This is a genomic window from Microbacterium sp. Clip185, assembly GCF_028743715.1.
Taxonomy (GTDB): domain Bacteria; phylum Actinomycetota; class Actinomycetes; order Actinomycetales; family Microbacteriaceae; genus Microbacterium.
Genome location: NZ_CP117996.1, coordinates 1,077,091 through 1,302,093 on the forward strand (window position 1 = coordinate 1,077,091; position 225,003 = coordinate 1,302,093).

General features: G+C 69.5%; 228 protein-coding genes, 1 tRNA gene, 3 rRNA genes and 1 riboswitch (2 of these 233 cut by a window edge). Of the genes, 157 read left to right on the forward strand and 75 right to left on the reverse strand.

Translation table 11 applies throughout. The features are described 5' to 3' along the window. Positions 1-72 carry the start of an A/G-specific adenine glycosylase gene (locus PQV94_RS05065; protein ID WP_274287701.1) on the reverse strand. The gene continues 795 nt to the left of window position 1, outside the view, so 72 of the gene's 867 nt are visible here — the first part of the coding sequence; it begins with the start codon at positions 70-72; its stop codon lies off the left edge, out of view. 22 nt (positions 73-94) lie between these two features. Between PQV94_RS05065 and PQV94_RS05070 the strand changes: the two genes are divergently transcribed. The 5 genes from PQV94_RS05070 to PQV94_RS05090 are packed head-to-tail and all read left to right on the forward strand — an operon-like array spanning position 95 to position 3,480. Further along, positions 95-766, forward strand: coding sequence for a uridine kinase (locus PQV94_RS05070; RefSeq protein ID WP_274287702.1), 672 nt, complete (start codon positions 95-97; stop codon positions 764-766). Next, complete coding sequence (gene truB / locus PQV94_RS05075; protein ID WP_274287703.1) at positions 766-1,671, forward strand: tRNA pseudouridine(55) synthase TruB; 906 nt, start codon at positions 766-768, stop codon at positions 1,669-1,671. The genes PQV94_RS05070 and truB overlap by 1 nt, the downstream gene beginning before the upstream one ends. After that, the gene (locus PQV94_RS05080; RefSeq protein WP_274287704.1) at positions 1,668-2,036 is read left to right on the forward strand and encodes a hypothetical protein; all 369 of its coding nucleotides are present in this window, start codon (positions 1,668-1,670) and stop codon (positions 2,034-2,036) included. The genes truB and PQV94_RS05080 overlap by 4 nt, the downstream gene beginning before the upstream one ends. A 38-nt stretch (positions 2,037-2,074) precedes the next feature. Then, on the forward strand, positions 2,075-2,527 hold the full coding sequence (locus PQV94_RS05085; protein WP_274287705.1) for a hypothetical protein: 453 nt from the start codon (positions 2,075-2,077) through the stop codon (positions 2,525-2,527). Beyond that, positions 2,524-3,480, forward strand: a complete 957-nt coding sequence (locus tag PQV94_RS05090; protein WP_274287706.1) for a bifunctional riboflavin kinase/FAD synthetase — start codon at positions 2,524-2,526, stop codon at positions 3,478-3,480. Before PQV94_RS05085 ends, PQV94_RS05090 begins: the two co-directional genes overlap by 4 nt. Here the strand turns inward: PQV94_RS05090 and PQV94_RS05095 are convergent. Next, the gene (locus tag PQV94_RS05095; RefSeq protein WP_274287707.1) at positions 3,449-4,840 is read right to left on the reverse strand and encodes an MFS transporter; all 1,392 of its coding nucleotides are present in this window, start codon (positions 4,838-4,840) and stop codon (positions 3,449-3,451) included. The two genes, PQV94_RS05090 and PQV94_RS05095, sit on opposite strands and share 32 nt — an antisense overlap. A 94-nt stretch (positions 4,841-4,934) precedes the next feature. Here PQV94_RS05095 and PQV94_RS05100 point away from each other — a divergent pair, with 94 nt between their 5' ends. From PQV94_RS05100 to PQV94_RS05115, 4 genes are all read left to right on the forward strand, one after another. After that, positions 4,935-7,163: a heavy metal translocating P-type ATPase gene (locus PQV94_RS05100; protein WP_274287708.1), complete on the forward strand. Its 2,229-nt coding sequence runs from the start codon at positions 4,935-4,937 to the stop codon at positions 7,161-7,163. 306 nt (positions 7,164-7,469) lie between these two features. After that, positions 7,470-7,838, forward strand: a complete 369-nt coding sequence (locus PQV94_RS05105) for a hypothetical protein (protein WP_274287709.1) — start codon at positions 7,470-7,472, stop codon at positions 7,836-7,838. Positions 7,839-8,003: 165 nt separating this feature from the next. Beyond that, entirely contained in the window at positions 8,004-10,151 is a 2,148-nt protein-coding gene (locus tag PQV94_RS05110; RefSeq protein WP_274287710.1) for a DEAD/DEAH box helicase, read from the forward strand. Positions 10,152-10,269: 118 nt separating this feature from the next. Then, positions 10,270-11,298 (forward strand): 6-phosphofructokinase, encoded by a 1,029-nt coding sequence (locus PQV94_RS05115; RefSeq protein ID WP_274287711.1) that lies wholly within the window; start codon positions 10,270-10,272, stop codon positions 11,296-11,298. Between the two features lie 172 nt (positions 11,299-11,470). Here PQV94_RS05115 and PQV94_RS05120 read toward each other — a convergent pair whose 3' ends face one another. Next, entirely contained in the window at positions 11,471-11,866 is a 396-nt protein-coding gene (locus PQV94_RS05120; RefSeq protein ID WP_274287712.1) for a DUF559 domain-containing protein, read from the reverse strand. A 765-nt stretch (positions 11,867-12,631) separates the two neighbouring features. After that, the gene (locus PQV94_RS05125) at positions 12,632-14,734 is read right to left on the reverse strand and encodes a S9 family peptidase (RefSeq protein WP_274287713.1); all 2,103 of its coding nucleotides are present in this window, start codon (positions 14,732-14,734) and stop codon (positions 12,632-12,634) included. Positions 14,735-14,960: 226 nt separating this feature from the next. Here PQV94_RS05125 and PQV94_RS05130 point away from each other — a divergent pair, with 226 nt between their 5' ends. The 5 genes from PQV94_RS05130 (at position 14,961) to PQV94_RS05150 (ending at position 19,607) form a co-directional block, all read left to right on the forward strand. Continuing rightward, complete coding sequence (locus PQV94_RS05130; RefSeq protein WP_274287714.1) at positions 14,961-16,187, forward strand: inorganic phosphate transporter; 1,227 nt, start codon at positions 14,961-14,963, stop codon at positions 16,185-16,187. Further along, a complete protein-coding gene (locus PQV94_RS05135; RefSeq protein ID WP_274287715.1) occupies positions 16,187-16,522 on the forward strand; it encodes a peptidase in 336 nt (111 codons plus the stop codon). Before PQV94_RS05130 ends, PQV94_RS05135 begins: the two co-directional genes overlap by 1 nt. Before the next feature lie 40 nt (positions 16,523-16,562). Continuing rightward, entirely contained in the window at positions 16,563-17,480 is a 918-nt protein-coding gene (locus PQV94_RS05140) for a phosphodiesterase (RefSeq protein ID WP_274287716.1), read from the forward strand. Between the two features lie 115 nt (positions 17,481-17,595). Beyond that, a complete protein-coding gene (locus tag PQV94_RS05145) occupies positions 17,596-19,059 on the forward strand; it encodes an aspartate ammonia-lyase (RefSeq protein ID WP_274287717.1) in 1,464 nt (487 codons plus the stop codon). A 77-nt stretch (positions 19,060-19,136) separates the two neighbouring features. Beyond that, complete coding sequence (locus tag PQV94_RS05150) at positions 19,137-19,607, forward strand: DUF4190 domain-containing protein (protein WP_274287718.1); 471 nt, start codon at positions 19,137-19,139, stop codon at positions 19,605-19,607. A gap of 53 nt (positions 19,608-19,660) precedes the next feature. Here PQV94_RS05150 and PQV94_RS05155 read toward each other — a convergent pair whose 3' ends face one another. After that, positions 19,661-20,530 (reverse strand): fumarylacetoacetate hydrolase family protein, encoded by an 870-nt coding sequence (locus tag PQV94_RS05155; protein WP_274287719.1) that lies wholly within the window; start codon positions 20,528-20,530, stop codon positions 19,661-19,663. A 38-nt stretch (positions 20,531-20,568) separates the two neighbouring features. On the opposite strand from PQV94_RS05155, the gene PQV94_RS05160 reads away from it, so the two are divergent. From PQV94_RS05160 to PQV94_RS05180, 5 genes are all read left to right on the forward strand, one after another. Next, the gene (locus PQV94_RS05160) at positions 20,569-21,774 is read left to right on the forward strand and encodes a PrsW family intramembrane metalloprotease (protein ID WP_274287720.1); all 1,206 of its coding nucleotides are present in this window, start codon (positions 20,569-20,571) and stop codon (positions 21,772-21,774) included. A gap of 74 nt (positions 21,775-21,848) precedes the next feature. Beyond that, complete coding sequence (gene add / locus PQV94_RS05165) at positions 21,849-22,847, forward strand: adenosine deaminase (protein ID WP_274287721.1); 999 nt, start codon at positions 21,849-21,851, stop codon at positions 22,845-22,847. Then, positions 22,844-24,241, forward strand: coding sequence for an NtaA/DmoA family FMN-dependent monooxygenase (locus PQV94_RS05170; RefSeq protein WP_274287722.1), 1,398 nt, complete (start codon positions 22,844-22,846; stop codon positions 24,239-24,241). The genes add and PQV94_RS05170 overlap by 4 nt, the downstream gene beginning before the upstream one ends. A gap of 106 nt (positions 24,242-24,347) precedes the next feature. Next, complete coding sequence (locus PQV94_RS05175) at positions 24,348-24,716, forward strand: FKBP-type peptidyl-prolyl cis-trans isomerase (RefSeq protein ID WP_137416538.1); 369 nt, start codon at positions 24,348-24,350, stop codon at positions 24,714-24,716. 166 nt (positions 24,717-24,882) lie between these two features. After that, complete coding sequence (locus PQV94_RS05180; protein ID WP_274287723.1) at positions 24,883-25,443, forward strand: YceI family protein; 561 nt, start codon at positions 24,883-24,885, stop codon at positions 25,441-25,443. Positions 25,444-25,486: 43 nt separating this feature from the next. Here the strand turns inward: PQV94_RS05180 and PQV94_RS05185 are convergent, their stop codons facing one another. The 3 genes from PQV94_RS05185 to PQV94_RS05195 form a co-directional block, all read right to left on the reverse strand. Beyond that, a complete protein-coding gene (locus tag PQV94_RS05185; protein WP_274287724.1) occupies positions 25,487-26,410 on the reverse strand; it encodes a DMT family transporter in 924 nt (307 codons plus the stop codon). 89 nt (positions 26,411-26,499) lie between these two features. Next, complete coding sequence (locus PQV94_RS05190) at positions 26,500-27,786, reverse strand: MFS transporter (RefSeq protein ID WP_274287725.1); 1,287 nt, start codon at positions 27,784-27,786, stop codon at positions 26,500-26,502. 5 nt (positions 27,787-27,791) lie between these two features. Further along, complete coding sequence (locus tag PQV94_RS05195) at positions 27,792-28,016, reverse strand: DUF167 domain-containing protein (protein ID WP_274287726.1); 225 nt, start codon at positions 28,014-28,016, stop codon at positions 27,792-27,794. A gap of 149 nt (positions 28,017-28,165) precedes the next feature. Here PQV94_RS05195 and rpsO point away from each other — a divergent pair, with 149 nt between their 5' ends. Then, positions 28,166-28,435 carry a 30S ribosomal protein S15 gene (gene rpsO / locus PQV94_RS05200; RefSeq protein ID WP_137416542.1) on the forward strand — a complete coding sequence of 90 codons (270 nt, stop codon included), beginning with the start codon at positions 28,166-28,168 and terminating at the stop codon, positions 28,433-28,435. A gap of 200 nt (positions 28,436-28,635) precedes the next feature. On the opposite strand, the gene PQV94_RS05205 is transcribed toward rpsO, so the two are convergent. Further along, the gene (locus tag PQV94_RS05205; RefSeq protein ID WP_274287727.1) at positions 28,636-29,643 is read right to left on the reverse strand and encodes an isopenicillin N synthase family dioxygenase; all 1,008 of its coding nucleotides are present in this window, start codon (positions 29,641-29,643) and stop codon (positions 28,636-28,638) included. A gap of 142 nt (positions 29,644-29,785) precedes the next feature. On the opposite strand from PQV94_RS05205, the gene efeU reads away from it, so the two are divergent. The 3 genes from efeU to efeB are packed head-to-tail and all read left to right on the forward strand — an operon-like array spanning position 29,786 to position 33,239. Further along, the gene (efeU, locus tag PQV94_RS05210; RefSeq protein ID WP_274287728.1) at positions 29,786-30,712 is read left to right on the forward strand and encodes an iron uptake transporter permease EfeU; all 927 of its coding nucleotides are present in this window, start codon (positions 29,786-29,788) and stop codon (positions 30,710-30,712) included. After that, complete coding sequence (gene efeO / locus PQV94_RS05215) at positions 30,709-31,938, forward strand: iron uptake system protein EfeO (protein ID WP_274287729.1); 1,230 nt, start codon at positions 30,709-30,711, stop codon at positions 31,936-31,938. Before efeU ends, efeO begins: the two co-directional genes overlap by 4 nt. Next, positions 31,935-33,239: an iron uptake transporter deferrochelatase/peroxidase subunit gene (gene efeB, locus PQV94_RS05220; protein ID WP_274287730.1), complete on the forward strand. Its 1,305-nt coding sequence runs from the start codon at positions 31,935-31,937 to the stop codon at positions 33,237-33,239. The genes efeO and efeB overlap by 4 nt, the downstream gene beginning before the upstream one ends. 6 nt (positions 33,240-33,245) lie before the next feature. Here the strand turns inward: efeB and PQV94_RS05225 are convergent, their stop codons facing one another. After that, positions 33,246-34,361 carry an acyltransferase family protein gene (locus PQV94_RS05225; protein WP_274287731.1) on the reverse strand — a complete coding sequence of 372 codons (1,116 nt, stop codon included), beginning with the start codon at positions 34,359-34,361 and terminating at the stop codon, positions 33,246-33,248. An 85-nt stretch (positions 34,362-34,446) separates the two neighbouring features. Here PQV94_RS05225 and PQV94_RS05230 point away from each other — a divergent pair, with 85 nt between their 5' ends. The 3 genes from PQV94_RS05230 to PQV94_RS05240 all read left to right on the forward strand — a co-directional run bounded on the left by PQV94_RS05230 (position 34,447) and on the right by PQV94_RS05240 (position 37,304). Further along, complete coding sequence (locus PQV94_RS05230) at positions 34,447-35,346, forward strand: alpha/beta fold hydrolase (protein WP_274288226.1); 900 nt, start codon at positions 34,447-34,449, stop codon at positions 35,344-35,346. Between the two features lie 111 nt (positions 35,347-35,457). Further along, positions 35,458-36,660, forward strand: a complete 1,203-nt coding sequence (locus PQV94_RS05235) for an LLM class flavin-dependent oxidoreductase (RefSeq protein ID WP_274288227.1) — start codon at positions 35,458-35,460, stop codon at positions 36,658-36,660. Then, positions 36,660-37,304, forward strand: a complete 645-nt coding sequence (locus tag PQV94_RS05240) for an FMN reductase (protein WP_274287732.1) — start codon at positions 36,660-36,662, stop codon at positions 37,302-37,304. Before PQV94_RS05235 ends, PQV94_RS05240 begins: the two co-directional genes overlap by 1 nt. Before the next feature lie 28 nt (positions 37,305-37,332). Here PQV94_RS05240 and PQV94_RS05245 read toward each other — a convergent pair whose 3' ends face one another. Further along, a complete protein-coding gene (locus PQV94_RS05245) occupies positions 37,333-37,926 on the reverse strand; it encodes a DedA family protein (protein WP_274287733.1) in 594 nt (197 codons plus the stop codon). Between the two features lie 139 nt (positions 37,927-38,065). Here PQV94_RS05245 and PQV94_RS05250 point away from each other — a divergent pair, with 139 nt between their 5' ends. After that, on the forward strand, positions 38,066-40,030 hold the full coding sequence (locus PQV94_RS05250; RefSeq protein ID WP_274287734.1) for a GDSL-type esterase/lipase family protein: 1,965 nt from the start codon (positions 38,066-38,068) through the stop codon (positions 40,028-40,030). 80 nt (positions 40,031-40,110) lie between these two features. Here PQV94_RS05250 and PQV94_RS05255 read toward each other — a convergent pair whose 3' ends face one another. Genes PQV94_RS05255 through PQV94_RS05265 form a run of 3 tightly spaced genes read right to left on the reverse strand, consistent with a single transcriptional unit; the run spans position 40,111 to position 43,252 of the window. Continuing rightward, positions 40,111-41,274, reverse strand: coding sequence for a hypothetical protein (locus PQV94_RS05255; RefSeq protein WP_274287735.1), 1,164 nt, complete (start codon positions 41,272-41,274; stop codon positions 40,111-40,113). A gap of 44 nt (positions 41,275-41,318) precedes the next feature. Beyond that, entirely contained in the window at positions 41,319-41,999 is a 681-nt protein-coding gene (locus tag PQV94_RS05260) for a response regulator (RefSeq protein ID WP_274287736.1), read from the reverse strand. After that, positions 41,996-43,252 carry a sensor histidine kinase gene (locus PQV94_RS05265; RefSeq protein ID WP_274287737.1) on the reverse strand — a complete coding sequence of 419 codons (1,257 nt, stop codon included), beginning with the start codon at positions 43,250-43,252 and terminating at the stop codon, positions 41,996-41,998. Before PQV94_RS05265 ends, PQV94_RS05260 begins: the two co-directional genes overlap by 4 nt. Positions 43,253-43,358: 106 nt before the next feature. On the opposite strand from PQV94_RS05265, the gene PQV94_RS05270 reads away from it, so the two are divergent. Then, entirely contained in the window at positions 43,359-44,771 is a 1,413-nt protein-coding gene (locus PQV94_RS05270) for a cation:dicarboxylate symporter family transporter (protein WP_274287738.1), read from the forward strand. A 56-nt stretch (positions 44,772-44,827) separates the two neighbouring features. Here PQV94_RS05270 and PQV94_RS05275 read toward each other — a convergent pair whose 3' ends face one another. After that, a complete protein-coding gene (locus PQV94_RS05275) occupies positions 44,828-45,031 on the reverse strand; it encodes a hypothetical protein (RefSeq protein ID WP_274287739.1) in 204 nt (67 codons plus the stop codon). A gap of 330 nt (positions 45,032-45,361) precedes the next feature. Here PQV94_RS05275 and PQV94_RS05280 point away from each other — a divergent pair, with 330 nt between their 5' ends. The 3 genes from PQV94_RS05280 (at position 45,362) to PQV94_RS05290 (ending at position 49,546) form a co-directional block, all read left to right on the forward strand. Further along, positions 45,362-47,641: a polyribonucleotide nucleotidyltransferase gene (locus PQV94_RS05280; protein WP_274287740.1), complete on the forward strand. Its 2,280-nt coding sequence runs from the start codon at positions 45,362-45,364 to the stop codon at positions 47,639-47,641. A gap of 217 nt (positions 47,642-47,858) precedes the next feature. Beyond that, positions 47,859-48,884, forward strand: a complete 1,026-nt coding sequence (locus PQV94_RS05285; protein ID WP_274287741.1) for an aldo/keto reductase — start codon at positions 47,859-47,861, stop codon at positions 48,882-48,884. A 59-nt stretch (positions 48,885-48,943) separates the two neighbouring features. After that, on the forward strand, positions 48,944-49,546 hold the full coding sequence (locus tag PQV94_RS05290; RefSeq protein ID WP_137416556.1) for a histidine phosphatase family protein: 603 nt from the start codon (positions 48,944-48,946) through the stop codon (positions 49,544-49,546). A gap of 342 nt (positions 49,547-49,888) precedes the next feature. Here PQV94_RS05290 and PQV94_RS05295 read toward each other — a convergent pair whose 3' ends face one another. The 3 genes from PQV94_RS05295 to PQV94_RS05305 are packed head-to-tail and all read right to left on the reverse strand — an operon-like array spanning position 49,889 to position 51,265. After that, on the reverse strand, positions 49,889-50,371 hold the full coding sequence (locus PQV94_RS05295; protein ID WP_274287742.1) for a hypothetical protein: 483 nt from the start codon (positions 50,369-50,371) through the stop codon (positions 49,889-49,891). 11 nt (positions 50,372-50,382) lie between these two features. Continuing rightward, a complete protein-coding gene (locus tag PQV94_RS05300; protein WP_274287743.1) occupies positions 50,383-50,796 on the reverse strand; it encodes a hypothetical protein in 414 nt (137 codons plus the stop codon). A 1-nt stretch (position 50,797) separates the two neighbouring features. Continuing rightward, a complete protein-coding gene (locus tag PQV94_RS05305) occupies positions 50,798-51,265 on the reverse strand; it encodes a GNAT family N-acetyltransferase (protein WP_274287744.1) in 468 nt (155 codons plus the stop codon). Between the two features lie 37 nt (positions 51,266-51,302). Between PQV94_RS05305 and dapB the strand changes: the two genes are divergently transcribed. After that, positions 51,303-52,115: a 4-hydroxy-tetrahydrodipicolinate reductase gene (gene dapB, locus PQV94_RS05310; RefSeq protein WP_274287745.1), complete on the forward strand. Its 813-nt coding sequence runs from the start codon at positions 51,303-51,305 to the stop codon at positions 52,113-52,115. After that, complete coding sequence (locus PQV94_RS05315; RefSeq protein ID WP_274287746.1) at positions 52,112-52,558, forward strand: hypothetical protein; 447 nt, start codon at positions 52,112-52,114, stop codon at positions 52,556-52,558. The genes dapB and PQV94_RS05315 overlap by 4 nt, the downstream gene beginning before the upstream one ends. 3 nt (positions 52,559-52,561) lie before the next feature. On the opposite strand, the gene PQV94_RS05320 is transcribed toward PQV94_RS05315, so the two are convergent. The 4 genes from PQV94_RS05320 to PQV94_RS05335 form a co-directional block, all read right to left on the reverse strand. Then, on the reverse strand, positions 52,562-53,467 hold the full coding sequence (locus PQV94_RS05320; protein ID WP_274287747.1) for a TIGR01777 family oxidoreductase: 906 nt from the start codon (positions 53,465-53,467) through the stop codon (positions 52,562-52,564). Beyond that, positions 53,460-53,885, reverse strand: coding sequence for an OsmC family peroxiredoxin (locus tag PQV94_RS05325; RefSeq protein WP_274287748.1), 426 nt, complete (start codon positions 53,883-53,885; stop codon positions 53,460-53,462). Before PQV94_RS05325 ends, PQV94_RS05320 begins: the two co-directional genes overlap by 8 nt. 91 nt (positions 53,886-53,976) lie before the next feature. Beyond that, positions 53,977-54,546 carry a DUF4395 domain-containing protein gene (locus tag PQV94_RS05330; protein ID WP_274287749.1) on the reverse strand — a complete coding sequence of 190 codons (570 nt, stop codon included), beginning with the start codon at positions 54,544-54,546 and terminating at the stop codon, positions 53,977-53,979. Next, positions 54,539-54,976: a TlpA family protein disulfide reductase gene (locus PQV94_RS05335; protein WP_274287750.1), complete on the reverse strand. Its 438-nt coding sequence runs from the start codon at positions 54,974-54,976 to the stop codon at positions 54,539-54,541. The genes PQV94_RS05330 and PQV94_RS05335 overlap by 8 nt, the downstream gene beginning before the upstream one ends. 94 nt (positions 54,977-55,070) lie before the next feature. Between PQV94_RS05335 and thyX the strand changes: the two genes are divergently transcribed. After that, positions 55,071-55,811 (forward strand): FAD-dependent thymidylate synthase, encoded by a 741-nt coding sequence (gene thyX, locus PQV94_RS05340; RefSeq protein ID WP_274287751.1) that lies wholly within the window; start codon positions 55,071-55,073, stop codon positions 55,809-55,811. Here thyX and PQV94_RS05345 read toward each other — a convergent pair whose 3' ends face one another. Continuing rightward, positions 55,812-56,306: a DUF6578 domain-containing protein gene (locus tag PQV94_RS05345; protein WP_274287752.1), complete on the reverse strand. Its 495-nt coding sequence runs from the start codon at positions 56,304-56,306 to the stop codon at positions 55,812-55,814. Positions 56,307-56,342: 36 nt separating this feature from the next. On the opposite strand from PQV94_RS05345, the gene PQV94_RS05350 reads away from it, so the two are divergent. Continuing rightward, a complete protein-coding gene (locus PQV94_RS05350; RefSeq protein WP_274287753.1) occupies positions 56,343-57,107 on the forward strand; it encodes an SDR family NAD(P)-dependent oxidoreductase in 765 nt (254 codons plus the stop codon). A 1-nt stretch (position 57,108) separates the two neighbouring features. Here PQV94_RS05350 and PQV94_RS05355 read toward each other — a convergent pair whose 3' ends face one another. After that, entirely contained in the window at positions 57,109-57,648 is a 540-nt protein-coding gene (locus tag PQV94_RS05355; protein ID WP_274287754.1) for an NUDIX domain-containing protein, read from the reverse strand. Positions 57,649-58,229: 581 nt separating this feature from the next. Here PQV94_RS05355 and dapA point away from each other — a divergent pair. The 14 genes from dapA (at position 58,230) to dapF (ending at position 71,864) form a co-directional block, all read left to right on the forward strand. After that, positions 58,230-59,207, forward strand: a complete 978-nt coding sequence (dapA, locus tag PQV94_RS05360; RefSeq protein ID WP_243227200.1) for a 4-hydroxy-tetrahydrodipicolinate synthase — start codon at positions 58,230-58,232, stop codon at positions 59,205-59,207. A 96-nt stretch (positions 59,208-59,303) separates the two neighbouring features. Continuing rightward, complete coding sequence (locus tag PQV94_RS05365; RefSeq protein WP_274287755.1) at positions 59,304-60,980, forward strand: ribonuclease J; 1,677 nt, start codon at positions 59,304-59,306, stop codon at positions 60,978-60,980. A 24-nt stretch (positions 60,981-61,004) separates the two neighbouring features. Further along, positions 61,005-61,499: a GNAT family N-acetyltransferase gene (locus PQV94_RS05370; RefSeq protein ID WP_274287756.1), complete on the forward strand. Its 495-nt coding sequence runs from the start codon at positions 61,005-61,007 to the stop codon at positions 61,497-61,499. Between the two features lie 56 nt (positions 61,500-61,555). Continuing rightward, positions 61,556-64,249: an FtsK/SpoIIIE family DNA translocase gene (locus PQV94_RS05375; RefSeq protein ID WP_274287757.1), complete on the forward strand. Its 2,694-nt coding sequence runs from the start codon at positions 61,556-61,558 to the stop codon at positions 64,247-64,249. A 27-nt stretch (positions 64,250-64,276) separates the two neighbouring features. Continuing rightward, on the forward strand, positions 64,277-64,861 hold the full coding sequence (gene pgsA / locus PQV94_RS05380) for a CDP-diacylglycerol--glycerol-3-phosphate 3-phosphatidyltransferase (RefSeq protein WP_274287758.1): 585 nt from the start codon (positions 64,277-64,279) through the stop codon (positions 64,859-64,861). 7 nt (positions 64,862-64,868) lie between these two features. After that, positions 64,869-65,393: a CinA family protein gene (locus tag PQV94_RS05385; protein ID WP_274287759.1), complete on the forward strand. Its 525-nt coding sequence runs from the start codon at positions 64,869-64,871 to the stop codon at positions 65,391-65,393. A 140-nt stretch (positions 65,394-65,533) separates the two neighbouring features. Next, entirely contained in the window at positions 65,534-65,842 is a 309-nt protein-coding gene (locus PQV94_RS05390) for a helix-turn-helix domain-containing protein (protein WP_137416575.1), read from the forward strand. Then, positions 65,843-66,064, forward strand: coding sequence for a DUF3046 domain-containing protein (locus PQV94_RS05395; protein WP_234073228.1), 222 nt, complete (start codon positions 65,843-65,845; stop codon positions 66,062-66,064). It abuts the gene before it with no gap. A 226-nt stretch (positions 66,065-66,290) separates the two neighbouring features. After that, positions 66,291-67,337 (forward strand): recombinase RecA, encoded by a 1,047-nt coding sequence (gene recA / locus PQV94_RS05400; protein WP_137416577.1) that lies wholly within the window; start codon positions 66,291-66,293, stop codon positions 67,335-67,337. Further along, on the forward strand, positions 67,334-68,038 hold the full coding sequence (locus PQV94_RS05405; protein WP_274287760.1) for a regulatory protein RecX: 705 nt from the start codon (positions 67,334-67,336) through the stop codon (positions 68,036-68,038). The genes recA and PQV94_RS05405 overlap by 4 nt, the downstream gene beginning before the upstream one ends. 60 nt (positions 68,039-68,098) lie before the next feature. Beyond that, complete coding sequence (gene miaB, locus PQV94_RS05410; RefSeq protein WP_274287761.1) at positions 68,099-69,643, forward strand: tRNA (N6-isopentenyl adenosine(37)-C2)-methylthiotransferase MiaB; 1,545 nt, start codon at positions 68,099-68,101, stop codon at positions 69,641-69,643. After that, entirely contained in the window at positions 69,643-70,554 is a 912-nt protein-coding gene (miaA, locus tag PQV94_RS05415; protein ID WP_274287762.1) for a tRNA (adenosine(37)-N6)-dimethylallyltransferase MiaA, read from the forward strand. The genes miaB and miaA overlap by 1 nt, the downstream gene beginning before the upstream one ends. Next, entirely contained in the window at positions 70,551-70,997 is a 447-nt protein-coding gene (locus PQV94_RS05420) for a GNAT family acetyltransferase (protein WP_274287763.1), read from the forward strand. Before miaA ends, PQV94_RS05420 begins: the two co-directional genes overlap by 4 nt. A gap of 9 nt (positions 70,998-71,006) precedes the next feature. Beyond that, a complete protein-coding gene (gene dapF / locus PQV94_RS05425; protein WP_274287764.1) occupies positions 71,007-71,864 on the forward strand; it encodes a diaminopimelate epimerase in 858 nt (285 codons plus the stop codon). On the opposite strand, the gene PQV94_RS05430 is transcribed toward dapF, so the two are convergent. Both PQV94_RS05430 and PQV94_RS05435 read right to left on the reverse strand, forming a co-directional pair. Then, positions 71,861-73,075 carry an MFS transporter gene (locus PQV94_RS05430; RefSeq protein ID WP_274287765.1) on the reverse strand — a complete coding sequence of 405 codons (1,215 nt, stop codon included), beginning with the start codon at positions 73,073-73,075 and terminating at the stop codon, positions 71,861-71,863. The two genes, dapF and PQV94_RS05430, sit on opposite strands and share 4 nt — an antisense overlap. Before the next feature lie 79 nt (positions 73,076-73,154). Further along, on the reverse strand, positions 73,155-73,796 hold the full coding sequence (locus tag PQV94_RS05435; protein ID WP_274287766.1) for a class I SAM-dependent methyltransferase: 642 nt from the start codon (positions 73,794-73,796) through the stop codon (positions 73,155-73,157). Positions 73,797-73,871: 75 nt separating this feature from the next. Here PQV94_RS05435 and hflX point away from each other — a divergent pair, with 75 nt between their 5' ends. Continuing rightward, a complete protein-coding gene (hflX, locus tag PQV94_RS05440; RefSeq protein ID WP_274287767.1) occupies positions 73,872-75,386 on the forward strand; it encodes a GTPase HflX in 1,515 nt (504 codons plus the stop codon). A 7-nt stretch (positions 75,387-75,393) separates the two neighbouring features. Here the strand turns inward: hflX and PQV94_RS05445 are convergent, their stop codons facing one another. Together PQV94_RS05445 and lexA are read right to left on the reverse strand one after the other, a co-directional pair. Continuing rightward, positions 75,394-77,529 carry a S9 family peptidase gene (locus tag PQV94_RS05445; protein WP_274287768.1) on the reverse strand — a complete coding sequence of 712 codons (2,136 nt, stop codon included), beginning with the start codon at positions 77,527-77,529 and terminating at the stop codon, positions 75,394-75,396. Between the two features lie 59 nt (positions 77,530-77,588). Further along, on the reverse strand, positions 77,589-78,260 hold the full coding sequence (gene lexA, locus PQV94_RS05450) for a transcriptional repressor LexA (RefSeq protein WP_274287769.1): 672 nt from the start codon (positions 78,258-78,260) through the stop codon (positions 77,589-77,591). 249 nt (positions 78,261-78,509) lie between these two features. Here lexA and PQV94_RS05455 point away from each other — a divergent pair, with 249 nt between their 5' ends. Genes PQV94_RS05455 through PQV94_RS05480 form a run of 6 tightly spaced genes read left to right on the forward strand, consistent with a single transcriptional unit; the run spans position 78,510 to position 82,797 of the window. Beyond that, a complete protein-coding gene (locus PQV94_RS05455) occupies positions 78,510-78,863 on the forward strand; it encodes a LysM peptidoglycan-binding domain-containing protein (protein ID WP_274287770.1) in 354 nt (117 codons plus the stop codon). A gap of 28 nt (positions 78,864-78,891) precedes the next feature. Next, positions 78,892-79,977, forward strand: a complete 1,086-nt coding sequence (locus PQV94_RS05460) for a histidinol-phosphate transaminase (protein ID WP_443192709.1) — start codon at positions 78,892-78,894, stop codon at positions 79,975-79,977. Continuing rightward, complete coding sequence (gene hisB / locus PQV94_RS05465) at positions 79,974-80,591, forward strand: imidazoleglycerol-phosphate dehydratase HisB (protein WP_274287772.1); 618 nt, start codon at positions 79,974-79,976, stop codon at positions 80,589-80,591. The genes PQV94_RS05460 and hisB overlap by 4 nt, the downstream gene beginning before the upstream one ends. Continuing rightward, entirely contained in the window at positions 80,588-81,232 is a 645-nt protein-coding gene (gene hisH / locus PQV94_RS05470; protein ID WP_274287773.1) for an imidazole glycerol phosphate synthase subunit HisH, read from the forward strand. Before hisB ends, hisH begins: the two co-directional genes overlap by 4 nt. 58 nt (positions 81,233-81,290) lie before the next feature. Then, positions 81,291-82,037, forward strand: coding sequence for a bifunctional 1-(5-phosphoribosyl)-5-((5-phosphoribosylamino)methylideneamino)imidazole-4-carboxamide isomerase/phosphoribosylanthranilate isomerase PriA (gene priA / locus PQV94_RS05475; protein WP_274287774.1), 747 nt, complete (start codon positions 81,291-81,293; stop codon positions 82,035-82,037). Then, complete coding sequence (locus tag PQV94_RS05480; RefSeq protein WP_274287775.1) at positions 82,021-82,797, forward strand: SseB family protein; 777 nt, start codon at positions 82,021-82,023, stop codon at positions 82,795-82,797. The genes priA and PQV94_RS05480 overlap by 17 nt, the downstream gene beginning before the upstream one ends. A 15-nt stretch (positions 82,798-82,812) precedes the next feature. Here the strand turns inward: PQV94_RS05480 and PQV94_RS05485 are convergent, their stop codons facing one another. After that, positions 82,813-83,190, reverse strand: coding sequence for a DUF1844 domain-containing protein (locus PQV94_RS05485; RefSeq protein ID WP_274288228.1), 378 nt, complete (start codon positions 83,188-83,190; stop codon positions 82,813-82,815). Between the two features lie 242 nt (positions 83,191-83,432). Between PQV94_RS05485 and infC the strand changes: the two genes are divergently transcribed. From infC to PQV94_RS05525, 8 genes are all read left to right on the forward strand, one after another. After that, the gene (infC, locus tag PQV94_RS05490) at positions 83,433-84,086 is read left to right on the forward strand and encodes a translation initiation factor IF-3 (protein WP_243227224.1); all 654 of its coding nucleotides are present in this window, start codon (positions 83,433-83,435) and stop codon (positions 84,084-84,086) included. A gap of 52 nt (positions 84,087-84,138) precedes the next feature. Beyond that, positions 84,139-84,333 carry a 50S ribosomal protein L35 gene (gene rpmI, locus PQV94_RS05495; RefSeq protein ID WP_243227225.1) on the forward strand — a complete coding sequence of 65 codons (195 nt, stop codon included), beginning with the start codon at positions 84,139-84,141 and terminating at the stop codon, positions 84,331-84,333. A 29-nt stretch (positions 84,334-84,362) separates the two neighbouring features. After that, positions 84,363-84,749 (forward strand): 50S ribosomal protein L20, encoded by a 387-nt coding sequence (rplT, locus tag PQV94_RS05500; protein WP_137416599.1) that lies wholly within the window; start codon positions 84,363-84,365, stop codon positions 84,747-84,749. Positions 84,750-84,826: 77 nt separating this feature from the next. Continuing rightward, complete coding sequence (locus tag PQV94_RS05505) at positions 84,827-85,627, forward strand: TrmH family RNA methyltransferase (protein WP_274287776.1); 801 nt, start codon at positions 84,827-84,829, stop codon at positions 85,625-85,627. A 91-nt stretch (positions 85,628-85,718) separates the two neighbouring features. After that, positions 85,719-86,507 carry an amino acid ABC transporter ATP-binding protein gene (locus tag PQV94_RS05510; RefSeq protein ID WP_443192710.1) on the forward strand — a complete coding sequence of 263 codons (789 nt, stop codon included), beginning with the start codon at positions 85,719-85,721 and terminating at the stop codon, positions 86,505-86,507. 49 nt (positions 86,508-86,556) lie between these two features. Further along, on the forward strand, positions 86,557-87,471 hold the full coding sequence (locus tag PQV94_RS05515; RefSeq protein WP_274287777.1) for a glutamate ABC transporter substrate-binding protein: 915 nt from the start codon (positions 86,557-86,559) through the stop codon (positions 87,469-87,471). A gap of 69 nt (positions 87,472-87,540) precedes the next feature. Beyond that, positions 87,541-88,188 carry an amino acid ABC transporter permease gene (locus tag PQV94_RS05520; RefSeq protein ID WP_274287778.1) on the forward strand — a complete coding sequence of 216 codons (648 nt, stop codon included), beginning with the start codon at positions 87,541-87,543 and terminating at the stop codon, positions 88,186-88,188. After that, entirely contained in the window at positions 88,185-89,096 is a 912-nt protein-coding gene (locus PQV94_RS05525; protein WP_274287779.1) for an amino acid ABC transporter permease, read from the forward strand. The genes PQV94_RS05520 and PQV94_RS05525 overlap by 4 nt, the downstream gene beginning before the upstream one ends. A 2-nt stretch (positions 89,097-89,098) precedes the next feature. On the opposite strand, the gene PQV94_RS05530 is transcribed toward PQV94_RS05525, so the two are convergent. Genes PQV94_RS05530 through PQV94_RS05550 form a run of 5 tightly spaced genes read right to left on the reverse strand, consistent with a single transcriptional unit; the run spans position 89,099 to position 93,188 of the window. Further along, complete coding sequence (locus PQV94_RS05530; protein WP_274287780.1) at positions 89,099-89,695, reverse strand: energy-coupling factor transporter transmembrane component T family protein; 597 nt, start codon at positions 89,693-89,695, stop codon at positions 89,099-89,101. Next, positions 89,689-90,375: an energy-coupling factor ABC transporter ATP-binding protein gene (locus tag PQV94_RS05535; RefSeq protein ID WP_274287781.1), complete on the reverse strand. Its 687-nt coding sequence runs from the start codon at positions 90,373-90,375 to the stop codon at positions 89,689-89,691. The genes PQV94_RS05530 and PQV94_RS05535 overlap by 7 nt, the downstream gene beginning before the upstream one ends. Next, entirely contained in the window at positions 90,372-91,496 is a 1,125-nt protein-coding gene (locus PQV94_RS05540) for a thiolase family protein (protein WP_274287782.1), read from the reverse strand. The genes PQV94_RS05535 and PQV94_RS05540 overlap by 4 nt, the downstream gene beginning before the upstream one ends. Then, the gene (locus PQV94_RS05545) at positions 91,489-92,613 is read right to left on the reverse strand and encodes an AMP-binding protein (RefSeq protein WP_274287783.1); all 1,125 of its coding nucleotides are present in this window, start codon (positions 92,611-92,613) and stop codon (positions 91,489-91,491) included. The genes PQV94_RS05540 and PQV94_RS05545 overlap by 8 nt, the downstream gene beginning before the upstream one ends. After that, the gene (locus PQV94_RS05550) at positions 92,583-93,188 is read right to left on the reverse strand and encodes a biotin transporter BioY (protein WP_274287784.1); all 606 of its coding nucleotides are present in this window, start codon (positions 93,186-93,188) and stop codon (positions 92,583-92,585) included. The genes PQV94_RS05545 and PQV94_RS05550 overlap by 31 nt, the downstream gene beginning before the upstream one ends. Before the next feature lie 51 nt (positions 93,189-93,239). Between PQV94_RS05550 and PQV94_RS05555 the strand changes: the two genes are divergently transcribed. From PQV94_RS05555 to PQV94_RS05575, 5 genes are all read left to right on the forward strand, one after another. Next, positions 93,240-93,872 (forward strand): TetR family transcriptional regulator, encoded by a 633-nt coding sequence (locus tag PQV94_RS05555; RefSeq protein WP_274287785.1) that lies wholly within the window; start codon positions 93,240-93,242, stop codon positions 93,870-93,872. A gap of 11 nt (positions 93,873-93,883) precedes the next feature. Then, positions 93,884-94,930 carry a phenylalanine--tRNA ligase subunit alpha gene (gene pheS, locus PQV94_RS05560; protein ID WP_274287786.1) on the forward strand — a complete coding sequence of 349 codons (1,047 nt, stop codon included), beginning with the start codon at positions 93,884-93,886 and terminating at the stop codon, positions 94,928-94,930. Beyond that, entirely contained in the window at positions 94,930-97,449 is a 2,520-nt protein-coding gene (gene pheT / locus PQV94_RS05565) for a phenylalanine--tRNA ligase subunit beta (protein ID WP_274287787.1), read from the forward strand. The genes pheS and pheT overlap by 1 nt, the downstream gene beginning before the upstream one ends. A gap of 108 nt (positions 97,450-97,557) precedes the next feature. Beyond that, positions 97,558-100,434: an MMPL family transporter gene (locus PQV94_RS05570; RefSeq protein ID WP_274287788.1), complete on the forward strand. Its 2,877-nt coding sequence runs from the start codon at positions 97,558-97,560 to the stop codon at positions 100,432-100,434. Beyond that, on the forward strand, positions 100,431-102,278 hold the full coding sequence (locus tag PQV94_RS05575) for a YhgE/Pip domain-containing protein (protein WP_274287789.1): 1,848 nt from the start codon (positions 100,431-100,433) through the stop codon (positions 102,276-102,278). Before PQV94_RS05570 ends, PQV94_RS05575 begins: the two co-directional genes overlap by 4 nt. Before the next feature lie 16 nt (positions 102,279-102,294). On the opposite strand, the gene PQV94_RS05580 is transcribed toward PQV94_RS05575, so the two are convergent. Continuing rightward, the gene (locus tag PQV94_RS05580; RefSeq protein WP_274287790.1) at positions 102,295-103,425 is read right to left on the reverse strand and encodes an AAA family ATPase; all 1,131 of its coding nucleotides are present in this window, start codon (positions 103,423-103,425) and stop codon (positions 102,295-102,297) included. A 237-nt stretch (positions 103,426-103,662) separates the two neighbouring features. On the opposite strand from PQV94_RS05580, the gene argC reads away from it, so the two are divergent. The 8 genes from argC to PQV94_RS05620 all read left to right on the forward strand — a co-directional run bounded on the left by argC (position 103,663) and on the right by PQV94_RS05620 (position 112,198). Further along, entirely contained in the window at positions 103,663-104,709 is a 1,047-nt protein-coding gene (gene argC, locus PQV94_RS05585; protein ID WP_274287791.1) for an N-acetyl-gamma-glutamyl-phosphate reductase, read from the forward strand. Continuing rightward, complete coding sequence (gene argJ / locus PQV94_RS05590; protein ID WP_274287792.1) at positions 104,706-105,863, forward strand: bifunctional glutamate N-acetyltransferase/amino-acid acetyltransferase ArgJ; 1,158 nt, start codon at positions 104,706-104,708, stop codon at positions 105,861-105,863. The genes argC and argJ overlap by 4 nt, the downstream gene beginning before the upstream one ends. Beyond that, on the forward strand, positions 105,860-106,762 hold the full coding sequence (argB, locus tag PQV94_RS05595) for an acetylglutamate kinase (protein ID WP_243227242.1): 903 nt from the start codon (positions 105,860-105,862) through the stop codon (positions 106,760-106,762). Before argJ ends, argB begins: the two co-directional genes overlap by 4 nt. Continuing rightward, positions 106,762-108,003 carry an acetylornithine transaminase gene (locus tag PQV94_RS05600; RefSeq protein WP_274287793.1) on the forward strand — a complete coding sequence of 414 codons (1,242 nt, stop codon included), beginning with the start codon at positions 106,762-106,764 and terminating at the stop codon, positions 108,001-108,003. Before argB ends, PQV94_RS05600 begins: the two co-directional genes overlap by 1 nt. Then, on the forward strand, positions 108,000-108,923 hold the full coding sequence (argF, locus tag PQV94_RS05605; RefSeq protein ID WP_274287794.1) for an ornithine carbamoyltransferase: 924 nt from the start codon (positions 108,000-108,002) through the stop codon (positions 108,921-108,923). Before PQV94_RS05600 ends, argF begins: the two co-directional genes overlap by 4 nt. A 14-nt stretch (positions 108,924-108,937) precedes the next feature. Then, positions 108,938-110,026, forward strand: coding sequence for a heparan-alpha-glucosaminide N-acetyltransferase domain-containing protein (locus tag PQV94_RS05610; protein ID WP_274287795.1), 1,089 nt, complete (start codon positions 108,938-108,940; stop codon positions 110,024-110,026). A gap of 9 nt (positions 110,027-110,035) precedes the next feature. Next, on the forward strand, positions 110,036-111,466 hold the full coding sequence (gene argH / locus PQV94_RS05615) for an argininosuccinate lyase (RefSeq protein ID WP_274287796.1): 1,431 nt from the start codon (positions 110,036-110,038) through the stop codon (positions 111,464-111,466). 96 nt (positions 111,467-111,562) lie between these two features. Then, entirely contained in the window at positions 111,563-112,198 is a 636-nt protein-coding gene (locus PQV94_RS05620; RefSeq protein ID WP_274287797.1) for a SatD family protein, read from the forward strand. A 6-nt stretch (positions 112,199-112,204) separates the two neighbouring features. Here PQV94_RS05620 and PQV94_RS05625 read toward each other — a convergent pair whose 3' ends face one another. Next, positions 112,205-112,801 (reverse strand): hypothetical protein, encoded by a 597-nt coding sequence (locus PQV94_RS05625; RefSeq protein ID WP_274287798.1) that lies wholly within the window; start codon positions 112,799-112,801, stop codon positions 112,205-112,207. 103 nt (positions 112,802-112,904) lie between these two features. Between PQV94_RS05625 and tyrS the strand changes: the two genes are divergently transcribed. From tyrS to rrf, 6 genes are all read left to right on the forward strand, one after another. Further along, on the forward strand, positions 112,905-114,194 hold the full coding sequence (gene tyrS, locus PQV94_RS05630; RefSeq protein WP_443192719.1) for a tyrosine--tRNA ligase: 1,290 nt from the start codon (positions 112,905-112,907) through the stop codon (positions 114,192-114,194). Positions 114,195-114,197: 3 nt separating this feature from the next. Further along, on the forward strand, positions 114,198-114,986 hold the full coding sequence (locus PQV94_RS05635; RefSeq protein WP_274287800.1) for a DUF4184 family protein: 789 nt from the start codon (positions 114,198-114,200) through the stop codon (positions 114,984-114,986). Between the two features lie 16 nt (positions 114,987-115,002). Then, positions 115,003-115,803 carry an alpha/beta fold hydrolase gene (locus tag PQV94_RS05640; RefSeq protein WP_274287801.1) on the forward strand — a complete coding sequence of 267 codons (801 nt, stop codon included), beginning with the start codon at positions 115,003-115,005 and terminating at the stop codon, positions 115,801-115,803. A 534-nt stretch (positions 115,804-116,337) separates the two neighbouring features. Next, positions 116,338-117,860 (forward strand): 16S ribosomal RNA (locus tag PQV94_RS05645). A gap of 386 nt (positions 117,861-118,246) precedes the next feature. Next, a 23S ribosomal RNA gene (locus tag PQV94_RS05650) occupies positions 118,247-121,351 on the forward strand. A gap of 111 nt (positions 121,352-121,462) precedes the next feature. Then, positions 121,463-121,579: ribosomal RNA gene (gene rrf, locus PQV94_RS05655) — 5S ribosomal RNA — on the forward strand. The 16S, 23S and 5S rRNA genes sit together here, the layout of an rRNA operon. Before the next feature lie 5 nt (positions 121,580-121,584). Here the strand turns inward: rrf and PQV94_RS05660 are convergent. Then, on the reverse strand, positions 121,585-122,628 hold the full coding sequence (locus PQV94_RS05660) for a hypothetical protein (protein WP_274287802.1): 1,044 nt from the start codon (positions 122,626-122,628) through the stop codon (positions 121,585-121,587). On the opposite strand from PQV94_RS05660, the gene PQV94_RS05665 reads away from it, so the two are divergent. The 20 genes from PQV94_RS05665 (at position 122,566) to der (ending at position 142,579) form a co-directional block, all read left to right on the forward strand. Beyond that, the gene (locus PQV94_RS05665; RefSeq protein ID WP_274287803.1) at positions 122,566-123,468 is read left to right on the forward strand and encodes a hypothetical protein; all 903 of its coding nucleotides are present in this window, start codon (positions 122,566-122,568) and stop codon (positions 123,466-123,468) included. The genes PQV94_RS05660 and PQV94_RS05665 overlap by 63 nt on opposite strands. Beyond that, positions 123,468-124,499 carry an HAD-IIA family hydrolase gene (locus tag PQV94_RS05670; protein WP_274287804.1) on the forward strand — a complete coding sequence of 344 codons (1,032 nt, stop codon included), beginning with the start codon at positions 123,468-123,470 and terminating at the stop codon, positions 124,497-124,499. Before PQV94_RS05665 ends, PQV94_RS05670 begins: the two co-directional genes overlap by 1 nt. A 39-nt stretch (positions 124,500-124,538) precedes the next feature. Further along, positions 124,539-124,688: a hypothetical protein gene (locus PQV94_RS05675; protein WP_274287805.1), complete on the forward strand. Its 150-nt coding sequence runs from the start codon at positions 124,539-124,541 to the stop codon at positions 124,686-124,688. Next, positions 124,685-125,485 (forward strand): TlyA family RNA methyltransferase, encoded by an 801-nt coding sequence (locus tag PQV94_RS05680; RefSeq protein WP_274287806.1) that lies wholly within the window; start codon positions 124,685-124,687, stop codon positions 125,483-125,485. Before PQV94_RS05675 ends, PQV94_RS05680 begins: the two co-directional genes overlap by 4 nt. After that, on the forward strand, positions 125,482-126,405 hold the full coding sequence (locus PQV94_RS05685; protein WP_274287807.1) for an NAD kinase: 924 nt from the start codon (positions 125,482-125,484) through the stop codon (positions 126,403-126,405). Before PQV94_RS05680 ends, PQV94_RS05685 begins: the two co-directional genes overlap by 4 nt. Beyond that, positions 126,402-128,099, forward strand: a complete 1,698-nt coding sequence (gene recN, locus PQV94_RS05690; RefSeq protein ID WP_274287808.1) for a DNA repair protein RecN — start codon at positions 126,402-126,404, stop codon at positions 128,097-128,099. Before PQV94_RS05685 ends, recN begins: the two co-directional genes overlap by 4 nt. 14 nt (positions 128,100-128,113) lie before the next feature. Next, positions 128,114-129,823, forward strand: a complete 1,710-nt coding sequence (locus PQV94_RS05695) for a CTP synthase (protein WP_274287809.1) — start codon at positions 128,114-128,116, stop codon at positions 129,821-129,823. Between the two features lie 13 nt (positions 129,824-129,836). Continuing rightward, positions 129,837-130,406 carry an NUDIX domain-containing protein gene (locus PQV94_RS05700; RefSeq protein ID WP_274287810.1) on the forward strand — a complete coding sequence of 190 codons (570 nt, stop codon included), beginning with the start codon at positions 129,837-129,839 and terminating at the stop codon, positions 130,404-130,406. Position 130,407: 1 nt separating this feature from the next. Then, the gene (gene xerD, locus PQV94_RS05705) at positions 130,408-131,331 is read left to right on the forward strand and encodes a site-specific tyrosine recombinase XerD (RefSeq protein ID WP_274287811.1); all 924 of its coding nucleotides are present in this window, start codon (positions 130,408-130,410) and stop codon (positions 131,329-131,331) included. A gap of 86 nt (positions 131,332-131,417) precedes the next feature. Then, a complete protein-coding gene (locus PQV94_RS05710) occupies positions 131,418-132,632 on the forward strand; it encodes an aminotransferase class V-fold PLP-dependent enzyme (protein WP_274287812.1) in 1,215 nt (404 codons plus the stop codon). After that, positions 132,633-133,712 carry a hypothetical protein gene (locus PQV94_RS05715; protein WP_274287813.1) on the forward strand — a complete coding sequence of 360 codons (1,080 nt, stop codon included), beginning with the start codon at positions 132,633-132,635 and terminating at the stop codon, positions 133,710-133,712. A gap of 66 nt (positions 133,713-133,778) precedes the next feature. Further along, entirely contained in the window at positions 133,779-134,375 is a 597-nt protein-coding gene (locus tag PQV94_RS05720) for a vitamin K epoxide reductase family protein (protein WP_274287814.1), read from the forward strand. A gap of 104 nt (positions 134,376-134,479) precedes the next feature. Continuing rightward, complete coding sequence (locus tag PQV94_RS05725; RefSeq protein ID WP_274287815.1) at positions 134,480-136,111, forward strand: M20/M25/M40 family metallo-hydrolase; 1,632 nt, start codon at positions 134,480-134,482, stop codon at positions 136,109-136,111. Between the two features lie 94 nt (positions 136,112-136,205). Beyond that, positions 136,206-137,093: a ParA family protein gene (locus PQV94_RS05730; protein ID WP_274287816.1), complete on the forward strand. Its 888-nt coding sequence runs from the start codon at positions 136,206-136,208 to the stop codon at positions 137,091-137,093. Further along, on the forward strand, positions 137,077-137,892 hold the full coding sequence (locus PQV94_RS05735) for a segregation and condensation protein A (RefSeq protein ID WP_274287817.1): 816 nt from the start codon (positions 137,077-137,079) through the stop codon (positions 137,890-137,892). Before PQV94_RS05730 ends, PQV94_RS05735 begins: the two co-directional genes overlap by 17 nt. Continuing rightward, entirely contained in the window at positions 137,882-138,490 is a 609-nt protein-coding gene (gene scpB / locus PQV94_RS05740; RefSeq protein WP_274287818.1) for an SMC-Scp complex subunit ScpB, read from the forward strand. Before PQV94_RS05735 ends, scpB begins: the two co-directional genes overlap by 11 nt. After that, a complete protein-coding gene (locus PQV94_RS05745; protein WP_274287819.1) occupies positions 138,487-139,260 on the forward strand; it encodes a pseudouridine synthase in 774 nt (257 codons plus the stop codon). The genes scpB and PQV94_RS05745 overlap by 4 nt, the downstream gene beginning before the upstream one ends. After that, positions 139,257-140,384, forward strand: coding sequence for a prephenate dehydrogenase (locus tag PQV94_RS05750; RefSeq protein ID WP_274287820.1), 1,128 nt, complete (start codon positions 139,257-139,259; stop codon positions 140,382-140,384). The genes PQV94_RS05745 and PQV94_RS05750 overlap by 4 nt, the downstream gene beginning before the upstream one ends. Next, positions 140,377-141,066, forward strand: a complete 690-nt coding sequence (gene cmk, locus PQV94_RS05755; RefSeq protein ID WP_274287821.1) for a (d)CMP kinase — start codon at positions 140,377-140,379, stop codon at positions 141,064-141,066. Before PQV94_RS05750 ends, cmk begins: the two co-directional genes overlap by 8 nt. Next, on the forward strand, positions 141,056-142,579 hold the full coding sequence (gene der, locus PQV94_RS05760) for a ribosome biogenesis GTPase Der (protein ID WP_274287822.1): 1,524 nt from the start codon (positions 141,056-141,058) through the stop codon (positions 142,577-142,579). The genes cmk and der overlap by 11 nt, the downstream gene beginning before the upstream one ends. Before the next feature lie 53 nt (positions 142,580-142,632). On the opposite strand, the gene PQV94_RS05765 is transcribed toward der, so the two are convergent. Together PQV94_RS05765 and PQV94_RS05770 are read right to left on the reverse strand one after the other, a co-directional pair. Beyond that, the gene (locus PQV94_RS05765; RefSeq protein ID WP_274287823.1) at positions 142,633-143,367 is read right to left on the reverse strand and encodes an anaerobic ribonucleoside-triphosphate reductase activating protein; all 735 of its coding nucleotides are present in this window, start codon (positions 143,365-143,367) and stop codon (positions 142,633-142,635) included. 1 nt (position 143,368) lies between these two features. After that, positions 143,369-145,183: a ribonucleoside triphosphate reductase gene (locus PQV94_RS05770; protein WP_274287824.1), complete on the reverse strand. Its 1,815-nt coding sequence runs from the start codon at positions 145,181-145,183 to the stop codon at positions 143,369-143,371. 258 nt (positions 145,184-145,441) lie between these two features. On the opposite strand from PQV94_RS05770, the gene PQV94_RS05775 reads away from it, so the two are divergent. Genes PQV94_RS05775 through PQV94_RS05785 form a run of 3 tightly spaced genes read left to right on the forward strand, consistent with a single transcriptional unit; the run spans position 145,442 to position 147,423 of the window. Then, positions 145,442-146,377 carry an NUDIX domain-containing protein gene (locus tag PQV94_RS05775; RefSeq protein ID WP_274287825.1) on the forward strand — a complete coding sequence of 312 codons (936 nt, stop codon included), beginning with the start codon at positions 145,442-145,444 and terminating at the stop codon, positions 146,375-146,377. 6 nt (positions 146,378-146,383) lie between these two features. Next, a complete protein-coding gene (locus tag PQV94_RS05780) occupies positions 146,384-146,833 on the forward strand; it encodes an SRPBCC family protein (protein WP_274287826.1) in 450 nt (149 codons plus the stop codon). Next, the gene (locus PQV94_RS05785; RefSeq protein WP_274287827.1) at positions 146,830-147,423 is read left to right on the forward strand and encodes a hypothetical protein; all 594 of its coding nucleotides are present in this window, start codon (positions 146,830-146,832) and stop codon (positions 147,421-147,423) included. Before PQV94_RS05780 ends, PQV94_RS05785 begins: the two co-directional genes overlap by 4 nt. A 134-nt stretch (positions 147,424-147,557) precedes the next feature. On the opposite strand, the gene PQV94_RS05790 is transcribed toward PQV94_RS05785, so the two are convergent. From PQV94_RS05790 to PQV94_RS05800, 3 genes are read right to left on the reverse strand one after another with little or no spacing between them, the layout of a single operon-like run. Next, positions 147,558-148,829, reverse strand: coding sequence for an HNH endonuclease signature motif containing protein (locus PQV94_RS05790; RefSeq protein WP_274287828.1), 1,272 nt, complete (start codon positions 148,827-148,829; stop codon positions 147,558-147,560). Positions 148,830-148,871: 42 nt separating this feature from the next. Next, the gene (locus tag PQV94_RS05795; protein WP_234073156.1) at positions 148,872-149,258 is read right to left on the reverse strand and encodes an RNA-binding S4 domain-containing protein; all 387 of its coding nucleotides are present in this window, start codon (positions 149,256-149,258) and stop codon (positions 148,872-148,874) included. Between the two features lie 24 nt (positions 149,259-149,282). Then, positions 149,283-149,864, reverse strand: coding sequence for a GNAT family N-acetyltransferase (locus tag PQV94_RS05800; protein ID WP_274287829.1), 582 nt, complete (start codon positions 149,862-149,864; stop codon positions 149,283-149,285). A 115-nt stretch (positions 149,865-149,979) separates the two neighbouring features. On the opposite strand from PQV94_RS05800, the gene PQV94_RS05805 reads away from it, so the two are divergent. Continuing rightward, positions 149,980-150,053, forward strand: a tRNA-Pro gene (locus PQV94_RS05805). A 453-nt stretch (positions 150,054-150,506) separates the two neighbouring features. Here the strand turns inward: PQV94_RS05805 and PQV94_RS05810 are convergent. Next, a complete protein-coding gene (locus PQV94_RS05810) occupies positions 150,507-150,923 on the reverse strand; it encodes an organic hydroperoxide resistance protein (RefSeq protein WP_274287830.1) in 417 nt (138 codons plus the stop codon). Next, entirely contained in the window at positions 150,920-152,299 is a 1,380-nt protein-coding gene (locus tag PQV94_RS05815) for an MFS transporter (RefSeq protein ID WP_274287831.1), read from the reverse strand. The genes PQV94_RS05810 and PQV94_RS05815 overlap by 4 nt, the downstream gene beginning before the upstream one ends. A gap of 69 nt (positions 152,300-152,368) precedes the next feature. Here PQV94_RS05815 and PQV94_RS05820 point away from each other — a divergent pair, with 69 nt between their 5' ends. Next, positions 152,369-152,956 carry a helix-turn-helix domain-containing protein gene (locus tag PQV94_RS05820; protein WP_274287832.1) on the forward strand — a complete coding sequence of 196 codons (588 nt, stop codon included), beginning with the start codon at positions 152,369-152,371 and terminating at the stop codon, positions 152,954-152,956. A 205-nt stretch (positions 152,957-153,161) separates the two neighbouring features. Here the strand turns inward: PQV94_RS05820 and PQV94_RS05825 are convergent, their stop codons facing one another. Beyond that, positions 153,162-153,941: an SDR family NAD(P)-dependent oxidoreductase gene (locus PQV94_RS05825; RefSeq protein ID WP_274287833.1), complete on the reverse strand. Its 780-nt coding sequence runs from the start codon at positions 153,939-153,941 to the stop codon at positions 153,162-153,164. 55 nt (positions 153,942-153,996) lie between these two features. On the opposite strand from PQV94_RS05825, the gene PQV94_RS05830 reads away from it, so the two are divergent. Further along, entirely contained in the window at positions 153,997-154,665 is a 669-nt protein-coding gene (locus PQV94_RS05830; protein WP_274287834.1) for a TetR/AcrR family transcriptional regulator, read from the forward strand. 62 nt (positions 154,666-154,727) lie between these two features. On the opposite strand, the gene PQV94_RS05835 is transcribed toward PQV94_RS05830, so the two are convergent. Continuing rightward, positions 154,728-155,597: an SDR family NAD(P)-dependent oxidoreductase gene (locus PQV94_RS05835; protein WP_274287835.1), complete on the reverse strand. Its 870-nt coding sequence runs from the start codon at positions 155,595-155,597 to the stop codon at positions 154,728-154,730. A gap of 95 nt (positions 155,598-155,692) precedes the next feature. Between PQV94_RS05835 and PQV94_RS05840 the strand changes: the two genes are divergently transcribed. The 3 genes from PQV94_RS05840 (at position 155,693) to PQV94_RS05850 (ending at position 158,942) form a co-directional block, all read left to right on the forward strand. Further along, the gene (locus PQV94_RS05840; RefSeq protein WP_274287836.1) at positions 155,693-156,265 is read left to right on the forward strand and encodes a TetR/AcrR family transcriptional regulator; all 573 of its coding nucleotides are present in this window, start codon (positions 155,693-155,695) and stop codon (positions 156,263-156,265) included. 206 nt (positions 156,266-156,471) lie between these two features. Beyond that, positions 156,472-158,493, forward strand: a complete 2,022-nt coding sequence (locus PQV94_RS05845; RefSeq protein WP_274287837.1) for an ABC1 kinase family protein — start codon at positions 156,472-156,474, stop codon at positions 158,491-158,493. A 188-nt stretch (positions 158,494-158,681) separates the two neighbouring features. Further along, positions 158,682-158,942, forward strand: a complete 261-nt coding sequence (locus PQV94_RS05850; RefSeq protein ID WP_274287838.1) for a hypothetical protein — start codon at positions 158,682-158,684, stop codon at positions 158,940-158,942. 3 nt (positions 158,943-158,945) lie between these two features. On the opposite strand, the gene PQV94_RS05855 is transcribed toward PQV94_RS05850, so the two are convergent. Then, positions 158,946-159,353: a winged helix-turn-helix transcriptional regulator gene (locus tag PQV94_RS05855; RefSeq protein WP_274287839.1), complete on the reverse strand. Its 408-nt coding sequence runs from the start codon at positions 159,351-159,353 to the stop codon at positions 158,946-158,948. A 121-nt stretch (positions 159,354-159,474) separates the two neighbouring features. On the opposite strand from PQV94_RS05855, the gene PQV94_RS05860 reads away from it, so the two are divergent. Next, the gene (locus PQV94_RS05860) at positions 159,475-160,398 is read left to right on the forward strand and encodes an NADP-dependent oxidoreductase (protein WP_274287840.1); all 924 of its coding nucleotides are present in this window, start codon (positions 159,475-159,477) and stop codon (positions 160,396-160,398) included. Positions 160,399-160,469: 71 nt separating this feature from the next. On the opposite strand, the gene trpS is transcribed toward PQV94_RS05860, so the two are convergent. Further along, positions 160,470-161,519: a tryptophan--tRNA ligase gene (gene trpS, locus PQV94_RS05865; RefSeq protein WP_274287841.1), complete on the reverse strand. Its 1,050-nt coding sequence runs from the start codon at positions 161,517-161,519 to the stop codon at positions 160,470-160,472. 132 nt (positions 161,520-161,651) lie between these two features. Then, positions 161,652-162,263 carry a TetR/AcrR family transcriptional regulator gene (locus PQV94_RS05870; RefSeq protein WP_274287842.1) on the reverse strand — a complete coding sequence of 204 codons (612 nt, stop codon included), beginning with the start codon at positions 162,261-162,263 and terminating at the stop codon, positions 161,652-161,654. Between the two features lie 57 nt (positions 162,264-162,320). On the opposite strand from PQV94_RS05870, the gene PQV94_RS05875 reads away from it, so the two are divergent. Further along, complete coding sequence (locus tag PQV94_RS05875) at positions 162,321-163,493, forward strand: FAD-dependent oxidoreductase (RefSeq protein ID WP_274287843.1); 1,173 nt, start codon at positions 162,321-162,323, stop codon at positions 163,491-163,493. Positions 163,494-163,498: 5 nt separating this feature from the next. Here the strand turns inward: PQV94_RS05875 and PQV94_RS05880 are convergent, their stop codons facing one another. From PQV94_RS05880 to PQV94_RS05895, 4 genes are read right to left on the reverse strand one after another with little or no spacing between them, the layout of a single operon-like run. Then, positions 163,499-164,182 (reverse strand): CPBP family intramembrane glutamic endopeptidase, encoded by a 684-nt coding sequence (locus tag PQV94_RS05880; RefSeq protein WP_274287844.1) that lies wholly within the window; start codon positions 164,180-164,182, stop codon positions 163,499-163,501. A gap of 28 nt (positions 164,183-164,210) precedes the next feature. After that, on the reverse strand, positions 164,211-165,515 hold the full coding sequence (locus PQV94_RS05885) for an MFS transporter (protein WP_274287845.1): 1,305 nt from the start codon (positions 165,513-165,515) through the stop codon (positions 164,211-164,213). A gap of 18 nt (positions 165,516-165,533) precedes the next feature. Beyond that, positions 165,534-166,517, reverse strand: coding sequence for an alpha/beta hydrolase (locus PQV94_RS05890; protein ID WP_274287846.1), 984 nt, complete (start codon positions 166,515-166,517; stop codon positions 165,534-165,536). Beyond that, positions 166,514-167,572, reverse strand: a complete 1,059-nt coding sequence (locus PQV94_RS05895) for an alpha/beta hydrolase (protein ID WP_274287847.1) — start codon at positions 167,570-167,572, stop codon at positions 166,514-166,516. The genes PQV94_RS05890 and PQV94_RS05895 overlap by 4 nt, the downstream gene beginning before the upstream one ends. A 70-nt stretch (positions 167,573-167,642) precedes the next feature. Between PQV94_RS05895 and PQV94_RS05900 the strand changes: the two genes are divergently transcribed. Further along, on the forward strand, positions 167,643-168,647 hold the full coding sequence (locus PQV94_RS05900; RefSeq protein WP_274287848.1) for a LacI family DNA-binding transcriptional regulator: 1,005 nt from the start codon (positions 167,643-167,645) through the stop codon (positions 168,645-168,647). On the opposite strand, the gene PQV94_RS05905 is transcribed toward PQV94_RS05900, so the two are convergent. Both PQV94_RS05905 and PQV94_RS05910 read right to left on the reverse strand, forming a co-directional pair. Next, positions 168,644-168,805, reverse strand: coding sequence for a hypothetical protein (locus tag PQV94_RS05905; protein ID WP_274287849.1), 162 nt, complete (start codon positions 168,803-168,805; stop codon positions 168,644-168,646). The two genes, PQV94_RS05900 and PQV94_RS05905, sit on opposite strands and share 4 nt — an antisense overlap. A 127-nt stretch (positions 168,806-168,932) precedes the next feature. Beyond that, positions 168,933-169,928 (reverse strand): zinc-binding metallopeptidase family protein, encoded by a 996-nt coding sequence (locus tag PQV94_RS05910; protein WP_274287850.1) that lies wholly within the window; start codon positions 169,926-169,928, stop codon positions 168,933-168,935. A 282-nt stretch (positions 169,929-170,210) separates the two neighbouring features. Between PQV94_RS05910 and erm the strand changes: the two genes are divergently transcribed. The 6 genes from erm (at position 170,211) to PQV94_RS05940 (ending at position 175,403) form a co-directional block, all read left to right on the forward strand. After that, entirely contained in the window at positions 170,211-170,978 is a 768-nt protein-coding gene (gene erm / locus PQV94_RS05915; RefSeq protein ID WP_274287851.1) for a 23S ribosomal RNA methyltransferase Erm, read from the forward strand. 53 nt (positions 170,979-171,031) lie between these two features. Beyond that, positions 171,032-171,940 (forward strand): NAD(P)-dependent oxidoreductase, encoded by a 909-nt coding sequence (locus PQV94_RS05920; protein WP_274287852.1) that lies wholly within the window; start codon positions 171,032-171,034, stop codon positions 171,938-171,940. Continuing rightward, positions 171,937-172,380 carry a GNAT family N-acetyltransferase gene (locus tag PQV94_RS05925; protein ID WP_274287853.1) on the forward strand — a complete coding sequence of 148 codons (444 nt, stop codon included), beginning with the start codon at positions 171,937-171,939 and terminating at the stop codon, positions 172,378-172,380. Before PQV94_RS05920 ends, PQV94_RS05925 begins: the two co-directional genes overlap by 4 nt. A gap of 11 nt (positions 172,381-172,391) precedes the next feature. After that, positions 172,392-172,483: riboswitch (TPP riboswitch) on the forward strand. After that, a complete protein-coding gene (thiM, locus tag PQV94_RS05930; RefSeq protein WP_274287854.1) occupies positions 172,475-173,284 on the forward strand; it encodes a hydroxyethylthiazole kinase in 810 nt (269 codons plus the stop codon). Its footprint overlaps the riboswitch before it by 9 nt. Continuing rightward, complete coding sequence (gene thiE, locus PQV94_RS05935; RefSeq protein ID WP_274287855.1) at positions 173,281-173,928, forward strand: thiamine phosphate synthase; 648 nt, start codon at positions 173,281-173,283, stop codon at positions 173,926-173,928. The genes thiM and thiE overlap by 4 nt, the downstream gene beginning before the upstream one ends. Further along, positions 173,925-175,403 (forward strand): bifunctional hydroxymethylpyrimidine kinase/phosphomethylpyrimidine kinase, encoded by a 1,479-nt coding sequence (locus tag PQV94_RS05940; RefSeq protein ID WP_274287856.1) that lies wholly within the window; start codon positions 173,925-173,927, stop codon positions 175,401-175,403. The genes thiE and PQV94_RS05940 overlap by 4 nt, the downstream gene beginning before the upstream one ends. Positions 175,404-175,418: 15 nt before the next feature. Here PQV94_RS05940 and PQV94_RS05945 read toward each other — a convergent pair whose 3' ends face one another. Continuing rightward, positions 175,419-177,176 carry a 2-isopropylmalate synthase gene (locus tag PQV94_RS05945; protein ID WP_274287857.1) on the reverse strand — a complete coding sequence of 586 codons (1,758 nt, stop codon included), beginning with the start codon at positions 177,174-177,176 and terminating at the stop codon, positions 175,419-175,421. Positions 177,177-177,337: 161 nt separating this feature from the next. On the opposite strand from PQV94_RS05945, the gene PQV94_RS05950 reads away from it, so the two are divergent. Beyond that, positions 177,338-178,006 carry a FadR/GntR family transcriptional regulator gene (locus tag PQV94_RS05950; RefSeq protein WP_274287858.1) on the forward strand — a complete coding sequence of 223 codons (669 nt, stop codon included), beginning with the start codon at positions 177,338-177,340 and terminating at the stop codon, positions 178,004-178,006. 10 nt (positions 178,007-178,016) lie between these two features. Here PQV94_RS05950 and PQV94_RS05955 read toward each other — a convergent pair whose 3' ends face one another. Beyond that, positions 178,017-178,607, reverse strand: coding sequence for a TetR/AcrR family transcriptional regulator (locus PQV94_RS05955; protein ID WP_274287859.1), 591 nt, complete (start codon positions 178,605-178,607; stop codon positions 178,017-178,019). A 53-nt stretch (positions 178,608-178,660) separates the two neighbouring features. Here PQV94_RS05955 and PQV94_RS05960 point away from each other — a divergent pair, with 53 nt between their 5' ends. Continuing rightward, positions 178,661-178,789, forward strand: a complete 129-nt coding sequence (locus PQV94_RS05960; protein ID WP_274287860.1) for a hypothetical protein — start codon at positions 178,661-178,663, stop codon at positions 178,787-178,789. Between the two features lie 4 nt (positions 178,790-178,793). Next, positions 178,794-179,093, forward strand: a complete 300-nt coding sequence (locus PQV94_RS05965; RefSeq protein WP_274287861.1) for a GNAT family N-acetyltransferase — start codon at positions 178,794-178,796, stop codon at positions 179,091-179,093. A 31-nt stretch (positions 179,094-179,124) separates the two neighbouring features. Here PQV94_RS05965 and PQV94_RS05970 read toward each other — a convergent pair whose 3' ends face one another. The 5 genes from PQV94_RS05970 to PQV94_RS05990 all read right to left on the reverse strand — a co-directional run bounded on the left by PQV94_RS05970 (position 179,125) and on the right by PQV94_RS05990 (position 183,165). After that, positions 179,125-179,775, reverse strand: coding sequence for a response regulator transcription factor (locus tag PQV94_RS05970; protein ID WP_274287862.1), 651 nt, complete (start codon positions 179,773-179,775; stop codon positions 179,125-179,127). After that, positions 179,772-180,881 carry a sensor histidine kinase gene (locus PQV94_RS05975; protein WP_274287863.1) on the reverse strand — a complete coding sequence of 370 codons (1,110 nt, stop codon included), beginning with the start codon at positions 180,879-180,881 and terminating at the stop codon, positions 179,772-179,774. Before PQV94_RS05975 ends, PQV94_RS05970 begins: the two co-directional genes overlap by 4 nt. Beyond that, complete coding sequence (locus tag PQV94_RS05980) at positions 180,878-181,417, reverse strand: hypothetical protein (protein WP_274287864.1); 540 nt, start codon at positions 181,415-181,417, stop codon at positions 180,878-180,880. The genes PQV94_RS05975 and PQV94_RS05980 overlap by 4 nt, the downstream gene beginning before the upstream one ends. Positions 181,418-181,490: 73 nt before the next feature. Then, positions 181,491-182,240: an ABC transporter permease gene (locus PQV94_RS05985; RefSeq protein ID WP_274287865.1), complete on the reverse strand. Its 750-nt coding sequence runs from the start codon at positions 182,238-182,240 to the stop codon at positions 181,491-181,493. A 1-nt stretch (position 182,241) separates the two neighbouring features. Then, positions 182,242-183,165, reverse strand: a complete 924-nt coding sequence (locus PQV94_RS05990; protein WP_274287866.1) for an ABC transporter ATP-binding protein — start codon at positions 183,163-183,165, stop codon at positions 182,242-182,244. Positions 183,166-183,247: 82 nt separating this feature from the next. On the opposite strand from PQV94_RS05990, the gene PQV94_RS05995 reads away from it, so the two are divergent. From PQV94_RS05995 to PQV94_RS06020, 6 genes are all read left to right on the forward strand, one after another. Further along, entirely contained in the window at positions 183,248-183,904 is a 657-nt protein-coding gene (locus PQV94_RS05995) for a TetR/AcrR family transcriptional regulator (protein ID WP_274287867.1), read from the forward strand. Then, positions 183,901-184,416: a hypothetical protein gene (locus PQV94_RS06000; protein WP_274287868.1), complete on the forward strand. Its 516-nt coding sequence runs from the start codon at positions 183,901-183,903 to the stop codon at positions 184,414-184,416. Before PQV94_RS05995 ends, PQV94_RS06000 begins: the two co-directional genes overlap by 4 nt. 48 nt (positions 184,417-184,464) lie before the next feature. Beyond that, entirely contained in the window at positions 184,465-185,586 is a 1,122-nt protein-coding gene (locus PQV94_RS06005; protein ID WP_274287869.1) for a VanZ family protein, read from the forward strand. Positions 185,587-185,731: 145 nt separating this feature from the next. Further along, positions 185,732-187,348 carry a sensor histidine kinase gene (locus tag PQV94_RS06010; protein WP_274287870.1) on the forward strand — a complete coding sequence of 539 codons (1,617 nt, stop codon included), beginning with the start codon at positions 185,732-185,734 and terminating at the stop codon, positions 187,346-187,348. Positions 187,349-187,430: 82 nt separating this feature from the next. Beyond that, positions 187,431-188,420: a phosphotransferase family protein gene (locus PQV94_RS06015; RefSeq protein WP_274287871.1), complete on the forward strand. Its 990-nt coding sequence runs from the start codon at positions 187,431-187,433 to the stop codon at positions 188,418-188,420. Positions 188,421-188,558: 138 nt separating this feature from the next. Then, positions 188,559-189,209, forward strand: a complete 651-nt coding sequence (locus PQV94_RS06020) for an NAD(P)-dependent oxidoreductase (protein WP_274287872.1) — start codon at positions 188,559-188,561, stop codon at positions 189,207-189,209. A gap of 15 nt (positions 189,210-189,224) precedes the next feature. On the opposite strand, the gene PQV94_RS06025 is transcribed toward PQV94_RS06020, so the two are convergent. From PQV94_RS06025 to PQV94_RS06035, 3 genes are read right to left on the reverse strand one after another with little or no spacing between them, the layout of a single operon-like run. Further along, a complete protein-coding gene (locus PQV94_RS06025; protein WP_274287873.1) occupies positions 189,225-190,094 on the reverse strand; it encodes an alpha/beta fold hydrolase in 870 nt (289 codons plus the stop codon). After that, entirely contained in the window at positions 190,091-190,315 is a 225-nt protein-coding gene (locus PQV94_RS06030) for a putative acetyltransferase (RefSeq protein ID WP_274287874.1), read from the reverse strand. The genes PQV94_RS06025 and PQV94_RS06030 overlap by 4 nt, the downstream gene beginning before the upstream one ends. After that, a complete protein-coding gene (locus tag PQV94_RS06035) occupies positions 190,309-191,790 on the reverse strand; it encodes an SDR family oxidoreductase (RefSeq protein WP_274287875.1) in 1,482 nt (493 codons plus the stop codon). The genes PQV94_RS06030 and PQV94_RS06035 overlap by 7 nt, the downstream gene beginning before the upstream one ends. 47 nt (positions 191,791-191,837) lie before the next feature. Between PQV94_RS06035 and PQV94_RS06040 the strand changes: the two genes are divergently transcribed. After that, entirely contained in the window at positions 191,838-192,236 is a 399-nt protein-coding gene (locus PQV94_RS06040; protein ID WP_274287876.1) for an NUDIX hydrolase, read from the forward strand. Positions 192,237-192,277: 41 nt separating this feature from the next. Here the strand turns inward: PQV94_RS06040 and gnd are convergent, their stop codons facing one another. Together gnd and PQV94_RS06050 are read right to left on the reverse strand one after the other, a co-directional pair. Then, positions 192,278-193,339, reverse strand: coding sequence for a phosphogluconate dehydrogenase (NAD(+)-dependent, decarboxylating) (gene gnd, locus PQV94_RS06045; protein ID WP_274287877.1), 1,062 nt, complete (start codon positions 193,337-193,339; stop codon positions 192,278-192,280). A 103-nt stretch (positions 193,340-193,442) separates the two neighbouring features. Beyond that, the gene (locus tag PQV94_RS06050) at positions 193,443-193,877 is read right to left on the reverse strand and encodes a ribonucleotide reductase stimulatory protein (RefSeq protein ID WP_274287878.1); all 435 of its coding nucleotides are present in this window, start codon (positions 193,875-193,877) and stop codon (positions 193,443-193,445) included. 82 nt (positions 193,878-193,959) lie between these two features. Between PQV94_RS06050 and PQV94_RS06055 the strand changes: the two genes are divergently transcribed. From PQV94_RS06055 to PQV94_RS06095, 9 genes are all read left to right on the forward strand, one after another. Further along, positions 193,960-194,631 (forward strand): GTP cyclohydrolase II, encoded by a 672-nt coding sequence (locus PQV94_RS06055; protein WP_274287879.1) that lies wholly within the window; start codon positions 193,960-193,962, stop codon positions 194,629-194,631. Positions 194,632-194,654: 23 nt separating this feature from the next. Beyond that, the gene (locus PQV94_RS06060) at positions 194,655-195,119 is read left to right on the forward strand and encodes a MarR family winged helix-turn-helix transcriptional regulator (RefSeq protein WP_274287880.1); all 465 of its coding nucleotides are present in this window, start codon (positions 194,655-194,657) and stop codon (positions 195,117-195,119) included. A gap of 34 nt (positions 195,120-195,153) precedes the next feature. Beyond that, positions 195,154-196,179: an FUSC family protein gene (locus PQV94_RS06065; RefSeq protein WP_274287881.1), complete on the forward strand. Its 1,026-nt coding sequence runs from the start codon at positions 195,154-195,156 to the stop codon at positions 196,177-196,179. A 10-nt stretch (positions 196,180-196,189) separates the two neighbouring features. After that, complete coding sequence (locus tag PQV94_RS06070; RefSeq protein ID WP_274287882.1) at positions 196,190-197,182, forward strand: aldo/keto reductase; 993 nt, start codon at positions 196,190-196,192, stop codon at positions 197,180-197,182. After that, a complete protein-coding gene (locus PQV94_RS06075) occupies positions 197,179-197,586 on the forward strand; it encodes a DUF2809 domain-containing protein (protein ID WP_274287883.1) in 408 nt (135 codons plus the stop codon). Before PQV94_RS06070 ends, PQV94_RS06075 begins: the two co-directional genes overlap by 4 nt. Positions 197,587-197,591: 5 nt before the next feature. Next, positions 197,592-198,380, forward strand: coding sequence for a glycosyltransferase family A protein (locus tag PQV94_RS06080; protein WP_274287884.1), 789 nt, complete (start codon positions 197,592-197,594; stop codon positions 198,378-198,380). After that, positions 198,380-198,679 (forward strand): DUF1905 domain-containing protein, encoded by a 300-nt coding sequence (locus PQV94_RS06085; RefSeq protein WP_274287885.1) that lies wholly within the window; start codon positions 198,380-198,382, stop codon positions 198,677-198,679. Before PQV94_RS06080 ends, PQV94_RS06085 begins: the two co-directional genes overlap by 1 nt. Position 198,680: 1 nt before the next feature. After that, positions 198,681-199,160 (forward strand): prepilin peptidase, encoded by a 480-nt coding sequence (locus PQV94_RS06090; RefSeq protein WP_274287886.1) that lies wholly within the window; start codon positions 198,681-198,683, stop codon positions 199,158-199,160. A 61-nt stretch (positions 199,161-199,221) separates the two neighbouring features. After that, entirely contained in the window at positions 199,222-200,271 is a 1,050-nt protein-coding gene (locus PQV94_RS06095) for a YihY/virulence factor BrkB family protein (protein ID WP_274287887.1), read from the forward strand. Here PQV94_RS06095 and PQV94_RS06100 read toward each other — a convergent pair. Next, complete coding sequence (locus PQV94_RS06100) at positions 200,259-200,990, reverse strand: glutamine amidotransferase (protein WP_274287888.1); 732 nt, start codon at positions 200,988-200,990, stop codon at positions 200,259-200,261. The two genes, PQV94_RS06095 and PQV94_RS06100, sit on opposite strands and share 13 nt — an antisense overlap. Before the next feature lie 66 nt (positions 200,991-201,056). Here PQV94_RS06100 and PQV94_RS06105 point away from each other — a divergent pair, with 66 nt between their 5' ends. Further along, positions 201,057-201,275 carry a response regulator gene (locus tag PQV94_RS06105; RefSeq protein ID WP_274287889.1) on the forward strand — a complete coding sequence of 73 codons (219 nt, stop codon included), beginning with the start codon at positions 201,057-201,059 and terminating at the stop codon, positions 201,273-201,275. Then, positions 201,272-201,898, forward strand: coding sequence for a CYTH domain-containing protein (locus PQV94_RS06110; protein WP_274287890.1), 627 nt, complete (start codon positions 201,272-201,274; stop codon positions 201,896-201,898). The genes PQV94_RS06105 and PQV94_RS06110 overlap by 4 nt, the downstream gene beginning before the upstream one ends. A gap of 59 nt (positions 201,899-201,957) precedes the next feature. Here the strand turns inward: PQV94_RS06110 and lpdA are convergent, their stop codons facing one another. Both lpdA and PQV94_RS06120 read right to left on the reverse strand, forming a co-directional pair. Next, positions 201,958-203,358 carry a dihydrolipoyl dehydrogenase gene (gene lpdA / locus PQV94_RS06115; RefSeq protein ID WP_274287891.1) on the reverse strand — a complete coding sequence of 467 codons (1,401 nt, stop codon included), beginning with the start codon at positions 203,356-203,358 and terminating at the stop codon, positions 201,958-201,960. A 9-nt stretch (positions 203,359-203,367) separates the two neighbouring features. Then, complete coding sequence (locus PQV94_RS06120; RefSeq protein WP_274287892.1) at positions 203,368-204,033, reverse strand: copper resistance CopC family protein; 666 nt, start codon at positions 204,031-204,033, stop codon at positions 203,368-203,370. Between the two features lie 147 nt (positions 204,034-204,180). Between PQV94_RS06120 and PQV94_RS06125 the strand changes: the two genes are divergently transcribed. The 3 genes from PQV94_RS06125 to PQV94_RS06135 all read left to right on the forward strand — a co-directional run bounded on the left by PQV94_RS06125 (position 204,181) and on the right by PQV94_RS06135 (position 206,004). Beyond that, positions 204,181-204,669 (forward strand): FHA domain-containing protein, encoded by a 489-nt coding sequence (locus tag PQV94_RS06125; protein WP_443192711.1) that lies wholly within the window; start codon positions 204,181-204,183, stop codon positions 204,667-204,669. After that, complete coding sequence (gene ftsR / locus PQV94_RS06130) at positions 204,669-205,361, forward strand: transcriptional regulator FtsR (RefSeq protein WP_274287893.1); 693 nt, start codon at positions 204,669-204,671, stop codon at positions 205,359-205,361. Before PQV94_RS06125 ends, ftsR begins: the two co-directional genes overlap by 1 nt. A 97-nt stretch (positions 205,362-205,458) precedes the next feature. Further along, entirely contained in the window at positions 205,459-206,004 is a 546-nt protein-coding gene (locus PQV94_RS06135; RefSeq protein WP_137416709.1) for a MerR family transcriptional regulator, read from the forward strand. A gap of 116 nt (positions 206,005-206,120) precedes the next feature. Here PQV94_RS06135 and PQV94_RS06140 read toward each other — a convergent pair whose 3' ends face one another. Beyond that, the gene (locus PQV94_RS06140) at positions 206,121-206,933 is read right to left on the reverse strand and encodes a ParA family protein (RefSeq protein WP_137416710.1); all 813 of its coding nucleotides are present in this window, start codon (positions 206,931-206,933) and stop codon (positions 206,121-206,123) included. Between the two features lie 106 nt (positions 206,934-207,039). Between PQV94_RS06140 and PQV94_RS06145 the strand changes: the two genes are divergently transcribed. From PQV94_RS06145 to def, 3 genes are read left to right on the forward strand one after another with little or no spacing between them, the layout of a single operon-like run. Further along, positions 207,040-210,447, forward strand: a complete 3,408-nt coding sequence (locus PQV94_RS06145; protein ID WP_274287894.1) for a pyruvate carboxylase — start codon at positions 207,040-207,042, stop codon at positions 210,445-210,447. A gap of 49 nt (positions 210,448-210,496) precedes the next feature. Further along, positions 210,497-211,960, forward strand: coding sequence for a MinD/ParA family ATP-binding protein (locus PQV94_RS06150; RefSeq protein ID WP_274287895.1), 1,464 nt, complete (start codon positions 210,497-210,499; stop codon positions 211,958-211,960). Then, a complete protein-coding gene (gene def / locus PQV94_RS06155; RefSeq protein WP_274287896.1) occupies positions 211,957-212,448 on the forward strand; it encodes a peptide deformylase in 492 nt (163 codons plus the stop codon). The genes PQV94_RS06150 and def overlap by 4 nt, the downstream gene beginning before the upstream one ends. Before the next feature lie 58 nt (positions 212,449-212,506). On the opposite strand, the gene PQV94_RS06160 is transcribed toward def, so the two are convergent. Next, the gene (locus PQV94_RS06160) at positions 212,507-214,342 is read right to left on the reverse strand and encodes an AMP-dependent synthetase/ligase (protein WP_274287897.1); all 1,836 of its coding nucleotides are present in this window, start codon (positions 214,340-214,342) and stop codon (positions 212,507-212,509) included. A 171-nt stretch (positions 214,343-214,513) separates the two neighbouring features. Here PQV94_RS06160 and PQV94_RS06165 point away from each other — a divergent pair, with 171 nt between their 5' ends. From PQV94_RS06165 to PQV94_RS06175, 3 genes are read left to right on the forward strand one after another with little or no spacing between them, the layout of a single operon-like run. Beyond that, the gene (locus tag PQV94_RS06165; protein WP_274287898.1) at positions 214,514-215,464 is read left to right on the forward strand and encodes an ROK family glucokinase; all 951 of its coding nucleotides are present in this window, start codon (positions 214,514-214,516) and stop codon (positions 215,462-215,464) included. Between the two features lie 2 nt (positions 215,465-215,466). Further along, positions 215,467-216,189 carry a lysophospholipid acyltransferase family protein gene (locus PQV94_RS06170; RefSeq protein WP_274287899.1) on the forward strand — a complete coding sequence of 241 codons (723 nt, stop codon included), beginning with the start codon at positions 215,467-215,469 and terminating at the stop codon, positions 216,187-216,189. A gap of 4 nt (positions 216,190-216,193) precedes the next feature. Further along, positions 216,194-217,531, forward strand: coding sequence for a class II 3-deoxy-7-phosphoheptulonate synthase (locus PQV94_RS06175; protein WP_137416717.1), 1,338 nt, complete (start codon positions 216,194-216,196; stop codon positions 217,529-217,531). Positions 217,532-217,621: 90 nt separating this feature from the next. Here the strand turns inward: PQV94_RS06175 and pknB are convergent, their stop codons facing one another. Both pknB and PQV94_RS06185 read right to left on the reverse strand, forming a co-directional pair. Next, positions 217,622-219,577 carry a Stk1 family PASTA domain-containing Ser/Thr kinase gene (pknB, locus tag PQV94_RS06180; protein WP_274287900.1) on the reverse strand — a complete coding sequence of 652 codons (1,956 nt, stop codon included), beginning with the start codon at positions 219,575-219,577 and terminating at the stop codon, positions 217,622-217,624. Positions 219,578-219,646: 69 nt separating this feature from the next. Next, positions 219,647-220,615, reverse strand: coding sequence for a LysM peptidoglycan-binding domain-containing protein (locus PQV94_RS06185; protein WP_274287901.1), 969 nt, complete (start codon positions 220,613-220,615; stop codon positions 219,647-219,649). Positions 220,616-220,768: 153 nt separating this feature from the next. Between PQV94_RS06185 and PQV94_RS06190 the strand changes: the two genes are divergently transcribed. Next, the gene (locus tag PQV94_RS06190) at positions 220,769-221,113 is read left to right on the forward strand and encodes an Rv2175c family DNA-binding protein (RefSeq protein ID WP_274287902.1); all 345 of its coding nucleotides are present in this window, start codon (positions 220,769-220,771) and stop codon (positions 221,111-221,113) included. A 12-nt stretch (positions 221,114-221,125) separates the two neighbouring features. Here PQV94_RS06190 and PQV94_RS06195 read toward each other — a convergent pair whose 3' ends face one another. Beyond that, complete coding sequence (locus tag PQV94_RS06195) at positions 221,126-222,214, reverse strand: polyprenyl synthetase family protein (protein ID WP_274287903.1); 1,089 nt, start codon at positions 222,212-222,214, stop codon at positions 221,126-221,128. 65 nt (positions 222,215-222,279) lie between these two features. Between PQV94_RS06195 and PQV94_RS06200 the strand changes: the two genes are divergently transcribed. The 5 genes from PQV94_RS06200 to PQV94_RS06220 form a co-directional block, all read left to right on the forward strand. Beyond that, positions 222,280-222,645: a DUF3040 domain-containing protein gene (locus PQV94_RS06200; RefSeq protein WP_274287904.1), complete on the forward strand. Its 366-nt coding sequence runs from the start codon at positions 222,280-222,282 to the stop codon at positions 222,643-222,645. A gap of 167 nt (positions 222,646-222,812) precedes the next feature. Then, positions 222,813-223,244 carry a division/cell wall cluster transcriptional repressor MraZ gene (gene mraZ, locus PQV94_RS06205; RefSeq protein WP_234073091.1) on the forward strand — a complete coding sequence of 144 codons (432 nt, stop codon included), beginning with the start codon at positions 222,813-222,815 and terminating at the stop codon, positions 223,242-223,244. 100 nt (positions 223,245-223,344) lie between these two features. Beyond that, entirely contained in the window at positions 223,345-224,298 is a 954-nt protein-coding gene (rsmH, locus tag PQV94_RS06210; RefSeq protein ID WP_274287905.1) for a 16S rRNA (cytosine(1402)-N(4))-methyltransferase RsmH, read from the forward strand. Continuing rightward, positions 224,295-224,903 (forward strand): hypothetical protein, encoded by a 609-nt coding sequence (locus PQV94_RS06215; RefSeq protein ID WP_274287906.1) that lies wholly within the window; start codon positions 224,295-224,297, stop codon positions 224,901-224,903. Before rsmH ends, PQV94_RS06215 begins: the two co-directional genes overlap by 4 nt. 4 nt (positions 224,904-224,907) lie before the next feature. After that, positions 224,908-225,003: the beginning of a peptidoglycan D,D-transpeptidase FtsI family protein gene (locus tag PQV94_RS06220; protein ID WP_274287907.1), read on the forward strand. 1,686 nt of this gene lie beyond the right edge of the window; the window shows 96 of its 1,782 coding nt (coding positions 1-96); the start codon lies at positions 224,908-224,910; the stop codon falls past the right edge of the window.

Sequence of the window (225,003 nt, forward strand, 5' to 3'; positions counted from 1 at the left end):
GGGTGCGCGCCAGGGAAGATCGCGCGCGTTGTCGCGGTACCAGGCGACGAGCGCGGGGGCGAGATCCGGCATCCCTCCAGCCTAGGCTTGAGACATGCGCCCACCGATCTCGCCAGAACAGGAAACGCTGCTCCGCGAGCTGCGTACGGAGCTGCGCCAGCACCATCGTGGGGGCCGGCTGCTGGTCGCGGTGGACGGTCGGGACGGCGCGGGGAAGACCCTGTTCGCCGATGCGCTCGCGGATGTCCTGCGCGAAGACGGCTCGAGCGTGTTCCGCGCATCGGCGGACGACTTCCACCGTCCACGCGCCGAGCGCTACGCTCGCGGCCGGGCATCCGCGGAGGGCCATTATCGAGACTCCTATGACAACGACGCGCTGCTCGAGCGGCTGCTGCGGCCCTTCCGCGCCGGCGCCGGCTTCGTGACGGCCGTGCACGATCTCGAAGAGGACCGTGCCGTCGAGGTCGCGGCCGACGTCGCGCCCGCCGACGCGGTTCTCGTGGTCGACGGGCTCTTCCTTCTCCGCCCGGAGCTTCGCGATGTATGGAACTGGTCGGTGTGGCTCGATGTGCCCCTCGACGTCGCATTCGATCGCATGGCCGAACGCGACGGCAGCGACCCCGACCCTCTCGCAGACTCGAACGCACGCTACCGCGGCGGCTTCGAGCTCTATCTCCAGGACGGAGACCCTCGCGGCCGCGCGAACGTCATCGTCGACAACACCGACCCGACGCATCCCGCCCGCGTCTTCCGGGACTTCTGCTGATGGCCGGGGAAGTCGCACCCACCGGCGTGCTCTTGGTCGACAAGCCGGGCGGGCTCACGAGCCATGACGTCGTTTCGCGCACCCGTCGCGCGCTGAACACCCGCAAGGTGGGCCACGCCGGCACGCTCGATCCGATGGCGACCGGCCTGCTCGTTCTCGGCGTCGGCGGCGCGACCCGGCTGCTGACGTACATCGTCGGGCTCGATAAGACCTACGAGACCACCATCGTGCTCGGTGCGAGCACGGACACCGATGACGCCGACGGCACGCTCGTGGAGCGTGCGGATGCGGCCAGGCTCGCCGCCGTGACGGACGAGGAGATCCGCGCCGGCGTCGACGAGCTGACGGGAGACATCGAGCAGGTGCCGAGCACGGTGTCGGCGATCAAGGTCGCGGGCAAGCGTGCATACGACCTGGCTCGAGCGGGCGAGGACGTGGTGCTGGCAGCGCGCGCCGTGACCGTCTCGCGTTTCGAGGTGCTCGCCATCCGACGCCGCGAGCAGGCGATCGAGCTGGATGCGGTGGTCGACTGCTCCAGCGGCACGTACATCCGCGCCTTGGCGCGGGATCTCGGAGCAGCCCTCAGCGTCGGTGGACACCTCACGGCACTGCGACGCACCCGCATCGGCTCGTTCGATCTCTCCGGCGCGGTCGACCTCGAGCACATCGCCGCCGACGCGCTGCTGCCGCCCGCGGACGCCGCAGCCCTCGCGCTGCCCACCCTCACCGTCGGCGACGACGAGGCACGCGATCTGCGTCACGGCAAGCGCCTGCCCGGTGCCGCATCGAGAGTGTCGGCGACTCCGGCTGCCGCGATCGGCCCGGGCGGCACCCTGATCGGTGTGCTGGAGCGTCGAGGCGCCGACCTCAAGAGTGCGATGAACATGCCGGAGGAACAGCCGTGATCCTCTGGTTCGCGCTCGTGCAGGTCGCCGTCGCTGCAGTGGCGGCGCTCGTGTGCATCATCCTCGGGCTGGCCGGGCGGCGCCCGAGCGATCTGAGCGTCGGAGCGCTCGCTCTCGTCGAGCTGCTGCTGATCGCTCAGATCGTCGTGGCGATCGTGTCGCCGCTCACGGGCAATCCCATCTCCGGAAGCGCGCTCGAGTTCTGGGTGTATCTGGTCTCCGCGGCGCTGATTCCTCCGGCCGGCGTCTTCTGGGCTCTGCTCGAGCGCAGCCGCTGGAGCACGGTCGTGATGGGCGTGGCGGCAGGGTCCGTGGCGGTCATGGTCTGGCGGATGCAGGTGATCTGGAGCGGCATCGGCGCCTGAGCCGGGCGCTGCGCGCCTCGATCTAGGATTGTGAGGTCATGGCACCTGCGAACCGTCCCCGCATCACCGGCCTCGGCCGCGTGCTGGTCGCGGTGTACGCCGTGCTGGCCCTCGCTGCGACGGGCCGATCGCTCGTGCAGATCGTCGAGCGCTTCGACGCAGCGCCGCTGGCGTTCACCCTGTCCGCGATCTCCGCGGGGGTCTACATCCTCGCGACGGCGGCGCTCATCTTCTCTCACTCGCGCTTCTGGTACGCCGTCGCCTGGGTCGCCATCGTCTTCGAGATGGTCGGGGTGCTGGTGGTCGGCTCCGTCAGCCTGTTCCGGCACGATCTGTTCCCGGAGGAGACCGTGTGGAGCTGGTTCGGATCCGGTTACGTCTTCGTGCCGCTGATCCTTCCCTTCGTCGGCGTCTGGTGGCTGTTCACCCACCGACCCGGCCACGTGCAGGCCGCTCCCGCTCCCGCACGCATCGAAAGGTCCGTCTGGTGATCGTCTTCCACGGACCCCAGGAGGTTTCCGCGGGCTTCGGCCCGTCCGTCGTCGCGATCGGCAAGTTCGACGGGGTGCATGCGGGGCATCGCGTGCTCCTCGAGCGCGCCAAGGTGGAGGCGGCGGCTCGCGGCGCGAAGGTCGTCGCCGTCACCTTCGACCGCAACCCGCTCGCCCTGTTGCGCCCGGATCGGTGCCCAGAGAATCTCGTGGGCGTCACGCAGAAGCTGCGGCTGCTCGCCGAAACCGGCATCGACGCCGCGATGGTGCTGACCTTCGACGCTGCGCTGGCAGAGCTCGAGCCCCGGGACTTCGTTCGCGGCATGCTCGTGGAGCCTCTCGACACCTGTGCCGTTCTCGTCGGAAATGACTTCCGCTTCGGCCGTGGGGGAGCGGGCGACCCTGAGACGCTCGAACGACTCGGCGAGGAGTTCGGTTTCAGCGTCGGCGTGGTCGACGACGTGAGCGCGATCGACGGCGGTCGCCGGGTGTCGTCCACGTGGGTCCGGGAGTTGCTCGCCGAAGGCGATGTGGAGGGTGCTGCGAAACTGCTCGGGCGCCCGGCATCCGTCCGCGGTGAGGTCGTGCACGGGCTCAAGCGGGGGCGCGAGCTGGGTTTCCCGACCGCGAACCTCAGCCCGTCGCTCGAGGGTTTCGTCCCCGCAGACGGCGTGTACGCCGGATGGCTCGTGGATGAGGCCACCGGGCTACGTTCGGGGACGCGCTACCCGGCTGCGATCTCCGTAGGCACGAACCCGACCTTCGACGACGTGCCGACGCGTCAGGTGGAGGCGCACGTGCTCGACGAGCAGGGGATCGATCTCTACGGCCACGAGGTCGATGTGCAGTTCGTGCAGCGGGTGCGCGGCATGGTGGCGTTCGAGGGGATCGATGCGCTGATCGCCCAGATGAACGACGACGTCACGCGCGTGCGTCGGATGCTCGGCGCGTAGCCGAGTCGGTGCCGCCTCGGATCCCGAGCGCGGACGCGACGGCACCGAGCGTCATCAGCACGGCGACGAAGACCATCGCGGTGTGGAGCCCCGCCAGATCCAGCGCGTCGCCGACCAGCACCCCGATCGCCGCAACGGCGAGCAGTCCTGCCACCCGGGCGACCGCGTTATTGACCGCCGAGGCGATGCCCGAGCGTTCGGAGGTCACCGAGCCCAGCACGGCGGCCGTGAGAGGCGCGACGGTCAGCGTCAGGCCGATCCCGAAGAGCACCATTCCGGGCAGTACCTGTGTGAGGTAGTCGAAAGGCTCACCGACCGTCAACAGGAGCAGAGAACCGGCGGCCATGACGGCGGGCCCGAACGTCATGAACCAGCGTGGGCCGAGCCTGCCGGCCCACGCTCCCGCGCGGGAGCTGAACGCGATCATCAGGAGCGTCGGAGGCAGGGACGCGAGTCCGGCGACGGTCGCCGAGAGTCCCGCCGTCTGCTGGAGGTAGACGGTGAGCACGAGCCCATTGAGTGAAAGGCCCGCGTAGACGAAGAACGTCGTGAGGTTGCCGGCCCAGAAGTTGCGGGCGCGGAACAACGACAGCGGCATGACGGGGGACGGGGCGACACGCTGCCGCCAGATGAATCCCGCCAGCAGAAGCAGGCCGCCGATCGCGCCCGCCCACACCCAGGGTGAGCCCGCGCCCAAACGCGGCTGCTCGATGAGGGCGAAGACCACAGCTCCCAGACCGGCCGTGCTGAGCACAGCCCCCAGAGCATCGATCCGCGCACCGGGCGTGCGCAGTTCCGGGATGCGGGTGAGGAGCAGGAGAGTGGGCAGGACGGGCAGAACGGTCACCGCGAACACCCAGCGCCACGTGAGGAGGTCGACGAGCAGGCCGCCGGCGAGGGGGCCGATGAGGGTGGCGACGGTGGTGGCGCCGGTCCAGATCCCGATCGCGCGCGAGCGCTCGGCGCCCTCGAAGCGCGCCGTCAGCAGAGCGAGCGAGCTCGGCACGAGCAGCGCGCCCCCGACGCCCTGCACGGCTCTGAGCGCGATGAGCCAGCCGGCGCTGGGCACGAAGGCGAGGGCGAGCGAGGACGCGCCGAAGATCCCGAGCCCGATGCGCAGGATCCGCACCCGACCGAACGCGTCGCTGAGGGACCCGGCGACCAGGATGAAGGCCCCGAGCGTGACGAGGTAGGCATCCACCACCCACTGCTGCGTCGCCAAGCCGCCGCCGAGCTCACGTGCGATGGCGGGCAGGGCCACGTTGACGATCGTGCCGTCGAGGAAGGAGACGAACGAGGCGAGAACCGCGACGCCGATGACGACAGCGGCGCTCGCGGGGACGTTCGAACGGGTCGCCATACCGCACACGCTACGCCCTCCCGCGGACGTCGGGAATGTCTCGCGGAATACCCTAGGGGGGTATATCGTTGCGAGAAGCGAGGAGGATGGAAACATGCACGAACACGGCGGAACCACCCGCGAGGCGGTCCTGGACATCGAGGGCATGACCTGCGCCAGCTGTGTGGCGCGGGTCGAGAAGCGACTGGGTGCGGTCGACGGCGTGGCCGCGGCGGTCAACCTCGCCACGGAGTCCGCGCACGTGAGCTACCCCGCCGATCTCCCGGAGGAGAGGCTCGTGCAGGCGGTGGCGGAGGCCGGCTACACCGCCCGCATCCGGCCCACGCACATGCACGGCGACCACGACGGCGGTCACGTGCACGAGGTGGAGGATGCGCCCGGAGCCACACCCCTGCGCACGCGCCTGATCGTCAGCGCCGCCCTCGCGATCCCGGTCGTCGCGCTCGGGATGGTTCCGGCGTGGCAGTTCCCCGGATGGCAGTGGCTGTCGCTCGTGCTCACCGCACCCGTGGTGCTGTGGGGCGGGTGGCCGTTCCACCGCGCGACGTTCGCGAACTTGCGTCACGGCGCGCTGACCATGGACACGCTCATCACGATGGGCACCTTCGCAGCGTTCGGATGGAGCCTGTGGGCTTTGCTGTTCGGATCCGCCGGCCGCTGGGGCATCCGTCACGAGGTCGCACTCATCGGCCCGGTGCACGATGCGAGCTCGCTCGTCTACTTCGAAGTGGCCGCCGCCGTGACGGTCTTCCTGCTGCTGGGGCGCTACATCGAGCAGCGGTCGCGCCGCGCTGCCGGTGCGGCGCTTCGTGCGCTCGGCGAGCTGACGGTGCCGGAGGTGGAACTCGCCGACGGCCGCACGGTGGCGCTGGAGGCGTTGCGCCCGGGAGACGTGTTCGTGACGCGCCCGGGGGCGACGCTGGCCACGGACGGCACGGTCGTCGAGGGGCGCGCCGACGTGGACGAGAGCATGCTGACCGGTGAGACCGTGCCCGTGGCCGTCGCGCCGGGATCCTCGGTCACCGGCGGCACGATCGTGCACGGCGGTGCGTTGACGGTGCGAGCGGATGCGGTCGGCGCCGACACGCGTCTGGCTCGCATCGCGCAGCTCGTCGAGAACGCGCAGATGGGCAAGAGCCGGGTGCAGCGGCTGGCGGACCGGATCTCCGCCGTCTTCGTGCCGATCGTCATCGCACTCGCGGCACTCACCCTCGTCGGATGGATCGTGGCGGGCGGCTCGGTGGCGGAGGGCTTCGTCGCAGCCGTCGCCGTGCTCATCATCGCCTGCCCGTGCGCCCTCGGGCTCGCCACTCCCGTGGCGATCCTCGTCGGCACCGGTCGCGGTGCGCAGCTCGGCATTCTCGTCACGGGCCCCGACGCCCTCGAGAACGCGCAGCGCGTCGACACGGTCGTGCTCGACAAGACCGGCACCGTCACCACCGGCCAGATGCGCGTGCGTCGTGCGGTCGTCGCGTCCGGCGTCGACGAGGCGCGGGCACGTCGTGTCGCCGCCGCGCTCGAGGCCGGCTCTGAGCACCCGGTCGCCCGGGCGCTCGCCGCAGCGGACGCGCCCGCCGTCGCCGATTTCGCGGCCGTCCCCGGGCGCGGCGTAGTCGGAGAGGTCGAGGGCTCCCGCGCCTTCGCCGGGAGCGTCGCACTCGCCGCGGATGAAGGCGCCGAGCTCCCGGCCGAACTCGCCGCTGCCATCGACGACAGCATCGGGACCAACGTGGTCGTGGGCTGGGCAGACGGCGACGGACGCATGCGCGCCGCCGCCGTGTTCGAGCTCGAGGACGCCGTGCGCGAGGACGCGGCCGAGACCGTGACCGAGCTCTCCCGCGAGGGCATGCGCGTGCTCCTGCTCACCGGCGACGCCGAGCCCGTGGCCCGTCGGGTCGCGCGGGAGGTCGGGATCGGCGAGGTGAGGGCGCAGGTCAGCCCCGAGGGCAAGCTCGCCGCCATCACTCAGTTGCAGGCGGAAGGGCGCCGGGTGGCGATGGTCGGCGACGGTGTGAACGACGCGGCGGCGCTGGCCGCATCCGATCTGGGTATCGCGATGGGGGCGGGAACCGACGCCGCCCGCCATGCGGGAGACATCACGCTCACCGGGTCGCGGCTGGGGCAGGTCGGAACGGCGCTGTCGCTCAGTCGCCGGGTGATGTCCGTCATCCGAGGCAATCTGTTCTGGGCCTTCGCCTACAACGTCGCCGCGCTTCCACTGGCCGCGTCGGGCCTGCTGAACCCGATGATCGCCGGCGCTGCGATGGCCTTCTCCAGCCTGTTCGTCGTGCTGAACAGCCTGCGGCTGCGCCGGGCGGGCTGACGACGGCGCGGCTGCCGGGGAGGCCGGGATGCTGCATCTAGTGTCGAAGCTGTCCCACTCCCGGAGGTTGTCGTGATCCGCAAGCCCCGTTCTTTCGGCGCCGCTCTCGGCCTGTGCGCCGTCGTCCTGGCGTTGACTGCCTGCGTACCCGAGCCGTCGGCGACGACGTCGCCATCCGGGTCGACGGCGTCCTCCGAATCCCCGACACCCGGCTCGTCGCCCTCGGCCTCACCCTCGTCGACGCCCCGCCCCCAGGCGCAGGAGATCGAGCTGCCTGCCTCGTGCGACGCGCTGTACTCTGCGTCGATGCGCAGCCGCCTCGACGCAGAGCTGCCGCCTCTGAACGACGGCAGCGTCGATCTGGCCACCACGCAGGTCGAGTCCCTGCGGGGCCTGATCGACTCGGGTGCGCCGACGCTGCGCTGCACGTGGGGCACCGCTGCAGGTTCGGCCCTCGCGACGAGCGTGACGATCGTGGATCCGGCCGATGCGCCGCGCATCCAGGACATGCTGGCCGCGGCCGGCTTCGTCTGCTCCGACAACTCGGGCGGCATCCTGTGCACGAGCGGCAACGAAGCGGACTTCCTGCGCGGCAACGGCTGGGTCGCGACATCGTGGAGCGCGAGCGAGCCGGAGGGGTACACGGAGGACATCGCCGCCACTCTCTGGGGCTGAGACTGCACCGCACCCCGGGATGCTCTAAACTGTCACCGTCGGCCCGGATCCCTGCATCCACGTCAGGCCCGGTCGACTCTCTCGCGTACGAGCCGGCACCGAGCCGCCCGCGAGACTCGAAACACCGGTCGACGGTCCGTTGCGGACCCGACGCTCAGGAGGAGCATGCCGACCACGGCACCGGCGGCGCAACGCCGTAGAAAGTCCTCGTCCGCCAAGCGCGACGACGAGGCCCCCGTCATCCCGATCCTCGCGCGCAAGGTGCGCGAGGTCGAGGCGAAAGCCCAGCGCGGCAAGCTGGGCCCCACCAACCGCGTCAAGTTCCAGGTCATCGCCTTCCTGGTGCGCGAGGAACGCGCCCGCGTGAAGTCGGACACGACGCTCACCGACGCATCGCGTGCCGAACTGCTCAAGCGGCTGGACGGCGTGGCGACGATCCTCGCCAAGACCGCCGCCCGCGACACATCCCTCATCCAGCTGCTCGAAGTCGACCAGGCGACCTCGCCGGTCGCGAAGCGGATGCGGCGCGATTGGCTGCTGGAATCCGGTGCGGAACTCGCCCCGGATGAGCTGATCATCACGGATGCGGCACCCGCCACGCCCGTCGCGGTGATCCCCGCCGCGGCAGCGTCCCGGCAGGTCGTGCCGCCGCAGGTCGAGGCCCGACAGATGGCGAACCCCTTCCTCGCGCCCGATCTGACTCCGCGCTCCACCGGCAGCACCCCGCGCCGTCGCCTCGACGACTGGGAGCTCATGGGGCCGCTGTACAAGGCGTTCGAGACGGGCGCCGGCGGGGGAGCAGCGTCGATGGACCTGCCTCCCGTGCCCGAGTTCGACCGTCTGTCGCCCAAGGGGCTCGAGGTCATGGCGCACCAGTCACGCTTCCTCGAGGCCGTGCGCGAGGGGCACCGCAGCTTCTTGCTGGCCGACGAGCCCGGTCTCGGAAAGACCGCGCAGTCGGTGCTCGCCGCATCCGTCGCGAACGCGTATCCGCTGCTGGTCGTCGTACCCAACGTCGTCAAGATGAACTGGGCGCGCGAGGTGCACCGGTGGACGCCGCAGCGGCGCGCCACCGTCATCCAGGGCGACGGCGAGAACATCGACGCGTTCGCCGACGTCTTCATCGTCAACTACGAGGTCCTCGACCGTCACCTGTCATGGCTGAGCACGATCGGCCTGCGCGGCATGGTCGTCGACGAGGCGCACTTCATCAAGAACCTCACCTCGCAGCGCTCCCGCAACGTGCTCGCTCTGGCGGGCCGCATCCGTGAGGCGCGGCGCGATCCGCTCATGCTGGCGCTGACGGGTACCCCGCTGATCAACGACGTCGAGGACTTCGACGCGATCTGGCGCTTCCTGGGCTGGACCAACGGTGAGAAGCCGGGCCCGGAGCTGATGGCCAAGCTCGACGAGACCGGCCTCACACCAGCCGACAAGGCGTTCTACCCGCAGGCGCGCAGCGCGGTCATCTCGATGGGCATCGTCCGTCGGCGAAAGACCGACGTGGCGGCGGATCTTCCCGACAAGCTCGTCGCGGATCTGCCCGTCGAGCTCGACGACGAGTACGGCCGGTCGATCCGCCATGCCGAGCGCGAGCTGGGCGAGCGCCTGGCATCGCGGTACCGCCGCATCATCGAAGCCCGCGGTGAGCGCGGCCTTCCGGTCGGCGAGATCGACGAGGACATCGTGCGCCTGGTCGCCCAGCACGAGCTGGACGAGTCCAAGGCCGCCGCATCCGGCAGCGAGAACGTCTTCACGATGGTGCGCCGCATCGGCCAGGCCAAGGCGCTGCTCGCGGCCGACTACACCGTGCAGTTGCAGCGCTCCGTCGGCAAGGTGGTCTTCTTCGCGAAGCACATCGACGTCATGGATGCGGCCGAGGCGCACTTCGCCGCGGCCGGCCTCAAGACCGTTTCGCTGCGCGGAGACCAGACGGCCATCGCGCGCCAGGCGGCCATCGACGCGTTCAACTCCGATCCGGAGGTCGCCGTCGCGGTCTGCTCCCTGACCGCCGCCGGTGTCGGCGTCAATCTGCAAGCAGCATCCAACGTGGTGCTGGCGGAGCTGAGCTGGACCGCGGCAGAACAGACGCAGGCCATCGACCGCGTGCACCGCATCGGACAGGACGAGCCGGTGACGGCGTGGCGCATCATCGCCGCGCACACGATCGACACGAAGATCGCCGAGCTCATCGATGCCAAGCAGGGGTTGTCCCTCCGCGCGCTCGACGGACACGCGGTCGAGCCCGGTTCGAGCGACTCCGTGCAGCTGTCGGCGCTCATGCACCTGACGCGGACCGCGCTCGGCGGCTGAGCCGCATCCATATGCACGGCCCCGGGTGTGCGCCCGGGGGCTCCGGGGCGATAGTGTCGGTGAGGCAACGTCGCCCCATTCCCCGGAGCACCATCACCCGGAAAGCAGGGACTCCAGCATGAAGATCGGTATTCTCACCAGCGGCGGCGATTGCCCCGGACTGAACGCGGTCATCCGCGGTGTCGTGCTCAAGGGCACCACGACCTACGACCTCGAGTTCGTGGGCATCCGTGACGGATGGCGAGGCGTGGTCGACGGCGACTTCTTCCCGCTGACGCGGCACGAGGTCAAGGGCCTGTCGAAGGTGGGCGGCACGATCCTCGGCACCAGTCGCACCAACCCCTACGAGGGTCCCCGCGGCGGCGCCGAGAACATCGCCAAGACCCTGTACGGGCACCGCATCGACGGCATCATCGCGATCGGCGGCGAGGGCACGCTGGCAGCGGCGAACCGGCTCGCCAACGACGGCATCAACGTGCTGGGTGTCCCGAAGACCATCGACAACGACCTGCGTGCGACCGACTACTCCTTCGGCTTCGACACCGCCGTCAACATCGCCACCGACGCGATGGATCGTCTGCGCACCACCGGCGACTCGCACCAGCGTTGCATGGTCGCCGAGGTCATGGGCCGCCACGTGGGCTGGATCGCGCTGCACGCGGGTATCGCCGCGGGCGCGCACGTGATCTGCATCCCTGAGGTCCCGATGTCGATCGACGAGATCGTCGACCAGGTCAGTCGCGCGCACGACCGTGGCCGCGCGCCGCTCGTCGTCGTCTCGGAGGGCTTCAAGCTCAAGGGCATGGACGAGGCCTTCAGTGACAAGGGTCTGGACGCCTTCAACCGCCCGCGCCTGGGCGGCATCAGCGAGGTCCTCGCCCCGGAGATCGAGCGCATCACGGGTATCGAGACCCGTGCGACGGTGCTCGGCCACATCCAGCGCGGCGGATCTCCGTCCGCCTTCGACCGCGTGCTCGCAACCCGTCTGGGCCTGCACGCCGCCGACGCGATCGTCGACGGTGCGTGGGGCCAGATGGTCGCCATGCGCGGCACCGATATCGTGCGTGTGCCGTTCGCGGAGGCTCTCGGCGAGCTGAACACGGTTCCGCAGTACCGCTACGAAGAGGCCGCCGCGCTCTTCGGCTGAGCCGTCCTCGCGCCCTTTCCGGAGGCGCGCCAGGGCATGTCCCACTTTCCGCAGGGCATGTCCCACTTGCCGCACTTTTGGTGCCTCGATCTTGCAGCAAGTGGGACACGGCTCTCGGGCTATTGCGGCAACTGGGACACGCTGCGTGTGAGGCCTGCATCCTGTGTGCGGATCAGCTTCGTTCGCGCCGCCAGCCGGCGCGAACGAGAGCCTGGCGAACCTTGTCCACCGCCGCACGGCCGTCGCCGCGCATGTGGTGATTCAGGATGCGGACCAGATCCCACCCCTCGGCGCGGATCGCATCCCACCGATCGGCGTCCTTCGCGAACTGACGGGCATCCTCCGCGTGCACACGCCCGTCGTACTCGACGCCGATCCGCCAGCGCCGATACGCGAGGTCGAGCTCCGCGACGTGTCGGCCGCGCGCGTCCAGGAGCGTCCAGTTGATGTCGGGCTCCGGGAGGCCGCCGCGCAGAATCAGCAGTCGCAACCGCGTCTCTCGTGGGGACCGAGCGCCGACACGCACGTCTCGGAGGGCGGCGGTGAGGCGGCCTCGGACGTCGCCCATCGTCTCGACCTCCTCCCTCAGTTCAGCCGCACTGCAGAGAGGTCGAGGCCCCGACACGAGGAACTCTGCCGCACAGATGAGGTCGTCAATCCGCCATGTCGCAGCGGCTTGGCGCCATGCGCGTGCCGGGTGCTCGATCGGCAGACCGTCGTGCTCCCGCGTCGCCGGTTCGCGGTGCTGAAGACGGTGGCCGGTGACGCCGCCGATGCGCGGCTCGCGCGCGGGCCGGTGGGCGTAGACGTGGATGCCCGTCGTGTGGGGCCATTCACGAACGGGAACCCCATAGAGAGCGAGTGCCGTCTCTCCTCCGAAGAACTGCCATGGTCGCAGCCGCGGCGCGTACTCCTCGCACCGGCCCCGGATGTCATCTCCCGCGGCCGCATCCGCCACGGAACGCACGCCGCGGTAGGGGACTCGCAACGCTGACCGTCGAAGCCGGTGAGGGGAGTGGCCGAGAGTCACCGCCTGGGCGACGGCGAAGTGGGGCGGAAGGTCAGGGGGAAGGGGATCAACCGGGGGCATACCCCTGAGCATCCTGCGCTCGGACCGGGAGACCCGCGCTGTGCACAGGTCTCGTGGCTCTCACCCCTCCTGTGGAGGATCGCCCCATCGACCATGTCCCACTTGCCGCAGTTTTCGGTGCCCAGAATTGCAGCAAGTGGGACACGCGTTGCGGGAAGTGGGACATGCCCGGCTGGGGTCGCCCGACCGGCGAGGACCGGCGAGGGCCGGCGGGGTCCAGCCCGGGCGCGCGCAGGGCCGGGGTCAGGCGAGGCCGAGGACGTCCAGCATCCAGGCCTGCTCGTACGCGCGCTCGCGCCATGCGTTGTAGCGCCCGCTCACGCCGCCGTGGCCGGCGACCATCTCGCACTTGAGGAGCGCATCGGCCCCGACCTCGCGCAGCCGTGCCACCCACTTCGCGGGCTCCACGTACAGCACGCGGGTGTCGTTGAACGAGGTGACGGCCAGGATGCGGGGATACGTCACACCCTCACGCACGTTCTCGTAGGGCGAGTACGTCTTCATGTAGGCGTACACCTCTGGGTCGTGCAGCGGGTCTCCCCACTCATCCCACTCGATGACCGTCAGCGGGAGCGAGGGGTCGAGGATCGTCGTCAGCGCGTCCACGAACGGCACGTCGGCCAGGATGCCGGCGAACAGCTCCGGTGCGAGGTTCGCGACGGCGCCCATCAGCAGACCGCCCGCCGAGCCGCCCTCGGCGACAAGGAGCTCCGGTGACGTGTAGCCATGGTCGATCAGGTGCAGGGCGCAGTCGACGAAGTCGGTGAACGTGTTGCGCTTGGCCAGCAGCTTCCCGTTCTCGTACCATTCACGGCCCATCTCGCCGCCGCCGCGCACGTGCGCGACCGCGAAGATCACCCCCCGGTCGAGCTCGGACAGGCGCGCGACGGAGAACGCCGGCTCGATGGAGTGCTCGTAGGAGCCGTAGCCGTACAGGTGCACGGGTCGAGGCGCAGCCCCCGCATCCCCGAACGAGCGCTTCCACACCAGCGAGACGGGCACCTGCGTTCCGTCCTGCGCGGTAGCCCAGACACGGGCCTGAGCGTAGTCGACGCTATCGTAGCCGCCCAGCACCGGCTGCTGCTTGCGCACGAGACGCTCGCCCGTGGCGGGGTCATAGTCGAAGACGGTCGAGGGCGTCACGAACGAGCCGTAGCCCAGCCTGATGAGGGGAGGGGCCCACTCGGGGTTGCCCGCCGTGCCGACCGAGTAGAGCGGCTCGTCGAACTCGACCTCGGCGACCGCACCGTCCGCGTAGTCCAGCATGCCGAGCCGCGCCAATCCTTCGCGCCGGTACGCCAGCACGGCCCAGTCGCGGAAAGTGGACAGCCCCAGCAGGCGCCGGCCGCTGCGGTGCGGCACGACGACCTCGCGCGCACCTTGCGGATCGGATGCGGACACCCGCACGAGCTCGAAGTCCACCGCCTGGTCGTTGTGGAGGATGTAGAGCACGTCCTCGCCGTCGACGACGGCATGGTCGCTGTCGTACTCCACGCCCTCCCGGCGCGGCCAGATGACACGCGGCTCGCCGCGGAGGTCGTCGGCGGGAAGCAGCCACTCCTCCGAGGTGATGGAGGAGCCGACCCCGATGACCAGGTAGCGGTCGCTGCGGGTGAAGCCGGCGCCCACCCAGAACCGGTCGTCGCTCTCGTGGAAGAGAAGTGCGTCGTCGGCGACCGAGGTGCCCAGCTCGTGAAGCCAGACCTTGTCGGGGCGCCAGGCGTCGTCGACGGTCGAGTAGACCACGAAACGCCCGTCGGGAGACAGGGAGGCGCCTGCGAACGTGCCCTCGATGACGTCGGGCAGCGTCGCGCCCGTCTCGAGATCGCGCACGCGCAGTGTGTACCGCTCGTCGCCGGACGTGTCGACGCCGTACAGCAGCAGGCGCCCGTCGGTGGAGACCTCGAAGGTGCCGAGGGAGAAGAACTCCTCGCCGTCGGCCTCGGCGTTCCCGTCGAGCAGCACCTGCTCGCCCGGCAGGGCGCCCTCGGGCACCGGGGGAGTCCAGTCGTCGGGCGAGGCAAGCGGTGCGCGGCAGTGGATGCCGTACTGCTTGCCCTCCTCCGTGCGCGAGAAGTACCACCACGCACCGCGCCGGGTGGGCACGGAGAGATCGGTCTCGAGCGTGCGTCCCTTGATCTCCTGGAAGATCTGCTCGCGAAGGCCCACGAGGTGCGCGGTGCGTGCATCCGTGTAGGCGTTCTCGGCCTCGATATGAGCCACGACGCTCGCGTCGTCCTTGTCGCGGAGCCATTCGTACGGGTCGTCGAAGACGTCGCCGTGGTGCGAACGCGAGCGGACCTTGCGAGCGGCATGCGGGGCTGCGGGGATGGCGGAGTCGGTCACCGTTCCACGCTAGTCGGATGCGGCAGGTTCCGGCCCGTCCGCGCAGGAGCTGCGCGAGGCGACGCGGAGCGCTGGTTACCCCCGGCGCACCGAGTTGACCGGGAGGGCGGGCGATGTAAGGATTCCGTGTGGTCGGGTTAACGAATGCCGACTCCACGGTGAACTGTTCGTTCGCGCCGCCGTTCGCTCGGCTCTCCTTCCTTCTCCCTCTCACCGAAAGCGAACGGTGGAAACCGCAGCACTGATCGTCGTCCTGATCATCGGACTCGCGCTCTTCTTCGACTTCACCAACGGCTTCCACGACACCGCCAACGCGATGGCCACGCCTATCGCGACGGGTGCCCTGAAGCCGAAGGTCGCCGTCCTGCTCGCGGCGGGTCTCAACCTCGTCGGCGCGTTCCTGTCGACCGAGGTCTCCAAGACGATCTCGCACGGCATCGTGCGAGAGGACCAGATCTCACCCGGAGCCTTCCTCCCGCTGATCTTCGCCGGGCTCATCGGCGCCATCACCTGGAACATGCTGACGTGGCTGCTGGGTCTTCCCTCGAGCTCGTCGCACGCGCTGTTCGGCGGTCTCATCGGCGCGACGCTGGTGGGCATCGGTGCCTATGCGATCGACTTCGGCGTCGTGCTCAGCAAGGTCATCCTCCCGGCGCTGATCGCTCCGGTGACGGCGGGGGTCATCGCCTTCGCCGCGACGAAGCTCGCGTACGCCGTGACCCGACGCTACGACGGCAAGCCGGACGGACGCGACGGGTTCCGCTGGGGGCAGATCTTCTCCTCGTCCCTCGTCGCACTCGCCCACGGCACCAACGACGCGCAGAAGACGATGGGCGTGATCACCCTCGCGCTGATCATGGCCGGCTGGCAGGATTCGGCTCACGCTGACCCCCAGCTGTGGGTCATCTTCGCCTGCGCCTTCACGATCGCTCTCGGCACGTACATGGGTGGCTGGCGCATCATCCGCACGCTCGGCAAGGGGCTCACCGACGTGAAGCCCGCGCAGGGATTCTCGGCGGAGAGCTCGACCGCCGCCACGATCCTGGCCTCCAGTGCCCTCGGCTTCGCCCTGTCGACCACGCAGGTCGCCTCCGGCTCGGTCATCGGCTCCGGGCTCGGTCGCCGTGGCGCGAAGGTGCGCTGGCGGACGGTCGGGCGCATCACGATCGGCTGGCTGCTCACCCTTCCCGCCGCGGGCATCGTGGGTGCCGGGGCCGCGCTCATCGTCGCGTGGCTCGGCCCGTGGGGCATCGCGATCGACGCAGTGCTGGCCGTCATCATCGTCCTCCTGCTCTTCCTGCGCTCGCGTCGTGACGAGGTGACCGCAGCCAACGCCATGAGCGAGGTCGCCGACTCCGGCCGTGCCGTCAAGGTCAAGCGCAACCCGCCCCCCACGCGTCGCCAGCGCCGCCTGGAGCGCGAGCGGGCCCGTCAGGAGAAGGGACAGCGCTGATGGACGTCCAGATCGATTGGCTCGCCTTCGTGCAGGTCTTCTTCGCCGCCCTCATCGCGGCCGTCGCCGTCGTCGGGAGCTACGCTCTAGGCCTTCGGATGCTGGTGCGCGCCGGACGGGCGCCGGTGGTGGCGCCCGCGGAGTTCACCGACGCGATCACCGTCATGACCGACAAGCAGCGCGCCAAAGCCGAGAAGGCCGCGGCGAAGGCTGCCAAGCGCTCGCCGTTGACCGTCGGCCAGAAGCGGCTCGCGTTCGCCGTCGCGTGCGCGGCCTTCGGATTCTGCGCGCTGGCGGTGCTGTCCGGGCTGCTGATCATCGTGATCGGCCACTGATCGCCGCGTCGGCGTCGGCGGCCGGTCCTAGGGTGGCCGTATGAGTGCCGCATCCGCCGCCGTGCAGTTCGGGCAGCATCCGCCCGCTCTGCGAACGATCGTCCACCTGAGCGACACGCACTTCCTCGCGGGCAACGCGCCCCTGGGCGGGCGCTACGACACGCTCGCGAACCTGCGGCGCACGGTGGCCGCGATCGATCGCACCCGCATCCGTCCCGATGCCGTGGTGTGCACGGGCGACCTCACCGACCTGGGCGAGCCCGAGGCCTACCGGGCGCTGCGCGAGGTGCTGGAGCCTGCCGCCGACCGATGGGGCGCGCCGCTGGTGTGGGTGGCAGGCAACCACGACGAACGGGCGCCGCTGCGCACCGAACTGCTGGATGCTGCGGCGAGCGACGAGCCCGTCACCGCCGTCCACGACCTCGACGGCCTCCGCCTAGTGGTGCTCGATTCCACCGTGCCGGGCTGGCATCACGGCGAGATCGACGACGCGCAGCTGGCGTGGCTCGCCGATGTCCTGGCGACCCCCGCGCCACTGGGGACGCTCCTGGCGCTTCACCACCCGCCGCTACCCAGCCACATCCCGTTCTTCGACATTCTCGAGCTGCGCGATCAGCACCGGCTGGCCGGCGTCGTGCGCGGCAGCGACGTGCGCGGCATCCTCGCCGGGCACCTCCACCACTCGACCTCCGGCACGTTCGCGGGAGTGCCCGTGAGTGTCGCGGCCGCCACCTGTTACACGATGGATCTGGCGCGCCCCGCGGACCAGGTCAACGGCATGGATGCGGGGCAGTCGTTCCACCTCGTTCACGTCTACGACGACACCGTCACGCACGCCGTCGTTCCTGTCGTCGACGCCGAGACGGCCGACTTCTTCACGCCGGAGTGGGTGGGGGAGATGGCCGCTCTCAGCCCCGCGGAGCGACTCGAGGCCTTCTCTCGCAAACGCCCGCGCTGACGCTCGCCGCCGGGGAGGTTGTCGCCCGCGGGGTGTACGCCGTGTCCGGTGGCATGCGCGGGTACGGCGATTAGGCTCGGTGAGGCAATCGGCCGACGACCCACAAGGACAACGCATGCCAGAGCACGCAACGACGCGTACCCGTACCGAGACCGACTCCCTCGGGAGCCTCGAGATCCCCGCAGATGCCTACTGGGGCATCCACACGGCTCGGGCCCTCGAGAACTTCGACATCTCCAAGCGCCCGATCTCCGTCTACCCCGATCTCGTGGTGGCGCTCGCGATGGTCAAGCAGGCCTCGGCCCGAGCGAACCGCGAGATCGGGGTGCTCGACGCGGAGCGCGCGTCGCTCATCGATCGGGCGGCGCAGGAGGTCATCTCGGGTCGCCACCACGACCAGTTCGTCGTCGGCGTGATCCAGGGCGGCGCCGGCACCTCGACCAACATGAACGCCAACGAGGTGATCACGAACGTTGCGCTCGAGCTCGCCGGGCGCGAGAAGGGCGACTACGCGTTCCTCTCGCCGATCGATCACACCAACCGCAGCCAGTCCACGAACGACGTGTACCCGACCGCGATCAAGGTCGGACTCTCGCTCACCCTGCAGAGCCTGCTGGTCGAGCTCGATCTGCTGCGCCAGGCGTTCCTCGACAAGTCGCGCGAGTTCCACGACGTGCTCAAGGTCGGCCGCACGCAGTTGCAGGATGCGGTGCCGATGACGCTCGGGCAGGAGTTCCACGGTTTCGCCACGACGCTGGGCGAGGATCTCCACCGGCTGCGCGAGAACGCGTGGCTGCTGCACGAGGTCAACATGGGGGCGACCGCGATCGGCACCGGCATCACGACGCATCCGGACTACGCACCCTCGGTGCTGCGCCATCTGCGCGAGATCACGGGGCTCGACCTCGCCACGGCCGACGACCTCGTCGAGTCCACGAGCGACACCGGCTCGTTCATGTCGTTCTCCTCCTCGCTGAAGCGCAATGCGATCAAGCTCTCCAAGATCTGCAACGACCTGCGCCTGCTCTCCAGCGGCCCGCAGGCGGGTCTGGGTGAGATCAATCTGCCCGCGCGTCAGGCGGGCTCCAGCATCATGCCCGGCAAGGTCAACCCGGTCATCCCCGAGGTCGTGAACCAGGTGGCGTTCGCCGTGGTCGGCGCCGACATGACGGTCACCATGGCGGTCGAGGGCGGCCAGCTTCAGCTGAACGCCTTCGAGCCGGTGATCGCGCATTCGATCTTCCAGTCGATCACCTGGATGCGCCAGGCCATGTGGACGCTGCGCGTGAACTGCGTCGAGGGCATCACGGCGAACCACGATCGCCTGGGTGCCATGGTCGGCTCATCGGTGGGTGCGATCACCGCGCTGACGCCCTTCATCGGGTACGCGGCAGCGGCGGCGCTCGCGAAGACGGCGCTGCTCACCGGTCGCAATGTCGCCGACCTCGTGGTCGAGGCGGGACTCATGCCGCGCGACGAGGTGCTCAAGCAGCTCTCGCCCGCCCGGCTGTCGGGCCTCGAGGCCATCACGGCCGCCATTCCGATCATCGATACGAGCCTCAGTCCGACGCAGGACTGAGTGTCGCCCGTGCGCCCACGCGGTGCAGCCGATAGCGTCGGAGCGCGCACCGTGCCCGCGCCGAATCAGGAGGAATCATGACCGACCCGACCGGATCGCCCGAGAACACTTCGCCGGTGCCGCCGGCCTACCCCGCCGCGCCCCCGGCGTATCCGACGGCGCCCGCGGCCTCCTCCGAGGTGCCTCCGGCCTATCCGACCGCGCCGCCCGCAGCCGGCCCGGTTCCCGGCCAGCCTGCACCCGGCGCCCCGGTGCCCGGCAAGACGCTCGGCATCGTGGCGCTCATCCTGGCCTTCGTCGCGCAGCTGTTCGGTCTCATCCTCGGCATCGTGGCTCTCGTGCAGAGCCGCAAGGCGGGGGTGCGCAACCTCCCCGCTCTCTGGGCCATCATCGTCAGCTCCGTCCTCATGGTGATCGGGATCATCGTGGGGATCATCGTCATCGTGAGCTTCGTGAGCCTCATCGACCAGGCGACGCAGTACTGCCTGGAGAACCCCGGCGGCTCCTACCAGATCAACGGCGTGACGCAGTCCTGCCCCGCAGGCTGAGTCGATCTGAAACGACGACGATGGCCCCCAGTTGCTCTGGGGGCCATCGTCGTTCAGTCCAGGATGCGGCAGTGCGTGGTCAGCGCGCCGATGCCGTCGATGCCGACGGTGACCGTCGAGCGGTCGCGCAGGAAGATCTGCGGGTCGCGGGAGTAGCCGGCGCCGCCCGGGCTGCCGGTGGAGATCAGCGTCCCCGGCAGCAGCGTGACCGACTGGGAGAGGTGGGACACCAGGGTGGATACGGGCCGGATCATCTGCCCCGTCGACGCATCCTGCACGGTGTGGCCGTCCACGACCGTCCAGATGTGAAGGTCCTGCGGGTCGGGCACTTCATCGGCGGTCACGACGAAGGGGCCGGTGGGGGTGAAACCGTCGAACGACTTGCAGCGCGACCACTGCGCCTCGGAGAACTGGATGTCGCGCGCCGTGACGTCGTTGACGACGGTGTAGCCCCACACGTGCTCGAGGGCCTTCTCTGCCGGGACGTTCTTCGCGGGGCGGCCGATGATGACACCGAGCTCCGCCTCGTAGTCGACGGACTCGCTGAGGCTGCGCGGCCAGCTCGTGGTCTGCTCGTGCCCGGTGAGGGAGTTCGGCCACAGCACGAAGACCGTCGGGGTCTGGTCGGTCTTGAGGCCCAGCTCACCCGAGTGGGCGGCGTAGTTGAGTCCGACCGCGAGGATCACGGGTGGCGCGAGAACCGCCGAGGCGAACTGCGTTCCCGCAAACCCGAAGCGCTCCAGTTCGGGCGATGCCGCGGCGTCCCGCACGCGATCGAGCAACTCGTCCCCGCCCAGGATGAGCTGCTCGAGCGTTCTCGGGGCGTCGGGGAAGAGGTCGTCGACGAAGGCGGCCGAGTCCTCGTCGACGACGACGAGTCTCGGCTCCGGATTCGCAGCGGTGCGGAGGTGGGCGAAGCGCATGACCTCCACGCTACCGGCGGCGACCGTAGGCTGAGGGAATGACGACCCCCGACGGCCGCCCGACTCTCACCCCGCCGGCCTTCGATTCCGCTCTTGCGCAGCCGGTTCATGCCGTCCCCGCGCCGATTGCGGCGCCCGCCACGTCGCAGCCGCCGGTCGGTGCGCCGGTTCGGCGGGCGTGGGGCCTCTACATCTGGGTCGGCGCGCTGCTCGTGGTTCTGCTGGTGGTGCTCGTCGGCTACTTCCTGGAGGCGATCGGCCCGGTCGCCTCGCTCCTGGGGGCGATCCTCGCGCTTCTCCCGCTGGCGGGCGTGCTGTGGGTCCTGCGCATCGTCGACCGCTGGGAGCCGGAGCCCAGAGGTCTGGTGATCCTCGCGCTCGGTTGGGGAGCCATCGCTGCCGTGGCGCTGGCTCTCGGTGTCGATCTCGTGCTGCTGCTCGCCTTCGGTCGCGACGACTCGCCGTTCGCGCTCCTGCTGCAGTCGGTCGTGCAGGCGCCGGTCGTCGAGGAGATCGGCAAGGGTCTCGGGGTGCTTCTCATCTTCGCGGCCGCTCGACGCTTCTTCGACGGGCCCGTGGACGGCATCGTGTACGGCGGGCTGATCGGTGCGGGATTCGCCTTCACGGAGAACATCCAGTACTTCGCGAGCGCCTTCATCGAAGGCGGCTTCACCCAAGCCTCCGCGACGTTCTTCGTGCGCGGCATCCTCTCGCCGTTCGCTCACGTCATGTTCACCGCGGTCACCGGCTTCGCACTCGGCCTCGCAGCGCGGCGCGGCGTCCGTCTCGGCGGCGCGCTCGGACCGTGGCTCCTGGGGCTCGTCGGGGCCATCGCGCTGCACGCGCTGTGGAACGGCTCCGCGCTCCTCGGCGACTTCTTCGCACTGTACGCCGTGCTGCAGGTTCCTCTCTTCGTGATCTTCGTGGTCGCGATCGTGCTGCTGCGGCGTGAGGAGGCTCGCCTGACGCGGGCGCGGCTGGGTGAGTACGCGGCTGTCGGCTGGTTCACCCCTCAAGAGGTCGACATGCTCGCGACCGCCGCAGGGCGCCGCACCGCTCTCGCCTGGGCGCGTACGCTCACCGGCGACCGGGTACCGATCATGCGGACCTTCATCGCCGACGCGACCGCGCTCGCGGCGGCGAGGCAGCGCGCGATCAGCGGAAGAGACCCGCGAGCGAGCGCGGAAGAGGCCGCGTTGCTCCAGCGCACGGTTGCCGCTCGCGCAGCCCTGTTCGCGCTCTGAGGCCGGACGTCATCTGAGCGAAACACCGCGTCGCTATCGTGAACCGACCAGTTCACTCGACGTCAGGAGCGTCCATGGCCGACTCGGCCCTCCGCGATCTCGCCGCCCTTCCCAAGGGGCATCTCCACGTCCATCTCGAGGCGGCCATGAGGCCCGCGACGCTCGCCGAGCTGGCCGAGGAGATGTCGGTCGAGATCCCGCCGGTATCCGGATTCTCCGGCTTCACGGCGTTCGCCGACATGTACCAGGGGCTGCTCGCCGTCCTGGCGCGTCCGGAGAACCTCGTACGGTTGATCGATGAGGCGGTGGCGGATGCGGCATCCGACGGCGCGGTCTACGTCGAGTTCGGCGTGAGCCCCCAGTTCTATCTCGAGGCCTTCGGGACCATCGAAGCGGCGCTGGACGCGCATCTCGACGCCGTTCGCATCGCGGGCGAGCGTCACGGCGTCGAGGTGGGGCTCATGGTCACGGTCGATCGCACCGAGTCCCTCGACGAGGCGATCGCGCTCGCGAAGGCGGCGGCGGCACGCGCCGGTCTTGGTGTCGTGTCCCTCGGGCTCGCGAACGAGGAGCGAGGCTATCCCGCCGCCGACTTCGCCCCCGCATTCGACATCGCCCGCGCCGCGGGCCTGCAGTCCGCCCCGCACGCGGGCGAGCTGGTGGGTCCTGAATCGGTCTGGCAGGCCATCGACGACCTGGGCGCCGCGCGGGTGCTGCACGGAGTGCGGGCGATCGAGGATCCCGCGCTCGTGGCCGAGCTGGCACGGCGCGGGATCTGCCTCGACACCTGCCCCACCTCCAACCTGCTGCTGGACGTCGTCGACGACCTCGCCCGTCATCCGCTTCCGCAGTTGCTGGATGCGGGAGTGCGGTGCTCCATCAACGCGGACGACCCGATCCTGTTCGGCCCCGGCATCCTCGACGAGTACGTCGTCGCGCGCGAGCAGATCGGCCTGACGGACCGCCAGCTCGCCGCGTGCGCGTGGAGCTCCATCGAGACGACGCTCGCCGGCGACGCGCTCAAGGCGCGTGCGAAGGCCGACATCGAGGCGTGGCTGGGGGAAGCGCTGTGACGAATCTCCACTTCGGCGTCTTCGAGGTCTACGCGCCGCAGGTCGGCGGCACCTACAGCTGGGCTCACCCGCTCTGCGACGCTGCGGACTACCTCGACCCGGAGCGCTGGGTGCGCATGGCGAAGATCATGGACCGCACCGGCTACGACTTCCTCTTCTTCGCCGACGGCTTCGGCTATCCGATGCAGAACGGTGACATCAGTGCCGCGTGTCTGTCGGCGGCCATCAACTTCTCCGGCCTCGACCCGTCGACGATCATCCCGATCCTCGCCCGCGAGACCGAGAATCTGGGCTTCGTCGTGACGGCGACGACGGGCATGGACCACCCCCTGCCGCTGTCGCGGCGCTTCAGCACCCTCGACCATCTCACCCGCGGTCGCATCGGGTGGAACGTCGTGACGGGTGCCTCGCAGAACGCCGTCGCGGAGCTATTCGGGCACCCGGAGATGGTGGCGCACGATACGCGATACGAGATGGCCGAGGAGTACGTGTCGCTCGCGCGCAGCTACTGGGAGCACTCGTGGGACGACGATGCGCTCGTCGCGGACGCGGCCTCCGGCGTCTACATCGACCCGTCCCGCATCCATCGCACCCAGTTCGAGGGAGCCCACTACCGCTCGCGCGGGTACTTCGGCGCCCCTCCGTCGCCGCAGCGCACGCCGGTGATCTTCCAGGCCGGTACATCTCCGAAGGGGCGCGCGCTCGCGGCCTCGCATGCCGAGGGGGTGTTCGTTCAGGCCACGACGCCCGAGCACACGGCGGCGGCCGTCGCCGACATCCGTCGCCGTGCCGCCGAAGCGGGGCGTGATCCCGGCGACATCCGCATCATGGCCGGGCTCACGGCGATCGTCGACGAGACGCAGGCCGGTGCCGAGCAGCTCTGGCGCGAGTTCCACGGCATGCAGTCGGACGAGGTCGTGGCGGCGCTCTACGCCGGGAACACCGGCATCGATCTGCTGACGCTCGATCCGGACAAGACCCTCGCCGAGGTCGTGGCGGCCGGTGGGATCGTCGGTCAGATGGGCACGAGCAACATCGAGCGCTTCCTCGGTCGCGACGGTGCCCCGGCGCCGACCGTGCGACAGATCCTGGATGACCTGCGCGGCAAGGGCACGCGCGGATTCCGGATCGTGGGGGATGCGGAGCACGTCGCAGACCGCGTGGAGGAGCTGGCCGAGAAGACGGGCCTCGACGGATTCCTCTTCGAGCCGGTGTTCGGAACGCGCGATGTCGAAGCGTTCGGGGAGCTGGTGCTCCCGCGCCTTCGGGACCGCGGCCTTCTGCCCGAGCCCGCCGGTCCGACGCTGCGCGAGCGGATGCGGGAGCGCCCCGGCGCCCGTCTGGAGCGGGCGGGAAAAGACTCAGCGCCCGGTGCCGCGGCGATGCCTGCGTGACTCCCGAGCGCTGAGTTGTTCTGATGCCAGGATCCACCCGTCGCCGGATGCTGTCAAGAGGATCCGCCGCGGCTCGCGGGCCGCGCCGACGTGCTTGGATGGAGACATGACTGACAACCGCACGAAGCCCGAGTTCGACGCTCCCGCAGGGCCCGCTCCCACCGAGCTCGTCATCCGCGACATCATCGTCGGAGACGGAGAAGAGGCGAAGCCGGGCGACAACGTCACGGTGCACTACGCCGGCGTCGAGTACGAGTCCGGCGAAGAGTTCGACTCCTCCTGGGGCCGTGGTGAGAGCATCCAGTTCCCGCTGCGCGGTCTCATCCAGGGCTGGCAGGACGGCATCCCGGGCATGAAGGTCGGCGGTCGACGCGAGCTCGTGATCCCGCCGCACCTCGCGTACGGCCCCGCCGGCGGCCACTTCCTCGGGGGCAAGACGCTCATCTTCATCATCGACCTGCTGAAGGTCGGCTGACACGATCTCTCGAAGGGCCCCGGGCATCCGGGGCCCTTCGTCGTTGTTCCACCGGAAATTCTTAAGACTCTCGTCAGAATTTTGCATTCAGGGGAATACGTTCCCGTGGGATGCGGTTGACTGGACTCGACGCCGCGAAACGCGCGGCCCTGGTTTTGGAGCGAACATGACCGACACGAACGCAATCGAGATCCCCGGATACAAGGCCGGCACCTGGACGCTGGACGCCTCGCACAGCGAGGTCACCTTCGCGGTGCGCCACATGATGATCTCGAAGGTGCGCGGCACCTTCGGTGTGAAGAGCGCCACGATCATCGCCCCGGAGAACCCGCTCGAGGCCAAGGTCGAGGCCACGGTGGATGTCGCCTCGATCGACACCAAGGATGAGGGCCGCGACGGCCACCTGCGTTCGGCCGACTTCTTCGACGTCGAGAACTACCCCACGATGAGCTTCGTCTCGACGGGTGTCCGCTATGAGAAGGGCGACTTCCTCGTGGACGGCGACCTGACCATCAAGGACGTCACCAAGCCCGTCACGTTCGAGCTCGAGTTCGGCGGCTTCGGCACCGACCCGTGGGGCAACTACAAGGCCGGCGCCACGGCCAAGACGGTCATCAACCGTGAGGAGTTCGGCCTCACCTGGAACGCCGCGCTCGAGACCGGCGGCGTGCTCGTCGGCAAGGACGTCACGATCGAGCTCGACCTGCAGGGCACGGTCGCGGCCTGATCGCGCACGAAGGGGACGGATGCGGCCGCATCCGTCCCCTTCGTCATGTCCGGGCTCGGCGCCGCAGGCGGTCCTGCGCGAGGAGGATGCCCAGGAAGACGACGAGGGCGCCCGCGGGCTCGTTCCACGACACCGTCTCGCGGAGCACGATGGCGCCGAGGACGACGCCCACGACGGGCGTGATGTACGTGACGGTGGAGGCGCGCGTGGGACCCCAGGCGCGGAGCACATTCTGGTTCCAGATGTAGGCGACGCCTGTCCCGAGGCAGCCGAGGAGCACGAGGCAGATGATGATCGCCGCATCCAGCCTCACGGGCGTGAGAGCGATCAGCGGCGTCAAAGCGAGCATGATCACGGCCGCGATCCCGATGTTCAGGAACGAGAACACCAGGGGGCTCATGCCGCTGTCGGAGGTGAAGCGGCGCATGTAGGCGAGGCTGAAGCCGTAGCAGGCGGTGGCGCCGAGGATGGCGAACTGGGCGATGAGGCTCTGATCGGGGGCGAGGCCCTGCCAGGGCGCGATGATGACCATCACCCCGAGGATGCCGATGAGGATTCCCGCGATCTGGATGATGCGCAGCTTCTCGACGCGGAACACGGCCCAGGCCATCACGGCCGTCATGATCGGGGTCGTCGCGTTGTAGATGCTCGCAAGGCCCGAGCTGACGTGCTGCTGGGCCCACGAGAACAGCAGGAACGGCACGACGCAGAACGAGAGTGCGAGCACGCACATGTGCATCCACACCACGAGTCGCCGGGGCAGGGTCTCCCGACGGATGGCCACGAAGATCCCGAGCGTCACCGCCCCGAGCACGAGCCGCGACCATGCGACCTGGGCGGGAGAGAGCCCGCCGAGCGCGACCTTCATGAACAGGAAGCTCGAGCCCCAGATGACGCCGGTCAGCACGAACTGCACGGCGATGACCGCCTGGCGGGGCGGAGCGGAGGGGCGCGCGACGGGAAGCACGCACCGACTCTAGTGACGGCCGCAGACGCTCCGGCCTTGTCGCGGATGCGATGTCCGAAAGCCGCCGCAGGACGGCAGCGCGCCGCCGCTCAGGGCACCGGATGGAGCGCGTCGTACGCGCGGAAGCCGGGGCTCAGGCGCACCAGTACTCCGACGAGCGCGATGATGACGATCCCGCCCAGCAGCGGGGGGAACCACAGTGCCGTTAGGGTTGCGAGGCTCCCGGCGTAGAGTGCGCCGATGCGGGGACCTCCCGCGACGACCACGATGAAGATGCCCTGCAGACGCCCGCGCATCGCGTCGGGCACGGCGGACTGCATCATGGTCGAGCGGAAGATCGCGCTGACGTTGTCGGCGGCGCCCGAGACGGCGAGCACCACGCAGGCGGCGGCGATCAGGACGACATTGACGTCACCACGCACGAACCAGCCGAGGGCCGCAGCGACCAGCACGAGTCCGAACACGGCGATCGCGGCGCCGTAGACCTGGATCGCGCGTTCGATGCCGAGTCCATGGCGTCGCACCCTGCCGATCGGGCCCGAGAACAGGCTCGACAGGAATGCGCCCGCCGCGACGGCCGCGGTGAGGATGCCGGTCGTCACCGGCCCGCCGCCGAGAAGCACGGCACCGATGCCGGGGAACAGCGCGAGGGGCTGCCCGAACGTCATCGCGATGATGTCCAGCAGGTACTGCATCCGGATGTTGCGCGCGCGGCGCAGGAATGCCCAGCCGTCCCGGAGGGAGTCGAGGCCGGGCCTGACGATCGCCCCCTCCGGGCGGAGCTTCGGCAGGGTCCACAGGCCCAGGAACAGCGAGGTCATGAGCACGACGTCGATCGAGTAGGTCCAGGCGTAGCCTGCCGTCGCAACGAGGACGCCCGCGAGCGCGGGGCCCGCCATCACCATGATCCCGACGGTGACGCCGTTGAGGGCGGCCGCCGCCGGCAGCAGCTCGCGCGGCAGCAGTCGCGGCGTGATCGCCGACTTGGTGGCCATCACGACGGAGTTCGCGGCGGAGTTGACGATGCTCAGCGCATACAGCCACCAGACGGTCTCGTCGCCGGACCACGCGAGGGCCGCCAGCAGGGCGGTGGAGGCGAACGTGATGCAGGCGGCGATCAGTGCGACCATGCGCCGATCGAACGCGTCGGCGAGCATCCCTCCGTAGAGTCCCGCGAGCACCATCGGAATCAGGCCCGCCACCGCGACCATCGCCACGGCGAAGTCGGAGCCGGTGAGGGCGTAGACGTGCAGCATGACGGCGACGATCGTCAGCTGCCCGCCGAGCCCCGCGAGCGTGGAGCCGATCCACATCCGCGCGTACGGTGCGCTGGTGGTGAGAGGGCGCACGTCGATCAGGTGGCGCGCGAGCCGCATCCGGCTCACTCCGCGACCTCGATGCGCTTGATGCGAGCGGCGTGGCCCGTGCGGATCGTGACGTCCTGGCGGCGGACGCCGAAGTGCGCCGCGAGGGCCGTGATGACCCCCGCGTTGGCTGCGCCGTCGGCCGCGCGCTCGCGCACGTGCACGGTCAGCGCGCCGTCCGCATCCGTCTCGACGAGGGGTCCGCGGCGGCTGCCGGGCTTGACGCGGACGGTGAACTGCACGGGTGCGAGCGTACCGCCGGCGGGAGCGGTTGGGGTCGGCGCCGAACGCTGGTAGACTTTCGAGGTTGCCGTTCGATCGGCCGCGGATAAAGAGAGCCCCCGGATCAGCCGGAGGGCGCCGCGCAACGAGGAGAGAGGGGATCCCATCTATGGCACTCGAGAACGACGTCAAGAAGGCGATCATCGAAGAGTACGCGACGCACCCCGGTGACACCGGATCCCCCGAGGTGCAGGTCGCGATGCTGACGCAGCGCATCAAGGACCTCACCGAGCACCTCAAGGAGCACAAGCACGACCACCACTCGCGTCGTGGTCTGTTCCTCATGGTCGGTCAGCGCCGTCGCCTGCTGGGTTACCTGCAGGACATCGACATCAACCGCTACCGCTCGCTCATCGAGCGTCTCGGTCTGCGCCGCTGATCGCAGCGCGATCGCGTATATCGCTTTCTTCGAAGGCCGCCCCACGGTGTGGGGCGGCCTTCGCTTTTTGTGCGCGCCCGCCCGCATCCTGAACCCACCTCTCCGCTCAAAGACCGCGAGACTGCACTTCCCTCACGAGATCACGGGTAAACACAGTGATCTCGTGCGAAAGATGCAGTCTCGCGGTAGGGAGGGGAGGGTCAGGCGCGGGCGGCCAGGAGGTCCGGGTGGTGGATCGCCGCCACATCCGGGTGCGCACGCAGGCGCGACTTCAGCGCGTTCTCGCCGTAGCGGGCGTAGATCGGATTGGTGGGGTCCTCGGTGACACCGCGCGTCCGTGCCGCGAGCTCCGGCGGAAGCTGGATGAGGGGCAGCTGCGCATCGAGTGCCGGGTTGAAGAAGAACGGCACCGAGATGCGGTCTTCGGGGTAGCGCGGCGAGACGACGCGGTGGTTCGTGGCGATCAGGTACCCCTGCGTCGCGTACTCGAGGAGCTCACCGATGTTGACGACGAACGCGCCGTCGACCGGGGGAGCGTCGACCCAGCCACCGTCGCGCTCGACCTGGAGCCCGCCCTTGCCCGGCTCGACCCACAGGAGGGTGAGCACGCCGGAGTCCTTGTGCGCGCCGACACCCTGCTGCGGCTCGGGTTCGCGGCTACCGGGGTAGCGCACGATCTTGATGAGCGTGCCCGGGTCTGCGAAGTAGGGGTCGAAGAAGTCCTCCGCGGCTCCCAGCGCCAGCGCCCACTGGCGCAGCAGGGTGATCGCGACCTCGCTCAGCCGGTCGTGCCACTCCTGCACGACCTCACGCAGCTCGGGAAGCGCCTCGGGCCAGAGATTGGGGCCGGTGAGGCGTTCGAAGTCGGGAGCGGCGGGGTCGGTCACGGCCTCGCGCTCGGGTCCGATGTCGATCTGCTCGCGCCAGTCGACCTGCCCCTGCGTGCGCTCGCCGCCGATGCGGGTGTACCCGCGGAAGTGCGGGCTGTTGATGTTCTCGATCGCGAGCTTGTCGGCTTCCGGCAGGGCGAAGAAGGCGCGCGCGACGCGTTCGAGGCGCAGCGCGAGCTCGTCGACGCCGGTCCCGGTGAGGTAGAAGAAGCCCACCTCGTGCGTCGCCCGGCGCAGGTCGTCGCGGAACGCGGCGACCGCATCCGGACCGTCGGAAAGGCGGGAGAAGTCCAGGACGGGAAGGGATGGCGTGCTCATGCACCGAAGGTACGTCCCGGCGTCGCCGGGCGGAGAAATGTTGCTGAGCGTTACCGCACGGCGTGGAATTTGCCTCCGGTCCGTAACAGGAGTAATCTCGCTCCGGGCTTAGGTAAGCCTTACCAGAAAGAAGGATCCCCCGGTGCTGTCGAGTCTGCTGATCGGTCTGCGCGAAGGCCTCGAGGCCGCCATCGTCGTCGGCATCCTCGCCGCCTACCTCTCCCGGCTCGGACGGCGCGACGTGCTGCCGCGGTTGTGGATCGGCGTCGGGCTGGCCGTTCTCCTCTCGCTCGTGGTCGGCGCGGTCCTCACGTTCGGCGCCTACGAGCTCACCTTCCAGGCCCAGGAGATCCTCGGCGGCGGCCTCTCGCTCGTCGCCGTCGCGCTGGTCACGTGGATGATCTTCTGGATGCAGCGGGCCGGCCGCGGGCTCAAACGAGCGCTCGAGGGTGACATCGACCGTGCCCTCGCGACCGGGGCGCTGTGGGGGATCGTCGTCATCGGCTTCATCTCCGTCGCCCGTGAGGGACTGGAAACGACCCTGCTGCTGTGGTCGATGGTGCAGTCCTTCGGCAATGCGCCCGCCGCACTCGGCGGCGCCGTCCTGGGCCTCGCGCTGGCGGTCGTGCTCGGCGCGCTCATCTCGCGCGGCATGATCCGCCTCGACCTCCGGGTGTTCTTCACCTGGACCGGCGCCCTGCTCATCATCGTCGCCGCAGGCGTCCTCGCCTACGGCGTGCACGACCTGCAGGAGGCGGCAGTGCTGCCTGGGCCGTTCTCCGACGCCGCCACGATCGACGCGGCGACCGGAGTCGTGGGCGTGGGCCTGGCAGGCTTCCCGTTCGGCTGGGCCTTCGACGTGTCGACGATCATCGCTCCCGGCGGTCCCATCGCTGTGCTGCTGCAGGCCACCGTCGGTTTCATGCCGCAGATGACCTGGCTGCAGGTCATCGCCTGGGTCGTCTACATCGCCGTCGTCGGCATCCTCTTCTTCCGCGGTGCGCGCTCGCACCCGCGGTCCCACCGAGCGCAAGAAGCCGTCGCTCCCGCACATCAAGGAACCCCATGACAGCTCCTCGTCTGATCGGCGGCGCCGCAGCGCTCGTCCTCACCTCGCTCGCGCTGGCCGGATGCGTCGCCAAGGCCGACGTGGCCGCATCCGACGCCCTCGCCGTCACGGCGAGCGACTCCGCGTGCGATCTGCCCACCGCGACCGCCACAAGCGGAACGCTGGCCTTCGACGTCACCAACACGGGCTCCGAGGTCAGCGAGTTCTACCTGCTCGCCGAGGACGGCCTGCGCATCGTCGGCGAGGTCGAGAACATCGCTCCGGGCGCCTCGCGGACGCTCACGGTCGTGGCGCAGCCCGGCAAGTACTTCACGCTGTGCAAGCCCGGTATGGTCGGCGACGGGGTCGGGCGAGCCGGCTTCACGGTCACCGGCGACACGATCGCCGCGTCCGGTGACGACGCCGAGCAGAAGCAGCAGGCGGTCTCGCTGTACGCCGCGTTCGTGAAGGACCAGGTCGAGCAGCTCGTCCCTGCCGTCGACGCCTTCACCGCCGCCTACACCGCCGGTGACGATGAGACCGCCCGGACGTCCTTCCCGAAGGTGCGCTCCTTCTACGAGCGGATCGAGCCGGTCGCCGAGTCGCTGGGCGATCTCGACCCCAAGATCGACTACCGCGAGGTGGACGCGGTCGCGGAAGGCCTGGACTGGACCGGGTTCCACCGCATCGAGAAGGACCTCTGGGTCCCCGCGCAGGGCGCGCTCAACGCCGACGGCGCCACGCCCGCCTGGCAGGACTGGACGCCCTCCACTCCCGAACAGCGCGCGGAGCACGCCGACCAGCTCGTCGCGGATGTGGCGCAGCTCAACGACTACGTCCACTCCGACGAGTTCGTCAGTGCGCTCGACGCGCAGGGCATCGCGGGCATCTCGAACGGCGCCATCGCGCTGCTCGACGAAGTCGCGAACGGCAAGATCTCCGGCGAGGAGGACTGGTGGAGCGGCACCGACCTCTACGACTTCGCCGCCAACGTCGAAGGCTCCAAGATGGCCTACTCGCTCGTCCGCGACTTCGCTGAGAGCAAGGGCGAGGACGGTCAGAAGCTCGTGAGCGCCATCGACAAGGGGTACGCCGATCTCGAGGCGCAGCTGGCGACGTACGGCAGCGCGGACACGTCGTTCGTCGCGTACTCGACGCTCACCGAGGCCGACAAGCGCACCCTGACGGATCTGATCAACGCGCTCGCCGAGCCGCTGTCCCGTCTGACGGTGACCGTCCTCTCGTGAACGAGCAGCAGCCCGCCGCGGTTCCCCAGGAGCCCGCCGAGGCGCCCGCAGGGCTCAGCCGGCGGGGTCTGCTCGGCCTGCTCGGCGCTGGTGCCGCCGGCCTCGCCATCGGCGGGGCCGGCGGTGCCGCGGTCGCCACGGCGGTCGAGGGCGCCGCATCCGACGCCGATGCCGACGGCGTCCACGCGTTCTTCGGCGAGCACCAGGCGGGGATCACCACCGAAGTGCAGGACCACCTGCACTTCGCCGCCTTCGACCTCGACGACGATCTGACGCGCGATGACCTCGTCTCGCTCCTGCAGGACTGGTCGTATGCTGCGTCGCGCATGACGCAGGGGCTCGACGTCAGCGCGTCGGGCGCGGTCGGCGGCTCGCCCCAGGCGCCGCCGGACGACACCGGCGAGGCGCTGGGGCTGCCCGCGAGCTCGCTGACGATCACGTTCGGATTCGGGCCCGGGCTCTTCGAGCGGGACGGCGTCGACCGCTTCGGCATCGCCGATCGTCGGCCCGACCTGCTGACGCCGCTGCCTCGCTTCGTCGGCGACGATCTGGACCCGCTGAACTCCGACGGCGACCTCTGCATCCAGGCCTGCGCCGACGACCCGCAGGTCGCCGTCCACGCCATCCGCAACCTCAGCCGCATCGCGTTCGGACGCGCCCGCATCCGCTGGGCGCAGCTCGGCTTCGGTCGTACGTCCAAGACCAGTGCCGCGCAGACGACGCCTCGGAACCTCTTCGGCTTCAAGGACGGCACGGCCAACATCCTGGCCACCGATACCGCCGCGCTCGCCGAGCACGTGTGGGTCGGTGACGAAGGCCCCGCCTGGCTCGCCGGTGGCAGCTATCTCGTCGCCCGCCGCATCCGCCAGACGATCGAAACCTGGGACCGCTTGCGGCTCATGGAGCAGGAGCGCACGATCGGACGCGACAAACGCGAGGGCGCCCCGCTGTCGGGCGGGCAGGAGTTCACCGAGCCCGACTTCTCTGCGAAGGATGCGTCGGGCGCGCCCCGCATCGACCGCGCCTCCCATGTCAGCCTCGCCCACCCCGACAACAACGGCGGGATCCGGATCCTCCGTCGCGGCTACAACTTCGTCGACGGCAATGACGGGCGGGGCGCGCTGGAAGCGGGGCTGTTCTTCCTTTCCTACCAACGTTCGCCCGAGCAGTTCATCACGCTGCAGAAGGCGCTCGCGCGCGACCTGCTCACGGAGTACCTGCGCCACGTCGGCTCGGGTATCTGGGCCGTGCCGGGCGGCGTCCGAGAGGGCTCGTTCGTGGGTGCAGACCTCTTCGCCTGAGCGGTGTCAGCGCCGCTCGGGAGCGCGGCGCGAACCGGTCGGGTCGCTGCGGTGCCCCTCGCGGCCAGCGAGCGTGCGGTCGGCGAACAGCCACGACCAGCGCGGCTCCACGAGAGGGCGGAACACGCGGCGTACGGGCGCGGTCGCGAGTCCCAGCGCGATGAGCACGGATGCGGCGCAGACGACCGGCAGCCAGAACCAGGTCGGGTCGAGCCCGCGCAGGATGCCCGACTCCCGGAACGGATAGAGCACGAAGGAGTGCAGCAGGTAGACGTACATCGTGTACTGCCCGAACGACGTCCACCAGGCGGCCCGCCGGGGCACGAGTGCGAGGAAGGCGGCGGTCAGGAGCAGAGCGATCGCCATGAGGGCGAGTCGGATGCCGCCGGCCCACCACTGTTCGCCGCCGAGGTCCGAGTAGGCGTCCTCGTAGAAGAGCCAGGTGCGCAGGTCGATCGCCCGCCAGAGGTCGATGAAGATCCACGCGACCGCTCCGGCCATCACCAGCACCGCCGCAGCGGCGACGCGGCTCCACCACGGCCGGGCCAGCAGCGAGAAGCGCTCGACGATGTCGTGCTCGCGCAGCCACCAGCCGAGGGTGAAGAAGAACAGGAGCCCCATCGTGCGCGACAGCGACAGCGTGGAATCGATGTTCGGCAGGTAGCCGACACCGATCGAGATCACGAGCGCCCACAGCAGCGGCCAGCGCAAGAGCGCGAGGTAGGGCAACACGACCCGGAAGATGCCGAGCGCGAGCAGGAACCACAGCGTCCAGGAGGGCTGCGTGGGGTTGGGGTTGGCCGTGCCCTCGACGAGGAACTTGGTGATCGTCCAGAGCGTCTCGAAGATGAGGTACGGCAGCAGGATGTCGGTGACGACGCGGGCCATCTGACGCTTTCCCGGAACACCCGCCTTCGAGAAGTAGCCGGAGATGACCGCGAAGGCGGGCATGTGGAAGGCATAGACCACGAGATAGAGCGCGAGGGCCGCATCCGAGTCGTAGATGAGGCGTTGCGTGGCGTGTCCGAGCACGACCAGGACGATCGAGGCGAAGCGCGCGTTGTCCCAGAACGGCACCCGACGCTTCGGGCGCGCGGGCGCGGAGGTCGGCGGAAGGCTCATCGCGTGCGACCCTACCGGTGCGCGTGCCCCGCATGTCGCGGAGCGCCGGAGGCAGTAAGGTGTGGCCACCGGTGAGGGGGTGTCGATGGCGGTGCGCGAGGATGCTGCCTGGCAGGACCGAGCCATCGGCGACGTGGACTGGCATCTGTTCCCGCCCGATGCCGTGCACGATGCGGTCGCAGCGCCGTCGGGGGCGTTGGCCCGTGTCTCGCTCGGCCCCGCGGACGGCCCCAGGGCTGTGCTCGTTCCGGGCGTCACCGGCTCGAAAGAGGACTTCGTGCTGGTCATGCCGCTGCTCGCGGCCGCCGGCTACCGCGTCGAGTCCTACGACCTCGCGGGTCAGTACGAGTCGGCGGCCGCGGGCCCTGAGAACCTCGAGCCGCCTCGCCGGCACTACGACTACCCGCTGTTCGTGGACGACATGATCGCGGTGCTCGAGACCGGGTCCGCCCCGGTGCACGTGCTCGGCTACAGCTTCGCCGGTCTCGTCGCCCAGTTGGCGCTCGTGGCGCGGCCCGACCTCTTCGCCAGCCTCGCGCTCGTGACCTGCCCGCCGGCGACGGGACAGGTCTTCCGCTCCGTCAAGCGCATCGGACGTCTCTCGGATGCGGCGGGGCCGCGCGCGGGCGCCGGGCTGATGCTCTGGGGTATCCGCAACAACCTCAATCGCGTGCCGCCGGGGCGGCTGCGTTTCGTGCGCGAGCGATTCACGCTGACCCGCCGCGAGAGCGTCACCGACATCGTGGGCCTCATGATGACGATGCCGGATGTGACGGCCGCCGTCGCGGGAGTCGATCTGCCCAAGCTCGTCGCCACCGGCACGCACGATCTCTGGCCCGAATCCGAGTACCGCGCATATGCGGCGCGGATCGGGGCACGCGCCGTCGTCTACGACACCGGCCATTCGCCCAGCGAGACGGTGCCCCACCAACTGAGCAGGGATCTGCGTCATCTGTACGAATCGGCGTCCGATCGCCGGGAATAACCTCGACCCCGACGCGTTACAGGGGATATATTCAATCGCATAGAAACGGATGCGGGCACGCACCCGGGAAGCGGAAGAGGAATCGTGAGCGAGAACACCACCTGGCCGGGAATGCAGTTCGGCATCTTCACGGTCTCGGACATCACCCAGGACCCGGTGTCGGGTCATACCCCGAGCGAAGCGGAGCGCATCCGCAACACCATCACGATCGCCAAGCACGCCGAGGAGGTGGGGCTGGACGTCTTCGCCCTCGGCGAGCACCACAACCCGCCCTTCTGGTCGTCGTCGCCCACCACGACGCTCGCCGCGATCGCCGCGCAGACCGAGCGGCTGCTCGTGTCGACCGCGACGACGCTCATCACCACGAACGACCCGGTGAAGATCGCCGAGGACTTCGCGATGCTGCAGCACGTCTCGAACGGCCGCACCGACATCATGCTCGGCCGTGGGAACACCGGCCCCGTGTACCCCTGGTTCGGCAAGGACATCCGCCAGGGCCTGCCGATCGCACTGGAGAACTACGCGCTGCTGCACAAGCTGTGGCGTGAGGACGTCGTGGACTGGGAGGGGAAGTTCCGCACCCCGCTGCAGGGCTTCACCGCCACACCGCGTCCCCTCGACGGCGTGCCCCCCTTCGTGTGGCACGGCTCGATCCGCACGCCCGAGGTCGCAGAGCAGGCCGCTTACTACGGTGACGGCTTCTTCGCGAACAACATCTTCTGGCCGGCAGAGCACTACCAGCGCCTGATCGCGCTGTACCGCCAGCGCTACGCGCACTACGGACACGGCACGCCCGAGCAGGCGATCGTGGGCCTGGGCGGACAGGTGTTCATGCGTGCCAACTCGCAGGACGCCGTCAACGAGTTCCGCCCCTACTTCGACAACGCCCCCGTCTACGGACACGGCCCGTCGATGGAGGACTTCACGCAGATGACGCCCCTCACCGTCGGCTCGCCCCAGCAGGTCATCGACCGCTACGCCGGCATGCGCGATCTGTTCGGCGACTACCAGCGCCAGCTGTTCCTCATGGACCACGCGGGTCTGCCGCTGAAGATCGTGCTCGAGCAGCTCGACATCCTGGGTGGCGAGGTCGTCCCGGTGCTCCGCAAGGAACTCGCGAAGAACCGTCCCGCGGACGTGCCGGACGCACCCACCCACGAGAACCTCGTGAGCAAGACGTACGGCGACGCGGAGCCCCGTCAGGCCACGCCGCGCGCCAACCGCGGTGACAACCTGACCTCGGGTTCGCCCTACCAGGACACCCCGCAGCCGGTCGGTTCCGCCTTCGGCGCCGCTGCCACCCGGAGCGCCTGATGAGCACCCGTCGTATCGCCGTCATCTCGGCGGGCCTGTCGAACCCGTCGTCGACCCGGATGCTGGCCGACCGCCTGCTCGCCGCCACGGCGCGAGAGCTGGCGGAGCGCGACATCGAGATCACCGCGGACGTGTTCGAGCTGCGTGACTACGCGCACGACATCACGAACAATCTGCTGACCGGATTCGCGCCCTCCGCCCTGGAGACCATGATCAACACCGTGGTGTCGGCGGATGCGCTCATCGTCGTCACGCCGATCTTCTCCACCAGCTATTCGGGACTCTTCAAGTCGTTCATCGACGTGCTCGATCCCGACGCGCTGCGTGGCAAGCCGGTGCTGATCGGCGCCAATGCGGGAACCGCCCGTCACTCGCTGGCGATCGACTACGCGATCCGCCCGCTGTTCGCCTACCTGCACGCGGATGCCGTCTCCACCGGTGTCTTCGCCGCATCCGCCGATTGGGGCGGGAGCGGAGACCAGGTCGCGACGCTGTCGAGCCGTGTGGACAAGGGTGCGCGTGAGCTGGCCGAGGCCATTGCCCGACGCAGCCCCGTCGTCGACGCCGACCCGTTCGACCCGGCGAACTACCTCGGGGAGGGCCGTTCGTTCGGCCACCTGCTGGGCGGTCTCGCGGGGGAGTGACGTCCGTGTGACGAGTGAGGGCGCCGCGTCATCGCGGCGCCCTCACTCGTCGTGCGGCCACCGCATCCAGGGCGAAGCCCAGACCCAGCGCGAGCACGACGGACACGATGACCGCGACGACGGGGCCGCCGGGCACGATGGCGCCGACCGCCGCCCCGATGAGGCTCTGGTAGAGCGCCCAGCCGAGCGCCGCGAGCGCACACGCCCCGAGGAACCGCGCCGGCCGGACACGTGTGGCTCCCGCCGTCAGGGTCACGGCGACCCGCGCGAAGGGGATGAAGCGGGCGGTGAACACGACCGTCGCGGCGCTGCGGTGCAGGCGCCCCCGCGCCCAGGAGAACGCCGCCGCGACGCGCGGATGCCGCATCCATCGCCAGCGCTCGATCCCGACCGTTCGCCCCACGAGGTATCCCGCGGCGTCGCCCGCGAAGGCGGCGGCAGCGGCGACGACCACGACCGCGACGATCGGGGGCTGCCCGGTCGACACCGCCAGAGCACCCATGGCGGTCACCGCGACCTCGCCCGGGATCACTACCAGAAGGGCGTCGGCGAACACGAGCAGGGCCATGAGCGGCAGCGCCCACGGACTCGATGCGAGATCGGTCAGGAAAGGCTCCGCCACCCGTGAAGCATCGCAGCGGCGGGTGAACGGCGACCCAACGGGGCACGTCCGGTGACGAGCCGCGGTGCATCGGGTGAACTCTCGACGATCCGCCCCGGTTCGCGCCATGCGGGCGCGGCGCCGGGAGCACCCTGGTCTCGTGAGAGTCGCGCTGATCGCCGAGTCCTACCTTCCGCACATGAACGGGGTGACCGGCTCCGTCCTGCAGGTGCTCCGGCACCTCGCCGCCGACGGCCACGAGACGCTCGTGATCGCGCCGCGCTCGAGCGAGTCCGTCGACGCGGTCGCAGCCTCGCGCACTGAGCTGCTCGCGTCGCTCCCTCTGCCCTCTTATCCGCAGGTGCGGGTCGTCTTCGCGCGCGTCGCGCGCATCGCGGCGATCCTGCGCGAGTTTCGCCCCGACGTGGTCCACTTGGCTTCGCCCTTCGTGCTGGGCTGGCAGGCGGTGAATGCCGCCGAGGGGTTGCGCACCGCATCCGTCGCCGTGTACCAGACCGACGTCGTCGCGTACACGGAGCGCTACCGGATGCCGCAGGCCGCAGCGCTCGCCGCCGGACACGTCGCGCGTCTCCACCGTCGGGCGACTCTCACCCTCGCACCCTCCAGCTCGTCGGTGGCTCAGCTGGAGCGGATGGGCGTGGACCGGCTGCGGATGTGGGCGCGCGGCGTGGACGGCGAGCGGTTCCGCCCGGAACGGCGCAGCGAGCAGTTCCGTCGGAGCGTGGCACCGGGCGAGCGCATCATCGGCTACGTCGGGCGCCTCGCTCCGGAGAAGCAGGTGGAGGACCTCGCCGCGCTCGCGGGCGTCGAGGGCGCGCGGCTCGTCATCGTCGGCGACGGTCCGTCGCGGAGCCAACTCGAACGCCAGCTCCCCGGTGCAGTCTTCCTCGGGCATCTCGCGGGCGACGAGCTCGCCGAAGCGATGGCATCGTTCGACGTCTTCGTGCACCCCGGCGAGAGCGAGACCTTCGGCCAGACGATCCAGGAGGCGCACGCGAGCGGCGTCCCGGTGGTCGCCACGGGCACGGGCGGCCCCGTCGACCTCGTGCGCTCGAGCATCGACGGATGGCTCTATCGCCCCGGAGATCTGGCTGATCTGCGGGCCCGCGTGGGCGACCTCCTGGGCGATGACGCGAAGCGACAGGCCTTCTCGCTCGCCGCGCGCGACGCCGTCGCCGAGCGCACCTGGGCGTCGCTGTACGGCCAGCTGCTCGGCCACTACGACGAAGCGCGGGAGCTGCGCCGAATCGACGACCGTCTCCTGGCTCGCGGCGACACACGTCCTGCCATGCCGGCGCTGCTTCCCGCACCGCGCCGGTGGGGGCGCTTCGTCGCCCTCGGCGACTCGCTCACCGAGGGATTGTGCGACACCTCACGTACACCGCACGGGCAGTATCGCGGCTGGGCCGACCGGCTCGCCCCGCTGCTGGCGCAGCAGCACCGAGGCCGCGAACCCTTCCGCTACGCGAACCTTGCGGTCCGCTCGCGTCGGGTGCGCGATCTCACGACGACGCAGATCCCGCGGGCGCTCGAACTGCGCCCCGACCTCGTGTCGATCCTCATGGGCGCGAACGACCTCGTCGGCCACGGCGCGGCCCCGCGGGCGCTCGCCGCCGAGCTGGAGGAGGGCGTCGCCGCACTCCGGGCGGCGGGCTGCGACGTGCTCCTGGTGACGCCGTTCCTGCCGCATCGTCGAGCCGCGGGACTCTTCGCCCGCCGATTCGCCCAGTACGCCTCCGAGCTGCGTCGTATCGCCCGTGTGCACGGTTGCATGCTCCTGGACCTGGAAGCCCTGCCGGCGATCGGCTCGCTGGAGATGTGGGCCGACGACAAGGTGCACCTGCGGTCGCGGGGTCATCGTTTCCTGGCCTATCGCGCCGCCGAGGTGCTGGGGATCCCGGATGCCGAGGCTCTGGGTGATCTGGATGCGGCCCTCCACGACGACGAGCCCTCGGCGGGTGGCTGGCTGCGCCGTGACGCGCTGCCCTGGCTGTGGCGTCGGATGCGGGGGCGCACCGCGGGCGATGGCCTGGATGCGAAACACGCCGACTATGTCGAGATGCCCGGCGCGGGGCGCTCTCGCCGTGCCTCCTCATCAGCCTGACGCGTTTCGTCTCGCCTGCGGCTCGCTCAACGACCGCTCGCCCCCGGTCATTGAGCGAGCGGAGTGAGCCGAAACGCGAGTCAGTACCAGCCGGTGGCCTGCGAGTGGTCCCACGCACCGCAGGGCGAGCCGTAACGGCCAGCGATGTACGACAGGCCCCAGTTGATCTGGGTCGCCGCGTTGGTGCGCCAGTCCGCGCCCGCGCTGGCCATCTTGTCGCCCGGTAGCGACTGCGGGATCCCGTAGGCGCCGCTGGAGGGATTGAGCGCGTCGGCACGCCAGCCGGACTCCCGGTTCCACAGCGACACGAGACACGCGAACTGATCCTGCCCCCAGCCGTAGGCGCCGATCGCACCGCGCGCGTACTCCCGTGCTCCGGCCGGGTCGACGACGACGCCTCCGGACGGAGGGGACGGGACCGGGGGAGCAGGGGGAGCGGGTGACCCGGAGGGCGGGGAGCTGGGTGCGGGATTCGCCGGTTGCGCAGCGACCTGGCTCGCCAACCGGTACCGGCGCTCCACGTCGGCCGTCGTGCCCTTGAGGGTCGCCAACTGCGCATAGAGGGTGTTCGCCTGCGTGGTGAGCTCGGCGACGGCGGCGGATTCCGCATCCGCGGCCGACTGCGCCGCGGCGGCGGCGCTCTCGGCCTGCGCGGCGGCGTCCTCGCGCGCGGTGCGTGCGAGCGTTGCCTGATCGTTGAGCGCCGCCACCACCTGCGCCGCGCCCTGCACTTGCGCTGCGCGGCCGGCCCACGCCGTTCCCATCGTCTCGAGCAGACCGAGGCGGTCGAGCAGGTCGTCGGGATCCGCCGCGGTGAGCAGCCGAGCGGCGAGCGGCCCGTCGGACTGCAGACGGTACATGGAGGATGCAAGAGCGCCGGTGCGAGCGCGCTGCGCTTCAGCCTCCGCCTGAGCGGCGGTCACCTGCGCATCGAGGGCTGCGGAACGCTGTGCCGCGTCGTCCGCCCGTCTCCGGGCGTCCTCGGCGATGCGCGCGGCGTCCAGTGCCGCCGTGGCGGAGGCGGCGCTGCGCTGCTGGGCGGCGTCGAGTTCGGCGTCGATGCGGGCGACGAGCTCTGCCGCGGCCGCTTGGTTGTTGCGGGCGTTCTGCACGTCGTCCCAGGAGGGGGTGTCAGCGGCGCGAGCAGGGGCGGTCGAGCTTGCGAGCAGGGCGACGATGGTGACGGCGACCGCGAGCACAGACGGGCGCAGTGCCCGAGGGCGTGGCGCGAGCTCGACGGTCATGCGAACACGCTATTGCGTCACACTCGTCACACCAACCCCACGAGTCACATAGACCAGCGGTATTCGCTCTCCGGACGGCCGGGACGTCCGTGGCGCGCCCGTCGTTCGGCGGCGCCGATCTCCACGAGGTGCTCCAGATAGCGGCGGGCCGATACGCGCGACAGGCCCAGCAGTCGTGCCGTCTCGACGGCGGAGAGCCCCTCGCCGTCGCGCAGCGCGCGGCCGACCGCATCCAGGGTCTCGGGCGAGATGCCCTTCGGCGTGACCGGGATGGGAGCGGTGCGCCCGGCGCCGAGCAACGCGTCGATCTCGGCCTGTGTCGCCCGACCGCGCGGGCTGCGCAGCTCGACGGTCTGTGCGTACTGCTCCAGCCGCTCTCGGAAGACGCCGAAGGTGAAGGGCTTCACGAGGTACTGCACGACCCCGAGGCTCGCGGTGGCCCGCACGGTCTCGGCGTCGCGCACGCTGGTCACGGCGATCACATCCACCGTGCTGCCGGCGGCACGGATGCGGCGCAGCACATCCAAGCCGCTCGCGTCCGGCATGGTCATATCCAGCAGCACCAGGTCGACGGCGGGCCGGGGGTCCGTGCCGATCAGCGCGCGCAGGGCCGCCCCGGCGCCGGCGCACAGTCCGCTCACCTCGAAGCCGTCCAGTCGCCCGACGTACTGTCCGTGCAGCTCGAGGGTCAGAGCGTCGTCGTCGACGACCAGGACATGGATCATCCTCGCCCCTTCAGCATGACGACGAAGCGGCTGGGATCGGCGTCGTCGATGCGGATGCTGCCGCCGGCCGCCGTGACGATGTCGCGCACGAGCGCGAGGCCGACACCGCGACCCTCCGCCCCCGCCGGTTTCGTGCTGAAGCCCATCTCGAACACCCTCTCGCGCATCTCGGTCGGCACTCCGGCGCCTGAATCCGTCACCGTGAGGATGAGGTCCCGCCCGGAGCGCATCATCGCGAAATCGACCGTGCGGGGCGCGGGGCCGGCGGCTGCCGCATCCACGGCGTTGTCGAGCAGATTACCCACGACCGTGACGGCGTCGACGGCGGTGAGCACGGAGCGGGGTGCGTCGGAGGCGATCTCGGTGCGCAACAGCACCCCGCGCTCGGCCGCCTGCGACACTTTGCCGAGCACGAGGGCGCCCACGGTGGCGTCGCCGTCGGTGCGGGCCGTGACCTGATCGACGAGCTGCTGCGATGCGTGTGCGGAGTCGGTCAGCAGGGCGATCGCCTCGTCCCGCCGGTCCATCTCGAGAAGAGCGACGGCGGTGTGGATGCGATTGCCGTGCTCGTGGGTCTGCGCCCGGAGAGCTTCGCCCAGCGTGCGCATCGACTCGGCGCTCGAGAGCGTGTCGCGGATCTCGGATGCGGCCAGATCTCCCGTGACGCGCCGCGCCTGGCCTCGCGCGAGCACTGCGCCGACCAGACCCGCAGCCAGCACGATGAGCGCCACCGCGAGGGCGAACGGCAGTCGGGCGGCGATCCCGTCTCCGATGCTGCCCAGTGTCACCCCCGCCGACACCCACCCCACCACCTCGTCGCCCTCGGTGACGGGGGCGATCGTACGGACGGACGGGCCCAGCGTCCCCGCCCGCTCCTCGGTGAGCGACTCGGGGGATGCGGGGATGGTGCCGATGTAGCGCTCGCCGATCCGCGCGGGGTCACGGTGCGTGAAGCGCACGCCGTCGGGCGACATGATCGTCACGAAGTCGAGGTCGCTGGCGGCCATGACCGACTCGGCGAACGGCTGGAGGACGGCGGAGGGATCGGCGGAGGTGATGCCGCCGCGGACGAACGGGTCCTCGGCGAGCGTGCGCGCGACGATCTGCGTCACGCGTTCGGCTTCCGCGCGCTCCGCGCGCTGCGCGTCGAGCACGAGGACCGCGCTGAGCACGGCCGCCACCGCGACCGCCGCGGCGGCGATCAGCAGGAACAGTCGCGTGGCAGCGCTCGTCGGGAACTTCGTCGGTCTCACCGCATCCTCCGTGACCAATACGACCACAACTCGACCCCGTCCGTCAGCGGGAGCGAGGGTACGAGCGTGGCCACGATGAGGCGGCCCGATCGAGAAGGAGACGACGATGGCTCTGCGACTTCCCCGCACGACGACGGTGACCCTGCCGCGGCTGACAGGCCGACCCGGTCGCAAGAAATGGGACAAGCACACCTGGCTGTACGTCTCGGTGATCATTGCAGTGGTCGCCGGCGCCGTGGTGGGGCTGGCCTTCCCCGAGTTCGCGGTCGGTCTGAAGCCTCTCGGCACCGCGTTCGTGTCGCTGATCACGATGATGATCGCGCCCATCATCTTCTGCACGATCGTGGTGGGGGTCGGATCCATCGCCAAGGCGGCCACCGTCGGCAAGATCGGCGGACTCGCCCTGGTCTACTTCCTCGGCATGTCGACGTTCGCGTTGGCGATCGGCCTCGTGGTCGGCAACATCATCCACCCCGGCGAGGGGCTGGACATGTCCGGCTCGACCTACCAGGCGACGGGTGAGGCGACCTCTACCGTCGACTTCCTGCTGCACATCGTCCCGGAGTCGTTCTTCGCGGCGTTCACCGGCGGCAGCGTGCTGCAGGTGCTGTTCATCGCGCTGCTGGTCGGCTTCGCCCTGCAGGGGCTGGGGGAGAAGGGCAAGCCGATCATGACGGCCGTCACCCACCTGCAGACGCTCGTGTTCCGCATCCTGGGCATGATCCTCTGGCTCGCTCCCGTCGGCGCGTTCGGCGCCATCGCCGCCGTCGTCGGCTCGACCGGTGTCGGCGCGATCCTCGGGCTCGGCCTTCTGATGGTCGCGTTCTACATCACGTGCTTCGTCTTCATCGCGGGTGTTCTGGGCTCGCTGCTCTACGCGGTTGCGCGGGTGAACATCTTCTCGCTCATGAAGTACCTCGGCCGTGAGTACCTGCTCATCGTCGGCACGTCGTCGTCGGAGTCCGCGCTGCCCCGGCTCATCGCGAAGATGGAGCACCTGGGTGTCTCCAAGCCGGTCGTCGGCATCACGGTGCCCACCGGCTACTCGTTCAACCTGGACGGCACGGCGATCTACCTCACGATGGCGTCGCTGTTCATCGCGACGGGCATGGGCGCCCCGATGTCGATTCCCGAGCAGATCGGCCTGCTCGTGTTCATGATCATCGCCTCGAAGGGCGCTGCGGGCGTCACCGGCGCGGGACTCGCGACCCTCGCGGCGGGCCTGCAGACCTACCGTCCCGACCTCGTCGGCGGGGTGGGCGTCATCGTCGGCATCGACCGCTTCATGTCGGAGGGCCGTGCGGTCACGAACTTCACCGGCAATGCTGTGGCGACCGTGCTGATCGGCACGTGGACCCGGCAGATCGACAAGGCGCGGGTGCGCGAGGTGCTCTCCGGCGCCCGCCCCTTCGACGAGTCCACGCTGACCGGCGGACACGGCGCGGATGCGGGGGAGAAGGCTCCCGCCGCAGAGGGCGCAGATGCGGCCGCCAAGGCGATGGCTGCCACGCCCCGCTGACCCACGAAAGAGGGGCCCGGAACGCGATGCGTGCCGGGGCCCTCTCCTCGTTCCCCTCAGCCCTCGATGCCCTGCTCGAACCCGTCGAAGCGCATCTCGCGCTCGAGCTGCGCCTGCAACTGCGCTTCTTCGCGCGGGTCCGGTGTCTCCGGAGTGCCGTCGAGCAGTCCGTCCTCGACCAGCTGCTCCTCGCCGGTGGCGGCGGGCTCTGTGCCCGGCTCGACGTCGCGGTCGGAGCCGGGGGTGGTGTCGTGGGTCATGACGTGTCCTCTCGTCGGTTCCGCTGTCGCGGGTGTGGGTCCCACGATAGGCGGCGTCGACCCGCGTGAGAACGGGTTGCACTGGTAGGCTGATGTGGATCGCTCTGTGCGATCGCCAACTCCATACGAGTTCACGGAGCAGGCCGGCGGGAAGCTGGTCCCCTGTGGTGGGTTCCTCGTCGTGCGTCGCACGCCGGGTGGTCTTCTACTGGTGGCCAGCGCAGGCTCTCTGCAGTCGTGCCGCGCGCCCATAACCGCAGCCCTGCTCCTTCGCATGTCCGCTCGTCGCCCACACGGGGTGGCGAGCCTAAACAAAGAAGGAGGGACCTCTTGGAAGGTCCGGAAATCACCGCCGCCGAAGCCGTTCTCGACAACGGCCGATTCGGCACCCGCACCGTCCGGTTCGAGACCGGGCGACTGGCGCAGCAGGCACAGGGTGCCGTTGCCGCCTACCTCGACGAGGAGACGATGCTCCTCTCGGCCACCAGCGCCGGCAAGCACCCGCGTGAAGGCTTCGACTTCTTCCCGCTGACCGTCGACGTCGAAGAGCGTTCGTACGCGGCCGGCAAGATCCCCGGCTCGTTCTTCCGTCGTGAGGGCCGCCCCTCGACCGAGGCGATCCTCGTCTGCCGTCTGATCGACCGCCCGCTGCGCCCGTCGTTCGTGGATGGCCTCCGCAACGAGGTCCAGATCGTCGTCACCGTCCTGAGCATCGCTCCGGGCGAGTTCTACGACGCGCTGGCGATCAACGCCGCATCGCTGTCGACGCAGATCTCGGGTCTGCCGTTCTCCGGCCCCATCGCCGGTGTGCGCCTCGCGCTCATCCCGGGTCACGGCGAGCACGCCGACCAGTGGATCGCGTTCCCGAAGGCCGAGCAGCTGCAGGAGGCCGTCTTCGACCTGATCGTTGCCGGACGCGTCCTCGAGGATGGCGAAGTCGCGATCATGATGGTCGAGGCCGAGGCCACCGAGCACAGCTGGGACCTCATCAAGGCCGGCGCCACCAAGCCCAGCGAAGAGATCGTCGCGCAGGGACTCGAGGCCGCCAAGCCCTTCATCAAGGAGCTCGTCGCGGCGCAGAACGTCGTGGCGAACACCGCCGCGAAGGAGATCCAGCCCTACCCGGTCTTCCCGCCGTACAGCCAGGAGACGTACGACTTCGTCGCCGAGCGCGCCTACGACAAGCTCGTCCCGATCTACCAGATCGCCGACAAGCAGGAGCGCCAGAACGCGGATGACGCGGTGAAGGATGCCGTCAAGGCAGAGCTCGTCGCGGCCGTCGAGGCCGAGCAGCTGCCCGCCGTGGCGACCCTCGAGTTCTCCGCCGCGTACAAGTCGGTCACGAAGAAGATCGTGCGCGGCCGCATCCTCTCAGAGGGTGTGCGCATCGACGGACGCGGTCTGGCCGACATCCGTGCGCTCGACGCCGAGGTGCAGGTCATCCCGCGGGTGCACGGCTCGGCGATCTTCCAGCGCGGTGAGACCCAGATCCTGGGCGTCACCACGCTGAACATGCTCAAGATGGAGCAGCAGATCGACTCGCTCAGCCCCACCACGAGCAAGCGCTACATGCACCACTACAACTTCCCGCCCTACTCGACCGGTGAGACCGGCCGTGTGGGCAGCCCGAAGCGTCGCGAGATCGGTCACGGCTTCCTGGCCGAGCGCGCGCTCGTTCCGGTGCTGCCCAGCCGCGAGGAGTTCCCCTACGCGATCCGTCAGGTCTCCGAGGCTCTCGGCTCCAACGGTTCGACGTCCATGGGCTCGGTGTGCGCCTCGACCCTGTCGCTGCTCAACGCCGGCGTGCCGCTGCGCGCTCCGGTCGCGGGTATCGCGATGGGCCTCGTGTCGGATGAGGTCGACGGCCAGACGCGCTACGCCGCGCTGACCGACATCCTCGGCGCCGAGGACGCCCTGGGCGACATGGACTTCAAGGTCGCGGGCACCAGCGAGTTCGTCACGGCCATCCAGCTCGACACGAAGCTCGACGGCATCCCGTCGTCGGTGCTCGCTGCCGCTCTCACCCAGGCCAAGGACGCACGTCTCACGATCCTGAACGTGCTCAACGCGGCGATCGACGCTCCCGACGAGATGGCGCCGACCGCGCCGCGCGTCATCAGCGTGCAGATCCCGGTCGACAAGATCGGTGAGCTGATCGGGCCGAAGGGCAAGACGATCAACGCGATCCAGGACGAGACCGGCGCGCAGATCTCCATCGAGGAGGACGGCACCGTCTACATCGGCGCGACCGACGGCCCCTCGGCCGAGGCCGCCCGTGCCCAGGTGAACGCGATCGCCAACCCGACCAACCCCGAGGTCGGCGAGCAGTTCCTCGGCACCGTCGTGAAGATCGCCACGTTCGGCGCCTTCATCTCGCTGCTGCCCGGCAAGGACGGCCTGCTGCACGTCAGCGAGGTCCGCAAGCTCGCCGGTGGCAAGCGCGTCGAGAACGTCGAAGACGTGCTCGGCGTCGGTCAGAAGCTGCTGGTCAAGATCACCAAGATCGACGACCGCGGCAAGCTGTCGCTCGAGCCCGTGCTCGAAGAGGCTGCCGACCAGGAGGGTCGCGACGCGGCCAACCCCGGTCCGGAGGCTCCCGCGGAGGGCTGATCCCCGTACGCAGCCGAGGCCCCCGTCGCGTTAACGCGGCGGGGGCCTCGGCCGTGCGGGACGGGCCGTGACAAAAGAGTTATGCAATGTTTATCGATCTGTCGCCGTGGCGGAATCCGGTGACCGCGCGCTCACTTACTGTCTAAGTACGCGTCGAGCTACGCGGGAGATCCACGGTTTCCGCGTTCCGCGACACGAGTGTGCGGAAGGGGTGCGCGTGAGAATCTTCGGAATCGGCACGGCGACGCACCCGGTCGCGCCCGCCGACATGGCAGAGACGCATCCGTCTGCCCCCATCCCCGTTCAGGGCCCCGGCGTCGGAGCCGGCATCCGCATCGATCTGGGCGAGAGCGGACAGCGCATCTTCCCGCTCATCCTGGGCGGCGCCGAGTTCGGCTGGAACGTCGACATCGACACCAGCCATACGATCCTCGACGCCTACGTCGAGCGCGGTGGCAACGCCGTGCACACCGCCGACAGTTTCGCCGGCGGACGCAGTGAGCACATCATCGGCGAGTGGCTGCGCAAGCGTCGCGTTCGCGACGATCTCGTGCTCATGACGAGGGTCGGCGCGCACCCCGACCATCCGGGCCTCGGCCCCGTCAACCTCATCCGCTCGGTCGAGGCCTCGCTCGTCAGGCTCGGCACGGACCGCATCGACGTGCTCTACATCGACGGCACGACCGGCGTCGGCTCGCTGGAGAACACGCTTGCCACGCTCGAGTGGCTGATCGAGGCAGGCAAGGTGCGTGCCGTCGGCGCCTACGGCCTGCGTGCCGAGCAGCTGGTGGAAGCCCGCATCCTCTCGTCGGCGGGGCTGCCGCGTTTCACGGTGCTCGACGTGCCCTACAACGTGCTGCGCCGCAAGGACTTCGACGGGGACCTGCGACTCGTCGCCGGCGCGCAGGGGGTCGCCGTGACTCCCTCGCATCCGCTGGAGCACGGATTCCTCGCGGGTGCCCGGCGTACGCGTGACAAGGCCGTCACCTCCGTTCGTGCGGCACAGCTCGCGGGCAGCCTCACCAAGCGCGGCAGCCGCACGCTGAAGGCTCTGGACGCGGTGGCGGCGGAGTTCGGTGTGCCGGTTTCGGCGGTCGCGGTGGCGTGGCTGCTCGCGCAGCGGATCGTGGCTGCGCCGATCGCGAACGCGTATGCGCCCGCGCACGTCGAGGAAGTGCTGCAGGGCGTGGGGCTCCGTCTCACCCGCAGCCAGCTGTCGGAGATCGCGCGCGCGTCGGAGTAGCGGGTTAGGGTGGATGAGACGCCGATGAGGCGTTCGACCTACTCGACGGAGCGACAGGCGTGACTCACTACATCTACCTTGTCCGCCACGGCGAGCATCAGGATGCGGAGCACGGCATCGACGACGGACCGTTGTCGCCGCGTGGCCGCCGCCAGGCTGAGCTGCTGGCCGACCGGCTCTCGGGCGTGCCGTTCGATGCCGTCTGGCACTCGCCGCTCGTGCGCGCCGCGGAGACGGCCCGCGCGGTGGCCGAGCGCATGCCGTCGATCACGCCGGAAGCCTCCTCGCTGCTGTTCGACTGCGTTCCGACGGGGATGACGGAGGAGACCCCCGCGGTCTTCGAGCCCTTCTTCGGCGGCATCACCGAGGCTGCGGTGGACGCGGGGCGGGCGCAGATGGCCGACGCCCTCGCCGCCTTCCTGGTGCGCAAGCAGGGCGACGTGCACGAGCTGATCATCACGCACAACGCGGTGATCGGGTGGTTCGTGCGCGAGGTGCTGGGCGCGCCCGACTGGCGCTGGATGACACTGAACCAGGCCAACGCGGGTCTCACGGTCATCGCGCAACGTCACGGGCGTCCCTGGACGCTCGTGTCCCACAACGACCTCGCCCACCTGCCGTTCGAGCTGCGCACGGGCCTTCCCGAGGTCCCGCCCGTCTGACGTTCGGGCACTCGGCCCCGGCCGGTCCGGGGTGCGGAACCTGGCGTGACAAGGCAGCAGCCGTCGTGTTCGATCGGCGCGTCCGCGCTATCGGCGCGCGGGGCTCCTCGTTTCGCCTGTAGGTGGGCAAGCGCCGGTCGCGATGATGTCGGGGTCATCCTCGTAGGAAAGGATCACGCGGACGCCGCAAAAGGACCAGGCGTTCAGTGTCTTTTCGGGCTGCTGCACCGCCGACGAGGAGGGTAGCGAGGCCGGCGCAGGTCGCCAACGATGCCACAATCCGGGTACGCGCAGACCCGACCCTATCCAGGCGTCTCGCTGCGACACTGTCGCCCACGGGCGTCAGGCGCTTTTCAGGTAACGGCGCGCTGCTTCACGCACGCGAGCGGTCAGTTCTTCCGCTCCACCGCCCATTCCGGTGTCGCTGAGGTCGAAGTCGTCGTCGAGCTCCGCCAGCCGATCCAGTTCATCCGAAGAGCTCGCGTGGCTGAAGGTGTCGTGAACCCAGCGCGTCAGGTCGCGCTCACTCGTCTGGCCGGACAGAAGTGCCCGACACAACCAGCGCGCTGCGAGCAGGCGTGCGTCCGCATCCGTGTCGTCGAGGCCTTCCTCCTCCGACACGCGGTCGATGAGTGCCTCGATTACGAATGGGCTCTCATCCGGCGGTATCCCTGCCAGCTCCGCAAGCGCGGTGCTCTCCGAGCCCGCGAGGAGGGCCTTCACGGCAGCATCCACGAGCACCCGGCGACCGTGCACGCCTCCGACGCGCCACCAGGCGATCGCTTCGGCCAGAAGTCGAGGCTCTGAAGCCGGTGAGCCGGCCACGACATCATCGTTCAATCGGGGTCCTCGGGTCGCCAGGCCTCGACTCGACCCACGGCCGCCCGCCAGCCCCAGACCAGGACGCTTGAACCGATTCCCGTGGTTCGGAAGTTGTTGGGCAGGGATGTGGGCGCGACGGGCACGTTGGCGGTGACCTGAAACCCGCCCTCACGGAAAAGTGCCGTGCCTACCAGCGCCTGCTCCACGACGGCCATATCCGCGACGTCCTGCGCCGTCGGCGCGTGTGTGCCGCGCCAAGGCAGGACGCCTGCGATGAACGACACCCGGCTGCCCACGCCGGATCGGCGCAGGTCGACCACGTGCAGCGCCCCCCAGAGGCCGTCTGTCCGGGGGATCGCGATGACGTCGCCCACCTCGAGGGACACGGTCGTCTTCGGAACGAACGGGAACTCCGTGGGCCTCGCCACGTCAGAGCGCCTTGCCGTACCAGCGCGTGGCGTTCTGGTTGTCGTTGTACGGCTCGATCGCGATGAAGCCGCTGCGCGCGTAGAGCGAGCCGGCGGCCTCGAGCGAGTGGTGGGTGTCGAGCACGAGCTCTGCGGCTCCGAAGGCCCGTGCCCGCTCCTCGAGCTCGGTCACGAGCAGCCGGCCGCCGCCGCTGCCGCGCGCCTCGGGGCGGACGAAGAGATGCTTGAGCTCGTAGCGCACGCCCGCGGGCCCGTCCGCGATGCGACGGATGCCGCCGCATCCGATCGCTTCGCCGGTGTCGTCGAAGAGAACCAGGAACACGCCGTTCGGCTGCTCGAAGGCCGCAGGATCCGGGAAGACCGTGCGGTAGCCGCCGCCGGGGAATCCCTGCGCACGGCGGGCGAAGTACAGGGTGAGCAGCTCGTGACTGACGGGGTCGTCTGCGGGAAGGGCACGCAGGGTGGGCATACCGCGAGCGTAGCCGGGGTACGCCTAGGGTGGAGACATGACGACGCGTGTGGCCATCGTGGGAGCAACCGGCAAGCTGGGAAGCATCATCCGCGGCGTGGTCGAGGCCGAAGAGGGCTTCGAGCTCATTGCGGCCCTCTCGTCGCGCGACGACATCCAGGCCATCGACGACGCGGACGTGGTCGTCGACGCGTCCGTCCCGGCCATCTCCATCGACGTCGTGCGCGCGGCGATCGAGCGCGGCAAGAACGTCCTCGTGGGCACGAGCGGATGGTCGGCGGAGCGCATCGCGCTCGTGCGTCCCCTGGCGGATGCGGCCGGCGTCGGCGTCGTGTTCATCCCGAACTTCTCGCTCGGCTCCGTGATGGGCTCCGCCCTCTCCGCCGCCGCGGCGCCCTTCTTCGATTCCATCGAGATCGTCGAAGCCCACCGCGAAACGAAGATCGACTCGCCCAGCGGCACCGCGGTGCGCACGGCCGAGATGATCGCCGCCGCCCGCCAGGGCACCGGTCCGGTGGAGGCGCCGCACGTCGACCAGCGGGCACGCGGACAACAGGTCGCCAGCGTCCCGATCCATTCGCTCCGTCGCCCCGGTGTCGTCGCGCGCCAGGAGGTGGTCCTGTCCGGACCGGGTGAGGCGCTCTCGATCGTCCACGACACGATCGAGCCGGCTCTGGCCTATGCCCCCGGCATTCGCATCGCGCTCGCGGCCGCCCGCGACGCCCGCGGCGTGCACGTGGGGCTCGACAGCTTCCTCGACATCGGCATCCGCCTGCCCGGGGCACCCAAGACCGGCGCCGGGGTGACCGACGGCGCCGCATCCGGTCAGATCGCTGCGACGACCCCGTGAGTGCACGCATCGGCGTCGCCGTCATGGTGGCGGCGTTCGCGCTCTACGCCGTGTTCGTAGGCCAGCGCGCCTGGCTGCTGCTGACCAGCGGCATGCCGCTGGGCGTCGCCGCGGGTGTCGCCCTGCTGGTCCTGCCGGTGATCGCGGTGTGGGCCGTCGGCCGGGAGCTGTGGTTCGGCGTGCGGGCGCAGGCGCTCGGTCGTCGGCTGGAAGCCGAAGGCGCACTGCCCACCGAGGCGCTGGAGACCCGGCCGAGCGGGCGCGTGCTGCGTGACGAGGCGGATGCGGTGTTCCCCGCATACCGCCACGACGTCGAGGAGGCGCCGGACGACTGGCGCGCCTGGTACCGGCTCGGACTCGCCTACGACGGGTCGGGCGACAGACGGCGCGCTCGCGCCGCGGTGCGCACCGCCATCCGGTTGGAGCGGCGCGACCGCGGCTGAGCGTCAGGCGGCGGGAACCGCCGCGGCGACCGCATCCTCCACCGTCGGATGCGTGAAGCGGTAGCCGGTGGAAGTCAACACCGTCGGCGACAGCAGCACGTCGTTGGTGAGCAGCGCCTCGGTGGCGTCCGTTCCGAGCGCCATACGTACCGCCCAGGCGGGCGCGCGAAGGACGTACGGACGGTTCATACGGCGGGCGAGTGCGAAACCGAGATCGTTCGCGGTGGCGTGGGTCGGGCCGGTCAGGTTCACCGGACCCGTGATCTGCTCGGCCAGGATGTGGCGGATCGCTCCCACCTCGTCGGCCAGAGAGATCCACGGCCATGCCTGGGTGCCCCGCCCGATCGGCCCCGAGAGGCCGAACTTGGTGAGCAGGATGAGGGGCTTGAGCACGCCCTGCTGGTGCACGACGGGTGCCGTGCGCAGCAGCGCGATCCTGGTGTTGTCGCCGGCCTCGCGCGCCGCCTGCTCCCACTCGACGGTGAGCCGCGAGAGGAAGCCATTGCCTGGCCCCGAACTCTCGTCCTGCGCCACCCCTGGTGCCGATCCGTAGAAGCCCACCGCGGAGGCCGAGACGAAGGCGGGTGCGTCCGAGCCCAGCGCCCGCAGCGCCCGAGCGAGCGTGCGGGTCGGCGTCAGGCGTGACCACAGCAACGTGCTCTTGTACGAACGGGTCCACGGGAAGCGACCGACGCTCGCGCCGCTGAGCGACACCACCGCATCCGCCCCTTCCAGCGCGGCCGGATCCAGCGGCTCGGCGTCCTGAAGCCAGGGCACCTCGTCCGCGCTCTGCGCCGGACGGCGCACGAGTGTGGTCACCCGCACGCCGTCCGAGCGCAGCGACGTCACGAGGGCGCGGCCGATGAGCCCGGACGCGCCGCTGACGACGACGTGGCGGGGCTCAGGCAAGCGTCGCCTCGAGCGTGATCTCGATGCCCGCGAGCGCCTGCGAGACCGGGCATCCCGTCTTCGCCTCGGCGGCGATACGGGCGAAGTCCTCGGACGACAGGCCGGGTACGCTCGCGTTGACGTTCAGGTGGCTGCCGCTGATCCCGGTGCCGGGAACGAACGTGACGGATGCGGTCGTCTCGATGCTCTCGGGAGGCGTGCCGTTCTCGGTCAGTGCGTGCGAGAGGGCCATGCTGAAGCACGACGAGTGCGCAGCGGCGAGCAGCTCCTCGGGCGTCGTCACCGAGGTCGAACCCTCGCTCCGAGCCTTCCAGTTGACGGCCAGGGGACCCTGGTTGGAGGACTCGAGGGCGACGTCGCCCGAACCCTCTGCGAGGCTTCCCTTCCAGCTCGTGCTGGCTTCGCTGGTGACACTCATGGTCGTCTCCCTCCGGCCGCGTCTCGGCCCTCGGGCCACAGCGTATCCGCCGGATCTTTGCGTCGGCTTTGGCCTTGACAGCCGTGTGCTTTCAGACCGGACGAGCGGTGCGGATGATGCCAGCTCGGGCGAGCAGCAGGTACAGCTGGCATCCGAGGCACAGGCCGAACACGGCGTTGAGGAAGGCGGCGACGAAGGCGGCGGCCGCAGCGATCGGCAACGCCCACGGCACGCCGACGAGGTAGAGCACCAGGCCGACGGCGGTGACGAGCAGGCCCACGCCCTGGGCGAAGCGCGGCGGACGCGGATCCTCGAAGTCGGTCGCCGGCTGCAGCCGCGGCTGTACGAGCTTCCGGTAGAGCACGCCCCACGGCGCGGTGCGCGGCGACACCACGCCCCACAGGAAGAGCGCCGCGATCACGGCCAGCAGGATGAAGCCGGGATCGGCCGCCCGGTACGCGAGGATCGCCCACGGTCCTGGCGAGAACGCCTGCTGGGCAGCCAGCGGTTGGTACGCGAACCACCCGACCACCTGCGCGGCCGGATCGGCTCCGCGGCCCGTGAGACCGAGCAGCACGGCGACGAGCAGGAGCGCGGCGGTGATGGACGCGGCGAAACGGGGGCCGCGCACATCGATGCGGCCAGGCGAACGATCAGACACGGGTCGACTCCTCGGTCACGCGGGCGAGTTCCAGTTCCACCACGTCACGGCGAGGGGTTCCGCCGAACCGCGTGCGCACCGTGCCCCTGTGGTCGAGGATGAGCGTCGTCGGCGTCTGAAGGACGCGGAAGTGCTGGGCGATGTCGGTGCGGTTGGTGAGATCGACGTCGAGGTGCACGACGCCTGCCCGGTCAGCGGCGATGTCGGCCAGCGTGCGGTGCACGCCGGGGCAGCGCGCGCAGAACTCGGTGCTGAACTGCAGGAGCGTGGCGACTTCGCCGAGGGCAGGAGCGCCCAGGCGTGCCGGATCCACCACCTCGTCGGGGTCCACGCGTCGCGGTCGGTTCGCTCGCCAGCGCAGGGTGAGACCGAGGCCGATGGTGGCTGCGAGGAGCGCGGCCAGCACGGCGACGGCGATGAGGGGGTCCACGACATCCCAGGCTAGACCCGCACATGTATGGGCGGGCATGGAGTCGGTGAAGATGACGCACGTACGTAACACGGCGCCGGGATACGCTGAGGGGGTGAGTGACGCGTCCAGTGCCGAGATCCAGTTCCGCAGCGACGTGACGGTCGAGCTCGTCCGCTCCAGTGCCTCCGACTCCGACGTGCTGTTCGCCGCACGCGTGTCGACGCAGGGGGAGCAGACGCTCGAGTCCGCCGCATCCGGTGACCAGGCGACCGCCCGCGATCGCGGACTCATCAACTACCTCATGCGTGACCGTCACGGCTCGCCTTTCGAGCACAACTCGATGACGTTCTACGTGCAGGCGCCCATCTTCGTCTTCCGCGAGTTCATGCGCCACCGGGTGGCCTCGTACAACGAGGAATCCGGCCGTTACCGCGAGCTTCGTCCCGTCTTCTACGTGCCCGCGCGCGAGCGCAACCTCATCCAGGTGGGCAAGCCCGGCGCGTACGAGTTCCTCGCCGGCACCGACGAGCAGTTCGAGCTGGTCGACGAGGCCACCCGTGCCGCCAGCATCCAGGCATTCGAGGCATACCAGCGGATGCTGGATGCCGGTGTCGCCCGCGAAGTGGCACGCATCGTGCTGCCGCTGAACATCTACTCGTCGATGTACGTCACCATGAATGCGCGTGCGCTGATGAACTTCCTCTCCCTGCGCACGAAGGTGGAAGGCACCCACTTCCCGTCGTTCCCGCAGCGTGAGATCGAGATGTGCGCCGAGAAGATGGAGGCGTTCTGGACCGAGCTCATGCCCCTCACCCACGCCGCGTTCAACGCGAACGGACGCGTCGCGCCGTGATCAGCCCTCGTCGATCGTGACGAGGTAGCCCTCGACGTGCCGGCGGATCTCGCCGTCCGCCGGATCCGCTTCGCGGGGGAGCGGCTGCTCGTCGTCGTCATCCTCGACAGCGCGGCGGACGCCGGAAAGAGGACTCAGCAGCGCCGTCGCCGGGAGTCGCTCGAACGTCAGGACGTAGGGGCGCGGTCGCACCTCGATCGCCCAGTCCGCGCCCGGCGACGAGAAGCGCGCGTTGCCGGGCGCGGCGGCGGCGCGGGGCACACGAGAGACCCGATGGGCGACGGAGAGCGCGGCCACGGATCGAACGACGCCCGAGAGGTGGAACTCGGGTTCTCTCTCGTGGTGGGTCTCGACGAACGCGGGGACGGTTGCCGGGGCGCAGAGCTCGCGCACCCCGTCGTCCGCATCCACGACCCCGAACTCGACGCGGTCGCCGACCGCGAACGGCTCGCCGCAGCACGCCCATTCCCACTCCCAGAGCAGCACGTCCACCATGGATTCACGATAGACACCGGCGCGTAGGCTCGGCTCATGGCGAAGACGGCTCTCATCACCGGTGCCAGCTCCGGACTCGGCGCCGAGTACGCAAGACAGCTGGCCGCGCGCGGCGCCGACCTCGTCCTGGTGGGCCGCGACGCCCAAGCGCTGGAATCGGTCGCCCGTGAGGTGCGCGCCGTATCCGGTGTCGCGACGGAGGCGCTCGTCGCAGACCTGCTGGACGCGGGGGAGCGGCAGCGGGTCGTCGAACGCTTGACCGATCCGGGGCGGCCGATCGAGATCCTCGTCAACAACGCCGGGTTCGGCCTCCCGCTCCACTTCGAGCGCAATGACATCGAGGACGAGGTGCGCCATCTCGCCGTGCACGTCGAGGTGCCGATGCGGCTCATGCACGCGGCGCTTGCTCCGATGCTCGCGCGCGGCAGCGGCCGCATCCTGAACGTCGCGTCGATCGCCGCCTTCATCCCGCGCTCCACCTACGGCGCCTCGAAGCTGTGGCTCGTCTCCTTCAGCCGGTGGGCGAACGCGAGCTACGCACCGCGCGGCGTCACCGTGACGGCGGTGTGCCCGGGCTACACGCACACGAACTTCCACGAGCGGCTCGGTCTCGCGCCGGGTCAGGAGGGCGTCGCCGGCTGGATGTGGCTGAATCCTGCCGATGTGGTCACACCGTCGCTGCGCGATGCGGCGCGAGGCAAGGCCGTGTCGGTGCCCACCCTCCGCTATCGGGCGCTCGCCGCGCTGGCGAACATCGCGCCCGATCGGCTCGCATCGAGGCTCGGTCGGCGAGGGCGCTGAGTCAGGCGAAACGACCGAGACGGATGCCCGCGTAGGCGAGTGCCGCAACGGTCTCGCCGTCGCGGATCCGGCCGTCCGACACCATCGCGAGGGCCTCGGTGAACGGAATGCGCACGACATCGTCGATGCCCTCCTCCGCCTGGGCGAGCGCATCGTCGGGCGCGGAGGAGAGGCCGCGCGCGAGGAACACGTGCTCGGGCGCGACCGCGATCCCGTTGAGCGCGTTCATGGTGCCGAGGTGCTCCCACTCCGCAGCGATCAGGCCCGTCTCCTCGGCGAGCTCGCGCTGCGCGGCGAGGAGTGGATCCTCGCCGTCGCTGCCGCCCGCCGGCACCTCCCACGAGGGACCGGTCGTGTAACGCTCCATGGACACCAGGCAGACGTTGTCGGCGTCGTCCAACGCCACGATGAACACCGCCGGATGCTGCATCTCGACGACGCCGTAGATCCCCTCGCCGTCGGGGCCGGTGACGTCGTCCTCCCTCACCCGGATCCAGCGGTTCTCGTAGACGACGCGGCTCGCGGACGTGTGCCAGACCATGCCGCCACCCTACGACCGCATCCGCCCCATAGGTCCCAGGGGTTGCCACCAGCACCACGGATCGTGCTCGCAGTGCCCTCGCTCGCGCCGCCGATCGCGGAGCCATCGAACGTGTGCGCAAGGGCGTGTACGCGCTCGGCGCGCATCCCGATGTCCGGGATGCCGCTGCCCACGGCGGCGAGCTCGCCTGCGCTGCGGCGCTTCGCGCGCACGGTGTCTGGGTGCTGGAGGAGATCCCGACCCTGCACGTCTGGCTCGGACCCGATGGCCGATCGCATCCGCATCCGTCGTGCGCGCGCATCGGGATGCGGGTGCTTCCGCGTTCGGCGTCGTCGACTTCCCGGTCGACGGGCGACTCATCATCGAAGTCGACGGCCGCCTCAATCACGATGGCGTCAGCCTGCGTCATAAGGATCTGGTGCGGGATGCGGAGGCCGCGGCGCAGAGGTACGAGACCCTGCGCTTCGACTATGCACTCGTCGTGCGCGACTGGCCGCGCGTGCAGCGCGCACGCCGCGTGCAGAGGGCGTGCGCACGAGAATGCGTGGGGGTGCGGCGGTCGGAACCGATAGCCTGGGAACATGACGCACACGGGCAACCCCTTCGGACAGGTGCTCGTCGCGCTGGTCACTCCCATGACCGCCGACGGCGAGGTCGATTGGCCCGCCGTCGAGAAGCACATCGACGACGTCATCACGGCCGGCGCCGACGGCATCGTGGTCACCGGCACGACGGGGGAGACCTCGACGCTGACCGACCCCGAGAAGCTCCGCCTCGTCGAGGTGGGCAAGAGTGTCGCGTCCGGCCGGGCGAAGATCATCACGGGCGGCGGCTCCAACGAGACCGCGCACGCGATCGAGCTGTACCGGGCGAGCGAGAAGGCCGGCGCGGACGGCATCATGATCGTCACGCCCTACTACAACAAGCCGACCCAGGCCGGCATCCTGACGCACTTCCGCCTCGTCGCCGACGCGACGGATCTGCCCGTCATCCTCTACGACATCCCGGGCCGCACCGGCGTGCCGATCAAGTACGAGACCATCCTGCGCCTCGCCAAGCACCCCAACATCCTGGCGATCAAGGATGCGAAGGGTGACTTCAGCGAGGTGAGCCGCGTGCTCAACCAGACCGACCTGATGTACTTCTCTGGGGACGACGCGAACGTGCTGCCGCATCTCGCGATCGGAGCGTCGGGGCTCATCGGCGTCACCGCCAACATCGCGGCGGCCCCCTACCGCGCGATCGTGGACGCGGTGAATCGGGGCGACCTGGCCACGGCGACCGCCGAGCACAAGCGTCTCGAGCCGCTCGTGCGTGCCGTCATGACGCACGTGCCGGGCACGGTGAGCGCGAAGTACATCCTTCACGGCCTCGGCCGAATCTCCAGCCCCCGCGTCCGCCTGCCCCTCGTCGGGCCGGAGGAGTGGGAGGCCGCCATCATCGAGGACGAGCTCGCCCTGGTGCGCGATGTCCCCGGTGCCGATTTCTCCAACTTCCGTCCCGACCGCAACGCCGCTGCCGGCGGCGCCCTGCCCAAGGTGCACGGAACCACACGCTGACAACCGCTCGCCACGAGGCGAGCCCCAGAGCCCGCTCCTTCACAGGAGCCGGCGAGAGACACGGATGCGGCGCAGGCCGCATCCGGAGAGGTACGTATGGCCAACACTGTCTACGATCCGCCCGCGCTCGATCAGGGGACGCTGCGCGTCACGCCCCTGGGCGGGCTCGGCGAGGTCGGTCGGAACATGACGATCTTCGAGTACGACGGGAAGATCCTCGTCGTCGACTGCGGCGTTCTCTTCCCCGAGGAGCACCAGCCGGGTGTGGACCTCATCCTCCCCGACTTCGCGCCGCTGCGCGACCGGCTCGAGGACATCGTGGGCATCGTGCTCACGCACGGCCACGAGGATCACATCGGCGCCGTCCCCTACCTGCTGAAGCTCAAGAACGACATCCCCCTCATCGGATCCGGGCTGACTCTCGCCCTCGTCGAGGCGAAGCTCAAAGAGCACAGGGTCAAGTCGTACACGCTGACGGTTTCGGAGGGTCAGCGGGAGCAGGTCGGGCCGTTCGACCTCGAGTTCGTCGCGGTGAACCACTCGATCCCCGACGCCCTGGCCGTCGCCATCCGCACGCCCGCGGGCATGGCACTGGCCACCGGCGACTTCAAGATGGACCAGCTGCCGCTCGACGGCCGTCTCACCGACCTTCGCGCCTTCGCCCGTCTGGGCGAGGAGGGGATCGACCTCTTCCTCGTCGACTCCACCAATGCTGACGTTCCCGGCTTCACACCGCTGGAGCGCTCCATCGGTCCCGTGCTCGACCAGGTCATCGGCCGGGCTCCCCGCCGCGTGATCGTGGCGAGCTTCTCGAGCCACGTGCACCGGGTTCAGCAGGTCATCGACGCCGCGGCCGCCCACGGGCGCCGGGTCGCCTTCCTCGGCCGCAGCATGGTGCGCAACATGACGATCGCGCAGGACCTCGGCTACCTCAAGGTTCCCGACGGCGTCCTGATCGACTACAAGAAGGCACGTGATCTGCCCGACGACCGCATCGTCTACATGTCGACCGGCTCGCAGGGCGAGCCGATGGCGGTGCTCTCGCGGATGGCCAACCTCGATCACGAGATCGAGCCCGGCCCCGGCGACACCGTGATCCTCGCGTCCAGCCAGATCCCCGGCAATGAGAACGCGATCTACCGTGTGATCGACGGGCTGACCAAACTGGGCGCCAATGTCGTCCACAAGGGCAACGCGAAGGTGCACGTCTCCGGTCACGCCGCCGCGGGCGAGCTGCTGTACTGCTACAACATCCTGCAGCCGCGCAACGTGCTGCCCGTGCACGGCGAGTACCGCCATCTGATGGCGAACGCCAAGCTCGCGCAGGACACCGGCATCCCCGCCGAACGCACGATCCTCGCCGAGAACGGCACCGTGATCGATCTCAAGGACGGCGAGGCCCGAGTCGTCGGTCAGCGCGACATCGGCTTCGTCTACGTGGACGGTTCGACCGTGGGCGAGATCACGGATGCCGATCTGAAGGATCGCCGCATCCTCGGCGAAGAGGGCTTCATCTCCGTCATCGTGGTGGTCGATGCCTCCACGGGTCGCATCATCACCGGACCGGAGATCCACGCGCGCGGCTTCGCCGAGGACGACTCGGTGTTCGAGGACGTCAAGCCGAAGATCGCCGCAGCGCTCGCCGAGGCGGCGGGATCGGGCGTGCGGGACACGCACGCGCTGTCGCAGGTCGTCCGTCGCACGATCGGTCGTTGGGTGAACCAGCGTCTGCGTCGGCGCCCGATGATCGTGCCGCTGGTGATCGAGGCCTGATCGCTTCATCGCTATGATCCGGGCATGCCCGCGAGCTTCCGGATCCGCGCCGCCGAACAGCCGGACGGCGTCTTCCTCGCGGACATGGTGGTCGAGGCCGCGAACTGGCGGCCCGGCGCCGCGCGCCCGCGGCACGAGATCCTCGCGGCACCCGAGCATGCCCGCTACATCTCGGGGTGGAAGCGCCCGGGCGATACGGGCTTGGTCGCCGTGAGCCCGGAGAACGAGGCGATCGGTGCCGCGTGGTACCGGATGCTGCCGCGCACCGAGCCCGGGTTCGGGTACGTCGGGACCGGAGTGCCCGAGCTCGTGATCGGCGTACGCCCTCTCTGGCGCGCCCACGGCGTCGGACGCGCCCTGTTGCAGCAGTTGGTGGCGGCGGCGCGCGTCGAGGGCTACGCACGCCTGAGCCTCAGCGTCGAGCGCGACAACTTCGCCGCGACCCTCTACCGCTCCGAGGGTTTCGCCGTCACCTCGCCCGCCCAGGGACGCGACACCATGGTGCGTCGCCTGCGCTGAGGCGCTTCGCCGCGTGGCTACCGGCCGCTGTCGCGGGTCGGATCTACCGTGGGATCATGGCCCGCAGTACCGCCTCGACGCGTCGCGCCCCCGCGAAGGGCGGGACCTCGCGCGCGCGCAAACCCGAACCCGCTCCCAAGCGCTACGTGGGTGAGGACGAGCGACCCTCGGTCGCCGTCCGCGCCTGGATGGGACTCGCGCACCTCACGGGCGGACTGTTCCGCACGTTCGGGCCGGAGACGCTCGAGAAAGACCAGCGCCGCGACGGGTTCCCGTTCCTGCTCGTACTCCTCGCGGTCGCCGGTGCGGTCATCGAGTGGTTCTTCATCGGCACCGACGTCTCTGCGGCCATCAGCGCGTACTCCATCGGCGGGCTCGTCGGCAGGGTCTCCTTCATCCTCCCGGTCTTTCTCGTCCTGCTGGCCGGTTGGCTGTTCCGCCATCCCGCGTCGGTGCACGACAACGGACGTATCGGGATCGGCTTCGCGCTCTTCATTCTGACGATCGCGGGCTTCTGCCATGTTCTCGGCGGTCGCCCGCAGCCCTCGTCGGGCCTTCCGGCGCTCAGCACCGCGGGCGGTCTGTTCGGTTGGATGGCGGGGGAGCCCCTCGCGCTGCTGCTCCAGCCGGTCGGCGCGGGCATCGTGCTGACGCTCCTCGCGGTGCTCAGCGTGCTCATCCTCACTCGCACGCCCCCGAACCGCATCGGTCGCCGCCTGGGCGACCTGTACGCGTGGATGTTCGGCGCCGAGCGGCACGAGCCGGTCGAGAAGCCCGATCGCGCGAAGGATGCGGCGGCCGCTGCCGACGACGATGCGACAGAGGCGATGCCGTGGTGGCGTCGCAACAAGACCGGGCGCGAGCAGGACCCCGACGACGGTGCCGGATCGCAGGATCTCACCGAGCTGCTGTTCACCGACACTCCGGTCTCCGGAGGCTTCGACAACGCCCTCGAGCCCGCGCGCCCCGCGCCGCCTCTGCCGGGCGCGCCGGATGCGCTCACCGAGGTCATCGACCCCTCGGTGATCGCCGCGGCGGAACGCGCGGTCGCCGACAGTCGTGCCGCTGCGGGTCTGCAGGACGACGGGGACTCCGGTCCGCAGCCCACCCTCGACGGCATCGAGGGCTTCGGTGGCAGCGGTGATCGCGTTCCGCCGGCGGCCTCCTATTCCCTGCCCTCGGTCGCCTCCCTCGCGGCGGGGTCTGCACCGAAGACCCGTTCCGAGGCCAACGACGCGGTCGTGCGCGCCATCATGGGCGTGTTCGAGCAGTTCAAGGTCGACGCGAAGGTCACGGGCTTCTCGCGCGGACCCACCGTCACGCAGTACGAGGTCGAGGTCGGACCGGGAGTGAAGGTTGAGCGCATCACCGCGCTGACCAACAACATCGCGTACGCGGTCGCCTCCAACGAGGTGCGCATCCTCGCGCCGATCCCCGGCAAGAGCGCCATCGGCGTCGAGATCCCGAATACCGACCGCGAGATCGTGACGCTGGGCGACGTGCTGCGTTCGCAGAACGCGCTGCAGTCCACGCATCCGATGACGATCGGCGTGGGCAAGGATGTGGGCGGCGGCTTCGTCGTCGCGAACCTTGCGAAGATGCCGCACCTCCTGGTCGCCGGCTCCACCGGCTCCGGAAAGTCGAGCTTCGTCAACTCGATGATCACGAGCCTGCTCATGCGCTCGAAGCCGTCCGAGGTGCGGATGGTGCTGATCGATCCGAAGCGCGTGGAGCTCACCTCCTACGCCGGAGTCCCGCACCTCATCACGCCCATCATCACGAACCCGAAGAAGGCGGCCGAGGCGCTGCAGTGGGTCGTGAAAGAGATGGACATGCGGTACGACGACCTCGCGTCGTTCGGGTTCCGCCACATCGACGACTTCAACAAAGCGGTCGTCGCCGGGCAGATCCAGCTGCCCCCGGGCAGCGAGCGCGTGCTGAAGCCGTATCCGTACCTGCTCGTCGTGGTCGACGAGCTCGCCGACCTCATGATGGTCGCGCCGCGCGACGTCGAAGACTCGATCGTTCGCATCACCCAGCTGGCGCGTGCGAGCGGCATCCACCTGGTGCTGGCGACGCAGCGTCCGAGCGTCGACGTCGTCACGGGCCTCATCAAGGCCAACGTGCCCTCGCGTCTCGCCTTCGCCGTCACCAGCGTCACCGACTCCCGGGTCATCCTCGATCAGCCGGGCGCCGACCGGTTGATCGGTCAGGGAGACGGCCTCTTCCTGCCCATGGGCGCGTCCAAGGCCATCCGCGTGCAGGGTGCCTGGGTCAGCGAGCCGGAGATCGAGAAGGTCGTGCAGCACGTCACCGGCCAGGCCCGCCCCGAGTATCGGGCGGATGTCGCGGCGGTCACCGAGAAGAAGGAGATCGACGCCGACATCGGTGACGACCTCGAGCTCCTGCTCGCTGCGGCCGAGCTCGTCGTGGGCACGCAGTTCGGATCGACCTCGATGCTCCAGCGCAAGCTGCGTGTCGGCTTCGCCAAGGCCGGACGCCTCATGGACCTCATGGAGTCTCGCGAGATCGTGGGTCCGTCCGAGGGGTCCAAGGCTCGTGATGTTCTGGTGACGCCTGAGCAGCTGCCCGGTGTCCTCGCTCGCCTACGCGGCGAGGATCCGCCCGCCGGCGCTGGCACCGATGACCGTTATGGGCCGGATGCGGTGGACTCGCAGTTCGACGGCCTCGAGGTGGTCGACGGCGATGAGGGCTCCGAGGACGCCTGGAGCCTCACCGGGCGCGACTGAACGTTCCCGGCTCGCTAGGCTCGCATCGTGGCGGTTCCCCGACAGCTTCCCAACGCGATCACGATCGTGCGCATCCTGTGCGCGCCGGTCTTCCTCTGGCTCCTGCTGGCCGACGCCGGCGAGGGCGGTGGGATGCGGTGGGCGGCGACGGTGCTGTTCATCGTCGCGATCGCCACCGACGGCATCGACGGCTACCTCGCCCGGCGCTATGAGATCGTCACCGATCTCGGCAAGCTCCTGGACCCGATCGCCGACAAGGCGCTCACCGGATGCGCCTTCGTGGGCCTGTCCATCCTCGGAGAGTTGCCCTGGTGGGTGACCATCGTCGTGCTCGTGCGCGAGGTCGGCATCACCGTGTATCGCTTCGCTGTCGTCAGCGACCACGTCCTGGCCGCCGCCTGGATGGGCAAGCTCAAGACGGTGGCTCAGGCCGTGGCCCTCTCGCTGGCACTCGCTCCGCTCGCCCCTCTGGTGGGCGAATGGATCCACGTGGTGAACACCATCACGATGTGGATCGCTGTCATCCTCACGATCGCCAGCGGAATCGACTACGTCATCAGCGAGGTGAGAGGGCGCCGTGCGCGCCGCCCGGGAGACGACCATGTCGGATGAACGCTTCATGGAAGACAACGCCCTCGACGAGCAGACCTCGATCGTCGGCGGTCGACGCACGGATGCCGAGCACATCGTCGAGCGCCTCGGCGAACTGGGCTGGACCATCGGCATCGCCGAGTCGCTGACCGGCGGAGAGGTGTGCAGTCAGCTGGTCGCGGTCGCCGGCGCATCGAGAGTCGTGCGCGGCGGCATCGTCGCCTACGCCACCGAGCTCAAGCACCGCCTGCTCGGCGTCGACGCTCTCGTGCTGGAGCTGGGCGGTCCGGTGCAGGCGAAGGTGGCGCGCCAGATGGCCGAGGGGGTGCGAGACGCGGTCGCGGTGGACGGTGCGGCGGCCGACGTCGGTGTCGCGACAACGGGTATCGCCGGACCCACCTCATCCGACGGGCAGCCCGTCGGTACCGTGTTCGTCGCGGTCTCCACACCCCTGGGCACCCGCGTGGAACTGTTGCAGCTCGAGGGCGATCGTGATCAGATCCGTCAGCGCACCGCACGTCGTGCGCTGCGAATGGTGCTCGAAGCGCTCTGAGGGAACAGATCGGGTTACCACTGGGTTACGTTGTGCGATTCTCATCCGTCACCCAGCGGCGCGGGATTAGATTGGCCGCACGCACTGTTGTAGCGTTATGCACCCGGTGCACGACGGATTCGGTAAAAGGAGGGCTCGAAATGATCCTGGTACGTCATGAGATCGGCGAAGTCCTTCGTGAGCTCCGTCAGCAGAAGGGGCGCACCCTTCGGCAGGTCGCCAGCCGCGCGAGTGTCGCGCTGGGATACCTGAGCGAGGTCGAGCGCGGACAGAAGGAAGCCTCGAGCGAGATCCTCGGTGCCGTGGCCGAGGCGCTGGATGTTCCCATCTCCACGATCATGCGTGAGGTCTCCGACCGACTCTCGGTGCTGGAGGGCATCAACTCCTTCCCGGATGTCGTGCCGGACGAGCTCGTCGCTATGGCCTCTCCCGAACTCTCGCTGCGCTGAATGCGCCGCAGCGAGTTCGATCGCGCCGTCCGGGACGAGTTCGGCTCGCGCGGAGCGTATCTGGTCGATGACCTCGTGCTCGCCGGCGCCGGCGATCGCACGGCGGCGCAAGCATTGGCCGCGGGCGAGCCCACACGCGACGTGTGGCTCGCGCTGTGCGCGGAGATGGATGTGCCGCCGAACCGGCGGTACGGAGTGGGGCGGCTCGAACCGCGGCGCTGACGACGGCGTGTCGTCGAAGATCTGTTCGATTCACGCGTAGTGTTCTGCACAGACGGCGTCCGAGGGATGTCTGTCCACGGATGCGGAGCATTCCGACGCGATGTCGGAGGCCCTGCCTACCGTGGGAGATGTCGCAACGACACGTACGCCTTGCCGCCGAAGCCGGACCCTGTGCCGGGCGGAGCGGCAGCCTACAGGCGACCGACATCGAGCAGAAGGAACCCTCATGCCCTCACCCGCAGACCGCGAGAAAGCCCTCGAATCGGCGCTCGCCCTGATCGACCGGCAGTTCGGAAAGGGCTCGGTCATGCGACTGGGCAGCGAAGACCGCGCCCCGGTCGAGATCATCCCGACAGGTTCCATCGCGCTGGATGTCGCACTCGGCGTCGGCGGACTGCCGCGTGGACGCATCATCGAGATCTACGGTCCCGAATCCTCCGGTAAGACCACACTCACCCTGCATGCGATCGCCAACGCGCAGCGCGCGGGCGGAATCGCCGCCTTCATAGACGCCGAGCATGCGCTCGACCCCGACTACGCCAAGAAGCTCGGTGTCGACATCGACCAGCTCCTGGTGTCGCAGCCCGACACGGGAGAGCAGGCTCTCGAGATCGCCGACATGCTGGTGCGCTCGGGCGCCATCGACCTCGTCGTCATCGACTCGGTCGCAGCCCTCGTGCCCAAGGCGGAGATCGAGGGCGAGATGGGCGACAGTCACGTCGGTCTGCAGGCGCGCCTCATGTCGCAGGCGCTGCGCAAGCTGACAGGTGGTCTGAACCAGACGAAGACCACCGCGATCTTCATCAACCAGCTCCGCGAGAAGATCGGCGTGTTCTTCGGATCGCCGGAGACGACCGCGGGTGGTAAGGCGCTCAAGTTCTACGCGTCGGTCCGCCTCGACATCCGTCGCATCGAGACGCTGAAGGACGGCACGGAGGCGGTGGGTAACCGCACCCGTGTCAAGGTCGTCAAGAACAAGATGGCGCCGCCCTTCAAGCAGGCCGAGTTCGACATCCTGTTCGGTACCGGCATCTCCCGCGAGGGAAGCCTGATCGACTTCGGTGTCGACCAGGGCATCGTCAAGAAGTCGGGTTCCTGGTTCACCTACGACGGCGAGCAGCTGGGTCAGGGCAAGGAGAACGCCCGTAACTTCCTGCGCAACAACGCCGACGTCGCCGCGGAGATCGAGCAGAAGATCAAGACCAAGCTCGGTATCGGCCCCGTCGTCGAGGCGCCGGTCGAAGACGAGCTGGCTCAGCGTCGCCCGGCATGACCCGTGAGGACGACCGGGGCGAGGGGGAGACCCTCGCCCCGGTGATCCCGCTCTTCGGTGAGCGCTCGGCGGCCGCCGCGTCGTCTCGCGAGGAGTCGGTACCGCGGGCGCGTCGCCCGTTCTTCGCCCCCGAACCTGATGACGCCCCGGACGCTCCGGCATCCGGTCGGCCGTTCGAGGTCGACATCGATTCCGAAGGGGGTGATGCGGCCATCGCGCAGGCGGCGTCGGACGCGTTGCTACGGAAGCTGCGGTCGCGGTCCTTCTCCGAACGCGAAGCGCGCACCTTCCTCGCTCAGCACGAGCTCTCGAGCGACGCCGTCGAGGACATCGTGGCGGACTTCCTCCGCCTGTCCTACCTCGACGACGCGGCGCTGGCGGAGCAGCTGGTGCACGTCGGTGTCTCCCGAAAGGGCGAAGGGCGCATGGCGATCGCGCAGGCGATGGCCCGCCGCGGCATCCCGCGCGACGTCGCCGATGCCGCTCTGGACGCCGTGGGCGATGACGACGCCGAGCGCGCCCTCGAGTTCGCGCGTCGCAAGGCGACGTCGATCGGCGGCCGGGACGACGAGGCGGCGTTGCGCCGGCTCGTCGGTCAGCTCGCGCGCCGCGGCTATCCGTCATCGGTGGCGATGACCGCGGCGAGGCAGGCCCTCGCCGAGGCGCGGCGTCCGGCCGCCCGCGGTCCCCGCTTCGACTGAACGGACGTCGCGTCCGCCTGCGGTGCCGGTCGATCACGCGAACGTAGAATGGCTCCCATCATGACGATCCCCTCGAGCGCTCCGACCCTCATCGCCGCCTCGCCCGCCGCGCTCGACGCGGACGGCCGCGCGCGGACCTACGAGGTGCGTACTTTCGGCTGCCAGATGAACGTGCACGACTCCGAGCGTCTCTCGGGATCGTTGGAGTCCGCGGGCTACGTGCCGGCCGAGCCCGGCGCCGAGGCCGACGTCGTGGTGATCAACACGTGCGCCGTGCGCGACAATGCCGCCGGCAAGCTCTACGGAACGCTCGGGCACCTGAAGTCGCGCAAGAGTGCGCACGCGGGGATGCAGATCGCCGTCGGCGGCTGCCTGGCGCAGATGGACAAGCAGACGGTCGTCGACAAGGCCCCATGGGTGGATGTCGTCTTCGGTACCCACAACATGGGATCGCTGCCGAAGCTCCTCGAGCGAGCGCGGCACAACGAGGAGGCCGAGCTCGAGATCCTCGAATCCCTCGACGTCTTCCCCTCGACGCTGCCCACGAAGCGCGACAGCGTGTACAGCGGCTGGGTCTCGATCTCGGTGGGCTGCAACAACACCTGCACGTTCTGCATCGTCCCGAGCCTTCGCGGTAAGGAGAAGGACCGCCGCCCCGGCGACATCCTGAGCGAGATCCGGCTGCTGGTCGATGACGGCGCGATCGAGGTCACGCTGCTCGGTCAGAATGTGAACTCCTACGGGGTGGAGTTCGGTGATCGTCAGGCGTTCGGCAAGCTCCTGCGCGCCGCAGGGGAGATCGAGGGTCTGGAGCGGATCCGCTTCACGAGCCCTCATCCCGCAGCCTTCACCGACGACGTCATCGACGCGATGGCGGAGACGCCCGCGGTCATGCCGCAGCTGCACATGCCGCTGCAGTCCGGCAGCGACCGCATCCTCAAAGCCATGCGCCGCTCGTACCGTTCGGAGCGCTTCCTCGGCATCCTCGATCGGGTGCGCGCGCGCATTCCGCACGCTGCGATCTCCACCGACATCATCGTCGGTTTCCCGGGCGAGACCGAAGAGGACTTCCAGGAGACGCTGCGGGTCGTCGAACAGGCGCGGTTCGCGAGCGCCTTCACGTTCCAGTACTCGATCCGCGAAGGCACACCCGCCGCCACGATGGACGAGCAGGTGCCGAAGGAGATCGTGCAGGAGCGTTACGAGCGCCTCGTCGCCCTGCAGGAGCGCATCAGCCTCGAGGAGAACCAGAAGCAGGTGGGTCGCCGCCTCGACGTGCTCGTCTCCGCCGGCGAGGGCAAGAAGGACGCGGCCACGCGGCGACTGACCGGTCGCGCCGAAGACAATCGACTGGTGCACTTCGAGGTCCCCGACGGCTCGCCGGTGCCGCGCCCCGGCGATGTCGTCTCGGTCGTCGTCACGCACGCGGCGCCCTTCCATCTGCTGGCCGATTCGCCGGACGGCGCCCCGCTCGCGATCCGGCGCACACGTTCGGGCGATGCATGGGATCGCGCCGAGGCCGATTCCTGCGGCGTGCCCGCTCCCGCCGGCTCGGGCCCGAAGGCGGTCTCCCTGGGTCTTCCGTCGCTGCGTCGGGATCAGTGATGTCCGTGCCCCGGCTGTGGATCGTGGCCGGGGCCACCGGCACGGGCAAGACCGGGATCTCGCTCGCGCTGGCCGAGGAGCTCGCAGCGCGAGGCCGCACGGCCGAGATCGTCAACGCGGACGCCATGCAGCTGTATCGCGGCATGGACATCGGAACGGCGAAGCTACCCGTCGCCGAGCGACGCGGAATCCCTCACCACCTCTTCGACGTGCTCGAGGTCGCCGAAGAAGCCGCAGTTGCGGACTACCAGCCGCGAGCACGGCAGACGATCGAGGCGATCAACGCCCGCGGGTCTGATGCGATCCTCGTCGGAGGCTCGGGACTGTACGTGTCCGCCGTCGCGTACGACTTCCGCTTTCCTCCCCGCGACGAAGCGCTGCGCCGGGCGCTGGAGGCGGAGCTGGACGAGGTCGGACCCGGTGTGCTGTACGAGCGCCTGCGCAGCGTCGATCCTGCCACCGCGGAACGCGTCGACCCGCACAACGGCCGGCGCATCGTGCGGGCGCTCGAGATCCTGGCGCAGGGCGCCACGACGCACGGCGCTGCGCTGCCCGAAGACCCCCGTCTGTGGCACCCGCGGACGCACCTGCTGGTCGCGCATGAAGAGCGGGACGTCCTCGTGCCCCGTCTGGACGCCCGCGTCGATCAGATGTGGCGTGACGGCCTGCTCGACGAGGTCGCAGCCCTGCGCGAGCGCGGACTCGACAGGGGCGTCACGGCGCGCAGGGCCATCGGGTATGCGCAGGCCATCGGGGAGCTCGACGGTCGGTTGAGCCGCGACGAGGCCATCGCTCGGACACAGGCGCTCACCCGTCGCTACGCGCGACGCCAGGTCTCCTGGTTCCGCCGCTACACAGCCGCCCGCCGCGTCACAGCGGGAATGGCAGTCGCGGATATCGTCGACGGGTGACGACGCTCCGCATCCGCCCCTTCGCGACCTCCGACACCGAGGCGGTCGTGGCGCTCTGGCGCGAAGCGGGCCTGACCCGGCCGTGGAACGATCCGTACCGCGACATCGAGCGCAAGCTCACCGTGCAACCGGAGCTCTTCCTCGTCGCGACACGCGGGGAACGTGTCTGCGGCTCGGTCATGGCCGGCTACGACGGCCACCGCGGCTGGCTGTACTACCTGGCGGTCGACTCTGCCGACCGGGGGATCGGGGTGGGGCGTCGACTGGTCCGAGAGGCCGAGGAGCGACTGACGGCGCTGGGATGTCCGAAGGTCCAGCTCATGGTCCGCCCCGAGAACTCCCGGACGCGCGGGTTCTACGCGGCCCTGGGGTACGAGGACTTCGACACCTGGGCCACCGGGAAGCGCCTCATCGCCGACGAACCAGGCCCGCCCCGCCCGTAGACTGGCGGAATGTCGCGCACGCTCCCGTTCACCAAGGGCCACGGAACCGGGAACGACTTCGTGATTCTCTCCGATCCCGACGGAGAGCTCGAGCTCAGTGACCATCAGATCGCCGTTCTCTGCGATCGTCGATTCGGTATCGGCGCCGACGGACTACTTCGGGTGGTGCGCTCCGCGCGGATCCCCGAGGGTGCAGCCGCCGCTCGGGCCGGCGCCGAGTGGTTCATGGACTACCGCAACGCCGACGGATCGAAGGCCGAGATGTGCGGCAACGGCACCCGTGTGTTCGCGCGCTTCCTCGAGGATCAGGGTTTCGCGTCCCTCGACGTGCCGCTCGGCATCGGCACCCGTGCCGGCGTCAAGACGCTCACGCGCAGTGAACGCGGCTTCGAGGTGGATCTGGGGCAGTGGGTCGTCGACGAGAACGACGTGCTCGTGCGTGCCCGCGGTCTGGATGTGGCGCGTCCGGGCCAGCCGGTGGACGTCGGAAACCCGCACGTCGTCGTGGCGCTGTCCTCCGAGGCCGAGCTGGAAGCGCTCGATCTGACGGTGCAGCCCCTCCTCGACCCGCAGCCTCCCGCCGGCGCCAACATCGAGTTCGTCGTGCCGAGTGATCCCCTCGTGGTGGGTGGCGTCGGCGGCATCCGGATGCGGGTCTTCGAGCGGGGTGTCGGAGAGACCCTCAGCTGCGGCACCGGCGTGGCTGCCGCAGCTCTCGCGGTGCGCCACTGGGCAGGGCCCGCGGCGCCGGACGCGTGGGTCGTGGATGTACCCGGAGGGACGCTGGGCGTGCGCATGCACGAGGGGCACGTGCTGCTGTCCGGGCCCGCCTCACTCGTCTTCCACGGCGAGGTGACGCTCGCCTAACGGGATGCGGTGCGTGCGCGGCCCTTCGCGGCGGCGGCGCCCACGAGGCCCATCACGAGCAGGATGAGGGTGGCGGTGAGCACGGGCGCGAAGCCCGCGGCGGCTCCCAGGTTCTGCGCGAGGAGGCCGGACAGAGCGGAGCCCGCGGCGATCCCGAGGACGATACCGCTCGTGGTGAGGGTCAGCAGGATGCCTGCCCGTCCCTCGTCGGCGGCTTCGCCCACGACGCGGAAGATCGTCAGCAGAAGAGGGCCCTGGAAGGCGCCTGCGACAAGGCCCGCGCCGACGATCCAGACGACATCGTCGGCCACGAGCATGAGCGACGCTCCCACCATCATCCCGCCCGCGGCCACGCTCCATCGGGTCCAGGTGCCCACCCGCTCCGGGATCAGCACCATCGACAGCGTGGTGATCGCCGAGCCGACCGCCATGACGGCGTAGAGGAGCGCACCCGCATCCGGGATGCCGACGCGCTCGGCGAAGGCCGTGAGACCGGTCTGGCTCCCGCCGAAGAACGTCCCCATCGCCAGCATCCCGACGAGCGCGGCGACCAGCAGGGTCCGCCGTCCCGCCGGTGCCGCGCGCCGAGGCGGCGCGTGGCGCCGGCGCGGGACGCTGCGGTGCGTGCGGTGCACGGCGAACTGCGTCGCGAAGGCGACCACGAGTCCACCCGCCAGCAGGGTGGCCGCCTGCGGGGATACGAACGCGGCCGTCAGGCCCACTATGGCGGGCCCGAAGATGTAGGAGATCTCGTCGATGACGCCTTCGAAGGCGAAGGCGGTCGGCAGATCGTCGGGCGCGAGGGAGAGCCACCGCGTGCGGGAGAACGCGCCGACCTGCGGCAGGCTCAGCCCGATTCCGGCGGCGAGGGCGACCGTCCAGCCGTCGGAGACGTGTCCTGCGCCCCACGTCAGGAGAAGGAGCAGAGCCACGTGCACGACGACGCCTGCGAGCAGCACCGGGCGCTGTCCGATGCGGTCGGCGATCGCGCCGGAGGCGGGAGCGCCCACGGCCTCACCGATGGCGGCGGCCGCTGCGGCGAAGCCGCCGACGGCGATCGAACCGGTAGCGGAGGTCACGAGCGTCAGGACGGCGAGCGGGACCATCGACAGCGGAAGGCGCCCAAGGCTCGTGGCGACGAGGTAGTCCCAGCCGGCGATGCGCGGCAGGGCGCGGTACGAGCGGATGCCGACGGAGGAGGGGGAGGGCATACGGGAACTCCGATCGGCGCATCCCCCGCCCGAACTGCGCCCTCAGCCCATCAGTCGTTGTGAGGCGAGCGTATCACCGTCAGGGCAGCGGGATGGGAGCGGTGATCTCGGCCCCGTGGCGACGGATCTTGAGCACGCGGAAGCCGCGCGCCGTCGCGGTGCGGTGCACGCTGAAGCCGGCGGGGAAGGATGCGGCCAGCCAGCGCTGGAGCGAATCAGCGCCCAGATTGCGCGCGACCACGAGCCACGCGTCCGAGCGCTCGTCCAGTCGCGGGATCCACCGCTCGAGCATGCCGTGCAACTCGTTCTTGCCGACACGGATCGGGGGATTCGATCGGATGGTGCGGAAGGCGATGTCGTCGGGAACATCGTCGGGGGTCACCGCGTTGATGTTGCTGAGGCCGAGGTTCTCCGCGTTGCGGCGGACGAGATCGAGCGCCCGTTGGTTCACATCGACCGCCCACACCGTGGCGTGGGGCGACGCGAGCGCCAGCGAGAGTGAGATCGGGCCCCAGCCGCATCCGAGATCGAGGAAGTGCCCCCCGGCCGGCGGCGGCGGCGTGTTGCTCAGCAGCACCGCGGTGCCCGCATCCAGTCGATCCGGGCTGAACACTCCGCCGGCCGTCGTCACATCGATGTCGCGACCGGCCACGGTCACACGGATGGTGCGGAGGTTCTCGGGACTGGCGGGTGACGCGGTGAAGTAGTGGTCACTCCCCATACACGAAGCGTAGCGGTAAGTCCCCGAAGGCGGGAGGCTAGAGTGAGCGGGCGCGAGACGCCCCGAAAGGAAACGATGACAGAAACACCCCCGTCCACCGACGAGCAGCGGCTCGACGACGTCGACCGGGTGCTCTCGCGAGCGGACGCTCGCGCCAGGATGCGCGGCCCCGTGGCCGGAGCGCAGGCGCTGCAGGATGCGGCGACCGTCGCCGACGGCTTCGACGACGGTGAGCAGTTCGACCGTGAGGAACGTCAGGCATTGCGCCGCGTCGGCGGTCTGTCGACCGAACTCGAGGACGTCACGGAGGTCGAGTACCGCCAGCTGCGGCTCGAGAACGTCGTGCTCGTGGGCGTTCACCCGCAAGGTGCGACCGAGGACGCCGAGAACTCGCTGCGCGAGCTCGCGGCTCTCGCCGAGACCGCGGGTGCCGTCGTGCTCGACGGTGTGCTCCAGCGCCGCCCGCATCCTGATCCCGCGACCTACATCGGCCGCGGAAAGGCGGAGGAGCTGCGTGACATCGTCGCCGCTGTCGGCGCCGACACCGTCATCGCCGACACGGAGCTCGCTGCGAGCCAACGGCGTGCGCTCGAGGATGTCGTCAAGGTGAAGGTGATCGATCGCACCACGGTGATCCTCGACATCTTCAGCCAGCACGCGAAGAGCCGCGAGGGCAAGGCACAGGTCGAGCTCGCGCAGCTCGAATACCTCCTGCCGCGCCTGCGCGGTTGGGGTGAGTCGATGAGCCGGCAGGCCGGTGGCCAGGTCGGAGCCGGCGGCGCCGGTATGGGCTCGCGCGGACCCGGTGAGACGAAGATCGAGCTCGATCGCCGCCGCATCCGCACCCGGATGGCGCAGCTGCGCCGTCAGATCCGTGATTTCGCCCCTGCCCGCGACGCCAAGCGCGCCGAGCGCAAGCGCAACACGATCCCCGCGGTGGCGATCGCCGGGTACACGAACGCCGGCAAGTCGAGCCTCCTGAACCGTCTGACGCGCGCCGGCGTCCTCGTGGAGAACGCCCTGTTCGCCACGCTGGATGCCACCGTTCGACGCTCGGTGACCGAGGATGGGCGCATCTACACGTTGACCGACACTGTCGGTTTCGTGCGTAACCTCCCCCACCAGCTGGTCGAGGCGTTCCGCTCGACGCTCGAAGAGGTCGGCGACGCCGACGTCATCGTGCATGTCGTCGACGGCTCGCATCCCGATCCCGCCGCCCAGCTCGCAACCGTTCACGACGTGATCGGCGATGTCGGCGCACGTGACACGCGGGAGATCGTCGTGTTCAACAAGGCCGACCTCATCGACGACGACACCCGGCTCCTGCTGCGCGGTCTCGTGCCGTCAGCGGTGTTCGTGTCGTCGCGCACAGGCGAAGGCATCGACGAGCTCCGTCGGGTCATCGAGGACGCGCTGCCGCTCCCGGAGGTCGAGCTGCGGGTCCTGCTGCCCTACGACCGCGGCGATCTCGTTTCGGCCGTGCATGAGCACGGGATGATCTACGAGGAGACGCACGAGGCGGAGGGCACGGCCCTGCACGCCCGCGTCGGCGCGGCACTTGCCGGCAGGCTCGAGGCCTTCCTCGCCTGAGTGTGCCTCATTCGCCGTCGAGGGCCGGAAGGAGCACGAAGAGTTCCGGATCGTCCGTCGTCGCGGTGAAGCCCGCCCGCCGCAGGGCCTCGGTCCACTCGGATGTGTGTGGGCGGGCGAAGAGGGGCCGCAGGGGCTCGCTGGAGACGACGATGCGAAGGTCGCGTTCCGCGTGCTCGGCCTCGCTCGCCGCCTCGATGAACACCTCACGCCCATCCGTGCCGTCGGCGACGCGCAACGCGCCGATCGAGAGCGGAAGCTCGGGCGCATCCGCGGTGAACCCGAAGACCTCGCCGAGGAAGGCCAGTTCCGAGGTGAGAGCGTCGATCGTCGTCTCGCGGCGTCGGAACCCGTGTCCCTCGCCCTCGTACAGGACGTACGCGTGAGGCACACCGTGCTGGCGCAGAGCGTCGCGGATGGCCTCGGCCTGGGCAGGTGGGACGACGCGATCCTCGGTGCCCTGCAGGATCAGCAGAGGCACGCGGAAGCGCTCGGGGTGCGTCAGAGGAGAGCGTTCGATGTAGACCTCCTCCGCCTCCGGCAGCGGCCCGATGAGCCCGTCGAGATAGCGCGACTCGAAGTCGTGCGTATCCGCCACGAGCGCGCGAGCATCGCCGACGCCATAACGGGAGACTCCCGCCGCGAAGACGTCGCCGCGCGCGAGCGCCGAGAGCACGGTCCAGCCGCCGGCGGACCCTCCCTCGATCGCGAGCCGGTCCGGGTCCGCGAGACCCGCCTCGGCGAGGTATCGGGCCGCCGTGATCACGTCGTCCACGTCGGCGACGCCCCACTGGCCACGCAGCCGCTCACGGTAGCTGCGCCCGTAGCCGGTCGAGCCGGAGTAGTTGACGTCGAGGACTCCGATGCCCCGGCTCGTGAAGAACGCGATCTTGCGGGATGCGGCGGGGCCCACGTGGGCGGTCGGCCCGCCGTGCACCCACACCAGGCAGGGCGCGAGCTCGTCGTCGGGACCGCGCAGCTCGGGGTGGGTCGGCGGATAGAAGTATGCGTGCACGGGTCCGTGGACGCCGTCAGCGGTCAGGGCGCGGGGCAGGGGCAGCCACGGCTCGAGAGCGGAGAGGTCGTCGCCGGCCAGGCGTTGCGGCGCCGTAGCACCGTCCGCATCCACGAGCCAGAGCCCGAGCGGGGAGGATGCGGAAGCCGTCGTGATCAGCAGACGCGTTCCCCGCGCATCCTCGAGGAAGGTCTGCGAGGCGTCGTCGACCCCGACGGAGCGGGACGTGCCGTCGGCGGGATCGATCACCACGACGGAGTCCTCGCCGTTCGTGCGCACCGCGGCGATCCGTCCGTCTTCGAGGGGAGCGAACCACCGCATCCCGAGCGTCCACAGCGCGCCGCCGGTGTCGGCGTCGTCGTGGGTGAGCGCGCTGCGCTCTCCTGTATCCGTGCGCACGCGCTGCACCTGCCACCGTCCCGAGACGTCGTCGAGGTAGAGCAGTTCGTCGGAAGCGGTCCACACCGGCTGGAGCGCCGACGCAGCGCCGTCCGTCACGCTGATCGCATCGGCGACCACTCCGTCGCGCAGCCGCCCGACATACAGGCGCGTGCGGTCCCATGGCAGATCGGGGTGGTTCCAGCCGATCCACGCGAGATGACGGCCGTCGGGCGACACCGCGGGCTGGGCGACGAAGTCGTCACCGCGCGCGACGACCCGAGCACCGGCGCCGTCCAGCGAGATCTCGACGATCGCGCGCTCGCCGCCGGATACGGCGGTGCGCTCGCGCACCGCGAGCAGTCGGCCGGACGCCCACACGAGGCCGCCGAACGCCGTGCCGACCTCCTCTGCCGTGAGCGGGGTCGGGGCGCCGTCCGTGCCGAGGAGGTAGACGCGCTGATCGCTTCCTTCCACGAAGAACAGTCGCCCGTCCTCAGCCGCGCACCACGCGCCGCCGCCGTACTCGTGCACCCGGGACCGGGCGCTCCAGGGAGCAGGAAGGACGTCCGCAGTCCGGCCGTCGCGCCGGCGGCGCACCGCCATGCGGCCGCCCTCCTCCGGCACCGACTGCGCCCACCAGATCTCCTCGCCGATGAACCGCGCACCGTCGAAGCGCGTGGAGGCGCTCGCGACGTCGGCGGCCGAGACGGGCGAGGGCCAGGAACCGTAGGGGATGGGGGCGGTCATCCCCCCACGCTACGCGGCAGCCCGGGGCCCGCCCAGCGGAACGGGCGAGAGTCGGCGACTCAGACCGCGCGCATCAGAGCGACGACTTTGCCGAGGACGACGGCATCGTCGCCGAGGATCGGCTCGAAGGCCGTGTTGCGCGGCAGCAGCCACACGTGTCCGTCGCGGCGCCGGAAGGTCTTGACCGTCGCCTCTCCGTCGAGCATCGCGGCGACGATGTCGCCGTTCTCGGCCGTCGGCTGCGAACGGACCACGACCCAGTCGCCGTCGCAGATCGCCGCGTCGATCATCGAGTCTCCCGACACCTTCAGCATGAACAGGTCTCCCTTGCCCACGAGCTGCCGGGGCAACGGGAAGATCTCCTCGACGTGCTGGTCGGCGGTGATCGGCACACCCGCCGCGATCCGCCCCACGAGCGGGACGAGAGCCGCGTCGCCCACGGCGGGTGCCGCGTCGGCCGGGTTCTCCGCGGCGGTGCCCGGCAGATCGATCAGGACCTCCATGGCGCGCGTCTTGCCGGGGTCGCGGCGGAGATAGCCGGAGAGCTCGAGCTGGTTTAGCTGGTGCGTGACGCTCGAGAGCGACTTCAGTCCCACCGCGTCGCCGATCTCACGCATGCTCGGCGGGTAGCCGTGGCGCGCGATCGAGTGCTGGATGACCTCGAGGATCGCGAGCTGCTTGTCGCTGAGGCTCTTGCGCCGGCGGGTCTGCGGCTTCTGGTTGGTGGCCATGCGGCGCTCCCGTCGGCTCTGCTCCGTTCGAATGTCGGAGGTCGGTGATTCGGTGTCTTCAGCCAAACCGTAGCGGGAATCGGCGGCGATCCAGTCCTTGCGCAGGGCGTGTCGTCTTCGAAACTCAGCCGGTTCGGCGATCGCTTGACAGTACCGTAAATCGAAGATAGCTTCGGAAGAGAAGTTCGTACCCGGCGCTCCCGGCCGGAGGGCCGGGTACGAATCTCTTCCCGTCCTGAAGGAGTCGTCATGAGCACGATCGAGTTCGCCGCACCCGTCGCCACCCGCCTGCGTCTGACCGCACGCGGCCGTCGGGTGCTCGCCTGGCTCGTCGCTCTGCCCATCGTCGCGGCGCTCGCCGTCGGTGTGATCAGCGGCGGATCCGCGCTCGCCTCTCGCGAGCCCGGGGCGGACGCCGGCTCGTTCGAGATGGTGACCGTGATGGCGGGGGAGTCGTTGTGGTCGATCGCGGAGGAGGTCGCCCCCCAGGACGACCCGCGCGACGTCGTCGACGCGATCATGCGGCTCAACACGCTGCCGGGTGCGCAGGTGAGCGCCGGTCAGCGATTGGCGATCCCCGCGGAGTACACCTCGGGCGAGTGAGGCACTGCGCGGTTCTACGATGGACCGCGTGACGATCAGCTTCGACGATTTGCCGATCCGCGACGACCTGCGCGGGCTCAAGCCCTACGGTGCCCCCCAGGCGCCGCTTCCGGTGGCGTTGAACGTCAACGAGAACACGCATCCCGTCCCGTCAGACGTGGCGGCCGATATCCTCGCCTCGATCGGCGCCGCCCTCGAACAGGTCAACCGCTACCCCGACCGTGAGTTCACACACTTGCGCGAGGCGTTCGCCGGCTATCTCGGCGGCGGCCTCACGGCGGAACAGATCTGGGCGGCGAACGGATCCAACGAGGTTCTGCAGCACGTGCTGCAGGCGTTCGCGGGTCCGGGGCGCACGGCCTTCGGCTTCGCCCCCACGTATTCGATGTATCCGCTGCTCACGCGGGCGACGGGGGCGAGCTGGATCGCCGGCACGCGGGCCGAGGACTACAGTCTGAGCGCCGCATCCGCCGCGGAGCAGGTGCGCCAGGCCGACCCCGACGTGATCTTCCTCTGTGCTCCGAACAATCCCACCGGCACGCCCATGACGCTCGACGTCATCGAGGCGGTGTACGCGGCCAGCCGCGGCATCGTCATCGTGGACGAGGCGTATCAGGAGTTCGCCCCTCGGGACACCCCGTCCGCGGTCTCCCTTCTGCCGGGCCGCGAGCGCCTGGTCGTGTCCCGCACGATGAGCAAGGCGTTCGCCTTCGCCGGTGCGCGGGTGGGCTATCTGGCCGCCGATCCCGCCGTCGTCGACGCTCTCCGCCTGGTGCGGCTGCCCTACCACCTCAGTGCGCTCACCCAGGCGGCGGCCGAGGCGGCACTGCGCCACGCCGACACGATGCTCGGCATGGTCGACGAGATCGTCGCCCAGCGCGACCGCATCAGCCGCGAGCTGACGGCGATGGGGTACCGCCCGCACGAGTCCTGGACCAACTTCGTCCTGTTCGGCGGCGTCGCCGACCCCGCGGCGGTGTGGCAGGCGCTCTACGAGCGCGGCGTGCTCATCCGCGACGTCGGCATCCCCGGTCACCTGCGCGTCACCGCCGGTACCGAGGCCGAGACGACGGCGTTCTTGGCGGCCATGGCGTCGATAGACTCGCAGGCATGACTGCGCAGCCCGCATCGCACCGCACCGCCGAGCTCAGCCGGGCCACGAGCGAGTCGCAGATCGAGCTCTCGCTCGACCTCGACGGCACGGGCAAGAGCTCGATCTCGACGAGCGTTCCGTTCTTCGACCACCTGTTGACGGCATTCGCCAAGCACTCCCTCACCGACCTGACGGTGCGGGCCACGGGCGACACCCACATCGACGCGCACCACACGGTGGAAGATGTCTCGATCGTTCTCGGTCAGGCCATCCGCGCCGCACTGGGGGACAAGAGCGGCATCGCGCGCTACGGCGACGCGCTCGTGCCCCTCGACGAGGCGCTCGCACAGGCGGTCGTCGACATCAGCGGTCGTCCCTACCTCGTCCACGACGGTGAGCCCGAAGGGTACGCCCTCCACCTGATCGGCGGTCACTTCACCGGCTCCCTCGTGCGGCACGCGTTCGAGGCCATCGCCTACAACGCCGCCCTCACGGTGCACGTCCGCGTGCTCGGCGGTCGCGACCCGCACCACATCGCCGAGGCGGAGTTCAAGGCGTTCGCACGTGCCTTCCGCCAGGCCAAGGCCCTCGACCCGCTCGTCGACGGCATTCCCAGCACAAAGGGTGCGCTATGAGCGACGCGCCGCTGGTAGCCGTCCTCGACTACGGATCGGGCAATGTCCACTCCGCCGTCAAGGCGCTGGCCGCAGCCGGCGCCGACGCACGGCTGACTGCCGACCGCGGTCTCATTCAGGATGCGGATGGCCTGCTCGTTCCGGGTGTGGGAGCGTTCCGAGCGGTGGCAGAGGCTCTGCGCGCCAGCAAGGGCGATGAGCTCATCGGCCGGCGGCTGGCCGGTGGACGCGCGGTGCTGGGCATCTGCGTCGGGATGCAGGTGCTCTTCGAGCACGGCGTCGAGCGTGGTGACGCGACCGACGGTCTGGGGGAGTGGCCAGGCGCCGTGACCGAGCTCGACGCGCCCGTGCTGCCGCACATGGGCTGGAACACGGTCTCGCCGGACCCCGGCTCGCGCCTGTTCGCGGGTCTCGAGGACGAGCGCTTCTACTTCGTGCACTCCTTCGCGGCGCAGCAGTGGACGATGCCCCCTCAGGCCCCGTTCGCCGAGCCGATGCTGACATGGACCACGCACGGCTCCCCGTTCCTGGCCGCGGTGGAGAACGGACCGCTCAGCGCCACCCAGTTCCACCCCGAGAAGTCGGGGGCTGCGGGCATCCGCCTGCTCGCCAATTGGATCAGCACGCTGCGACCCCAGTAGTCTCTTACCTCGTGCCGCACGCCGGGGAACCACCGGGTGCGCGAGCGCACGAGGAGCCATGAACGATTTCGCGTCCACCCCTGAACTCATCCTTCTGCCGGCGGTCGATGTCGCCGACGGGAAGGCCGTCCGCCTCACCCAGGGTGAGGCCGGTAGCGAGACCAGCTACGGCGACCCGGTCGATGCCGCCGTGGAATGGGCCAGGCAGGGTGCGCAGTGGATCCACCTGGTGGATCTTGACGCCGCCTTCGGCCGCGGCAGCAACGCGGCCGTGATGCGTCGGGTCATCAAGCAGGTGAAGGGCGTCCAGGTCGAGCTGTCGGGCGGGATCCGTGACGACGAGAGCCTCGACGCCGCCCTCGAGTCGGGGGCTGCGCGCATCAACCTCGGCACGGCTGCGTTGGAGAACCCCGAGTGGGCGGCCGACGTCATCGGCCGCTACGGCGAGGCCGTCGCCGTCGGCCTCGATGTGCGCGGCACGACGCTCGCCGCGCGTGGTTGGACCCGCGAGGGCGGCGACCTCTGGGCCGTGCTCGACCGTCTGGAGGATGCCGGCTGCAGCCGCTACGTCGTGACCGACGTCACGAAGGACGGCACACTGCGCGGCCCCAACGTGGAACTGCTGCGCGAGGTCACCGCACGCACCCCCAAGCCGGTCGTCGCATCGGGTGGGATCTCGAGCCTCGACGACATCGCCGCGCTCCGCGAGCTGGTGCCGCTGGGTGTCGAGGGTGCCATCGTGGGCAAGGCCCTCTACGCCGGCGCATTCACGCTGGCCGAGGCGCTGGATGTCGCAGGACGCTGACGCGAGCTGCGGACACGACTCCGCGGGGGTCCCCTGGGAGGGGCGCCGTTTCCAGCCGAACACTCACGCGGGTGACGACGGCTCCGCGGATGCGGCGCTGTTCGCTGCGCTGACAGCCTTTCGTGCGGGGGAGGGCGACGCGGTCGCCGTCGTCGAGGCCTATCGTCGTGCGCGCCTGCTGATCCCTCTCATCGCCGAGAAGGGGGAGGAGGGCACCGCTCCGAGCGGGCTTCGCGTCGACAAGACGCAGGAGCTGTCGATCGTCACGGTCGCCGGACCCGACGGACGCCGCGTCCTACCGGTGTTCAGCTCCGTCGAGACCATGGCCCGGTGGGATCGATCCGCCAGGCCCGTCCCCGCCGACGGTGTCCGCACCGCCCTTGCTGCCGCGGGGGACGACACGGATCTGATCGTCATCGATCCAGGCTCGCCGACGGAGTTCGTGCTGCGCAGGCCGGCTGTGTGGGCGATCGGCCAGGGACACCCGTGGGAGCCCAGCCCCGTGTCGCCCGAGGTCTTCGCCGGGCTGCAGGAGAGCATCGGCGGTGAACTCGCCGTGCTCGACCTGTCGGTCGCCGCGGGCGACCCGGACGCGCGTCTGCGGGGGCCTGAGCTGATCGTCGAACTGCTCTTGGTCGATGGTCTCGACAAGGAGCAGCTCGACGCGGTCCTGGCCCGCCTGGCCCGCCGCTGGTCACTCGATGACCGCATCGCGGTGCTCGTCGACTCGTTGACGGTCAAGCTCCGCCGGTCGCGCTGAGCCGACCGCATCCGCTCAGGTGACGGGGCCGGTCCACTTCTCGCCCGGCCCCTTGCCGATCGGGTCGGGGATCATCGATGCCTCACGGAACGCGAGTTGCACCGAGCGCAGGCCGTCGCGCAGCGACCGCGCGTGCATGTCGCTGATCTCGGGTGCGCCCGCCGTGATGAGACCCGCGAGGGCGTTGATGAGTTTGCGCGCCTCATCGAGGTCGGTCTGGGTGTCGGGGTCGTCGGCGAGACCCACCTTGACGGCTGCGGCGCTGAGCAGGTGCACGGCGGTCGTGGTGATGACCTCCACCGCGGGCACGTCTGCGATGTCGCGGGATGCGGCATTGGCCGCGGCCTCCTGACGCTCCCAGCGCTCCTGATTGGCGCGTGCCTGCGCGTCGATGTCGGCGGCCTGGTCGTACGGAGTCGAGTCCACGTTGCTCTTTCTGCTAAAGTAGGCGAGCACCGGAGCGTCTGCTCCGATCGAAAGAGGATCACATCCCACCCGCGCTTGCCGCTCCAGGCTACCGGGTCATTGCACTCCGCCTCCTCCTGAGGGGGCAGTCAGGGTGCGAGAAAGCCGGCGCCTCGCGTCGTGCCGGGTGGCGTGGTCTTCTTCCGCCCGGGAATGTCGTCGACTTCCCGGTGGCCCCATCCGCTACGTCAGAGGAGTTCCGCATCAGCGATCCCCGCACCAACGACCGCATCCGCGTTCCCGAGGTCCGCCTCGTCGGACCCGCGGGTGAGCAGGTCGGCGTCGTCCGCATCGAGGTGGCGCTGCGCCTGGCCCAGGAGGCCGACCTCGATCTCGTCGAGGTGGCCCCGAACTCGAAGCCCCCCGTGGTCAAGATCATGGACTACGGCAAGTTCAAGTACGAGGCTGCGCAGAAGGCCAAGGAAGCGCGTCGCAATCAGGCCAACACCGTCCTCAAAGAGGTGCGTTTCCGCCTGAAGATCGAAGCTCACGACTACATCACCAAGCTCAAGCGCGCCGAGGGCTTCTTGCAGGCCGGCGACAAGGTCAAGGCGATGATCCTGTTCCGCGGGCGCGAGCAGTCCCGTCCTGAGCAGGGCGTGCGTCTGCTGCGCAAGTTCGCAGAGGATGTCGCCGAGTTCGGCACCGTGGAGTCCAACCCCACGATCGACGGACGCAACATGGTCATGGTGGTCGCCCCGCACAAGAACAAGTCAGAGGCGAAGGCGGAGCAGAACGCTCAGCGCGCGGCGAACAAGGAAGCCGCCCGTCAGGCACGCACCGGGGATGCCCCGGAGCCTGCCACCGCAGACGCGGCCGAGTAAGGCCACACACCTGATCCCGCGCCACGCGGGAGTCACAACGAAGGAAGAGAAGATGCCGAAGCAGAAGACCCACTCGGGTGCCAAGAAGCGCTTCAAGCTGACCGGAAGCGGAAAGCTCATGAAGCAGCAGGCGAACATGCGCCACAACCTCGAGGGCAAGTCGAGCCGTCGCACCCGTCGTCTGAACCAGGAGCAGGTCCTGGCTCCTGGCGACGCCAAGCAGGCCAAGAAGCTCCTCGGTCTCTGATCGCCGACGCACGTAAGTAAGGGAAAGAAATGGCTAGAGTCAAGCGGGCAGTAAACGCCCACAAGAAGCGTCGCGTCATCCTCGAGCGCGCCTCCGGTTACCGTGGTCAGCGTTCGCGCCTGTACCGCAAGGCCAAGGAGCAGGTCACCCACTCGCTGGTCTACGCGTACCGTGACCGTCGCAAGCGCAAGGGCGACTTCCGCCGCCTCTGGATCCAGCGCATCAACGCCGCTGCCCGCCAGAACGGCATCACGTACAACCGCTTCATCCAGGGCCTCGGCCTCGCGGGTGTGCAGGTCGACCGCCGCATCCTGGCCGAGCTCGCCGTGAACGAGCCCGCCACGTTCGCGTCGCTCGTGGCGACGGCGAAGGCGGCTCTGCCGACCGACGTCAACGCCGCCAAGGCCTCGGCGTAATCAGAACACCCCGAAGGGGCGTCCTCTTCGCGGAGGCCGCCCCTTCGGCGTGCCTGCGTCACCCCTAGACTGAGAACGTGCTGGAGAATCCCCGATCCCCACGCGTTCGCGCCGTCGCCAAACTCGCCAAGCGGGCTGCCCGCGACGAGACGGGCCTATTCCTTCTCGAGGGCCCCCAGGCGGTGCGCGAGGCCCTCGCCTTCCGACCCGAGAGCATCGTCGAGCTGTTCGCGACCCCGACCGCTCTCGAGCGACACCAGGATCTGCGCGATGCTGCGGCCGAGGCTGGGCTCGAGATCGAGTACACGGCCGAACCGGTGCTCGAGGCGATGGCCGACACGGTCACGCCGCAGGGGATCGTAGCCGTCGCCCGCCAGTTCCCGACGTCGCTGCGCGATGTCCTGGCCGCCGGCCCCCGCCTGCTCGCGATCTGCGAGGAGGTGCGCGACCCGGGCAACCTCGGCACAATCATCCGTGCCGCGGATGCGGCGGGTGCCGATGCGGTGGTGCTGACCGGCCGCACGGTCGACCCCTACAACCCGAAGGTCGTGCGCGCGACCACGGGATCGCTCTTCCACATCGCCCTCGCGCGCGCCGGCGAGCTCGAGACCGCCGTGACCGCCATCCGCGGGGCGGGGCTGCGCGTGGTCGCCGCCGATGTCAAGGGCGACGACCTGCTCGAGGCGCGGGCTGCGGGCCTGCTCGCGCAGCCGACGGCATGGCTGTTCGGCAATGAGGCCCGCGGGCTGGAGGACGCGGCGCTCGAGCTCGCGGATGCGGCGCTGCGCCTGCCGATCTACGGCAGCGCGGAGTCCCTCAACCTCGCCACGGCCGCGAGCGTGTGCCTTTACGAGTCCGCCTTCGCACAGCGCAGCTGACGCGTCGCCCGGGCCGGGCGAACGTTAGAAGTCGGTGAGAGATCCGTCAAGAGGTCACATTGTGCGCTGGGGCGATTGATAGTCTGTCCAGATGACGCCCTCGGATGCCGCGCCCCCGACTTCGAACATCACCGTGCGTCGGGGCGACCCGCTGGTCGTGCTCAGCGACGTCCAGAAGCACTACGGCGACTTCCAAGCCCTCACCGACATCGACCTCACCGTCAACCGCGGCGAGGTCGTGGTGGTCATCGGGCCGTCCGGTTCCGGCAAATCGACGCTGTGCCGGACGATCAACCGCCTCGAGACGATCACGAGCGGCACCATCACGATCGACGGCGAGAAGCTGCCGAGTGAGGGCAAGCAGCTTGCGGCGCTGCGAGCCGACGTCGGCATGGTCTTCCAGTCGTTCAACCTCTTCTCTCACCTCACGATCCTCGAGAACGTCACACTGGGGCCGATCAAGGTCAAGGGCATGAAGAAGGCGGACGCCGAGCGCGAGGCCAAGACGCTGCTCGAGCGTGTCGGGGTGGCCCATCAGGCGAACAAGCTCCCCGCCCAGCTCTCCGGCGGCCAGCAGCAGCGCGTCGCGATCGCCCGTGCCCTCGCGATGACACCGAAGGTCATGCTCTTCGACGAGCCCACAAGCGCGCTGGACCCCGAGATGATCAACGAGGTCCTCGACGTCATGACCTCGCTCGCCGAGTCCGGCATGACCATGATCGTCGTGACCCACGAGATGGGCTTCGCGCGCAAGGCCGCCGATCGCGTCGTCTTCATGGCCGATGGGCGCATCGTCGAAGAGGCAGCGCCCGACACGTTCTTCACGTCGCCCAAGAGCGAGAGAGCGAAGGACTTCCTCTCCAAGCTCATCACCCATTGACCTCGAGACGTTCTTCCCGCACCAATCCCCCCACAGCAAGGAGAGAGAAATGCGCACCACACGACTGACCGCCCTTCTGGGACTCGCGGCCGTCGCGACCCTCGGCCTCACGGCCTGCAACAGCGGATCACCGGCCCCGGGCGGCGCTGCCGGCGGCTCCGAGGGAACCGACGAGAGCTCGGTCTGGTTCGAGACCGCGAGCGACGTCTCGCTCGAGGGCAGCCCCACCTTCGACCGCATCACCGAGCGCGGTGGAGTGATCGTCGGCGTCAAGGAGGACCAGCCAGGACTCGGCTTCCTGGACGTCACGACCAACGAGCGCACCGGGTTCGACATCGACATCGCCCGCTGGATCGCCGCATCCCTCGGCTACGGCGAGGAGGACATCACCTTCCAGCCCATCGCCTCCGCGAACCGCGAGCAGGCGATCGTGAACGGCGACATCGACTACTACGTCGGCACCTACTCGATCACGGACAAGCGCAAGGAGCAGATCGACTTCGCCGGCCCCTACTTCATCACGGGCCAGGGCCTGCTGGTCGCCAGCGACAGCGACATCGCCAGTGAGGCGGACCTCGGCCCCGACACCAACGTGTGCTCCGCCACCGGTTCCACCCCGATCCAGAACATCAAGGCGAACTTCCCCGGGGTGCCCACGACCGAGTTCGACGTCTACTCGGCCTGCGTCGAGGCGTTGCTGAACGGCCAGGTGGATGCGGTCACGACCGACCAGGCCATCCTGATCGGCTACGCGGCCCTGTACCCCGACGAGCTCAAGGTCGTCGGCGAGCCCTTCAGCGAGGAGCGCTACGGCGTCGGCCTCGAGAAGGGCGACACCGTCCTGCTCGAGCACATCAACGAGATGTTCACCGACGGCGGCGACATCTGGCAGGCCATCTTCGACAAGAACCTCGGTGCGTCCGGGATCACCGTCGAGCAGCCCGCGGTCGACGCAGCCAGCTGACAGACCCCGAGGTGAGGGCGGTCTCCCCGGTGGGGCCGCCCTCACCGGATCACGGTAAGGACCTCTGAGATGAACGTGATCGTCGACAACCTCGACATCTGGGGCATCGCACTGCGCAACACGTTGCTGCTCTTCTTCGCGGGTGCGGCCATCGCGCTCGTGCTGGGCACGCTCGTCGGCGCGATGCGCGTCTCCCCGGTGCCGATCGCCCGCGCCGTCGGCACGGTGTACGTGAACATCGTGCGCAATACTCCGCTCACGGTCATCTTCTTCTTCTTCGCTTTCGGATACCCGGCCCTGGATCTGCCGAATCCGGGCTATACGGTGCTCGCGATCTGGGCGCTCGGCATCTACACCGCCACGTACGTCGCCGAGGTCCTGCGCTCCGGCATCAACACGGTGCCCGTCGGTCAGGCGGAAGCCGCTCGGGCGCTCGGGCTGACGTTCGGGCAGGTGATGACGCTCGTGATCATGCCGCAGGCGTTCCGTTCGGTGGTGCCGCCCATGATGAGCGTGCTCATCGCGCTGCTCAAGAACACGACCATCGCCGCCGGCTTCTCGGTCGCCGAACTCGGCGTCATCCGTGCGAACCTCAGCGAGCGGGGCGAGAACGCGCTCGTGGTGCTGCTGTGGGTCGCGGCCATCTTCGTGGTGATGGTGCTGGTGCTCTCGCTGGTCCAGCGACGACTCGAGAACCGATGGAGGGTGGCGCGATGAGCTCCGTTCTGTACGACCTGCCGGGCCGTCGCGCGATCATCCGCAACCGGATCATCGGCGTCATCACCGTGCTCGTCATCCTCGGTCTCGGCGGTTTCGTCGTCTACCGATTCATCGAGACCGGTCAGTTCTCCGCCGAGAAGTGGTACATCTTCACCTTCACCACGGTGTGGGAGCAGATCCTCGCGGCCACGGGACGCACGCTGGCCGCGTTCGCCGCCGCCGCCGTGGCTTCGATCGTTCTCGGATTCGTCCTCTCGCTGGGCCGCATGTCCGATCACGCGTGGGTGCGCTGGCCGGCCACGGCGATCATCGAGCTGTTCCGTGCCGTGCCCGTGCTGATCCTCATGATGCTGCTCTACTACGGCCTGCCCGTCGTGGGGGTGCGTCTCGAGGCCTACTGGGCCGTCGTGATCGCACTCGCCGTGTACAACGGCTCCGTGCTCGCGGAGGTCATCCGCGCGGGCGTCGAGTCGCTGCCTCGCGGACAGAGCGAGGCAGGCTATGCCCTGGGGCTGCGCAAGGCCGGCGTGATGCGTCTCATCCTGCTCCCGCAGGCCGTCCGCGCCATGCTGCCGGTGATCGTCGCGCAGCTCGTCGTGACGCTCAAGGACACGGCGCTCGGCTACATCATCACCTACAACGAGCTGCTCTACTACGCCCGGCTCATCGGCACGCAGGCCCAGTACGACCGACCCATCCTGCAGGCCGGCATGGTGGCGGCCGCGATCTACATCGCCCTGTGTCTCGTGCTCGCCGGCATCGCCAAGTGGGTCGAGGTCCGGATGCGTTCCTCGCAGCGCGCCGGCCGGGGGACCCAGCCCGGGGCGTTGGCTCGGGCGACCACCGACACGGAGGTCATCGCGGCGCAGCGAGGCGCCGGCAAGTACGACTCCAGCGCCCTCTGAGCTCAGCGCACGCCGCGTGCCGTCAGCGCCTCGCCGAGCTCATCGGCGTGCTTGAGGGCGAGAACGAGGAACGGCACGACGAAGAAACGGATGCCGCCACCCGCGCCGCGGGCGCGCTGCGCCTCGCGTACCTGATGCGCCAGGCGGATGAGGGTGGGAACGGCGCCGAACGCCACGACCAGCAGGAGGGCGGCGCGGCCCGGGTCGCGTCCGATGACGCGCAGCGGCGCCAGCGCGCGTTCGAAGACCTCCAAGAGGGCCGTGACGGGCGTCGTGAGGGCGAGCAAGGCTGCCAGCACGACGGCCGAGACGATGCGCACCGTGCCGATCGTCGCCGCCTCCGGCCCGAGGAAGATCACCTGCCCCACGAAGCTCATCACGACGAGGAGTCGAAGCGCCCAGACCTGCCGCGCCAGCTGCCCCCATCCCGTCCCGGGGACTGCGTAGCAGAGCAGACCGAGACCCGCGGAGACGGCGCACGAGAGCCACGTGGCGGGCAGAAGCGATACCGCGAGCACGAGAAGCAGCAGCAGAAGCGTCTTGGGCCCGGCCGGCATCCGATGCCACGGCCCAGTGCCCGGTCGGTACAGGCTCAGCATCCGAGACTCGTCGCGTACTCGCGCACGATGTCCCGCGCCTCGCCGACGGCGACCACTCGGCCCCCTGCCATATGCACGGCCACCTCGCAGCGCTCGGCCAGAGCGAGGTCGTGGGTCACGAGGAACAGGAGATGGCCGGTGTCCGCGAGGAGATGGTCGGCGACGATCCGGGCGTTGCGGCCGTCGAGGTAGGCGGTGGGCTCGTCGGCGATGACGAGATCCGGTTCTCGCACGAACGCGCCGCACAGGGCCAGGAGCTGCTTCTGTCCGCCCGAGAGATCGTGCGCCGAACGGTCGCCGAGGTCGGTGAGCCCGAAGCGGCTCAGCGCCGCGTTCACCCGGTCCGTCCGCTCGGCGCGAGGCATCCTCTCGCCGCGCAACGAGAAGGCGACGTCCTCGGCGACGGTCGGCATGACGATCTGTGCGTCGGGGTTGCTGAAGACGACCGCCACCCGGCGACGGAGCTCGGCTGCATCGCGGACGGGGTCGAGCTGCAGCACGTCGGCGGTTCCGGCGGTCGGTGCGACGAGGCCGCCGACCACCCGCGCGAGCGTCGACTTGCCGGAGCCGTTGTCGCCCACGACGGCGACCGTGCGCGCATCGAGAACCAGATCGAGATCGCGGAGCACCTCGGTATCGCCGAGTCGCACTCCGAGTCGCTCCAGGCGGATCGCGTTCATCTCACCACCTCGACGACCATTGCGACGCCCATGCCCCCACCCACGGATGCGGCGGCGACACCGATGCTCCCGGACGGGCGTCCGGCGCGTACCAGCCGCGAGAACAGCCGCACGAGCGCGACCGCACCGCTCGCACCCCAGGGGTGCCCGAGCGCGAGCGCTCCGCCGTCGGCGCAGACCCTGGCATCGTCGTCGGCCAGCCCCAGTCGGCCCAACACCGCGAGGGATTGCGCCGCGAACGCCTCGACGATCTCGAACGCCTCGACCTGCGCGAGTGGGGTGCCGGATGCGGCCAGCGCCGCCTCGATGGCCGGGGCCGCGCCCAGGCCGGGATAGGCCGGGTCGACGCCGACGACGGCGTGCGCGCGGACGAGGAGTCCCGGCACGTGTGCCACCCGCGGCGCGCTGACGAGGGCGACCGCGGCTGCCCCGTCGCCGATACGCGTGGCCGTGCCGGCCGTCACGGTGCCGTTCTCCCGCAACGGCGTGAGTCGGGGCAGAAGCGCCAGCGCGCCGCCGACGGCGTCATCGGCGCTCACGCCCTCGATCGGGACGATCTCCGCCGCGAAGCGCCCGGCCTCCTGAGCGGCGACCGCGCGCCGGTGGCTGCGGGCGGCCGCCGCATCCTGACGCTCGCGGTCGATGTCGTCGAGACGGGCGAGTGCGTCGGCGGCGTCGATCATGTCGGGGTCGGGCCAGCCGGTCGGCGCGAACGGTGCGCGCTCGAACGAGATTCCGTCGATGCGTCGTTCCGGAGCCGTCGACGCGCTCTCGACCCCGCCCGCCAGCCGGGGGCGCTCGTCACCGGCAGCGATCGCCTTCGCGGCCTCGATGACCGCGGCCAGCCCGCTGCCGCACTGCCGGTCCAGCGTCGCACCCGGAGTGCGCACGCCGAAGCCCGCGGCCAGCGCGGCGAGGCGGGCGGTGTTGCCGCCCGGTCCGCGACAGTTGCCGAGGACCACGTCTGCCACGTCTATCGGCGCGCCCATCGCGCGAGCCGCATCGTCGGCCGCGGCGCGCAGCACCGGCGCGGCCAGTCGATCGGCGCTCACCTTCGCGAGCGCCCGGCCCCGCGTGGTCAGCGGGGAGCGGCGCGCCGCCACGATCAGCACGTCAGACACGGGGCACCTCTCCTGACGCCAGTCGTCGCTCCACCTCGGCGCGGGCGATCTTGCCGGATGAGGTGCGGGCAATCGTACCGGCGAACCACAGGCGCGGCCGGTGAGCCGGTGCGAACAGGCGGGCGGACGCCGCGCGCAGCGTCGCCGCGTCCACGGCGCCGGGATGTGCGGGTTCGATCAGGGCGGCAACGAGTCGGCCGACGCCGGGCGCGGGCAGGCCGACGACGACGGCGTCCGCCACGCCGTCCACGGTGCGCAGCACCCTTTCGAGCTCCGAAGGGATGACGGTCGCTCCCGCGGTCTGGATGGCGTCGTCCTCTCGCCCCGCCACCCTCAGCCGGCCGCCCTCCATCCTCCCGCGATCGCCGACGCTGGCCCATGCGCCGTCGCGCCGCAGCGGACCGGGCCCGCCCAGGTAACCGAGCGCGGTGTAGGCGGAGCGCGCCCAGATGACGCCACCGCGCACGGCGATCTCCACGCCGGGGAACGGGCGCAGGCCCCGTCCGTCGTCGTCGTACGCGACGAAGGACAGCTCTGCTGCGCCGTAGTACTCGACGACGCGGATGCCGCGGGCCAGGGCCGCGGCCCGCGTGTCGGCGGGTAAGGGCATCCCGCCGACGAGTGCCGCGCGCAACAGCGGCGCGCGCTCCGAGGCGAGGACCGCGGCGAGGTGGGTGGGCGTGCCGTGGAAGAGGGTTGCGCGCGAGCTGGTGGCGGCGAGTTCGGGGGCGGGGCCGCTGGTCAGCGCGTGGACCAGGGAGAAGAGCGTCAGTGACGAACTCGGCGGGGCGGGCAGCAGCACGATGTCGCCAGGGCGCGCGCCGAGCAGCCGCTCCACGGCCGGGAAGGATTTCGCCCAGGAGGCATCTGTGCGCACCACGACACGCGGTGCGCCCGACGTGCCGGAGGTGAGAGCCGCCCAGTGGGCGCCGGCGGGCGCGGGCGTCTGCGAGAGGAGCGAGAGGACTCCGACGCGGACCTCTGCGGGCCAGCGTTCGTCGAGCACCAGCGGGATGCGGCCCGATCGTCGCGCCAGGGCGAGGCGTGCCGGAGCATCGCGCGCCTCGATCGGAACGACGAAGCAGCTCACGCGGCGGCGACCGCCGGGGCGCGCCACTGCCGCCGGAAGGCTCGCGGGTACCCGCGCACGAGGGTGCCGACGATCAGCGTCGTCACGACGGCCTTGACGATATCGCCGGGCAGGAACACGAGGCCCGACAGCGCCGCCTCGCCGAGGCCGATGCGCAGCACGAGAGCCTGCACCGGGATGCCGACGGCGTAGACGACGAGCACGCCCCCCACAAGGGTGCCGAGGAACGTGCGCCACCAGACCGGACGGCGCCCGGCGGCGTGCACGATCAGTCCGATGACCACCGCACCGACGAGCCAGCCGAGCAGATATCCACCCGTCGGGCCGAAGAAGACCCCGATGCCGCCCCGCCCGCCCGCGAGCAGCGGCAGGCCCGCGGCGACGAGGGCGAGCACTGCGGTGACGGAGAGCGCGCCGACGGCCGGGCCGAGGATCGCGCCGGCGAGCATGACCCCGAGTGTCTGTGCGGTGATGGGCACCGCGCCGAAGATGGTGAACGCGCCGGGGACGCCCAGCACGGCGATGACGGCGGCGAAGACGCCGGCCCTGGCGATGTCGGTGGCGTCGAGACGGCGGCGCACCGCGGGGACGAGCGCGGTCATGGATCCTCCTGAACGGCGTTCATGTGAACACTGTTCAGGTACAGTACCCGCATGACGGCCGACGGCTCAAACTCCTCTCGCGCGCCCCGTCGCTCGAAGACGGACGTCGTGGATGCGGCCCTCGTGCTGCTCGATCGCGTGGGGCTGCCGGACTTGTCTATGCGCCGCCTCGCGGATGAGCTCGGCGTACAGCCGAGCGCGTTGTACTGGCACGTGGAGAGCAAGCAGGAACTGCTCGCCGCCGTCAGCGCGCGCATCCTCGCCCCGGTCACCGAGGACGCCTCGTTCGCCGCGACGGTGCAGCCGGGTGAGGCGGCACGGGTGCTGGGGGAGCGCCTCCATGACCGATTGCTCGCTCATCGCGACGGGGCCGAAGTCGTCTCGAGCTCCCTCGCGCTCGGGCTCGTGGATTCGCCCCTGCATCTCGCGCTCGCCGAGCGCTATCCGGATGCCGGGCAGGCGCCGCAGGTCCTGGCCGACGCCGTCACGCACTTCGTCGTGGGATACACCTTCCACGAGCAGCAGCGCACCGCGGCCGACACCTTCGGGGCCGTGGCCCGTACCGCCGCGCTCACGCCGGCCGACGCGACGAGCGGGCGTGCGGATCCCTTCGCCGCGGCGCTCGGGCTCATCACCGCCGGGGCGGAGCTCCCGGCCGCTTCGGAGTACTCAGCGCGCCGGTAGACTCGATCACCGTGTCCGACGCACCCCAGAACGAGATCACCCCTGATGCGGTGAGCGCCGCGGTCGACGAGGCGCTGGCCGCCATCGCCGCAGCCGCAGACTCCGCCGCCCTCAAGGCCGCGCGCAGCATCCACGCCGCAGAGGGATCGCCGCTCGCGCGGCTGAACGCCCGCCTGCGCGACGTCCCGAACGAGCGCAAGGCCGAGTTCGGCAAGCTCGTCGGCCAGGCCAGGGCACGAGTGAACCAGGCGCTCGCCGCCCGCGAGGCGGAGATCGAGACGGCAGAGACGGCGGCGCGCCTCGAGGCCGAGCGGGTCGACATCACGGCGATCCCTGTGCGCACGCGGGTGGGGGCGCGGCATCCGCTGACGCTCCTGCAGGAGCAGATCGGCGACATCTTCGTCGGGATGGGATGGGAGATCGCGGAGGGGCCCGAGCTCGAGCACGAGTGGTTCAACTTCGACGCTCTCAACTTCGACGTCGATCACCCGGCGCGTCAGATGCAGGACACGTTCTTCGTCGACCCCGTCGACCGCCACCTCGTCATGCGCACCCACACGAGCCCCGTGCAGGTGCGGTCGATGCTCGAGCGCGAGCTTCCGATCTACGTCGTGTGCCCCGGGCGGGTGTATCGCACCGACGAGTTCGATGCCACCCACCTTCCGGTCTTCAGCCAGTTCGAGGGACTCGTGATCGACAAGGGGATCACGATGGCGCACCTGAAGGGCACGCTCGACCACGTCGCGCGCCAGCTGTTCGGGCCGGAGGCGAAGACGCGCTTCCGCGCCAACTACTTCCCCTTCACCGAGCCCAGCGCCGAGCTCGACCTCTGGCATCCCACCTTCAAGGGCGGCGCCCGATGGATCGAGTGGGGCGGATGCGGCATGGTCAACCCCAACGTCCTGCGAGCGGCGGGCATCGACCCGCAGGAGTACTCCGGCTTCGCCTTCGGTATGGGTATCGAGCGCACGCTGATGTTCCGCAGCGACGTGCAGGACATGCGCGACATGGCCGAGGGTGATGTGCGATTCAGCGAGCAGTTCGGGATGGTGGTGTGATGCGCGTTCCGCTGTCGTGGTTGCGTGAGTTCGTCGAGGTTCCTGCCCAGGCCTCTCCCGAGGACGTGCTGGCCGCGTTCGTGCGGGTCGGCTTCGAGGAGGAGGACGTCCACCGCTTCGAGTTGCAGGGACCGATCGTGGTGGGCGAGGTGCTCTCCTTCGAGGAGGAGCCGCAGTCCAACGGCAAGACGATCCGGTGGTGCCAGGTGCGTGTCGCTCCCGAGGGCGAGACGGCCGCCGACGGCGGCGCCGACATCCACGGCATCGTCTGCGGCGCCCACAACTTCTTCCCCGGTGACAAGGTCGTCGTGACCCTGCCCGGTGCGGTGCTTCCCGGGCCTTTCCCGATCGCGGCGCGCAAGACCTACGGTCACGTGTCCGACGGGATGATCGCCTCTGCGAAGGAACTGGGGCTCGGCAGCGAGCACTCCGGCATCCTCCGTCTCGTCGAGCTCGGCATCGATGCGCCGGTGGGAACCGATGCGATCTCGTTGCTGGGTCTCGATGACATCGCCGTGGACATCAACGTCACCCCGGATCGCGGCTACGCACTGTCGATCCGCGGCGCGGCGCGCGAGTACTCGCACGCGACGGGCGCGGCCTTCCGCGATCCCGCGGACCGGCCGATCGACGACCCGGGTACGGGCTTCCCGCTCGCCGTGAACGACGAGAACCCGATCCGCGGCCGCGCGGGCGTCACGGAGTTCGTCGCCCGCGTCGTGCGCGGCGTCGACGCGTCCCGACCCACGCCGCCGTGGATGATCACGCGTCTGACGCTGGCTGGCATCCGTTCGCTCGGCATCCTGATCGACATCACCAACTACGTCATGCTGGAGCTCGGCAACCCGATCCACGGCTACGACCTCGACAAGCTGACCGGCGGGATCACCGTGCGCCGGGCGCGGGCGGGGGAGAAGCTCGAAACCCTCGACGGGACCGTCCGCACGCTGGATGCCGAGGACCTGCTCATCACGGACGACTCGGGCCCCATCGGCCTCGCCGGTGTCATGGGCGGCGCCGCCACCGAGATGACCGATGCCACCACCAACGTGCTGATCGAGGCGGCGATCTTCGACCAGGTGTCGATCGCCCGCACCGCGCGGCGCCACAAGCTGCCGTCGGAGGCGTCGCGTCGCTTCGAGCGCGGCGTGGATCCGGCGGTGCCGTACGCTGCCGCGCAGCGCGTGGTCGAGCTCATGGTGCAGTACGCCGGCGGCACGGCCGATGCGACCGGCGCTGCCCTCGGCGCGGAGCTGGAGCGCGAGGCCATCGCGCTCGAGTACGACTTCGTGCCGGGTCTCATCGGCGTCGACTACACGCGCGAGCAGATCGTCGCCGCGCTGGAGCTCATCGGGGCCACGGTGCACGACACCGGCTCGGCCTGGTTCGTCGATGCGCCGACGTGGCGCCCCGACCTGACCGACGCGTGGACGCTCGCCGAGGAGGTCGCTCGCATCGAGGGATACGACCGCATCCCCTCGGTGCTGCCGGTCGCGCCCTCGGGACGAGGCTGGACCCCGGCGCAGCAGGGCCGTCGCCGTGTCTCGAACGCGCTCGCCGCGGCGGGATACGTCGAGACGCCGTCGTTCCCGTTCGTCTCGCGCGAGCAGAACGACCTGCACGGCAGTGCCGAGGGGTCGCCGATGCCCAGCATCAAGCTGGCCAACGCGCTCGATTCGCAGGCGGCCTATCTGCGTCGCTCGCTCGTGCCGGGCCTGCTGCAGGTCGCGCACCGCAACGTCGCGCGTGGACTGGTGGATCTCAGCCTGTTCGAGACCGGCTCCGTGTTCCTTCCCGAGCCCGGCATCACGTACGGGACGTCGTTCGTGCCGCCGCTGGCGGTGCGACCGGATGCGGCCACGCTCGCGCAGCTCGACGGCTCCATCCCGCCCCAGCGCCGCCACGTGGCCGTCCTCGTGGCGGGCGCCGTCGCGCCCAAGCAGCCGGGACGCGCCGCAGAGGCGGCGGGTCTGACCGAAGCGCTTGACGCGGTGCGCGTCATCGCGGCCGCGGCGGGCGTGGAGGTGACGATCGCGCAGGGCCAGCGTGCGGCCCTGCATCCGGGTCGTACCGGCATCGTCTGGGTCGACGGCACCGCCGTGGGTTACGTGGGAGAGCTGCTGCCGGCCGTGTCCGAGGCCGCTGACCTGCCGGGCCGCATCACGGTGGCCGAGCTGGACCTCGACCTCCTCGTCGAGATCGCGGGATCGCGCGTCGTCGCCGCGTCGCTGTCGGGATACCCGGCGGCAACGCAGGACGTCTCACTCGTGGTTCCCGCCGACGTCGCCGCCGCGGATGTGCGCGCTGCGCTCGTCGACGGAGCCGGCGCCCTCCTCGAGTCGGCGCGGCTCGTGGACGACTACCGCGGTCAGGGTGTGGATGAGGGATCGAAGAGCCTGACCTTCGCGCTGCGCTTCCGCGCGGCAGACCGCACGCTGACCTCGGCGGAGGCGACCGAGGCGAAGCTCGCGGGTGTCGCCGTCGCGGCCGAGCGGTTCGGAGCCGTCCTGCGCGACTGAGCTCCGCAGAGATCGCCCGCCACATGGTGTGGCGCGGGGAAACGGTACCGCTACCCTGAGCACGTGCACGCGCGATGATGCGCGCGCCCGGGGGAAGGGCGTCTGGGGATGTCATCGTTTCTGTTCCGCGTGGGCGGCTTCGCCGTGCGCATGCGTTGGGCGGTCATCGCCGCCTGGCTCGTTCTCGCGATCGGCGGTGGGGTGCTGTCGCAGGCGCTCGGGGGGACCCTCGCGTCGACGTTCGAGATTCCCGGGACGCCGTCGCAGCAGGCGCTCGACCAGCTCGAGCAGCGTCTGCCGCAGCTGAGCGGTGCGAGCGCGCGCGTGATCATCGTCGCGCCCAGCGGGAGCACGATCACGGCCGAGGCGGATGCGGTCGCGACCGCGTGCGAAGACCTCGCCGTGGTCGACGGTGTGGCGGGAGTCACATGTCCCGTCGCGATGTCGGCCTCCGGTGCCACCCCGGCATCCGCGGGGGAGCCCGCGCAGATCTCTCGCACCGGCGAGATGGCGTTCATCACCGTGCAGCTGAGCGTCGCCGCCACCGACATCGACGACACCCTGGTCACAGCTATCGAGAAGGCCGCGCAGCCCGCCGCATCCGGCGGGGCGACGTTGGCGTACTCGGGACTCGCGGCGAGCACGCAGGGCGGTGTGGACTGGACCGAGATCGCCGGTATGGCGATCGCGTTCATCGTCCTGGCCATCACCTTCGGCGCCGTCGTGGCCGCGGGCGTTCCGCTGGTGACGGCCGTCATCGGGGTGACCGTGGCCTCCAGCGCGATCCTCATCGTCGCGGCCTTCGCCCCGGTCTCATCCACTGCGCCGCTGTTGGCGACGATGCTCGGACTCGCCGTCGGCATCGACTACGCGTTGCTGATCGTCTCGCGGCACCGGGCTCAGCTGGCGGAGGGGCTGGACGTGCGCGAGTCGATCGCCCTCGCCATCGCCACCGCAGGAACCGCCGTCGTGTTCGCCGGGCTCACCGTCATGATCGCGCTCGTCGGCCTGGCGGTCGCGGGCATCCCGTTCCTCACGGTCATGGGGCTCGGCGCCGCGGTCGCCGTGCTGGCCGCCCTCGCGGTCGCCGTCACGCTCCTCCCGGCCGTCCTCGCGGTGCTGGGCCGTGCGGTGCGTCCGCGGGTGCGTCCTCGTGCGACGTCGCGCTCCTCGCGACCGCCGGCCTGGGTTCGGATGGCGACCCGGGTTCCGGCGGCCACGATCGGAGTGGTCGTGATCGCGCTGACGGTGGTCGCCAGCCCCGCGTTGAGCCTGCGTCTGACTCTGCCGGATGCGGGGTACGACCCGCCCTCGTCGCCGGCGCGCATCGCGTACGACCTGCTCGACGAGGGCTTCGGCCCGGGGTTCAACGGTCCGCTGCTGATCACCGCGGACATCTCGCACACCCTGCAGGTGCAGGACGCGCTCGACGCGCTCGACGACGCCTTCTCGAACATCCCCGACGTCGCGGTCGTCTCGAAGGCGTTCACGAACGAGGCCGTGGACCTCGCCGTTCTCAGCATCACCCCCGCAAGCTCGCCCTCCTCGGACGCGACCACACAGCTCGTCCAGACTCTCCGGGACGACGAACCCGCCTTCGTCGCTGCCCACGGTTTCGGCTACGCCGTGACGGGGCAGACGGCGCTCGCGATCGACATCTCCGACCGGCTGGGGGCGGCGCTGCTGCCCTTCGGCATCGTGGTCGTCGGGCTGTGCCTCGTGCTGCTGACGATCATGTTCCGTTCGATCGCGGTGCCGCTGTCGGCGACCCTGGGATACCTGCTGTCCGTCGCCGCGGCGCTCGGAGTGACCTCCGCCGTGTTCGAGTGGGGCTGGGGTGCAGATCTGCTCGGGGTGGGAAAAGTCGGTCCCGTCATCAGCTTCCTGCCGATCCTCGTCATGGCCGTGCTCTTCGGCCTGGCGATGGACTATCACGTCTTCCTCGTCTCACGGATGCGGGAGCAGTACGCGACGACGCGGGACGCCCACGGCGCCGTCCTCGGCGGATTCAGCGCCTCCGCCCGGGTCGTGACGGCGGCGGCGCTGATCATGTTCTCGGTGTTCTTCTCGTTCGTGCCGGGAGGCAGCGCGATCATCCAGCCGTTGGCGACCGCACTCGCCGTCGGTGTGCTCATCGATGCGTTCGTCGTGCGGATGACCCTCGTACCCGCCGTGATGGCGCTGCTGGGTCACCGGGCGTGGTGGCTGCCGGCGTGGCTCGCTCGCGTGCTGCCCGACGCCGACATCGAAGGCGAGGCCGTCGAGCGGATGCGCGCGCAGCGCGCTCGGCTCGCCGCGCGCGCGGACGGCGGTGCCGCCGGCGACGGGGTGCTCGCGCACGGCGTGACGATCGGTGCCGAGCGGGTCTCCGATCTCGTCGCGCCCCGCGGGGCGGTCGTGCTCGTGGAGGGCTCCACGTCGGTCGCAGCGCGCTTCGTGGCCGCCGTCGCCGGCCGCACAGCGGACATCGAGGGCGATCTCGTCGTCCACGGGCACGTGCTGCCCTTCGAACGCGCGGCGGTGGCCTCGCAGGCCGCGTACGTGCCCGCCGCCCCCGAACGCGCCGACGCGAGCGCGCTGGAGGAGTACCTGCGCAGAAGCCTTCGCGCCGATGGCGTCGGTGTGCTCCGGACGCGCGGCGCGGTGGTCCGCGCCGCGTCGACGTTCGACGCTCTGCTGGCGGTGGTCTCGGGGACATCCGCGCACACCGTGACCGAGAGGACGCCGATGGGCCAACTCAGTGACGCCGAACGCTGGGCTGCCGACGTCGCCGTCGCCGCGACCAGCGGCGTGGCGCTCGTGGCGATCGACCTCGGCGACCGCGCCGACGCGCAGGCTCTCTCCGAGATCGTGGTCGCGGCGATCGATCCGGGTATCACGATCGTCCTCGGCTCCAGCGGGGCGCGCATCGACGCGTCCCCTCTCCGGCCCGTCTTGCGCCTCGACGCCCTCGAGCGGGTCGCGAGCGAGGGGGGACCGCGATGACGACGTTGTGGAGCCTGATCGCCGCGCCCGCGCGCGGACAGCGGCGCTGGCAGCTCGCCGCCGTGCTCATCCTGGTCGTGCTCGCGCCGTTGGCGATCGTGCTGACTCTCGTGCCTTCGACCGACGAGCGCCCACCCGTGGCGCTGGTCAACCAGGACTCCCCGATCCTCACCGGACCCACGCCCGTGGCTGCGGGCAAGCTCCTGACCGAGAACCTCATCACCTCGGTGCCCTCCGTGAAGTGGATCCTCACCGATGCGCAGACCGCCCGGGAATCGCTCGCGAACGGCGATGTGCTGGCCACGGTCACGATCCCGCCCGATTTCTCGGCGCACGTGACGACGATCGGATCCGCCACGCCGCAACAGGCGGAGCTGACCGTGCAGACCTCCACGCAGCACGGCTACCTCGGCGGAATCGTCGCCGAGGCGCTGTCGGCGAGCCTTCCCGCCGGCGTCGCCGCCCAGCTCACCCAGCAGTACGTCACCGGAACGCTCTCGGCCATGTCGCAGATCGGCGCCGGCATGGACCAGATGGCCCAGGGTGCCTCCGCGATCACCGGTGGACTGACCCAGGCGCAGAGCGGCGCAAGCGCGCTGCAGACCTACACGCTCCAGCTGGCGGACGGATTGCGGACCATGGACGGCGTGCTCTCCGAGCTGCCCGCGGGCGCGCGAGGGCTCGGCGACCTCACGGCAGCCGGGGCCGTCGCATCGGGGGATCTCTCGCTGCGTCTCGCGGAGCGCGCGCTCGGAGCGGGTGCGGCCGATGCTGCCCAGCGGGACGTGCAGACGCGCCTGGCCGCGCTCGCCGCCTTCTCGGCGCAGCTGACCCCGGCGCAGCAGCAGGAGTTCGCGGCACTTCTGTCTCCCACGAGGGACGCCGCCGACGTCGTCTCGGCCCTGCTGGCCGGCCAGTCCGACGCGCTCGGCAAGGACGCGGAGACAGCGGCGGCGGTCGCTGTCGGCGCGGGCGCGATCTCCGCCGTCAGCGGCCCCGTGGCCGACGGCCTCGGCCGCCTGTCCACCGCGCTGGGATCCGCCGCCTCCGGAGCGGACGGACTCGCGCAGGGCAACGGTCAGCTCGCTGCGGCGCTCGGAACCCTGGGGGAGGGCAGCGGGCAGCTCGCCCAAGGCCTCGACTCGGCACAGGCGGCGATTCCCCGCTACGACGCCGACCAGCAGAAGCAGATCGCCGAGGTGGTCGCCAGGCCGATCGGCGTCGACAGCACCACGACGACGGGACCCCGAAGCGCCGTCGCCTCATCGATGGCCGTCTTCGGGCCGGTGGCGCTGTGGATCGGAGCGATCGGCGTGATGCTGGCGCTGCTGCCCTTCGCACGTTCGGCGCTGACCTCCGCCGCATCCGCGCTGCGCCTGGCGCGCTCCGCGGCGGTGGTCATCGTGACCGTCGCTCTCGCGCAGGCCGTCCTCGTGTGGGGCGCCGTGGCGCTGTCGGGCGTGGCCCCGGAGCGTGCGCTTGTGGCCGCGGGGCTGACCGCGGTCACCGCGGTCGCCTTCGCTCTCGTGCATCAGGGCCTGGTCGCGTTCCTCCCGCGAGCCGGTCTCGTCGTGTCGCTCGTGCTGCTGGGGCTGCAGGTGATCGCGGCGGGAACCCTGGCCGCGCCGGGAACCACGCCCGCCGCGACGGGCCCGCTGGCGGGCCTGCCGTTGAGCCTCGCCCTGCAGGGGGCGCAGGCGCTCGTGGGCGGCTCGCTGCACGCGGTGCTGAACGCCGCCATCGGCTTGGTGCTGTGGGGAGCGGTCGGCGCGCTCGCGACGGTGTTGGCGATCCGCCGAGCGCGGGTGCGTGCGCTGGCCGCGTCCGTTCTCGCGCGAGCCTGATCCGCACAGCCTGCGCTCAGCGGCTGCCCCAGTTCCACGCGGGGACGTCCAGGAACCCCTGCCCCTCGATGATGGTGCCGTCCCCGGTGCGCGCCAGGCGGTGCGCGAGGGCGCCGCCGTCCTCGAGCCGGCGAGCGAGCTCGGCCGCGTGGGTGACCACCATCACCTGGGTGCGCCGCGAGGCGGAGACGATGAGCTGCGCGAGGGGGTCGAGCAGGCTCGCGTGCAGACTCGCCTCGGGCTCGTTGAGCACGGTCAGCGGCCCCGGAGACGCGGGCAGGAGCGCGGCGCACAGCAGCAAGTAGCGCAGGATGCCGTCGCTGACCTCGGCGACGTCGAGCGCGCGCAGCAGACCGGGCTGGCGCACCCGGAGCCGGAGCCGCCCGTCGTCCGCGTCGACCTGCACCCGCATCCCGGGGAAGGCGCGTTCTACCTCCGCGTCGAGGGCGTCGCCGGCACCCGCTTCGCGCACGCTCGCCCAGAGGGCCGCGACGTTCTCCCCGCCGTGGGAGAGCGCCCGGGTACGCGTGCCCACTTGCGGCGAACGCGCGGGAGCATCCGCATCCACGCGGAAGTGGTCGTAGAAGCGCCAGTTCGCGAGCGTCCGTCGCAGCGTCAACAGCTCGGGGCCGGTGTCTCCGTCGGCGAGGTCGACGAGAATGCTCTCGAAGGGAGCCAGCGACTGGTCGAGCGTGACCCAGGAATCCTCGCGCACGCGCGTCGCGCTGCGGCGCCGATCGATGAGCAGAGACGACGGTTTCGCGACCGCGCCGGCGAACACCTGCTCGCGCTTGATCTCCGGGTCACGGGCGAAGAGGCTCCGGCCGTCGGTCTGGGGCAGGCCGAGGTCGACCAGATAGCCGAGCTCGTCGGCGGAGAAGCCCAGCCGCACGGCGACGGGGTTCCGTCGCAGGGTGCCCTCACCGCCACCGTGCTCGGGGCCGGCCCACAGCAACGACGACAGGCCGCCCTCGCGTGCGACGGCCGCGACCATGCCGCCGGTGGCTGCGCCTGCCAGCAGGCGCAGGGCACGGTAGAGGTTGGACTTGCCGGTGCCGTTCGCGCCCGTCACGACCGTGAGTCGCGCGAGCGGCACGGCGACATCGCGCAGCGAGCGGTACCCGGAGACGGCGATGGTCTGCAGCATCGCCCCAGTCTGGCAAGGGGGTGCGACGTGCGCCGATTTGCGGATGCGGTGCGCGCGCCGCTATCGTCGCCGCATGTCCTCGGCCCGGTTCCACAGCGCACAGCGCGTGGTCGTGCGCCGACGTCTGGGAGACCGCCGAATCTAGGCGATGCGTGCCGCACCGGTCCGGGTGCGCGGGCGTCGCCGATGCCGCCGGTGCGCGCGAGCGCACAGCTCCCAGACTCTAAGGTGGAACCCATGCCCTATTCGGTCGCCGTGTCCGGCGCGTCCGGCTATGCAGGAGGCGAGATCCTCCGCATCCTCTCCGCGCACCCCGACGTCGAGATCCGCACCGTCACCGCGCATTCGAATGCCGGGACGCCGCTGATCTCGCAGCAGCCGCACTTGCGCTCGCTCGCGCACCTCGAGCTCCAGCCGACCACCCCGGAGGTGCTCGCCGGCCACGACATCGTGGTGCTCGCGCTGCCGCACGGGCAGTCCGGTCAGTACACCGACGCGCTCGCCGACGTGCCGCTGGTCATCGACGCCGGGGCCGATCACCGGCTCCTATCCGCCGATGCATGGGCGGCCTTCTACGGCGGTGACTTTCACGAGCCCTGGACCTATGGCGTGCCGGAGCTGCTCGTGGACGGCGTCAAGCAGCGCGAGCGGCTCGTCGGAGCCTCGCGCATCGCCGCCCCCGGCTGCAACGCCTCGACGGTGTCGCTGAGTCTCGCCCCCGGTGTCGCTGCCGGCGTCATCGACGCGGGCGACATCGTGAGCGTCCTCGCCGTCGGCCCGTCCGGTGCAGGGAAGAGCCTCAAACCGCACCTGCTCGCGAGCGAGGTCCTCGGCACCGCCAACCCCTACGCCGTCGGCGGCACGCACCGCCACATCCCGGAGATCCAGCAGGCGCTCGCCGGTGCCGGCGCCCGCGGCGATGTGCGCATCTCGTTCACGCCCGTCATCGTCCCGATGTCGCGCGGCATCCTCGCCACCTCCAGCGCGCCCATCGCGCCCGGAGTCACCGACGCCGAGATCCGCGATGCGTGGGCGGCGGCCTATGCGGACGAGACGTTCGTGCAGCTGTTGCCGGAGGGCACGTTCCCGCGAACGGCCGACGTGCTGGGAGCCAACACGGCGCTGCTCGGGCTGGCCATCGACCGCGCGGCGAACCGCGTCGTCGTCGTCGCCGCCGTCGACAATCTCGTCAAGGGCACGGCGGGCGCCGCCGTGCAGTCCATGAACATCGCGCTCGGTCTTCCCGAACACCGCGCGCTCACCGTGAACGGAGTCGCGCCGTGACCGTCACCGCCCCCGCAGGATTCGAGGCCGCCGGTGTCGCCGCCGGTCTGAAATCGACCGGCAAGTCCGACGTGGCCGTCGTCGTCAACCGCGGACCGCTGAAGGTCGGTGCCGCGGTCTTCACCTCCAACAGGGCAAAAGCCAACCCGATCCTCTGGTCGGAGCAGGTGATCGCCGACGGCGTCGTCGAGGCCGTCGTGCTCAACTCCGGCGGTGCGAACTGCTTCACGGGATCCTTCGGGTTCCAGACGACCCACCAGACCGCCGAGAAGGCCGCCGAGCTGCTGGGCGTCGCACCCGGCGACATCCTGGTGTGCTCGACCGGTCTGATCGGAACGGGCGACGAGGTGTTCCGTGCGAAGGTCCTCCAGGGCGTCGAAGCCGGTGTCGCCGCCCTGTCCGCCGACGGCGGCCTGGATGCGGCGCACGCCATCATGACGACAGATTCCGTGGCGAAGACGAGCGTGTACACCGGCGACGGCTGGTCGATCGGCGGCATCGCGAAGGGCGCGGGAATGCTCGCGCCGGGCCTTGCCACGATGCTCGTGGTCATCACGACCGACGCGGTGCTGACCGCATCCGAGGCCGACGCGCACCTGCGCCAGGCGACGCACGTGAGCTTCGACCGTCTCGACTCCGACGGCTGCATGTCCACGAACGATCAGGTGAGTCTGCTCGTCAGCGGGGCGAGCGGGATCGCGCCGGACGCGGCGGCCTTCCGCGAGGGGCTCGTCGCCCTGTGCGACGACCTGGCACGTCAGCTGCAGGGCGACGCCGAGGGCGCAAGCCACGACATCACCATCCGCGTCGTGCACGCCGCATCCGAGGACGACGCGGTGGAGGTGGGACGCTCCATCGCTCGCAACAACCTGTTCAAGGCGGCGATCTTCGGCAACGACCCGAACTGGGGCAGGGTGCTGGCAGCCATCGGCACAACGCAGGCCGAGTTCGACCCCTACGACGTCGACGTCTGGATGAACGGCGTGCGGGTCTGCTCCGCCGGCGGCCCCGACGCGCCCCGCGAGGACGTTGATCTCACCCCGCGGGCGACCGATCTCGTCGTCGACCTGAAATCGGGCGACGTCGAGGCGACGATCCGCACCAACGACCTCACGCACGACTACGTCCACGAGAACAGCGCATACTCCTCATGACAGGTATCGATCTGCAAGACACCGACCCCGCCGCCGCCAGCGCAAAGGCGGAGACGCTCATCGAGTCGCTGCCGTGGCTCAAGCGCTACCGCGAGCAGATCGTCGTGGTCAAGTACGGCGGCAATGCGATGGTCTCCGACGAACTGCAGGATGCGTTCGCCGCCGACATCGCCTACCTCCGCTACGTGGGGGTCAAGCCCGTCGTCGTGCACGGCGGGGGGCCGCAGATCTCCAACATGCTGGACCGGCTGGCGATCCCGAGCGAGTTCAAGGGCGGATACCGCGTCACCTCCACGGAGGCGATCACCGTCGTGCGCATGGTGCTGACCGGACAGATCAATCCGCAGCTGGTCGCCAAGATCAACGCCCACGGTCCGGTGGCCACGGGGCTCTCGGGCGAGGATGCGGGCCTGTTCGGCGGACGCCGCCGCGGCGTCGTGGTCGACGGCGTCGAGCACGACCTCGGTCGGGTCGGGGACGTCGTCTCGGTCGACCCGCAGCCGATCATCGACCAGCTCGAGGCGGGCCGCATCCCGGTCGTCTCCTCCATCGCGCCCGATCTCGACCACGTCGGGCACTCGCTCAACGTGAACGCGGATGCGGCCGCGGCGGCGCTCGCCGTGGCACTCGGCGCTGTGAAACTGGTGGTGCTGACGGACGTGCCGGGGCTCTATGCGGACTGGCCGAATCGCGACTCCCTCGTCTCGCACCTGACGGCGGCGGAGCTTCGAGAGATGCTTCCGCGTCTGGAGTCGGGGATGATCCCGAAGATGCAGGCGTGCCTCGACGCGGTCACGGGAGGTGTCCCGACCGCGGCGATCATCGACGGACGAGTGCCGCACTCGGTGCTCGTCGAACTCTTCACTCAGAAAGGCATCGGAACCGAGGTGGTGGCGTGATGGCCGAACAGACTGTGACCCCGTGGCAGGACGACGCCGGACGCGACCTCGTCCGCAACGTCGGAGACCGCATGGCCCTCTTCGTCCGCGGTGAGGGCGCCTACCTCTGGGACGAGAACGGCCGACGCTATCTCGACTTCCTCGCCGGCATCGCCGTCGACGCCCTGGGGCATGCGCACCCGGTGTTCGTGGATGCCGTCGCCTCACAGGCGGCGCGCCTTGCGCACGTCTCGAACTACTTCGCGACGCCGCCTCAGCTCGCACTCGCCGCGCGGCTGAAGCGTCTGTCCGGTGCGGGCGAGACAGGGCGCGTGTACTTCGGCAACTCCGGCGCCGAGGCCAACGAGGCGGCGTTCAAGCTCGCCCGCCTCCACGGCGGTACCGAACGCCCCCGCATCCTGGCACTCAACGGCGCGTTCCACGGCCGCACGATGGGCACCCTCGCCCTCACCGGGAAGCCCGCCATGCAGGAGCCGTTCCTGCCGATGGTGCCCGGCGTCGAGTTCCTGGACTCGACGATCGAGGCCCTGGAGGCCGCGATGGACGAGCGCGTGGCCGCCCTGTTCGTCGAGCCCATCAAGGGCGAGGCGGGCGTCCTGCCGCTGCCGGAGGGCTACCTCGAGGCCGCGCGGGAGATCACCGAACGTCACGGTGCCCTGCTCATCGTCGATGAGATCCAGACCGGCGCCGGTCGCACCGGTGCATGGTTCGGATTCCAGCACGCCGGTATCACTCCCGACGCGATCACGGTCGCCAAGGGCATCGGCGGCGGGTTCCCGATCGGCGCGCTGATCACCTTCGGCGCGGCGAGCGACCTGTTCTACCCGGGAACGCACGGCTCGACGTTCGGCGGAAACGCGCTGGGCACCGCCGTGGCCGGCGCTGTGCTCGAGGAGATCGAGCGCGCGGGTCTGGTCGAGGCCGCGGCCGCGCGCGGCGCGCAGGTACGTGAGGCGATCGCGGGGATCGGGTCCGAGCTCGTCGAGAGCGTGCGCGGTCAGGGACTGCTGCTCGGTGTGGCGCTCACGCATCCCGTCGCGCCGGCGGTCGTCGCCGCGGCGCAGCAGCACGGGCTCGTGGTCAACGCACCCAATGACCAGACGATCCGTATTGCGCCGCCGCTCACGATCGGCGACGTCGAGATCGACGAGTTCACCCGGCTCTTCTCTGCCGCGCTGGCCACGGTCGCCGACGCGCTGCTGCTGGAGAGCGCATCGCCCGACACGGAGGCCCACGCATGACCCGTCATCTGCTGCGCGACGACGACCTGACCAGCGCCGAGCAGGCGGAGATCCTCGATCTGGCCCTGGAGCTGAAGGCGGACCGCTGGGCGGCGAAGCCGCTCGCCGGTCCCCAGACCGTCGCGGTGATCTTCGACAAGTCCTCCACGCGCACGCGGGTATCGTTCGCCGTCGGCATCGCGGATCTCGGGGGCTCTCCGCTGATCATCTCGACCGCCAACAGCCAGCTCGGCGGCAAGGAGACGCCCTCCGACACCGCGCGCGTGCTCGAGCGCCAGGTGGCGGCGATCGTCTGGCGCACCTACGCACAGGCGGGGCTCGAGGAGATGGCGCGCGGCACCCGTGTGCCCGTCGTGAACGCACTGAGCGACGACTTCCACCCCTGCCAGCTGCTGGCGGATCTGCTGACGATCCGCGAGCACAAGGGCGAGCTCAGGGGGTTGACCCTGGCCTTCTTCGGGGACGGCCGCTCGAACATGGCGCACTCGTACGCGCTGGCCGGTGTCACCGCCGGGATGCACGTGCGCGTCGCATCTCCGGAGTCCTATGCGCCCCGCGAGGACATCGTCGCCGACGCCGATCGTCGCGCCGCGGAGACCGGAGGATCGCTCACTCTGCTGACGGACCCGCTGGAGGCCGCGGCCGGTGCGGACATCATCGTGACGGACACCTGGGTGTCGATGGGCAAGGAGGAGGAGAAGCTCGCGCGGCTTCGCGACCTCGGCGCCTACAAGGTGACCGAGGAGACGATGGCGCTCGCCGATCCCGGCGCGATCTTCATCCACTGCCTCCCGGCCGATCGCGGCTACGAAGTGGACGCAGCCGTGATCGACGGACCGCAGAGTGTGGTCTGGGACGAAGCCGAGAACCGGCTGCACGCCCAGAAGGCGCTGCTGGTCTGGCTGCTGCGTCAGAGCTGATCGGGACCCGCGGGATGAGGCGGGCGCTGGCGCGGCTGAACGGAGCTGACCGGCTCGGCGGAATCGATCTCGCCCGCGGTCTCGCCGTGATCGGGATGCTCGCCGCCCACCTGCTGACGATCGAGGAGCCGTTCGATCTGACGCGCCCGCAGACGTGGCTCGACATCGTCAACGGACGATCGTCGATCCTGTTCGCCGTCCTCGCGGGGGGCTCTATCGCGCTCACAACGGGAGGGACGTCTCCGGTTTCGGGGGAGCGGTTGCGTGTGGCGCGCGGTCGTCTCCTCGTACGGGCGGGGCTCATCTGGGTGCTCGGGATCCTGCTGATCCTCACGGGTGTGCCCGTCTACGTGATCCTCCCGGCTTACGCCGTCCTCTTCCTGTTGGCACTCCCGCTCCTCCGCCTGCGCGCGGGGACCCTGTTCCCGATCGCGGCGGCGCTGCTGGTGGTCATGCCGTTCATCCAGGCGGCACTCGGGCTTCTGCCGTTCTGGGACACCCCGGAGGGTGAGAGCATCGCGCTCGTCATCGGCTGGGCCTACCCGTTCCCCTTGTGGGTCGGATTCGTGGTGCTGGGCCTGGCGCTCGGGCGCACCGACCTACGCGATGCGCGGATCGCGGCGATCCTCGTCGTGATGGGGGTCGGGACCGCACTGTTCGCCTACGGCGCGGGCGGCCTGGCGGCGCCCGTGGCCGCCGCATCCGACTACTGGGGCGTCGCGCTGAGCACGCACCCGCACTCGGGCGGTCTGCCCGAGGTCATCGGCGGCGCGGCCACCGCGGTCGCGGTCCTGGGCGGATGCCTGCTGATCGCCCGCACTCCCGTGACGTGGGTGCTGCTGCCGCTGCGCGCGACCGGGGCGATGCCGTTGACCGCGTATACCGCCCAGCTGCTCATCTGGGCGGTGTGGGCTCTGGTCGCACTCGGTGAGACCGGCCCGCTCTGGGAGTTCCGGGAGCTGGAGCCGTTCTGGCCGCTGACGATCGCCGTCGTGGCCGGCTGCACCATGTGGGCGCTGACGATGGGGCGCGGACCGCTGGAGCGGCTGTTCGCCTGGGTCGCGCGTCGCAGTGTGCGCACAGTCGCTGAGCGTGCTCGGTAGGCTGGTCGGGTGAACGACGCCCCCCACGACGCCACTCATCGCGGTTCCCTGTGGGGTGGCCGCTTCGCTTCCGGCCCCTCGCCCGAGCTCGCAGCTCTGAGCCGATCCACGCACTTCGACTGGATCCTCGCCCCCTACGACCTCACCGGCTCGCACGCGCATGCCGCCGCGCTGGAGGCCGCCGGCTACCTCGACGCCGACGAGGCACGACGCATGCATGAGGGACTCGACATGCTGGCCGACGCCGTGGCCGACGGTCGCCTGCTGCCCGCGGACGGCGACGAAGACGTGCACGGCGCGCTCGAGCAGGCGCTGATCGCCCAGGTCGGCCCCGAGCTCGGCGGCAAGCTGCGCGCCGGCCGAAGCCGCAACGACCAGATCGCCACGCTCGTGCGTCTGTACCTGCTCGATCATGCCGCCGTCATCGCCCGCGATGTGGTCCGGCTCATCGATGCGATCGTCTCGCAGGCCGAGGCGCATCCGGATGCGGCCATGCCCGGTCGCACGCACTTGCAGCATGCGCAGCCCGTGCTGCTGGCTCACCATCTCCAGGCGCACGCCTGGCCCCTCGTGCGCGATCTCGAGCGGCTCCGGGACTGGGGTGTCCGCGCGCGCGTGTCCCCGTACGGCGGCGGTGCGCTCGCGGGCTCCACGCTGGGGCTCGACCCGCAGCTGGTCGCGGAGCACCTCGGGCTCGACCGGCCGGCGGAGAACTCGATCGACGGCACGAGCTCGCGCGACGTGGTCGCCGAGTTCGCCTTCATCGCGGCCATGATCGGCATCGACCTCTCCCGCTTCGCCGAGGAGATCATCGTCTGGAACACGCGCGAGTTCTCCTTCGTGCGCCTCGATGACGGCTTCTCGACGGGCTCGAGCATCATGCCGCAGAAGAAGAACCCCGACATCGCTGAGCTCGCGCGCGGCAAGTCCGGTCGGCTCATCGGCAACCTCTCCGGTCTGCTCGCAACCCTCAAGGCCCTGCCTCTGGCTTACAACCGCGATCTGCAGGAGGACAAGGAGCCCGTCTTCGATTCCGTCGCCACCCTCGAGGTCGTGCTTCCGGCGTTCGCCGGCATGATCGCCACCGCGCGCTTCGACACCGAGCGGATGGCGGAGCTCGCCCCGCAGGGCTTCTCGCTCGCGACGGATGTGGCTGAATGGCTCGTCAAACGCGGCGTCCCCTTCCGGGAGGCGCACGAGATCTCCGGAGCGCTCGTGCAGGCGTGCGAGCAGCGCGGCATCGAGCTGCACGACGCGGACGACGCGATGCTGGCCGCGGTCTCCCCGCGTCTCGAGCCGGGGGTTCGCGAGGTGCTGACGGTGCGGGGATCCTTGGCGAGCCGCGACGGCTACGGCGGGACCTCGCCGCGGCGCGTGGCCGAGCAGCGCGCCGAGCTCGTCTCCCGCACGCAGGCGCTCTCGCGCGAACTCGGTCTCTGAGCGCCCCGCGGTGAGAGGGGGGACGTCCCCCAGGAGCGCCAAATAAGCGAAAAGCTTATATTTCTCAAATATTAGCTATTGGCTTATTATCCCACCATGGCTACCGTCGTCACCGCGGACATCATCGGTTCGCGCTCGCTCCCGGACCGCGCCGATGCTCAGCGACGCATCGAGGCCGTCTTCGCGTCGGTCGAGTCGGATCTGCCGCTGGCCGATCGGATGCTGACCGCGACCGTGGGCGACGAGTTCCAGGGGGAGTACCCCGACCTCAGCGCGGCTCTGGCCGGCATCCTGCTGCTCGAACTCGCGCTCCCGGACGGCCTCGAATGCCGGTTCGGCGTCGGTGTCGGCGACGTCTACACGGTGGACGCGGGAGCGGGCGAACTCGCCGAGGGTCCCGCGTGGTGGGCCGCGCGCGCCGCGATCGACACCTTGCACGCCAAGCAGGTGCGCGCGATGCCGGCAGCACGCACCTGGATCGAGGCCGCGGAGGACGAGGATGCGGCAGTCCACGAGCAGGTGCGCCTGGCGAACGCGTACGTCTGGGCACGCGACGAGCTCGTGAGCGCGATGGGGGAGCGGGCGCGCCGTCTGGTCTACGGACGCTGCATGGGTCTCACGCAGCGAGAGCTGGCGACGCGCGAGCAGATCACTCAATCCGCGGTGTCGCAGCTGCTGACGGCATCCGGAGCTGCAGGCATCGTCGAGGGCTTCGCGCAGTGGCGTCGATGAGCCGCGTCAGAAGATCGCGAGGCGCGCGAGGGCGCCGACCGCTCCCGCCCACAGCAGACTGGCGAGTGTCCCGACGATGAAGCGCTCGCGTGCAGCCGAGGTGGCGAGTTCGGAGAATCGTCCGATGCCCTTGATCGCCACGACGACGGCGATCGCCTCCGGGAACCCCGCCAGCAGCGAGAGCACGACCGCGAGTCGCTCGAGGTAACCGATCGTGGTGCCGCCGCGCAGCACTTCCTCGAGCCCAGGCTCTGTGCCTTCGCCGGCGCGCGACCGGAACACGAGGATCCCGCCCGCGTCCCCTTCGCGCACCTGACCGTGCGTGGCGATGTCGAGGATGCGACGTGTGACGGGGTCACCGCCTGCCACAGCGAGGGCCGTTGCGAGCAGGGCGAGGGGGAGCCCGACCACCAGCGGGAGCTCCACGGGGAGCACGACGACGCTCACCAGGGCGACGAGCACGAGCCCCGTGGCGACGGCGAGTGCGCCGTCAGCGCGGCGGCGGCGTGCGACGAGCACCAGGATCAGAGCCGCCGACAGGGCGAGCAGCAGCGCGAGGCTCGTGACGCCGGCGACGATCAGCTCGGGGGAGAGCGCGAACATGGAGCAAGTGTCCCAGCCGCCCCCGACGTCGGCTGTGCTCCCGCGCCGGGAGGCTGCGCAGCCCCGGCCAGTTGCTACGCTGGCAGGCGTGTCTACGCCCGTTGTGAGCGCGACCGCCCCCGCCAACGACCCCTCGTTCTCGAACGTGTGGGACGAACTGGTCTGGCGCGGCTCCGTGCATGTGTCCACTGATCCCGAGGCGCTGCGCGCCGCGCTGGGCGAGGGGCCGATCACCTATTACTGCGGCTTCGACCCCACGGCACCGAGCCTGCACCTCGGCAACCTCGTGCAGCTGATCGTCATGCGCCGGCTGCAGCTCGCGGGCCATCGCCCGCTCGGCCTGGTCGGAGGATCCACCGGACTCATCGGAGACCCGCGCCCGTCGGCCGAGCGCACGCTCAACACCCGCGAGACCGTCGAAGAGTGGGTTCTCCGGCTACGCGCGCAGGTCGAGCGCTTCCTCAGCTTTGACGGCGAGAACGCAGCGCGCATCGTCAACAACCTCGACTGGACCGCACCGCTGTCGGCGATCGATTTCCTCCGCGAGGTCGGCAAGCACTTCCGTGTCGGCACGATGCTCAAGAAGGATGCGGTCAGCGCGCGTCTGAACTCCGAGGCGGGCATCAGCTACACGGAGTTCAGCTACCAGATCCTGCAGGGGCTCGACTACCTGGAGCTCTACCGCCAGTATGGCTGCGTCCTGCAGACGGGCGGATCCGACCAGTGGGGCAACCTCACCAGCGGTACCGACCTCATCCACCGTGTCGAAGGTGTCTCGGTGCACGCGATCGGAACGCCGCTGATCACCAACAGCGACGGCACGAAGTTCGGCAAGAGCGAGGGCAACGCGGTCTGGCTGGATGCCGAGATGTGCAGTCCTTACCGCATGTACCAGTTCTGGCTCAACACGGACGACGCCGACGTGATCGACCGTCTCAAGGTGTTCACGTTCCTCACGCGCGAGGAGATCGACGGGTACGCCGAGCAGGTACGGGCCGAGCCGTTCCGCCGGGCGTCGCAGAAGCGCCTCGCGCTGGAGGTCACGGCACTCGTGCACGGACTCGAGGCCGCGGAGGCGGTCGTCGCCGCATCCGAGGCGCTGTTCGGGCAGGGCGATCTGACCGCACTGGACGCGGCGACGCTGCGCGCCGCGATCGACGAGCTGCCGAACGCTGCGATAGAGCCGGACATGACCGTGGCGCAGGCCCTTGTTGCCACAGGGCTGGTCTCCTCGCTGAGCGAGGCGCGTCGCGCCGTCGCGCAGGGCGGGGTGAGCCTCGACGGGGAACGCGTCGCCGACGAGTCTGCGACGATCCGCGGCGGGCTGCCCGGCGGGGTGTCGATCATCCGCCGCGGCAAGAAGACACTCGCGGGACTCGTTCCGCGGGTCTGACCCATGCCGTTCACCCCGAGCCACGCGGTCGTCGCGTTGCCGTTCGTGCGGACGCCGCTCGTTCCCGCGGCGATCGCGGTGGGGGCGATGACACCGGATCTGCCGCTGTTCGTGCGGGGGCTCCCCATGACGTACGGGCTCACACACGATGTGCGATGGCTCCCGGTGACGGCGCTGGTGGCGCTCGTGCTGCTGCTGCTGTGGCGGTCGCTGTTACGCCCGGCCGCGCGGGAGCTCGCGCCGGGACCGATCGCGCAGCGTCTGCCTGCCGCGTGGGATGCGCCGGTGCGCACGATCTGGCGGGAGACATTCGGCGCATCGGCGGCGACCGTTCTGCTGCTGGTCGCTTCGCTCGCGATCGGCGTCGCCAGCCACATCGCCTGGGACGCGTTCACGCACGAGGGGCGGCTGGGTTCGGACATCTTCCCGGCGCTGGAGGAGCCCTGGGGACCCCTCATCGGCATCAAGTGGCTCCAGCACGGCTCCAGCGCGCTCGGCCTCGCGATCATCGCGGTGTGGGCATTGCTGTGGTTGCGGCGTCGTCCCCGTGCCCCGCACGTGTCGCGGACCCCTCGATGGGTGGGCGTCGTGTGGATCGCCGCCCTTCCCATCCTCCTCATCACGGCCTGGGTGATCGGCCTCGCGGCGTACGGTCCGCTCACACCCGAGTTCACGATCGCCCATCTGGCCTATCGCGTACTCCCGCCGGCCTGCGCGGTGTGGGCTCTGGGCACCCTCGTGCTGTGCGCGATCGTCGTCTGGCGCCGCGCGCGCGGCACTGTGGTGCGATGAGGAGCAGAATCGAGGGGTGACCGCTGCGCTGCCCGCCCTGACCGAGATGCCCGAGCCCCGCTACGTGATGGTGGGAGAGGGGCATCGCATCGCCACATACTCCTGGGGCGAGCCGGACGCGCCTACTGCGGTGGTCGTGCACGGGTTCGCCTCGAGCACACGCGACAACTGGGTCAGCACCGGGTGGGTGCGCGATCTGCAGCGTGCGGGGTTCCGCGTGGTCGGTCTGGACCAACGCGGACACGGAGCGAGCGACAAGCCTCACGAGGCGCGCGACTACGACCTTCGTGAGCTCGCCCGCGACGTCGAGGCGGTCATGGACACGTACCTGATCGACGATGCGGTGTACGTGGGCTACTCGCTGGGTGCCCGGGTGGGGTGGGAGGTGCTCCACGATCTCCCCGAACGAGTGCTCCGGGCGGTGCTGGGCGGTGTTCCGGACGGGGTCCCGCTTGCGAGACTGGACCTGGATCAGGTGAGTGCCCTCATCCAGGACGGAACACCCGTCACCGACCGCGTCACGCAGAACTACATCGCCCTCACCGAGCGGGTGCCGGGCAATGATCTGCGCGCGCTCTGGGCCATCGCGCAGGGGCTGCGCTCGTCGGGCACGGCGGACCCCGACCCGGCGTCGGCTCCGACGCAGCCGGTGCTGTTCGCCACAGGGACGCAGGATGCGATCATCGAGGGCTCGCGGGCCCTTGCCGCGGCGACGCCGCACGGCACGTTCCTGGAGATCCCGGACCGGCACCACTTCAACGCCCCGGGCTCACGCGTGTTCCGTGCGGCAGCGATCGAGTACCTGACGGGGGAGTGATCCCCGCCCGAAGCCGCGCAACGGCGCGCGACACGCCCGGGGTGTGCGCTCGAGTTGGCAGATGCCCGGAACCCACGTAACTTATTACTTGTTCGCCCCACAGGGAAGAGCGGAGAGGCCGAAAGGCCCGGCGCCCCCTCAAGCGGAGAACCACCCCTCATCCTGAAGATCTCAACTTGAGATCTTGTCGCAGATGCGAGTAGGATGAGGATCCCGAACTCCACGAGTCAGATCTTGGGACCACTGCTCTGTCAAGAGCGAAGCGCCGATCTGACACCGAGTCGGGGAAAACGAATAGTTGCCCCATGGTGACGACCGAGAGGTCCGATGGTGGGAGCATCCGTTCCTTGAGAACTCAACAGCGTGCACTTGTCAAATGCCAAATAACCTCGTTCCAGCTTCGGCTGGGTGAGATTCCTTTGGATCAAGTCCAACCCTTTGGGGTTGGCGTTATGGATTGTCAGTAATGGCATCCTTTTGGTCAGTTCAAACTCGCTGCGCACTTCTTTTTCCGTTGTGTGTATGCATTTTTCTTTTACGGAGAGTTTGATCCTGGCTCAGGATGAACGCTGGCGGCGTGCTTAACACATGCAAGTCGAACGGTGAAGCAGAGCTTGCTCTGTGGATCAGTGGCGAACGGGTGAGTAACACGTGAGCAACCTGCCCTGGACTCTGGGATAAGCGCTGGAAACGGCGTCTAATACTGGATACGAGACGTGGCCGCATGGTCAACGTTTGGAAAGATTTTTTGGTTCAGGATGGGCTCGCGGCCTATCAGCTTGTTGGTGAGGTAATGGCTCACCAAGGCGTCGACGGGTAGCCGGCCTGAGAGGGTGACCGGCCACACTGGGACTGAGACACGGCCCAGACTCCTACGGGAGGCAGCAGTGGGGAATATTGCACAATGGGCGAAAGCCTGATGCAGCAACGCCGCGTGAGGGATGACGGCCTTCGGGTTGTAAACCTCTTTTAGCAAGGAAGAAGCGAAAGTGACGGTACTTGCAGAAAAAGCGCCGGCTAACTACGTGCCAGCAGCCGCGGTAATACGTAGGGCGCAAGCGTTATCCGGAATTATTGGGCGTAAAGAGCTCGTAGGCGGTTTGTCGCGTCTGCTGTGAAAACTGGAGGCTCAACCTCCAGCCTGCAGTGGGTACGGGCAGACTAGAGTGCGGTAGGGGAGATTGGAATTCCTGGTGTAGCGGTGGAATGCGCAGATATCAGGAGGAACACCGATGGCGAAGGCAGATCTCTGGGCCGTAACTGACGCTGAGGAGCGAAAGGGTGGGGAGCAAACAGGCTTAGATACCCTGGTAGTCCACCCCGTAAACGTTGGGAACTAGTTGTGGGGACCATTCCACGGTTTCCGTGACGCAGCTAACGCATTAAGTTCCCCGCCTGGGGAGTACGGCCGCAAGGCTAAAACTCAAAGGAATTGACGGGGACCCGCACAAGCGGCGGAGCATGCGGATTAATTCGATGCAACGCGAAGAACCTTACCAAGGCTTGACATATACGGGAACGCTGCAGAAATGTAGAACTCTTTGGACACTCGTATACAGGTGGTGCATGGTTGTCGTCAGCTCGTGTCGTGAGATGTTGGGTTAAGTCCCGCAACGAGCGCAACCCTCGTTCTATGTTGCCAGCACGTAATGGTGGGAACTCATGGGATACTGCCGGGGTCAACTCGGAGGAAGGTGGGGATGACGTCAAATCATCATGCCCCTTATGTCTTGGGCTTCACGCATGCTACAATGGCCGGTACAAAGGGCTGCAATACCGTGAGGTGGAGCGAATCCCAAAAAGCCGGTCCCAGTTCGGATTGAGGTCTGCAACTCGACCTCATGAAGTCGGAGTCGCTAGTAATCGCAGATCAGCAACGCTGCGGTGAATACGTTCCCGGGTCTTGTACACACCGCCCGTCAAGTCATGAAAGTCGGTAACACCTGAAGCCGGTGGCCTAACCCTTGTGGAGGGAGCCGTCGAAGGTGGGATCGGTAATTAGGACTAAGTCGTAACAAGGTAGCCGTACCGGAAGGTGCGGCTGGATCACCTCCTTTCTAAGGAGCATCTGGCACTTCGGTGTCCAGGCCCCTGATCAGAGCGAATGTCTCTGCAGGGTGCTCATGGGTGGAACATTTGACGAGGCTCTCATGTGAGTTTCTGGTTTCTAGTACGACCTTCGGGTTTGGAACGGGGCTGGGTTCTTGGGTGAGGGCGTGCACGCTGTTGGGTCCTGAGGGACCGGGTGTGACTCTTTTTGGGTTGCAGCTGTACCTCTGGGCCTTCTTCTGCTGCTTGTGCAGTGGGGGTTGGTACCGCCCGTACTTTGAGAACTACACAGTGGACGCGAGCATCTTAGAGATGAATCTTCGGATTCATTTCACAGGTGATCTTTTTTAGATCATTTAGTCAATTTTCGAGTTGACGATTCAAACTCATGTGATTTCAAGTCTTTAAGAGCAAACGGTGGATGCCTTGGCATCTGGAGCCGAAGAAGGACGTAGCAATCTGCGATAAGCCTCGGGGAGTGGATAAGCACACTTTGATCCGAGGGTCTCCGAATGGGGAAACCCCGCTGGGCGGCGTGCCGACCTAGTGACTCCCGCCTGAATATATAGGGCGGGTAGAGGGAACGTGGGGAAGTGAAACATCTCAGTACCCACAGGAAGAGAAAACAACCGTGATTCCGTGAGTAGTGGCGAGCGAAATCGGAAGAGGCTAAACCTAGCGTGTGTGATAGCCGGCAGGCGTTGCACGTTGGGGGTTGTGGGACTTTCTTGATCATCCTGCCGGGTGATCGACGTGACAGAAGCGTATAGACGAATGGTCTTGAAAGGCCAGCCATAGTGGGTGCCAGCCCCGTAGTCGAAATGCGTGTTCTGGCGTGGAGAGTATCCCAAGTAGCACGGGGCCCGAGAAATCCCGTGTGAATCTGTCAGGACCACCTGATAAGCCTAAATACTCCCAGATGACCGATAGCGGACAAGTACCGTGAGGGAAAGGTGAAAAGTACCCCGGGAGGGGAGTGAAATAGTACCTGAAACCGTTTGCTTACAAACCGTTGGAGCCTCCTTAGTAGGGGTGACAGCGTGCCTTTTGAAGAATGAGCCTGCGAGTTAGCGATACGTGGCGAGGTTAACCCGTGTGGGGTAGCCGTAGCGAAAGCGAGTCTGAATAGGGCGATTCAGTCGCGTGTCCTAGACCCGAAGCGAAGTGATCTATCCATGGCCAGGTTGAAGCGACGGTAAGACGTCGTGGAGGACCGAACCCACTTAGGTTGAAAACTGAGGGGATGAGCTGTGGATAGGGGTGAAAGGCCAATCAAACTTCGTGATAGCTGGTTCTCTCCGAAATGCATTTAGGTGCAGCGTTGCGTGTTTCTTGCCGGAGGTAGAGCTACTGGATGGCCGATGGGCCCTACAAGGTTACTGACGTCAGCCAAACTCCGAATGCCGGTAAGTGAGAGCGCAGCAGTGAGACTGTGGGGGATAAGCTTCATAGTCGAGAGGGAAACAACCCAGACCACCAACTAAGGTCCCTAAGCGCGTGCTAAGTGGGAAAGGATGTGGAGTTGCTGTGACAACCAGGAGGTTGGCTTAGAAGCAGCCACCCTTGAAAGAGTGCGTAATAGCTCACTGGTCAAGTGATTCCGCGCCGACAATGTAACGGGGCTCAAGCACGCCACCGAAGTTGTGGCATTGACATTATTGGTAGGCCTTCGTGGTCCAGCCGTGTTGATGGGTAGGAGAGCGTCGTGTGGCCAGCGAAGCGGCGGTGTGAACCAGCCGTGGAGGCTACACGAGTGAGAATGCAGGCATGAGTAGCGAAAGACGTGTGAGAAACACGTCCTCCGAAAGACCAAGGGTTCCAGGGTCAAGCTAATCTTCCCTGGGTAAGTCGGGACCTAAGGCGAGGCCGACAGGCGTAGTCGATGGACAACGGGTTGATATTCCCGTACCGGCGAAGAACCGCCCAAGCTAATCCAGTGGTGCTAAGAGTCCTAGCCAGGAATGTGTGGATCCCTTCGGGGTGATGCCGTCTTGGTGAACGCTCGACCCCATGCTGGTGCGGTTAGCGTATTAACAGGTGTGACGCAGGAAGGTAGCCCAACCCGGGCGATGGTTGTCCCGGGGCAAGTGCGTAGGCTGAGTCGTAGGCAAATCCGCGACTCGTTCGGCTGAGACACGATGCGGATAAAAAGTGGGTGATCCTATGCTGCCGAGAAAAGCATCGACGCGAGGTTCTAGCTGCCCGTACCCCAAACCGACTCAGGTGGTCAGGTAGAGAATACCAAGGAGATCGAGAGAATCGTGGTTAAGGAACTCGGCAAAATGCCCCCGTAACTTCGGGAGAAGGGGGGCCATCCACTTATACCAGCTTGCCTGGAAAAGGGTGTGGTGGCCGCAGAGACTAGTGGGTAGCGACTGTTTACTAAAAACACAGGTCCGTGCCAAGTCGCAAGACGATGTATACGGACTGACGCCTGCCCGGTGCTGGAAGGTTAAGAGGAGCGGTTAGCGTAAGCGAAGCTGCGAATTTAAGCCCCAGTAAACGGCGGTGGTAACTATAACCATCCTAAGGTAGCGAAATTCCTTGTCGGGTAAGTTCCGACCTGCACGAATGGCGTAACGACTTCCCAACTGTCTCAACCGCGAACTCGGCGAAATTGCATTACGAGTAAAGATGCTCGTTACGCGCAGCAGGACGGAAAGACCCCGTGACCTTTACTACAGCTTGGTATTGGTGTTCGGTGTGGCTTGTGTAGGATAGGTGGGAGACTGTGAAGCAGACACGCCAGTGTTTGTGGAGTCATTGTTGAAATACCACTCTGGTCACTCTGGATATCTAACTTCGAACCGTAATCCGGTTCAGGGACAGTGCCTGGTGGGTAGTTTAACTGGGGCGGTTGCCTCCCAAAAAGTAACGGAGGCGCCCAAAGGTTCCCTCAACCTGGTTGGCAATCAGGTGGCGAGTGTAAGTGCACAAGGGAGCTTGACTGTGAGACTGACAGGTCGAGCAGGGACGAAAGTCGGGACTAGTGATCCGGCAGTGGCTTGTGGAAGCGCTGTCGCTCAACGGATAAAAGGTACCTCGGGGATAACAGGCTGATCTTGCCCAAGAGTCCATATCGACGGCATGGTTTGGCACCTCGATGTCGGCTCGTCGCATCCTGGGGCTGGAGTAGGTCCCAAGGGTTGGGCTGTTCGCCCATTAAAGCGGTACGCGAGCTGGGTTTAGAACGTCGTGAGACAGTTCGGTCCCTATCCGCTGCGCGCGTAGGAAGTTTGAGAGGATCTGACCCTAGTACGAGAGGACCGGGTTGGACGAACCTCTGGTGTGTCAGTTGTTCCGCCAGGAGCACCGCTGATTAGCTACGTTCGGGATGGATAACCGCTGAAAGCATCTAAGCGGGAAGCCGGCCTCAAGATGAGACTTCCATACCTTCGGGTGAGAGGCTCCCAGCCAGACTACTGGGTTGATAGGCCAGATGTGGAAGCGCAGTAATGCGTGCAGCTGACTGGTACTAATAAGCCGATGACTTGATAACACTTCCGTTTGAACTGAAGTTGCTTGCGTCCACTGAGTGGTTCTCGATGTACGGTCGAGAACCGCACCAACATTCTTTTGTTGTGTGCATGACTTGAAACATCAATAGTGTTTCGGCGGCCATAGCGAGAGGGAAACGCCCGGTCCCATTCCGAACCCGGAAGCTAAGCCTCTCAGCGCCGATGGTACTGCAGGGGGGACCCTGTGGGAGAGTAGGACACCGCCGGACTCCTTTTAGAAATGGCCACCCAAAGCTGGGTGGCCATTTCTGTTTTTCCAGGGGTTTACGTCGCGAGGAGAGAGCGAATGACGAACAACGACGACAACGAGCAGCGTCGGGATTCTTCGCGCGCCCGCGGCGGAGATCGTCCGCGCCAGGGCGGCGATCGCCCGTACCGTCCGCGTCAGGACGGCCAGGGTTCGGATCGTCCGCGTCGCGATGGCGATCGCCCGTACGGCCCGCGTGAGGAGGGCGACCGCCCGTACCGCCCTCGTCAGGAGGGCGACCGCCCTTACCGTCCGCGTCAGGACGGGCAGGGTTCGGATCGACCGCGTCGCGACGGCGACCGTCTTTACCGTCCCCGCGATGGCGCCCAGTCGGAGCGTCCGCCTCGGGATGGCGACCGGCCCTACCGTCCGCGTCAGGACGGGCAGGGCTCTGACCGGCCGCGTCGCGATGGCGACCGCCCGTACCGTCCCCGTGAGGGTGGAGACCGTCCTTACCGTCCCCGCGATGGCGCCCAGTCGGAGCGTCCGCGCCGCGACGGCGACCGTCCCTATCGCCCGCGTGAGGGTGGCGACCGCCCGTACCGTCCGCGTTCCGATGGTCAGGGCTCGGGCCGTCCCCGTGAGGGTGGCGACCGCCCGCACCGTCCCCGCCAGGATGGTGACCGTCCCTATCGCCCGCGTGAGGGAGGCGACCGCCCGTACCGCCCGCGTCAGGATGGTGACCGTCCCTATCGCCCGCGTGAGGGAGGCGACCGCCCGTACCGCCCGCGTCAGGATGGCGACCGCCCGTACCGCCCGCGTGAGGGCGGGGACCGTCCGTACCGCCCGCGTCAGGATGGGCAGTCGTTCGAGCGTCCGCGCCGTGACGGTGATCGCACGTACCGTCCCCGTGAGGGCGGCGATCGGCCTTCTCGTCCCCGCGAAAGGGATGACCGTTCGTATCGGGGCGGTTCCGACCGATCGTCGCGCCCGCCGCAGTCCGACGCGATGCGTGCGGCCAAGGTCGCGGAGCCGGAGGTTCCCGAGGAGATCACTGCTCGGGACCTGCACCCGAGCGCACGCAACGAGCTGAAGACGCTCAGCAAGGAGAACGCCGAGGAGGTCGCCCGCCACCTCGTGATGGCCGGACGTCTGATCGACGACGATCCGCAGCGCGCGCACGAGCACGCACTCGCGGCCTCGCGCCGTGCCGGCCGCATCGCGGTCGTGCGCGAGAGCGTCGCCATCACCGCCTACGCGACCGGCGATTACGCCCTCGCACTGCGCGAACTGCGTACCTACCGTCGGATCTCCGGCAACGAGGACCAGATCGCCCTCATGGTGGACAGCGAGCGCGGCGTCGGCCGACCCGACCGTGCTATCGAGGTCGGTCGTGCCGTCGATCGAAACACGCTGCCGGTCGCGGTGCGCGTTTCCCTCGCGATCGCGCTCTCCGGTGCACGCCTGGACCTTGGAGAGACCGAGCGGGCTCTCGCCGAACTGGACATCCCCGAGCTCGACCCCGATCGCGCCTTCGAGTGGAGCCCCGCGCTCTTCGCTGCCCGCGCCGCCGTGCTCGAAGAGCTCGGACGCGACGACGAAGCTGCCGAGTGGGCGCGACGCGCCGACATCGCGGCCGAAGCGCTCGACGAGGCCGCGGGCAACGGTTCGGATGAGGAGATCTTCGTGGAGGAGATCTTCGACGAGGAGTTCGCCGAAGACTCCGATGCGCCCATCGCAGCAGATGTCGCCGAGACGGACGATGCCGTCGAGGCGGACGACGCGGACCACGACGACGAGGACGACTACTCGATCGCTGCGGAGGTCGAGGAGCTTCTCGCTGCCGCGGATGCGGCCGCCGACGCACAGACCGCGTCGACCGCGGAGGACGACGAGGACGAGGAGCGTTGATGGCACTGTTCTCTCGCTCCGCGCCCACGCCGCTGGAGGGTGTGGACACCGTTCTCGCCGACCTCGATGGTGTCGTGTACGCCGGTGCGGGTGCGCTGCCGTACGCCGTCGATGCGCTGAACTCGGTCGCGGCGACGCGGCGTCTCGGCTTCATCACCAACAACGCGTCGCGCACCGACGCCAGTGTCGCCGCTCACCTGACCGAACTCGGCCTGACGGTGACGCCTGAGGATGTGGTCACGAGCCCGCAGGCCGCCGTGCGGCTGCTGCGCACCCGTGTTCCCGCTGGCGCGACGATCCTCGTGGTGGGGGGAGAAGGCCTCGTCGTCGAGCTCGAGAAGGCCGGCTTCGTCGTCACCCGCTCTGCCGAGGACAACCCGGCAGCCGTCGTGCAGGGCTTCGCGCCGCACGTGGGATGGGCCGACCTGGCCGAGGCCGCATTCGCGCTGAAGACGCCCGAGGACGAGGGCGGCATCCCGTGGATCGCCACCAACACCGACTGGACTATTCCGCAGGCACGGGGCATCGCACCGGGAAACGGCACGCTCGTCTCCGCGGTCCACACCGCCATCGGAAGGCTCGCTGTCGTCGCGGGCAAGCCCGAGACGCCGATCTTCGAGGAGGCGCTCGCCCGGTTCGACGCGCGCCGCGCGCTCTTCATCGGCGACCGCCTGGACACCGATATCGCGGGTGCGCAGGCCGCCGGCATCCCCTCGGCGCTCGTGCTCACCGGCATCGATCGGCCCAAGCACGTCCTCGCGGCTCCGTCGACCTCGCGTCCCGACTTCATCCTCAGTGACCTCCGCGAGCTGCACGAGCCGTACCCCCAGACCAAGGTCAAGGGTGACGTGACGATCGTGGGCGACGCGCGCGTCGCGGTGGACGGCGCGGATCTGCGCATCCTGTCCGCGGGTTCGCGTCCGATCGACCTCGTGCGTGCGGGAGCTGCGGCGATCTGGTCGACGGGGCGAGCGATCTTCGGGTTCCGCGTGCCGGAGGAGCTGTACGCGGATCCGTTCCATCGGCCGTGACGCACCGCTCGCCCACAGGGTGAGTCGTATCCTGGGGTGATGCACGCAGAACCCACGGAGCCGGCCGATGATCTGCTGCCCGCACTCGAGGTGATCGAGCAGCAGCCCCTCGGCGATCGTGCCGCCGCCTACGCGGTGCTGCTCGACGACATCGCTCGCCGCCTGGACTCCGGGCCGCTCGCCGGATGACCGAGCGCCTCGATGCCGCTGTCGCCGCGCGCGGGCTCGCGCGCTCTCGTACCCACGCCGCGACCCTGATCGCCCAGGGGCTCGTCTCGGTCGACGGCACTGCCGTGGTCAAGCCCTCGCATCGGGTCGCCGAATCCGCCGAGATCGCCGTGGCCGCCTCCGACCATTACGTGAGCCGGGCCGCCCACAAGCTGCTCGCCGCCCTCGACGCGTTCTCGATCGACGTCGCCGGACGCGCGGCGCTGGACATGGGGGCCAGCACCGGGGGATTCACGCAGGTGCTCCGCGAGCGCGGCGCCGAGCCTGTGCTCGCGGTCGACGTGGGGCACGATCAGCTCGCCGACAGTGTGCGCCAGGACGCCGGTGTGATCGCCGTCGAAGGATTCAACGTCCGCTTCATGGACCCGTCCACCCTCGCCGCCGCCGCGGGGATGACCTACACACCCGAGGTCGTCACGGGCGATCTGTCCTTCATCTCGCTGTCGCATGTGCTCGAGCCCGTGCGCTCGATCGTCACCGACACGAGCGACATCGTGCTGCTCATCAAGCCGCAATTCGAGGTGGGCCGCACCGCCGTGCGCGGAGGACTCGTCACGGATCCGGCGCAGCGTGCCGAATCGATCTCGACCGTCCTCTGGCAGGCGTGGGATGCGGGCCTGCAGACGGCGGGACTGATCGCTTCTCCCGTGGTGGGAACCCACGGCAACCAGGAGTATCTCGTGCACCTGGGCCGCACCGGCGGGCGCATTCCGTCAGAATGGGAGAGCACTGTGACCGAGCTGACGGGAGTGCGATGACCGATCCGCGCCACATCCTCGTGGTGGCCCACGCGCGCCGCGCAGACACCGTCGAGGCGGCCGATCGTGTGATCTCGGCCCTGCGCGCCGCGGGCGCCACTCCGGTGCTGGCCGAAGACGATCGCGACGAGCTCGCCGAAGTGCTGCCGCGCTGCGCCGATCTCGCCGTGCTGGGCGTCGATGTGCCCCTGCACGAGATCGAGCTCGCGATCGTGCTGGGCGGCGACGGAACAATCCTGCGCGCGGCCGAGATGGTGCGCAACGGCACCGCGCCGGTGCTCGGGATCAATATGGGCCACGTGGGCTTTCTCGCCGAGAGCGAGCGCGACGACATGGACGAGGCGGTCGCGCGAGTCATCGCCCGCGACTACCGGGTCGAGGAACGCCTCGCTCTCTCGGTACGGGTCAAGGACGCCTCAGGGCAGGTCATCTACAGCACCTGGGCCTTGAACGAGGCGACGGTCGAGAAGGCGAGTCGCGAGCGGATGCTCGAGGTCGTCATGGAGATCGACGGCCGCCCCCTGTCGAGCTTCGGATGCGACGGCGTGGTCATTGCGACGCCCACCGGATCGACGGCCTACAACTTCTCCGCCGGTGGCCCGATCATCTGGCCGACGGTCGAGGCCATCTCCGTCGTCCCGCTGTCGGCTCACGCGCTGTTCGCGAAGCCGCTGGTCGTCGGTCCAGAGGCTGCGGTCGCGATCGAGGTGCTGGCACGGACGCACGGCACCGGCATCCTCTGGTGCGATGGCCGCCGCTCGCACGAGCTGCCCCCGGGAGCGCGCGTCGTCGCCCGGCGCTCCACGGAACCGGTGCGTCTCGCGCGCCTGCATCCGCCGGCATTCACCGAGCGTCTGGTGCAGAAATTCCACCTGCCCGTCACCGGATGGCGGGGGCCGGCGGGAGAGGTCACCGCGTGATCGAGGAGATGCGCCTGCGAGAGCTCGGTGTCATCGCCGACGCGACGCTGCCCATGGGGCCGGGCTTCACCGCCATCACCGGCGAGACCGGTGCGGGCAAGACCATGGTCGTCACCGGACTCGGCCTGCTCCTGGGCGCGCGTGCCGACTCGGGTGTCGTGCGTTCGGGCGCACCCGCCGCGGCCGTCGAGGGCGTCTGGCTGGTGGATGCCGGAGGCCCGGCGGCCGAGCGCGTGCGCGAGGCCGGCGGAGACCTGGACCCGATCGGCGACGACCGCGCCGAACTCCTTCTCGGCCGCACGCTCAGCGCCGAGGGGCGCAGCCGTGCCACGGTCGGCGGCAGGTCGGCGCCTGTCGGCGTTCTGACCGATCTCGCCGATCTCCTCGTGGCCGTGCACGGGCAGTCCGACCAACTGCGCCTGCGCTCCGGCACCGCCCAGCGCGACGCCCTCGACCGGTACGCGGGCCAGAGCGTGTCTGCGCCTCTCGAGGAGTACCGCGGCGCGTACGAGCGGGTGAGGGCGCTGGATGCGGAGCTCGCCGAGCTGGTGCAGCGCCGCGACGAACGCGCGCGCGAGGCGGAGCAGTTGCGCGCGGATCTCGCCGACATCGACGCCGCAGCACCGCAGCCGGGAGAGGACGTGCAGCTGGCAGCCCGCGCCGAGCTGCTCGCGAACGTGGAGGAGCTCCGCGCCGCCGCGGCCCTCGCGCACGAGGCACTCGCCAGCGAACAGGACGCGCCCGACGCGTCCACGCTCGTCGCCGAGGCGCGGCGCGCTCTGGAACGCGTCTCCGACGCCGATCCCGCCGTCGCGGCGATGGCCGAGCAGGCCGCCGAGATCTCCTACCGGATCGTGGATCTCGCCGGCACCGTCGCGGGGTATCTGGCCGATCTCGACGAGACGGGGCCCGCGGAACTCGCCGCGGTCGAGGAGCGCCGCAGCATCCTCGCCGGGCTTGTGCGCGCCCACGGCAGTCTGGAAGCCGCACTGACACTCGCCGCCGACGGAGCGGACCGTCTTGCCGAGCTCGATGACGACGATTCGCGCGTCGAGCGGCTGAACACCGAACGCGCGGAGGTCGTCGAGCGTCTCGACGCCGCGGCCGCCGCCCTCACCGCGGCGCGCCGAGAGGCCGCGGGACGGCTCGCAGCCGCCGTCACCGAGGAGCTTCACGCCCTCGCCCTCCCCGACGCCCGCGTCGACGTCCAGGTGAGCGAGGCCCCGGCCTCCGCCGCGGGACGCGACGAGATCGCGATCCTGCTCGCCCCGCATCCGGGCGCAGCTCCGCGGCCCGTGTCGAAGGGGGCGTCGGGCGGAGAACTCAGCCGCGTCATGCTCGCGATCGAGGTCGTGATCGCCGCGACCGACCCGGTGCCCACGTTCGTCTTCGATGAGGTGGATGCGGGAATCGGCGGCGCCGCCGCCATCGAAGTGGGGCGGCGCCTGGCGCGCCTCGCCGAGACATCGCAGGTCATCGTCGTGACCCACCTCGCCCAGGTCGCGGCGTTCGCAACGAACCACCTCAGCGTCGTGAAGCAGAACGACGGCTCCGTCACCCAGTCGAGCGTGAGACGCCTCGCGGGGGCCGAACGTGAAGCGGAGATGGCGCGACTGCTGTCGGGTTTGGCAGACTCCGACGCAGCACTCACCCACGCGAGGGAGCTGCTCGCGCTCGCCGGTCCCGCCCACTGATAGGATAGAAGCCCGTGACGAACTCTTCCGGCTCAGGCCTCTCCCACGGTACGAACAACGACGACACCACCAAGCACATCTTCGTGACGGGCGGTGTCGTCTCCTCGTTGGGCAAGGGCCTGACCGCCGCCAGTCTCGGCAATCTGCTCACGGCTCGGGGCTTGCGCGTCGTGATGCAGAAGCTCGACCCGTACCTGAACGTCGACCCGGGAACGATGAACCCGTTCCAGCACGGCGAGGTCTTCGTCACCGACGACGGCGCCGAGACCGACCTCGACATCGGGCACTACGAGCGCTTCCTCGACATCGAACTGAGCCAGGCTGCCAACGTCACGACCGGTCAGATCTACTCGCAGGTCATCGCCCGCGAGCGCCGCGGCGAGTACCTCGGCGACACGGTGCAGGTCATCCCGCACATCACCGACGAGATCAAGCGTCGGATGCGGCTGCAGGCCAGCGAGTCGCCCAAACCCGACGTGATCATCACCGAGGTCGGGGGCACCGTCGGCGACATCGAGTCCCAGCCGTTCCTCGAGGCGGCACGTCAGCTGCGCCACGAGCTCGGCCGCGACACCGTGTTCTTCGTGCACGTCTCGCTCGTGCCGTTCATGGGTGCGTCGGGTGAGCAGAAGACCAAGCCGACGCAGCACTCGGTCGCAGCTCTGCGCTCGATCGGTATCCAGCCCGACGCGCTGGTGCTGCGCAGCGACCGTCCCGTCACGGACGCCAACAAGCGCAAGATCGCCCTGATGTGCGACGTCGACGTCGAGGGCGTCATCAACACCGTCGACCTGCCGAGCATCTACGACATCCCCTCCACGCTCAACGAGCAGGGCCTGGACGCGTACATCGCGCGCCGGCTCGGGCTGAGCGAGAAGGCGGCGGAGGTCGACTGGTCGCGCTGGCAGCAGGTGCTCAACGCCGTGCACAACCCCAAGCACGACGTCACCATCGGTCTCGTCGGCAAGTACATCGACCTTCCCGACGCCTACCTGTCTGTCACCGAGGCGTTGAAGGCCGGCGGCTTCGCGCACGAGACCCACGTCAACATCCGGTGGATCCCCTCCGACACCTGCGAGACCCCGGAGGGTGCTGCGGCCGCGCTCGCGGACGTCGACGGCATCGTCGTGCCCGGCGGATTCGGCATCCGCGGCATCGAGGGCAAGCTCGGTGCTCTGCGCTTCGCGCGCGAGCAGGGCATCCCCACGCTCGGCATCTGCCTCGGCCTGCAGTGCATGGTCATCGAGTACGCCCGCACGATGGCGGGCCTCGAGGGTGCGTCCTCGAGCGAGTTCGACCCCGACACCGTGCACCCCGTCGTCGCCACGATGGCCGAGCAGGTCGACATCCTCGACCACGGCGACCTGGGCGGCACGATGCGACTGGGGCTGTACCCCGCCGACCTCGCCGAGGGCTCGATCGCCGCGGAGGTCTACGGATCGAACCGCGCCTCCGAGCGCCACCGCCACCGCTATGAGGTCAACAACGCGTACCGCGAGCAGCTCGCGGATGCCGGTCTCGTCTTCTCGGGGCTGAACCCCGACCTCGGTCTCGTCGAGTACGTCGAGCTGCCGCGAGACGTGCACCCGTATTACATCGCCACCCAGGCTCACCCCGAGCTTCGCTCGCGGCCGACGGCTCCGCATCCGCTGTTCCGCGGGCTGGTCGGCGCGGCGCTGGACCGTCACCGCGCGAGCGAGCTGTTCGACGTCGAGAACGCGTGAGCGGGGCGCGGCCGTGATCGAGGACGAGCGGTTCGACGGCGAGGTCGTCGACACGAGCGTGGTCTTCCACGGCCGCGTCTGGGACGTGCGCTCGGATGTGGTGCGCTACGGCGACGGCGAGATCGTGCGCGACTACGTCGACCACACCGGCGCCGCCGCTGTCGTGGCCGTCGACGACGAGCACCGTGTGCTGCTCATCCAGCAGTACCGGCATCCGATCCGTCACCGCGATTGGGAGATCCCGGCGGGTCTGCTCGACGTGGCGGGGGAGAGCCCTGCCCAAACCGCCCGTCGCGAGCTCGCGGAGGAGGTGGACCTCGCCGCGGGCAGCCTCGAGCCGCTCGTGAGCCTGTTCACGAGCCCCGGCGGCAGCGACGAGATCGTCCACGTCTTCCTCGCACGCGACCTCGTGCAGCTGAGCGTCCACGAGCGCACCGACGAGGAGGCGGACATCGTCGCGCAGTGGGTGCCGCTGAGCGAGGTCGTCGATGCGATCCTGGCCGGGAGCGTGCGCAACGGCATCCTCATCTCGGGCGTGCTCGCCGCGGCCGAACGGCTCCGCCGGGACGACACGGTCGGCTGAGATGCGCATCGGCCGCGCGGTCGAGGTGTACCTGCGTCACGTGACGATCGAGCGCGGGTTGGCACCGCACACCGTCGACGCCTACCGCCGGGACCTGGCGACCTATGCCGCATGGCTCGCCGAACGAGGCATCGACGACGTCGACGAGGTGGATGCGGCGCTGGTCGCGGCGTTCGCGGCGGAGAAGGCGTCGGCCGAGCCGCGGCCGGCCGCATCCAGCCTCGCCCGCCTGCAGTCCTCGGTCCGCGGCCTGCACCGCTTCCTCATGCGCGAGGGGATCCGCGAGGACGACCCCGCGCAGGATCTTCGCCCGCCCAAGCTCGCACAGCGGCTTCCGAAGGCGTTGACGATCGAGCAGGTCGAACGCCTGCTGGACGCATCCGGTCCCGCGCCCGGGCAGGCCGAGACAGCCACATCCGTGCAGCTTCGCGACCGCGCGCTCGTCGAGCTGCTCTATGCGACGGGTGCGCGCGTGTCGGAGATCGTGCAACTCGACGTGGACGACCTCACCCATGGCGAAGTGCTGCGGGTGCGTGGCAAGGGGTCGAAGGAGCGCATCGTGCCGGTCGGCTCCTACGCCCGCGCCGCGGTCGACGCCTACCTCACCCGCGCCCGGCCGGAGCTGGCCCGCCGCGGCCGGGGGACCCCGCGCCTCTTCCTGGGTGCGCGAGGGGCGGCGCTGTCGCGGCAGAGCGCGTGGGCCGTTCTGCAACAGGCGGCAGAGGGTGCCGGGCTCGAGGCCCATGTCTCCCCGCACACGCTGCGTCACTCGTTCGCGACGCACCTGCTGCAGGGCGGGGCAGATGTGCGTGTGGTGCAGGAACTGCTCGGTCACTCGTCGGTTGCGACCACCCAGATCTACACGCACGTGAGCGTCGACGCGCTCCGTGACGTCTACGCGGCGGCCCACCCCCGCGCGCGCTGAGCCACATGCCCCCGTCGGCGTCGCCGGGCGGATAGACACGGCTACGCGGCCTGCGGGGTCGCGTGCGCCCGCGCATCATCGGAGAGGTGAGGAGACTGCGCCGCACCCCGGCGGGGGAGGACGCCTCGGAGCGTCCTGGCTTCGCGTACCTGCCGGCCGACACCGTGTACCTGGATGCGGCGTGCCAGTCGATGCGTCCCGCTCCGGTCATCGAGGCGCTCGACGCGTACTTCCGCACGCTGAACGCCTGCGGCGGGCGCTCTTCCTACGAGAGCGCCAGGCAGGTGGATACCGGTGTCGCCGACACGCGCGCCGCAGTGCTGCGCGCGCTGGGGTTGACCTCCCGCACGCACGCGGTGTCGTTCACGCTGAACACGACCTACGGTCTGAACCTGCTTCTGACGCAGATGCCGGCCGGGCGGTTCCGCCGGGTGGTCACGACGGTGACCGAGCACAACGCCGTCTTCCTCAGCACGATCGCCTTCGCTCGCGCCCACGGAATCGATCGTGTGGTGCTGGAGCGCGACGCCCTCGGAGCGCTCATGTACCGCGACGCCGACCTCACGGGTGCCCTCGTCGTCGTGTCGGCGCAGAACAACGTGGACGGCGCCGTCACCGCGGATCTCGCTGGTCTCGTCGCCGACACGCACCGGCTCGGCGGGGCGGTGATCGTCGATGCCGCCCAGGCGATGGCGCACGCGCCCGAAGTCCTGCGAGGCCTGGCCGCCGATGCGATCTGTTTCTCGGCCCACAAGGCGTACGGCCCGTCGCTGGGTGTCGTCGTCGCATTGCGCTCCCTGCTGATGTCGCTCGAGATCGGATTCGTCGGCGGCGGCCAGGTGGCCGAGGTCACCGCGGAGGACTTCGTCCTGCTCGACGAGCCGCACACCCGTCTGGAGCCGGGTCTGCAGGCGTGGGGGGAGATCCTCGCCTTCGGTGCGGCGCTCCGGTGGCGGGAGGCATATGCGCATGCCGCGGGGGAGTCGGTGGAGCAGCGCGAGCGCCGGCTCACCCGTTCGCTGCGCGAGGGGCTCAGGGAGATGCCGAACCTGACGGTCTTCGGCGATCCCGACGGCGCGCTCGTGCCGCTTCGCGCCCACCGCGTCGACAGCAACCGGCTGGCGGTCTTCCTCTCGAAAGCCGGGATCTCGGCACGCAGCGGCTATTTCTGCGCGCACTACTGGCTGCGCGAGCGCGAGCGGGTCGAACCGCTCCTGCGCTTCAGCCTGGGGGCGCACAACACCGAACAGGACGTCGCGCGCTGTCTCGACGTGCTCGGCCGGATGCTGAGGGGGCTCTGAATGCTCTGCATCGCGGCGTTCCTCGTGCTGCTCGTGCTCGCGGCCGTCTCAGCGAAGTACCGCCGGTTGCTCGGCACCGCTTGGCGGTGCGTCACCCGGCGCGTGACGTTCCGTCCCTGCGACACCTCGTTCCGCGAGGACGTGAAGAACAGCATGCTCGCCCCGCTTGCGGTGCGCGCGCCCAGACTCGTGAAGCCGGCCAGCATCGCGATCGAGGTCACCGCCTGGATCATGGTGCTCTCGCTCGTCGTGAGCCTGTACATCGTCGGCAAGAGCGGGCTCAACCTCTTCGTCTACGGCACCTGCAACCCGCAGGACACGCAGGCCTGCAGCCTCTCGGCGGGCGCGTGCAGCATCGACGCCGGCGCAGACGACTTCGGCTCGGCCCTCGGCAAGGGGGACGTCATCGGCGCCTTCGCCGCGGAGTTCCGCTCCCTCGGCAAGACCTTCGACGCGTTGCCCAGTCGACTGAAGGACTGGGACGCCCGGGAGTACCTCCCCGAGGCCGCGAGCTACGCCGGGGGATACCGGGAGGGCCTTCCGGTGGCGGTCGAGGTGATCGATCCGGGATGCCGCTTCTGCGCCGAGCTCTTCCGCAACATCCAGAGCGCCGGCTTCGCCGACGGGCAGAACCTCGCCTACATCCCGTATCCGATCGGACCCGACGCCGCTCCCAAGTTCACGAACTCGCCGCTCATCACCGACTACCTCACCGCGATCCGGCTCACGGAGGAGGGCGATGTCCCGCGCGCGGGAGGCACGGATTGGCGGATCCTCGCGCACATCTTCACGGGCGAGCGCGCCGACGGCGTCGCCTGGCAGACGTGGTTCAACGAGCAGGCGAGCGCCCAGGAGGCCGAGACGCAGCTGCAGGATTGGCTCGCCGAATCCGGCTACGACGCTTCCCGCATCCAGGAGGTGGCGCGCCTCGCGGCATCCGACGAGGTGCACGAGATCGTCGCCGCGGGCAAGCGTGTCGTCGAGGAGGAGATCCGCACCGCCACCGTTCCCACCCTGATCGCGGACGGCGCCCTGCACCCCGGCGTGGTGTCGGTCGACCAGCTGCGGGGGATGCGGTGAGCGGAGCCGGGTTAGTCACGGCTCCGGCGACCCCCGAGAGCCGCCCGCCGCGCGCACACTGAGCGCATGAGCGTTCCCACCGCGCCCCCGTCTCGCGCGCTCGCCGTCTTCTGGATCATCGCCGGCCTGCTCGGCTGGGCGGTCTCGTTCCTCCTGTACCTCGAGTACATCGGGCAGCTGCGCGGAGTCGACCCACTGGTGTCGTGCCAGCTGAGCGTGATCGTGACCTGCGGACCCAACCTGCTCTCGCCCGGCGGCAACCTTCTCGGCTTCAGCAACTCGATCATCGGCGTGGTGCTGTTCCTCGGCCCGATCTACGCCGGTGTGACGACGCTCGCTGGCGCGACGAGCCTGAGGCGCTGGTACTGGCGCACGTACATGGCCTTCATCGCCGCGGCCTTCGTCTTCGTGCATTTCCTCGCCTACCGGAGCGTCTTCGAGTACGGCTCGCTCTGCCCCTGGTGCATGGTCGTCTGGCTCGTCACCATCCCGCTGTTCTGGGTCACCCTCGGCTGGAGCGCGCGTGCCGGACTATGGGGCGACCGGATGCGGCCCGTCGGCCGCTGGCTCGCCAGCTGGGCGCCGCTGGTGGCCATCCTCGACGTCGCGCTGATCGCCCTCGTCGCTCAGCTGCGGTTGGACGCCCTGGGGTCGCTGTTCTGAGCCGACCGCGGCCGCGTCGCGTTACAAACCTGTGAATTGTCTAAGCGCATCCCCGTGAGTTCCACTACCGTCGGGCTCACCGGGGAAACGCGAGAGGACACCACGTGACGACATCACGGCCACGAGCCGCCCGTTTCGGGATCGGTATCGGTATCGGAGCAGCGCTGGCGGTGACCGCCGGCATCGCGCCCGCCGCCGCCGTCGATCCCGCCGATCTGGAGGAACGGGTGACGGTGGATGCCGTCGTCGGCCACCTGCAGCAGCTGCAGGACATCGCCGATGCGAACGGCGGCAACAGGGCAGCGGGCACCAGCGGCTACGAAGCCAGCGCGGTCTACATCGAGCAGGCGCTGACCGCGGCGGGGTACACGCCCGAGCGCCAGTACTTCGACGCCGACCTGCAGACGATCGACGCCTACACGCTGACGATCGACGGATTCGCCACCTCGGACCCGATCGGCATCCCGATGGAGTTCACCCCGAGTACGCCGGCGGGCGGACTCACCGATCTGCCGCTGGTCACACCCGCGGCTCCCCTCGGCTGCACCGCCGACGACTGGGCCGGCGTGGATGCGGCGGGCGCCATCGCCCTCGTCGCGCGCGGCAGCTGCTCCTTCGCCGAGAAGTCGGCGGCCGCCGCTGCCGCGGGCGCAGAGGCCGTGATCGTCTACAACAACGAGCCCGGCCCGCTCGAGGGCACCCTCGGCGCTCAGACGCCCGAGCTTGCACCGACGGTCGGCATCCTGCAGAGCGAGGGCGAGGATCTCCTCGCGGCGCTCGCGAACGGACCCGTCCTCGCCGACCTCGACCTGCAGCAGCACATCGACTCCGTCGAGACGTTCAACATCCTCGCCGACACGCCCACCGGACGCGACGACAACGTCGTCATGCTCGGTGCCCACCTCGACTCGGTCGAGGACGGCCCCGGTATCAACGACAACGGCTCGGGCTCGGCGGCGATCCTGGAGATCGCGCTCCAGCTCGCCGCATCCGGCGAGTTGGAGAACACCGTCCGCTTCGCCTGGTGGGGAGCGGAGGAGATCGGGCTGCTGGGATCGGCGCACTACGTGGACGATCTCTACGAGACCGGCGGCGATGCCGCGCTCGGCACCATCGCGACCTACCTCAACTTCGACATGGTCGCCTCGCCCAACTACGTGATCGCCGTCTACGACGCCGATCAGTCCACGTACGAGGCTCCGGTGGAGGTTCCCGAGGGCTCGATCGCCACGGAGGCGGCGTTCACGAGCTACTTCGACGCGATCGGCCAGCCCTGGATCGACACCGCCTTCGACGCCCGCAGCGACTACAACGCGTTCATCCTGGCGGGCATCCCCGCATCCGGGCTGTTCACGGGTGCGGATGACGTCAAGACGGCAGAGCAGGTCGCGCTGTTCGGCGGCACCGAGGGCATCATCATGGACCCGAACTACCACACGCCCGCCGACAACATCTCCAACATCAATACGGAAGCGCTCGGCATCATGCTCGGTGCGATGGCCAGCGTCACCGCATCGCTCGCGAACGACACGTCCGCCGTCAACGGCGTGGCTCCGATCGTCGACCCGGCCCCGGCGGCACCGGTGCCGGCCCCCGAGGTCACCGAGGAGGGGGCTCACCTTCTCGCCGCCTCCGGTTCGGAGATCTCCGGCGCGTGGATCGGTGGCGGTGTCCTCGCGCTCCTCGTGGGCGGTGTCGTGATGGCGGCCGCCGCACGTCGCCGGCGCACCGTCTGAGTAGGGTTCGGGGAGGGGGCTCGGTGCGCCCTCCCCGAACCCGCGCGCTGCCGTCGCTAGAATCGATCGAACGACCAAGCAGAGCGGGAGTACGGTGGCGGAGCGCGCAGTGAAGCAGGCGGGTAAAGGCACGAAGGGCGATGTGCCCCTCGGCCCGACCGGTCGCCCCTATCAGGGGTTCGCGACACCGCCGGCACTCGCCGCCCACGGACCCGCACGCATCATCGCCCTCTGCAACCAGAAGGGCGGGGTCGGCAAGACGACCACGACCATCAATCTGGCCGCTTCGCTCGCGCACTACGGCCGCAAGGTGCTGGCAGTCGACTTCGACCCGCAGGGCGCGCTGTCTGCGGGCCTGGGGATCACGACGCACGATGTGCCCACGATCTACGACCTGCTGCTGGACACCAAGCGCGACCCGCGCGAGGTCATCGTGAAGACCTCTGTCGACGGTCTCGACGTGCTGCCGGCCAACATCGACCTGTCGGCCGCCGAGGTGCACCTCGTCAACGAAGTGGCCCGTGAGACCATCCTCGCCCGCGTGCTCCGCCATGTGGCGGGGGAGTACGACGTCATCCTCATCGACTGCCAGCCTTCCCTCGGACTGCTGACGGTCAATGCGCTGACAGCGAGCCACGGCGTACTCATCCCACTCGAGTGCGAGTTCTTCGCCCTGCGCGGCGTGGCGCTGCTGATCGAGACGATCGACAAGGTGCGCGACCGGCTGAACCCGTCGATCACCCTCGACGGTGTGCTCGCCACGATGTACGACCCGCGCACGCTCCACTCCCGCGAGGTGCTCGAGCGCGTGGTGGAGGCGTTCGGCGACGATGTGCTGGAGACCGTGATCGGGCGCACCGTGAAGTTCCCCGACGCCTCGGTGTCGGGGATGCCCATCACCGAGTTCGCTCCCGAACACGCTGCGGCGCAGGCCTACCTGCGCCTCGCGCGGGAGCTGGTCGCCCGTGGCGCCGTCGCCTGAGCCGCAGGACGCGGCCACCGACGGATTCCGGGTATCGCTGGGCGTCTTCGACGGCCCGTTCGATCTGCTGCTGACGCTCATCTCGCAGCACGAGCTCGACATCACGGATGTGGCGCTCAGCGTCGTCACCGACGAGTTCATCGCGTATCTGCGCCAGCTCGGTCCGGATGCGGAACTCGACGAGGCCTCGGAGTTCCTCGTCGTCGCCGCGACCCTGCTCGACATGAAGGTGGCAGGGCTGCTCCCACAGGGAGAGCTCGTGGATGCGGAGGCCGTGGCGCTGCTCGAGGCCAGGGACCTGCTGTTCGCCCGCCTGCTGCAGTACCGCGCCTTCAAAGAGGTTTCCGCCTGGTTCGCGCGTTCACTGGAACGCGAGGAGCGCCGTCACGCGCGCAGCGTCCGCATCGACGAGCGGTACCGGCAAGCGGCGCCTGAGCTGGTCTGGACGCTCAGCACCGAGGATTTCGCGGCGCTCGCCATGCTGGCGATGGCGCCGAAGGAGATCCCGACGGTCGGACTCGACCACCTGCACGCGCCGCTGGTGAGCATCCGGGAACAGGCCGCGATCGTGGTGAGCCTCCTGCGCCAACGCGGGACGCTGACCTTCCGCGAGCTGATCGCCGGAGTGGACGCCTCCGGCATCGTCGTCGCACGATTCCTCTCCATCCTCGAGCTGTATCGCCACGCGGCGCTCTCGTTCGAGCAGCTGGAGCCACTCGGCGAGCTGACCCTGCGCTGGAGCGCGGAACGCTGGTCCGAGGAGAACCTCGCCACTCTGGGAGCCGACTATGACCGATGACACCCGTACCGAGGAATCGGAGCCCACCGCCTGGCCGCAGGACGTGGGCTCTGTCGCGCGACGGCTCGAGGCGGTGCTGCTCATCCTCGACGAGCCGCACAGCGTCGTGGCGCTCGCAGCGGCCGTCAGCGCGCCGGTCCCTGCGGTGCGCAAGGCGATCGCAGCCCTCGTCGCCGACTACGACGGTGAAGACGGCGGCCCGCGCCGCGGGTTCGAACTGCGCGAGGTCGGTGGGGGATGGCGACTCTATGTGCGCGAGGAGTACGACCGTGTCATCACCGAGTTCCTCGGCACCCAGCAGCCCGCACGTCTGTCGCAGGCCGCGCTGGAGACTCTCGCGGTCATCGCTTACAAGCAGCCCGTGACCCGCGGGCAGGTCGCATCCATCCGCGCCGTCAACGTCGACTCCGTGGTGCGCACGCTCGTGGGCCGGGGCCTCATCACCGAGGTGGGCCACGACGCGGAGACCGGCGCCATCCTGTACGGCACGACCGACGTGCTGCTCGAGAAGCTCGGCATCAACACGATCGACGAGCTTCCCCACATCTCACCGCTGCTCGACGACGGCAGCACCGGCTTCGAGGAGATCGCACGATGACCGACACCGAGGGCGTCCGCTTGCAGAAGGCGCTCGCGAACGCGGGCGTCGCCTCCCGCCGCGTGGCGGAGCAGTACATCGTCGAAGGCCGGGTGCGCGTCAACGGCGCGGTCGTGACCGAGCTCGGCAGCCGGATCGACCCCGAGGTCGACCTCGTCGACGTCGACGGCGTCGCGGTCGAGTTCGACCAGTCGAAGCGATACGTGATGCTCAACAAGCCCACGGGCGTCGTCAGCTCGATGGGCGACGACCGGGGGCGCCGCGACCTTCGCGAGTTCACCCGAGACTTCGAGGAGCGCCTCTACAACGTCGGCCGCTTGGACGCCGACACATCGGGCCTGCTGCTGCTGACGAACGACGGCGATCTCGCCCACGTGCTGGCACACCCGTCGTTCGGTGTCACGAAGGTCTACATCGCGAAGGTCGACGGACGCGTCTCCGCGCAGACGATCGCAGCGCTCACGCGCGGCTTCGAACTCGAGGACGGCTTCATTCGGGCGGACAAGGCGCGCCTGCTCGACGCGTCGGCCACGAGCAGCCTCGTGGAGCTCACGCTGCATTCCGGCCGCAATCGCATCGTGCGCCGCATGATGGCCGCTGTGGGGCATCCCGTGCTCGAGCTCGTGCGCCGGCAGTTCGGCCCTCTCCACCTGGGAACACTCCCGGCGGGGCGGATGCGCGAGTTGACTAAGATCGAGCGGGGTGCGCTTCTCACGCTCGCGCGCCGCGACCAGGTGTCCGACCCGCCCGGAGAGCAGGAGAACCAGTGAGCGAGTCGAACGGCACCAGCGCGCCTGCGCGGGTCGCCGCACGCACCTCGGGCACGGTCCGCGTCGTCGGCGCGGGCCTCTTGGGTGCGAGCATCGGTCATGCCCTGCGCGCTCTGGGCGTCGACGTCGTGCTCGATGACACCTCGCCCGCGCAGCTCCGCCTCGCGATCGACTACGGCGCCGGTCGTGCTGCGGCGCCCGGCGACAGCCCCCGCCTCGTCGTGGTCGCCGTGCCCCCGGATGTGATCGCGGACGTCGTCGAGCGGGAGCTCGCGGCCTACCCGGATGCCGTCGTGACCGACGTCGCGAGCGTCAAGGGGCAGCCGTTGCGCGCGCTCCGGGCGCGCGGCGTGAACCTGGCGCGGTACATCGGCTCGCATCCCATGGCCGGCCGCGAACGCGGCGGGGCCATCGCGGCGCGGGCCGACCTGTTCATCGGACGGCCGTGGGTGGTCTGCCGCGATGAGGAGACCACCGCCGCCGATCTCGCACTCGTCGAGGGTCTCGCTCTCGATCTGGGGGCAACGCCGATCGAGATGGCGCCCGAGGAGCACGACCGATCGGTCGCTCTCGTCTCGCACGTGCCCCAGCTCGTCTCGAGCCTGCTGGCCGCGAGGCTCACGGCAGCGCCCGAAGACGCCCTGCGCCTGGCGGGACAGGGCGTGCGCGACACGACCCGACTCGCCGCATCCGCCCCCGAGCTCTGGGTGCAGATCCTCGGCGCCAACGCCGCTCCCGTCGTGGACGTGCTCGACGCGTTCGCCGAGGATCTGGCAGCCGTCGCGGACGCGCTGCGGGAGCCGGATGCGCCGGGCGCGCGTCGCGGCGTCGCCGACGCGATCCTGCGCGGCAACCAGGGGGTCGAGCGGTTGCCCGGAAAGCACGGGCAGAACCGGCGTTTCGAGACCATCGTCGTCATGGTGGACGACACCCCGGGTCAGCTCGGCCGCCTGTTCGGCGAGCTCGGCGAGCTGGGTGTGAACGTCGAGGACCTGCGCCTGGAGCATTCGCCCGGCGCTCAGTTCGGACTGGCAGAGATCAGTGTGGTTCCCGCGATCGCCGCGCCCGCCGTGGCGGGTCTCGAGGCGCGCGGGTGGAGGATTGCGAGCAGTGCCAATGAGTGATTCCGACGTTGCCATCGTCGCCGTCGACGGCCCCGCCGGCAGCGGCAAGTCCTCGGTCTCGAAGGAGGTCGCCCGCCGTCTCGGCTACGGCTACCTCGACACGGGCGCGGTGTACCGCTCCCTGGCGTGGCACGCGCTCGACCGGGCCGTCGACACCTCCGACGCCACCGCGGTGCTGGAGGCGATGGGCGACTTCGACGGCAGTATCTCGCTGGATCCCGACGACTACTGGGTGCGTGTGGGCGACACGGACGTCACCGAAGCGATCCGCGAGACTCGCGTGACCGAGGCGGTCAGCGGCGTCGCCCGTGTTCCGGTCGTACGCCACACCGTGAACGCGCGGTTCCGCGCCCTGGTCGCCGATTCCGGTCGGCCCGGCGTCGTCGTCGAAGGGCGCGACATCACCACGGTCGTGGCACCCGATGCGCCGGTGCGGATCCTGCTCACGGCGGCGCCCGAGGTGCGCGCCGCGCGGCGCAGCGCCGAGGTGAGCGGACAGGATGCGGCGGCCGTCGCCGATTCACTGCGTCGTCGCGACGCATCAGATTCCACCGTCGTCGACTTCATGTCGGCGGCCGAAGGGGTCGAGGTCGTGGATTCCACGCATCTCGACTTCGATGAGACAGTGGCGGCCGTTCTCGCGGTCGCAGAGAAAATGCAGGAGGTGCGCGATGCGCGCTGAGGACGAGTACGAAGCCGGACCAGATCAGCTCGAGGAGACCCTCGCCGGAATCGACGACACGCTCGCCGAGCAGCGCGCGATCGCGCTGCGGGCGTCGCTCGAGGATTACGACCTCGACGACGACGATGCCGAGGTGCTGGCGGGGCTCGTCGGCTCCGGTGACGGGATCGAGTACCTGCCGGCGCTGCCGGTGGTCGCGATCGTCGGTCGCCCGAACGTCGGCAAGTCCGCGCTCGTGAACCGTATCCTCGGACGCCGCGAGGCCGTCGTCGAGGACACCCCCGGGGTGACGCGCGACCGCGTGACGTACAAGGCGGAGTGGCTCGAGCGCCGCTTCTCCCTGGTGGACACCGGCGGCTGGGAGCCCGACGCCAAGGGCATCGACCGGTCGGTCGCAGCCCAGGCCGAGGTCGCGATCGACCTCGCGGACGTGGTGCTGTTCGTCGTGGACGCGATGGTGGGCGCCACCTCGACCGACGAGCACGTCGTGAAGCTGCTGCGCCGCAGCGGCAAGCCGGTCATGCTCGTCGCCAACAAGATCGACGACGCCCGCCAGGAGCCGGAGGCGGCGGCGCTGTGGAACCTCGGCCTCGGCGAGCCGCATCCCGTCTCCGCCATCCACGGCCGCGGCGTCGCCGACCTGCTCGACGAACTCGTGAAGGTGCTGCCGGATGTCTCCGCCGTGGCGAAGCACGAGATCGGGGGACCGCGTCGCGTTGCGATCCTGGGCCGTCCGAACGTGGGCAAGTCGTCGCTGCTGAACAAGGCGGCCGGCGAGGAGCGCGTCGTCGTCAACGAGCTCGCCGGCACCACCCGTGACCCGGTCGATGAGATCGTGGATCTCGGCGGCAAGCTCTGGCGTCTGGTCGACACCGCCGGCATCCGTCGGCGGGTGCACCTGCAGCAGGGTGCCGACTTCTATGCGTCGCTGCGCACATCGGCCGCGCTCGAGAAGGCCGAGGTCGCCGTCGTCGTGCTGGACGTGTCCGAGCCGCTCAGCGAGCAGGACGTGCGCATCATCGACATGGTGCTCGAATCGGGTCGCGCGCTCGTTCTCGCCTTCAACAAGTGGGACCGTCTGAACGACGACGACATGGCGAACATCGACCGCCGCCGCTACCTCGAGCGTGAGATCGAGCAGGACCTCGCGCACGTCGCGTGGGCCCCGCGCGTCAACATCTCCGCCCGCACCGGCCGTCATCTCGAGAAGCTCGTCCCGGCGCTCGAGACCGCCCTCGAGTCGTGGGACCAGCGCATCTCGACGGGCAAGTTCAACGCCTTCCTTTCGGAGCTGGTGGCCGAGCACCCGCACCCCGTGCGCGGCGGCAAGCAGCCCCGCATCCTGTTCGGCACGCAGGCGGGCACGCGCCCGCCGACATTCGTCCTGTTCACGACCGGCTTCCTGGACCCGGGTTACCGCCGGTTCATCCAGCGCCGCCTGCGCGAGCTGTACGGGTTCGAGGGCACGCCCATCGTCATCAACATGCGCGTGCGGGAGCGTCGCCAGCGCTGAGTCAGCGCACCAGCTCAGCGCACCGGCTCAGCGCACCGGCTCAGCGCACCGGCTCAGCGCACTGCGAACCGCGCGAACCGCTCACCCGGCACCGTGTCGAGCGAGACCTCATAGGAGGCCTCGCCGACACGGGGCATGGGGACGCGGGTTCCCTCGCTGCGGAAGCGCTGCAGGGCCCAGCACGTGACGCCGGCATCGGCGAGTCGGTGCCCGAGCACGGCGAGCTCCGCCGCATCCGCCGCTTCGGGGTGCACCGTCGTGCGCACCTCGTAGTCGAGCGGGCGTATCGTCCCCTCGCGCGCCGCCGACTCCGCGAGCACGACCGACAGCGACCCCCAGGAGCGCTCGGCGCTGTTGGAGTATCCCGTGACCTTCTCGTAGAGCCGCTTGCTCGTCTTGATGTCCAGGCCCACCCAATCCACGTAGGGAAGGATGCGGGCGAGCGCCGCCGGGTAGATCCCCGCCGTGTGCAGTCCCACCGCGAACCCGAGCTCCCGCACGGCGGCGATCGCCGCAGGCAGGGCCGGTTGCATCGTGGGCTCGCCGCCCGAGAACACGACGCCGTCCAACAGACCCCGCCGCTTCTTCAGAAACCCTCGCAGCGTCTGCCAGCTCATCGCAGCGGGCGCGCGGGGTGCGCGCAGCGCCGGATTGTGGCAGTAGAAGCAATCCCACGGGCACCCCTGCAGGAAGACGGTCGCCACGAGCTTGTCGGGCCAGTCGACCGTGGACAGGCGCGTGAGACCGGCGATGCGCACCGTGGCGGGGTCGATCGCGGCGGGGATCACCTCACACCGCCGCGGCGGCGAGGGAGCGCGACTCGGCGAACGCGACGCGCTCGGCGGCCTCGCCCTTCTTGCCCACGTTGAACGACGACACGGGGCGGAAGTAGCCCATGACCCGGGTCCACACCTCGCAGTCGGCGCCGCACTCGGGGCAGACGGTGTGCTCGCCGGAGCGGTAGCCGTGTCGGGGGCAGATCGAGAACGTCGGCGTGATCGTGATGTAGGGCAGCCGGAACTTCTCGAGCGCGCGCCGGACGAGCGTGCGGCAGGCAGCAGCCGAGGAGACGGCCTCGCCCATGTAGAGGTGCAGCACGGTGCCGCCGGTGTACTTCTGCTGCAGATCCTCCTGCAGCGCGAGCGCCTCGAACGCGTCGTCGGTGTAGCCGACAGGCAGCTGCGAGGAGTTCGTGTAGTAGGGGTTGTCGTCGGTGCCTGCGTGACGGATGCCGTCGTAACGCCCGATGTCGCTCTTCGCGAAGCGGTACGTCGCACCCTCGGCCGGCGTCGCCTCGAGGTTGTACATCGTGCCGGTGGCCTCCTGGAACTCCACCATCCGGTCACGGATGTGATCCAGGATGCGGGCGACGAGGGCGTGGCCCGCATCCGAGGTGATGTCATCGGCGTCACCGGTGAAGTTGCGTACGAGCTCGTTGAGCCCGTTGACGCCGATCGTGGAGAAGTGGTTGTCGAGCGTGCCGAGGTAGCGCTTCGTGTACGGGAACAGGCCACCGTCGATGTGCCGCTGGATGACGACGCGCTTGGCCTCGAGGCTGTCGCGGGCGATCTCGAGCAGCTCGTCGAGCCGGGAGATGAGGCCCGCCTCGTCGCCCGGGTGTAGATAGCCGAGGCGCGCACAGTTGACGGTCACGACCCCGAGCGATCCGGTCTGCTCCGCCGAGCCGAACAGGCCGTTGCCACGGGCGAGCAGCTGCGTGAGATCGAGCTGGAGGCGGCAGCACATCGATCGGATCATGTGCGGGTCGAGGTCGGAGTTCACGAAGTTCTGGAAGTAGGGCAGCCCGTACTTGGCGGTCATGGCGAACAGGGCGTCGACGGCGGGGTCGTCCCAGTCGAAGTCCTTCGTGATGTTGTAGGTCGGGATGGGAAAGGTGAAAGCCCGTCCGTCGGCGTCGCCGGAGGTCATCACGTCGATGAACGCCCGGTTGATGACCGCCATCTCGGGGGCGAGCTCACCGTAGGTGAAGTCGCACACCTCGCCGCCGATCATCGGCCGCTGATCGGCGAGGTCGTCGGGGCACGTCCAGTCGAGGGTGAGGTTGGTGAAGGGCGTCTGGGTGCCCCACCGGGAGGGGACGTTGAGGTTGAAGACGAACTCCTCGATCGCCTGTCGGACGGCCTCCGCGTCGAGCTCGTCCAGGCGCACGAACGGCGCGAGGTACGTGTCGAACGAGCTGAACGCCTGCGCGCCGGCCCACTCGTTCTGCAGGGTCCCGAGGAAGTTCACCATCTGGCCGAGCGCGCTCGACAGGTGCCGAGGCGGGGCGGACGACACCTTGCCGGGCACGCCGTTGAAGCCCTGCTCGAGCAGGGTGCGCAGCGACCAGCCGGCGCAGTATCCGGCGAACATGTCGAGGTCGTGGATGTGGATGTCGCCGTCACGATGGGCGGCGCCCGCCTCCGGGGCGTAGACCTGGTCGAGCCAGTAATTGGCGATGACTTTGCCGGAGGTGTTGAGCATCATGCCGCCGAGGGAGTATCCCTGGTTGGCGTTGGCGTTGACGCGCCAGTCTCCGCGGGAGAGGTACTCGTCGATCGTGGGGGCGACGGGGACCGAGCGGGCGGTGGTGGACGTGGACATGCAGGCTCCTTCTAGCCGTGGGGTGAAGGTGATCTGCGGTGGTTCGACCACTGTATGTAGGGGTCGAGGGCATTGTCGAACCCATATGTTGGGGAATAACAGCCGGCGCTCGACATCTGCGGGCTGCCGATTGTGGGTGCTCACAGGCCCGCGCGTCGCTGTGGGTCGGTGTTCGTCGTCGGGTGTAGGAGACGCGTCGGATCTCCCGAATGTGTCGGCGGTGGCTCCGGCATCCGCGCGGTGTGCGAGGCTGTCAGCGTGACGATCGAACCCCCCGCCCCCGGAGAGCCGCGCCGGCCGCTCGGGCCGCGGGATCCGGGGGATGCCTGGGTCGTCGCGCCGACGGGGGAGCGCTACTGGGGTCGCTTCGGAGCGGCGGGGCTGCTTGCCGTCGACCCGGTGCGCGGAGTGCTGCTGCAGCACCGCGTGTCGTGGAGTCATCACGGCGGCACGTGGGCCCTGCCGGGCGGCGCGCGCCACGAGGGGGAGTCCGCCTTGGACGGTGCCTTGCGCGAGGCGACGGAGGAAGCGGGTGTGCCGGACGGCGCCGTCAGGCCCCGGCTCATGAGCGTGTTCGACCTCGGCTACTGGTCGTACGCGACGGTCGTCGCCGACGTCGTCGGGGCATTCGACCCGGTGATCAGCGACCCCGAGAGCATCGAACTGTCGTGGGTGCCCGTCGCCGACGTCGACGATTATCCGCTGCACCCGGGCTTCGCTGCATCCTGGCCCGCGCTTCGTGAGCTGCTCATGGTGCGGCCTGTCCTGCTGGTGGATGCGGCCAACGTCGTCGGCTCCGTGCCGGACGGCTGGTGGAACGATCGCGCGGGCGCGGCGGAGCGGCTTGTCGAGCGGCTTCGTGGCCTAGCCGTGCGCGGCATCCCCGGTGACGCCCTCGGACTTGCGGAAGACCGCTGGTACCCGGAGGTAAAGGTCGTGCTGGAGGGGAAGGCCCGTGAGGCCGCTCCGGGCGCCGAGGTGTACTACTTTGCGACCTACACGCGGCCGCTCGTGCACGTGATCCGCGCCGAGGCCGCGGGCGACGACGCGATCGTCTGGACGGCGCGCGAAGAGGCGGAGTGGGGCGCTCGCGTCACGGTCGTCACGAGCGACCGCGAGCTCGCGGCGCGATGCGAGGCCGTCGGTGCGTCCGTTCGCGGCACTCGCTGGCTGCTGGACCTTCTCGAGGACTGAGTATCGATGAGCGCTCCGCGGGACTCGGTCCGCGTCGCACACGTGGTTGCGGCCCCGCCGGATGCCGTCTGGCGCGCACTCACCGTCGACCGGGCTGAGTGGTGGCCGGATCTGCGTTTCGACGCCGTGATCGGCGCGCCGCTCGTCGAGACGTGGATCGAGGCGGGGCGGCAGCGGCAGGCGCATGGGGTCGTCACGAGCTGCGAGGAACCGGGGCTTCTCGCGTTCCGCTGGCGGGAGGACGGATGGTCGGCGCCGCTCGAGGTGACGTTCCGGCTGGAACCTCATGGCTCGGCGACCTCCGTCACGATCACCGAGACGGGTTTTCGCCGCGCGAATGTGTCGCCGACGCTCGCCGACGAGCACGAGGAGGGGTGGAGCTACCACCTCACGCGGCTGGCGCGGGCGTGCGGGATGATCGAGGCGTACCGACCTCGGACCGAACGGACCCCATGAACGATCAGCCCTCTGCTCTGCTGCGCGCGGTTCGTGTCGCGGGCCTGCTCGCCGATCCCGTCGAGGAGGAGGGCGTCGTCCGCGGACCCGCGCGTCTCACCGCCGCCGGCTACGACGTGTCGGTCAATCTCGACCCCGAGCCGGAGTTCGATCCGTTCGACGACGAGGTGGGCACCGAGTCGGTCGGCCCTGCCTCGCTCATCGCCGCGGCGGAGGCTTTCCTCACCATGTGCGCCGCGCAGTGGGAGCGTCTGCTCGACGAGATCCTCGAGGAGATCGAGGAGGGATTCGGGCAGGTCGCCGGGCGTCGGGTGGGGCGCGAGGACCTCGTGATCGAGTGGGTGGCGGTCGTTCCGGACGCGTACCTGGTGTCTTTCCCCGTGCCCCGCGAATCGCCCGAGGCCTTCATCCGCGCGCAGCTCGACGCCGACTTCCGGCTCGACGAGCTCTACGTCGATGACAACGCGGAGGATGACGACGACGATGACGACGACGTGATCGAGTTCACCTCGCTCGAAGCGCTGCTCGATGAGCTCAGCGGCAAGGGCGGTCTTGACGGGGCGGGCGGTCTCGACGGGAGGAAGGCCTGATCGCGTGTTGCGACACGCTTTCCGCACCCGTACCCGTATCCATGCGCGGGCGACAGCGAGTCTCGTCGTACAGATTCCGGCCCGTGGCGGCTGGACGCCGTTTCATCTTCAGAGCGAGCCGAGGGTGACCTTCGCTAGAACGGCGGGCCGGCCGCATCCGTGAAGACCACGCGGGATGCGGGGGAGTCGCGGTGCTGTCGGCCCTGCGGGCTGGTCCACTCGAGCACGCCGTCGGGGCCGAGCCTGACGCGCCACGGCGTCGCATGCTTGAGCGAGTGATGTCGGCGGCAGAGGTGCGCGAGGTTGTCGACGTGCGTGGTTCCGCCGTGGGCCCAGTCGACCGTGTGGTCGATGTCGCAGCGGTGGGTGGGCACGCGGCATCCGGGGAAGCGGCATCGCTCGTCGCGCACCCGCAGCAGGCGCCGCTGGTCTTCGCTGGGCCGGTACCGGTCGACGCCCACGACGTTGCGGGTGACCGGATGCGTGAGAACCCGCGTCCATGCGGCGGCACCCCCGGCGAGGCGGCGGGCGCTCTCAGCGTCGACGGGGCTGACGCCGACGAGCTCGGCGCCCGCATCCGTCGTGCCGAGGAGCGTGGTGGCGGGGATCGTGATGCGCACGTGCGCGTGCACGGCGTCGATACCGGCGTGTGGGGCGTCGGCGGTGTCGGCGGCGGTCGAGGTGAGCAGGAGATCGCTGAGGATGTCGGCGCGCAGCTGGTCGGTCGTGCGCGGATCGGTCTCGGGGTCGTGGGCGTCGCGCACGAGGTGCGCCATCCGCGTGAGGCGATCGTGGGCGCCGTGAGCCTCGATGACGGGCAGGACGGCGGTGAGCTCGGCCATGCCGTCGGGGAGGTCGCGTACGAAGACGCCGCGCTGCATGCGGGCCTCGCGGTGGCGTTCGGTGAGCGGACGCTGCTGCGCCTGCTCGGCCAGCCGGCGGAGAATCGGTCGCAGCCGGTTGACGGAGACCTCGGTGGCGGCCGCCGCAGCACGCTCGTCGTACGCGATGAGCTGCGGCCCGTCGAGTCCGGCGGATGCCTCGTGGATCGTGCGCAGGTGTCGGCGCGAGATGCGGCCCTCGGCTAGGGCGGTGAGGGAGCGCGGTAGCCTGCGGGCGATGTCGGCGGCGTCGTGCAGTTCGTTCTGCATGCCGCGGTCGTTGGCGTGCAGGGCCGTGGCGAACTCGGCGGCGATGTCTCGCAGCGGCATCTCGTGCGCGCGGGCCGACGGATCGGACAGGCGGGAGGTGCGGTCGGCGGCGATCTGGCGGGCGGTCGCGAGCAGATTTAACTCGAGTGCTTCGAGGGCGGCGATGGATGCGCGGGTCTTCTCCAGGCCGGCGAGCAGACCCTCGAGCATCGCCGCTTCGGCGTCCTCGGGGCTCATCGCCGCTCCATCCTTCATGACTGAAGTCTGACACCGACCTCCGACATCGCCGGGGCCTGATCAGTCGTCGGCGGAACGCCCCCGGAGCCGGTCGATATCGCGCCTCTCGCGCTTCGTCGGACGCCCCGCGCCGCGGTCTCGGACCGGCACGAAGGCGGTCAGCTCGCGCGGCGGAGGCGGGGGAGTCTTGTCTTCCGCGGCGAGGGCGGCGAGGGGTGCGCTGACGCGCTTCACGATGGTCTGACGCACGACGAGGATGCGGTCGAAGCCGGCGATCCGCACGCGCACCTCGTCGCCGGGGCGCACGAGCTGCGCGGCCTTCGCGCGGTCGCCGCCGATGCGCACGTGGCCGGCGCGGCAGGCCGTCGTGGCGGCGGATCGCGTCTTGTAGACGCGGACGGCCCAGAGCCACGAGTCGACCCGAACGGGGGATGCCGCATCCGTCATCCCTCCATCCTGGCGGATGCGGGCTCAGCCGAGGTCGAGCGCGACGATCGGCCTGTCGGCGCGGGGGCGCGCGGTCTCGACGAAGCCGGCATCGAGGAAGGTCGTCAGTGCACCGTGAAAGAGCTCGTTCGATGAGGTCTTGATCGCGGCGGTGTCGACCGGGTAAGCCTCGACGAGGCGGGCGCCGTTCTCGCGGGCGAAGGCGACGGCCGCGTCGAGGAGGCGACGGGTGAGGCCCTGTCCGCGGAACTCCTTGCGCACGGAGAAGCAGCTGATGGCCCAGGTCGTGTCGTCGGTCCAGGGCTCGGGGGAGGTCTTGCCGTAGAGCTTCGTGCGCGCGAGTCGCTCGTGGGCGGGGCGCGGGCCGACGCGCACCCAGCCGGCGCCGACGCCGTCGACGGTCGCGACGAGCCCGGGCGCGACGGATGCGGCCGTCTCGTCGCGCAGGATCTCGGTCTTCTCCTCGACGCTCAGCGCGCTGAACCGGCTGCCCGGCATCATCCACCACTGGCACTGACACGCCCGGCCGTCGCCGCCTCCGGTGAGGGCGCTCTCGACCTCGTCGAAGCGTTCACTCGTGGCCGGAAGCACCCGGATCTGGCTCATGTCGCGACCGTACTCCCCGCCGTGGACACGCATCCACCGCTTGCGCCGCCGGACGCGTTCGCGGCATGCTCTCGGACCGGCTAAGATGGTTGAGTTGCCCGCGCGCGGGCGGCTCCGGGATGTGGCGCAGCTTGGTAGCGCACTTGACTGGGGGTCAAGGGGTCGCAGGTTCAAATCCTGTCATCCCGACCGGAACGAGAAAGGGTCCGCCTTATGGCGGGCCCTTTTTCGTTGCCGCGAGCGGATTATTCAGGCGGGGTCCCCGCGGGCCGAGGCTCCGCGTCCCGCGTAGCGGGGCGTGGAGTGCCCGTGGGGCGCATCCCGACCGGAAACGTAGAAGGGTCGGCCGACAAGCTGGCCCTTCTGCGTCTGTCGCGAGGGATCGCAAGGCGGGACGCTCGCAGGCGGAGGTTTCGCGTCAGCAGTGGCCGTGCTCGGCGCAACTGTAGGCGGTTCGGCCCGCGATCAGGCGGCGGATCTCGTTCGGCACTGGGCTATCGGGCAGCGATCGTCTTGGCCTTTGGCTGCTGGAGGTCATGGCATCCTCCTCTCTCGTGCCGAGCGATTCGCACGGTGGTGCGGTCTGGCTCACTGCCGACAGGTTGTGGCGGTGGCAGGGGGGTGCTCCACTATGGGTGCTGCTCAGGCGATCGTGATCGCGACATCGAGGTTGTTTCGGGTGGCGTGGGAGTAGGGGCAGATCTGGTCTGCGGCGTCGACGAGTTCATGCGCCTGGTCGGCGGGGATACCGGGGAGCGAGGCGGTGAGGGCGACGGCGAGTCGGTAGGCGCCCTCGGTGTCGGCTCCGATGCTGACGCGGGCGGTCACGCTGGTGTCGTGGAGAACGATCTTGCGCATGCGCGCGGCGAGCTGGAGGGAGCCGTGGAAGCAGGCGGCGTAGCCGGCCGCGAAGAGGATCTCTGGGTTGGCTGCTCCGCCTGCGCCTCCCATCTCGACAGGGACGCGCATGTCCGTGTCGAGAATGCCGTCGGGTGTGTCGACGTGGCCGGAGCGGCCGTCTCCGCGAGCGGTTGCCTCAGCGGTGTAAAGGATGTTCATGGGTGTTCCTTTCGTGGGGTGGCCCGGAGGGCGCGGGAGGGGAGCAGGGATGTGACGGCTGCGATGGCGGCGAGCAGCGTGGCGATGAGGAAGGTGCTTCGTGTGGCATCCAGTGAGCCGCTCGCTGCCGTGTCTGCCCCGGCAGTGAGCGAGGTATAGAGGGCGGCCATGGCGGAGGCGCCGGTGATGAGGCCGAGGTTGCGAGAAAGCCCGAGCGCGCCGGCGACGGTGCCGCGCTGCTCGGCGTCTGTAGCGCCGAGGGTGTGGGTGTTGTTGGCGGCGAGGAAGAGCTGATAGCCGGGCGTGAGGATGACGAGGGCGCCGACGTAGCCGGCCACGCCCCACCATGCGGGCAATGTGGCGAGGGCTGCCGTGCCGATGCTCAGGATGGTCAGGCTGAGGCTGATCATGACGGGTGGTGAGGTGCGGTCGACGAGTCGCCCGGCGAGGACACCGCTGATGGCAGAGGTCACGGGACCAACGCTCATGACGAGCCCGACGAGGGGGAGTGGTAGCTGCAGTCCGTCGTGGAGGGCGTAAGGTCCGACGACGAGTGTGGTCATCATGACTGTCGCGACGAGGACGTTCGTGATCATTCCGGTCCTGATGGTTCGGTGGCGCAGCATCGCTGGGGGGAAGACGGGGGCGTCGGCGCGTCGCTCGACGGCGAGGAAGCCGATCACAAGGGCTGCGGCGCCGATCAGCAGCGGTCCCGTCGGCCAGTTCGGCACAGGCGCAGTGAGTGCGAGGGCGTACGTGGCGATGCCCGCGCTGAGCAGGACGTTTCCGACGGCATCGAAGCGGTGGCGCGGACGAGCGATCGTTCGCGCTGAAGGGACCATCAGGGCGAAGGGCAGCGCCGTCGCCCCGAGAAGGGCCATCATCCAAAAGGGCGAGGCCCACCCACCCCATCCGACGAGCACGCCGCCGAGAGCCGGTCCGAGGGCGGTGCCGACTGCTGACGTGGTGCCGAGGAGCCCCATGATGCGCCCGGTGCGCCCGTTGGCTACGAGGTCCTTCGCGAGCGCGAGGGGCAGAGCCGTCATGATGGCTGCCCCGAATCCCTGGATGGCGCGCGCGATGATGAGCGTCACGAGCGACGGGGCGAGAGCACCGACCGCAGCGCCGACGGTGAAGAGGGCGATCCCCGCGAGTAGCACCCGGCGCCTACCCCACCGGTCACCTGCCGATCCGGCGGCCACGCTTACCGACGTGATCGCCAGCAGATATGCGATGACCACCCACTGCACCTGACCTGGCGTCGCGGTGAATGCCGTCACGAGCGCGGGCAGCGCAACGTTCGCCGCGCTCGTGCCCACCGAGGCGGTGAGTATGGCAAGTGCGAGGCCTGCGATCGCTCTCGATGGTGTGGACATGAACACAGCCTCGATTCGCCAGGTCTAAGGGCGCAACTTAACTTGCCGAAACAGGGATGAGAGTGTTCGATGGTGATCGTGGAGATGACCGACGCGGCGGATGTGCGTTCCGTGCTGAACGGTGTCGGATCGCGGTTGCAGGCGTTGCGTGAGGCGCGGGGGCTGACGCTTGCAGACATCTCGCAGCGGACGGGAGTCTCGTCGAGCACGCTCTCGCGCCTCGAGAACGGACAGCGTCGCGCCAGTCTTGAAGTGCTTCTGCCGCTCGCGCAGGTGTATCACGTACCCCTGGATGAGCTGGTGGGTGCGCCGGAAACCGGCGACCCCCGAGTCAGGTTGCGTCCCCGGCGGGTGAACGGGCGGACGGTCGTGCCGCTCGCGCACCAGCCGGGGATGCCTCAGGCGTGGAAGATCGTGATCCCGCGCGACCACTCGGTACCCCGGCTGAAGACGCATGAGGGCACGGAGTGGCTTTATGTTCTGACCGGGCGGATGCGGTTGATCGTGGGGGAGCGCGACCTCGTGCTGAAAGCTGGAGAGGTCGCCGAGTTCGACACGCGCCTGCCCCATTGGTTCGGCAGCGACGGGCAGATCGAAGCAGAGATCCTCAGCATCTTTGGCCCCCAGGGCGAGCGCGTCCACGCTGGCCAAAGCTGACCATCGGCGTCGCCCTGCGTGACGTCAGCCGCCAAGCAAAGAGGCCGTGCCCGCGGCGTCGATGAAAACGCGTTCGTCGATGGCGCGGCCATCGTCGGCGAAGGTGACGACGGCGATCATCTCGAGGGCGATAGTGCGGACGGTGGGCGGGTAGTCGCCGTGGGGGCCGTCGTGTGTGCCGGTGGGGTACTGGGTGCCCGGGCATTCAGGGGCGGACGGAGCGTTCCGCGATGTTCAGGGCGAGCCTTTCGGGCAGGCGCGGCGCGAGCCAGGAGACGAACGCGTTTCCGCGGCCGTCGACGACCGACGGTCTCCCGCGGCGCAGGGCGCGCAATGCGGTGTCGACGACCTGGTCGGGAGTCCGGCGGCTGCCGACGGCCGCGGCCTCGCCTGCGACGGTGAAGAACGCGGTGTCGGTTGCTCCGGGGCAGAGGGCGAGGACGTCGACGCCGGTGCCGCGGGTTTCGCGCCAGAGGGCGCGGGTGAAGGTGAGGACGTATGCCTTCGAGGCGGAATAGACGGCCATGTGCGGCACGGGCTGGAATCCGGCGGTGCTCGCGACGTTGACGATCGCGCCGCGGCGTCGCTCAAGCATCGGCGGAAGCAGAAGGGTGGTGAGTGCCGTGAGGCTCCGCACGTTGACGGCGATCTGCGTGGTCGCCGACCGCAGTGGCGCGGTGCCGAGGTCTCCGTGGATGCCGAGGCCGGCGTTGTTGATGAGAGCGTCGACCACGATCCGCTCGGTCTCCAGGCGCGCGACGAGAGTTTCAGCGGCGTCCGGGGTATCGAGGTCGTGCGCGAGGACGATGACAGTCACTCCGTGTCGAGCGCGGAGGTCAGCGGCGATCTCTTCGAGCACGTCGGCGCGTCGGGCTACGAGGACGAGGTCGCTGCCGGCGGCGGCGAGGCGGTGGGCGAACGAGTGCCCGATCCCAGAGGACGCTCCGGTGATGAGGGTGGTGGTTCCGGCGGCGATGGTGCGCACGATGCTCCTAATAAACAAACCAGTCGGTCTAATAAAAAGTGACTATAGTGGCAACATGTCCCTACGTCCACATCGCAGCGACGACATCGCTCCCGCACGCCGCGTGGGACGCCCCGCCGGGCCGACCTCTCAGGGAGCTGCGTCGCGCGATGTGATCATCGACGCTGCGGCAGGCGTGTTTGCCCGCCTCGGCTATGACCGAGCCCGCATGGTGGACATCGTGGAGGCGAGCGGGCTGTCGAAGGGGGCTGTCTACTTTCACTTCGACAGCAAAGAAGCCCTCGCGGTCGCAGTGCTCGAGGAACGACACCGCCGATGGCTCGCCGACGTGGAGCGCATCGTTGCGCAGACTCCGTCGGGCGAGCCCCGCATCCGGCGACTCCTGCCCGCGATGCTCTCCCTCCACGACGAGCACTCCGACGCCTGGGTGATCTCGCGCCTCACGCAGAGTCTCGCTGACGCCACATCCACCCGTGACCTCGCCGCAGCGATGACGCAGCGGTGGATCGACGTCGTCGCCGAACTCATCCGCGACGCTCCACTCGGCGCCGACCTCGACCCCGACGCGCTCGCCACCGTGCTCGTCGGCGCCTTCGACGGGCTGAAGGTGACCGTTGACGTCGTGAGCGCGGGCGACCGTGACTCGGCCAGGCGGCTTCTGGCCGAGCGTGGTGCGCTTCTGGAACGGATGCTCTTTCAGGCCATCGGGCTTACCGTGAGCTGAGACGACCCAAACCATCAGCTCCTGCTGGATGTCGCGGGGTCGCAGGCAAGGGTGCAGTATCCCTAAACAGCCATCCTCGTCGCCTCGGCGGCCGACCGCCACAGCCGCTCGAGCCGCTCCTTGTCCGTGGTGTGCTCGGCGGTCGCCGCCTCGGCTCGGTCTCCGAAGTACGTGCCAGTCACCCCATCGAGGTCGGGCGAGGTCGCGACCCAGTACGGCGTGTCTGCACCGTCTGAAGGGTTCGGCAGGTCCGCATCCGTGGCGCCGAACATCGCCAGTGCCTTCTTTGCGAGCCCCGGGATGCCGGTCATCAGTCCGGTCTGGCCGATGATGCCCGGGTGTACGCCGTTCACGGTGATCGCGGTGCCCGCGAGGCGGTCGGCGAGCGCGTAGGCGAGCATGACGTCCATGTTCTTGCTGTGTCCGTACAGGGCGAACGCCTGCAGATCCGGGTCGGGGAACATCAGGTCCGCGGACGTGTAGGTGAGATCGTCCACATCCACCACGAGCCCTGCGGAACCGGCGGGCTCAGCCCCGAGCACGACAAAGCGCGATGCGTGGTTCGGGAACGCTTCGGCCAGCCGGCGGAGCAGGATGTAGGGCGCGAGGAAGTTCACCACGACGGTCAACGGGATGCCGTCGCTGTTGCGCTGTGCCACGGGCGCGACCAGCGCGGCGTTGCTCACGACGACATCGGGCGCGTCCCGGGTGGCGAGCCGGTCGGCGAGAGCGTGGACCTGCGCGAGATCGGCGAAGTCGGCCTGTTCCACGCCGACGCACACGAGGGGAGCGGCCGCGCGCAACTCTTCGGCGACGGATGTGAGACGCTCGGCGCTGCGTCCGACGAGGACGACGTCGTGTCCGTCGTCGACGAATCGGTGCGCGATAGCCGCGCCGATTCCGCTGGTCGCGCCGGTGATGAGAGCTTTCATTCGAGTATCCTTACTTTCAGAACGTGGGTTGACGGTGTCAACCAGGACGAGCATGAACGATCAGGTTGACGTTGTCAACCTGGATGGGAGGATGCGTGGAAGCCACAGCCACGCGGGACCGGTTGATCGAGGCGGCTCTGGATCTCCTCGACGAAGGTGGCCCGGCTCTGGTCACCCTCCGCGAGGTGGGTCGGCGAGCGGGGGTCTCGCACAACGCGCCCTACAAGCACTTCGCGAACAAGGAGGACCTGCTCGCCCAGATCGCCGCGCGGGAGCTCGCGTACCTGCAGGGGGAACTCGCCGCCGACCTCGACAACGGCCTCAGTCCGGAGGAGGCGCTGGCACGGTCGGTCATCCTGCAGACTGCCCGAGCCGTCGAGTTCCCCGAGCGCTACCGCCTGATCTACGGCAGGTGGAACGCGTCCGCCGAACTGGACCGTGTCGCCTTCGAGTCCTCGGCCCTGATGACCTCCACCGTGCGGCACGCCCAGGAGCGTGGGGCCCTGCTCTCCGGCGACCCGGAGCGCATAGCGGCGCTTCTGCGAGCCGCCGGGCGCGGCGCAGCGGAACTCGAGACGGCCGGCCATCTCGCGCCGGACGGTAAGGGCAAGGCGAGTGCCACTGACCTGATCGGTGACCTCCTGCGTCTGCTCAGCAGCAACGGCTGATTTGGGTGGGTTCCCCGCGGGCAGACATTCCCCGTCCCCCGCAGTGGGGCGTGGCGTGCCCACGGCGCGTCCCGACGTGCATCGCGGCAACTGGACCCTGTCCGATCTCCTCTGCTTGACTCGACGTACCCGACGGCCATAGCGAGAGCACTGCGCGGGGACTGTGGCGTGCGGGTCGCGCGGAGGCATCGGGCCAAGGAGAATGCATGATCACTGAGTCAGCGTGGGGGCCGCTGGAGTCTGCTCTCACCGTCCTCGTCTCCCTGGTCGGCCTAGGACTGACCCTGGTCGTCCTCGTGACAAGCGTTCGGCGCGCATTGGGAGTGCGTATCGGGTGGATTCGCGCCGGTCTCGTCTTGTTCCTCGCTTGGGGGATCGGACTTCCCCTGAGCGGAACGCTGGCGGTCGCACTCGGCATCGCCCGTCCCGACGGCTCTCTCATGACGTCCGAGATGGTTGCGGGACTGTTCTTCCTCGCGGTGCTCGCATGGATCTTCGTCGCCTGTCTCGCCACCCTGATCGTCCTCGAGGCGTTCATGCCGACAGGCCACGTGCCAGGGCCGCGCGAGGCGTGGACGCGGTCCGTCCGCGCCACTCGTCGATCCGTTCGTTACGGCCGCATCATCTGGGTCGGAGCGACCACCGGCATGAACGCAGTCATTCGGTCCGGGCCACGAAGCGAGGTCTTCGGAGAGGTGTTCGTGCGCTTCTGCAACCGGGCCGGTGTCACCTTCGTGAAACTCGGTCAGATTCTTGCGACGCGAACCGATCTCTTTCCCGCGGAGTTCACGACTGCGATCTCTGCCCTTCAATCCGATGCGGACCCCGAACCGACCGCGAACATTGTCGCCACCGTCCTCGCCGAGCAGGGCGTCGCTGCCCGAGAGTTGTTCGCCTCATTCGACGAGGTTCCCTTGGGGGCCGCCTCTGTTGCGCAAGTGCACGCGGCGACACTGCGGGATGGTCGTGACGTCGTGGTGAAGGTTCAGCGCCCCGGGGCTCGCGCGCAGGTGGAGGTCGACACCGACATCCTGATCCGGATCGCTCGCACCGTCGAGTCGCGACAGCCCTGGGCGCGCGAGATGGACCTTTCCGGCCTCGCATCGGGTTTCTCTGGGTCGCTCCGCGACGAGCTCGACTACCGTCTCGAAGCGCGCAACACGATGATGGGGGCCGCGGCGCTCTCATCGCACGCGGACATCGTCGTCCCGGCGGTCGTCTCCGAGCTCTCCACTCGGCGGATGCTCGTGCTCGAACGGCTCAGGGGGAGACCCTTGACGGGAGAGGCGGTCGCTGTGCTCGACCCGCAGCGTCGCACCGCCCTTGCTCGCACGCTCATCACCGCGTCCTTGACAACCATCCTGGTCGAGGGCGTCTTCCACGCGGACCTTCATCCGGGCAACATCCTCGTGCTCGATGACCAGCGTCTCGGGATCCTGGATTTCGGCGTCATCGGCGTGCTCGACAGTGAGACTCGTCGGCTCCTCGGCGGGCTGCTTCTCGCGGTCCTCGCGGGCGATGCCGCGCTTGCAACAACCACTCTCACGCTCGCCTTCGAGACTCGTCCCACCTTGGACATGGGGCGCCTCCGTCGCGATCTGGGTCGCGAGATCACGATGCTCCGACTGCAGGATCGCCTCGACGTCGAGGCATTTGCCCGGGTGTTCGAAGTGCTTCGCGCACACGGCATCCGCGTACCCGGAGACGCTGCGGCGGCCGTGAGGACCCTGGTCAACATCGACGGTGCGGTGCGGATCATCGATCCAGCGACCAGTCTTGTCGAGGTTGCGCGGACGATCGCTCCTGATGTCATGCGCGCCCAATCTGATCTGGCGCGGAGCATCCCTGAGATGGCGGGCACCGCCCTCGCGGTGGGCGTCGTGGCCACGAGGCTGCCCGCGCGTCTGGATCGCATCACCGAGGCTCTGGATCGTGCGCCCTTGGGTCGGGGAACGCGGGTCCTCCACGATCCGGACGACAGACGATGGATAGGTGCTCAGATCACCGACGTGCTGACCGCAGGATTTGGGATGATCGCCTGCGTTCTCGCTGTCATCCTGGTCCTGCACACCGGCGGGCCGATGCTGACGCCATCTCTCTCGCTCTCCGCGCTGTCCGGTGCGTTCGTCGGTGCGGGCGGTATGGTGCTCGCGCTCCGAACCCTCGTGCGACTGTTCTCGGTGTCCGGCCGCGTGCGCTCTAGGACCCCGTCGGATCGGGTCGGCTGAACCGAGCCGTCATCGGGCACTTCGACGGCGAGGCGGCGTGCTACCGCAACGGATCGAATTCCCGCCGCGTGAAGCGGTGAAGTGATGGCAACCGAGTCGCTTCACCGGTTACTCACAAGCCCATCGCGCCGAGGCAGCTTTTCCGCCTAGCCTGACGCGAGTACTGACATCTCATCGGGGAGGAAAAGATGAACGTCAAGAAGAATCTCGTCACCGGCTTGCTTGCGCTGGGCATGATCGGCGGCGCGGGCATGATCGCGGCTCCGGGAGCGGCCGCAGTCACCGAGGTCCGTGAGAACTACACGCACTACTCGACCAAGTCCGAGTGCGAGGGCTGGCGGAGCTCGACGCTCAACCGCTTGCGGGCGACGGGGCGAGAAGTGACCGCGTACACGCCCTGCCACTACAACGGCGCCGAGAAGTGGAAGTTCCAGGTTTGGTACATCTGACGGTTACGCACCCTCGGTCGACGCGTCGAAAAAGGCCCGTGCCTGGGCGACGGAATCCATGTGGTCCTCGGCCCACTCCTTGATGCTGATCATCAGGGGGAGCAGATCGTGGCCGAGTCCGGACAGCTCGTAATCGACGCGCACCGGGACGGAGGCCGTGACCGTGCGCACGACCAGGCCGTCGCGTTCGAGCGTTCGCAGAGTCTGGGTCAGCATCTTCGGGCTGATGCCGGCGATCGCCCGCGTCAGCGCGTTGTATCGCTGCGGTCCATCCGCCAGCGCCACGAGCACGAGACCGACCCACTTGTCGCTGATCGTCGCGAACAGTTGCCGCGTGGGGCAGGAGGCGAGGAACGCGTCGTACTGAGCCTTGCGCTCCGTGCGTCGTTCGCGTGCCGTCAGCGTGACCATGTGCTTCTCCTCTGTATGTAACGCACTAAAAGGTACGTACTGACGAGAAGGTAGCACTTTTCCTATCGTGAGTCCGAGGTCGGAACCGCCGGTCTCACTTACTCATGAAGGAGGAATGCTCATGCGCGCAATCGTCGTCTCGAACTTCGGGGGTCCCGACTCGCTTCGTGTGACCGACATCCCCGAGCCGCGCCCCGGCCACGGGGAGGTGCGGGTGAACATCGCCGCTCGTGCAATCAACCCCATCGACATCCTCCTCCGCAGCGGTGCGCTGCGTGATGCCGTGCCCGAGCGGCAGTTCTCCGTGCCCGGGTTCGACTTCGCGGGCACTGTCGCCGCAGCCGGTCCTGGCGTCGCGGGCCTGGATGTCGGGTCCGCCGTGATCGGCATCTCGCCCTGGTTCACAACGCACGCCGGTTCCTACGCGGACGAGATCGTGGTTCCCGCTGACGCGGTCGCCCTCGCGCCGGCCTCGGCGGATGCGGTCGCCGCGGCCACGCTCCCGCTGAACGGTGCGACGGCGTGGCTCGCGGTCGACGCGGCACAGGCTGCGCCGGGTGCAACCGTCGTCGTGACCGGAGCTGCCGGCGGTGTGGGAGGCTTCGCGGTACAGCTCGCCGCGGCTCGCGGTGCGAGAGTGATTGGCGTTGCGGCGCCCGGCGACGCCGATCTTCTCGGTGATCTCGGTGCCACCGCACTCGTGCCGCGCGACGCGGACCTCGCGTCGGAGCTCGCGCGCATCGCGCCACAGGGTGTGGACGCGCTGATCGATGCCGCCTCGCTCGGGCGCATCGACCTTGTGCGCGACGGGGGCCGGTTTGTATCGGTGTTGGCTCCCGCCGCTCCCGCCCCGGAACGCGGTGTCACGATCGAGACCGTCCAGCACACGCCCGACGGTGCTCTGCTCGCCCGGCTTGCCGCATCCGTGGACGCGGGAGAGCTCACGCCGCGCGTCGCTCGGGTCCTCCCGCTCGATCAGGCACCGCGCGGGCATGAGCTCTTCGAGACCGGCGGCGTGCGCGGACGGATCGTGCTCGCCGACTGAACGGGCAACGAGGGGCCGTCGTGCGTGCTTCCGCCGCGACGGACCCTCGTGCGCGACGCCGGGGCCGAAGGTCAGGCAGGCAGATACCGCATGCCCATCCGGTCGAGAACCTCCTCGAGTGTCTGATCGGCGATACGATTCGCCCGCTCGATGCCGGCCGCGAGAGCCCCATCGACGACGTCTGCGTCGTCCGCGAGCGCGGCCCGGCGTCGTCTGTGCTCCGCGAACCGCTCGTTGACCGCCTCGGTCGCGACGCGCTTGAGCTCGCTGCTGCCGCGATCGCCGATCGCCTCCGCGATGTGCTCCGGCGCCGTTCCGGTGCACAGGGATGCCGTGGTTAGGAGCGCAGCCACGCCTGGGCGCCGCTCGGGGTCGAAGGTGATGCGGCGCCCGCCGTCTGTCGTGGCTCGTCGGATCACTGCGGCAGTCTCGTCGTCGCCCATACCGAGCGCGATCGCGTTGCCGTAGCTCTTCGACATCTTCCGCCCGTCCACTCCCGGCACCTCGGGCGAGGCGGTCACGAAGGGTTCCGGTTCGGGGAAGAGTGCGCCGAACCGTTCGTTGAAACGCCGTGCGACGGTCCGGGTCATCTCGACATGTGGCAGATTGTCCTTTCCCACGGGCACCAGGTTGCCCTTGCAGAACAGGATGTCGGCTGCCTGGTGCACGGGATACGTGAGCATGAGTGCGCTGAGCGCGCGCCCTGACGCTGCCGTCTCCGCCTTGACGGTTGGATTGCGGTGCAGCTCCGCCTCGGTGACGAGGCTCAGGAATGGGAGGAGAAGCTGGTTGAGTGCCGGCACCGCAGAGTGCGGGAAGATCGTCGTCGCGGCGGGATCGAGGCCGGCCGCCAGATAGTCGAGCACTGCTTCGCGCACATTCACACCGACGTCGCGTGCCGTGTCCCGATCCGTGATGACCTGGTAATCGGCGAGCACGAGGAAGATTTCGACGCCGCGGGATTGGAGTGCGACCCGCTCGGAGAGGGTTCCGAAGTAGTGGCCGAGGTGGAGTCGGCCGGTGGGGCGTTCGCCGGTGAGCACGCGGAACCGCGACGGCTCGGCCCGGATGCGGCCGTCCAAGTCGGCCATCCTGGCCTGCGTTGCGGTGTATGAGTCCATGAGAGCCCTTTCGAAGTCAGGACTGCACGGAGAGACCGCGGGGGTGCGGGCTGCCGTGCAGCCCGCGGAGATGCGTCACCTGGCTGCTATTGCAGCCACCACGAAGAGATCGACGTACGCATGAGGGGGATGTTACCGCGCCACGTGACCGGCTCTCTGTGTTCCGGATGCGTCGGGGGCGTCGATGATCGCCTGAAGCGAGGCGCCGAGCAGTGTGGCCGCCTCGTCATCGCCGACCCCTGCGAGGGGAGAGATCCCGATCACATATCGCGCGAAGGCGTAACCGAGAATCTGCGACGTGATCAGGCTGGAGCGCAGCGCGGAGTCCGGGAGCTCGCGTGAGAGGAAAGGCAGTGTCTGGGCGGCGAAGACCGCACGCACCCGCTCGGCGGCGCCCTCATCCTCTGCGGACGCGCGCAGCAAAATGCGCAGGGCGCGGCCAGGGCTCTCACCACCCCACATGGACACAGCGTGCCGGGCGAGGGCGTGACCCAGTCGACTTCGCGGCGTCGCATCCACCTTCGGGAGGTCGAGATCGATGCTCGTGGCGGCGAGGAACAGTGCTTCCTTGCTGCCGAAGTACCGGATGATCATCGCGGGATCGATCTGGGCATCCTTCGCGATCGTCCGTACTGTCGTGCGTTCGAACCCATCGGATTCGAAGCGGGCCACAGCAGAACGAAGGATCGCCTCTCGGGAGCGCCGGCCCTTCGGCGTCGGAGCAGGACTGTTAGGGATAGCCATAGGTCTAATTTAGCAACGACTGTTGACTTTTAGTGACGGCGATGAGAATGTCAACGCATGTTGACATATCAAACGTCCGAACCGGTTGCCGTTCTGATTGTGGGCGCGGGGCCCGTTGGGCTCGCCGCTGCCGTGATGTTGCGGAGACGGGGCGTGAATGTACGCATCGTGGATGCCGCGCCGCACGGCGCGTCGACGTCACGAGCCGCCGTCATCCACGCGCGCACTCTCGAGGTCCTCTCCGAGATCGGCGTGGTGGGCCCCATCCTCGAAGAGGGGGTGGTCGTGCCCGACTTCACCGTGCGTGACGGCTCGCAGACACTCGCACGTCTCGACTTCCGTGGCCTGCACACCGACTACCCATTCACCCTCATGCTTCCGCAATCGCGCACCGAGGAACTACTCCGCGCCGAGCTGTCGCGGCTCGGCTGCGAGGCAGAGAGGGGGGTCGAGTTCGAGTCCTTCGCCGGCGTCGGGAGCGGCGCGAACGAGGTCGCCGTGCTGCGCCACCGCGACGGCACCCGCGAGAAGGTCACATCGCGTTTCGTCATCGGCGCGGATGGCAGTCATAGTCGTGTCCGGCAGGAGCGCGAGATCTCGTTCGATGGGTCGGAGTACGCCGCCTCCTTCGTGCTGGCCGACGTATCGATGACGTGGTCACTGGCGCCCGACGAGGTCCAGCTCTTTCTCGCGCGGCAGGGGCTGGTCGTCGTCGCGCCGCTTCCCGGCGGGCACCACCGCATCGTCGCGACCATGGACGATGCCCCGTCCGAGCCCAGCATTGCCGATGTTCAGCGGATCCTCGACGAGCGTGGTCCCGACGACGCGGTCGTTCGATCGGTGGCCTGGAGCTCGCGCTTTCGCGTCGCCCACCGACTGGCCGCCTCGTACCGCGACGGCCGCGTCTTCCTCGCCGGCGACGCTGCGCACGTCCACAGCCCGGCAGGCGGCCAGGGGATGAATCTCGGTATCCAGGACGCCGTCATGCTGGGGGGACTCCTCGCCGACGTGCTCTCGGGGGCGCGCGGGGAGGAGGCGCTCGACGACTACGAGCTGCTGCGTCGTCCCGCAGCGCAGCGCGTGATCACCTTTACCGACCGCATGACCCGTATGGCCACGCTTCGGGGCTCATCTCTTCGCGGGGTGCGCAACACCGTGATCCGGGTCTTGCTTCGTTCTCCCCGGCGTCGGGGTGTGCTCGCTCGGCGCATCGCCCAGCTGGAGGCTTGAGGGCTTCAGGCGAGCGAGCGCAGAAAGGCGGGCACGCCGAGGCCGAAAACGTCGAAGACCCAGTGGCCGATCATGAGTGCCCAGAGCGATACCCCTCGATAGCGCATGATGCCAAGGGCCGCGCCGGCGAGACCGGTTGCGATCACACGCACCACCGCTTCGCCTGGACTGGTTGCGGACAGCGGTGCGTGCTGCACACCGAACGCGAGGGCGATCACAGCGATCACCGTCCAGGGGCGCCATGCCGTGAGCAGCCTTTCCTGTGCCCACCCGCGGTAGAGAAGCTCCTCCGCGATCGCCACCGTGACGGGCATCACGAACAGCGACCAGAGCCCGACCCAGAGCGGCACGGAATCGGCCGACGAGCCGATCGGCGGGGGACCGCCGTACACCAGCGCGTTGCCGATGAGGGTGCCGCCGCCCAGGCTGAGGAAAAGGGCCAGCATCGTGACGGCCGCGAACGACAGATCCCGACCTGCGGCGAACGGACCGAGAAAGTTCCTGAGCGTCCTCCCGCTCCGGCGAACGAGGGTGACGACGAGCAGGATCGTCGCGAGGTCGACGGCGACGATGACGACATTGAGCAGGATTCCGGCGCCTGCAGGGAGTAGAAGGGATGCGGCAGCGGCTAAGAGTGCGCCTCGCGCGAGAAGCAGCGCGAGGACACTGAGGATCGCTCGGCGGCTCATGGGACTCTCTCCTGTGGGGCGGACCTGGTCAGCGAACGGAACGGATCGGGAGGACGGCGAGACCGCCCAGAACCGAGAATCCGATGGCGAGGGCGAAGAACGCGTCGTAACCGCCTCCGCCGGCAGCGAGGAGGGGAAGTGCGATCACCGGGACGACCAGCTGCGGCACCTGGTAGGACAGGGCGACGATGCCGAGGTCCTTGCCCGCCTCATCGAAGGAGGGCAGGACCTCGGTCATGAGAGCGACATCGACCGAGACGTACGCACCCTGGGCTGCGCCCACGATCGCGATCCCGATGAGGATCGATTCGACATCGCCAGCGAGCATCGTGACGAGCAGCCCGATCGCACTCAGCAGGCTCGCGATGGTCACGACCGCCTTGCGTCGTCCCGATCGATCCGAGATCCACCCGAACAGAACGGCAGTGATCACGTTCCCGATGGTGAAGACGACGAGCGCGAGCGCTTGTACGGGCGAGGCCGCCCTCGCAGGCACGTGCAGGCGATCGATGATGATGTACAGCAGGAACGTCGAGATGGCGGTGATCGACATCGTCACGAGGAACCGCGAGAGGAACGCCCAGAAGAAATCGGGATGCCGGCGCGGGCTCAACCAGTACGTCGAGAGGATGTCCCGGCCGCTGAGCGACGGGGCCGGTGTCGTGCGCACGATGTCGTCGAAGCGGAACACCATGACGGTGCTCAACACCACCCCGACCATGCCCGGAACGACGAACCAGGCCCACCTCTGGTCGTTCGGCAGCACGGCCATGACCTGTGCGCCCACAATGAGGCCGAGCCCGGTCGCCACGCCGGCGGCCGCGGCGATCCGCGCCCGGATGCGTCGCGGGATCTGGTCGGCCAGTAGCGCGTGGATGACCATGTTGGTCGCCCCGAAGCCCGTCTGAACGATCAGCCAGCCGACCAGTGTTCCTACGAAGCTGTCGCTGAGCGCGAGGATCACGATCCCCGTCGTCGCGACGACGGCTCCGCCGACCAGCCACGGTCGTCGCATGCCGAAGCGGGACATCGTTCGATCGGAGAGTCGTCCGAATAGGGGAGTGATGACGATGATGACGATCCCGCCGGCGCCGGCGATGATCGACAGGTTCGTCGCCTTCGTCGCGTCGTCGAGGAACGCCAGAGCCTTCGGGATGGAGGCACCGCCGATCGTGCCGAGCGCGATCGTCACCCCGAACCACGCCACGACGAACAAGGACAGGAATCCGCGAGGCTGAGGACTTCCGGCGATCTCGTCCCGCGCGGCACCGTTCGGCGCGATGGTCGGCTCGGCGGCTTGCGCAGTCGGAGGCAGGTTTCTGGGAGGGAACATCGTCGTACCTCGGGTTTCTCAGGCGGCGGGGTGTGCGCGATGGCGGTATGCGAGCCGGGCGGCTGCGGCCGATCGCCGCTGCCAGGTGCGTGCCGGTGCGAAGGTCGCGGTCAGGCCGGGGGAGCCGTGCACGTGTCCCGCGCCGACACAGACGACGGTCGGCACCCCGGCATCGCGCAGGCGCTCGCCGTAGGCGAGGCCGGCGTCTCGAAGCGGGTCGAGTTCGGCGACCTGGACGAAGGTGGGCGGAAGTCCGGAGAGGTCGTCGGCGAGGAGCGGCTGGGCATACGCGTTCGAGCCGTTGTCGTCGAGATAGAGGGCGGGCAGCTCCTGGTATCCGTCCATCCCGAATCCGTGGGCGAACTGGACGGCGGAGGGCCCGAATGCCGTCAAGGCGACGGCGGGGACTTCGAGCGATTGATGGATGAGGGTGATATCGCCTCGGTCCCGCAGACGAAGCGCCGCGCTCGCGGCGATGGCCGCGCCCGCGGACGCCCCCGCGATCCCGATCCGGCCGGCATCCACCCCGAACCGGCGAGGCTGTTCGCACAAGAGGTCGATCACGGCGATGGCATCGTCGACGGCGGCGGGGTATCGGTGCTCCGGAGCGAGGCGATAGTCCACCGAGATCACCTGGATGCGAACGCTGCGGGCACGTGCCGTCAGCAGTCTGTCGTTGATGATCTCGTGAATGGAACCGGAGATGAAGCCGCCTCCGTGCAGGAAGACCTCGGTCGGGGCCGGAGTGGCCAAGCCGTCGGGGAGGTAGCGACGGATGGTGAGAGATCCTGCTCGCGTGCGGACGATGTCGTTACGGATCCCGACGCCCGTTGCGCGGGGAGCACAGAACTCACGAGCGACCGCGTCGGAGAGTCGTCGCTCCGCGGCGCGTCGCGCTGCGACATCCGCGCTGGTCAGGTCGGGGAGCGCGGAAGACAGCTGGGTGATGCGGGCGGCCCACGCGAGGATGGCGGGCGAGACGGTGACCGGAGCCTCGGTCATGGCGCCGTCGCCGGAGGTTCTGCGTAATCGACGGCGTCATCGTGAAGGGAACGCAGCGTCGCGACGACCTGTCGGTGCGCGTCGTCAGCCGCCGGGTTGAGACGGCGGTGACCGGCCGAACCGTGATCCTGTCCGAGATATCTGACGCAGGTGACGGGCACTCCCGACGCCGCGAGCACGCGCGCATACGCTTCACCGTCACCGCGCAGGACGTCGCGCTCCGCGGTCAGGATCAGTGCAGGGGGCAGCCCCGAGTGGTCCCGCGCTCGAAGCGGCGACGCGTAAGGCTGAGGTGCTGCCCTGCTGACGCTGTCTGCGCCAAGGTAGTCACGCACGATCGGTCGGAGCATGCGGCGCACTACGGCACCGGGCATCAGTGGCGAGATCGCTCGTGCGTCCAGATGGCGGCCGGTCAGATCCAGGGCGGGAACCTCGAGCAGTTGCAGGCGAAGCGGGTGACCGCCGCGGTCGCGGTTCATCAGCGTGACCGCAGCGGCGAGGTTCCCTCCTGCCGATGCGCCTCCGAGGGCTATGCGACCCGCGTCTCCGCCGATCTCCGGCGCATGGGCGATCGCCCATTCGAAGACGCTCCAGCACTGCTCCGGTTGAGCGGGGTAGGTGACCTCGGGTGCGAGGGAGTACTCACCCGCGACCACGATTACCCTGGCCTCCGCGGCCCGCACGCGGCACATCGTGTCGAGACCCGACCAGTCGATTCCGCCCATCGTGAACGAGCCGCCGAAGAAGTACACGAGGACGGGCAGTCGCACCGGCGAGGAGGAGTCGAGCGGCTCCGCAGTCGGCCAGTAGACGCGCAGACGAGCCTCCGGGTAGCCGCTGACAGGCAGGATGTGCTCCTGAGTCGCAACCTGAGGGGCGGCGACTCCCGTTGCCTCTGTCGCTGCCGCATCCATTCGCTGTGCGTAAGACCGCCGCTGCACAGGGTCCTTAGGAAACCCGTGCCGCCACGAGTCGCCCATGACGGGCCTCGCGACTTCCTCGACCCGACGCGCAGCTGCTGCGACGAAGGGATCGCCCTTCCGGGTGTTCTTCATCGTGGAGTCCTTCCGTCAACTCCACTCTCTATAATCAAAACACTTCGATACAAGTGTTTGGATAATGCAAATGGCCAAGAGCTCAGAACGCGGTCGTGTGACGATCTACGAGGTGGCGCGTGCCGCGGGGGTGAGCATCTCAACGGTCTCGCTCGCCATCAATCGTCCGCACAAAGTGAACGCTCTCACGCGGCAGACTGTGATCGACACGGCAGTTCGCCTCGGCTATCGCGGGCAGGCGCACATCCCGGCGGGCAAGCGGATCGCGGTCGCGGCTCCCTTCTCGACCTATCCGTCGTACTACCTGCGGCTCACGGGGATGCTGACGTACTCGTCATCTGCAGATGTCGACATTGTCGTGCACGACCTCCCGTCAACGGCGGGATCCGCGGCGCCCGTCCTGGACGCTCTGCCGGTCAAGGCGGGCATCGACGGCATCATTGTGATGGGCGCGCCGTTGTCGCGCGAAGCCACGCGCACGGCATCGTTGCCGGGGCCTCCCGTCGTCCTCGTCGACGTGCCAGACAGCAGCGGTCTGCATCCCGACATTCCCGTCGTCCTCATCGACGACCGCCGGGGCGGCGAGCTGATCGGACGGCACCTCGCGGATCGTGGGCACCGTCGTGTGGCCTTCGTGCACGAGCCGCAGCGGTCCACGGAGTATCTGTCCGCTGGCATGCTGCGGGCGGAAGGGCTTTCCCGCCACATCGAGGTCGTTCCCTGCGAGGCTGCCGACCTCACTGCCCTCGCCGTGCAACTCGACAGCGCCCTCGCGGACCCACGCGTCACCGCCATCGTCGCCAATCACGACCAGCTCGCGGCAGAGATCCACGCCGTGCTGGCGGAGCGTGGCCCACATTCGATCGCTCTGGCGGGCTACGACGGCAGCGCCACCTCCGAGCTTCTCGGCATCACATCCGTCTGGCAGCCCTTCGAGGAATCTGGGCGGGCGGCCATGCGTCTGATTCTCGATCTGGCCAGCGGAGAGCATGCCAACCTCGGCTCGCTCGTTCTCACACCCAGGCTCATGGTCCGAGCCAGCACGGTGCCGGCGGCGACGTCGCCGCACGACTAGCGGCGCTGGGACCGCTGCGATCGGATTGCGACGACCAGGAAGGCCGCCGCAATGGCCGTGAATGCGCCCGTCATCACCCACTGCTGGCCGATTCCGCTTGCGGCGGCGCCCAGAGCGAACAGTGCGCCGGCGATGTAATACAGAACAGTTCTCGTCATGGGGCCACAGTGACCGACCGAAGAGCTTCGATACCAACTTCGTCACCGCGGTTCACGCAGTCCCGGTGGAGCGACCGATCTCTCAACGACGTCCCTCAGCCGCCGGAGGAGTCCTGAACCGCCGGCCTTATGCTCCGTGCTCTCGTCGCAGTGATGCGACGAAGTCGAGCTTCTCCAACACGGGGTCCGGCAGGAGGAACGGGTAGAGGTCGCTCTTGCCCATCGAGCGGTTGATCATGTTGAGCCCGGTGGCCAGCGGCATCCAGACCTCCGTCACGACATCGCGGAACGTCGCGAATGCATCGACTCCCGCGAACGTGGCCAGCCCGTACTGGTCGGCGGTCTCGAGCGTGTCGGTGATGTGCAGGAAGTGGGCCCACGTCTCGGCGAAGTCCTCGTAGGGGTGCATGGTCGAGTACGTCGAGATGTAGCGGGCCTGCCATCCTGCCGGCGGCCCCTCGGAGTAGTGGCGGTCGATCTCGGCCTGGTAGTCGGCGCGCTCGTCGCCGAACAGCGTGCGCGCCTCGGCGACGCGGTCGGTGTTCTCCACGAGCAGCCACTCGACGTAGTGCCCGACCTCGTGACGGAAGTGACCGAGCATGGTCCGGTAGGGCTCACCCAGCTGCTTCTGCACCTTCACCCGGTACGCGTCGTCGCTCTCGGCCAGATCGATCGTGATGACGCCCGCATCATGGCCAATGACGACGTTCTCCTGCACGCTCGAGAGCAGATCGAAGCACAGTCCCTTTTCGGGGTCCTCAGCCTTCCCGACCACGGCGAAGCCGAGCCGGTCGAGCTCGAAGAGCAGCCACCTCTTGGCGCGTTCGGCGACGGGATACTGCGAAAGTCCCTCGAGGTCGGCGTCGTTGGGGCGCACGCGGGTGAGGTCGCACGCAGAGCACTCACCGCCCTCGACTGCGGCCAGCCACGTGCAGCCGGACAGGCCCAGGTTTCGGCACACGTGCCACACGACCCCTGACGGATCCACGTATCGGCCCGTGCTATCGACGGGAACGATCTCGCCCTCAGCGCGGGAGAAGCCGAGCGGAGTGCCGCACGACGTGCAGACGGAGTTCTCGAAGTACAGGGCGTTCCCGCACACGCGGCATCGGAAGGCTCTCACCCGGCAAGCGTGGCAGAACGGACCGATCGGCGGTGCGGGCTTGCGATCCATCCGGATGCGGTCCTCCCCGTCGCACTGGTCACCTAGACTCGGGCGCATGGGAACGTTGAACGCAGCGCCGATGACGGCGTTCGTCTACTCGATCCGCGACCGCCGCGCCTGACGGCGCGTCGCTGATCTTCGCGTGATCGCGCCGTCTTCCGGGATGTCCTCGCACCCCGGCAGCGCGTCCTTCTTCGTACCCGCTCACCGGGGTGCTCCGAATCTTCCTTTGGAGCGCTCATGCGTACCCGTTCCGTTCACGGCGGCCGCCACGAACTCGGCCAGAACTTCCTCGTCCACACACCCACCATCGACCGCATCGTCACGCTCGTCGCCGCATCCGAGGGGCCGATCCTCGAGATCGGGGCGGGCGGTGGCGCGCTGACCGCGGGTCTTACCCGTCTCGGCCGGCCGCTCACCGCGATCGACATCGACGAGCGCCGCGTCGCGACACTGCGACGGTCTCATCCCACGGTGCGCGTCGAGCACGCCGACGTCCTGCGCCATCCGCTCGACGCGCCCGTCGTCGTGGGAAACGTGCCGTTCCACCTCACCACGCCGATCATGCGGAGACTTCTGCGGCGGCCTTGCTGGCAGCATTCGGTCCTGCTGACCCAGTGGGAAGTCGCCCGCAAACGCGCCGGCGTCGGCGGCGGCACCCTCCTCACTGCGCAGTCGGCGCCGTGGTTCACCTTCGCCCTGCACGGGCGGGTGCCGGTGCGAGCGTTTCGACCCATGCCGTCCGTGGACGGCGGCATTCTGTCGATCACCCGCCGCCCTGCGCCGCTCGTCTCGGTCGCGGACCGGCGCGCTTACGAGCGGTTCGTCGGCGATGTGTTCACCGCCCGAGGGCGGGGCATGACGGCGATCCTCGCGACGGTCACTCGCATGTCGACCCCCGCCGCGCGAGGTCGACTGGATGCGGTGGGCATCGCCCACGGCGCGCTGCCCCGTGACCTGAGTGCGCACCAGTGGGCGCGGTTGTGGCGGGCGTGTGCCGACGCGTGACGGCGCCCACTCGCAGCCCGAGCGGGCAGGATGGATACGCGGGAGGGACAGGAATGAGCGCACGCACGGTCGGGTTCATCGGCCTCGGCATCATGGGAGTGCCCATGGCGTCGAATCTCGTCGACGTGGGGTTCGACGTCGTCGTCTGGGCACGCTCGGCGCCGCCGCGAGACGAGCTCGTCGCGCGTGGCGCGCGGGCCGCTGAGAGCGTCGCGGGAGTCTTCGCCGCGGCCGAGACCGTCATCCTGATGCTGCGCGACGAGCCGGCGGTCGATGCCGTGCTCGCACGCGGCACGGATGACTTCGCCCGGCTCGTGGCAGAGCGGACAGTGGTCCAGATGGGGACCTTCACGACCGCCTTCTCACAGGAGCTGACCGCCGATGTCGCCGCGGCGGGCGGCCGGTACGTCGAGGCGCCCGTCTCGGGATCGCGGGGCCCCGCGATCGAGGGAACGCTCGTGGGCATGCTCGCGGGGGAGCCCGAGGTGCTCGATCATGTCGAGCCCGTGGTCGCAGCGATGTGCGCGCAGACGTTCCGGTGCGGAGACATTCCCAAGGCGCTGACGATGAAGCTCGCGGTGAACACGTATCTGATCACGATGGTGACCGGACTCGCCGAGACGATCCACTTCGCCGAACGTGCGGGCGCCGACCTGGGCGTGCTCCGAGAGGTGCTCGCGGCGGGTCCCATGGCATCGGCGGTGTCGCGCGGCAAGGCGCAGAAGCTCGCTGCCGGCGACCTGTCCGCGCAGGCGGCGATCGCCGATGTGCTCAAGAACGCCAGGCTCGCCGAAGACGCTGCGCGAGCCGTCGGTTCCGCGCATCCGTTGATCACGGCGAGCAGACGACTCTACGAGGAGGCCGTCGACGCGGGATGGGGGGATGTGGACATGATCGGCGTCATCGAGGCGCTCGCCGCGCGAAGCGCGCGAACGGACGAGACGACGAAGGAGCGATCATGACTGTCCTCATCCGCCCGGCCGCCGCATCCGATCATCCGCGCCTCGTGGAGGTGTGGCGGTCCGCGGTCGAAGCCACGCATGACTTCCTGACCTCGGCCGAGGTCGACCTCTACGAGCAGCAGCTGCGTGAGTACCTTCCGCAGATGCCGGTGCTCTGGGTCGCGGTCGATGACGACACCGCCATCGGTTTCCTCGGCTCCGGCGACGGCGTCATCGAGATGCTGTTCGTCGACCCGACCCGGCACGGGCGAGGGATCGGGCGGGCGCTCGTGGCGCGCGTCGCAGGGGGAGCGGCCCCGCTTCGCGTCGATGTGAACGAGGAGAACGCGGGCGCCCAGCGCTTCTATGCGGCGCTCGGGTTCATCGAGGTCGGACGCTCCGCGCTCGACGGCGAGGGGCAGCCGCATCCGATCCTCCATCTCGAGCGCCCGCTCGGCTAACCTGAACCCACACATACGACACGGGGTGCCCTGCGGGGCTGAGATCACACCCGTCGAACCTGATCTCGTCAGTACGAGCGGAGGGATGTCGCACATGACGCGCGCGCCAGAGAACCTGATCGAATCCACCATCCGGGCCTGGGAGGCGGTGCGGGAGCACGGCCCGCTCGTGCAGTGCCTGACCAACGCGGTGGTCACGGGCTTCACCGCCAACGTCCTCCTCGCCCTCGGGGCGGCTCCGGCGATGGTCGACATCCCGGAGGAGGCGGGACCGTTCGCGCGCATCGCCTCGGGGGTCCTGGTCAATCTCGGCACGCCCGGCGCCGAGCAGCGCGAGGCGATGCGCGAGGCCGTGGGGGCCGCGCAGGACGCGGGCACTCCCTGGGTGCTCGACCCCGTGGCGATCGGCGTGCTGCCGGTGCGCACCGCGCTCGCCGCCGAGCTCGTCGCGGCGGCGCCGAGCGTCGTGCGCGGCAACGCATCCGAGATCATCGCCCTCGACGGCTCGGGCGCCGGCGGCCGGGGAGTCGACGCGACGGAGGGCGTGGAGGATGCGGTCGCCGCCGCCCGGCGCATCGCGCAGACGACCGGTGCGATCGTCGCCGTCTCCGGCGCTGTGGACATGATCACGGACGGTACCCGCGAGGTGCGTCTCGGCAACGGCGATGCGCTGCTGACCCGCGTCACCGGAGGCGGATGCGCTCTCGGTGCCGTCGTGGCCGCGTTCGCGGGCGTCGAGGAGGATCGCTTCGCGGCGGTGGTCGCCGCGGTCACGGTCTACAACGTCGCGGCCGAGCTCGCCGCGGCGCGTGCCACCGGCCCGGGCAGCTTCGCCGTGGCGTTCCTCGACGCGCTCGCCGGACTCGACGCCGAGACGCTGCGGACTCGGGCGGTGATCGCGTGAACGCGGACCTCTCGCTGTACCTCGTGACGGATGCGGGCATCGCCGCGGCGGCGGGCCACGACATCGTCGACGTGGTACGCCAGGCGACGGCGAACGGCGTCACGACGGTCCAGCTGCGCGAGAAGGACGCCTCCGCACGTCGCTTCCTCGACACAGTCGCGAGGGTGTCGGCCGTGCTGCCCGACGGTGTCGCGCTGCTCGTCAACGACCGCGTGGACGTCTTCCTCGCCGCTCGTCAGGCGGGCGCGCGCGTATCGGGAGTGCATGTGGGGCAGAGCGATCTTCCGCCGGACGCAGTGCGCGCACTGATCGGTGATGACGCGATCGTCGGCCTCAGCGCCGCTACGCCGGAGCAGCTGGCGGCCGCATCCGACAGCGGTGTCGTCGACTACGTCGGCATCGGTGCGCTCCACGCGACCGCCACGAAGCGCGATGCGCCGCCACCGTTGGGCCACGAGTCGTTTGCGCGACTGGTCGCGGCGAGCGCGCTGCCCGCCGTGGCGATCGGCGGTGTCACCGCCACCGACCTGGGCCCGCTGCGGCGAGCGGGTGCGGCGGGCGCGGCCGTCGTGTCGGCGATCTGCGGTGCGAGCGACCCCGCAGAAGCGGTCCGTATGCTGCGCGCGGCATGGGATGCGGCATGAGCGCCGGGCGCGGCATCCCGCGGGTGCTGAGCATCGCCGGAACCGACCCCACGGGAGGCGCCGGCATCCAGGCGGATCTCAAGAGCATCGCCGCGAACGGCGGTTACGGCATGGCCGTCGTCACCGCCCTCGTCGCGCAGAACACGCACGGAGTGCGTTCGGTGCACGTGCCGCCCGTCGCGTTCCTCGCCGAGCAGCTCGACGCCGTCTCCGACGATGTGCGGATCGATGCGGTGAAGATCGGCATGCTCGCCACCGTCGAAGTGATCGAGACGGTCGCGGCCTGGCTCGGCCGCATCCGCCCGCCGGTCGTCGTACTGGACCCGGTGATGGTCGCGACGAGCGGCGATCGTCTGCTGGACGCGGATGCCGAGGACGCCCTCCGGCGGCTGCTACCGCACGTCGATCTCGTGACCCCGAATGTGCCCGAGCTCGCGATCCTCGCGGGCGCACCCGAGGCTTCGGCGTGGACCGACGTGCTCGCGCAGGCGAGTGTCGTGGCTCGTGCGAACGGCGTGCGCGTGCTCGCCAAGGGCGGTCACCTGTCGGGGGAGCGGCTGCCGGACGCGCTCGTGGAGATCATCGACGGTCGCGTCTCCGTCACCGAGTTCGCCGGTACCCGCATCCGCACCCGGAACACGCACGGCACGGGCTGCTCGCTCTCATCGGCGGTGGCGACCCGCGCGGCGGCCACCGGCGAGTGGGCGCAGGCGACGGCGGAGTCGAAGAGGTGGCTCGCCGAGAGCATCCGTCACGGCGCTGAGCTCCAGGTCGGCTCGGGCGACGGTCCGATCAGCCACTTCGCCGGGCTCTGGGAACGCGGCGGTCTCGACACCCGGCCGACCGCGCACGAGGTCGAGGCCGGGTGGTGGGAGCACATCGCCGGCATCCGTGCGGAGATCGACGACCTGCCGTTCGTGCGGGGGCTGGGCGACGGCACGCTCGGGAGGAGCGCGTTCCTCGGCTATCTCGCTCAGGATGCGCTGTACCTCGGCGAGTACGCCCGCGTCCTCGCCGACGCCGCTCGCCTCGCGCCGGACTCCGCGGAGCGTGCGTTCTGGGCCGGAAGCGCCCAGAACGCGATCCTCGGCGAGCTGCAACTGCACGAGCACTGGCTCGCGGGCGAGCCCGGGTGCGGTGAGCATCCTGATGCGGTCACGACGGCCTACCTCGATCACCTGCTGGCGACATCGGCCCGCGGCGACTACCGCGTGCTCATCGCGGCGCTCCTGCCCTGCTACTGGATCTACCAGGACGTCGGCGAGCGACTGCACGCCCTCTCGCACGAGGAGCATCCGTATCGGTCCTGGCTCGACACCTACGCCGACCCGGTCTTCGCTCAGTCCACCCGCCGCGCGATCGACATCGTCGCCCGGTCGGCGGCGACGGCGGATGCGGCGACCCGAGCCGCGATGCACGACGCGTTCCTGGTGTCCTCCCGTCACGAGCTCGCCTTCTTCGCCGCGGTCAGATGACGCCCCGCGACCCGGTCAGAGCACTGCGGCGGTGACGCGTCGGTGAGCCGACACCCGGTCCGCGGCGCGGGCCACCGCCTGCAGGGTGGCCGCGAGCGTGGAGCGGTCGCGGCCCGCGACCCACGCCGGACCGTCCGCGTCTCGGTACTCGATGAGCGTGACCGCTTCGGCATCCGCGCCCGTGGTCAGCGAGCTCTGGTGGAGAGAGAGGATCGCGAGGTCGATCCCGCAGCCGGCCAGCGCGCACACGGCCGCCTCGACCGGCCCGAGGCCCGCGTGCGTGGAACGCTGCACCTGGTCGTCGACGCGCACGATGACCTCGGTGGTGGCGTTCCCCTCGTCGATGTGTACCGCCTCGAGCCCGATGCTCGAGTGCTGCGGGTCGCTCATGTAGACCTCGGTGAACAGTGACCAGATCGCATCGGCCGTCACCTCCTCGCCCGTGGTGTCGGTGTGCCGCTGAACGTGCCGGGAGAAGTCGATCTGAAGTCGTCGGGGCAGCACGATGCCGTACTCGGTCTCCAGCAGGTAGGCGATGCCGCCCTTGCCGGACTGAGAGTTGACGCGGATGACCGCGTCGTAGCTGCGTCCGATGTCCGCGGGATCGATAGGCAGGTAGGGCACTCGCCAGGCGATCTCCCGCTGATCGCGCCCCTCGGCTGCAGCTCTAGCGCGGTGTTCCGCGAAGCCCTTCTTGATCGCATCCTGGTGCGTGCCGCTGAACGCGGTGTGCACGAGGTCGCCGACATAGGGATGGCGCGGATGCACGTCGATGCGGTTGCAGTACTCGACCGTGCGGCGGATGTCGTCGATGTCGGAGAAGTCGATCATGGGGTCGATGCCCTGCGCGTGAAGATTCAGGGCGAGGGTTGCGATGTCCACGTTTCCCGTGCGCTCGCCGTTGCCGAAGATGCACCCTTCGACGCGCTGAGCGCCGGCCAGGACCGCCAACTCGGCGCAGGCGATGCCGGTGCCGCGATCGTTGTGCGGGTGCACCGAGAGGATCACCCCGTCGCGGTGGGCGAGGTGCGTGTGCATGAACTCGATCTGATCGGCGTAGACGTTGGGGGTCGCGATCTCGACGGTGGCGGGGAGATTCAAGATGACGGGGCGCTCCGGGCTCGCCTGCCACAGCTTGGTGATCGCGTCGCACACCTCGATGACGTAGTCGGGCTCCGTGAGATTGAACACCTCGGGCGAGAACTCGAAGCGGACATTCGGCAGGTGGCCCGCGAGCTCCCATACGTCTCTGCCGCCGGCGAGAATGAGATCGCGCAGCTCGTCACGGTCCTTCTCGAGCACGGTCGTGCGCCAGACCGGCGCCGTCGCGGTGTACATGTGGATGACGACCTCGTTGCGGATGCCGCGGATCGCTGCCACGGTCCGCTCGATCAGATCGCGTCGTGCCGGCGTGAACACGACGATCGTGACGTCGTCGGGCGCGAGGTCGGAGTCGGCGATCAGGCGCACGAAGTCGTAGTCCGTCTGGGATGCGGACGGGTAGCCGACTTCGATCTCCGTGTAGCCCATGCGCACCATGAGCTCGAAGAACCGGCGCTTGCGCGCGGGGTCCATGGGCTCGGCAAGGGCCTGATTGCCGTCGCGCAGGTCGACGGGGACCCACAGGGGGGCAGTGGTGATGCGGCGGTTCGGCCAGCGGCGCTCCACATCGGCGAGGGGTACCTCGACGCGCGCGTAGGCGTCGCTGTAGCGGTGTGAGGGCATGCCGGAGGGGCGCTGCCGGTTCCAGGCGGGGGTGGGTGTGGTGGTCATGATCGGACGTCCTCGGGTCTGGGATGCAGACCGGCGCAGGTTCGGCTCCACGACGGGGAGCCGGTCTGGCTACGCCCCGCCGTGGCGGCGAAGAAGGAGGAATCCGCGGGTGGACACGTCGAGCACGCTACCATAGTCCTCAGACAAGTTGAGGAGTTCGGATGACTCAGGTGTCACGGACGCCGCTGGCAGATCAAGCTGCTGATCTGCTTCTCGCCCGGGTGCGTGCGGGGGAGTGGGCGCTGGGTGCCAAGCTCCCCGGCGAGACGACCCTCGCCGCCCAGCTGGGTGTCGGCCGCTCCACCGTGCGCGAGGCGATCCGTCGGCTCGCCGGCGGCGGCATCCTCGATTCGCGGCATGGTTCGGGTGTCTACGTGATCGCCCTCGATGCACCCGACGAATGGGGCGACGTCCTCCGGCGCGCGGACATCGTGACCGTGATCGAGGCGCGCACGGCGATCGAGGTGGAGGCGGCCACGCTGGCGGCGCAGCGGCGCACGCCCGCCGATCTACGTGCCATTCGACGCGCGCTCGAGGTCAGGACCCTCCCCGGCCAGAGCGTCGAGGAGCACGTGGATGCGGACATGGCCCTGCACCGGGCGATCGTCGTGGCGTCGCACAACGAGGTGCTGGTCGAACTGTTCGACGGCTTCGTGCCTCGCGTTCGGCGCACCATGGTCGAGATGCTCCGCATCCGGCCGACGGTCTCGGAGCGCGACGATCACGACGCGCACACGGCCGTCGTCCGAGCGATCGCGGAGCGGGAACCGGATGCGGCGGCGGGCGCGAGCCGCACGCACCTCGACGCACTGAAGGCGGCGCTGTCCTGAGGCGGGGCCGTCAGTGCGACGGCGCCAGTGCAGCGGCGAGGGCGATATCGAGAGCGGCGCGCTGCCTGTCCGGGGTCCACTGCTCGGGGTCTCCCGCGGCCAGTGCCGTGATCCCCTCGACGGACGCGCTCAGCGAGGCGGCACGCTCCTCGCATACTTCCGGCGTCAGCCCCGTCGCCGCGTCGATCAGTCCTGCCAGGCGAGTCGCGAAGGCGCGACTGTTGCTGACGTGACGCTCCCGCAGCACCGGATCGCCGAGTGCGGCGCCGAGAAAGGCCACCCAGGCCCTGGCTTCGGCCAAGCGTGCGTCATCGACCGCGAGCGTCCCATACGTGATCGCTCGAATCGCGGTGACCGGGTCTGACGCATCCGCCTGCAAGGCATCGGCGCGCATCGCCGTGCGCTGGTGGAGGACGTCCCGCGCGTGGAGCAGCAGCGCGCGCTTGTCGGGGAACGTGTGCAGGACCAGGCCCGTGCTGCATCCTGCGCGCGCCGCGACAGCGCGCAGAGTCAGGCCCGTGGGTCCGCCGTCGGCGAGAGTCAGAAACACAGCCTCCGACAGGCGTGCCCGCTGGGCGGCGTCGTCTCGGATGCGAGGCATGTGCAGAGCGTAACAGGTGTTACGGTAACATCCGTTACGGAAAGGATCCGCTCATGGTCTGGAACATCACCGTCACCCCGTTCGACGACTCGGACGCCGCGTCGCTCCGCGCGGCGCAGCGGAAGGAGCTCGACGAGCGCTACGGCACGAGCGATCACGAACCCGGCATCCCGGGATGGTGACGGGGTGCCGATCGCCTGTGGCGGACTTCGGCCGCTCCCGGAGAAGGTTCTCGGCGCGGGCGTCGTGGAGATCAAGCGCATGTACACGACGCCCTCCGCACGCGGAACCGGGGTGGCGACGGCGGTGCTGCGTTCTCTCGAGCAGGAGGCTCGGCGCCTCGGCGCGCATCGGATCGTCCTGGAGACGGGCACCGGGCAGCCCGATGCGATCCGTTTCTATCAGCGCGAGGGATACTCACCCACGGCGCTGTTCGGCGCCTACGTCGGTTCCGAGAACTCGGCGTGCTTCGCCAGAGAGCTGTGAGCGCGAGCGGGCAGAGGGCTTTCGTGGTCGACTAACCCCCGGAGAGCACCAGGGCGATGGCTGCCGCCCGGTCGCGGACGCCGAGCTTGGCGAAGATCGTGTTGATGTGGGACTTCACTGTTGCGACGGAGACGAACAGCTCCGCGGCGATCTCGCGATTGTTCCTGCCCCGTGCGATGAGGGCGAGAACGTCGCTCTCACGGGCCGTCAGCGCGGGGAAACGGTCGCTGAGGCGAGCGGTGGGCGGCGCTGCGGCGGTGGCGGCTCTCACGAGGCGGGCTCCCACCTCGGATGCGAAGACCGACTGGCCGCGAGCGATCGAGCGGATCGCCGCCTCGAGCTCCGCGCGTCCCGCATCCTTCGTGAGGTAACCGCGGGCTCCTGCGCGCAGCGCGTCGGCGATCGAGTCGTCGTCGGCGTACGTCGTCAGCACGAGCACGGCGATCTGAGGATCATCGCGCGTCAAACGGGCGGTCGCGTCGACGCCGCTCAGACCCGGCATCCGCAGGTCCATCAGCACGACGTCGGGGCGCTCGGACAGGGCGAGCGCGATCGCCTCCACGCCGTCGCTCGCCTCGCCGACGACCGAGACATCGTCGAGCAGGCCGAGGATCGTCACGAGCCCGTCCCGCACGATCGCCTGATCGTCGGCGACGAGCACTCTGATCGGCGGAGGAGTCACCGGCGCACCTCCATCCGCACCTGGAAGCGCGATCCTTCCTCGTCGATATCGACCCGACCGCCTCGGGGGAGTGCGGCGACGCGCTCGCGCATTCCGCGCAACCCGAACCCGCGCGAGGAGGTGCCGCCGGGCTCGATCACGTCGTTGGTCACCGTGAGGAGCACGCGATCGGCGCTCCACCGGATGCTGACATCCACCGGTCGGCCCGGGGCATGGCGCCGGGCATTGCTGAGCGCCTCCTGCGCGGCCCGGATGACGGCCGCCGCCTGAGCGCCGGATGTCTCCCACGGCGTTCCGTCCGTCTCGAAGGTCGCGGATCCTCCGAGGGAGCGATGAGCGCGAAGCAGCTCCTCGACGGCGTCGACGACGTCGTCCGGCTCCGCCTGTTCGCCGCGTCCGAGAGGCCCACGCAACGCCGCCACCGCGCGCCTCGCCTCATCGAGCCCTTCGCCCGCCAGTCGCCGAGCGCTCCGCGAGCGAGAGAGGGCGGCTTCCGTGTCGCCGCGCTCGATGAGTGCTTCGGTCGCGTCGAGCTGGAGGACGAGTCCACCGAGGGTGTGTGCCAGCACGTCGTGCAGATCGCGGGCGAGAGCCGCCCGAGCAGCCTGCTCGGCGGCTTCCTGCTGCTGCCGCCGTAAGGCGGTCTCCTGCCTCAGGAGACGCCGCGTCTGGCGCCGGCTCGCGCCGGCCAGGGACGCGATGATGATCCCACCGCCGAAAGCCAGCAGGGTGGGGACGCCGGGGTCGCGTCCGATCGCCCCGACCGCCATCAGCGCCGGGGCGGCGACCGAGCCGGTGATGGCCGCCCAAGCCGGGAGGAGGTCGTCGGCCCACAGCAGGAGCAGAGCGACCACGACGGGGGTGAACGTGATCCCCGTGGTCGGGATCACGGCGACGGATGCGGCAACGAGCGCGACCGCCGCCAGCACCGCCGACACTCGGTGGGGGCGGCGCAGCAGTGCGCTGGCCAGCCAGCTGAACACCGCGAGCATGCCGATCCACGTCCATGCGTCGAGCGGGCGCGCGCCGGCGAACAGCCAGAACGACACGAGTGCCGCTCCGACCAGGTGCAGTGCTGCTCGCGCCGACGAGCGCCCGGTGTTCATGACCCCATCATGGACCGCCGGGTCGATGCAGCAGCGTCGGAGCCGTCGGCGACGAGCCGTCGTGCCCGCGACTCCAGTACCAGCACCCGCATCGCCCGGTTCGCGGCGAGCAACAGCAGGATCGCGCCGGCAGAGGAGACGACGAACGCCCCGTTCGCGGCAGCCGCGACGTCGATGCCGATCCGACTTGCGATCACGATCAACCAGAGGGCCATGCCCCACCATCCGGTTCGAGATTCGAGCGACGCGCCCTCTGTCCGCGCGGAGGGCTGCGCGACGGGTCGGATGCGGGCGATGCGGCCCATCACCGCGCCGACGCCGAGTGAGATCGCCGCCTCGACGGTCATTGCGATGGCGTCGAGGGTCGTGATCCGCTCGACGGTTTGAGTGAGGACCGCGAGGCCTGCGATACCGAGCAGGATCGGCATCCGCCACATGCGACCGGAGCGGATGGGCCGCCAGGTGGACTGCCGGTAGCCGAGCCAGACGACGAGGACGAGAAGGAGCAGAGCGTTCAGGAGCAAGGACAAGGTCATGACGCCAGCGTCGTCGCACCCGGCGCGCCCGACGACCACCCGCGGGTGGAAGCCGGGTGGAGATCGTGTGCGCTCAGACGTCGCGCACGCGAAGCGTCGTCACGGCCGCTGCCGTCATCCACACGGTGAACACGGTCATCACCGCCAGTCCGAGAAGCGGCGGCACGCCGGAGCCGACCACCGTGTAGGACGCCTGGCCCGCGGTCGTGGGCCAGAAGGTCCCGGCGAACCGCCCCACGATCCCCGGGAGACCCGGTGCGAGGGCCGGTATCAGGAGGGCGACGGTCACGATGATCGCGAGTGCACCCGAGGAACTGCGGGTCAGCGTGCCGAACGCCGTCCCCAGCACGGCTGACAGCACGAGGTACGCGGTGGCGCAGATGATAGCGCGAACGGTGTCGCCATCTGCGCTCGCGGTCGGCAGGCCGGCGGCGGCGAGCGCCGCCTGACCGGCCGCGAAGCTCGCTGCCACCGTGGCGACCGCGACGATCGCGGTCACGCAGACGGTCACGAGCACCTTCGCGGTGAACAGTCGAGCGCGCCGTGGCGCGATGGCGAGGGTACTGATGATCTGCCCCGACGCGTACTCGCTGGTGATGGCTTGCGCGCCGAGCATCGCCATCAGCAGCTGTCCGACGAGGATCCCCTTGAAGCCGACGCCGACGGGGTCGAAGTCCTGGGGCAGCTCCGCGTGCCAGTCGGCGCTCAGGCCGCTGATGCCCAGCAGGCTGACGAGAGCGGTGACGACGACAGTGGATGCGGCGAGGAGCCAAGTGCTTCGCACGCTTCGCGTCTTGATCCATTCCGATGCGAACAGATTCATCTCATGCCGCCTTCCGGTCGAGAGTGGTCATGCGAAGGAACGCGTCTTCCAGCGAGTCGCGAACAAGTGTCAGCTCGGACACCTCCGCACCCGCCGTGGCGGCGAGGCGGCCCACCTGATCTGTGGACGCGTCTCGCACCTGGAGCGCGTCGGGGTGCATGGGGTCCGGGGCAGTGGACAGCCGCGCGTCCGTGAGGATCCTGGCGAGGCCGACGGGGTCCGGTGTACGGACGCGGACCCAGGCTGTCGTCCGGGTGGCGATGAAGGATCGAAGCGGCTCGTCAGCCAGCAGCGTCCCGCGGTGGATGACGATCAGGTGGTCCGCTGTTAGCTCCATCTCGCCCATGAGGTGACTCGAGAAGAGCACGGTGCGTCCCTCTGCGGCGAGCTCTCGCATGAGCGCGCGGGCCCAACGGATCCCCTCGGGATCGAGGCCGTTGAGCGGTTCGTCGAAGATGACGATTCCCGGATCGCCGATCAGCGCGGTCGCGATCCCCAGGCGCTGCTTCATGCCGAGGGAGAACGCTCCGGCCGGTCGGTCACCGGCGTCGGCGAGGCCCACGATCGCCAGCATCTCGTCGACGCGTGACCGGCGGATGCCGGCCGCGCGGGCCGTCGCCCAGAGGTGCGCGCCGGCGGAACGTCGCGGGTGCACGGAGCGCGCGTCGAGCATCGCGCCCACCACGCGTGCCGGGTTGGGCAGCTCCGCCGCGCGAAGGCCGCCGATGGTCGCAGCTCCGGATGTCGGTCGGTCGAGACCGAGGAACATGCGCAGGGTGGTGGACTTGCCGGCACCGTTCGGGCCGAGGAACCCGGTCACGACGCCCGGTCTGACCTCGAACGACAGTCCGTCGACGGCGACGAGGGCGCCGTAGCGCTTGACGAGGGCGTGTGCCTGGAGCGAGAGGGGAGAACTGAGGGTCATGAGTGGCACACTACACCGTGTGGTGTAGCAACTACACTCATCGGTGTAGAGTTGTCGGTGCAGCCACAGCAAGGAGATGTCGATGTCCGATGCCCGTCTCAAGCCGGTTCGGGAGGGCCAGGCGCACAAGCGTTCCGCGATCCTCACCGCCGCTCGCGAGCTGTTCGTGCGCGATGGTGTCGAGCGCACCAGCATGGACGCGGTGGCGGCGCGGGCCGGCGTGTCCAAGCGCACCGTGTACGACTACTACGGCGACAAGCGACGCCTCCTCCTGGGGGTCGTGGAGCAGGCCGGAGAGGCGGCGCTGATCACGCTCCGCAGGCTGATCGAGCGCCACCTCCCGCCCGTCCTCGCCGACGCCGACCCTGCTGCGACCGAGCGCGCGATCATCGCCTTCGCCCTCGATCTCGGCCGCTCCCAGCTCGCCGACTCGGATTACGCGGCCGCTGTGCGCCTGATCACGGAGAACGAGACGCTGCTTCCGGAACTCGACGACCACCCTCTCGAGACGGCGCACAATCGTGCGCTCGCAGAACGCCTCGAGCTGCTGGCGCGAGCCGGCCTCCTCGACGCCCCTGATCCCGAGCTCGCCGCCGATCACTTCCACGCCCTGACGACCCTGCGCGTCCTGAACGAGCCCGGCCGCCGCCGCGCCCAGCTCGATCGCGTGGATCGGATCATGACCGACGGTGCACGCGCCTTCCTGCGCGCGTATGCGCCCGACGGGAGCCGGGCATGACGGAAGAGCGCGACGATGACGTTCAGACGCGGATCCGGCGCGCCGCGTCCCTCAAGGAACGGATCTACGTCGCCTTCACCGCCCTTGCGGTGATCATCGCGCTGCGCGCCCACGATGCGCATCCGGATGCGGGCCTCGCGCTGGGAACGCTCGTGATCACCGTTGCTGCGACGGTCTGCGCCGTCTATGTCGCCGACCTCCTCAGCCACATGGTGGTGCACTCGCGCGTGCCGGGGCGTGTCGAGCACCGGCACATGGTGGCCAGCACACTGGGGGCGGCCACCGTCGCGCTCCCGCCGGTCGTGTGCATCGGTCTCTCGGCGCTCGGGCTCTACGACGCCTCGGTAGCTCTGCTGGCCGCGATGCTCATCACGACCGCCACCCTCGTCGCGATCGGCCTGCTCGCCGTGCGACGGCTCGCCGTTCCCCGGGTGCAGCGCATCGTGATCCTCGCGGGGGAGGCGGTGCTCGCGATCGGGGTCATCGCGCTGGAGCTGCTCTCGCACGGCTGAGGGCGACGCGCGCCAAGCGGCGTCGACCCGCCTCTTAGGATGGATCGGATGACCGGGTGGACGTGGCAGGCGTGGTTCGGCCTCATCGGGGGCTCGCTGGTCTTCTTCGCCGTACTCGGCCCGATGCTTCTGATCCAGATGCGTCGCTACGGCACGCTCTCCTTCGCGAGGTTGCTGGGAGCCGCAGCGACGAGCGTCTACGCGGTCGCGCTCGTCGCCTACACGCTCTTGCCGCTGCCCGATGTCGCGGCGAACTGCGTGGTCAGCAGCGCCGGCATCGAGCTCGTCCCCGGGCACTCCGTGGGCGACATCCTGCGTGAGACCCAGGGGCTCTCGTTCGCGTCCGCCCTGACGAGTCGCGCCACACTGCAGGTCGCGTTGAACGTCGTGCTGTTCATCCCGTTCGGAATCATCGCGCGGCGGTACTGGAACCGCGGACCGGTCGTGTCCATCGTCCTCGGAGCAGCGCTGTCGCTGCTGATCGAGACGACGCAGTTGACCGGGGTCTGGGGGATCTACGACTGCGCGTATCGCGTCGCCGACGTCGATGACCTGATCACGAACACTGTCGGCACCGCGATCGGTGTCCTCCTCGCCCCGCTCCTCCTGTCCTGGATGCCGAGCGCCGACGCGCTGCGCCGTGATCGTTCGCTGCCGCGCCCGGTCACGGTGTGGCGACGCTGGTTCGGCATGGTCCTGGACGCCGTCGCCGTCAACGTCGTGAGCGGGCTGCTCTCGCTGACGCTCATCGTGCCCCAGCTCGTGATCACCGGGGGCGCGGCGCCGTCGGGATCGGTCGCGATCGCCGGCGTCGCCGTCGTCGGTGTCGGGACGATCGCGCTCGTCGTGGTGCTGCCCGCAGTACTGGGTACGGGAGCGTCTATCGGGCAGCGGCTGGTGTGGCTGGCCCCAACGTGGCCGGCTGATCGCGCGGGCAGATGGCGGCGCGTGCATCGCGCATCGGTCGTGGCGCTGCCCTACACGGTCGCCGTCGTCCTCGACCAGCTCCCCGGCGCCGAAGCGGGACCCACACAGACCGTGGTCGGCCTCATCGGGATCGTCAGCACGATCATCGTGATGGTCGCCGTGGTGTCCGTCCCCTTCAGTCGTGGACGCCGCGGACTCTCGCTCGTCCTCTCCGGTGGCGAGTTGCGAGACGTCAGATCCTGAGCGCGGAGCTCGCCGTGCGCTGTCGTGAGAGCGGTCCCGGCGGATACCGTTGACGCGTCGCTGAGATCTCGGCCATCCGCGAGGGGCGCCTCTCCCGTTGCGACAGGGCATCTCGTCGTCGGCCCACCGAGGAGCGGAGAACCCCATGCCGGACTTCATCGTCGATCTCGTGGCCAAGTCATTGCTCTGGCTGCAGGGGCTCGTGCTGGCCGGACTCATCGCCGGTCTCATCGTGTACGACGTCCAGTTCGGCAGGTCGCTGCCCGTTGCTCTCTGGGGCGTGATCGTGCTCCTGCTCATGGCGGGCTGGCTCGCGGCCGCACTGGCGCACCGGGCGACGCGTACCTGGGTGGTCGCCTTCGCACTGATCGTGAACGTCGTCGTGTTCGCCGCGTTGCGGCAGGAACTCCTGCCGCAAACGTCTCTCACCGTCTTCGTGGTGGCCCTGCCCGTGCTGGGGCTGGGCCTGCTTCCCCGTCCCTGGCCGACGGCGGCCGTCGTGCTGCTCGTGCTCTTCGTCGTCGTCCCCTGCGCGATGACGGGGGTGTGGCCGGCGACCCTCGCGGACGTGTTCTTCGATGTCGGGACACTCATCGCACTGTCGATGATCATCGTCGTCGCGGCCCTCGGCGCTCGGGCTCTTCGTCGTCATGCCGCTCGCCTCAGCGCGGCGCACCGGGCGCGCGAGCAGGCGCTCACCCGTGTCACCGACGGAAAGATGCTCGTCGACGCCGTCATCGGCGCGGTTCCCACGGCGATCGCGGTCTACGATCCGGAGGGAACGCTGCTGCTCGCGAACCCTCGCGCCCACGAGGTCGCCCGCCACGAGGGGTACGAGCTGGAGAGTCCCGCAGAGCCCGTCGCCTCAGGTGCCGTGTTCGCCGCGGATCGCACGACGCCCGTGCGTCGTGGCGATCGGCTCCTGCAGACGGTGCTCGATGGAACGGAGCTTCCCCCCACGCTCGCCTGGGTGGGCCCGCCGGGGCATCAGCGCGCCTATGTCCGTTCCTCGTCGAAGATCGCCCGCCCTGACGGCTCGGCGCTGGGCACCCTCGTCGTGGCTGAGGACATCACCGAGGTGCTCCATTCCGAGCAGATGCGCGACGACTTCCTCCACACCGTGTCGCACGAGCTCCGCACCCCCATGACCCCGCTCATCGGTCATCTGGACCTGCTGAGCGAACGGGTCGCGACCACCGATCCCGGCGCCCAGGAGCGGATCGAGGTCATCCTGCGCAGCGTCGATCGCATCATGACCCGCATATCGGAGCTGCTGACCGCAGCAGATATCCGCATGGAACTGCAGATCAAACCGACCGATGTCGCCGCGCTCGTGACCGAGTGCGTGCGCAGTGCGCGTCACGATGCGGCGAAGCGCGACCTGACCATCCGGTCAGAGGTGATCGATGCCGCGATCGCGATGGCGGACCCCGGGCGCATCCGGCAGGCGGTGTCGGAGCTGCTCACCAACGCGGTCAAGTTCGCCGACGAAGGCTCCGACGTACACGTGCTCTGCGACCGGGTGGACGACGAGATCCGCATCCGCGTCAGCGACGCGGGGCCGGGGATGAGCGAGGTCGAACAGCACCGCGCGTTCGACCGTTTCTACCGCGCGCCGAGGGCGCACCAGGACGCCGTCCAGGGGTTCGGCCTGGGGCTGTCCGTGGTGCACAACATCGCTACTGCCCACGCCGGGATGGCATCGCTTGCGGGCAGCCCGATCGGCGGGACGGAAGCAACGATCCGCATCCCCGCGATCTGACCGGCCTCGTGCGCCGCGCACCGATAGCGTGGGAGAGCTGCGCCCGGAGGGCGCATGCCTCCTTTCGAAAGGTCCGCCGCCTGTGACACCGACGTCGCTGACTTCTGCACAGCTCACCGCCGTTCTCGAGCCGCTCGGCGAGGTGGCGCACAGCGAGCCGCTGACCGGCGGGATGTTCGCTGTCACCTCGGCCGTGACGCTCGTCGGCGGCGCCCGTGTCATCGTGAAGGCGACCCCGACCGACGTGCGCAAACTGTGCCGCTACGAGCACGGGATCGCCGCATCCGAGGCACTCGTGTACGAGATGCTCGCCGGCCGCGCACCGGTGCCCGAGGTGCTCCTGACCGACTTCACCCGCTCGGTCGTCGACGCCGACATCGTGGTCACCCGCCAGCTGTCCGGCCGGGTATGGAACGATCTCGAGCTGGATGCGGCCGCCACCGCTCGCGCACGTCGCGCCCTCGGTGCGCTGATGGCCGAGCTGCACCGGGTGCCGGCTCCGGCCTTCGGATACCCCGCGCATGAGACGGGCATGCGCTGCCATGACTGGCGCACCGCGGTCACGGCGATGTTCGACGGCATCCTCCGCGACGCTGCCGAGTCGGGCACGATCGTGCCCGAGCCGAGGGTACGTGCCGTGCTGGCGCGCCACGGGCATGCGCTGGATGCGGTCACGGCTCCGGTCGTCGTGCACAACGATCTCTGGCCGGCGAACATCTTCCTCGACGAGGATCTGCGGATCGTCGGACTGATCGACACCGAACGCACTGTGTGGGGCGATCCGCTGTTCGATCTCGTGGGGGCGAATCAGATGGCCGAAGAGGGCGCCGAGGAGCAGATCATCGAGGGCGACACGGATGCCGGGGGAGTGCTCGCCGCTGAACTCGCGTCGCCGACGGGGCCGATCCGCCTCGCCCTATACCGCCTCTACTATCGCCTCATCCTCGTCACCGAGATCGACATCCGCGGCTTCGAGGGCGAGTGGCTCACGCAGTACCGGGCTTCGGTGGCTCGTCTGCTCGACGACGCCCTGCACGATCTGGAGGCGGAGGCGCCCCCGGGCAGGCTATGAATCGGCGATGCCTGCGCGATCGCGGGAATCGCCGGTCGAGCGGGGCGGTTGGCGGTCGTGAGCAGGCCGTGCACGAAGCCGCGGCCTCACCGATAGAGCCCGGCCGAGTGGCCGACTCGGACGAAAGGAGACACATCGATGGCAAGGATCACGGTTCTCGGTGGGAGCGGCTATGCGGGCGCGGCGGTCGTCGCGGAGGCACACCGCCGCGGTCACACGGTCACCTCGCTCAGTCGCACAATGCCGACGGATCTCGTCGACGGCGTCGACTACGTGCAGGGCTCGATCCTCGACGAGGGCGTGCAGGATAACGTCGTGGCGGACCGCGATGTCGTGGTCGTGGCGCTGTCCCCGCGCGGGGACATGGCAGGCAAGGTCGAAGGCGTGGTGGAGTCGCTCATCGAGCGTCTCGTCGGCACCGCCACCCGTCTCGGCTACATCGGCGGCGCGTCCTCGCTGCTCGTGGAGGAGAACGGTCCGCGCCTGTGGGACGTGACCCACGCGCACATGCCGGCCGAGGTGAAGCCGGAGGTGGAGACCGGGCTCAACGCTCTCGAGCTGCTGAGCTCCAGCCCCGAGGGACTCGATTGGTTCTACGTCAGCCCGCCGGAAGAGTTCGGTTCCTGGCTCGGCACGGCGTCGACGGGGCGGTACACGCTCGGCGGCGACGTGCTCCTGCGTGACGCCGACGGCACGTCCACCATCTCCGCCGCCGATCTCGCGCTGGCCATCCTCGATGAGATCGAAAGCCCCGCCCACCACCGGGCGCGTTTCACGGCGATCGCCTGAACCGGCCGGCCGGCCTCATCCGCGAGGGGAGAGGCCGGCCTCATCGACCACTCGGCGAAGCTCTGCCACGATGAGCTCCGGTTGATCGAAGATCACGTTGTGGCCCGACCGCGTGGCCGGTATCAGGTGTGCGTCCAGCCGCCGAGCGGTGGTGGCATGCGCCCGGTTGATCTCCCGCCGCCTGGTGCGTTCGCCGAATCCCGCCCGCATCCCGGTGATGACGCTCGCTCGGATGTTCCGGACGGCGTCGAGATGCGCCGCATCCTGTCGCAGGGCGGACAGCGAGGGCAGGAACTGTGCCAGCTCGGGCGCCATCGTCCGCTCCAAGGCGGCGAGATCGCGTCGCAGCTGCATGCCGACCTCCATCGGCTGCGCGTGCAGTGCCCGGCGTCGCAGCAGCGCGATGCTCGCGCGTGCGCTGAGCGAGGAGAAGCGCGGCGGCCGGGAGACCATGCGCTCGGCGAGAGCGGGGGTGAAGTAGGAGTCGATGTGCTCGTCGGTCTGATCGACCAGCACGAGGGCTCGGACATCCAGAGTCCGCCGCGCGGCGAGCGTGCGCACGATCGGCCCGCCCCAACTGTGTCCGACGAGGATCAGGGGGCGCGTCTCGGCAGCCAGCAGAGCGCCGAGATCGTCGGCCAGCCGCACGAGTGTGCGCGGTGCCCCATCCTCGTCGCTCGCGCCGATCCCGGCACGGTCGTAGCAGACCGTCGCGGCGAAGCACGAAACGGCGGGGACGACACGGCCCCATGCTGCGGCGGAGAAACCCATCCCGGACTCGAAGACCACCACTGCCCGTCCGACGCCCGCGCGCCGCGCGCTGAGCGATCGACCGTCGGGAAGGCTGAGTCGGCGCGGTGCGCCCAGGGGATGCGCGCCGCTCATGCGTCGCGAGCGGGGCGCCGGATGCGGGGGGCAGGTGCCGGCGGAACAGGCTTCGCGGCGACGATGTCGACGCGGCGGATGCGCTCAACGCCGCGTTTTCCGTCGACGACGACCGTCTCCTCGTCGGCGCTGAGGAGCTCTCCGAGCGCATCCGTCGCCTGTCCGGTCGGGAGTAGATAGCGCACGACGACACGCGCGCCGGGCTCGGGGAGTGTCACCATGCGCCGGGTGCGTAGTCCTTGAGGAACACGCCGAAGAGGTCCTCGCCCGCCTCCCCGCGCACGATCGGGTCGTACACGCGGGCCGCGCCGTCGACGAGGTCCAGCGGTGCGTGGAAGCCCTCTTCCGCGAGACGCACCTTCGTGGGATGCGGCCGCTCGTCGGTGATCCAACCGGTGTCGACGCTCGTCATGAGGATGCCGTCGCTCTCGAACATCTCGCGCGCGCTCGTGCGGGTCAGCATGTTGACGGCGGCCTTGGCCATGTTCGTGTGCGGGTGGCCGGGACCCTTGTATCCGCGATTGAAGACGCCCTCCATGGCGCTCACGTTGACGATGTAGGTGCGCCGGGCGCTGCTGGCCGCCAGCGACGGCCGGAGCTTCGAGATGAGCAGGAACGGTGCGGTCGTGTTCGCCAGCTGCACTTCGAGCATCTCGAGCGGATCGACCTCCTCCACACGCTGCGTCCAGGAGTTGACGTGGTCGAGATCGGGGATGAGTCCGCCCGCGTCGATCGCCGTGCCCGCCGCCAGGCGCTCCAGCGAGCTGGATCCGGCCGCCATGGCCTGCTCCGTGAGCTCCTCGGCGCGGGCGGCTGCGGCGGCGAGAATGGGGTGCGCGCTCACCGAGCGTTCGAGAGCCTGCGGGTGCTGGTCGTTCGTGTGCCCGAAGGTGACCAGCTCCGGAAGCCGACCGTCGGGAAGCGGCGCCAGCTCCGCATCGACGAGCGGCTGGTAGGCGCCGGGGGAGCGGCGCACGGTCTGGGTCGCGTTGTTGATGAGGATGTCCAGCGTCCCCGCCGCAGCCACGTCCTCCGCGAGCCCGATCACCTGGGCGGGATCGCGCAGGTCGATACCTACGATCTTGAGCCGGTCGATCCAGTCCGCCGCATCCGGCAGGCTGCTGAAGCGGCGGACCGCATCCCGGGGGAAGCGCGTGGTGATCGTGGTGTGCGCGCCGTCGCGGAGCAGGCGCAGCGCGATGTACATCCCGATCTTCGCCCGGCCGCCGGTCAGCAGAGCGCGCTTGCCGGTGAGGTCGGTGCGTGCGTCGCGCTTGGCGTGGCTCATCGCGGCGCATTCGGGGCAGAGCTGGTGATAGAACGCGTCGACCACCGTGTACGGCTTCTTGCAGATGTAGCAGCCGCGTGCTTTGAGCAGGGTCCCGGCGGTGGGCGTCGTGGTCGAGCTGCTGATCGGGATGCCGCGCGTCTCGTCGTCGATGCGATCGGGCGCGCCGGTCGCCGTGGCGTGCACGACCGCGCGGTCCGCGGCGGCGATCGCATCGCGGATCTCTCGGCGCCGCACCTTCTTGGTGGCCTTGAACATCGCGGCCGTCGCCCGCCGGACCGTGACGTAGTCAGGGTGGGTCTGATCCACCTGCGCGAGCTCCTCCAGCACGCGCAGGGTGGTGGCGAGATCGTCGGGATCGATGCCGCTGGGCTGCGGATCGGTGTGGGCAGAGGTCGCGTCGGGCACACGAGATTCTACGTCGGGCGCCTGTGTGGGGCTGTTAGCGTGCCAGGGTGACCCTCGCAGAGCCCCGCCGCATCCACGTGTCCGCCGCGGTCATCCGCGACGCCGACGGGCGGCTCCTCCTCGTGCGCAAGAGCGGGACGACCGCGTTCATGCAGCCCGGCGGCAAGCCGGAGCAGGGTGAGGATGCGGCCACGACGCTCGTGCGCGAGGTCCGGGAGGAGCTCGGACTCCGGCTGGATGCAGGCGACCTCGAGCCGCTGGGATCGTTCGCGGCGGCTGCCGCCAACGAGCCGGGGTTCGAGGTCGTCGCAGAGGTCTTCGCCGCCGACATCCACGGCCAGACGCCCGTCGCCTCCGCTGAGATCGCCGAGCTGCGCTGGGTCGGACCGGACGAGGTCGATGAGCTGGAGGTCGCGCCTCTCGCGCGCGAGTACTTCCTGAGCTGAGCGTCGCGCCTCGCCGGACTCGATGAGGGGTCGGAGCGGGTTCAGCCCTGCGCGCTGTCAGCCTTCTGTCCGCCGGCTTCGAGCACGTCACCGGCGGGAAGCTCCTGGTGGCCGCCGAACTGCAGCCGCATCGCCGAGAGAACCTGGTTGGCGAAGTGATCCTCGCCGCGCGAGGCGAAGCGCTCGAAGAGGGATGCGGCCAGCACCGGCGCGGGCACTCCGGTGTCGACAGCGGCCTTGACCGTCCAGCGCCCCTCGCCCGAGTCGGACACGCGGCCGGCGAGGCCGTCGAGCGTCGGGTTGGCCTGGAGCGCCGCCGCCGTGAGATCCAGCAGCCACGACGAGATCACCGATCCGCGACGCCAGAGCTCGGACACCTTCGCGGTGTCGATGTCGAACTGGTAGAACTCCGGCTCCTCCAGCGGAGCGACCTCCGCGGAGTGGCTGGCCTCGCGCGTTCCCGCATCCGCGTTGTGGAGGATGTTGAGGCCCTCGGCGAGCGCGGCCATGATGCCGTACTCGATGCCGTTGTGCACCATCTTGACGAAGTGGCCGGCGCCGGAGGGGCCGCAGTGGAGGTAGCCGCGCTCCTCGGGGGCGAGCTCGCCGGAGCGTCCGGGTGTGCGCTCGACGTCGCCGACGCCGGGCGCGATCGTCTTCAGGATGGGCTCGATGTGCGTGAACGCCTCATCGGGTCCGCCGACCATGAGGCAGTACCCACGCTCCAGGCCGAACACACCGCCGCTCGTGCCCACGTCGACGTAGTGGATGCCGGTGTCCTTGAGTGCCGCGGCGCGGCGGACGTCGTCGCGGTAGTTCGAATTGCCCCCGTCGATGATGATGTCGCCGGGCTCGAGCACCTCCGCGAGCTGGTCGACGACGCCGCCGGTGAGTCCCGCGGGGATCATGAGCCAGACCGTGCGCGGCGTCTGCAGCTGGGACGCGAGCTCGGCGAGAGACGCCGCACCCGTCGCGCCCTCGGACTCGAGGCCGGCAACCGCATCCTGGTTGACGTCGTAGACGACGCAGTCGTGGCCGTCCTTCATGAGCCGGCGCACGATGTTCGCACCCATTCGACCCAGACCGATCATCGCGAGCTGCATGCTGATTCCTCGTTCCCTTTCGACGAGCGCCGGCGACGGCCGACCCTCTCCAGAGTCTAAGGACGAGGACGCAGGCCGGCGCCGTTCGCGCGTCGAATGCGCGTCAGTCGTTCGCCGAATCGAGTGCTTCGTCCATTCCACGCAGGATCTCGGCGCAGCGCGCGACGTCCTCCGGCGTTCCTGAGAGCTCGAACTCGAAGACCACGGGGCGTCCGCTGATCTCGGCGAGCTCCCGTGCGGCGGCCTGGTAGTAGGCGCCGAAGTTGCGATTGCCCGACCCGATGATGCCGACGAGGCGGCGGCGATTGGCCGCGGAGCGCAGAAAGGCCCGCACAGGTGCGGGCAGGGTCACCTCGTCCGCGTTGCCCGCCTTGTAGGAGGGTGTCAGCAGAACCCACCGTCCGGAGGCCTCGGTGCGCCTCACCTCCGGATCGGCGAGGTCCCGCACGGCGCGGCCGTCGAGGGCGGCCAGATGCTCGGCGAAGCGGCGCGTGAGGTTGGACACCGAGGAGTAGTAGTAGACCGGGATCTGGGCCATGCCCCCAGTGTTGCGCCCGGCGCGGGTGCGGCTTTCTCACGGCGCCGGGAATACTCCGTCGAGGTCGGTGCTTGAGCACAACATGGTTGAGAATTCACACATCTCCGTGGCCACGGTTCCCGCGGCGGAGGTCCGGGTTCGGGTGCAGGTGCCGCTCCGGTTCTCGGACGGCTATACGACCGGTGCCGATGTGCTCACGTTCGACGGCTTGATCGACGGCAAGGAGCACCTTCTGCTCGGCCTCGGCGACTGGCGGGGCGCACTCGATCGCAGTGCGGCCGGCGGAGATGCGCCGCTCGTGCGCCCGCATAGCGAATGCCTCACGGGAGATGTCTTCGGCTCCGAACGCTGCGACTGCGGCCCGCAGCTGCGCGAGGCGGTGGAACGGATCGCCGCCGAGGGCGGGTTCTTGCTCTACCTCCGACAGGAGGGGCGCGGTATCGGCCTCTACGCGAAGCTCGACGCCTATGCGCTCCAGGATGCGGGACTGGACACCTACGAGGCGAACGTGGCGCTGGGCCGGGGTGAGGACGAGCGCGACTACACCGCGGCCGCGCAGATGCTCCACGCCGTCGGCGCCGAGCGCATCCGGCTCCTCAGCAACAACCCCGACAAGGGCGCGCAGCTCGAGGGCCTGGGGATCCGGGTGACCGAACGTGTGCGCACGGCTGTGCACCTGTCCGCGTCGAACGCGCGCTACCTGGCCGCGAAGCGCGACCACACCGCCCACGCGATCGACCTGCCCGCCGCGTGATGGACACGGCGGCAGCATCGCGCGTGTCGCGCCCGACGCGGTCGCTGACGGACGACGAGATGGCGACGTGGCTTCCGTTGATCCGCCTCGTGCAACTGCTGCCGCAGGCCCTCGATCGCAGACTCCGGGATGAGGGCGGCATCAACCACGCGCACTATGCGATTCTCGTGACCCTCGCCGGGCGCGCCGCTCAGCCGGCGACCATGACCGACCTCGCCCACGTCGCAGGCCTGAGTCGCTCGCGGCTCAGCCACGCCGTCGACGCCCTCGAACGCCGCGGCTGGGTCGAGCGCACGACCTGCGGCAGCGATGGGCGCACCCAATCGGCCCGCCTGACAGACGCCGGCTGGGACATCCTGCGCCAGGCGGCTCCGGCCCATGTCGCCCAGATCCGTTCGCTGGTCCTTGACCGACTCGACGAGTCGGAGCGCTCGGCCCTCGCCGCCATCGCGGCCAAGCTCGTCCCCGGCGTCGAAGCAGCGCTCTAACCGCGCGATGCTCGCCCCGGCGTAGCCTGGAGGGATGCGTGAGCGGATGCGGGAGGCGGCTGCCCGCTTCGTGAAGGTGGCACCGCACGAGGGTGAGCACCGTGTGGCCATGAGAGTCGCCGTGTCCGTCGCGGTCCCGCTGCTGGTGCTCGTCTCGATCGGCCGGCTCGACCTGAGTGTCTACGCGAGCTTCGGTGCCTTCGCGTCTCTGTACGGTCGGCTCGACGGGCATCGCGACCGCATCCTCATGCAGCTTGCCGCGGGAGGCGTGCAGGTGGCGGCGATGGTTCTCGGGACGGCTCTCTCGGTCATCGACGCGCCCGATGCGCTGAGGGTGATCGCGGTCGCCGCGCTCGCCGCCGGGGTCACATTGCTCGCGCACGCCTACCGGTGGCATCCGCCGGGCGCACTGTTCGCCGTCTTCGCGGCCGGTGCGTGCGCGACGCTCCCGGCGACCTGGCTCACGCTCGCCGAAGGCGCGGTCGTCGGTGCGGGCGGCGCGGGGTTCGCCGTCGCGGTGACGGTGCTTATCGCCGTCGTGCGGCGACGATTGACGGTGCCCGCTGCGCCCGTGCCCCGCGGGCGCAGCGCCGTCGCGGCCGAGATGGCACTGACGGTGGGAGCCGGTTCGCTGCTCGCCGGAATCGCGGGGCTCGCGCTGGTCGGCACGCACTGGTACTGGGCGATGGTCGCCGCCGTGGCGGCGCTGGGCGGTGCGAGCACGACCGCGCGCGTGGTGCGGGGCGCGCAGCGGCTGATCGGCACCGGTGTCGGCATCCTCCTGGCAGCGGCGCTTCTCATGCTTCCGCTCCCGCCGTTGGCGGTGCTCGCGGTCGCCATCGTCCTGCAGGTGTGCGCGGAGCTGTTCGTCGGACGCAACTACGGACTCGCGATGGTGTTCATCACTCCGCTCGCGCTGCTCATGATCGAACTCGCCGTGCCCGTGGACCCGGGCCCATTGCTGCGGGACCGTCTGGTGGACACACTGCTCGGCGTGGTCGTCGGGACGGCCGTCGCGGTCGTCTCCGCGACGGTGCGTCGCCGGCGGGCGCAGCCCTAGGCTGGAGCGCATGCAGCAGCGTCCGCTTGGCAACACCGGTAGGTCGGTCTCCGCTCTGGGGCTCGGAACGTGGCAATTGGGAGCGGACTGGGGTGAGGTCGACGAAGCCGAGGCGCTGGAGGTCCTCGCCACGGCCGCGGATGCCGGAGTCACCCTCTTCGACACGGCCGATGTCTACGGCGACGGGCGCTCCGAGCAGCTCATCGGTCGGTTCCTCCGTGAGCGGGGCGAGCATGGGATCACGGTCGCGACGAAGATGGGGCGGCGTCTGCCGCAGGAGAAGGCGAACTACTCTCCCGACAACTTCCGTGCCTGGACCGACCGTTCCCGCCGCAACCTCGGCGTCGACACACTGGACCTGGTACAGCTGCACTGCCCGCCTTCCAGCGTGATCGATGACGCGTCGACATACGACGAGCTGGACCGTCTCGTCGACGACGGCGCCATCGCGGCCTACGGCGTCTCCGTGGAGACCAGCGCACAGGCGCTCAGCGCGATCTCCCGACCCGGAGTCACGAACGTCCAGATCATCCTCAATCCCTTCCGCCTGAAGCCGCTCGACGAGGTGCTGCCGGCGGCCGCGGACGCGGGTGTGGCGATCTTCGCCCGTGTCCCGCTGGCATCGGGACTGCTGAGCGGTCGCTACACGAGCCGGACCCGGTTCGCAGCCGACGACCACCGCAGCTACAACCGCCAGGGTGAGGCGTTCGACCGGGGTGAGACGTTCTCTGGCGTCGACTACGACGAAGGGCTCGTCGCTGCCGACGAGCTCGCCCGGGCTCTGGGGGAGGGCGTCTCCCTCCCGGCCGCCGTCCTCGCCTGGATCGCGGCGCTGCCGGGGGTCACGAGCGTCATCCCCGGCGCGCGGACGCCCGCGCAGGCTCGGGCCAACGCGGACGCTGCGCAGCTGCTCGAGGGCGGTCTCGACCTCGACGCCTTCGACGCCGTCATCCGCGACGTGTACGACCGGCGCCTGCGCGCCGATATCCACCCGCACTGGTGACCGTCCGCCGTCGACGCGTCGTCGCGGCTGTCGCCGCGGCGATCATGGTCGCGGCCGGGCTCGCCGTGCACCGGTTCGCACCCGACGGTGCGCCCAGCGACATCGCGGGCGACGCGCTGTACGCACTGCTCGTGTACCTGCTGGCCGTCGCGGTCGTCCCGCGTCGCGCCGTCTGGGTTCCGGCGATCGCCGCCTGGGTGTGGTGCACGGTGATCGAGCTGTTCCAGCTCACGGGTCTGCCTCTCGCGTGGGGCGCCGGGTTCCCGCCGATCATGCTCGTGCTCGGCACTGTGTTCGACGCCAGGGATCTCGTCATCTACACCGTGACGGTGCTCGCAGCAGCCACCGTCGATCGACTCTCCGGCGCGGCTGTCGGGCGCGCGAGGCGCGAGAGCGGAGCATGACGGACATGGGGATCCGGATCGCTGTGGTCATCCCGTGCCGCGACGACGCCGAGATGCTCGCCGTGTGCCTGCGTGCGCTCGCCGCGCAGCAGCGCCCGGCCGACCGGATCATCGTCGTCGACAACGCGAGCAGCGACGACTCGGCGTCGGTCGCGCGCGCCGCGGGCGCGGAGGTGGTCGCCGAGAGCCTCGTCGGCATCTGGCCGGCAGCCGCCGCAGGCTACGACGCCGCCTCGGCGGATGCCGACGTGATCGCGAGGCTGGATGCGGACTCCCGCCCTCATCCGGACTGGCTGGTGCGCATCGATCGCGCGTTCACCGCCGACGCGGGCCTCGGCGTGCTGACCGGCGGCGCCGAGTTCTACGGTTCCACTCGCCTCGTGCACTACCTCGGCGAGCACTGGTACATCGGCGGAGGGCGCTTCTGGATCAACCTGTGGCTCGGCATCCCGCTGGTGTTCGGATCGAACTTCGCGATGCGCGCCGGGGTATGGGAGCGTGTGCGCGATCAGGTCCGTCGGGACGATGCGCGGGTGCACGACGACCTGGACCTGACCATCCACCTCCGCCGCGACGACGGCGTGCGCTGGGACCCCCTGTTGCGCATGCCGGTGTCGTCTCGTCCGCTGGTGCACCCGCGCGGGCTCGCCGAGCGGCTGGGCAAGGTCATCACCACCTTCGCCGCGAGCTGGCCGCGCGGTCGCTTCCGCGCCGCCGTCCGCCAGCCGGTGCGCCCGCGGCGGCGTCTGGGGACAAACTCCGGCGGAAGGGGCTCGGGTCCTACGCTGGGCTGATGCACTTCACGTTCCGGGCGGCGCTGTTCCGGTGGGAGGCGCGTCGGGACGCCGACTGGTTCTTCGTCGCGGTGCCCGCCGATGAGAGCGAGATGATCCGCGAGGTGCCGCGCCCGCCGAGCGGCTTCGGAGCGGTGCGTGTGGCCGTGGAGGTCGCCGGGGTGCCGTGGCGCACCTCGGTCTTTCCGGATGCGGCGAGCGGCACCTATCACCTGCCGATAAAACGCGCCGTACGTGAGGCCGCGGGGGCGGGCGAGGGAGACGAGATCCAGGTCGAGCTGACGGTCCTGGACGCGTGAGATGCACGCTGCCTCACTCGCGTTGCTCATCGCCTACGGCGCTCTGGCGGTCCTGAGCGTCGCGTTGGCGGTGATCGATGTGCGCACGCATCGCCTGCCCAACGCGCTCGTGCTGCCCGCGTACCCGTTCCTCCTCGCGGCGCTCGCTGTCGCCTCCCTCGGCCGCGCGGACGTGGTGCCGTTGCTTCAGGCGGTCATCGGCGGCGCGATCGCGTTCGTGTTCTACCTCTTGCTGCGTCTCGTGCAACCTCGAGGAATGGGCGGCGGCGACGTGAAGCTGGCCGGGCTGCTCGGAATCGCGCTCGGGTACCTCGGGTGGGACGCGCTACTGCTGGGGCTGTTCGCCGGCTTTCTGCTCGGCGGGCTCTTCAGCGTCGGCTTGGTGCTCTCACGTCGCGCCGGGCGTCGAACCCGCATCCCGTTCGGTCCGTGGATGCTGCTCGGAGCCTGGATCGTGATCGCGAGCACCGCCCTGACCTAGGGATGCGGCGAGCCGCTGTCAACCGAGCGGCGCCGAGGAGCGCGAACGCTAGCCTGGCGCGATGAGCAGCACTTCCGTCTCCCCGCAGCCGCTCGTCGCCCGCGTGACCGCCTGGGTGCTGCGTCGAACGCTGGTGCGCGCGTTCCTGCGCTACAGCGAACGACGCGGCCCGCAGCTCGCCGACAGCGTCACCTATCGCGCCTTGTTCAGCATCTTCGCCGCCGTCCTGCTCGGTTTCTCGATCGCGGCGATGTGGCTGGCGGGCAACCCGGCCGCTTTGAGCTCCCTCGCGGACGCGGTCAACTCCGCTGTTCCGGGACTGGTCGGAACGGGCGGCGACGGACTGATCGATCTGTCGGACATCGAGGCGCCGGCCGGTCTCACGATCGCGGGCGTCATCTCGCTCGTCGGTCTGATCGGAGCTGCGATCGGCGCCATCGGATCGCTGCGCATGGCCGTGCGCACGATCGCCGACACCTCGGGCGAGGACGTGTTCTTCCTCTGGGTGCTGCTGCGCAACCTCGGCCTCGCCGTCGCGATCGCGGTCCTGCTCGTGCTTTCGGCGGCGGCCACCTTCGTCGGTTCGCTCTCGGTGACCACGGTGCTGTCCTGGCTCGGCATCGCTGAGGACTCCGCCGCGGCGCAGGTCGGTACGCGCGCCGTGGGCGTCCTGGTCGTCTTCGTGCTCGATGCGCTCGTCGTGCTGCTGATGTTCTGGACGATGTCGGGCATCAGGGCACCGCGTCGCGCGCTTCTGGCCGGTGCGGCGCTGGGAGGTGCCGGCCTGACCGTGCTGCAGGAGCTGTCGGGCCTGTTCGTCGGGGGAGCGAGTTCGAATCCGCTGCTGGCGTCGTTCGCGTCGATCGTGGCGCTGCTGCTGTGGGTGAACCTGTCGGCTCAGGTGCTGCTGATCGCTGCCTCCGTGATCGTCACGATCACGCGCGAGTCCGGGGACCGGATGCGGGAGCGCTTCGGCGCATCCACGTTCGCTGAGCGCCGTCGTCAGCGCGCCGAAGATGCGGTGCGCATCGCCTCCGAGGAGCTCCAGCGTGCGCAAGCGGCGGTCCAGGCGGAGCAGGACAAGACGCTCGAGAAGGCTCAGCGCGCGTAACGCTCGACGAACGTCCGCAGCATACGCGCGGGGTGCGTCACGGGCGTGCGTCGCACGGCGGCCAGAGTGGCGTCGAGTTCTCCCGCGGCGAAGTAGCCGTGACCGGCGTAGGCGCGGATCCGGTTCGAGATTCCCGCCACGTCGAGTTCTGGATGGAACTGCGTCGCGTAGACGTTCGTGCCGACCCGGAAGGCCTGCACAGGACACGAGGGTGAGCCGGCGAGCAGCGTGGCGTGAGCGGGCAGATGCCGCACGGCCTCCTTGTGCCCGACGAACGCCTCGAACCTGTAGGGCATCCCCGCGAAGAGTGGATCGGCGCGTCCCCAGGCGGTGAGCGAGACGGGGACGACGGAGATCGGCTCGGAGTAGGTGCGATCGATCGTCGCACCCTGATGCACGCCGAGCGTCCCGACGCCGTAGCAGGCGCCGAGGAACGGCATGTCGCGGGCGACGACATCGTCGAGCAGCGCCGACATCTCCCGTTCCACCCGCACCTGCACCGGCGACTTCCGCTCCGGTGGATCCGACGCGTTGAAGGGTCCACCCCCGACGATGATGCCCGAGAGCTCGTCGAGGTCCAGCTCGGGCATCGGCTCCGCTTCGAGGCGCACCCGCCGAAGCTCGGCGGGTGCGAGCCCCGTGTGGCGGAGCATGAGGGCGTACTCCTCGTCGGCGGGGCCGTCCTCGGCCCGAGTCGCGAGCAGCACGAAGGGTTTCACGTCGGGATTCTAGGCCACCGTGCGCGCCGGGCGGGCGGGGTGGCCCCGAGGTCTAGGCTGGGCCGCATGGCTATCGCACGACTGACCGGAGGCCCCCTCGACGGGCAGGTCATCCCTCTGGAAGAAGGCGTCGACGACGCGCTCATCGTTCCCTACGGCGAGGGGCAGCTGGTCTATCAGCGCCAGGCGGTGGACGCCGATGCTGACGGCCCTCAGCAGGAGGTCTTCGCCTTCGTCGAGACGACCGAACCGGTCAATCCCGACGAAGAAGACCGCAACGAGTGAGCGCATCGCAGGAACCGACCCGCTCGGTCGAGATCGAGCGCACCTACGACGCCGACGCCGACACGCCGCTTCCCGACTGGTCGAGCCTGCCGGACGTCGCGAGCGTCGACCCGGCGCAGCAGCGTGACCTCGACGCCCGGTACTTCGACACGCCGGGCCTCGACCTCGCGCGCGCCAAGGTGGCGATCCGCCGCCGCACGGGCGGCCACGACGCCGGTTGGCACGTGAAGTCGAGCGCCCCCGAAGGTCGTCACGAATGGGGATGGCCGATCGTCGACGACGAGCCGACGGTGCCGGATGCGGTCGCCGCCGCGGTCGCGAACTGGGCCGCGGGCCCCTTCGTGCAGATCGCCCGCATCCGCAACAGCCGCACGGCCTACCTGCTCCGCGACGCCGACGGCGGAATCGTCGCGGAGGTCGTGGACGACCGTGTGCGCGCGAGCGAGGCCGCGACGGGTGCCGAGCGGGCGTGGCGGGAGTGGGAGGTGGAGCTGGGTCAGGCTGCTCCGGCCGACCCCGTCTGGCGGGAGACGTTCTTCGCCGCGGCCGACGCGCTGGTCACCGCCGCCGGCGGCTCCGTGTCCGCATCCGATTCCAAGCTCGGCCGCGCCCTCGGGCGCTGACCCCGAACGCAGAAGGCGCCCTCCGTGAGGAGGGCGCCTTCTGCGTTCGGAGCCGAGGATCAGAAGTTGATCATGTGACCCGCGAGACCGTGAAAGGCCTCCTGCAGGGCCTCGGACAGCGTCGGGTGGGTGTGCACGTTGCGCGCCAGCTCGAGTGCGGTGAGGTCCCACTTCTGGGCCAGCGTGAGCTCCGGCAACAGCTCGGACACGTCCGGTCCGATCATGTGACCGCCGAGCAGCTCGAGGTGCTCCGCGTCCGCGATCAACTTGACGAAGCCCACGGGCTCGCCGAGTCCGTGCGCCTTGCCGTTGGCCATGAACGGGAAGGTCGCGACCTTGATCTCGCGACCGGTCTCGCGTGCCTGAGCCTCGGTGAGGCCGAAGGAGGCGACCTGCGGGGAGCAGAACGTCGCACGCGGCATCATGCGGTAGTCGCCGAGCGCCATCGTCTCCTCCTTGCCGATCGTCTCGGCCGCAACGACACCCTGTGCCTCGGCGACGTGGGCGAGCTGCAGTTTGGCGGTGACGTCGCCGATGGCGTAGATGTGCGGCACGTTCGTGCGCATGTAGTCGTCGATCGCGATGGCGCCGCGGTCGGTGAGGGCGACACCGGTCTTCTCCAGGCCGAAGCCCTCGACGCGCGGGGCGAAGCCGATCGACATGAGCACCTTGTCGGCCTCGATCGAGCTCTGTGCACCGCTCTTGTTGTCGGTGTAGGTGACGGTGACCTTGTCGCCGGAATCGACGACCGACTCGACCTTCGTGGAGGTCAGGATGTCGATCCCGTAGTTGCGGTACTGCTTCTGGATCTCCTTCGACACGTCGGCGTCCTCGTTGGGAAGCGCGCGGTCGAGGAACTCGATGATCGTGACCTTCACGCCGTAGTTCGACATGACGTACGCGAACTCCATGCCGATCGCGCCGGCACCGACGATGACGATCGAGGACGGGAGCTCGCGCGAGAGGATCTGCTCCTCGTAGGTGACGACGTTCTCGCTCAGGGTCACGCCCGGAAGCAGTCGCACGGTGGAGCCGGTCGCGATGATCACGTTGTCGAAGGTGACGCGCTCGGTGGAGCCGTCGCTCTTCGCGACGTCGATGGAGTGGTCGTCGACGAAGGTTCCGCGGCCGTCGTACTCGGTGACCTTGTTCTTCTTCATCAGGTAGTGGATGCCCTTGACGCGGCCCTCCGCCACCTCACGGCTGCGATCGAAGGCCACGCCGTAGTCGAAGCTCACCTCACCGGTGATGCCGAACAGCTTGGCCTTGTGGGCGAAGGTGTGGGCGAGCTCCGCGTTCTTGAGAAGCGCCTTGGAGGGGATGCAGCCGACGTTGAGGCACACACCGCCCCAGTACTTCTCTTCGATGATGGCGGTGGACAGGCCGAGCTGTGCGCTGCGCACGGCCGCGACGTACCCGCCGGGGCCCGCGCCGAGGATGACGACGTCGTAATGAGGCATACGTCCAGCCTATCGCTCGGTGGAGTTCGAACGGCCTGCCGTGCGCTCGCTCGCCGCCTGCTTCTGCTGGCGCGCCCGAGCCCCCAAAAGCCACACCACGAGGCCGATCGCGATGAGCACGACGATCGCTCCCACGACCCAGGGCCAGACCGGCGCGGACTGGCCGGGGCTCGGCACCGTCTCGACGAGGGTCGTCACCACCGGCTCGGGGGTCGCAGCGGATTCGGGGGTCGCGTCGGACGTCTCGGACGGGGTCGGAGTCGGAGTCGGGGCCGCATTCGAGGTGAACGCGAACTCGCCGGCGATCGGGTGGCCGTCGCTGGAGACGACGCGCCAGGCCACCGAGACCGCGCCGCTTGCCGAGCCGGTGAGCGGCTGGGTGACGACGTTGGCGCTGACGGTCGGCGCCCCATCGGTCAGGGAGGCCCCGGAGGCGTCCGTGACCTGGACGACGGTCGTCGATGCGTCGGAGAGCAGATCCCCGCTGAAGGTGAGGGTGAGCGCCGCCGGCAGCGCGTCGACCGTCGAACCGGACGCGGGATCGGAGGAGACGAGCTCATCGTGGGCGAACGCGGGCGCTGTGCCCAGCAGAACCCCGCCGGATGCGATCAGAAGCGTGGCGAGAGCGGCGACGAGCGCGCGCACGGGATGGCGGCGAGAGGTCTGGGAAGTCACGGCGACGAGCCTAACGCCGCGTGCTTTCGACCGGCTGTGCGTGGCGACGCCGTCACGGCGGCGATGCATACCGCACGCAGAATCCGCTCACCGGAGCGATGTCGGGCGGAGGGTCCGATCGGTTAGGCTGGGTGAGAGGAGGACGACGTGGACGAGCAGTACAGGCCCCGCCCGGACAGCATCCGTCGCGAGAGCGACCGAGCCATGCCGGCGCACGACACCACGCAGACCTTCGGGCACGACTCGGACCTGTCCTTCGTGCCGTTCGGCAGCGAACTGAGCGAGCCCGAGCTCGAGGCGATCGAAGCGCTCCCCTCGGGGGCCGCGCTGTTCATCGTGCGCTCCGGCCCGACTGCCGGAGCCCGCTACCTGCTGGACACCGACGTCACCACGGTCGGCCGGCATCCCGACGCCGACATCTTCTTCGACGACGTCACCGTCTCGCGCCGTCACGCCGAGATCACCCGCGTCGGGCGTGCGTTCGAGATCGTGGACCAGCGTTCGCTGAACGGCACCTACGTCAACGGCGAGCGCGTCGATCGCGACACGCTCAGCAACGGCGCCGAGGTCCGTATCGGCAAGTTCCGCCTGAACTTCTTCGTCTCGCCCGCCGACCTTGCGGCAGCAGAAGGCTGATGGCGGCGGTCTCCGCCCGCGGCCGCAGTGAGGCCACGGGCCTGCTTAGCATCGGGCAGGTGCTCGCACGGCTGACCCCCGAGTTCCCGGCGCTGACCTCCTCCAAGCTGCGCTTTCTCGAAGTGCAGGGCATCGTCACCCCGCGACGCACCGAGACCGGCTACCGGAAGTTCACGCCGAAGGACCTCGAGCGGCTGCGTCTGGCGCTCACCCTGCAGCGCGATCACTACCTTCCCCTCGTGGTCATCCGCGAGTATCTCGACGACCTGGATGCGGGACGCGATCCCGCATCGCCCGCGGTCGGCGTGCCGCGCTCGATCGTCCCCGCCGCGCGGCGCTACCGCCGCGACGAACTGCTGCGGACGGCGGGGGCGGGCACCCAGCTGCTCAACGACGCCCTGAGCACAGGCCTCATCGTCGGCGGCGAGACCTACGACGAACAGGCGCTGGCCATGCTGCGCGCGCTCGTCGCGCTCGATCGCCATGGCATCGAGCCGCGCCACCTGCGTGCCGTGAAGCAGAGCGCCGACCGTGACGTCTCCCTCGTGGAGTCGGCGCTCGCACCGCTGCGACGCCGCACGGATGCGGCCTCTCGCGGCCGTGCGGCGGAGACCGCACCGGAGCTCGCCCGACGCATCGCCGACGTTCGCGAGGCGCTCGTGCGCGCCTCGCTCGAGCGGCTCGACGGATGATCGCGCGACACGCCGAGTCTTCGAGGCGGATGTCATTGCCGGAGGGGGAGGCCTCCTCTAGCGTGGAGGTAACCCGCGACACGAAGGAGGCGCCCGCATGACCGCTGGCGAACCGCTCGGCGAGATCCCTCTCGCTGCCGACCTCCTCTTCACCGACGGTCTGCCGCAGATGGACGACGAGGTCGGATATCGCGGCGCGGTCGCGGCGCGTGCTGCCGGCATCACCTACCGACAGCTCGACTACTGGGCGCGGACCGAGCTCGTCGAGCCCACGGTCCGCGGCGCGTCTGGATCGGGATCGCAGCGTCTGTACGGCTTCCGCGACATCCTCGTGCTGAAGCTCGTCAAGCGGCTCCTCGACACCGGTATCTCGCTGCAGCAGATCCGCACCGCGGTCGAGCAGCTGCGCGTCGCGGGCATCCGCGATCTCACGGGTACGACACTCATGAGCGACGGCGCGTCGGTGTATCTGTGCACCTCGAACGACGAGGTCATCGACCTCGTCAGCCGCGGCCAGGGCGTCTTCGGCATCGCGGTCGGCAAGGTCCTGCGCGAGGTCGAATCCACGCTCGTCTCGTTCGACCCGCAGGTGCCGGACCCCTCCGACGAGCTCGCCGCTCGCCGTACTCGCCGCACGGCCTGAGAGCTGACTTTCCCCGCTGCGCGAGTCGCGGCGCTGTGCCTTCGGCGTGCATGAGAAGCGCCGCCGACCTTTCGGTCGACGGCGCTCATGGCGTGTCGGTCACTGCGGCGCGTCGGTCACTGCGCGGGGGCGTCCTCGGGGGTAGCGATGCGGCCCGTTCGCATGATGCGGTCCAGCAGCGCATCGAAGTCGGCCGCGAGTTCCTGCGCCGAGTCACCGGGCCAGATGTGCAGGGGCTTCGCCGCGCCCTGCGCCTGCTGCAGCGACGTGCGTTCGGGCAGCTGAGGTGAGAGCACGAGCGGACCGAACATGTCGCGCAGCTCCTTGATGCGGAACTGGTGCTCGATCGACTGGGGCCGAACGCGGTTGACGACGATGCCCAGGGGCTGCAGGCGCGGTGAGAGACCGCGGCGGATCTCCTCGATGGCGCGCAGGGCCCGGTCGGCGGCGGCGACGGAGAACAGTCCGGGTTCCGTGATCACGACGACGCGGTCGCTGGCCGCCCAGGCGGTGCGGGTGAGCGCGTTCAACGACGGTGCGCAGTCGATGAGGACGAGGTCGTAGTCGGCCTCGACGGTGGCGAGGGCCTCCTCGAGCTTCCACACGTCGCGCACGCTCGGATGCGGGCCGTCGAAGTTGATGGCGGACGGGCTGCCGATCATCACATCGATCGTGCCGGGGTGCACCTTGGTCCAGCCGCTGGAGGTGATCGCCTGCTTGACCACCTTGTCCTTGGGGTTCGCGAGGACGTCGGCCACGTTCAGCCGGCCGGCGACCTGGATATCCATGCCGGTGGAGACGTCGGACTGCGGGTCGAGGTCGACGACGAGGGTCCGCACGCCGCGCGCGAAGGCCGCCGAGGCGAGACCGAGTGTCACGGTCGTCTTGCCGACGCCGCCTTTGAGGGAACTGACGGAAAGGACGTGCACGCTTCCCTACGTTACCGTCCCCTAGGCTGTGAGCACACTCAACGATGTGTGAGGCGGCGTACCCGGCCGCCGGACACCCCCGCCTCACGACGGATGCGAGGTCCCGATGTTCCAGACGATCCTGGTCGCAAACCGCGGCGAGATCGCGATCCGCGCCTTCCGCGCGGCGTTCGAGGTCGGGGCTCGCACAGTGGCCATCTATCCCTACGAGGACAGATTCTCGCTGCACCGGCTGAAGGCGGACGAGGCCTACCAGATCGGCACCAAGGGCGCACCGGTGCGGGCGTATCTGGATGTCGACGAGATCGTCCGCGTGGCGGTCGAATCCGGTGCGGACGCCATCTATCCCGGATACGGCTTCCTGTCCGAGAACCCCGAGCTCGCCGCGCGCGCGGCCGAGGAAGGGATCGCCTTCATCGGTCCGCCGGCGCGCGTGCTCGCCATGGCCGGCAACAAGGTGACCGCGAAGCAGCACGCGCGGGATGCGGGCGTGCCGGTGCTCCGCTCGACCGAGGCGTCCGACGACATCGATGCACTCCTCGTTGCGGCGGAGGAGATCGGGTTCCCGCTGTTCGCGAAGGCCGTCGCGGGTGGCGGAGGGCGCGGGATGCGGCGCGTCGAGACCGCCGCGGAACTGGGCCCCGCGCTGGCCGAGGCGATGCGCGAGGCGCAGAGCGCGTTCGGCGACCCCCGGATGTTCCTCGAGCAGGCGGTGCAGCGCCCGCGGCACATCGAAGTGCAGGTGCTGGCCGACGGGACGGGGGAGACCGTCCACCTCTATGAGCGTGACTGCTCGGTGCAGCGTCGTCACCAGAAGGTCATCGAGATCGCCCCGGCGCCGAACCTCGACGATGCCGTGCGCGCCGACCTCCATCGCTACGCCGTCGCCTTCGCCCGCTCCATCGGCTATCAGAACGCCGGCACGGTGGAGTTCCTGCTCGAGACGGCCGGCCCTCGCGCCGGCGAGGTCGTCTTCATCGAGATGAACCCCCGTATCCAGGTCGAGCACACCGTCACCGAGGAAGTCACGGATGTCGACCTGGTTCAGGCGCAGATGCGGATCGCCGCGGGAGCGACGTTGGCGGAGCTGGGTCTCACGCAGCCCGAGATCCCGCTCCGAGGCGCCGCGCTGCAGTGCCGGCTGACCACCGAGGATCCGACGCAGGGCTTCCGCCCCGACACCGGAAAGATCACGACGTACCGTTCCCCGGGCGGCGCGGGTATCCGCCTCGACGGCGGAACGACGGCGGCGGGCTCGCAGATCAGTCCGCACTTCGACTCGATGCTCGCGAAGCTGACCTGTCGTGGGCGGGACTTCCCGGCGGCCGTGGCCAGGGCGCGCCGCGCGCTGGCGGAGTTCCGCATCCGCGGCGTCTCGACCAACATCCCCTTCCTGCAGGCGGTACTGGACGATCCGGCGTTCGCCGCGGGGGACATCAGCACCTCCTTCATCGACGAGCGGCCCGAGCTGCTGCGTGGGCGGGAGTCGAAGGACCGCGGCTCGAAGATCCTGAACTGGCTGGTCGACGTCACGGTCAACCAGCCGCACGGCGCGAGGCCGGTGACGGCGTCTCCGACGGCGAAGCTGCCGCACCTCGACTTGCGCGAGCCCGCGCCGGCCGGTTCCCGTCAGCGCCTGCAGGAGCTGGGGCCCGCGGGGTTCGCCGCCGATCTGCGCGCGCAGACGCGGCTCGCGGTCACCGACACGACCTTCCGCGACGCTCACCAGTCACTGCTCGCCACGCGGGTGCGCACGAAGGACCTCGTCACCGTCGCCCCCTACGTCGCCCGACTGACCCCGCAGTTGCTCTCCGTCGAGGCATGGGGCGGCGCGACGTACGACGTCGCGCTGCGCTTCCTCGGCGAGGATCCGTGGGAACGCCTCGACGCGCTGCGTCAGGGGCTGCCCAACATCGCGATCCAGATGCTGCTGCGCGGGCGCAACACCGTCGGGTACACGCCGTACCCGACGGCGGTGACCGACGCCTTCGTCGCGGAGGCGGCCGCATCCGGCGTCGACATCTTCCGCATCTTCGACGCCCTCAACGACGTGACGCAGATGCGCCCCGCGATCGACGCCGTCCTGGCCACAGGCACCGCCGTCGCGGAGGCAGCGCTCTGCTACACCGGCGACATGCTCGATCCGGCGGAGGACCTGTACACGCTCGACTACTACCTCCGCCTCGCGGACGAGATGGTCTCCGCCGGGGCACATGTCATCGGCATCAAGGACATGGCGGGCCTGCTGCGCCCCGCTGCCGGAGCACGTCTGGTCAGCGCGCTGCGCGAACGCTTCGACGTCCCCGTCCACGTGCACACGCACGACACGGCGGGCGGCCAGCTGGCGACGCTCCTGGCGGTCAGTGCGGCAGGGGCGGACGCGGTGGACGCGGCTGCTGCCCCCATGTCGGGCACCACGAGCCAGCCCTCGCTCTCGGCGCTGGTGGCAGCCCTCGCGCACACCGAGCGGGACACCGGCATCCCTCTCGCCGCGGTCGCCGACCTCGAACCGTATTGGGAAGCCGTGCGCCACCTGTACCACCCGTTCGAGTCGGGGCTGCCGGGGCCCACGGGGCGCGTGTACCGGCACGAGATTCCCGGCGGTCAGCTGTCGAACCTGCGGCAGCAGGCCATCGCGCTCGGGCTCTCGGAGGACTTCGAGCTGATCGAGGACATGTACGCCGCAGCGAACGACATCCTCGGCCGCGTTCCGAAGGTGACACCTTCCTCGAAGGTCGTCGGCGATCTCGCGCTGCATCTCGCCGCGGTCCGCGCCGATCCCGCCGACTTCGCGGAGAACCCGCAGAACTACGACATCCCGGACTCCGTCGTCTCCTTCATGGCGGGTCAGCTGGGCGACCTGCCCGGCGGATGGCCCGAGCCGTTCCGCACCAAGGTGCTCGCCGGCCGCACGGTCGCCGAAGCGGCGGGATCTCTCACCGACGCGGATGCGGCCGCCCTGGTCGAGCAGGGGAAGAGTCGGCGGGAGACCCTGAATCGGCTGCTGTTTCCCGGGCCCACACGGACCTTTCACGAGGCTCGCGACGCCTACGGCGATCTGGCCGTGCTCGATACGGCGGACTACCTGTACGGGCTGACCCCCGGCGGCGAGCACGTCGTCGAGATCGAGCGGGGCGTGCAGCTGTGGGTCGGCCTCGAGGCCATCGGCGAGCCCGATGACAAGGGCATGCGCACGGTCATGACGACCCTCAATGGACAGCTGCGGCCGGTCTTCGTCCGCGACCGCTCCATCGCGGTGGACGCGGCCCCCGCGGAGAAGGCCGACACCTCCAGACCGGGTCAGATCGCCGCGCCGTTCTCCGGCGTCGTGACGCTCAAGGTGGTGCCGGGGACGAGCGTGCGGGCGGGCGAGGCGGTCGCCTCCATCGAAGCGATGAAGATGGAGGCGGCGATCACGAGTCCCATCGACGGCGTCGTGGAAAGGCTGGCGATCGGGGCGACGCAGCAGGTCGAAGCAGGCGACCTTTTGGTCGTGGTCAAAGGCGCGCATTAGCCTGAGGTGGGCGCCGGACCTCCGGCGACCCGTTGGGAGTACCTAAGCCATGCCTGATCGTGACGATCAGATGACCGGCCACGACGACGACATCCTGGACCAGCCGGTCCGCGTCGACGCGGCCGGCATCGACATTCTCGGAACCCAGACCGCGCAGGTCGCCGTGACCCTGCCGGTCGCCGACGACGATGACGGGATCGACGACGACGTCGTCGCCGACGAGACGGTCGTTGCGGCCGAGCCCGTCGTCATCGCGACCCTGGAAGACACCGGCGAGTTCTCGCCCGTGCGTACCTCGGACCTCGACATCCACGACGCCCAGATCGAGCCGTCCGTGACCGAGGCGCCTCAGCCCCCCGTGGTGCGCGCGCCCGAGCCTCTTGCACCTGTGACCACGCGGGTGCGCGTTCCGTCGCCGACCCCCGACCCCGTGGCCCCGCCGGCTCCGGCCGCGACAGCGGCTCCCGCGGCCGCGACGCGATCCGAGCCGGTCTCCATCGCGTCCGTGGACGCCACCCCGGCACCCGTCACTCTGGCGGCACGACGCGTCGATCAGGAGGAGTCCAAGCGCGAGAGCGCCGACCTGCTGACGGCCGATCGACTGCTGGAGACCGACCGCCTGCCCAGGCGTGAGCCCGAGGGTGCGTGGCCGAACCTGGTCTACACGCTCAGTCGTGGCCGTGTGCGCCTGGGCGACAGCCGCCGCTCCCGCGAACGGCGCGAACTCGACGCGCGCATCGCCGCGCCGCTCGAGGGCGGTGCGCGCTTCGTGGCGGTCCTCTCGCGCAAGGGCGGCGTCGGCAAGACCACGGTGACGGCGCTGCTCGGAATGGCGCTGGCTGATGCGCGCGACGACCGGGTCATCGCCTTGGACGCGAACCCCGATCGCGGCACGCTCGCCGAGCGCGTGGGCCGCCCGAGCGGAAAGACCGTGCGCGACCTTGCGACCAACGCGACGCCGATCCACGGGTTCAACGAGATCTCGGCGATCGTCGCCCGCGACGACACGCGCCTGGACGTGCTCGCCTCCGACACCGATCCCCACGTGTCCGAGGCCTTCGACGACGCGGACTATCGCGAGGTGGCCGCCCTCGCCGCTCACTACTACTCCATCGTGCTCACCGACACCGGCACCGGCATTGTGCACTCGGTGATGGATGCGACGCTGGACGCGGCCGATGCGCTCGTGATCGTGTCCGGGCTCAGCGTCGACGAGGCGCGGCTGGCGTCCGAGACGCTCACATGGCTCGAGACCAATGGCTACACGGCTCTGGCGCGCTCCGCCGTCGTGGTGCTGAATGCCTCGCGTCCCGGTGCGCCGCTCGTGCGTCTGGACGAGCTGGAGGAGCACTTCCGCTCCCGGGTGCGGAAGGTCGTGCGCATGCCCTACGACGCGCGAATCGCCACGGGCAGCGCGATCTCGTTCCGCGACCTGCAGCCCGCTACACGGGCTGCGGCACGCGAGCTGGCAGCCGTGGCCGTCGAGGGGCTGCGCGTGGCGGCCGCATCATGACGGTCCGAGCCATCCGGCTGTTCGGAGATCCCGTTCTCAAGACCCGAGCGAGCGAGATCGTCGACATCGATGAGGGCGTCCACGCGCTCGTCCGAGACCTGGTCGAGACCGTGGAGCTGCCGGGCCGCGCGGGCGTCGCCGCGCCGCAGATCGGCGTGGGGCTGCGGGCATTCAGCTACAACGTGGACGGCGAGATCGGCTACATCCTGAATCCGGTGCTCGTCGAGGTCTCGGGTGAGCCGGAGCTGACGGGCGAGGGGTGCCTCTCGGTGCCCGGTCTCTGGCACGACGTGATGCGTTACCCGCATGCGAAAGTCGCGGGCATCGACCTCGACGGCAACGAGCTCGTGTTGGAGGGCGACGGCCTCATGGCTCAGGCGCTGCAGCACGAGACCGATCACCTCGACGGGATACTGTACCTCGACCGGCTCGACAAGGAGCGCCGGCGGGTGGCGCTGCGCGAGGTGCGCGAGAGCGACTGGTTCTGAGCCACGAAGAAGGCGGGCCCGCATCCGATCTCGGATGCGGGCCCGCCTTCTCGTTGACTCAGGGGAGCGGGACGTTCTGCGTCGTCTCCTCGGGCGCCCGGTAGAGCTTCTCCACGTCGTCGGCGAAGTCCGCGAGGATCACGTTGCGCTTGATCGAGAGCTTGGGAGTCAGGTGGCCGCTGGCCTCCGTCCACTCGGTGGGCAGGATGACGAACTTGCGGATCGACTCCGCGCGCGAGACGCCCGCGTTCGCCTTGTCGATGGCCTGCTGAACCTCGGCGCGGACCGCGGGGTCCTGCGCGGCCTGGGCGAGGGTGAGGTCCTTGGCGCGGCCGTTGTTCTCCAACCACGTCGGCAGCATCTCGGGATCCAGGGTGACCAGGGCCGAGATGAACGGCTTCTGGTCGCCCACGACGACGACCTGCCCGATGATCGGGTTGGCGCGGATCGGGTCCTCGAGGGCTGCGGGCGCCACGTTCTTGCCACCCGCGGTGACGATGATCTCCTTCTTACGACCGGTGATGGTCAGGTAGCCGTCCTCGTCGAGCGAGCCGAGGTCTCCGGTCTTGAACCAGTCGCCGTCGAACGCCGCCGCCGTCGCTTCCGGGTTCTGCCAGTACTCCTTGAAGACGTTCACGCCGCGCACCTGGATCTCGCCGTCCTCGGCGAGCCGGATTCCCACTCCGGGAATCGCCGGGCCGACGGTGCCGATCTTCGATCGCGAGGCGAGGTTCACCGTTGCGGGTGCGGTGGTCTCGGTCAGGCCGTATCCCTCGAGGATGTGCACCCCGAGGCTGTGGAAGAAGTGGCCGAGGCGAGGACCGAGCGGTGCGGAGCCCGACACGGCGTAGCGCACCTGGCCTCCCATCGCGTCGCGCAGCTTGCTGTAGACGAGCTTGTCGAACAGCGCGAACTTGATCTTCATCCCCAGCGGGATGCGGCGCCCGTCCTGCAGGTAGGCGGAGTGGTCGATCGCCACTTGGGCCGCCGCGCGGAAGATCTTCCCCTTGCCGCCGGCCTCGGCCTTCTGCTCCGCGGAGTTGTACACCTTCTCGAACACGCGCGGCACGGCGAGCAGGAAGGTCGGCTTGAAGGAGCCGAGGGCAGGCAGAAGCTGCTTCGTGTCGGGCTGGTGACCCGTCTTCACGCCCGCGTGGATGTTGAGGATCGAGATGAAGCGCGCGAACACGTGCGCCGTCGTGATGAACAGGACGGTGGAGGCTCCCGGCGTGTTGACGACCTCTTTCAGCGACGTGGCGGAGTTGCGTGCGAGCTCGACGAAGTTGCCGTGCGTGAGCACGCATCCCTTCGGCCTTCCGGTCGATCCCGAGGTGTAGATCAGCGTCGCGATGTCGGAGGACTCTGCGAGGGTGCGTCGGCGCTGGATCTCCTCGTCGGGAACGGCGGAGCCGGCCGTGATCATCGTGTCCAGGTCGCCCGCGTGCATCTGCCAGGTCGAGCGTACGAGCGGGAGCTTGTCCCGCACCTCGCCGAGACGTGCCGCGTGCTCCGCCGTCTCGACCACGCAGGCGACGGCGCCCGAGTCGGACAGGATCCACTCGATCTGGCTGGGAGAGCTCGTCTCGTAGATCGGCACCATCACGGCGCCCGCGTAGAACAGTGCGAAGTCGACCAGAGTCCAGTCGTAGGTCGTGCGGGCGAGGAAGCCCACCTTGTCGCCCGGGGCGACACCCGCCGAGACGAAGCCCTTCGCGAGTGCGACGACTTGCCGCTCGAACTCGTGGGCGGTGATCTCGCGCCAGCCGTCGCCGTCCGGGACGGCGAACAGGGCGCGGTCCGGGGTGGCGAGCACGCGGTCCACGAGCAGGTCGCTCACGTTGGCGTGCGGGTCGGCGGGGACGATCGCGGGCACTTCGAACACTGTTGCGCTCATGTCGGCAGCTCCTTCGGTACCGTACGGGTTGCTATGAGACGCAAGTCTACGCATGCGTGGAACTGAGTCCCACAGTTCGAATGCTCTCGAGGAGTTGTTCCGGCCCCGCGGAAGGCGAGCTGTCGTGCGCCGACTAAGCTTCTGGAGGCCTTACCGGACGAAGGGACGACAGTGTTCGCAGTGGGAATCGACATCGGCGGAACCAAGATCGCCGGTGGCGTGGTCGATGACCGGGGCACGATCGTCCGCAGGGCGCGAGTCGCCACTCCCACGGACGTCGCGCAGATCGAGGTCGCCGTGGCCGAGATGATCACGGAACTGTCGGCGGGCGAGCAGCTCGTCGCCGGTGTCGCAGCGGCGGGTTTCATCGATCGGGACCGTTCGACGGTCTACTTCGCCCCGAACATCGCCTGGCGCGACGAGCCGCTGCGCGAACGGATCGAGCAGCGCACCGGCGTGCGCGTGCACATCGAGAACGATGCGAACGCGGCCGGGTGGGCCGAGTACCGTTTCGGTGCGGGCGAAGACCTTCGCGACGTGGTCATGCTCACGCTCGGCACGGGTGTCGGCGGGGCCGTCGTCGTCGACGGCAATCTGCTCTCGGGTGGTCACGGTGTGGCTGCGGAGCTCGGCCACATGCGTCTGGTGCCCGAGGGGCGCACCTGCGGATGCGGTCAGCGCGGCTGCCTCGAGGTGTACGGCTCGGGCCGTGCGCTTCAGCTCGAGGCTCGTGAGATCGCGGTCGACGCGGAGTTCGGCATCGGCTCGCGCCTGGCAGCGGCATCCCGCGAGGAGGGCGGGCTCACCGGCGCCGCCATCTCGCGCCTCGTCCAGGACGGCGACCCCGGTGCGCTCGAGGCGCTGCGACGCATCGCGGTGGCCGTCGGCACGGCCTGTGGCGGACTCGCCGCCATCCTCGATCCGGAACGCTTCGTCATCGGCGGGGGAGTGTCTCAACTCGGCGATGTGCTGCTGGAGCCGATGCGGGAGGCCTTCGCTGCCGCGATGCCCGCGTATGGTTATCGTCCGGTCGCCGATTTCCAGGTGGCCCGTCTCACGAACGACGCCGGCGTCATCGGTGTCGCGGATCTGGCTCGACGTCGGGCGGTCGCAGGGGGCTGACAATGTTCTACTGGCTGATGAAGTACATCGTGATCGGGCCGATCGTGAAGGCGATCTTCCGACCGTGGATCGTGGGCCGGCGCAACATCCCCGCAACGGGCGCGGCCATCCTCGCCAGCAACCATCTCTCCTTCGCGGACTCGATCTTCCTGCCGCTGATGATCGACCGGCCGATGACCTTCCTCGCCAAGAGCGACTACTTCACCGGGCGTGGCATCAAGGGCTGGGCCACCCGCATGTTCTTCAAGGCGACGGGACAGATCCCGATCGACCGATCGGGCGGCAAGGCCTCCGAAGGCTCTCTCAACACGGGTCTGCAGGTGCTCGGGCGCGGTGATCTGCTGGGCATCTACCCCGAGGGCACCCGCAGCCCCGACGGACGCCTCTACCGGGGCCGCACGGGGATCGCGCGCATGGCGCTGGAGGCCCGCGTTGCCGTCATCCCCGTCGTCATGGTGGACACCGACACGGTGATGCCGATCGGTCAGCGTCTTCCCCGGATCGGTCGCGTCGGCATCGTGATCGGCGAACCGCTCGACTTCTCCCGGTTCGCGGGCATGGAGGGCGACCGTTACGTCCTGCGTTCGGTCACCGACGAGATCATGGTCGCGTTGCAGCGCCTGGGTGCGCAGCGTTACGACGATGTGTACGCCTCCACGGTCAAGGACCGACTGGCGACGTCCTCGACGCAAGGGATCGACACGCCCGCGGCGTCGCTAGACTGAGCGAATGCCCCACAGCTTGGACCCGCTCGATCACTGGCGCTCACTGCCGATCAAGCAGCAGCCCTCCTGGCCCGACGCCGACGCTGTCGCTGCCGTCTCGGCCGAACTCGCCACCCTCCCTCCCCTCGTCTTCGCCGGTGAGGTCGACCGCCTTCGCGACCGCCTCGCGACGGCGGCATCCGGACGCGCCTTCCTCCTGCAGGGCGGCGACTGCGCCGAGACGTTCGCCGGTGCGACCGCCGAGCAGATCCGCAACCGCATCAAGACGCTGCTGCAGATGGCGGTGGTGCTGACCTACGGCGCGTCGATGCCGGTCGTGAAGATGGGGCGTATGGCGGGGCAGTTCGCCAAGCCGCGCTCGAGCGACACCGAGACGCGCGGCGACGTCACGCTGCCGGCGTACCGCGGCGACATCGTCAACGGCTACGACTTCACCGAGGGCTCGCGCACCGCCGACCCTCGTCGTCTCGAGAAGGCGTACCACACGGCCGCCTCGACGCTGAACCTCATCCGCGCGTTCACCCAGGGAGGGTTCGCCGACCTGCGCGAGGTCCACAGTTGGAATCGCGGTTTCGCCGAGAACCCGGCCAACCAGCGCTACGAGGGCCTGGCTGCGGAGATCGACCGTGCCATCAAGTTCATGGAGGCCGCCGGAGCCGACTTCGACGAGCTGCGACACGTCGAGTTCTACACGGGCCACGAAGGTCTGCTCATGGACTACGAGCGACCCCTGACCCGCATCGACTCCCGCACCGGCACGCCGTACAACACCTCGGCCCACTTCCTGTGGATCGGGGAGCGCACGCGCGATCTCGACGGTGCGCACGTCGACTACTTCTCGAAGATCCGCAACCCCATCGGTGTGAAGCTCGGTCCTTCGACGACGCCCGAGACCGCGCTGGCGCTCATCGACAAGCTCGACCCCGAGCGGGAGCCCGGCCGCCTCACCTTCATCACGCGGATGGGTGCGGGAAAGATCCGCGACGCACTGCCTCCGCTGCTGGAGGCCGTGAAGGATGCAGGTGCCACGCCGCTGTGGGTTACCGACCCGATGCACGGCAACGGCATCACCACGCCCACCGGATACAAGACGCGTCGCTTCGACGACGTGGTCGACGAGGTGCGCGGCTTCTTCGAGGCGCACCGCGCGACTGGTACGCACCCCGGTGGCATCCACGTCGAGCTCACCGGCGACGACGTGACCGAATGCCTGGGCGGTTCGGAGATGATCGACGAGGCCACTCTGGCGACCCGCTACGAGAGCCTGTGCGATCCGCGCCTGAACCACATGCAGAGCCTGGAGCTCGCCTTCCTCGTTGCCGAGGAGCTCGAGAAGCGCTGAGCCCGAACGCGAGAGCCGCCCTGCATCCGTGCCGGGCGGCTCTCGCGTTTCGTGCGAAGGCAGCGGTGTTCGGGCTGCGGGGTCGAGAGGTCAGAGCGACGGTGTGAGGGTGACGGTGCTGCCCTTCGGGGCCGTCGTGCCGGCCTTCGGGTTACTCGCCTTCACCTTGTAGACGTCCCAGTACTTGAAGCCCAGCGGAAGATTGCCGTCCTCTATACCGGCGTTGACCTCGAAACCGCGTGCTTCCAGCGCCTTCACTGCGTCACGGATGCTCATTCCCACGATGTTCGCCGGGATCTCGACCGGCTCCGGGCCATCGGACACGATCAGCGTCACGGTTTCTCCGGGCCGCCAGTTCCCCCCGCTGGGGTTGTCGCCGATCGCGATCACGCGTCCCTTGTCGACGCTGTCCGAGTACTGCGTGGGGCGCTCGGAGGATACGTCGAGACCGACACTCTTAAGGGTCTTCTCGGCATCATTCGGGTTCATTCCGGAGACGTCCGGAACCGGGCCGCGCGAGACGGTGAGGCTCGCGCCGTCGCCCTCGTGGAGGGTGCAGCCGTTCGAGCAGTCGACCGCGTCACCGCCGGCGGCGGGGGAGACCGCCGCCGCGACGACTGTGCCGTCGGCCGCGTCGGTGAACACGTACTGCGGGTCGCCGACCGTGACACGCACCTGCTGCAAGGCGGCGGTCGCCGCATCCAGCGTCATGCCGGCCAACGCGCCCACATCGTGCGGCTGAGGGCCTTGAGAGATCACCACCCGAACGAGCGAGTCCTTCTCGACGCGTTCACCGCCTCCGGGCTCGGTGCGGATGACGGCGCCCGCGGCCACATCGAAGCTGTACTCGTCTGCCCGTTCCGCTCGGAGACCCCGGTCGACGATCTCGGCCTGAGCGGCTTCGAAGCTCTGGCCCTCGAGTGCGGGCACGGCGACGAGCGAGCCGGGGCCGGAGCCGAACCACCAGCCGACGCCGCCCGCGAGTGCCGCGAGCAGAACCACCAGGGTCAGCAGCCAGGCGCCCTTCGCCGATCGTCGGCGTGCGCGCTGGCGCAGGAGCGTGGCGTTGTCGACATCTTCGGCGACGGCGGTGGGGCCGGTGCCGCCCAGGGGGAGAGCCTTGGTGAGCTCGCCGGAGTCCAGGCGGTCCTCGATCACGGCGGTGCCCACCGCGAGCGTGCGCGCGACCTGCGGGGCGATGCCGAGCTCGCGCTCGATCTCGCGCAGGCGCTGCAGCATCTGGTCAGCGTCCACGGGGCGGGCATCGGGGGAGCGCTCCGTCGCCCACAGCACCAGCTCGTCGAGCTGCTCCGGTACGGCCGGGTTCTTGACGCTCGGGCGAGGAACGGAGTCGGTCGCGTGCTGGTACGCGATCTGCATGGGCTGCTCGCCCTTGTACGGCTGTTCGCCGGTGAGCATCTCGTAGAGCAGGATGCCGAGCGCGTAGATGTCGCTGCGGGCGTCGGCGCTGCCGCGGGTGACGAGCTCGGGCGCGAGGTAGGCGATCGTGCCGAGCAGCATCTGCCCGCTCGCGGTGTTCGCTGTCGTGGCGCGGGCGAGGCCGAAGTCCCCGATCTTGATGCGCCCGTCCTCGGCGAGGAGCACGTTCTCCGGCTTGACGTCGCGGTGCACGATGCCGGCGCGGTGCGCGGCGGCCAGACCCGACAGCACCGCATCCATGATCGTGATGGTCTGTGGGACCGGGATGCGGCGCTGCTCCTTCATGAGCTCGCGCAACGTGATTCCCGGCAGGTACTCCATGACGAGATACGCCATGTCGCTGTCCTGGCCCTGGTCGAACACGTTCACCACGTGCGGATCGGCGAGCCGCGCGGCCGCGCGTGCCTCCTGGATGAACCGACTCTGGAAGACGGTGTCGTCGCTGAGGTGGCCGTGCATGACCTTGAGTGCCACGCGCCGTTCCAGGCGAAGATCGGTCGCGACATAGACGGTGGCCATGCCGCCGCGCGCGATCCGCGAGCGCACGCGATACCGGCCGTCGACGAGACGGCCGATCAGCGGGTCCGTGCGCTGGCTCGTGCTCACGGTGAGAGTCTACGGAGCGGTCGCTGTGAGCTCCGGCAGCGGCTCACCGCTGATCCGGCTCCTTGGGCTCTACCCGAGGGCGGCCAGCCAGGCGAGAGCTGGCTGTTCCCAGCGGGCATAACGATCCGGATACGCCGAGATCTGCACCGCCTGCGCGGCATCCGCGTAGCTCATCGACTCCCAGCCGGGGATATCGAGGAGGCCGCGGGTGCGAGTGCCGTTGGGGTCGGTGGGGCCGCCGAAGAACGCGCGGGTCGCGCGCTCCGCGTCGCGCACCTCCTCCACCGTGCCCCACCCGGTGGAGGGACGCTGCTGGAAGAGGCCCTGAGAATCGCGGTCGCCCCAGTCGAGGTTGCGCAGCCACGACTCTTGCATGGCGGTGCCGAGCGCGATGGCGATGCCGCGATCGGGGACACCCAGTTCGCGGCCGATGCGGATGATGGTGCGTGCGTTCTCGGACTGCTCGGCGTCGAGCTCCAGGCCGGTCGCCCCCACGGTGGCCGGTGACGGCGCCGGCGCGGCCGCGGGAGCCGCCGCGCCCGGCACGGTGATCGTCTGGCCCGGGTAGATGATCGAGTCCCAGGTGAGGCCGTTGGCGGCGAGTACCGCTCCCGCCGTCGAGCCGTGGCGCGCCGCGATGCCGCTGATCGTGTCTCCGGCGACCACCGTGTATGAGACACCTGTGGCGGGTGCGGGTGCGGGTGCGGGTGCGGGTGCGGCAGCAGGTGCGGGTGCGGCCGGCGCGACCAGGGTCAGCGTCTGGCCGGGACGGATGATCGAGTTCTCCCACGACAGGCCGTTCCATGCGAGCACATCGGCCGTTGCGAGTGAGTAGCGTGCGGCGATCGCGGCGACCGATTCTCCGGCCGCGACGGTGTGCGTGGCCGGCGGCGTCTCGGCCGGGCGGGGCACACCCTGGCGCGACGGCTGCGCCGTGGAAGCGTGCGCGGGCGCGGCGATCAGTGTGAGCGCGACCGTGCTCACGAGGGCGGAGGCGCCGATGACGGCGCGCGGGTGGCGGGAGACGTCCACGAGCATGGTCGTCCTCTCTTTCACATCCGGGGGTCTCGCCACCCTGACACGCGTGTGTAGCGAGGTCAACGGAAGTGACGGGTGTGACAGATGAGATCTCTCCCATCTTTCCGAGCGCGGGCAGCACGGTGCGCTGCGTGCGGATGAGAACATGGACGGGTGAGTTCCGACACCCCTGTCCCCACCGAATGGCTGGCACTGCCCGATCTGGTCGAGCTGACCGGTGAGTCGCTGAGCCGCGTCCGGCGTCTGCTCGACGAGGGCTATCTCATCGGCTCGCGTCGTGAGGGATCCTTCCGCGTGCCGAGCGTGTTCCTCGTCGACGGCGCTCCGCTGTCGTCGCTGCGCGGCACGATCTTCGCGCTGCGGGATGCGGGGCTGACCGACGAGGAGGCGATCGACTGGCTCCTCGCCTACGAGGACTCGATCGGGCAAGCACCCATCACGTCGCTGCTCCAGGGACGCAAGAGCGAAGTGCGTCGCATCGCACGCGCTCTCGGCTGAGCTCGGTCGGACTCAGGCCCGTCGCTCGGTCGCGGCGCGAGCGAGATCCCGCAGTTCGCTGACCGTCGCGTTCGCCAGGGGAGCGGCGGACAGTGCCCTGTCCGCTTCGCGCACATAGGCGGTGATGAGCTGCTCGACACGGTCGACGGCGCCGCTGTCGATGATCGTGCGCTGCAACGCCGCGATCTGCTGATCGTCGAGATCGGGGTCGCCCAAGAGCTCGTCGAGCGTGCGCCGCGGGCCCGCCCCGAGCGATTCTCGTGCATAGGCGATGAGCACCGTGCGCTTCCCCTCGCGCAGGTCGTCGCCGGACGGTTTGCCGGTCTCTGCCTCATCGCCGAACACGCCGAGCAGGTCGTCGCGCAGCTGGAAGGCCATTCCGACCGGATGCCCGAATCCGCTCAAGGCATCGAGCTGCGCCCCGTCGGCACCGGCCAGGGCCGCGCCGATGCGCAGCGGCTGCTCCACGCTGTAGCGGGCCGACTTCAGCGAGGCCACCCGCAGCGCACGCTCGGCGTGCGTCGCGTCGTCGGCCACGGCGAAGGCGGATTCCTCGGCGATGTCCAGATACTGTCCGATGGTGACGTCGCGCCGCATCCGGGCGTACTCGGCGCGGGCAGCGGCCGCATGATCGGCGAGAGCGAGCCCCTCCTCGAGGAGGTCGTCGCTGAAGGCCACCAGCAGATCGCCGCCGAGCAGTGCCGCCGAACGGCCGAAGGCCGCGGCGTCGCCCGCCCAGGACCGAGCGGTGTGCTGCGCCTGAAGGGCGCGGTGCATGGCGGGGCGTCCCCTGCGGGTGTCCGAGTTGTCGATGAGGTCGTCGTGGACGAGGGCCGCGGCCTGGAAGATCTCGAGCGCCGCTGCCGTCGACACGACGGGCGCGGGCGGCGTCGCTCCGGGCGCGACGCGCTCTGAGACGGCGCGCCAGCCCGTCACGCAGAACCGCGCGCGCAGGCGCTTTCCGCCGGTCACGGTGTCGCGCACGTCTTCGACGAAGGCGAGGGCGTCGGGGCCCATCTCCCGCGCGGCGTGCTGCTGCGATGCGAAGAACGTATCCAGTCGCTGGGAAACCGCTTCGATCGCGTCTGTGGTCCTCGACACGGGCCTAGCCTAGTTCGACAGGCGGCGCGTAGAATCCAAGCATCGCCGTGACCCTAGGGGGACGAATGCCTCTCTCCGAACAAGAGCAGCGCCTGCTCGACGAGATGGAACGCCATCTCATGAGCAATGACGCCGACGTCGTCAGCGCGCCGCAGGGCGGCCGCGCGCTCAGCTACCGCAACATCGTGTACGGCACGATCCTCGTGCTCGTCGGGCTGGGCGGCCTGATCGTCGGACTCTCCACCCAACTGATCGTGGTGGGCGTCATCGGCTTCATCGTCATGCTCGCAGGCGTGATCTTCGCGCTCACCCCCTCGAAGACGGCGCGTCCCACCGCCGCGCCGCGGGCCGGCGGCTCCGCTCCCCGCCCCTCCGCCGGATTCATGGATCGCATGAACGATCGATGGGACCGCCGCCAAGAAGGCCGCTGACCCCCCCCGCTTCCCAAAAGCGCCGACCCTTCGGGGTCGGCGCTTTTTTCGTGTCCGGGGGAGCGCCCGCCCAGATCTGCCGTCGAATGTGTAGTGAAGTGGAGGGAAGTGGAGTAAAGTGGTGAACACCTCACACGTGGGCCGGACGAAGGAGGGGGGATGAGCGAATGCTGCTCGGCACGCACACCCCCAAGCTCGACGACAAAGGGCGCGTCATCCTCCCGGCCAAGTTCCGCGACGACCTCGGCGGTGGCGTCGTGATCACCCGTGGTCAGGACCGCTGCCTCTACGTCTTCGCGACCGAGGAGTTCGAGAAGGTGCACGAGCGGATCCGCGAGGCGCCGCTCACCAACAAGCAGGCGCGCGATTTCCTGCGCATGTTCCTCTCGGGCGCGAGTGCCGAGAAGCCGGACGGGCAGAACCGCATCACCATCCCGCCGGCGCTTCGCACCTACGCCGGCCTCGAGCGTGAGCTCGTCGTCACCGGTGTCGGAGCGCACGCGGAGATCTGGGACGCCGAGGCGTGGAACTCCTACGCGGAAAGCAATGAAGAGACGTACTCCGAGATGGAGCAGGAGGTGATCCCGGGCCTGTTCTGAGCCCTCGACCCTGATTCCCAGCCGCTCGAGCCCTGACGCACTTCCCCGGTGTCAGGTCGGAGCGGATGGGGATCAGGATCAAGGGACCCGGCCCCGCATCATGGACTTCCGCGACATCCACACCCCGGTCCTGCTCGAGCGCTGCGTCGAGCTGCTGACGCCCGCCCTCGATCACGAGGGCGCTGTCTTCGTCGACGCCACGCTCGGCATGGGCGGCCACAGCGAAGCCTTCCTCGAGAGATTCAGCGGCCTTCGGCTGATCGGGCTCGACCGCGACACCGACGCGCTGCGCATCGCGGGGGAGCGGCTGACGCGGTTCGGCGACCGCACGACCCTCGTGCACACGGTGTACGACGGCCTCCGCGACGCCGTCGCTTCGGCGGGTGTCGACCGCATCGACGGCATCCTCTTCGACCTGGGTGTCTCGTCGCTGCAGTTGGATGAGGCCGAGCGCGGTTTCGCCTACGCCAAGGACGCACCGCTGGATATGCGCATGGACCAGTCCGCCGGTGTGACGGCCGCCGATGTCCTGGCCACCTACGGCGAGGGCGATCTCCGCAGGATCTTCGAGCGCTACGGCGAGGAGAAGCTGGCCGCGCGCTACGCACGTGCGATCATCGCCGCACGGCAGAGCGAGCCCATCGTCCGCTCGGGCCGCCTCGTCGAGATCCTCGACGCTGCCACGCCCGCCGCGCTGCGCAACGCGGGGCACCCGGCCAAGCGGGTGTTCCAGGCGCTGCGCATCGAGGTCAACGCGGAACTCGCCGCCCTCGAAAGGGCGCTGCCCGCCGCCCTCGAGCTGCTCTCTGTGGGCGGTCGCATCGTCGTGCTCAGCTACCAGTCACTCGAAGACCGCTTCGTCAAGCGCGAGCTCGCCCGCGCGAGCAGCTCGACGGCCCCCGCTGGTCTGCCCGTCGAGCTTCCCGAGCACGCGCCCCAGTTCCGTCTGCTGGTCAAGGGGGCCGAACTCGCCTCCGACGCCGAGCGCGAATCCAATCCGCGCGCCACCCCGGTACGTCTTCGTGCCGCCGAACGAGTCCGGGAGATCGTATGAGCACCACCACGAGCGCGGCCTGGGCCATCGAGCCTCTCGAGAGCCGGCCTGAGGTCGGGCGTCGGCCGGAGCGCACTCTGCGTCCGGTCGAGGCACCGGCTCGCCGCCGCCGGCCCCGTCTGGTCTACGGCATCATCGCCGTCGCGGGTGCGCTCGCGATCGCGGGCGCACAGATGGTGCTGTCGGTGCTGTCGACGCAGAGCTCCTTCGAGCTCGCGAGCCTCACACAGCAGCAGCGCGATCTGACGGTGCAGAAGCAGATCCTCTACGACCAGGTTGCCGGCCTCAGCTCTCCCCAGTACCTCGCCGCGAACGCGGCGGCCCTGGGCATGGTCATCAACGAGTCGCCGAGCTATCTCCGCCTCAGTGACGGCGCGGTCCTCGGGGCACAGCAGGCGTCGGTCTACACCTCGACGATCGATCCTCTGGGTCGCGGTGCCGTATCGAACGCGCTCATCACCCAGACTCCGCTGGTCACCGCGCCCGACGCGACCATCAACGGTGTGCAGGCGCCGCCGGTGGCCGAGACCGAGACCGGTACGGGGACCGATCCGGCGACACCCCCTGCGCTGACCGACGGACTGCCCACCCCTGACACACACTGAGATCATGACGACGAGAAGCACGCGCACCCCCCGTCGCCGCACCGTCATCGCCCTGGCCGTGGTGCTCGCCGTCCTCGTCGCCTTCGTCGTGCGGCTGGTG

Coding starts and splice junctions, on each gene's coding strand:
- PQV94_RS05635 (WP_274287800.1), top strand. CDS start 114,198: ATGCCGTTCACCCCGAGCCACGCGGTCGTCGCGTTGCCGTTCGTGCGG.
- PQV94_RS06065 (WP_274287881.1), top strand. CDS start 195,154: ATGCGTGAGCGGATGCGGGAGGCGGCTGCCCGCTTCGTGAAGGTGGCA.
- argB (WP_243227242.1), top strand. CDS start 105,860: ATGACAGGTATCGATCTGCAAGACACCGACCCCGCCGCCGCCAGCGCA.
- PQV94_RS05510 (WP_443192710.1), top strand. CDS start 85,719: ATGACGCCCTCGGATGCCGCGCCCCCGACTTCGAACATCACCGTGCGT.
- PQV94_RS05625 (WP_274287798.1), bottom strand. CDS start 112,801: ATGTTCGCGCTCTCCCCCGAGCTGATCGTCGCCGGCGTCACGAGCCTC.
- scpB (WP_274287818.1), top strand. CDS start 137,882: ATGACCGATGACACCCGTACCGAGGAATCGGAGCCCACCGCCTGGCCG.
- PQV94_RS05830 (WP_274287834.1), top strand. CDS start 153,997: ATGTCCCTACGTCCACATCGCAGCGACGACATCGCTCCCGCACGCCGC.
- cmk (WP_274287821.1), top strand. CDS start 140,377: ATGAGTGATTCCGACGTTGCCATCGTCGCCGTCGACGGCCCCGCCGGC.
- argF (WP_274287794.1), top strand. CDS start 108,000: ATGACCCGTCATCTGCTGCGCGACGACGACCTGACCAGCGCCGAGCAG.
- dapA (WP_243227200.1), top strand. CDS start 58,230: ATGACGCACACGGGCAACCCCTTCGGACAGGTGCTCGTCGCGCTGGTC.
- PQV94_RS05820 (WP_274287832.1), top strand. CDS start 152,369: ATGGTGATCGTGGAGATGACCGACGCGGCGGATGTGCGTTCCGTGCTG.
- truB (WP_274287703.1), top strand. CDS start 766: ATGGCCGGGGAAGTCGCACCCACCGGCGTGCTCTTGGTCGACAAGCCG.
- PQV94_RS05100 (WP_274287708.1), top strand. CDS start 4,935: ATGCACGAACACGGCGGAACCACCCGCGAGGCGGTCCTGGACATCGAG.
- PQV94_RS05610 (WP_274287795.1), top strand. CDS start 108,938: ATGAGGCGGGCGCTGGCGCGGCTGAACGGAGCTGACCGGCTCGGCGGA.
- PQV94_RS05395 (WP_234073228.1), top strand. CDS start 65,843: ATGCGCCGCAGCGAGTTCGATCGCGCCGTCCGGGACGAGTTCGGCTCG.
- PQV94_RS05855 (WP_274287839.1), bottom strand. CDS start 159,353: ATGGTCACGCTGACGGCACGCGAACGACGCACGGAGCGCAAGGCTCAG.
- PQV94_RS05180 (WP_274287723.1), top strand. CDS start 24,883: ATGACCGACACGAACGCAATCGAGATCCCCGGATACAAGGCCGGCACC.
- PQV94_RS05530 (WP_274287780.1), bottom strand. CDS start 89,695: ATGCTGAGCCTGTACCGACCGGGCACTGGGCCGTGGCATCGGATGCCG.
- PQV94_RS05435 (WP_274287766.1), bottom strand. CDS start 73,796: ATGGGGAGTGACCACTACTTCACCGCGTCACCCGCCAGTCCCGAGAAC.
- add (WP_274287721.1), top strand. CDS start 21,849: ATGGCCGACTCGGCCCTCCGCGATCTCGCCGCCCTTCCCAAGGGGCAT.
- PQV94_RS06215 (WP_274287906.1), top strand. CDS start 224,295: ATGAGCACCACCACGAGCGCGGCCTGGGCCATCGAGCCTCTCGAGAGC.
- miaA (WP_274287762.1), top strand. CDS start 69,643: ATGTCCGTGCCCCGGCTGTGGATCGTGGCCGGGGCCACCGGCACGGGC.
- PQV94_RS05890 (WP_274287846.1), bottom strand. CDS start 166,517: ATGACCGAGGCTCCGGTCACCGTCTCGCCCGCCATCCTCGCGTGGGCC.
- PQV94_RS05235 (WP_274288227.1), top strand. CDS start 35,458: ATGCAGTTCGGCATCTTCACGGTCTCGGACATCACCCAGGACCCGGTG.
- PQV94_RS05860 (WP_274287840.1), top strand. CDS start 159,475: ATGCGCGCAATCGTCGTCTCGAACTTCGGGGGTCCCGACTCGCTTCGT.
- PQV94_RS06085 (WP_274287885.1), top strand. CDS start 198,380: ATGCACTTCACGTTCCGGGCGGCGCTGTTCCGGTGGGAGGCGCGTCGG.
- PQV94_RS05175 (WP_137416538.1), top strand. CDS start 24,348: ATGACTGACAACCGCACGAAGCCCGAGTTCGACGCTCCCGCAGGGCCC.
- PQV94_RS05955 (WP_274287859.1), bottom strand. CDS start 178,607: ATGCCTCGCATCCGAGACGACGCCGCCCAGCGGGCACGCCTGTCGGAG.
- recA (WP_137416577.1), top strand. CDS start 66,291: ATGCCCTCACCCGCAGACCGCGAGAAAGCCCTCGAATCGGCGCTCGCC.
- PQV94_RS05995 (WP_274287867.1), top strand. CDS start 183,248: ATGTCCGATGCCCGTCTCAAGCCGGTTCGGGAGGGCCAGGCGCACAAG.
- dapF (WP_274287764.1), top strand. CDS start 71,007: ATGTCGCGCACGCTCCCGTTCACCAAGGGCCACGGAACCGGGAACGAC.
- PQV94_RS05945 (WP_274287857.1), bottom strand. CDS start 177,176: ATGACCACCACACCCACCCCCGCCTGGAACCGGCAGCGCCCCTCCGGC.
- PQV94_RS05570 (WP_274287788.1), top strand. CDS start 97,558: ATGTCATCGTTTCTGTTCCGCGTGGGCGGCTTCGCCGTGCGCATGCGT.
- PQV94_RS05525 (WP_274287779.1), top strand. CDS start 88,185: ATGAGCTCCGTTCTGTACGACCTGCCGGGCCGTCGCGCGATCATCCGC.
- lexA (WP_274287769.1), bottom strand. CDS start 78,260: ATGGCCACCAACCAGAAGCCGCAGACCCGCCGGCGCAAGAGCCTCAGC.
- PQV94_RS06050 (WP_274287878.1), bottom strand. CDS start 193,877: ATGGCCCAGATCCCGGTCTACTACTACTCCTCGGTGTCCAACCTCACG.
- thiM (WP_274287854.1), top strand. CDS start 172,475: ATGACGCGCGCGCCAGAGAACCTGATCGAATCCACCATCCGGGCCTGG.
- PQV94_RS05680 (WP_274287806.1), top strand. CDS start 124,685: ATGACCGAGCGCCTCGATGCCGCTGTCGCCGCGCGCGGGCTCGCGCGC.
- PQV94_RS05325 (WP_274287748.1), bottom strand. CDS start 53,885: ATGAGTGTCACCAGCGAAGCCAGCACGAGCTGGAAGGGAAGCCTCGCA.
- PQV94_RS05555 (WP_274287785.1), top strand. CDS start 93,240: ATGACGGCCGACGGCTCAAACTCCTCTCGCGCGCCCCGTCGCTCGAAG.
- PQV94_RS05800 (WP_274287829.1), bottom strand. CDS start 149,864: ATGAGCCAGATCCGGGTGCTTCCGGCCACGAGTGAACGCTTCGACGAG.
- rpmI (WP_243227225.1), top strand. CDS start 84,139: ATGCCGAAGCAGAAGACCCACTCGGGTGCCAAGAAGCGCTTCAAGCTG.
- PQV94_RS05105 (WP_274287709.1), top strand. CDS start 7,470: ATGCGCAGCCGCCTCGACGCAGAGCTGCCGCCTCTGAACGACGGCAGC.
- PQV94_RS06105 (WP_274287889.1), top strand. CDS start 201,057: ATGGCTATCGCACGACTGACCGGAGGCCCCCTCGACGGGCAGGTCATC.
- PQV94_RS05850 (WP_274287838.1), top strand. CDS start 158,682: ATGAACGTCAAGAAGAATCTCGTCACCGGCTTGCTTGCGCTGGGCATG.
- PQV94_RS06090 (WP_274287886.1), top strand. CDS start 198,681: ATGCACGCTGCCTCACTCGCGTTGCTCATCGCCTACGGCGCTCTGGCG.
- PQV94_RS06005 (WP_274287869.1), top strand. CDS start 184,465: ATGACCGGGTGGACGTGGCAGGCGTGGTTCGGCCTCATCGGGGGCTCG.
- rsmH (WP_274287905.1), top strand. CDS start 223,345: ATGGACTTCCGCGACATCCACACCCCGGTCCTGCTCGAGCGCTGCGTC.
- PQV94_RS05070 (WP_274287702.1), top strand. CDS start 95: ATGCGCCCACCGATCTCGCCAGAACAGGAAACGCTGCTCCGCGAGCTG.
- PQV94_RS05135 (WP_274287715.1), top strand. CDS start 16,187: ATGGACGTCCAGATCGATTGGCTCGCCTTCGTGCAGGTCTTCTTCGCC.
- PQV94_RS06055 (WP_274287879.1), top strand. CDS start 193,960: ATGGTTGAGAATTCACACATCTCCGTGGCCACGGTTCCCGCGGCGGAG.
- PQV94_RS05670 (WP_274287804.1), top strand. CDS start 123,468: ATGGCACTGTTCTCTCGCTCCGCGCCCACGCCGCTGGAGGGTGTGGAC.
- PQV94_RS05350 (WP_274287753.1), top strand. CDS start 56,343: ATGGCGAAGACGGCTCTCATCACCGGTGCCAGCTCCGGACTCGGCGCC.
- PQV94_RS05095 (WP_274287707.1), bottom strand. CDS start 4,840: ATGGCGACCCGTTCGAACGTCCCCGCGAGCGCCGCTGTCGTCATCGGC.
- PQV94_RS05515 (WP_274287777.1), top strand. CDS start 86,557: ATGCGCACCACACGACTGACCGCCCTTCTGGGACTCGCGGCCGTCGCG.
- dapB (WP_274287745.1), top strand. CDS start 51,303: ATGACGACGCGTGTGGCCATCGTGGGAGCAACCGGCAAGCTGGGAAGC.
- PQV94_RS06150 (WP_274287895.1), top strand. CDS start 210,497: ATGCCTGATCGTGACGATCAGATGACCGGCCACGACGACGACATCCTG.
- hisH (WP_274287773.1), top strand. CDS start 80,588: ATGAGCGACGCGCCGCTGGTAGCCGTCCTCGACTACGGATCGGGCAAT.
- PQV94_RS05600 (WP_274287793.1), top strand. CDS start 106,762: ATGGCCGAACAGACTGTGACCCCGTGGCAGGACGACGCCGGACGCGAC.
- PQV94_RS06145 (WP_274287894.1), top strand. CDS start 207,040: ATGTTCCAGACGATCCTGGTCGCAAACCGCGGCGAGATCGCGATCCGC.
- PQV94_RS05205 (WP_274287727.1), bottom strand. CDS start 29,643: ATGAGCACGCCATCCCTTCCCGTCCTGGACTTCTCCCGCCTTTCCGAC.
- PQV94_RS05960 (WP_274287860.1), top strand. CDS start 178,661: ATGGTCTGGAACATCACCGTCACCCCGTTCGACGACTCGGACGCCGCG.
- PQV94_RS05405 (WP_274287760.1), top strand. CDS start 67,334: ATGACCCGTGAGGACGACCGGGGCGAGGGGGAGACCCTCGCCCCGGTG.
- PQV94_RS05255 (WP_274287735.1), bottom strand. CDS start 41,274: ATGACCGTCGAGCTCGCGCCACGCCCTCGGGCACTGCGCCCGTCTGTG.
- PQV94_RS05885 (WP_274287845.1), bottom strand. CDS start 165,515: ATGTTCCCTCCCAGAAACCTGCCTCCGACTGCGCAAGCCGCCGAGCCG.
- PQV94_RS06200 (WP_274287904.1), top strand. CDS start 222,280: ATGCCTCTCTCCGAACAAGAGCAGCGCCTGCTCGACGAGATGGAACGC.
- PQV94_RS05430 (WP_274287765.1), bottom strand. CDS start 73,075: ATGCCCTCCCCCTCCTCCGTCGGCATCCGCTCGTACCGCGCCCTGCCG.
- PQV94_RS05345 (WP_274287752.1), bottom strand. CDS start 56,306: ATGGTGGACGTGCTGCTCTGGGAGTGGGAATGGGCGTGCTGCGGCGAG.
- PQV94_RS06020 (WP_274287872.1), top strand. CDS start 188,559: ATGGCAAGGATCACGGTTCTCGGTGGGAGCGGCTATGCGGGCGCGGCG.
- PQV94_RS05990 (WP_274287866.1), bottom strand. CDS start 183,165: ATGACCCTCAGTTCTCCCCTCTCGCTCCAGGCACACGCCCTCGTCAAG.
- PQV94_RS06160 (WP_274287897.1), bottom strand. CDS start 214,342: ATGAGCGCAACAGTGTTCGAAGTGCCCGCGATCGTCCCCGCCGACCCG.
- PQV94_RS05370 (WP_274287756.1), top strand. CDS start 61,005: ATGCCCGCGAGCTTCCGGATCCGCGCCGCCGAACAGCCGGACGGCGTC.
- PQV94_RS05905 (WP_274287849.1), bottom strand. CDS start 168,805: ATGACGAGAACTGTTCTGTATTACATCGCCGGCGCACTGTTCGCTCTG.
- ftsR (WP_274287893.1), top strand. CDS start 204,669: ATGGCGGCGGTCTCCGCCCGCGGCCGCAGTGAGGCCACGGGCCTGCTT.
- PQV94_RS05355 (WP_274287754.1), bottom strand. CDS start 57,648: ATGGTCTGGCACACGTCCGCGAGCCGCGTCGTCTACGAGAACCGCTGG.
- PQV94_RS06010 (WP_274287870.1), top strand. CDS start 185,732: ATGCCGGACTTCATCGTCGATCTCGTGGCCAAGTCATTGCTCTGGCTG.
- PQV94_RS05520 (WP_274287778.1), top strand. CDS start 87,541: ATGAACGTGATCGTCGACAACCTCGACATCTGGGGCATCGCACTGCGC.
- PQV94_RS05240 (WP_274287732.1), top strand. CDS start 36,660: ATGAGCACCCGTCGTATCGCCGTCATCTCGGCGGGCCTGTCGAACCCG.
- PQV94_RS05275 (WP_274287739.1), bottom strand. CDS start 45,031: ATGACCCACGACACCACCCCCGGCTCCGACCGCGACGTCGAGCCGGGC.
- efeO (WP_274287729.1), top strand. CDS start 30,709: ATGACAGCTCCTCGTCTGATCGGCGGCGCCGCAGCGCTCGTCCTCACC.
- PQV94_RS05120 (WP_274287712.1), bottom strand. CDS start 11,866: ATGGGCGACGTCCGAGGCCGCCTCACCGCCGCCCTCCGAGACGTGCGT.
- PQV94_RS05270 (WP_274287738.1), top strand. CDS start 43,359: ATGGCTCTGCGACTTCCCCGCACGACGACGGTGACCCTGCCGCGGCTG.
- PQV94_RS05575 (WP_274287789.1), top strand. CDS start 100,431: ATGACGACGTTGTGGAGCCTGATCGCCGCGCCCGCGCGCGGACAGCGG.
- PQV94_RS06030 (WP_274287874.1), bottom strand. CDS start 190,315: ATGGTGACACTCCCCGAGCCCGGCGCGCGTGTCGTCGTGCGCTATCTA.
- erm (WP_274287851.1), top strand. CDS start 170,211: ATGCGTACCCGTTCCGTTCACGGCGGCCGCCACGAACTCGGCCAGAAC.
- gnd (WP_274287877.1), bottom strand. CDS start 193,339: ATGCAGCTCGCGATGATCGGTCTGGGTCGAATGGGTGCGAACATCGTG.
- PQV94_RS05925 (WP_274287853.1), top strand. CDS start 171,937: ATGACTGTCCTCATCCGCCCGGCCGCCGCATCCGATCATCCGCGCCTC.
- PQV94_RS05390 (WP_137416575.1), top strand. CDS start 65,534: ATGATCCTGGTACGTCATGAGATCGGCGAAGTCCTTCGTGAGCTCCGT.
- PQV94_RS05375 (WP_274287757.1), top strand. CDS start 61,556: ATGGCCCGCAGTACCGCCTCGACGCGTCGCGCCCCCGCGAAGGGCGGG.
- der (WP_274287822.1), top strand. CDS start 141,056: ATGCGCGCTGAGGACGAGTACGAAGCCGGACCAGATCAGCTCGAGGAG.
- PQV94_RS06170 (WP_274287899.1), top strand. CDS start 215,467: ATGTTCTACTGGCTGATGAAGTACATCGTGATCGGGCCGATCGTGAAG.
- PQV94_RS05160 (WP_274287720.1), top strand. CDS start 20,569: ATGACGACCCCCGACGGCCGCCCGACTCTCACCCCGCCGGCCTTCGAT.
- PQV94_RS05780 (WP_274287826.1), top strand. CDS start 146,384: ATGAGCGCTCCGCGGGACTCGGTCCGCGTCGCACACGTGGTTGCGGCC.
- PQV94_RS05110 (WP_274287710.1), top strand. CDS start 8,004: ATGCCGACCACGGCACCGGCGGCGCAACGCCGTAGAAAGTCCTCGTCC.
- PQV94_RS05795 (WP_234073156.1), bottom strand. CDS start 149,258: ATGACGGATGCGGCATCCCCCGTTCGGGTCGACTCGTGGCTCTGGGCC.
- PQV94_RS05145 (WP_274287717.1), top strand. CDS start 17,596: ATGCCAGAGCACGCAACGACGCGTACCCGTACCGAGACCGACTCCCTC.
- PQV94_RS05900 (WP_274287848.1), top strand. CDS start 167,643: ATGGCCAAGAGCTCAGAACGCGGTCGTGTGACGATCTACGAGGTGGCG.
- PQV94_RS05875 (WP_274287843.1), top strand. CDS start 162,321: ATGTTGACATATCAAACGTCCGAACCGGTTGCCGTTCTGATTGTGGGC.
- PQV94_RS05870 (WP_274287842.1), bottom strand. CDS start 162,263: ATGGCTATCCCTAACAGTCCTGCTCCGACGCCGAAGGGCCGGCGCTCC.
- PQV94_RS05745 (WP_274287819.1), top strand. CDS start 138,487: ATGACCGACACCGAGGGCGTCCGCTTGCAGAAGGCGCTCGCGAACGCG.
- PQV94_RS05365 (WP_274287755.1), top strand. CDS start 59,304: ATGGCCAACACTGTCTACGATCCGCCCGCGCTCGATCAGGGGACGCTG.
- PQV94_RS05550 (WP_274287784.1), bottom strand. CDS start 93,188: ATGACCGCGCTCGTCCCCGCGGTGCGCCGCCGTCTCGACGCCACCGAC.
- PQV94_RS05950 (WP_274287858.1), top strand. CDS start 177,338: ATGACTCAGGTGTCACGGACGCCGCTGGCAGATCAAGCTGCTGATCTG.
- PQV94_RS05260 (WP_274287736.1), bottom strand. CDS start 41,999: ATGATCCATGTCCTGGTCGTCGACGACGACGCTCTGACCCTCGAGCTG.
- PQV94_RS05445 (WP_274287768.1), bottom strand. CDS start 77,529: ATGACCGCCCCCATCCCCTACGGTTCCTGGCCCTCGCCCGTCTCGGCC.
- hisB (WP_274287772.1), top strand. CDS start 79,974: ATGACTGCGCAGCCCGCATCGCACCGCACCGCCGAGCTCAGCCGGGCC.
- PQV94_RS05685 (WP_274287807.1), top strand. CDS start 125,482: ATGACCGATCCGCGCCACATCCTCGTGGTGGCCCACGCGCGCCGCGCA.
- trpS (WP_274287841.1), bottom strand. CDS start 161,519: ATGGACTCATACACCGCAACGCAGGCCAGGATGGCCGACTTGGACGGC.
- rplT (WP_137416599.1), top strand. CDS start 84,363: ATGGCTAGAGTCAAGCGGGCAGTAAACGCCCACAAGAAGCGTCGCGTC.
- PQV94_RS05675 (WP_274287805.1), top strand. CDS start 124,539: ATGCACGCAGAACCCACGGAGCCGGCCGATGATCTGCTGCCCGCACTC.
- PQV94_RS05305 (WP_274287744.1), bottom strand. CDS start 51,265: ATGCCCACCCTGCGTGCCCTTCCCGCAGACGACCCCGTCAGTCACGAG.
- PQV94_RS06135 (WP_137416709.1), top strand. CDS start 205,459: ATGACCGCTGGCGAACCGCTCGGCGAGATCCCTCTCGCTGCCGACCTC.
- PQV94_RS05810 (WP_274287830.1), bottom strand. CDS start 150,923: ATGAACATCCTTTACACCGCTGAGGCAACCGCTCGCGGAGACGGCCGC.
- PQV94_RS05920 (WP_274287852.1), top strand. CDS start 171,032: ATGAGCGCACGCACGGTCGGGTTCATCGGCCTCGGCATCATGGGAGTG.
- PQV94_RS05230 (WP_274288226.1), top strand. CDS start 34,447: ATGGCGGTGCGCGAGGATGCTGCCTGGCAGGACCGAGCCATCGGCGAC.
- rpsO (WP_137416542.1), top strand. CDS start 28,166: ATGGCACTCGAGAACGACGTCAAGAAGGCGATCATCGAAGAGTACGCG.
- PQV94_RS06000 (WP_274287868.1), top strand. CDS start 183,901: ATGACGGAAGAGCGCGACGATGACGTTCAGACGCGGATCCGGCGCGCC.
- hflX (WP_274287767.1), top strand. CDS start 73,872: ATGACAGAAACACCCCCGTCCACCGACGAGCAGCGGCTCGACGACGTC.
- PQV94_RS05385 (WP_274287759.1), top strand. CDS start 64,869: ATGGAAGACAACGCCCTCGACGAGCAGACCTCGATCGTCGGCGGTCGA.
- lpdA (WP_274287891.1), bottom strand. CDS start 203,358: ATGCCTCATTACGACGTCGTCATCCTCGGCGCGGGCCCCGGCGGGTAC.
- PQV94_RS05665 (WP_274287803.1), top strand. CDS start 122,566: ATGCGTGCGGCCAAGGTCGCGGAGCCGGAGGTTCCCGAGGAGATCACT.
- PQV94_RS06095 (WP_274287887.1), top strand. CDS start 199,222: ATGAGCAGCACTTCCGTCTCCCCGCAGCCGCTCGTCGCCCGCGTGACC.
- PQV94_RS05770 (WP_274287824.1), bottom strand. CDS start 145,183: ATGTCCACGTCCACCACCGCCCGCTCGGTCCCCGTCGCCCCCACGATC.
- PQV94_RS05085 (WP_274287705.1), top strand. CDS start 2,075: ATGGCACCTGCGAACCGTCCCCGCATCACCGGCCTCGGCCGCGTGCTG.
- PQV94_RS05985 (WP_274287865.1), bottom strand. CDS start 182,240: ATGAATCTGTTCGCATCGGAATGGATCAAGACGCGAAGCGTGCGAAGC.
- pheT (WP_274287787.1), top strand. CDS start 94,930: ATGCGCGTTCCGCTGTCGTGGTTGCGTGAGTTCGTCGAGGTTCCTGCC.
- PQV94_RS05815 (WP_274287831.1), bottom strand. CDS start 152,299: ATGTCCACACCATCGAGAGCGATCGCAGGCCTCGCACTTGCCATACTC.
- PQV94_RS05835 (WP_274287835.1), bottom strand. CDS start 155,597: ATGAAAGCTCTCATCACCGGCGCGACCAGCGGAATCGGCGCGGCTATC.
- PQV94_RS05115 (WP_274287711.1), top strand. CDS start 10,270: ATGAAGATCGGTATTCTCACCAGCGGCGGCGATTGCCCCGGACTGAAC.
- PQV94_RS05880 (WP_274287844.1), bottom strand. CDS start 164,182: ATGAGCCGCCGAGCGATCCTCAGTGTCCTCGCGCTGCTTCTCGCGCGA.
- PQV94_RS06025 (WP_274287873.1), bottom strand. CDS start 190,094: ATGAGCGGCGCGCATCCCCTGGGCGCACCGCGCCGACTCAGCCTTCCC.
- PQV94_RS05895 (WP_274287847.1), bottom strand. CDS start 167,572: ATGAAGAACACCCGGAAGGGCGATCCCTTCGTCGCAGCAGCTGCGCGT.
- PQV94_RS05480 (WP_274287775.1), top strand. CDS start 82,021: ATGTCGCAGGACGCTGACGCGAGCTGCGGACACGACTCCGCGGGGGTC.
- PQV94_RS05150 (WP_274287718.1), top strand. CDS start 19,137: ATGACCGACCCGACCGGATCGCCCGAGAACACTTCGCCGGTGCCGCCG.
- PQV94_RS05620 (WP_274287797.1), top strand. CDS start 111,563: ATGGCTACCGTCGTCACCGCGGACATCATCGGTTCGCGCTCGCTCCCG.
- PQV94_RS05975 (WP_274287863.1), bottom strand. CDS start 180,881: ATGAACACCGGGCGCTCGTCGGCGCGAGCAGCACTGCACCTGGTCGGA.
- mraZ (WP_234073091.1), top strand. CDS start 222,813: ATGCTGCTCGGCACGCACACCCCCAAGCTCGACGACAAAGGGCGCGTC.
- PQV94_RS05980 (WP_274287864.1), bottom strand. CDS start 181,417: ATGACCTTGTCCTTGCTCCTGAACGCTCTGCTCCTTCTCGTCCTCGTC.
- miaB (WP_274287761.1), top strand. CDS start 68,099: ATGACGATCCCCTCGAGCGCTCCGACCCTCATCGCCGCCTCGCCCGCC.
- PQV94_RS05225 (WP_274287731.1), bottom strand. CDS start 34,361: ATGAGCCTTCCGCCGACCTCCGCGCCCGCGCGCCCGAAGCGTCGGGTG.
- PQV94_RS06185 (WP_274287901.1), bottom strand. CDS start 220,615: ATGCTCGTGGACGTCTCCCGCCACCCGCGCGCCGTCATCGGCGCCTCC.
- PQV94_RS05790 (WP_274287828.1), bottom strand. CDS start 148,829: ATGAAGGATGGAGCGGCGATGAGCCCCGAGGACGCCGAAGCGGCGATG.
- PQV94_RS05785 (WP_274287827.1), top strand. CDS start 146,830: ATGAACGATCAGCCCTCTGCTCTGCTGCGCGCGGTTCGTGTCGCGGGC.
- PQV94_RS05720 (WP_274287814.1), top strand. CDS start 133,779: ATGAGCGTTCCCACCGCGCCCCCGTCTCGCGCGCTCGCCGTCTTCTGG.
- PQV94_RS05155 (WP_274287719.1), bottom strand. CDS start 20,530: ATGCGCTTCGCCCACCTCCGCACCGCTGCGAATCCGGAGCCGAGACTC.
- PQV94_RS05940 (WP_274287856.1), top strand. CDS start 173,925: ATGAGCGCCGGGCGCGGCATCCCGCGGGTGCTGAGCATCGCCGGAACC.
- PQV94_RS05715 (WP_274287813.1), top strand. CDS start 132,633: ATGCTCTGCATCGCGGCGTTCCTCGTGCTGCTCGTGCTCGCGGCCGTC.
- PQV94_RS05140 (WP_274287716.1), top strand. CDS start 16,563: ATGAGTGCCGCATCCGCCGCCGTGCAGTTCGGGCAGCATCCGCCCGCT.
- PQV94_RS06080 (WP_274287884.1), top strand. CDS start 197,592: ATGGGGATCCGGATCGCTGTGGTCATCCCGTGCCGCGACGACGCCGAG.
- argC (WP_274287791.1), top strand. CDS start 103,663: ATGCCCTATTCGGTCGCCGTGTCCGGCGCGTCCGGCTATGCAGGAGGC.
- PQV94_RS06175 (WP_137416717.1), top strand. CDS start 216,194: ATGCCCCACAGCTTGGACCCGCTCGATCACTGGCGCTCACTGCCGATC.
- PQV94_RS05190 (WP_274287725.1), bottom strand. CDS start 27,786: ATGCGGCTCGCGCGCCACCTGATCGACGTGCGCCCTCTCACCACCAGC.
- PQV94_RS06070 (WP_274287882.1), top strand. CDS start 196,190: ATGCAGCAGCGTCCGCTTGGCAACACCGGTAGGTCGGTCTCCGCTCTG.
- priA (WP_274287774.1), top strand. CDS start 81,291: ATGAACGATTTCGCGTCCACCCCTGAACTCATCCTTCTGCCGGCGGTC.
- PQV94_RS05845 (WP_274287837.1), top strand. CDS start 156,472: ATGATCACTGAGTCAGCGTGGGGGCCGCTGGAGTCTGCTCTCACCGTC.
- PQV94_RS05535 (WP_274287781.1), bottom strand. CDS start 90,375: ATGAACGCGATCCGCCTGGAGCGACTCGGAGTGCGACTCGGCGATACC.
- PQV94_RS05455 (WP_274287770.1), top strand. CDS start 78,510: ATGAGCACGATCGAGTTCGCCGCACCCGTCGCCACCCGCCTGCGTCTG.
- def (WP_274287896.1), top strand. CDS start 211,957: ATGACGGTCCGAGCCATCCGGCTGTTCGGAGATCCCGTTCTCAAGACC.
- xerD (WP_274287811.1), top strand. CDS start 130,408: ATGCGCATCGGCCGCGCGGTCGAGGTGTACCTGCGTCACGTGACGATC.
- PQV94_RS05580 (WP_274287790.1), bottom strand. CDS start 103,425: ATGCTGCAGACCATCGCCGTCTCCGGGTACCGCTCGCTGCGCGATGTC.